A 218,689-nucleotide genomic window follows, 5' to 3' on the forward strand; every position below is an offset into this window, starting at 1 on the left:
CTCATCCCGGTCTCCTTGCGGAGCCTGAATCAGATCGCGACGCTCACATCAATGGGTCCTGACCCTAGTCGCTCCTGGATGACCCTCTCCCTCCCCTCCTTTTTCCAAACGTGCTCTGTCAGTGTGATTGATAAGGGCGGATAGCCGATTATCAGGTCTTGCGCGCTGCCCTGCTGAGCCGACTTCGCTTTGGCCGCTTGCGGAGCGCGCTACGACCAATCTCATAGGCCAAGGGCCAAATGAGGCTGCTCCCTGGCCCAATTTCGTCATACGACGGCGAACCGGACAAGCTCAGTTGATCCCTGATCAACCCCTCTCATCACCGTCACAAAAGTACGGTGCCCGACGCGAACGACTGCGAAGCGCGTTGGCCAAACAGCGGTCTCGCGTTATGCCGTGACATGGCCAGAACGATCGACGAAGCCTTCCGCGTTTTACGTTCCAACCTGCAGATCACCGATCTTCAGGAGAAGACGGTATCGACGCGTCAGACTTCTATTCGTTCGGTGCTCGAAAAAGACTTCGTAGTGCTCGATTCTTTTCTGACCGGTTCCTACCGGCGCAGCACGATGATCTCGCCTCTGAAAGAGGCGGACGTCGATATCTTCGTCGTTCTCGACCCCAAATATTATGCTGCGCAGGGACAGACCGGCCTCCTCAATGCCGTCCGCGCATCGCTGCTCAAGACCTATACGAAAACGCCGAAAATCCGCCCTGATGGCCACGCCGTGACGATCACGTTCACCGACTTCAAGGTGGACGTCGTTCCGGGATTCCACCGCAAGGGCGGCGGATATCTTATCCCGGATACGAGCGGACCGTGCTGGATCTCCACAGACCCCAAACGGCATGTCGAAATCTGGAGCCAGGCCAACAAGGCCCATAATGGCGATCTGGTTCCGCTGCTCAAGATGCTGAAGGGCTGGAATGCGAGCCGGAGCCTGCTCAAATCCTTCCATCTAGAAACCCTCGCCCTCGACATTCTCACCAATGTCACGATCTCGAGCTTTCCGAGCGGTGTCCGGTATTTTTTCGACAAGGCGCGCGCCAAGATCAGAACTAGGCTGGCCGACCCGGCCGGCTACTCCGACGATGTCGCGCAGCACATCAATACGACCGAGCAGATGGAGGCCATCGTCAAGCGCCTCGACTGGGCGCTCGCACGTGCGCAGGAGGCCGAGAAATTTGCCGCTGCCGGCAAAACCGCTGATGCCTTTGCGCGATGGTCGCAGCTTATCCCCAACCACTTTCCGGCCTATGGCTGACGCGATGACCGGCAACGCAATACCGACGCTCCAGAATGAAGAGCCGCAGCTCAAGCTGATGCGTGCTCGGTCGCGTATGTATGCCCTTGCGTCGCGTATCCTCGTCGCCCAGCTGATTCTGACGCTCCTGATCCCAGCGCTTGGGGCGATCCTCGTCCTATTCATTCCGTCCGCGCGCGCGCCGATCGCCGCGCTGGCGTTGCTGATCACTGCCCTTGACGTCCTTGTCCTCGACCGTCGGCAAAAGCTTTTGATCAAGCGCGCTGCGAAAGTCGGCGAAAGCTTCGATTGCGCCGTTCTGGCGCTGCCTTGGGACCGGTTCAACGCCGGCGATCCGCTCGAGATCGAGGACATTCACGCCGCTGCCAGAGCCTATGCGCGTCATAAGGACGACAGCCGGCTACGCGATTGGTACCCGGTTGCAGCTGGACAGGCGCCGCTGCATCTGGCGCGGATTATCTGCCAGCGAACGAACCTGCGATACGACAGTCAGCTCCGCCGCAGCTACGGGACGATCGTCGTCTCAATCGCAAGCGCGATCCTGCTGCTGCTGTTCGTTGGCGGCTTTGTGCAGGATCTGAAACTGAGCGACTGGGTGCTGACCATGGCGCCTGCGAGCCCGATCCTTACTTGGGCCGCGCGTGAATATTATCGCCAGAATGATACGGCGGACTCGCTCGAGGAGCATCTGCGTGCCGCCAAGACGCTGTGGGCGCGGGCGCTCGCGGGCGAGTGTGATGCAGACCATTGCCTCGCGCAGTCACGCGAATTCCAGAATGCGATTTACTACCGCCGCGCGTCGAGCCCGCTGATCGTGCCGCTGCTGTACCGGTTCAAGCGCCTGCAGCTCGAGGACGATATGAACGAGGCGGCCGCGAATTTCCTGGCGGATTTCCAGAACGCGAACGCTGGGACCGGATGACGCGGCGGCCACCGGCAAAGTCGGCCCGAATCGCGAAAGTCGATGCGCTGGCGATCGCGATCGACGCAGCGATCGAGGCCGCCAACCAGCAGGAGCTGGAGGCGCTCGACAAGCGTTGCGCGGCGATGCTCAAGGCTTCGAGCGAGGAAGAAGCCCGGCTCTGGTACTATCGCAGCAATGTGCAAGCCGCACTCCAGGACACCACCGATGCCCAAAGCTGGAAATGGCGGCAGCCGCATCGCGAGCGCCAGATTCTGTATCTCAGGCGTGCAAAGGCGACTGCAGGGTTCGCGGCTGTTGGACCGGAGTGCCGCACCCAGATCCTGACCAATCTGGCGAACACGCTGAACAGCTTGGGTCGTAGCATCGAGGCCCTCCAGCTTTATGATCAGGCGCTCGACCAGATTCCGCGCTTCGCCGTGGCACTCGGAAATCGCGGAATCGCGCGCGCCGAGCTGGCGCGACAACTCTACGATGCAGGAAATGCGATCGTCCTGATGCAGGCGGCGGCAGTGGACATCCAGCGGGCGCTTGCACCGGATGCCTTCTGGGACAACGACTATCCAGGGGCAATCGACTTATATCAGCGCTGGCTGGACTGGCTAACCGCGGTAATCGCGCACAACCGGCCGCGCGCCATCGACGTCGACGGGTTTTCGCTTGGCCGAACCAAGACGGAGAAACGATTTCGCCGTTGGGCGCTCGAAAATCAGTTGTTCCTGTCGCCCCTGAGCGTGCTCGGTCCGCACGCCATCGCTGCAGCAGACCCCTTCGGTTTGCCTCCGCACCGGGGCAGCTTCGACGAACCTCCGCATTTCATCGCATGGTACAATCAGATGAAGCAGGAGTTTGCAGCAGCGCGCCTGATGCTCTTCGAATCGATCGACGGCAACGATCGCCATTTTGCGGACCGGGATCTGCTTCTCGTCGATACGCTCGACTTTCATGCGTTCGGACTCAAGGTCGAGAAGCAACGCATCGCATTTCGCATGGCATATGGCCTGCTGGACAAGATCGCCGGCTTCCTGAATGGCTATTTCAAGCTCGGTGACGACCCCAATCGCCTCAGCTTGCGCACTGTCTGGCCAACCAAGGGTCAGGTCCGCAGGGAGTTCGCCGACCGCCCCAATCTCCCGCTGCGCGGATTATACTGGCTGTCGCTCGACCTCCTTGCCGCCGAACCAGCGGATATCGACGCGATTGCGCCCGATGCCGCAGAGCTCAACCAGCTCCGAAACGCCCTTGAGCATCGCTGCGTCGTGCTACGCGAGGTCGATACCACGCTTCCGACCGGTATCATCGAGACGCGCACGATGCTCGAATTTCGGCAATCGACCTATCGGATGATGTCGCTGGCCCGGGCAGCCCTCTTCTACTTGTCGCTCGCCGTCGGCCGCGAGGAGCAGAAAAGGGACGAAGAGGACACGGATGACAAGATCATCCTATCCCGTTCGCTCGGAACCTATCGCGGGGTCGTCGGCTATGGCGAGTTCGGCTGAGTGATAGTCGGCGGGCTCCGCGTATCGAACGGCGCCTGAGCCATGGGCAAGCGCTTCAAGTCGGGCATCTGCGCCTATTGCGGCGCACCGGGAAGCACCGCCGACCATGTCTTCGCGCGCAGCTTCTTCCCCGAGACGCTGCGCGACGATTTGCCCCAGGTCGCGGCCTGCGCACCGTGCAACAGCGAGAAATCGAAAATCGAGCATTATCTCGCGACGATTCTGCCCTTCGCCGGCAACCATCCCTTGTCGGCGCCGATGCTCGAACAGCAAGTGCCGCGGCGACTGGCCAAGAACAAGAAGCTCCACCGTGAACTTGCCGAGGGTCAGGTCGGTGTGCGTTGGACCGAATCCGAGACCGAGCAAAGCTCATTCGGCATTCCCTATGACCATGACCGGCTGCTCGACTATCTGCGCTATGTCGCCAAGGGCCTCGCCCGGGCGCATTGGGATATCACGGTCCCGCAGCATTATGCGGTGAGCACTGGCCTCGTCACCGCCGGACAGGACGCGATCCTGCGCAACCTCTTCGTCGGTCGCAGCGCCGGCTACGCCCGCGGCAACCTTGGCGACGGCCTGATCCTGTACGAGGGCCAGCAGGCGATCGACGATCCGTCGCTGACGATGTGGCGGTTCCTGCTCTATGGCGGACTGATATTCAGCGACAATGATGCGGTGCTCGACATTCCGCGCGATCTCTGGGCGATCACGGCGAAGAAACCGATGCCCGGCCTACCGCACCGCCGGGCCGCCGACGACCAGTCCTAACCCAGATAGCGGTGCTCCCGGTGCCATTGCAGCGCTTCGGGCGCCGGCGGCGCAAAGCCGCGGCGCGGGGCGGCGATCTCGGTCCCCTGCATCGCGTAATAATGCACGCCATTATCGAAGTCGGCCTTGAGCCGTTCGCTCACCGCGAAAGTCCGGCGCTCGGTGACGGTGACATAGCCGAGGTCGAACAGGCGGTGGATGTCGGTGCGCAGCAACAGGCCATTGGCGAGGTCATGGTCGCCGCCATCGCCATAGCTGCGGATATGCGCGGCATCGAGGATCGGCAGCGTCTTCTCGCCGGAGACCGCGCAGCGCCGGCCATAGCCATCGGTCACCGCGAGCCGGAATGCGCCCTGCCCCAGCCGCTGGCGCATGAGCACCGGCTGGCCGTAGCGCTCGCCCGAGACCGGAAGCGGCGCCGCCGGTGTCGCGGCGAGCCGCTCGCTCACCGCCTCCCACAGCCGCAGGCCTTCCTCGGTGTCGGTGGCATAGCCTTTGCCGACGACGATGTTGCGCGAGAAGCTGTCGGGCACCGGGATCCACGACGCCCGCGGCCAGAAAAATGGTTCGGTCAGGATCCTGCAGCCGATCACCGGATCCTCACGGGGTCGAAGCGGCGCGGACTCGCGGCGCAGCGCAACGATCGTCGCGCGCATCTCGGCGAGCGAGGCATTGCCGTTCTTGGGACCAAAGGCCTCCCAGGCCAGCGACAGCGGCGCCAAGGAGGCATGGCCGAACACCCCGCCGCCAGCGATCGCGGCATCCTTGCCCTTCAATTTGAACAGGAACAGGTCGCCGGGTTGCAGTGCCTTGAATTCGCCCGAGCCTGAGGGTTGCCAGAAATTGACCTCGTCCGGAGCAATGCCGGCAAGGAAGTCGAACCAGGGCTTATGCGTCACGCCGACGAAGATCTTGACCACACAATGATTATGACCGCATGCGGGCGCTTGGCAACCTAGGCAGCCATTCGGGCCATCCGCGACCGAATTTAAAGACCGGCTGCTTCCAGGGTCGGTACAGGCGAGGCGACACGACTGTATAGGGCGCATTGCCACGAAGCCGCGCCGGAAGCACACAGGCGCCTTTCAGGCGTTGAGCGATAAGCTGCCTTTCAACGTCGTTTGGTTTCGTGCTCCTGGGGATCGCGTTGCGCCTGCCTGCCCGACTGCCCGTGGCCGTTAAGTTGGCGCGTTAGAGAGATTGAACACGCAACCATCGTGCGACGACTATCGACCATTCCCTGCGGGTCAGCGTTCGCGGAAAGGCGGACAGTCGGTTTAGCCAATGAGCTGCATGCAAGCACGCAGCCCATTGGCTCGCTCAGGCAGCGGCGGCCTCAAGCTCGGATTGAAGGGTTTCGATAAACCCCTCCATCGTTGTCTCGCGCATATCGACCGCCTTCGCACCGCCACCGGCGACGACGGTAACGTCGGTGATGCCTATCACGCCAAGGACCATGCGGAGATACTGCGTGGCGATATCGCGGTCGCGGATCGGCGAACCTTCGGTGTAGACGCCGCCGCTTGCCATCAACACTGTGGCGATCTTGCCGGTGACGAGGCCCTTGCCGTCGAAGCCGAGCGTCAGCCCCTTGCGCACGATGTTGTCGATCCAGGCCTTGAGCTTGGCAGGCACGTTGTAGTTATAGACCGGGGTCGCGATCACCAGGTGGTCGCAGGCGAGCAGTTCGCCGACGAGTTCGTCAGACAGGCGCAGTTCGGCCTTCATCTCGGGCGAGTGTTGCTCGGGCGGCGTGAAATAGGCCTGGAGCCACGGCGCGTCGATGAACTGGAGGTTGGTTTCCGTCAGGTCGCGCTCGACGACTTCGCCATCCGGGTGTGCCGTCCGCCATTCGGCGACGAAGCGACGTGTCATGTTGCGCGAGATCGAATTATCCCCGCGGGGACTGGTTTCGACAACGAGAAGCTTGGTCATGATTATTCCTTCTTGAGAATCGATCAGCCGAAACGGAAACCGGATATCGGCTTGCCGAGAGCATGGCCGTGGAAGTGAATGACGCCGGTCTCGCCCGACGCCGCGCCTGCCGCGATCATCAGAGGCAGCAGGTGGTCCTCATGGGGCTGAGCCACGCGGGCATGCGGGGCGTCTTCCCAGCGGATCAGAGCTTCGTCGCGCGTCGCGCCATCGATCATGGCGGCGCGCAGCCAGGCGTCGAATGCCTCTGCCTTCTCGTCTACCGCTCCGCCGCCGAAAAAGCCGCGCATGTTGTGGTATGACTGGCCGCTGCCGAGGATCAGCACGCCCTCGTCGCGCAGCGGCTTCAACGCCCGCCCGATCGCAAGGTGGGCGGCCGGATCGAGACCACGCTGCAGTGAAAGCTGCACCAACGGAATGTCGGCTTCGGGCACCATGACCTTGAGTGGCACGAAGATGCCGTGATCCCAGCCCCGCGCATGCTCCGCGCCGTTGGCAATGCCGGCATCCGACAACAGCTCGCGTACCCGTGCCGCAATTGCCGGGGCGCCCGGCGCGGGCCAAGTCAGACGGTAGGTGTGATCGGGAAACCCGCCATAGTCGAATAGGAGCGACGGATGCGCGCCGGTGTTGACGGTCGGCACGTCCTCTTCCCAATGCCCGGATATGGCGAGGATGGCGCGCGGCTGCTCCGTCAGCGTCGCGAGGAATCCGCGCAGATAGGTCTCCAGCTCGCGCCACGTATCGCGCATCGGCCCCGGTTCCAGGAAGAAGCAGGGCCCGCCGCCGTGATTGATGAAGAAGGTGGGTTGCATGAGAGCTATATGCCCACTGGACGATCATCGCAGGAGTGATAAAGATGTGATGATCTTTATCGGCTGGAGTGATGGATGATCGGGAACTTCACGCTGGACCAACTCCGCGTTCTCACGACCATCGCCGAGACAGGCAGCTTCTCCGCCGCAGGGCGCAGGCTCGGACGCGCGCAATCCGCGATAAGCCAGGCTGTTGCGACGCTGGAGGACACGCAGGGGGTGACGTTGTTCGACCGATCGGGCTTCCGGCCCGTTCTGACCGATGTGGGCCGGGTGCTGGTGGCACAAGCGCGCTCGGTCCTTGCGAGCGCCGCCCGGTTCGAAGCCATGGCCTCGAGCACGCGCGAGGGGATCGAGGCCGAGCTGGCAGTCGCGATCGATCCGCTGGTGCCCACCGCTGCCTTCATCGACAGCTTGCATGCGCTGCGCGCCGAGTTCCCATTCCTTCCGGTCAGTTTTTCTACCGAGGGGTTAGGCGGAGCCGAGCGACGGCTACGAAGCGGGGACGCGGCACTGGCGTTCTGTATCCTGTTGCCAAGCGTACCCGATGACACTGCGGCGCTGCCGTTGCTCGGGATCGACCTCGTGCCCGTGGTGTCGCCTGCCCATCCCCTCGCCAAATTGAACCGCCCGGTGACGGCCGGCGACCTGGATGAGCATATCCAGCTCGTCCTCTCCGACCCGGCCGCACCCGATGGCCCTAACTACGGCATCATTGGCACCAGAGCCTGGCGGTTCGTGGACCTCGCACGGCGACTGGATTTCTTGCTCGCGGGTCTGGGATGGTGCCGGATGCCTGAGCATCTCATCGCGCGACATCTGGTCGATGGTCGCCTGGTTGCTTTGACGATTGAAGACGATCCGGCCGCCGCGACCGGACCGCTGATGATCTATGCCGCCCACATGCGGAATCGCGCGCTCGGACGGGCGGGGTCCTGGCTGCTACGCGAGCTACAGGCTCGGCTCGGCTGATCGGGATTGCGGCAAAGCCACAAGGAGCTAGAACCGGAACATCATGCGAACTGAACTCGATCACCTTCCGGCAAACAAGCGGCGCGAACTCGACCGCGTGGTGCAGATCCTCTTCGAGGAATTCGAAGACGCACATGGGAAGCCCGAAGGCGACCGGAAACTTGGACGGATCCATAAGATCATTCTGTACGGATCATATGCCCGCGGCGGCTGGGTCGACGAACCGCACACCGCCAAAGGGTATCAATCGGACTTCGATTTGCTCGTCATCGTCAACCAGAAAGAGCTGACCGACCGCGTCGCCTACTGGGAAAGGGCGGAGGAGCGCCTCAACCGCGAGCGCAGCATCACCCAGAACCTCAAGACGCCCGTCAACTTCATCGTCCACACCCTTCAGGAGGTGAATGATGGCCTCGCGCACGGGCGATCCTTCTTCATCGACGTCGCTCGCGACGGCATTGCCCTCTACCAATCCGAAGACAGCGAGCTCCACCAGCCCAAGCCGAAGACACCACAGCAGGCTTACGACGCGGCGACGGAATATTTCGAGGAATGGTTTTCGCTAGCCGTGAGCGCCCAAAAGGGCTTCCATTTCTACCTATCGCAGAAAGAGCATCGCGACGCCGCCTTCACGCTGCACCAAGCTTGCGAGCGGCTATACCACTGCGTGCTCCTGGTGATGACCTTCTACACGCCGCACGTTCACAACCTCGCTTTTCTCCGGACGCAGGCGGAACGCGAATCCAACCATCTCTTCGAAGCCTGGCCGCGCGACAACGCCCGCGCGAGGGCGCGCTTTGCCAAGCTCAAGGACGCCTATGTGAAGGCGCGCTTCTCGAAGCATTACCGGATCACGGAAGAGGAACTGAACTGGTTGGCCGAGCGCGTCGACGAGCTCGGTCGTCTGGTGCACGAGGATTGCACGGCACGGATTGCCGAGCTGCGCGCGGCGCTCTGACTGGAGTCCCCACGGCGAGAAACCTCGGCTTGAAATGATGCGGCCAATGCGCCGTCCCCCGGTGCGGGAGCGGTCGGTGGTTGCGCACGTGTCGCCTCTTGCCGCCATTGACGCGGTGTCTTGCCGGCGCGCCGGACGAATGTGTTGGTGAAGTGGCTTTGATCCGCGAAGCCGCATTCGAGCGCGATCTCGGCGATGGGCATTGGGGAATGGGAAAGAAGTATCATTGCCCGCAGCACGCGCTGGCCGATGAACCAGCTGTAGGGAGAAATGCCGACGGTGCTGGTGAAGGCCCGAACGAAATAGCTCATCGATAACCGACAGGCACAGGACAGCTCCGAAACCTGCATCGTTTCACCGACGCGCGCCGCCATGATTTTCTTCGCCAGCTGGACCTGCCACGGCGCGAGACAGGGTTGCGGGCGCGCATAGGTCCGGCCAGTCCGTCGCGTGGTTCTGCCCGGCGGTTCCGGCTCGCAGTGCCGGGTCCGCGAAATCTGCGCACCAACGCTCTCGCCCACTGTCACGCGCGCCATGCCGCCATTGCGACCCCCAAGGGACAATGGGCTGGCTACGGACGCGGAATGCGGCCTTACGCCGTTCCCAATAGTCCCCACGGCGCCTGAGTGTGGCACCCAATATGGGCGCCATGTCCGGGCGTGGCGTGAAGACCCTGTTACTCCCTTTCACTCTGACACCTGGCGGCCGCCGAAGGCGGTCGTGCGATGCTATTTTCCTTGAGGGCCGGTCAGGCGAACCGGCTGGGCTCGCGTGGGCGCCGAGTGCCAGCCCCTAATGCATTGAGAGGTTAACGTGACCCCGACCGTTGCGACGCTGCGTCCCTGCCCTCGCCGCAAAGGGCCGTTCTCAGATCCCGCTCGGCACGAGCCAGTTCCTTCTGGACCGTCCGCTTGTGCAGACGAAACTCCCCCGCAATCTGCACCTGCGTCTTTCCGTCACGCCACGCCGCCAGGAAGATGTCGCGGCGCTGGGTCGGCAGTGCTTCCAGCATATCGAACACGCGCGATAATGTTCTCCTCGCGCTGGCCGCGCGCTCGGGGTCGGGCGCATCGTCGGCGAGATCAAGAGCGGCAGCCGCGTCCGCCGGTGTAAACCGCATCTCATGGCGGCGCCGGTTCTTCGCGAGGTTGATGGCCATCCGGTAAAGGTAGGATAGCGGATGCCGTACATCGCCGACAACCGCACCGCGCTCGAGCTTGAGATACGCGTCGTGAAGTGCTTCGGACGCGGCATCCGGGGAGCGGAGCGTACCGGTCAGCCTCGCGAGGAGATGGTCGTAATCCGCCTCCAGGGCTTCCAGCAGGCGTTTGAGGCTCGCATCGTCCTGGCCGGGCGGATCGTGCTCGCTCTCTTTGCCAGTACGTTGGACGGCGCCAGATGAGTCGCCGGCAGCGCCAATTTGCCGGGAGGCACTCGGACGTGCGTTCCGCAGCCCCATCTCAGGCGCGAGCAGCCTCGCGGCTGCCAAGCTCCTCATCTACCGGGCAGCAGCGGCAACTCGAATAGTCGCACAGACGGCACACGCGGTAGGCGTGTTCTTCGTTGCCCAGGAGTGCGCGCAGCATGCGCTCCGAAAGTGACCCAAGCATCGCGACCTCGTCGTCATTGAGCACAGTCAGGGCGCGCGCGAGCGTAGCGTTGCGAGCTTGAAGCACCGCCATGCTCGTCGTTTCGCCGGCCGCCGTCAGGTGAAGCAATCTGGCCCGCCCGTCGCTCTCGTGCCCGCGGCGCTCCACCAGACCCTCGGCGACGAGCCGGTCTACCAGTCGCACTGCGCCGGCGTGTGAGAGGGCGACTCCCGCCGCGAGTTTGCGGATGGACAGGCCAGGTTCGTGGTGAAGGAGCGCCAACGCAGACGATGCGGGGCCCACCTCGGGTGCTTGGGCACTCGCGGAGCGCACGATCTCGTCTGCCAACAACAGTGCCAGCGCCCCGAACACATTCATGTTGCGCATCGACCGCATACTTCCTAATATATGCGTCGAGCATATACTTCAAGGCGAGGATGTGCTGTAACCGTGGCGCGAACTCGCGGGAGAGCCGGGCCAAGGTCGCGCTTCCGGGGTCTAAACGTGAAAACGTCGTGACGCGCGGCAGCGGCGGCCATCTCACCCCCCCTGCTCACCAATTATTCGAGGAACCGTGATGGAGAAGATCGGCTTCGGCGGAGGGTGCCACTGGTGCACCGAGGGTGTTTTCCAGGCTATTCGCGGCGTGCAGCAGGTCGATCAAGGCTTCATCCGCTCGGATGCCCCCTCCGACACCTGGGCCGAGGCGGTCGTGGTTCATTTCGACCCGGAGGCGATCGAACTCGCGACATTGCTGGAGATCCACCTCAGGACCCACTCTGCCACGAAGACCTTTGAGCCAGGCGGGAAATACCGCAGTGCTGTCTACACATTCGAGGACGGCCAGGCGCCCCAACTAAGGGACGTGCTCGCCTCGTTGAGGGGCTCTTTCGAGAAGCCGCTGTCGACGGCGGTCCTGCCGTTCCGTGGGTTCAAACCTTCGGACGCACGATATCAAAACTATTATGCGACCGATCCGGAGAGGCCGTTCTGCAGACGCTACATCGATCCGAAGCTCGACTATATAAGGGCGAACTTCGCCAAGGTTGTGCTCCCGGCCAGAGCCGCCGCTCGCGACGCGCCATCCACGCCATGAATCCCCAACAATAGGGAGCTTCGCTTACTCTGCCAGCGCCGCAATGGACTGGCACTGGCCCCGCCGGTCGGCGACGGCGCACGGACTAGCAACTCCGGCCGATCGATGGGTTCGTCCTGGAGCGCAAAGTGGTTATCGCGATGGTTTCTGGGTCCACCGCGCTGGCCGAAATACGCAATATCGCCCAGTTGGCTGCCGCCTAAAGGTGGAGCTGAACGACGAGCGCAGAGCTCCTGTGCTATGAAAACTATACGCAGAGCACATTGGCCAAATCCGGACCGCACTGCGATAGTCTACGCAATGACTGGCGAAATAAGCGACCTGTCGCTGGCGTAAAATGTCAGGATAAATGAAGTCTCCCCACAGAAGAAACACGGAGCTCACGCCATGCTGATGCAGTCCATCGATGCGATCGAGGCGGAGGTCCTGCCATGCGGCGCCTTAATCTTCACGTCGTTGGAACTGACAGTTATCGCGCTGGCCCGGAGCGAGAAAGGCCGAACTTCCGCGTCCCGAAGCCACCTGGCGCGGGCCCTTTTCAAGATCGACGAGTTTACCACGGGAAAGCAGGCAAACTGGGCGCTGGCTGATGCGCGGCTCGAAGCGCTCCGCGCGTTCGTCAACTCTCTCCATCGGCACGGCCCAGAGGTCCTCCAGCAGACGCAGACCTTGCAGGAGGCTGGCTTCAGCAGCGCGCAAGAAACCTGGCTTCGCTCGGAATGCGCCCGTCCGCTCTCACCTGCAGCGCAAATTTGAAATCCACTCCGTTACCGGAAGACAGCCGCACATGAACATAATCTCCGAGGCTTGCAGGAGGTTGGAAGCCAAGAATGCGCGTCTTTTCCGCGTGCTGCAGCGCGCTTCGATTGCCGTCTCGATTCTCTTTGCAGCGGGCGTGACGGGTCTGGTGAGCCTGCTCTGGCGCGCCATCGTCGGGCAGGTCCACGATCCGCTGATCTCGGCCGTCCTCGTCGGCGCGATAATGCTATCGTTGACCGCGGCCGCAGTCATGCTGCTCACGTTCGAGAGGCGAGCCTGATCCCAGGTGATGGTCGCGCCCGATCGCTGACGGGTCGCAATTCCGTCATCAGAGGTCGAATGCTCGGGCGAAGTCGACATGTTGTTGAGTGGCTGGCGGGCAGTGTGCAAGACAGATCGCTCGCGCTAGGTCGCACAATTTGCGCCGGGATTTGCGTCGCCTGCCGCTGCGATCGGAGGTTTGGCATGACCCATGCTATTTGGCGCTGTGCCACCCGCGCATTTCGACGCTATCTTGCACGGCATGACCACCATCCGCCTGCTGTCCAGCCCAGATGCTGACGCCGCCGTCGCGGGACTGGGCTTCGCGTCCTTTTATGATAGCTTTATCGCCCGATTACAGGGCCTGAACGTAGGGAAAGTGGTGCCTCGCGTCGGTGAGGCGTTCCCGGACTTCTCGCTTCCCGACTCGTCGGGCCGCTACCGTTCGATCAAGCAGCTTCAGGACGCACGGCCGCTTGTCATCAGCTTCAATCGTGGAAGATGGTGTCCGTACTGCGTGTACGAACTGCAATCTTGGGCAGCTGCCGTGCCTGCTCTTGAAGAACTGGGCGGGAAGCTGATCGTCGTGGCGGGGGAGACTGGCGAAGGGGCTGGCACCATACAGGACATAATCGGACCGAACGCGACGGCGCTCTGCGACGTCGACCACGGGGCGGCGTTGGCCTGCGGGCTTGCCTTTCCGATCGGCCAGGAACTGAAGCGCAGGTATCTGGAGATCGGGATCGATCTTGCGGCCATCTACGGAAGCGATGGGGGCTTCCTGCCAATCCCGGCAACATTCGTCGTCGGCGGGGATGGCAACATCCGCTACGCACATGTCGACCCGGACTTCCGAGTACGACCCGAGCCAAAGGACATCGTCGCGTTCATCGCGGCAATGCGCTGAGCCGGCCAGGTTCCGGCGACTTCGTGACGGGCCTGCGATAGTGCAGAACTCTTATTCGCGGCACTTCGGCTCAAGTGGCAGCCGCCGCCCAACTGCGCGCGCGTGACGCACGCACGAAGGCATCTGCGGCGATGCTGCGCTTGCGACCAGCCACCGCCCCCAAGACGACGTCGCGCCGGACCTCGACATCGGCAAACCTGAAGGCACATAGGCGCTCGTCGTCCCGAGGCCGCGGTATGAAGGCGCTGCCGAGCCCCGAGATCACCAGCTGCTTCAGCTGAGCCATGTCGGTGGCGCGGTGCCGGACGACTGGCACGAAGCCGTGCGAGGCCGCGATGCTCTTGAGCCGGGCGCACCCGTTGCCCTCGTGATCGATCCAGGACTCATCGCGCACCGAAAGCAGCGACGGCATCCCCCCTCCCGCGAGCGGATGATCCGCACGTGTGACCATATGATAGCAATGGTCGAACAGCTGCCAGGCGTCCAAGCGATCAGGCGCGTTGTCCGGGAGTTCGACGACCACCAGGTCCAGTGCACCGTTCATTGCGGCTTCGATCAGTTCGTCCGACGACCCGCTAGAAAGCGAAAGCTCGAAGCCCGGGAGACAGTCGGCAAGCTCTGCCAGGATCCGATCGAGCGTGTCGGACTCAATTGCAGCATCTACGCCAAGCGCCAGCGGCGCCACTTCCGCCCTTCCCAGGCCCTTTGCAAGTTGGGTCGCGGCCCGGGCTGCTTCGAATGTGCGCTCGAGATGCGGCAACATCTGTCGTCCGAGATCAGTCAGGTGGGTGCGGCTGCGCTCGCGGCGGAACAGTTCTCCGCCAAACTCATCCTCGAGCTTTTGTATCGCACGGGTCAGCGACGGCTGCGACACGTTGCACTCGTCGGCCGCCCGCGTGAAATTAAGCGTCTGCGCCGTCGCGAGGAAGTATCTGATCTGGTGCATCTCCATGAAGTGATAGTAGCATCCGAACTGGCCGATGGCGACCGCCCAGGCCCCATCAACTCATTATCTCCGGAGCGGAACTCGCGATCGTGGCATCGCGCGGCGGCCGGCAATATCGGCTGACCAGCTCATATGCCTTTGCGGGCCCTTGGACCGTGATGATCACCTCAAAGGCGGTCGGTCCCAGAATGCCGTAGGTCGCATGATAGGTGTCGTCTCCGCAGATGTGAACGTCACTCGCTTCCAAGCCGCTGTCCGTCCGCGAGAAACGCAAGCTGAGGAACTGCTTCCCGATATCAGGTCCGTCTGCGAACTCGACAACGACACAGTCCCCGCTCGAGCGATAGAGATACTGCCGGTAGGAAGAGAATTCACCGCCATCTGCCAGCGTAAGGATGCCGCTCTCTCGATATGCGAGGGCGCCTTCGCCAGCAGGGGAGAAGACCGCGTCACCCTGCAGGTGAGCAACTCCGGGCCGGATATCGCGTCGGAGTATCCATGCTCCGCGGAGATCCTGCAGGATTTGCGCGCCCATCGTCACGAGAGGACGCCATTCACGAAGGCTCAGGGGCGCTTCTGTCCCGGACCGAAGCAAACAGCAGCACCAGCGATGCCGCCAGCAAGACCGCATCCTTCAGCAGAAATTGCCCTGGTACTGCCGAGATAGCTGGAAAGCCGCCGGCCGTCGGCTCTGCCACACCTGGAGTGGTGAAGAGAAAGGTCAACGTGATGAGATAGGTCGCCGCCGACATCAGTGCGCCGAGGGCGGAGAAGATTGGGCGGAATGCACCAAGGATCAGAAATAGGGCGGTCGATAGCTCGACAGTGCCGATGAAATAGCTCTGCCCCTGCGTACCGAACATGCCCAGCCAACTCATCATCGGGCTATGTCCAATGAATGGGGCGATGCCCGCTGCCTCATACGCCGTAAACTTCATCCCGCCGAACCACAAAAACACGATGACCAGCGCCCATCTGAGCAAAGCGAGGTCCTTCCGGTCATGCTCGGCGACGACAAAATCGTAACGGTCGTAAATGCTCATCTGACAGTTCCTAAACAGGCTACGCGTCGCGACGTCGAGAGACCTCTTCGTGCTTCATGTGTGGGGTACTGCCGCAAACTACGGAAAACCCTTCGCCAGCGGAAATGCCGTTGAGGTATTGTTTCGATAGCTGCCGAGCGCACATCGATTGTCGCCTGCGGGCTCTGACTTCGCGACTGACTTGCGTCGCCGCCTATGCGACCCGGCGCGCAGACTCACGCCATAGCCGTCAGGTATTGCCCGAACCCTCGGCATTGATGAGCCGAAACAGTTTTTCCGCGCGACCGATCGCCGTAAATTCTTCTAAGTCATTATAATGCAAAGCTTTATCCGACAGCCATGCCGATCGGGAGGAAGAGGGTATTGCTTGCTGTCTATGCTCCGCGCACATATAGCCGTGGTGATGGATGGACTTCGAGATAGAAATGTCTTCGGGGCGTTCGCACTCATGATCGGCGACGACATTGTTCGCGCCAGTTCATCGCGAGCACCGGAAGCTGGACCCGCCGCCTCGGCGCTGGCGTTGCTCGCGCACAAGCCCGGGCTCTCGATCCGCGTGCTTGCGGTCGGAGTGGGGCTTTCACATGCCGGAACCGTTCGCCTCGTGGACCGGTTGGCGGCCGAGGGATTGATCGAGCGCAGAGAGCATTCGACAGACGGCCGCACGCGATCCCTCTATCTTACGGCAACCGGGAAGGTCGCGAGCGATGCTGTCCTCGCCTCGCGCGATCAAGTGATTGCTGAAGGGCTGTCGATCCTCGATCCCGACGAACAGAAAATCCTGTGCGATATCGCTGAACGCGTTCTGCGCAATCGCCTGGAGAGCCTCGAGCAGTCATACCGCATCTGCCGCCTGTGCTGCTATGAGGGTTGCACGAACTGCCCCATCGATGCCGAATTGCTCGAGCGAGGCGTAGACCGGGAAAAGAGCGACGACGCGTAGGAGAGCGAGCATCCGGGGTTGCAGGATGGGAGGCGCGCGAGGGCGAAGGCTCAATGCTGAGCGAGAAGATACGCCGCGAGAAAGCCGATGACCGTGATCAAGCCGATGAACGGCGGCGCCTTCTCGAAGGCTTCGGGGATCATGGTCTCCGCGAGCATCGCGATCACGGCGCCCGCCGCGAATGAGAGGATGGCCGGCGCCAGAGTTTCTGCAGAGCCAAGAACGAAGTTCCCCGCGCCAGCGGCGATGCAGACCAGCAGCGGAATGCCGATCCACACCGCGTAGATGTAGCGTCGGGACCGGCCCGCGAGCTTCATTCCCGAGGCGCTCGAGAGGCCCTGTGGGACGTTGGCGAGAAAGAAGCCTGCGACGACGGCGAGGCTGATCCTGCCACCGCCGGCGACCGACATCCCGATCACAAGGGCCTCGGGGATCCCGTCGAGGACGCTGCCGAGCGCGATCGCGACTCCGCTGCCATGGTGCTCCTGCTCGTTTGGCTGCTCCACGCATTCACCGCACCGCTTGCGGTGCTTTGCACCACGGCGAGCAAGGTCCCAATTGGAGCCGCTGAAAATCGCGGCGCCGGCGAGCAGGCCGAATATCGCCAACGGTCCCAAGCCCGGCGGGTCTTGCCCGCCGATCAGTTCAGTTCCTACCACGGCGATCAGCACACCGCCCCCGAAACCCATTATCGCCGCAATCATGCGGTGCGTCAGCCGCCCGAAGAATGTGTCCGCTATGATCGCCCCAACCAGAAGTCCGCTGCCCGACACCAGGCCCCAAAGACCAGCGATCATAAACTCAGGCATCATGGCAGTAGCGCGGCCCGTAGCGGGTCGCCGTGCTTGCGACCCTTTTCCGCACGACCCATCGGGGGCATTACCAACCTGCTCATCGGCCAGATCCATCCAGGCGCCACGTCGGGCGCGCGAAGTGACAGCTATACCCCGCAGGATCGCGCGCCAGATATTTCTGGTGCTCCGGCTCCGCCTCCCAAAAGATTTCCTCTGGATTGATCTCCGACAAGACCGGGCCAGGCCAGCGTCCTGACGCCTCGATCTCGGCGATCGTCGCCAGAGCGACCTCTTTCTGCACGTCGCTGGTGTAGAAAATTGCCGACCGATAGCTGGGGCCGACATCGCTGCCTTGCTGCTCGTAAGTCGTGGGGTCGTGGATCTGGAAGAAGAGCTCCAGGAGGGAGCGATAGCTGAGTACGGAAGGATCGAAGGTCACCTCCACCGCTTCCGCATGGCCGTAATGTCTCGCATAGGTCGGATCGGGCATTTCGCCCCCTGTGTACCCGACACGCGTCGACAGGACGCCCCTGGCTCGGCGCAGCAGATCCTCCACGCCCCAGAAGCAGCCGCCTGCGAGAATTGCTCGCTCTGTCGCGGCCGCCTCATCGCCGGCAGGCGATTGGGCAACACTCGGTGCGCCCTCCCCCATGTGCTCCACCGTCAAGCCGGCCTCGCGGCATCCGCAGCCTGACTGATGCCCAGGAGCTCGGTCTGTACGTCCGAGCCCCGGATGAGAGTGAGATCGACGGGGCATCGATCAGCGATCGCGAGGATCCGAGCACGCTGATCATCACTCAGCGGGCCATCGAGGACGATGGTGCGGGTGAAACGGTCCGGTGGCATCATGTCCGGCACCTTCTCGTGCTGCACGGTCGTGCTCGCCCGTTCGAGCGGAAAGCCCTTGCGGTCCGCATATAGACGCATCGTCATCACTGTGCAGGCCGCAAGGCCGGCGGAAACCAGTTCGAAGGGTGAGAACCCGGTTCCGAGGCCGCCGACCGATGCTGGTTCATCGGCAATCAAACTGTGCTCGCCGCTGCGGACATCGAGCTGGAATTTCCCGGCAAGGGTTTCAGTGGCGACGACGCCCTCGGCAATTTCGACCTGCGGAAGATCCGCCGTAAGCGGTGGGAGAAAGCGGCTCGCCCAGGCCGCCACCATAGCCGCGGCATAATTCGCGTCTGCAGCATCGGTGAGAAGGTGATCCGCATTGTCGAGCGAGATGAAGCTCTTCGGATGCCTCGACGCCAGGAAGATGCGCGACGCGTGGTCGATGCCGACCACCTGGTCCAGCGGCGAGTGCATGACCAGCACCGGACGTCGCAGGGAGGCGATGGCCTTCTCGACATCGATCCCCTCAACCGCATCTAAGAACCCGCGGCTGACCAGGAACGGTCTCCCGGCGATCTCCACCGAGGCCTCGCCCTCCCGCGCGATGGCGTCGAGGCCCTCCTGTCCGAAGAAGCGCAGGATGTGCTGAAGGTCGGCCGGAGCGCCGATGGTTGCCACCGCCGCAACGTCGGGTAGTTCGGCTGCGGCCACGATCACAGCCGCTCCGCCCAGGCTGTGACCGACCAGGAGGGAGGGTGGCATGCCCGCCTCGGCCATCGCCTTGGCGGCCGCGCGAAGGTCATCGACGTCCGAAGCGAAGTTCACAGCTTCCCCTGCCCCACCGCCGATCCCGGTCCCGGCAAAATCGAACCTCAACACTCCGATGCCGGCACGCGAGAGCGCACGCGAGATGTAAACGGCGGCGCGACTGTCCTTCCCGCATGTGAAGCAGTGGGCGAAGATCGCCCAGCCCCGCGGCGTTCCTTCGGGCCGTTCGAGGTGACCGGACAGCTGAGATCCAGCCCCACTGATAAACGTGAATGTTTTTTCTGACATATCTATTGATCCTTCAGCACGCGGTTTGACGATCGCTCTCCCGAAGTTTCCGGGCGGAGCTGAGCGCAGCGCACCGCCACCGATAGTCGCCCGGCATACTTTATATGCGTTACGCATATAGACAACCCCCAATGCACATATTATATGCGTCGCGCATACAGTGTGGATCGCTCCGGGGGCCATCGCACGAATGCAGCATCAGTCAGGGCTCATTGGCGACGGTAATGGAACTCAACCAGATCAGCTATTTCATCAGATTGGCCGAGACGCTGAACTTCACAGCGGCTGCTCGTCTGAGCGGTGTATCACAGCCAAGTCTGACCCGTGCGATCCGTCGCCTCGAAGATGAACTCGGCGGGCCACTGATCCATCGCGACGGAAAGAACAGCCGCCTGACCGGTCTTGGCCTGGACGTGGAGGCCGAATTCCGGCGCATGGCGGCCGCGATGAAGAGCGTCCGCGATCACTCCGAAAACTGGGCGATGGGGAGGCACCGCGTGCTCGATGTCGCCATCGCGCCCACCATCGGACCAAAAGGGTTCGCGGCGTTCTTCGAAAGCGCGTTAGCGGAAGTGCCATCCATCGAGATCAGGTTGCACTCGCTCCAGGCGAACGAGGATACATCGGAAGTGCTTTCGGGAAAGTACCACGCGTGCATCCTGCCGCGTGAAACAAGGCAGGAACGCAAGCTGGATGTGCACCCCTTGTTTCGGGAACGCTTCGTGCTCGGCTGTTCGGCTAACCATCCCCTGGCTGCCCGTGAGACCGTGCGCGGGGAAAACCTGCTCGAATTTCCTTTCGTCGATCGCCTGAAATGCGAATTTCGCGATCAGATCTTCGATCACTTCGCGCGACGTGGTGCGCTCATGCAACCCCGCTTCCGGTCGGATCGTGACGACTGGGTGCAGCGGGTGGTCGCCGACGGTCACTCCATATGCATCCTTCCGGAACGCTCGGCCATCGCGCACGGCCTCGTCACCCGGCCGATCGATGGTTTTGTACTGGAGCGCGAGGTCGTCATGGCGACGGTATCCGGGTCGACGGCTCCGGTAGAGATACGGAAGATCGCGCATCTGGCAGCCGGATACGCGTGGAGCTGAACGCAGGCCCAAGAGCTCCCGCGCTATGGAAACTATACGCAGAGCGCATTGGATAATTCCGGACCGCGCTGCGATAATCTGCGCAACCACTGACGAAATAGCGGCACCGGGTCTCGACCTCTTAGATAAGTAAAGGAGACTATCATGAAGTTCGAAAAATCGCAGGAAGCGGTTGATCGCCTTACTGCCGAGCAGCGTCGGATCACCCAGGAATCGGGCACCGAACGGCCCTTCACGGGCGAGTATAACGACAACAAGGAGCCGGGCATCTACGTCGACATCGTATCGGGAGAGCCGCTGTTCGCCTCGACAGACAAGTTCGACTCCGGTTCCGGCTGGCCCAGCTTCACCAAGCCGATCGTTCCGGCAAACGTGAACGAGCTGCGGGATAGCGCGCACGGCATGGTCCGGACCGAGGTCAGGTCGGTGCACGCAGACAGCCATCTCGGCCACGTGTTCCCGGATGGTCCTTCCGACCGCGGCGGTCTGCGCTACTGCATCAACTCAGCATCGCTCCGCTTCATCCCCCGCGATGAAATGGAGTCCGAGGGATACGGCGAATATCTCGATCAGGTAGAGGAGGCTTAACATGCATCAGCGCGCTATTCTCGCAGGCGGATGTTTCTGGGGCATGCAGGATCTGATCCGCAAGCGGCCCGGGATTATCTCAACGCGCGTCGGTTACACCGGCGGCGATGTCCCAAACGCCACCTATCGTAATCACGGCACGCATGCCGAGGGGATCGAGATCGTCTTCGACCCGGCGGTGACGAGCTACCGGAACATCCTGGAATTCTTCTTCCAGATCCACGATCCGACGACGCTGAACCGCCAGGGCAATGATCGTGGGCTCTCGTACCGGTCGGGCATCTATTATGTTGACGAGGAGCAGAAGCGCGTCGCCGAGGATACGATCGCCGATGTCGATGCGTCCGGGCTGTGGGATGGCAAGGTCGTCACCGAGGTCGCGCCGGTTGGTGAGTTTTGGGAGGCCGAGCCGGAACACCAGGATTATCTGGAGAAGCGGCCAGGCGGCTACACATGTCACTTCGCACGACCCGGCTGGGTGCTTCCGAAGCGCCAGAAGGCCGGCGATGTGCAGCCCGCGGCCGAGACTGCTGCGGAATAGGCTACACTGCCGTTCCGCTATGCCGGTCCGGCTTACACGTTCCGATGACCGCGTCGCCCAACGATGCGGTCATCGAACCCTGCCCTGATAAGGTGGGTCATTCCAGTCGACCGCCACAGCTTCAGGATCGCAGAACCATGCCAGACCTCTCGTCCTTCCCAATCACGCAGCGCTGGCCAGCTTCGCATCCTGATCGCCTGCAGCTTTACGCAGCGCCCACGCCGAATGGCGTCAAGGTCTCGATCATGCTGGAGGAGGCCGGCCTGGCGTACGAGCCCCATTACGTCGACATCTCGAACAACGAGTCGAAGGATCCAGCGTTCGTTTCGTTGAACCCGAATGGCCGCATTCCGGCGATCATCGATCCGGCAGGTCCTGGTGGAAAGCCGATCGCCTTATGGGAATCCGGTGCGATCCTCCTCTATCTGGCCGACAAGACGGGCCAGTTCATCTCCACCGAACCCGCCCAGCGTTACGAGACACTGGCGTGGGTGATGTTCCAGATGTCGGCCATCGGGCCGATGTTCGGTCAACTTGGCTTCTTCCTGCGATTTGGCGGCAAGGACTATGAGGACAAGCGGCCGCAGCAGCGCTTTATAGATGAAGCGAAGCGTCTCCTCGGGGTGTTGGATCGCCGGCTGGAAGGGCGCGACTGGATCGTCGACGACTATTCGATCGCGGACATCGCGACGCTCGGCTGGGTGAACGCGCTGGTCGAATTCTACGCTGCCGGCGACGTGCTTGGCCTCAGCACTTATTCGAACGTCCAGGCATGGCTGGGGCGAGGGCTGGCTCGACCGGCCGTGCGGCGTGGCCTGAAGATCCCGGCGAGGCCGGCATGAGCATCATCGCCGCTTATTATTACAAAGAAGGCAAGCGAGTTCGCGAAATCGCGCTCGATGAGCGCGTCGAGCTGAACGAGGATCGCTCGGGCTTCTGCTGGATCGCGCTCAGCGAGCCCACCGAGGACGAACTGAGAGCGATCCAGGCGACGTATAATCTCCACCCTCTGGCGATCGATAACGCGATGCACCCGCTGTGCCCGCCAAAGCTCGAAGTCTATAACGATGAGCTCTACATCGTCGCGCAAACCGCCGAGCTGGTCGGCGACCGGATCGTCTATGGCAAGATGGCGATCTTCACCGGTCACAATCATCTCATCACCGTGCGGCACGGCAACGGGGGAGCGCTGGGCAAGCTTCGCGAGCAACTTGAGGCTTCGCCGACGTTTTTCGCCAAGGGTGTCGACTATGTGCTCCACGCGATCCTGCACCGCGTGGTCGATCAGTATCTCCCGATCTTCGAAATGATCGAGGACGACGTCCTGGAGATGGAGAGAATGTCGCTCGACGACTTCCTCGGGCGGAAGGAGGTCTCCCGCATCTTCGAACTAAGGTCCGAACTCACGCGGTTCCAACGCACGCTCGGGGCTATGGCCGAGCTGGTGCGAAAGCTCGTACGCGGCCACTTTCCCTGCATCAGCGTCGAAATGACACCATTCTTCCACGACGTCGCGGACCATGTTCACCGCGTGCAATCCATGGTCGATGGTCTCCTGCAGGTTCTGTCTACGGTCTTTGAGGCCAGCAGTCTTCTGGAAGCACAAAGGATCGGAGTCGTCACCCGCCAGCTCGCCGCCTGGGCGGCAATATTGGCGGTCCCGACGGCGATCGCTGGAATTTACGGCATGAACTTCAAGCACATGCCGGAACTGGACACGCCATACGGCTACTTCGTCGTGCTCGGGGTGGTGGCGGTGCTCTGCCTCCTCCTGTTCGTGCGCTTCAAGAAGGCCAAGTGGCTATGAAATCAGCACTTCGCGCGCTTGTCCTACCTCCGACGGGCGACGGCGCGCCCGGTGGAGGAGCGTGTCCAATCCAACTCGAGATGAAGGTGCTTCCATGACCTCCCAAGTGACCGACGTTCTAGAAGCAGTCCAATCCTTCATCGCCAAGGGCTACCACCGCGAATACCGCGTCAAGGACGGCAAACTCGTCGATCTCGAATTGGGATCGACCCTCGATCCGTGCGGGATCCAGATCGATGCGGCGCTGCGCCTCGAAAGTGGGGATGGCGAGGACGCCTCCAACATCTACGCGATCACCGATCCAGCGACCGCGCATAAGGGCCTGTTGATCGACGCGTTCGACGTGTTCCACGAAATCTGTCCCCGGGACCTGTCCGAGCGCCTCGTAGCGGATCGGGAAACGGCGCAGGCAGGTGACCAGGATCTGCCGAGCAAGCACGGACTCCGGAAGGTGTACAAGCTTGAGTTCAACCGCGATCCCGAGCGTTACATCTTGCGGGAGGGGTTTCCAGACTTCCCACCCTGCCCTTTCGGCCAATCCTTCAGTATCCTCGGCTTTGATACCGCCGAGCAGGAATATGTCTGGCTTGTCACGAGCATCATCCGCGATTCTCGCCTGATCCGAGTTCCATACCAGGGCGAAGACGTCATCAGCGACGAATAGCGGCATCACAGAACTTTGAAAAACACTGAAACACAACGAGGTGATCATGGACTGGAACAAGAGCCACATCCGAGAGACGATGCTTTCTCTGGAGACCGCAGCGTTGCAGAGCGCTCGCGAAAACTATCTGGACTATGTCTCTACCGCGCGACTTGATCGCAGCGAACCGATCGAAAACGACGAACTGGCGCAGGCCGAGGTCGCGAGTGACTTCGCCGAAGCGCTCGATGACACGCTCCATGACTATGCCGAGAAACTCGAAAAGCTCAGGACGATCGATTTTGGCCCCAAGTCGGCCGTCGCCGAAGGCGCTGTCGTCAAGCTGTCCGGCCGCTACTTCGCGGTCGCGGTGTCGACGAGCAGGTTCACCTGTCAGGGACGTGAGCTGATGGGCATTTCGACGATGGCGCCGATCTTCGAAGCGATCGAAGGTGCCCGCGCCGGCGAGACCGTGCAGTTCAACGGACGGGATCTCGTGGTGGAAGACGTGGAATAGCGCGCACTACCAAGCCGCCGCGCAATGCCCTTTCTGCATGCATACGGTCCCCGCAGCCGCATCGACCTGTCAGATCAAAGGCAAACTCATGACAACACCGTCATTCTTCATCACCCCCGGATATGGGCAGCGCCTGCATGACGCGCTGCATTACTCGCAGGCAATGCGCGTTGGTGACCGCGTGGAGACCTCCGGACAGGGCGGATGGAACGACGATCTCGTCATTCCGGAATCGATCGAGGAAGAGATCGAGCAGGCGTTCAAGAACGTGGAACGGACGCTCGCGACAGCCGGGGCACGTTGGGAGCATGTCGTCCACGTCAACTCCTACCACGTCGGGGGCTTTCCTCCGGTGATCAACGAAACAATGGCTAGGCTGTACCGCCACTATATGCCCAACCGCGCGCCAATCTGGACGCAGTTGGGAATCGAAGCGCTGGGGCTTCCAACGATGCGTATCGAAATCAGGGTAACGGCCATCATCGCCTGACCAGCGCGGTTCGTGCAGTTGGCGTGCCGCGTTACGGTCGAACCCCCTGCGACCGCTTCTGCATACACATCATCGTATCAAGCGATCCGGTGATCATCGGCGTGCTTGGAGAACGGGGGGCAGGCTTGGTTTGGGTCGAGCGGCTTGGGATCCGGGCGATGGCCAAGGCCGCCAGGAGTGTGAGCAACGCCGCTGCGTAAAGGAACAAGCCGCCCGGGCCCAGGATCGTCATCGCTGTTCCCCCGATAAGCGGGCCAGCAGCTGTCCCTATCCCGTTGAGCAGCAGCAGGGCGCGTGCGGTACCGAGCAGCCGGCCGGCCGGAAGATCGTCGTTCGCGACGGCAAGGCACAGCGAATAGATCGGGATGCCGAAGCCGCCGAACAGCGCGCCCGCGGCAAGGAGCACGGCCAGAGGCGCGTCCACCGCCAGCGCTACGCCGATCGCAGCCGCTGCCGACGCCAGTGCCGCACCGGCGATGACGAAACTCCGGGGCACTCGATCCGAAAGCCAGCCGAGCGGCCATTGCAACACCAGCGTTCCGCCAAGCACCGCGGCCATGAAAGCCGATATCCCGCCCACGCCAAGTCCGATCCTCTGGGCGAAGTTCGGACCTAACCCCCAGAAACCGCCGATAGCCAGGCCTGCCAGGAAAGCGCCGGCCGCAGGGAGCGGTGATACGCGTACGAGGTCCCGAAACGCGACCGGCTCCTGGGCCACCTGGGCCGGCGGACGACTGGGCAGCAAGGTGATGGGAACCACCGCCGCCGATATCAACAGCGACACGATGAGGAACAAGGTCACGTCGACGGGCGGCGCGACGTTGAGCAGCGCCTGCCCGATTGCCCATGAGCCCATCGAGACGATACCGAAGATCGACAGGAGCTGGCCTCGCGTGGATGGCAACGCATGGGCGTTGAGCCAGCTCTCCGTAGCGAGGATCATGCCCGCATAGGCGAACCCGGTGATCAGGCGAAGCGGTATCCAGGCAAACGGTTCCACGAACGCCAAATGAAGAAGGGCAGTCATCGAAGCGATAGCCGCAAAGCCGGCGAAGGTTCTGACGTGCCCTACGGAGACGATGATCCGCGGCAACACTAGCGCGCCGATCGTGAAACCCGCGAAATAGAAAGACATCATCGCGCTGATCGCGCCGGTCGAAAAGCCCTCCTGGCCGGCTCTCACGATCAGGAGCGTGCCCAGCAAACCGTTGCCCAGCAGCAGAGCGGCGACACTCAACAGCAGCGCCGCCACCGGCGCGAGAACGAGGCCGCGTCTGCCCGCCGACCTCATGGTATCCATGGCCGCGCTCATTTTCTCGCCTGGCGCGAGGGTTGATATTCTGTCGAGGTGATGAACTGGTCGAATGCTTCGCACCAGATGACGACCGTATCGTAATCGCGAACATCGACACCGGCAGGCACCTCGACGATGAAGCCGTTGAACGCTTTCACGTCGCCCACGCGGACCGATCTGTCTTTGATGAGGAGGAAGGCCTCCTTGGTGTCGACGAAATGTGGTGCAAGGTAGAGCTTGTAGTCCGGTCCGGGGGCGAGGCGCCCGATATGGGCGATACGGTTGCGCGACACCCGGATCTCGCCTTCCCCCCAGTGAAGCAGATCGCTGCCATTGAGATCGCGGGCCAGACGCCCTGCGTAGAGCGACTCGGCTGAAATGGTTCGCAAGGCCGCCGCGTCCGGGGCTCGGGGGGCGGTCAGGATTGGCAGCGTGTAGACGCCGCCCGCAAAACCGATGGCAAGCATCGCGAGATGGGTGGCAATCAGGATGACCCAGCGCCGCATCGGTTACACCAGCTCCAGTCCCTTCACGAGCTGATCGGCGTCGAGATGGAAGTCCGAGAAGACGATCCGGCCGCCAGCGTCCATCACGGAGAACCAGGGCGTTCCCCGGGTGCGGTAGTCCTCCATGAAGGTGGGAAGAGTCGCGCCGGCAGGTGGCTCGTCCTGGCCAAACGCGATAGGAAGCTCATACTTGAGCTGATTCACGCGCAACTTCTCAAAGGTGTTCTCATCCGCCCCTTCGAAGACGGTCTGGATCACCGCGAAGCCAACGCCCCTGAGGCTCAACGCGCTGTGCAGCCTTTGCAGCGTGGGAAAGCCATGCAGATGGCAACCATGGCACCAGTGCTGGAAGGCGAACAGGATCTTCGGGCCCGCGCCGAGGTCCGATAGCTTGAGCGGCGCGATGCTACCTCCATCAGCGCCGATCCATTTCTGCACGCGCAGCTCGGGCGCTTGTTCTCCGGCGACGCTCATCTGATCCTCCAATTCCGACGCTGAAGCCCAATGAATGGTCGCGCATCGCGATGGCGCGCGAACCTCCGGGCTGGTTTTGCGCCCGCATCCCAAATAATTGATCGCTCGGATCGCCACTTTGTCCGAATTACACTCGGAGCTCTAAGGTTTCTCCTGCCGGACTATGAGGGCATGCGCGCAGTATTTCCAATAGCCGCGCGACATAGTTTCCATACCTTACCGCACCCATCCCTCCAGCAACTTTACTTAGCTATTGCTAATACCCTGAGATGTGAGGCGCAATTTGGCTCTGGCCCGTTGAGAAGTCTGACGAGCGACTTGAAACCGCTAATGGATCGGCCGGATTGCGCTTCTGCACTCGCATCTACTCTTGCGCAGCCAGGCTACCGGGGCGACTGTCGCTCCGACGGGCAACACGGGGCGGAACGTAATGGAATCAATCGGGCGCGACTTACGAGAGATGCAACGTGTTCCCCTTTCTGCGACGCATGTCGCGGCGCTGAAGGCAGTTGGCACGATTCACCGCTATCCCGCCGGCACGTTCGTCGCACGTGCCGGGGAGCCCGCCAACCGCTTCGTCTATGTCGAGGAGGGCGAGATCGAGGTCGTGAACCCCTTCACGGACGAGCGCCATATTGCCTCAACCCTCGGGCCAACCCAGTTCATGGCGGAAATTGCGTTCCTTAACGGCGGCAACTGGTCGCTGCCGATGCGAGCGGTCACCGACACCACCGTGATCGAAGTGCCGCGCCCGGACATGTTGCGACTTATGTCCGAAACGCCGGAGATGTCCGACATCGTCATCACCGTGCTCTCGGCGCGGCGACGCCAGCAACTCGACAGACGTTACGGCACGCTCGTTTTGATCGGCGAGGAAGTGGATCGAGGCGTGCGCCGGATCGCGGAGTTCGCGAGCCGCAACCGTCTGCCCTATATGTCATATGCGCTCGGGAGTGCGGAGGCGGCGGCTGTCGCGATGACCTGTTCGACGTCACCGGACAAGCCGGCGGTAGTCTTCGGGCGCGATGTGGTTGTCGCCGACCCGACCCCCGACAAGGTGGCGCGCTTGCTCGGCCTCAATCACGATCTCGTCGACGATGAGGCCTTCGACGTTCTGATTGTAGGCGGCGGGCCTGCAGGAGTGGCAGCAGGCGTCTATGCGGGCGCTGAGGGGCTACGTGCACTGGTGATCGAGGATGTGGCGATCGGAGGTCAGGCGGGCACCTCGAGCCGGATCGAGAACTACATGGGTTTTCCGACTGGGATCTCTGGCGCCGACCTGGTGTGGCGCGGCGAGGTCCAGGCTATGAAATTCGGCACGCGTTTCGCGATGCCGCGGCGGGTAGTGAAACTGGAACGTCTGGAAGACAGCTCGTTCTGTGCGACCTTCGACAACGAACAACGGGTCCGCGGGCGGGCCGTCGTCGTGGCGACCGGTGTCCAATATCGCCGGCTGCCGATCGATCGGCTTGAAGCGTTTGAAGGGGCCGGTGTCTATTACGCGGCTACCGAGAGCGAGGCGCGCTATAGCCGGGACACCGAGACGATCATCATCGGTGGCGGCAACTCCGCCGGTCAGGCAGCGATGTTCCTCAGCCGCTCTGCGAAGCATGTTCGTGTCCTGGTTCGCGGCAGCTCGCTTGCGTCATCGATGTCGAGCTACCTGTCCAGCCGGCTCGTTGCAGACCCAGCGATCACGATCGAATATGGCACGGAAGTCAGCGCCCTCCACGGATCGGACAGGCTCGAGGCGGTCACGATACGCGACGTGCATCACGGCTCGACCCGCACGCTCGATTCCGGCGCGCTCTTCGTCATGGTCGGCGCTGCACCCAACACCGCATGGCTCTCGGGGCTCGTCGCGCTCGACCCCCACGGTTTCGTCCTGACCGGGCAAGAGGTGGACGGAGCCTCGCCTTATGAGACCTCGGAGGTTGGCATCTTCGCGGTGGGCGATGTCCGCGCGGGATCCGTGAAGCGGGTGGCATCCTCGGTGGGCGAAGGCTCGGTCGTGATCTCCAAGGTTTGGGCCCACGTTCGGGTCTAATGCCGACCGCCCGCGGTTCCGGTGACAGATCCTACCTTGCACGCCGCTCAGTCCGGTTCGGGACCACCGGCACCATGCCCAATCAAGGGTCACGACACGAAAGTGAGTTTTGCATACGCTAAGAGCGAACAGAACGTGTCCGTGAACCCGTCGCCCGCCGATATTGTCCGGCAACCCATCAGAACGGTGGGCTGTCGGACACTATGACGCTGACCGGCATACCAGCCTTTGACGGCCAACGGCACGAATCGCCCAAACCCAACCCTTCAGTAGGTCGGCTCACCTTTCCGAAACCAGCATTCTGCCGTGCCAAAACATTCCCGTTTTTCCATGTAGGACGGGTTGATTTGAGAAAACTCAATCGGGAACAGATTTCGAGAAAATAGCTTTCCCGGGGGCATCAAAAGACCGATTCTGCCAGCTTTCTCGCTACACTTTCCTTTACGGGAACGTCGTGTTCACTTTTCCCGACCTTGCCTATTAAGCGCGAACGTCTGTTCAAGACCGACTCCTGCGAGACGGGCGGTTGCGAGCAGGCGATCAAGATTGTGCCCGTTACGGGCGCTGGCGGACAGCCCGGCCATTACGGTGCTCATATAATCTTGGATACACGCGGCTTGATCGGGATAACGGGCGGCAACGAATCGATAAATCGCCTCCTCCGCAGCCGTAATGAAAGCGCCAGCAGCGCCTTTTGCTTCTCGGTCGGCGCAGCGCGCACCCTCGATGACGAGGCAACCCGCCGCGCCGGGATCGGCTGCGTAGCGCCGGACCGCCTCTTCCAGCACCGCCACGAGACATTCCGCGATCGGTCGATCCGCGCTTAGCAGATCGGCCAGCGGGATCGCGCCCTGGGCGGCATAACGATCGAGGACGCGGCTGTAGAGGTCCGCCTTGCTACCAAAGGCGGCATAGAAGCTGGGCGGATTTATACCGATCGCCTGGATGAGGTCAGCGACGCTGACCGCATCGTAGCCGCGGGCGTGAAACAGGCGCTGGGCGGCCGCGACCGCCTCGTCCAAGTCGAACTGGCGCGGTCGGCCACGTGTGCGGCGGCTTTCTGTATGCTCCACTACAAATACCTTGACGCGCGGGGTTGAACCATTTATGTAGCGGATCGTAAATTATTATTCAAGGAAGAGTGCGATGGGTGCGTTCGAGGGAAAATCCGTTCTTGTGCTTGGTGGTAGCCGCGGAATTGGCGCGGCAATCGTTCGGCGCTTTGCAGCGGATGGCGCGACCGTGGTCTTCACCTATTCCGGCTCGCGAGACGCAGCCGAAGCGTTGGCGGCCGAGACGCGCAGCACGGCCGTGGAGACGGACAGCGCGGATCGCGACGCGGTGATCGCCCGCGTGAAGGACAGCGGCGCGCTCGACGTGCTGGTCGTCAATGCCGGCATCGCCGTGTTCGGCGACTCGCTGGAACAGGACCCGGACGCGATTGACCGGCTGTTCCGGATCAATGTTCACGCGCCGTATCATGCGTCGGTCGAGGCGGCGCGACAGATGCCCGAGGGCGGGCGCATCATCGTTATCGGATCGGTGAACGGCGATCGGATGCCCGTTCCCGGCATGGCGGCTTACGCGCTCAGCAAGTCAGCGCTGCAAGGGATGGCACGTGGGCTGGCACGCGACTTCGGGCCTCGCGGGATTACGATCAACGTCGTGCAACCCGGTCCGATCGACACCGACGCCAACCCGGCAGACGGACCGATGAAGGATCTGCTGCACGGTTTCATGGCGATCAAGCGTCACGGCCGGCCGGAGGAAGTCGCGGGCATGGTGGCATGGCTCGCCGGACCGGAGGCAGGGTTCGTCACCGGCGCCATGCACACCATCGACGGAGCGTTCGGTGCCTGATCCGTTGGAGCGTTCAACTATGGCGACCATCGGCATCATTGGTGCGGGGGAGGTCGGCAGCCAGATCGCCCGCGCCGCCATCGCGAACGGCTACCGGGTGGTGATCGCCAACTCGCGCGGACCGGAAACTTTGGCCCGCCTGGTCACCGAACTCGGGCCCGACGCGCGCGCTGCGACCGCTGCCGATGCGGCCGAGGCGGGGGATTTCGTCGTGGTGGCGGTCCCCCTCAAGCTCGCCAACGACATGCCGGTCGAGCAACTGGCGGGCAAGATCGTGCTCGACACCAACAACTACATGCCGTGGCGTGACGGGCGCTACGCCGTGGTAGACGTCGGTGAGAAGACGGAGCACGAGCTACGGCAGGAGCAGCTCCCCACCTCTAAGGTCGCGAAGGCGTTCACGCACATTCAGGCACCGCGGCTGTTCCTGTCGGCGCGGCCATCTGGCACGCCGGGGCGGCACGCGCTGTCGGTATCAAGCGACCACCCCGAGGCGGTGGAGCTGGTCACGCGGCTTTACGATCAGTTCGGCTTCGATACGGCGGACAACAGTCCACTTAGCGAGTCCTGGCGGAGCGGCCCAGGACAGCCCGCATGGCACGCGCACGAACATCAGACGCTCCCCGAGTTGATCGTGAACCTTGCCAAGGCGAGACGGCTCCCGCTGAGGTAGAACGGCCGGCTCTGCCTTTCTCGAAACTCGATCCTTTTCGAGAAAGGCAGACGCGTCACGCGATCGTATCGATCGACCCCTCCTGCCCGAAAGCGGTTGGACCGCTTCTTACCATTGTCGTCGTTCGCTATCCGTTCGCTCCCAGCGTCCGCAAAATTCACTTTCGGGTTGTGACTCCAATCAGACCCAGTTGCGCCGCGAGCGCGGGCCAAATCTGCCGAATGTCCTGATGATACGCGTCGCCTGCACTCGCTTCCTGCAACCGAGGGTCGGCTAGCCATGCATTTTGCTGAGGGCTGAGCAGGTCGGCGATGGGCATGTGATACGGCACCGCCAGATTGATTTGCGTGCGTTGGGCCGGTGTCAGAGGCAGGTGGCGGGCAGCATGCTTGCGCAGGTAGAATTGGGGCTCGCCGTCGAGGTTGAACAGGGCGCCTTCGAGCGGACTGAACCCCTCAGTCCTGGCATAGCTATTCAGCTTGGAGCGCGAGGCCACGCGCGGGTCGAAATCCACCCGAACCACTTCCTCTCCGTCGATCCAGCCCGCCTCGGTCGTCACGATCGCTGGATGCTGGGCGAGGCTCGTCTCGCCCGACCAGAAACATGGTGTGGTGTAGACCGCGCTTTCAGCGAGGCTATTTTCAACGAGCAGATCGCGCCCAAGCAAGCGGAAGTAGCCGGGCAGGTCGCTGCCGAGCCTTTCGAGAACAGCGGTAATCTTCTCGTGCAGTCCGAGCGCGTCATAGCGATCGGCCAGTTTGGGCACGAGCTCGGCTCCGTCGGGCCCGAGGAAGCGCACCACCGGGTTGTTCCACGATGGCTCGCCAAAACGCCGCAGTATCTCGGCGTCCTTGCCTGGATGGTTGTTGAAGATGGCCACCGGGATGAAGTGATCCGCAATCAATTCCACCATCAAGGGATGGGTGAGAACATCCTGCCCAAAGTTTATGCACGTCGAACAGCCCGGCACCTCCTGAAATAACAGGAGAATAGGTTTGCCTTGATCGGACGCGGCTACGAGGCCGCGCTCAAAGTCGCGCAACCACGCGACTTCCCCGAGCTCATGATGCTCGCGAAACGAAACTAGGTTGTCTTGCATATCGGTGACCTAGTGTGGCCAGCATGCGATACAATATGCTGGCGGGGTGAGAAGGGCTTCGCTCAGCGACCGTAACGGTCGTGCTGGTATGCCAACCCCCGGCCGTCGAGGTTGGCAACCCGGATCGCGACCGCTGCGAGTTGACCTTCAGTCAGTTGTGGGAAATTCGGGCTCGCGAAGTGAGTGACCAGGGCCATCTCGCGGTCAAGGAGCAGTTGTGCTTGGGTTTCCCGGCCACCGATCGACCAACATAACTGTTGCCCCTCCCGCTGGACCAGAGTGACGTGAAAAACATGCTGGGCGAACGTGCAGAACAAGAAGCTGCTGCCAAGCGACACCTCGCGAGGCAGACTGGCAATATCCAGCCACTCGATCATCGTTGTCCTCTCCACGGATTTTCGCCTCTCATCGATTAGCTTCGAACGCATGCGCCAGTTCGGAAACGGCAAGCCAACGCTCGCGCTCGCGCTGAGCATCCTGCAGCGCGCGGTGTGCGGGTGGGCGATCGTCAAAGCGTCCAGCCGCGTCCGCAAGGATTTTCCTTATCGCGCGGGGAATCCTCGAAGAGGGCACATGCGGCGCGAGGAGCGCTTCCGCGAGTTCTGACAAACCGAGATCTGTATCGGTCAAACGAACGGCGTGACGCGGCAGCCCTGCCGATCGCAATAGGGCACTGAGCCATTTGCCGTCCCATGAGGGGGCGCTTGCGAAGACCTCATGCCCCTGGAGCGCTGTCACCAGCCTGTTTGCTACGTGTTCGGTCGTGGCGCCGTGTTGCAACAATTCCTCCCGAGAGATGCCATGTATCGCCTGTGCTGTTGGGTCCCAATCCGTCCATTTATCGATCGGTCTGATCAGAAATGCCTCGGCGGCACCGTCCTCGAAGACCCAGGCGACCTCGATAGGATAGCCGTGCCGGCCGAGCGAGGAGGCCTCGAAGTCTATGAAAGCCCGCATCCCCAAGGCTCAAATCCGTGATTGATACGATGCCGACGCGATACAGCGACGCCCCGGCGCCATCATGATATTTCATGCCAAACGCATCGGACCCCGGTGTCGTGCTCTGCGACGCGATCAACGTGCTTGGCGACGGATTCCTTGGTTGCATCGAAGCGTTCGCGGTCGGTGCCCACCAGCCTCAAGGAGAGGCTGTCGCCGTCTGCGGTCAGTACGAGCTCGCCGCCCGGAAGCTGGATTTCGGCCGTCAGCGTGTCATACCGAACCGGATAGGTGTGAACCCACGCCTCAGCGAGCTTCGTCAGGTATCGACTCGATTCGATCGTAGCGATGCGTGCCTCTGCCTCGATCATCTAGAAACTCCTGGTTTTCGTGCTTGGACACATACCTCGCGGTCAGCGCCGACGTTATTTGCTGGTGTTTTACTTCCGCCCCTCAACGATGAATCCGCGGTAGCGGGAACCGGCAAAGCGATGCGCGGCGATCGTCTGGTAGGCGGGGCTATGATACCAATCATGGGCGGCCTGCATCGTCGGAAACCGCAAGATGACGGCCCCCTCGATGTGCGGCCCCTCCAATTGCTCCATAGCGCCATAGGCGGCCAGGAAGGTTACGTCGTGGCCGTCGAACGATGGGCCGACGCCCGCGGAATATGTTGCGAGTTCGTGCGGATCGGTGGTTTCCTCCCGCGTGAAGACGACGAACGCTTCCATGACATGATCTTTCACAAGGTTGGATCCGCAGGCCATCGCCGCCGGCGATGGCCTGATAGTCGTCAGGCTGGCAGCTCAAAGCCGATTTTCTGAAGCGCCTCGACGCAGGCATCCTGATCCTGCTGATAGTTGCCGCCGGAGATGCCGATCCCGCCGATCAACTTGCCGTCCTCCAGGATCGGATAGCCGCCGCCGACAGCAACCATCCTGGGGCGATAGGCCAGCGGCGCCACTTTCGGATCGTTGCTTACATAGTCGTTCCAGACATGGGTCGGGAACCCGAACGAGGCTGAACTCCAGGCCTTGTCGATGGCGACATCGACCGTCAGAAACGGCGCATCGTCGGTGCGCTCGAACGCGCGCAGGTTACCGGTGGCGTCGACGACGGCGACGGCGGCCGGGATGCCGATCGCACGGGCCGCGGCGATCGCCGCGTCGATAAGGGCGACCGCGGTTTCGCGGTTGATCGAGGCGGTGGCAATGGATTTGCTCATGGGGTTTTCCTTCGCCGGGGGCGTGATCGGTCCGGCATACTTGAGGTCGGGGATAGATGTTTGGCGGTGGCAGCCGTCAGAAGCCTTCGAGGACGATCTTGCCCTTGGCCGCCCCACTTTCGATCAGCGCATGCACCGTCTTCAGATTGGCGGCATTGATCGGCGAGAGTCGCTTGGTCAGCGTCGTGCGGATCTTGCCAGCATCGACCAGCACCGCCAGCGCATCGAGGATCTTGCCCTGCTCATCCATGTCGGGCGTGCCGTAGAGCGACCGTGTGAACATCAGCTCGTGGTGGATCGACACCGCCTTTCGCTTGAACAGCATGACGTCGAGTGCCTTGGGATCGTCGATGAACGCGAACCGTCCTTGCGGGGCGATCAGCTCGGCGATGTCGGCGGCATGCTGCTCGGTATGCGTGGTCGAGAACACGAAGGCGGGAGCGCCGATCCCGAGCTCGGCAATCTGTGGCGCGAGCAGCCGGGAATGGTCAAGGACGTGGTGAGCGCCGAGTCCCCTCACCCACTCCTCCGTTTCGGGCCGGGAGGCGGTGGAGATGACGGTGAGATCCGTGCGCTGTCGCGCGATCTGGATGGCGATCGAGCCGACCCCGCCCGCGCCACCGATGATGAGGATCGCCGCCGCCGCACCGGGGACGGGCTTCGTCACGTCCAGGCGATCGAACATCGCTTCCCAGGCCGTCAACGTAGTGAGCGGCAGCGCCGCCGCCTCCGCCCAGTCGAGCGACGCCGGCTTGCGACCGACGATCCGGGCGTCGACGAGATGGAACTCCGCATTCGTGCCGGGCCTTATGAGCGATCCGGCATAGTAGACCTCGTCGCCTTCCACGAACTGCGTCACTTCGGGGCCGACCCCGCGCACGATCCCGGCGGCATCCCACCCGATCACCTTCCACTCGCCATTGGCGGGGGGCGTGCTGCCGCGGACTTTGTAATCCACCGGGTTGACCGAGACGGCCTTCACCTCAACGAGGATATCGAGCCCCGCAGGGACAGGCCGGGGAAGATCGATATCGACCAGCGCGGCATCCTCGGTGATTGGTCCTGGAACCTTGTAACCAACGGCTTTCATCAGCGTCTCCAGCTGCAGCACTCCGAACTCTCGATCGCTCGGATCGAAAATTCTTCCGGCATGCATTCTTTATTCAGAGGTTTCTCGCCCCGGACTATGAAGATACGGGTGCAGTATTTCCAATAGCGACGAAACATAGTTTCCATACCCTTAGTCGCCGTTAGATTCGGGGATCGCACTAACGACGGGGTAGAGCGATGCAGGCAGCAGCCTCCACGGTTGAAGCCGGGCAAAGCCGGCCATCAGCGGGCATCTCGCAAAGCGTTCCGAAGACCCCTTCCCCCTTTGGCCGGCGGTTCCAGCGATTGGCAGTCGGCGTGCGCGCACCTTGCCTCCTTCGACGGGCTGGGATGAGGAAGATGCCCCTGCAGCACTGTTCCCAAGCTATAAAAACTATAGCGACGGGGTATTGGGAAATCAGACAAGCTTGGCGCTATAGTCGACGTGGAGTCATCACGTTTCATGGTGTGCGAGATCATAGCTATTCTGATTGAGCGTGTGGCCTTTTAAGTTCCAGTCGACGATCCGATCGGCAATTGCGCCGGCAAAGATCTCGCACGAGATCCTGAGCTAAAGCCGGTTCCGGTCTGTCGTGCCAAGCAAGGGGATTAGCCATGGTCACAAGAGGATTCACCGGCCGCGGCTCGGGCGGCGACCAGTCCGGTCGCATCCCCCCAGGCCAGCACCTCGTCGAGAATTTCCCGGTCCTCTCGGCCGGACCGACCCCGAACGTGGAAACCGCCGACTGGAAGTTCACGGTCAAGATCGGCCCAAAGCCCGTCAAGGTGTGGAACTGGATCGAGTTCAACGCCCTCCCGAAGACCAAGGTGACCAAGGACATCCACTGCGTCACCTCCTGGTCCAAGCTCGATACCGCCTGGGAGGGGGTACTCATCGAGGACATCCTCGCAGACGCTGGGCTCGACCATCCCACCGATTTCGTCCTTGCGCACAGCTACGATGGGTATTCGACGAACGTGCCGCTCGCGGACCTGCTCTCGGGCAAGGCGATGATCGCCCTCACCTATGCGGGCAAGCCGCTTCCCCGCGACCATGGCGGGCCGGCGCGCCTTCTGGTTCCCCACCTCTACCTCTGGAAGTCGGCCAAGTGGGTGAATGCACTGCAGTTCACAACGCGGGACGAGGCGGGCTTCTGGGAGCTACGCGGCTATCACATCTACGGCGATCCCTGGCGCGAGCAGCGATACACCAATGACTGAGGGCGGCGCACAGCTCGCGTCGTGGCAATCATGCGTGATCGAAGAGATCGTCCAGCAGACGCCTAGCATCAAGAGCTTCTTCCTGCGGTTGAGCAAACCGTTCGCGCACATCGCTGGCCAGCACGTCGATGTTCGGCTGACCGCACCCGATGGCTACAGCGCGATGCGCAGCTACTCGATCGCGTCGTCGGCAGCCTCGTCCCCGATCATCGAACTCGCAATCGAGCGCCTGCCGGATGGCGAGGTCTCGTCGTTCTTTCACGATGTCGCAGCGATCGGCGACGAAATCGAGCTCCGCGGTCCGCTCGGCGGTCATTTCCTGTGGCCCGAACCAGCCGTGGACGCAGTGCTGCTGATCGGCGCCGGCTCCGGCCTCGCGCCGTTGATGGCAATGATCCGACAGCGCCACGCGCTAAAGCCGGCCGTGCCGACAGCGCTGCTCCTGTCCGCACGAACCGCCGAGGACGTCCTCTTTTCGGAAGAGCTTCATCGCACCGAGATCAACGATGCGGCCTTCGTCCTGGCGCTGGCGATCACGCGCGAGGAACCGGTCCGCGCATCGGACTTCGGGCGCCGGATCGACGGCGCGATGGTCCAGGAAATTGTGGCTCGGCTTCACCGAAAGCCGACCCAGGTGTTCGTCTGCGGCTCGAACGGCTTCGTCAACATCGCGACCGAGGGCGCACTGCTGGCCGGCCTGGACGCCTCCATCATCAAGACGGAACGCTACGGTGGCTGACGGAACGAGCCGCCTCGCGTTCCGCCTATCGCGAACGTGCAGCCCGGAAATAGTTTGGAGACCAGCATGAGCCGCTTTGCCGAACCCGTCTTCGTGGCCGCCGGCCTCCGGACCCCCTTCGGCCGCGGTGGCGGAGCGCTGGCCGCCTACGACGCAATCTCCCTGTCCGTGCCCGTGGTGCAGGCGATGGCGGCACTCGCAGAACCTGATCTGCTCCTCTGGGGAACCGTGATCCCGAATTTGGGCTGGAGCAACATCGCCCGGGAAACCTGGCTCGATGCCAAGCTCAATCCGAACGTGCCGGCACTATCTGTCGTCCTGGCATGCTCTACCAGCATGGTGGCGACCTTCGCTGCCGCAGGGATGCTGGGCGGAGGGACCGACCTCACAATGGTCGGCGGGTCCGAAGTCATGAGCCGCCCTTCCGTCGCTCTGACGGCCGATGCCTCAAAGCGGCTTACCGACCTTTTCGCGCAGGATGCCGCGGCCGCGCTTGCCGCTCTCCAGGCCCTTACTCCACGCGACTATGTGCTTCCCACCAAGGGCTGGGCCAACCGGATCACCGGCAGGACCATGGGCGATCATATGGAGGAGACCGCCAAGGCCTGGCGGATCTCGCGCGAGGCGCAGGACGATTGGGCGCTCAAGAGCCACCAGCGGGCAGTCGCTGGCTGGGAAGGCGGCTTTTTCGACGATCTCGTGATTTCACTGCCAGAGCTTGCGCGCGATGCGAACCCGCGTGCCGACACGTCCGCGGAGCGGCTTGCCGCACTCAAGCCGGTATTCGATCGCGACAGTGGGAGGGGCACCCTGACCGCCGGCAACAGCTCACCGATTACCGACGGAGCCGCCGGGTGCTGGGTCGCCACTGAGGCCGGCGTGGCGAGACTGCCGGCAGGCACTCCCTACGCCCGGCTCGTCGACTATGAGGTTTCGGCCGTCGATTACCACACCGAGGGCCTGCTGATGACGCCCTCCTATGGCATTCCGCGCCTGCTCGCCCGCCACCAAATCGGCTTCTCAGACATCGCACTTTGGGAAATCCACGAAGCCTTCGCAGCCCAGGTGCTGGCGAACGTCGCAGCCATCACCGATCGGGAGTGGGTGCGCGAAACAGCCGGTGTCCAGGCCGCCATGGGTGACTTCGATTGGGACCGCGTCAATCCAAACGGAGGCTCGGTGGCTATCGGTCATCCGTTCGGCGCCACGGGCGCGCGCGACCTCAGCCAGGCGGTGAAGGAACTTTGGGCATTGCCGGGCGGATCGCGCGCGATCGTGAGCATCTGTGCCGACGGCGGTCAGGGTACCGTCGCGCTCCTCGAACGCCCCTGATCGGAGATCAGAACATGAAACCTGATATCCTCCTCTACACCATGAACTGGTGTCCATTTTGCCGACGGGCGAAGACGCTCCTCAAGGAAAAAGGAGTGCAATGGAAAGAGCTCGATATCGGGGCGGATCCAGCTCACCGACCAGCCATGATTAAAGCTTCGGGTCGAAACACCGTGCCCCAGATCTTTATCAACGGCACGCATGTCGGTGGCTGTGACGAGCTTCTCGTGCTCGATGCCAAAGGCGGGCTCGACGAACTTCTCGCGCGCACGCCGGCTCCGAACTGATCCTTTCGCCGGGCCAGACAGCCCGCAAACCACGCGCCGTTGGCAAATACGAGAGGATATTCCGTTGGTCTCAGCAGTCTGGAAAGACACCACCCTCGCCACAAGTGACGAGACAATCGTCGTAGAGGGAAACCACTACTTCCCGCCCTCCTCGGTCGACCGGACCCTCCTTGAGGCGACCGCGCACACGTCCGTCTGCCCGATCAAGGGCACAGCGCGATACTTCAATGTCCGCGTGGGCGACGCGGTCAACGCGAACGCCGCCTGGACCTATCCCGATCCAAATCCGGTTGCTGAAGCCATCCGGGATCATATCGCTTTCTGGAAAGGCGTGGTCGTTGCGTAGCGGTCCGGACAGGTGGCGCCGCTGATGGCGGCGGCGCTTCACACTCGCTTCCTCGATCATCTGGCGCGCGAATTCGACGCCCTACGATCGTCGGGGGATGTCCCGGCCGGCGTTGAGTTGAATGGACTGACCGTGGAACGGCCGCACGACCCGGCACACGGCGATCTATCGACCAATGCCGCGATGGTACTCGCAAACCTCGCCGGCACTCATCCGCGCCACATCGCCGAGAAGTTGGCGGAGCGGCTCGCCACCCTGTCGGAAGTTGCCGAAGTACGCGTTGCGGGCCCCGGCTTCATAAATCTCCGTCTCACCGACCAGGCCTGGCGAGATGAACTGGCAATCATCGCGGAGCAGAAAGATCGCTACGGGAGGTCAACAATCGGCGCCGGCAGGACGGTGAACATCGAGTTTGTCTCGGCCAACCCGACAGGCCCCATGCATATGGGACACTGCCGCGGGGCGGTCGTCGGAGATGCGCTTGCCAACCTGCTCGCCTTCACTGGCCACCGCGTCATACGCGAATATTATGTCAACGATGCCGGGGGCCAGGTCGACACTCTAGCTCGCTCTGCACACCACAGATATCGAGAGGCCCTGGGCGAGATACTCGGCGAAATCCCGGAAGGCTTGTACCCAGGTGATTATCTGAAACCTGTCGGTGAGGCGCTGGCTGCCGATTTCGGTGACCGCTACGTCCACGCCGCAGAGTCAGCATGGCTCGCGATCTTTCGTGCGCGAGCCGTCGCTGCGATGATGGAGACGATCCGCGAAGATCTGGCGCTGCTCGGCATATGCCACGACCGCTTCTCATCAGAGGCAAGCCTCGTTGCTGCCGGGAAGCCCGATGCCGCCGAGGCCTGGCTGCGCGAGCGGGGCCTTGTCTACGATGGCATCCTTGAGCCGCCGAAGGGTGAAGGCGCTGAAGACTGGGAGCCGATCGAGCTGCCGCTATTCCGGTCGACGAATTTCGGTGACGACCAGGATCGGCCGATCCGTAAACCGGACGGCAGCTGGACCTATTTCGGTGTCGATCTTGCCTATCACTTCGAGAAAGCACGCGATGCCGACGAGCTGATCGACGTCTGGGGCGCCGACCATGCCGGAACCGTAAAGCGCATCGTCGCCGCCGCCGGCGCTCTAACCGAAGGTCGAAAGCGGTTCGACGTCAAGCTGGTGCAGATCGTTCGGCTGCTGCGCGCTGGTGAGCCGGTCAAGATGTCCAAGCGCGCAGGCACGTTCGTCACGCTAGCCGATGTTGTTCGAGAAGTCGGCAAGGACGTTGTTCGGTTCATGATGCTGACCCGCAAGCCGGAAGCGCACATGGACTTCGACTTCGCGACGGTGGTGGAGGCATCGAAGAGCAATCCGGTCTTCTATGTCCAGTATGCCCATGCGCGCATCTGCTCGCTCGCGAGCCGTGCGGTCGAATTTGGCATTGGGCCAGAAGACGAAGCCGATCTTGCTCTCCTGGACAGTCCGAGCCTCACGCTCGTCAAGCGTGCGGCGGAATTCCCGCGCATCGTCGAGGCCGCTGCGGCAGCGCGCGAGCCGCACCGGATCGCCTTCTTCCTCGAGGGGCTGGCCTCCGAGTTCCACACACACTGGAACTTGGGGAATGACGACCCGCAGCGGCGGTTCCTCTACCCGGAGAACGCGCCGCTTAGCCGAGCTCGATTGTTCCTGGCCGCCGCGATCGGACAGGTCATCCGGAATGGGCTGGGGGTGATGGGGCTTGAACCGAGGCATCACATGGAAAGGGCCTAATCCAGTGCAATCTCTGCCGAGAGGTCGTCGCTGGTGGCTTGAACACGCTGCGCGCCTGCCGAATCAAAATTGGTGGCCATGATGCAGCTTGCCGAGTTTGACGCAGCCTTCCGGCGGCTCCCCGAGGGATATAGCCAGGGTGTGTATGAAGGCCGGCGCTTCGGCTTGACCGTCCGGCGGTCCGAGGACGATCGCCGCAACAGTCTCTTTGCCAGGGACTTGGCCGGGACCGACCTCGTCAGCTTCAACCTGTATCGGCTCTCATCAGGCAAAACATCGCTCAAGCCGTGTGAGATGTCGGCGGAAAAGGTCGTGGCGTTCGTACTGGGCTTTCGATCAGACGGAATGGAAGGACAATTCGCGGCCTGACTCAGCGCGCAAGATGCCTGTCCCACAATCTGCAAATGTCGCTCAAGGGTATCGAAACTATAGTCGCGAGTCATTGGACTTCGCATGGCGATGAACTCATCCTCCAGACTTCGCTGCCTGCGGGGAACTGGCGCTGGCTGTCGTTCAGATCATGATTTGAGAAAGTAGAACCGATGACGAATACCAGTGCTGCCGCCGTTCCGACACCTTCAGATCTCGACGGATGTGCGACGATGACCGTCGCTGACGCCCTGAGAGTCATCCTCGCTGACGCTTATGCGATCTACCTGAAAACGAAGAGCTTCCACTGGCACGTTTCCGGGCCCTACTTCAGGGATTATCATCTGCTCCTCGATGAGCAGGCCGCAGAGATCCTCGCTGTCACCGATGCGATCGCCGAACGCGCCCGAAAGACGGGCAACACGACGATTCGATCGATCGGAGATATCGCCCGCCATCAGACGATCAAGGACAACGATGCGGAGTTCGTCACCCCGCAGGACATGCTGAGCGAACTCCGCGCCGACAATCTCCACCTGGTCGAGTCGCTTCGTAGCGCCAAGGATATCGCAGACGCGGCAAAGGACAATGCAACGTCCGGCCTGATCGATGTCTGGACGGATGAGGCGGAGCGCCGCGCGTGGTTCCTCTTCGAAGTCAGCCGCTAAGTCAGCGCCCAGTCGCGACCGGGGCGTGGGATTGATCCACAGCGGCGGCCCAAGGTCCGTCGTTCGTGAATCAGGCGCATTCCTCGATCTAGCCCGACGCTACATGGACGTGCGCGCGCCGGCCGCGGCGCCGTTGGTCGAGGCCGTCCGTGTAGCCGTGAGATCCTGACAGAAGGAGTAGGATAGTGCGTCTTGCAATGATCGGCCTCGGCCGGATGGGTGCCAATATCGCGCGTCGACTGATGCGCGGGGGCCATGAGATCGTCGCCTTCGACCGCGACCTTGCCGCAGTTGCTATGCTCGCGGGTGAAGGCGCCACCGGCGCGAATTCGCTCGCGGAAGTCGTCGCCAGGCTCACTGCCCCGCGGATCTTCTGGGTGATGCTCCCGGCAGGTGTTCCCACCCAAAGCACTGTCGACGATCTGATGGAATTGTCCGAGCCTGGCGACATCATCATCGACGGGGGCAACAGCTTCTATAAGGACGATATCAAACGCGGTGCCGCGGCAAAGGGGAAGCAGCTCCATTATGTGGATGTCGGCACGTCGGGCGGGGTCTGGGGGCTCGAACGCGGCTATTGCATGATGATCGGCGGCGACAAGGAGACCGTCGACCTCCTGGATCCGATCTTCGATACGCTCGCGCCGGGCTATGGCTCGATCGTCCGCACCGCCGGACGCGACGCGACCGACGATCGCGCCGAACGCGGCTATATCCATGCCGGCCCCACCGGCGCCGGCCATTTCGTCAAGATGGTCCACAACGGCATCGAATACGGCCTGATGCAGGCCTATGCCGAGGGCTTCGACATCCTAAAGAGCAAGTCCTCCGAACGGCTCGCGCCCGAGGAGCGCTTCGACATCAACCTGACCGATGTAGCCGAAGTCTGGCGCCGCGGCAGCGTGATCTCGTCGTGGCTGCTCGACCTGTGCGCAATTGGCCTGGTCGGGGATCCGATGCTCGAGCAGTTCACAGGCAAGGTCTCGGATTCGGGCGAGGGCCAGTGGACGATCGACGCGGCGATGGAGGAGGCAGTCCCGGCATATGTCCTCTCGGCGGCTTTGTTCGCGCGCTATCGCAGCCGCGTCGACCACACCTTCGGAGACAAGCTTCTCTCGGCGATGCGCTTCGGCTTCGGCGGGCATGTCGAGATGCCGCAATGAGCGACGCGCCGTGCGCTGACGCAGAAATGGCGATCGACCGTGCTGAGCTTGCATCTGACTTCAACCGCTGACGATCAAAGGGCAGGTAGACAACCTGCCTGCCGAGATTGCACAGTGGAGATCCCATGCCAGAGCACGTGCCCTCGCAATATTACATCGACGAAAGCGGCAACACGGGCGATCTGAGCGCTGTCAAAATCGAGGCTTATTTCATTGAACAGCGCATGTTCGCTCTGGCCGCCTTTGGCAGCGCGCTTGACGACGACTTCACCGTGCAGTTCGGCGCCCTCAAAGCGACGCACCGTCTCCAGGGGCCGGAGGTAAAGTCGAAACAGGCCTATGAGAGACCGCGGTTCATCCTCGACCTTCTCGACCTGCTGGAAGCACACCACTGCCCGATTTTCATCGAGATCGTGGACAAGCATTATTTCGTGGTCATGAACATCATCGAGCGGATGGTGGTCCCCTACGTCGGAGAGTGCGACACCGGGCGCGGCGCGCTCTGGATGAAGGGCGTCATGGCGGATCATATCGCGCTCTATGCGCCTCCCAGTCTCACGCACGCCTTCGCCGCCTGCTGCCAAAGCAGGGACCATAGCGAGATACTCGATCTCTATAAGCGCATCATCAAATGGGCAGAGGCAGACACAGCTTCGCCGGAGATTGCAGAAGGGATCGTCTGCTTCACGGGGGACAGCCTGAAGGACTTCCGCAAACTGCCAAAGGCCAAAGCGGTCGAGCGCGCGTTGCCGGTTCCTGACGCGAACCCCGCCGGGAAACTCCTTTGGGTCCTCCCCAACATGACCTCGTTCACGCACATCTATGCCCGGATCAACCGGTACGCGCGCAAGCAGGTTTCAGGTGTGACGCTGTTCCATGATGAGCAACTGCAGTTCGGGGACATTCTCCAATACGCCAAGACGCAGACGGAAAGGTTTGCGGAGCTCGACGTGAATCTGCCTATGAAAACAGCCGACTTTGATTTTTCCCAGGCGGCCGAGCTACACTTCCTGCAATCGCACAAATCGATCGGCATTCAGATCGCCGACGTTCTCGCCGGGTTCATCGCGCGATATGTTCAGGAGGCAGTATGGGGCGGCACCACCATGCATGTCGACAAGGTCGCGATCTTCGACCGGCTCGTGGCCAAGGGCGATCGAAGTCGCGGCACAGGCATCAATTTCGTCGCTCCCGATAGTCTGGTCCGCTTCCTCGGCGTCGCGCCGCAACCTAATTATTAGGGCGTCGAGACAACTGGCAAACAGACCGCGCTCGCGAAAGTGACGCGCGGCAGCGCGCCAACCTCGCTATCGCAGGCCCCGGCCCTTAGCCGACGGCTATAACTCATGAGTCGCAAGTCCCATCGACGTTCCAATAGGATACCACACGTCCTGCCACCGAACGCGCGCCAAATCCGTACCGGCAAATGAAGTCTCGTCATTTCCTTTTCTAAGGATCTTGCCGCCGGGCAGATATTTGAGGCCAGTCTGCCCTGGCAGATGTTCATTGAGATTTGCAGGAAGCACCGATCGCAGAGGGTCCACATAAACGGGGTCGTCAGCGACGAGGTAGAAGTCATCAAACAGATGAGAAAAACTCATCATATGCTTGCCAAGCTCTAACGAGTACATCTCGTCATCAACGATGTTTACGCGAACCTCGCCGTTATCATATTCCGCTACCACTCCCTCTAAATGAGAAATACGGCATTTCTCCTCCGGGGGCAGAAAGACAAAGGCGGTGATGAACGATTTTTCGTGGAGCCAATCCACAGCATGGGGAATAAACTCCTCCAGCGTTGGCATTTCGAGGTGTCTGCTGGGGTGAATACCCTGATAAAACCGGATCGCCTCTGCCATCTGGCGGACGAGAAACTGGTAGTCGATATATAGTACGCGATACTTAGCTGGCGCCCTTTGCATCCGCTCTTGGTACATTTCTCGTACCTCACGGACGCAAGCCTCTGCGTTTCGGTTTATCTCGCGACCAGTAAAACGTATAACCCCACATTCTCCAAGTAAGTCGCTGATTTCGCTGTCGTAATCGTGATATTTCGCATATAAATCATGGCGTTGACGGCTGCGAGGGGCGCGTTTCATGGATCACCTGGAGGGTGCGGGCTTGGCGCGGGGAGATCGGGTTGATTTCGACCGCCGTGTGCGTCTGGAGTTCCGTGGCGCGCAGATCAGTTCAGACGGTGGCCTGCTGGTGATGCGCGAGCTTGATGACGTGCTCGGCCTGTCCAATCTGGCGTCGGAGGCGCTGCGAGACAGCCGCACCGGGAAGAACACGCTCCATCGGCTTGACGGATTGTTCCGGCAATCGGTGTTCGGACGACTGGCCGGATACGAGGATGTGAACGATGCCGACCGCTTGGCCCTCGATCCCGTGATGCGTCAGGTCGTTGGCGGCAGGGCCGTCGAGGCGCAAGCTGCTTCGGCATCGCAGATGGGACGGTTCGAGACCGAGACGCTGGCTCTGGCCGCGAACCGGGCGGCGCTGGCCGATCTGAACGGCCAATGGATCGACCGGTTTCATGACCGCAACGGGTTGAAATACATCGTGCTGGACATGGACAGCTCGGTCAGCCCCACCCACGGCGATCAGGAAGGTGCTGCCTGGAACGGGCATTTCGACTGCACCTGCTATCACCCCATCTTCTTGTTCAACCAGTTTGGCATGCTGGAGCGCTGCGCCCTGCGTAACGGCAATGTCCACAGCGCCGATGGCTGGCGGGATGTCCTTGATCCCGTCATTGCCCGATATGCTGGCCGCGACCTTGGTGGACGCTTCTTCCGGGCCGACGCTGCCTACGCGATCCCCGCGATCTATATGCGGCTGGAAGAAGCCAGGTTCTTCTACGCCATCCGTCTGCCCGCCAACGCCGTCTTGCGCGAGAAGATCGCGCATCGGCTGACACGGCCCGTGGGACGGCCTTCGCTGACCAAGGTCAAACGGTTCTTCGAGGACTTCGAGTATCAGGCGGCGTCCTGGGACAAGCCGCGCCGCGTCATCGCCAAGATCGAATGGCATCCGGGCGAGCTGTTCCCCAAAGTCGGCTTCATCGTCACCAACCTGCCGATGGAGCCAGACTGGGTGGTGAGGTTCTACAACCAGCGCGGCACCGCAGAGCAGCACATCAAGGAAGGCAAATATGCCTTTCGCTGGACGCGGCTGTCATGCCGGAAGTTCCGGCACAACGAGGTGCGGCTGCAACTGCACGCGCTGGCCTACAACCTGGCAACCTTCCTGCGCTGCATCGAACTGCCCGAGGCCATGGCGGACTGGTCGTTGACCAGCCTGCAACTCAAGCTGATCAAGATCGGCGCCCGCGTCGTCCGCCACGCCCGCGCCATTACCTTCCAGTTGGCCGAGGTCGCCGTCACCGGCCCGATGGTGCGGGCCGTCCTTGCCGCCATCCGCCGTCTTCGAACGCCTCCGTCATGCGCATGACCACGATCCATGCCCAAGCTGAACGAAAGCGGCAGGACAGGTCCGTCTGCCGCGCGGAAAAGCGGCTCTGCCGGGCCAGAATGCTGCGGGTTCGAGGCTTGATCCACCCGACTTCGGCCGTTTGCGCGACGACAGACACCGCTCGGGGCGAAAAACGCTTGCCCAGCGAGCAAAATCAGGCGATCTTGAAGTCAAGCGGCAGGCCACTTGGGGAATGTCGGGTAACAAGGCCCGGCGTTTCTGCGAAAGGCACCGCATGACCTTTCGTGAAAGATGCGCCCCATGAAGAAGATCCTCCTCCTTGCTGCTACCCACCTCGCCACGCTTGGCGTAGGCTTCGGCCTCGGCGTCTATCTCCTCCCCATCCTCGTCGCCGAGCGCGCGCCCGATGCCACGCAGCTCGCCGCCGCCGCGCAGTCCGCGACCTATTCCGCAACCTTCCGCAAGGATCTGCCCGGGAGCGACTGGCTCCATTGGGGCACGGGCACGATCAGCGTCACCCCGCAGCGGATCGTCCACCAGGGCGAACTCGCGCCGGGCCCGGACTACAAGATCTACCTCGCGCCCAGCTACGTCGAGACCGATGCGGATTTCCGCAAGATCAAGGCGCAGTCGGTGCAGCTGGGCTCGATCAAGAGCTACAACGGCTTCATCACCGAGGTGCCCGCCGGCGTGAACATCGAGGATTACGACACGGTCGTGATCTGGTGCGAGGCCTTCGGCAAGTTCATCACGGCGGGCAAGTACAGGTAAGGCGCGTGCCCGCCTCCGCGGGCACGTCCTCGGCGAGTCTCAGGCCCTTGCGGGCCTGATCGCCTGCGGCTCGCGCGCGTGCGCTCGCGGCCCGTCCGTTGACGGGCCGGGTTGGCGCTGCCCTTGTGCTACTTCACATACTTCTGGAAGCTCTTGCGCAATTTCATCAGCTTGGGCGGGATCACCGCAAGGCAGTAGGGATTGCGCTGGCCTTCGCCGTCCCAGTATTCCTGGTGGTAGTCCTCGGCCGGATACCACTCCGCCGTCTGCTGGCCGCCCGACAGGCCCTCGATCGTTGTCACAGCCGTCTTGCCGTTCTCCGCGTTCCAGCGCGCGATCGCGGCTTCTGCCTCCTTGCCCTGCTCTTCGGAGAGGGGGAAGATCGCGGAGCGATACTGCGTCCCGATATCGTTGCCCTGCCGGTTCAGCTGCGTCGGATCGTGCGTGCCGAGAAACACGTCGTAGATTTCGGGCAAGGTGATGACCGCGGGGTCGAAGGTCACGCGGATTCCTTCCGCATGGCCGGTCGTGCCGGTGCAGACTTCCTTGTAGGTGGGGTTCGCCTTGGTGCCGCCGATATAGCCGCTCTCGACACTCGAGACGCCGACGACGTCGCGGAACACCGCCTCGGTGCACCAGAAGCAGCCGCCGGCAATGATCGCCGTGTTGGTATCGCTCACGATGTTTCTCCGTTGGTTTTCTCCTCAGATAGGCTAGCAAGCGGCCAGTTGCCATGTGTCGGCATCCGATTTCGCACTTCGAGGGAGAGATTTGACAATGAACAGGACGATCCTTGCGCTCGCCGCCGTGAGCGGTCTCGCTCTTGCCGCGCCGCTCGCCGCCCAGCACGCAGGCCACGCCATGAAAGCCGGCGCGGGCGCGGTCGACGAGGCGCACATCAAGGACACCGCGCACTTCATGAAGGAGCACGGCGCGCAGCTTTCGGCGGCGATCAATCACCCGAGCCGCGCCACCGACAAGGCCCGCGACGCTTTCCGCCATCCGGCCGAAACGCTCGCCTTCTTCCATGTCGGCCCCGAGATGAAGGTCGGCGAATATGCAATAACTGAGTAACCGGCTCGGGTCAGATATCGCTGCCTGATCGCATCTTTCTCAAGCTGCTCTCTCGTGGAATGGAACTCGTGGCCATCCAACTCGATAATCAGTCTGGCGTCCTTCAATATAAAATCTACGCGATAGCGACCATGCTTTTCGGGATCGCCAAACCAATGCTCACTCTCGATGCGCGCTGCCAGATCATCGAGTTCCTTTGAAAACTGGCGCTCGATGTATGACTGCCCTCTGTCGTGATACCAACCCGGTGGTGATTCTGGTTGCCCTGGATATCGCATACTACCCTTTGATCCGACAAAAGTGTCGCTTGTTGGCCTGCGCTTATCGCGGACGCTAATGTTCTCATACATGACAGAACGTCCAAATCATCTGGCGAGAACGCTGATCGTCCCCTCGTTCTGTTCCTCAAACCCCGCGACGAGCCTGCCCGTCTATGCCGGTCGAGATAGGAACCGTCAGTCTGGCAGCAGCGCGCACAGCCGCGTCACTGCGGCTATTGCCTCCTCAAATGACGGAACCTCGCTATCGCCCGCGAATGCCATGCCCTCGACGAAGCGCGTATATTCCGGAGGATAGAGCGTGTCGGCATGCAGGGTAGCGAGCATTGCCGCCAGCCGATCGGTGGGTGTCAGCTTCTCGGTTACCTCTCCGCCGCGTCCCGCGTCCGCAACAAGCGTCTCGACGAGCAACGCGGGGAAATCGCTGCTTGCCGAAACCGCGGCTTCCAGTGCGGCAAGATCATGGAGGTGACGCACGACTGCAGGATCGTCCTTCGGCGATGCCCGGTCACGGACCAGCGATCTCCAGCTGAAGGCGCTGAGCTTGTCTGCGGCAGTCTCGACCGGGTCAACGCATGCGATCGCGCCGACTTCCGGATCTGCCCGGCGGAATTGGGCAACGTACGAGAATAGCGGGCGCTCTTGCACAGTGAGACGGGGCGGTTTCGCGGAGAGCTCGGCAAGGATGTGCGGACGCAACGCGTCATGAGCATCCAGGATCGAGGGGTAATCCATCTCGAACTGGAGAAATCCATTTGCATCGCGCGCCACGACATCCGTGACGTTGAAACCGGCGGCTTTCCACGCGTCGGCCAATTTGTCCCGGAAATCGCCGAGCGCCCTGCGCCGCTGCCCGCCGGAGAGCTCCGTAAAGGCGGCGGACAGGTTGAGCTTGAAGTCGATGTCCTCCGAGAACCGCTTGATCAGGCCGTAGCCCTTGAGCAGTGAGGTGCCGCCCGAGAACACCGGCACGATGTCCTCGCCTCCGACAGCGACGAGCACCGCGATCGCCTGGACGACAAACCAGTCCTTTTCGACAAAGGCTTCGTCGACCGCCAACGCACCGGCAACGCGTCCAAGCGTGATCGCGTCAGGCGCGTTCGAGAACGACATAATTGCCGTCGTATCCGATGCGCCGGCGAACCCGATCTTTCACGGCCAGGGTACGACCAGTCGGCACCTGCGTCGAACGGCCGCTGTTATAGGCCTTATCGAAGCTCGACACATCGACCGCCTTGCCGAGCCGCCCAAGCGCTTCGATCGCGAGCCGGCGGATACCGACAAGAGGCGCCGGCTTGCCGTTGAACGGCGACACTTCAGCCTTGGCATAGAGGCCGTAGCCGATCTGTACGAGCTTGCCGGTCCGGGTGAGTTGCTTGAGCGCGCGTCCGACGCCATCGTAACTGCCGAGCTTATCGAAGTCGCTGCGCAGGAATACGTTGCGCTTCGAGCGGCTGATCTTCCGGCTGATCGCCTCTGCGATCGTCCCACTCGACAAGGGCACGCTGCTGGACGCCAGCTTGTAACGGCCCCGTCCCACCCGCGTGATCTTGCGCGCCCTGACAAGATCGCCCAACGCCCGGCCCACCGAGTCATAATTGGCAGGCAGCGTGAGATCCGCACGCGCGATCGTATCGCCGCCCGTGAAGCGCTCCAGAATCTGCTCGGTCAAGCTTGACATCGGTGCTACCAAAATACGTCGTTTCCGACATGGAGATACGCTTCATGCAGATAATTTTCAAGGTGACGTTTGAGCTTGGGGCCAGCCATGCAGCCAGCGGGCGACCGGGAATTCGGAACGGTGCCCATTCCTGCGGGTTTAGGGGCCTCGCACGATCCTGGCCGGCCTGGGTTGCCAGTCGCCCGGACCGACCCAATGCCACCCCGATCCGCTGGGACCGCGGCGGCGCGCCAGCGCTATGACGCAGCGAGAAGAGCCTCTCTGGGAAGGCCGCAAGCCGCACTACACCGATCCACTGCGGGGCCGGCTGCCGGAGCTGGAACGCTGCATGATACGGCATCGCGCTTTGCAGATGATCCTGATCATCTACCATGCCGAAGAACTGAAGCGCGAGGTGCTCGAGATCGTCGCCGCCCAGCGAGACTGGAAGAATGCCGTCAACGACGAGGATCGCCCGGCCGAGGAGGAGGTGCCCGATCGCAAGAAGGTGAAGCGTGCATTCGATGCCCTTGTACGAGACGGCGTGCTGACCCCGGACGAGCGGCGCGAGATGGTCGATTTAATCGGCAGGCGGAACAGCATCGCGCACCATCTCGACCAGGTGACCGCTGACCTCAGCACCGACGCCTGGGTTCGCGACCACCTCGCGTACATGCCGGACCGGCAGGAGCACGACTATGAGGCGCTCGATCGCTTGGAGGCGATGCGCAGGCTTTTAGAGGAGCGCACCATCGCCCAACACTATGTCGGCGTGATGAGCATGCGGGGAATCCTTTTCGAGGCCACAGAGAAGGCACTGCGCGACGACATCAGGCGCCTCGATCGGAGAATTCGCAAGCTCGTCCGCGAGCGGCGGACTGCGATCCAGGCTTTGAACAAGGAGATGTCGATCGAAGCCACCGAGCTTGTCGGCGATTTCCATCCGCGCTGGCCCGAGAACCGCTACCATCGCGGCCGCCTGACACCGCGCGGCGTCGAGATTTGCTACCGGCTATTCGACATGGGCAAATCTGCCATGGCCGTCGCGCACATTATGGAATTGTCGCTTTCCTCTGCCCGCGCCCGCGAACGTCAATGGCGCACGCTGGGTGGTGAGACACGTCCGGTTCCACAGCTGGAAAGCATCCCAAAGGTGCATATCCCGGTTCGATACGAAGATATGCGCTGACGATTCGACGATGGCCGATAGCGGACGAGGATCTCGATCCCGCACGCACAGTTCACGGGGTTCTCTCCGCAGCGATGCGATGACCGCTTGACTCTGTACCGCTTTAACTAGAACATAAAGGGAACGCCTCAACCGCTTCCGAGTCTCATTATGTCATGCGCCAATCGACCGTCCTCGAAGATCTGCGTGCGCGTATCGCGCAGATCGAAGGCGTGGGCGCGCGCCATGAGGCGATCCCGTTCGGCTTAAGCGAGATCGACGATCGATTGCCGGGCGGCGGAATCGCCAACGGCGCGCTTCACGAGATCACCGGCAGCCCCGACCTTGCAGACGAAGCAAGCGCGACCACTTTCCTGGCCGGCATCCTTGCCCGGATCGAAGGCCCTGTCTTCTGGTGCCTGCGCTGGCGCGACCTGTTCGCGCCCGCCCTCCATCTTGCCGGGCTCCATCCCGACCGCGTCATCTATGTCGAGGCGGGCAACGACGCCAATGTGCTGCTCGCGATGGAGGAATGCCTCCGCCATGCGGGCGTTGCCGGCGTGGTCGGCGAGATCACCAAATATTCGACGACCGCCTCGAAGCGCCTGCAGCTTGCGGCGGAAGGCTCGGGCGTGCCGGCCTTTGTTTTTCGCCGCGCCGCAAAGCTCGAGGAAGTGGGCGAAGGCTCCGCCGCCATGACGCGCTGGCGGATCACGGCGTCGCCGAGCGAAGATCTGGGCATTCCCAGTCTCGGACGCGCCCGCTGGCACGTGGCGCTCGAGCGCGTACGCGGCGGCAACCCGCATAGCTGGATTGTGGAGGGGTGCGATGCGACGGGTCGTATCGGTCTTCCTGCCGCACTGGTCGACCGACCGGCTGCGGCGGAAGAGCGCCAAGTCGCCGCCTGACGGCGCGGCGTCTCCCAGCACCATTCCACTGATCACGGCGATACCCGATCATGGGCGGCGCATCGTCGCGTCCGTGGACGGCGCCGCGCGTTCGCTTGGCATTCGGGCAGGCATGACGATCACCAAGGCGCGCTCGTTCGCGCCGGAGTTCGAGGTGGTCGACGCCGATCCCGATGCCGATTTCGAAGGCCTGCGGCGGCTCACGCTCTGGGCCGGGCAGCGTTATTCGCCGGTCGTCGCGCCCGACCCGCCGGACGGAATCTGGCTCGACATCACCGGCTGCGCGCATTTGTTCACCAGCGAGCGGGCGCTGCTCAAGGATCTCCATCGGCGCGTTGCCGCATTCGGGCTCTCCGTCCAGATCGCGGTCGCCGACACCGCGGGCTGTGCGCATGCCGTCGCGCGCCACGTCCCTGCGGGGCGGCCGGTCACGATCGATCCGGGCAAGCATCGCGAGGCGCTGGCACTCCTGCCGATCGCATCGCTGCGCCTCGAGGCCGATGCCGTCGAAGGCTTGCGAAAGCTGGGCTTCGAACGGATCGAGCAGCTGATCGGAACGCCGCGCGGGCCGCTCGCCAAGCGGTTCGGCCGCAATCTGCATCGGCGCCTCGACCAGGCGCTGGGAACGCTGCCCGAGCCGATCGACCCGATCTTTCCCGACGCCCTCCCCCGCGCCCGTCGCCGTTTCGTCGAGCCGCTCGTGACCGCGGAGGCGTTCGGGCAGGTGATCCACGATCTCGTCGCGGACATCGTCGACCAGCTGAACAGGCTCGGCAAAGGTGCGCGAAGGCTCGACTGTTATTTCCACAGGGTCGATGCCCATAACCAGGCCATCCGCGTCGGGACGGCGGCGCCCTCGCGCGATGTCCCGCATCTCGCGAAACTCCTGTGCGCCAAGCTGGAGACCGTCGACCCCGGCCTCGGGATCGAGGCGATGACACTGGTGTCGCCGCTGGTGGAGCCGATGGCGGCTAGGCAGGGCGAAGGCCTCGAAAGCTTGACGCGCCGCGGCCCCGATCTGGCGTCCCTCGTCGATGCGCTAGCCAATCGCTTCGGCCAGAACAGCCTCTATCGCTCTGCCCCGCGCGCAAGCGCGATGCCGGAGCGATCGGTCAGCGCCGCCGCCGCACTGGCAGGCGCCAGCGGCGCGGCCTGGGACGACGATCTTCCCCGCCCCTGTCGCATGCTGACACCGCCCGAGGCGATCGACGTCACGGCCATGCTCCCCGACCATCCTCCCGCGATGTTCGTCTGGCGGCGCCAGCGCTTCCGGGTGACCCGAGCTGACGGACCGGAGCGGCTCCACGGCGAATGGTGGCGCGATGCCGGTCATGAAGCCGAGCGCCCCCACACCGTCCGCGACTATTACCAGGTCGAGACCGTGACGGGGGGGCGCTATTGGCTGTTCCGGCTTGGCGACGGCGAGAACCCCGCGACCGGTCCCATGCGCTGGTTCATCCATGGCGCCTTCGCATGAGCCACGCTGCGCCGGCTTATGTCGAGCTTCAGGTCACGACGCATTTCAGCTTCCTGAGAGGCGCGTCGTCGCCGGAGGAACTATTCGCGGCCGCCGCGCTGCTGGGGCTGCCGGCGCTGGGCGTCGTCGACCGCAATAGCGTCGCGGGGATCGTCCGGGCCTGGGATGCGGAGAAGACAACCGGCGTGCGCGCCATCATCGGGTGCCGTCTCGATCTGACCGATGGCACGGCGCTACTCGTCTATCCGACCGACCGCGCGGCCTATGGCCGGATGTGTCGCTTGCTCAGTGTCGGCAAGGCCCGCGCCGGCAAAGGGGCCTGCCATCTCGATTGGTCGGACATCGAGGAATGGAATGAAGGGCTGATCGCGATGCTGGCGCCCGACCGCGCCGATGCCGTGACGGAGGAAGCGCTCACCCGAACGCGCCGCATCTTCGGCGACCGAGCCTATATGGCCTTGTCGATCCGCCGCCGCCCGCGCGATGCCATCCGTCTGCGCGACCTGTCGGCGCTGGCGGCCGCCGCCCGCGTCCCCACCGTCGCGACAGGCGATGTCCTCTATCATTCGCCCGATCGCCGGTTGCTGCAGGACGTCGTTACCTGCATCCGCGAGAAATGCACGATCGATGAGTTGGGCGCCCGGCGCGAGAGGTTCGCGGACCGACACCTCAAGACTGCTGCGGAGATGGAGCGCCTGTTCAGGCGCTATCTGAAGGACAGTTCGCCCGTCGCGCGCAGCGTGCAATTGGCGTCGCGCTGCACCTTCAGTCTCGAACAACTCAAATACCAATATCCCGATGAGATCCAGGTGCCCGGGCGGACGCCGCAGGAGGAACTCGAGCGCCTCACCTGGGAGAAGGCACCACTTCGTTATCCGGAAGGGATCGACGGGAAGGTCCGGCAGCAACTCGAGCATGAGCTGAAACTCATCGCAGACCTCGACTATGCCCCCTATTTCCTGACCGTGCATTCGATCGTGGCCGAGGCGCGGCGGCGCGAGATCCTCTGCCAGGGCCGCGGTTCGGCCGCCAACAGCGCCGTCTGCTATGTGCTTGGGATCACCTCGATCGACCCGGTCCGATCCGAGCTGCTCTTCGAGCGTTTTGTCTCGGCCGAACGCCGCGAGCCGCCCGATATCGACGTCGATTTCGAGCATGAGCGGCGGGAAGAAGTGATCCAGTGGATCTATGAGACATATGGCCGGACGCGCAGCGCGCTGACCGCCGTCGTGACGCGCTACCGTGCGCGCGGCGCGGTCCGCGAAGTCGGCAAGGCACTGGGACTTTCCGAGGATATTACCGCCGGTCTGTCGTCATCGGTCTGGGGCTGGAGCCGCGAGGGCGTCGAGGAGAAGCACGCCGAGGAACTGAACCTCGATATGGGCGACCGACGCCTCGCGCTCACGCTGGAGCTCGCGCGCCAGCTCATCAACACCCCGCGCCATCTCTCGCAGCATCCTGGCGGGTTCGTGCTGACCCGGGATCGCCTCGACGAACTGGTCCCGATCGAGCCCGCCGCGATGGAGGATCGGCAGGTTATCGAATGGGACAAGGACGATATCGACGCTCTGGGGTTCATGAAGGTCGATGTCCTCGCGCTCGGCATGCTCAGCTGCATGCGCCGAGCGTTCGAATTCATGGCCAATGACAAGGACGTCCATCTCGACCTCGCGACCATCCCCGCCGAGGATCCGGCGACCTATGCGATGATCCGCAAGGCCGACACGCTCGGCGTCTTCCAGATCGAGAGCCGCGCGCAGATGGCGTCGATTCCGCTGATGGCTCCAAGGACCTTCTACGATCTGGTGATCCAGGTCGCGATCGTGCGCCCCGGCCCGATCCAGGGCGACATGGTCCATCCCTATCGGCGCAGGCGCAACGGCGAGGAGGAAGTCACCTACCCTACCCCCAAACTGCGCCGGGTCCTCGAAAAGACATTGGGCGTGCCTTTGTTTCAGGAGCAGGCGATGCGCGTCGCGATCGAATGCGCGGGGTTCACCCCGAGCGAAGCGGATCTTCTCCGCCGGGCCATGGCGACCTTCAAGCTCACCGGCGGCGTCTCGCATTTCCGGGACAAGCTGATCGAAGGGATGGTCGCGCGCGGTTATGACCGCGAGTTTGCGGAGAAGACGTTCAAGCAGATCGAGGGCTTCGGATCCTATGGTTTTCCCGAAAGCCACGCCGCCAGCTTCGCGCTTATCGCCTACGCCTCCTCCTGGGTGAAATGCCATCACCCGGATGCCTTTTGCGCCAGCCTCCTCAATGCCCAGCCCATGGGCTTCTACGCTCCCGCGCAGATCGTGCGGGACGCGCGACAACACGGCGTCGAGGTCCGGCCGATCGACGTCAATCACAGCCGCTGGGACTGCACGCTTGAGCCGGCCAGCGGCCGTTACATGGCCGTCCGCTTGGGGCTCTGCATGGTGCGCGATCTTGCCAACGCCGACGGTGCCGCGATCGTCAGCGCGCGAGGCGATCAGCCCTATTCGTCCGTCGAGGAGATCCAGCGACGCGCCCATGTCGGTCGCGGTGCACTAGATCGTATCGGCGATGCCGATGGGTTCGGGTCCCTCGCCCTTTCCCGCCGCGCAGGCCTTTGGGGCGTCAAAGGTCTCGGAAGCGAAGTTCTGCCACTCTTCGCCGCGGCCGACGAACGCGCGGGCAAGCTGCTCGCCGAGGCGATGGAACCTGAGGTCCTGCTCGCGCCAATGACCGAAGGATCGCAGGTCGTGGAGGACTATCGCGCGTCCGGCCTGAGCTTGCGGGCGCATCCTCTCGCCTTCCTCCGAGACGAGCTCAAGGCGAGGAAAATGATTACCTGCGAGCAGTTGCAGAGCGTCAAGGACGGGCGGTGGATCGAACTCGCCGGGATCGTGCTCGTCCGGCAGAAGCCCGGCTCGGCCAAAGGCGTGATGTTCATCACGCTCGAGGACGAAACCAACGTCGCCAACCTCGTCGTCTGGACCAAGATATTCGAGGCGAACCGGCGCACCGTGCTCGGCTCGTCCATGATGGGCGTTCGCGGCCAGGTGCAACGCGAAGGCGAGGTCATCCATGTGATCGCCCAGCGGCTTGAAGATCTGTCGCCGATGCTCGCAAGCGTGGGCAGCCGCCGCGATGTGTCCGACATCTATCGGGTCAGCAGAGCAGACGTTGCCAAAAGTCCGATATCGCCTGACCCCCGCGACCCGGCGAACAAGACCCTCGGACGCGATGCGCGCACCATCTACATTCCTTTATGCCGAGATCGGCATAACGGAATTTATCCCGAGGAAGGCGCTATGCCGAGCACGTTCCCCAAGTCCCGGGATTTCAAGTAATTCACCCTGCCTGACTCGGCATAGTTACGCGTCTCCTTTGCAAAACAGCAGAGGAGATACCGATGACATCATATACGCTAACGAGCCCCAAACTTTGGAGGCTGCTCGAGGGCTGGCCCTTTCGAGAGCACGTAGACGCATACATCGCGTTGATGCTGGCGCAACACTTCAGCACCCGGCATACATACCACGCCGTCCGGGCCATCGGCGAGTTCGCCCGATGGCTGACCGAAGATCACGGCGATAGTTGTGACATCGATGAGCGGACGGTCAGTTCGTTCCTGGCCTGGCGGCGACAGCAGACCGGCTATCGGCACGGTAGTCCCACGGCATTGGTAAGATTTCTCGGTGTCCTGCGCGCAGTCGGAGCCATCTCGCTGGGGCTGCCGTCGGCGGATCCACGCGACCTGCTCCTATCGGCGTACCAGTCCTTTCTGGAACATGGGCGCGGCTTTATGCCCAAGTCTTCGGCGTCCTATGTCTGGTTCGCGCGGCCGTTCGTGCAGGAGTGCTGGGTAAAGGGAAAAGGGTTGTCCTCGCTCTCGCGTGCAGATGTCATTGCGTATGTCGAGCGCCACGCGCCCAGACGCGGCGCCGCTACCGCGAAAATCATGTGCTGCCGGCTTCGGTCGTTCCTCAGATATCTGAAGGCCGAGGGCATCGCTGACGATGATTTGGCTGCAAGCGTGCCGTCGATCAAGGGATGGACGCTGACGTCCCTTCCGACCTTTCTCACGCCCGAACAACTCGATCGCGTCCTCGCACATTGCGATCGGACCACCGTCGCGGGTCGGCGCGATTATGCAGTGCTGCTCTTGCTTGCTCGTCTCGGATTACGCGCGAACGAGGTTGCGACCCTCAAGCTGGACGACATCGACTGGGCTGCCGGTGTGTTCGAGATTACCGGCAAGGGCGGCCGGCGCGCGACAATGCCGATGCCGCTAGATGTCGGCGCTGCGATCGCCGACTATCTACGACACGCGCGTCCGGTATGTGAACATCGGGAGGTATTCCTGCGCGTTGAGACGCCGTGCGTTCCCTTCGCAAGCTATGCGCCGGTGAGCTTGCTAGCTCGTCGGGCGCTGATCCGAGCGGGTGTCACGGGCATTGCAAAGCGACACGCGCATGTCTTTCGGCACACTTTAGCGACGGATATGGTCAGAGCTGGTGCGACCTTGGCCGAGATCGGCCATGTTCTCCGCCACCAGGTCGATGATGCGACGCGCGTTTACGCCAAGGTCGATCTGCCGCGGTTACGCCTCTTGAGCCAACCCTGGCCGGGAGACGCACAATGAGCGGCCTCGAAGATTCCCTCAGCCGCTATCTGGCGATGCGGCGCGGTTTCGGGTTCAAGCTCACGACCCAGGAGCTTCGACTTCGCACGTTCATTGCGTTCATGGCAGCGCGCGGCGCCGACGTTGTTACCGGCAAGCTCGCAATCGAGTGGGCTGGCGGCGGGTGTGGTCCTGCAACATGGTCATCGCGGCTGTCGACGATCCGGTCGTTCGCCAGGCATCTGGCGAACACCGATCCCAGAACCGAGATTCCGCCGAGCGGCGTATTCCCGCCGCAACGGCGGCCCAAGCCCTACATTTACAGCGAACAAGAGATCGTTGATCTGCTCAGGGCAATGCTCGCGCTGCCGCCCCGCGGCGGACTGAAGCCATGGACCCTCCACTGCTTCTTCGGTCTGCTCGCCGTGGCTGGTCTCCGCTTCAGCGAAGCGACCAATCTGCGCCGGGAGGATGTCGACCTCGATAGCGGCGTGTTGACGATCCGCGACACGAAGTTCGGGAAGACACGGCTCGTTCCAATTGATGTGACGACCATCGCGGTGCTCGAGGCATATGCGCTGCGGCGGGACAGCTGTCCCAAGCGGCGGGCCAGCCCGTATTTCCTCGTCGGGGACCGCGGCGCCCAGCTTCGCCATGACAGTGTCCACAAGGTCTTCGTTGCCTGGACGCGCGAGGTAGGCCTGCGCGGCCCCAAGACGCGCAAAGGGCCGAGAGTCCATGACCTTCGCCACAGCTACGCCGTGCGGACGCTAGTTAGCTGGTATCGCGCCGGTGAGGATGTCGAACGCCTGTTGCCTGTGCTGACCACCTTTCTCGGCCACACCCACACTCGTGATACTTACTGGTATCTGACCGCGAGTCCCGAGCTGATGGGCCACGCTGCCGCCCGGCTCGAAGCGCGGTGGGAGACGGCATCATGACAATAGCCACCGCCCTACCGCCGCTTATCGAGCGCTTCTTCACCCAGAGGCTGATTCAGCAACGCGGTGTCAGCCCGCACACCGTCGCATCCTATCGCGACACGTTTCGGCTTCTTCTGAAGTTCGCGCATGCCCGGCTGCGCAAGCAACCCTCTGACCTGGCTATCACCGACTTTGACGGTCCCTTCATTGTTTCCTTCCTCGATGATCTGGAGAGCAGACGTGGCATAGGCGCGAACACGCGCAACCTCCGATTGACCGCGATCCGCGCCTTTTTCCGCTTCGTGGCATTCGAGGAGCCCGCGCATAGCGGGCAGATTCAGCGAATCCTCGCGATACCGGGGCGACTACGCGCTAAAGTCGAGGTGGCGTTTCTCGATAGGACCGAGATGGAGGCGATCTTGGCGGCACCCAACCGCACCACCTGGATCGGGCGCCGGGACTATACACTGTTGCTCGTGGCGGTTCAGACCGGACTGCGTCTGGCGGAGATAGTAGGACTGGACCGTGACGCTGTGAATCTCGAGGTCGGCGCGCACGTTCGATGTGTGGGCAAGGGTCGCAAGGAGCGGTCGACGCCGCTAACACGGCAAGCCCGCGATGCGTTGCGGCAATGGATGAAGGAGCCGTCTCGAGCCGGGGTCACCTCGCTGTTCCCGAACGTCCATGGTGGTCGCTTGAGCCCTGATGCCGTTCAACTCCTTCTCGCCAAGCACGTCCGCGCAGCTGCCGAACATCGTCCATCGCTGCTGTCGAAGAAGGTTTCGCCACATGTACTGCGCCACAGCGCCGCGATGGAGTTACTGCAGGCGGGAGTCGACCCGACGGTCATATCGCTCTGGCTTGGCCATGAGTCGACGCAGTCGACCAAAGCGTATCTGCATGCGCACATCGCGCTGAAGGAAGCGGCACTTGCCAGGGTGCAGCCGTTGACGACTGGCAAGTCGCAGCGGTTCAGCCCCGATGATCGATTGCTTGCCTTCTTGAACGCGCTTTAACTGCAATCAAACCCCGGCGACGGCGGTCATCATGTGCGTGCGATCGCCGCCGCTGGTGTTCTGAGGAACTCTGATCAGAAGAACGCCGTCACCGCGAAAGAAGCGTAGTGTGTGTCGCCCGTTGCCGGCGCGTTCGGTGCGGTTCTCAAAAACCGGCCCTTTCCGAGCCAAGCGGCATTGATCTCCCCGCGCAACAGCTTCGGTACGAGCCAATAGCGTAACCGCCCTTCCACCTGATGCCCCGCAAAGTTGCCGGACCTACCGGTCACGTCGCGGACGCCTGTCGTCGAAAAGGCGTCCGTGCGATCGGCCAGCCACATCGCGCGATACGCCACAAATCCATCCACCCGCGGCGTCGGCGCAACCTCGAGTCTCACGCCGGGTGTGCTGATGTTCGCTCGCCCGATCTGGGCATAGATGCCCGCCGGCGCGAGATCCGCGCGACGCATCCCGAACAGCGTGTCGAAGCGCCCGAAGCCACGTCCCGAGCCATCGCCGCTGGCATAGTCATATTCCACCGAGAGGCGCGGCTTCAGGGGACCGGCAAAACTGTAGCCGGCGTCGAGGTGCAGGAACCAGGCGGACACGTCGAGTTCCGCCGCTCCCGGCGCTAGCGACGCCCGGATAGAGCCGAACTGGTAGAAGCCTTCAGCTTCGTAATCGAACTTGCCGGCCGCCGCATCGCGAATGATCCGGGCGCCGAGGGTGTGAAGGTCGCGGTTGCGGGTTGGGCGGCCGGGCGCATCGCTCTCCTGAAGGCGGAAATAGCTGATCTCCGCCATCGTCTGGCCGAGCACGCGCGGCTTGGAGAACAAGCCACCCCACAGCCGCAGATCGAAGCTCTCGCGATCGAAATGGCTCTCGTTATCGAGAATGGAGGGATGGTCGTCGGGCAGACGCACCTGCGGCAAGGTGTAGATGAAGGTCGCGGCACTGCCATCGCGCAGGCGTAGATCAGCACGGACGCCGGTATAGCCATTGGTGGTGTTGCGATAATCGTCTGCCGCGACGAGGCGGCGCGAACCGAGGTTGAGGGTGAAGCGGCCGAGCTGGACGCTCGCCTTGCTGCCCTTGCCGAACGGCTCCCTCAGATCCGCGCCAACATAGGCCTGGACCAATTCCAGCGTGTTGACCTCCCCGGTGCCGATCGCACTCCCAGGCTCGCTACCATAGGCGCGGCTGTCGAACAGCTCCGCACCGATCCGAAAGCCATCCCCGCGATACTCCGCGAGCACGGTCGACCGGATGCTGTACAGTTCGTCGCTTGCACCAAAGCCTGCGCGTGACTGCCCATCGAGCGTCTCGTAGCGCGCGCGGATCGATCCGGAGGTCACCAGTTCTTCCGGCGCTCGGAGCGCATCGTGCAGCATCGGCCCGGACTTGACCTCCTGTGCCATGGCTGGCGCAGCAACGCCGAATGAAACGCCTGCAGTGAGTGCATAGCACATGTGTATCTTTATCATGCGACTCGTGATACACATGATGCATGTCCGTTTCAAAGTCCAAGTCCGGCTGGCTTGCGTTGCTGCATCAGATCCCCGCCAAGCCGCCCTATCTGCGCGTGAAGGTCTGGCGCCGTCTCCAGGCGATCGGGGCGGTACCGCTCAAGAACGCGGTGCATGTGCTGCCGCTCGGCGCGGAACGGGAAACCGCGTTTCGCGAATTGCGCGACGAGATCGTCTCAAGCGGTGGCGAAGCGATCCTGATCGAGGCCCGGCTGATGCTCGGCCTGTCGGACAGCGAGCTACGCGGGCTATTCGACGCGGCGCGAGACGCCGATTATGAGGAGCTTGCGCAATCTGCCCGCAATCTGCTCGACACCGGCCCCGTCACCGGAACCGAGATCGAGCGGCTCCAAAAGCGGCTCGCCGAGGTAGAGGCGCTCGATTTCTTCGGCGCGCATGGCCGGCAGGCGGCGGAGGCGGCGCTCCGCGAACTCGACGCCAAGCGATACGCGCATCCCGATGTCAGCCGCTCGGACGCTGCGGACACACCCGATTCGGCGTCGCTCACCAACCGCATCTGGGTCACGCGGCGCGGCGTTCATGTCGATCGCATCGCATGCGCTTGGCTGATCCGCCGCTTCATCGACCCCCAGGCCACCTTCAAGTTCGTCGACGGCAAGAGCTATGCTGCCGAACATCGTGAGCTGCGCTTCGACATGGCCGACGCCGAATTTACCCACGAAGGCGATCGCTGCAGTTTCGAGACGCTGATCCTGCGCGCCGGGCTCGATGAGGACGAGGCGCTCGTAGCGATCGGCGAGATGATCCACGAACTCGATATCGGCGACGGCAAGTTCGCCCGGCCGGAAACGACGGGCCTCGGCGCAATGCTCTCGGGCGTGTGCGCCTCGACCGACGAGGATCTCGAACGCATCGCCAAGGCCAGCGACGCGCTCGAACAGTTTCACGCCTTCTTCAGCAGCCGGAGACCCAAATGACCGACGCGGCGCTTAAGGGCCTCGAGCCCGCCAATCTCATTGCGCAGCCGCGCGATCACGGCATCCCGCTGAGTGAAGCGGTCAAGGTGTGGGCACGGATCGCCGGACTGAGCTTTGGCGGCCCCGCCGGTCAGATCGCGGTGATGCACCGCATCCTCGTCGAGGAGAAGAAGTGGATCGGCGAGGAGCGGTTCCTCCATGCGCTCAACTATTGCATGCTGCTGCCCGGCCCGGAGGCGCAGCAACTCGCCATCTATATTGGCTGGCTGCTGCACAAGACGAAGGGCGGCCTGATCGCGGGCGCGCTGTTCGTGCTTCCCGGCTTCCTCGCGATCCTCGCGCTTTCCTATGTCTATGTGCTGCTCGGCAACGTCTCGCTGGTGGAGGGATTGTTCTTCGGGCTCAAGGCGGCGGTGCTGGCGATCGTGCTGCAGGCGGTCGTGCGCGTGGGGTCGCGCGCTCTCAAGAACAACGTGATGCGCGCCCTCGCGGCCATCGCGTTCATCGCCATCTTCTTCCTCGACGCGCCGTTCCCGCTGATCGTGCTTGGCGCCGCGCTGATCGGCTACTTCGGCGGCCGGGCAGGACTCACTGCCTTCAAGGGTGGCGGCGGCCATGGCAGCGGTGGCGCGATTCCGGTCCATGACCGCGATACCGCCCTCGGCGAAGGCTTGCCCGACCACGCCCGCCCCAACCTCGGCTGGTCGCTGCGCATCTCCGGGGTGCTGCTGTTTCTCTGGCTCGCGCCGGTCGCCGCTTTGCTCGTCCTGTTGGGACCGGATGATGTGTACAGCCGCATCGCCACCTTCTTCAGCCAGATGGCGGTGGTGACCTTCGGTGGCGCCTATGCCGTGCTCGCCTATGTCGCGCAGGAAGCAGTCGATACGTTTGGCTGGCTCAAGCCCGGAGAGATGCTCGACGGGCTCGGCATGGCAGAGACCACGCCCGGACCGCTAATCATGGTCACGCAGTTCGTCGGTTTCCTCGCCGCGTTCCGCGACAGTGGCACGCTTAATCCGCTGGTCGCTGCGACCCTGGGCGCGATCCTTACCACCTGGGTCACGTTCGTGCCCTGCTTCCTGTGGATTTTCGCGGGAGCGCCGTTCGTCGAGCGGCTGCGCGGCAACCGCGCTTTGTCGTCAGCGCTGGCCGCGATCACCGCCGCGGTGGTGGGAGTGATCCTCAACCTGGCGGTCTGGTTCGCCATCCACACATTGTTTGGCGAGGTGCGCATGGTGCCGTTCGCGGGCGGCACGATCGACGTGCCCGTATGGAGCTCGCTCAACCTGGCAGCGGCGCTGCTGGCGCTCGGCGCCGCCGTCGCGGTGTTCCGTTTCAAGGTCGGTGTTCTCCCGGTGCTGGGCGCCTGCTCTGCGCTGGGCGCGGCCTATGTGCTTTTGACCTGAGAGGACGACGCAAATGGAAGACCTGACCCGGCGAACGGTGGTCGCGACCCTAGGATTGGGAGCAGCAGCGATGGCAAGCAGCGATAGTCTGGCGCAAACCCCGGCGGCAGCGCGTCCGCCGGTTCCCGCCTTTGCAGGGCTTCATCAGCCCAAGCCGCTGCGGTTCGATCCTGCCAAGCTCGACGGCCTCTCGGAGCGGCTGATCAAGTCGCACTGGGAGAACAACTATATCGGCTCTGTCAAGACGCTGAATATGATCGAAGGCCGCCTGGCGGCGGCGCTTGCCGACCCCGACCTGCCGCCGGTGGTCTATGGCGGCCTCAAGCGCGAGGAACTGCACCGCACCGGATCAATTATCCTCCACGAGATCTACTTCGAAGGGCTCGGCGGCAACGGCCGGGCCGGCGGTTCGATCAAGCAAGCGCTCGCCACTGCCTTTGGCTCGTTCGAGACCTGGGAAGCAGACTTCCGGCGCACGGGCATGTCGCTCGCGGGCGGGTCGGGCTGGACCGTGTTGACCTACAATCTTCACACCCGCTCGCTCCACAACCAGTGGGCCTGGGATCACATGCATGGCGCGATCGCCGGCGTGCCGCTGCTTGCGCTCGATATGTACGAGCACAGCTTCCACATGGATTATGGCACCGCCGCAGCGAAATATGTCGACGCCTTCTTCCGCAACATCGATTGGGAAGTCGTCGATCGTCGCTACGCTCAGGCTCTGCGCGGAGGGGCGGCCTAGCCGGCCCCATGCCCGTGCCGATGGTGAAGGTCGGGATAGTGCGGATGACTGTGAACCAGGCGCCGATGCTGATGGCCGTGAACATGCGGCTCTCCGGGCGGGTCGCCGGGACCGTGTTCATGCTCGTGGTGCGCGTCGTGGGTATGGGCGTGGCTATGCTCGAGCGGCTCATGGACATGTGCGTGGTCGTGCCGCTCGACAAGATGAAGCCATAGGCCGATGCCCATCAGCACCGCCGCAATAATCAGCCGCGTGGTGAGCGGCTCGCCGAACATCAGAAGCGCCAGCAGGGCGCCGATGAACGGCGCCATCGAGAAATAGGCGCCGGTGCGCGCGGTCCCGAGATGGCGCAGGGCTAACACGAACAGGACGAGGCTGACCCCATATCCGAAGAGGCCGACGACGCCGGCCGACAGCAGCATCCCGCCGTCGGGAATGCGCGCACCCATCACCAGCGCCAGGCTGAGGTTGACGATCCCCGCTACCAGCCCTTTCAGCATCGCGATCTGCATCGGGTCCGAGCCGCTCACCTTGCGGGTCAGATTGTTGTCGATCCCCCAGGCGAGGCACGCGCCCGCGATCGCGAATGCGCCGATGCCGAAGCCGCCTGCCGATCCCTGCCATGACAGGACCAGCGCGCCGGCGAGGATCGCAAGCGCGCCGAGCAACAATCGCCGGTCGACATTCTCTTTGAATACCGCCCAGGCGATCGCCATCGTGGCAAGCCCTTCGAGATTGAGCAGCAAGGCCGCAGAGGAGGCCGGCGTCGAAACCAGCCCGAGCATCAGCAGCACCGGTCCGGCGACGCCGCCCGACAGGACGACGAGCAGCATCCATTTCCAGTCGCCGCGGCCAAGAGGCGCTTCCGTGGACGGTTTGCCCATAAGGCGCCGGCCGATCGTGATTATCGCAAGGCCCAAGCCCGATCCCAGGTAGAGCAGGCCGGCGAGCAGCCACGGATTGACGCCGCCGCCGAGCAGCGCCTTTGCCAGTGGCGTGCTTGCCCCGAATAGGGCGGCCGAGGCCAGAGCAAGCGGGGCGCCGGGCCAGGCGACCCAGCTTCTGAACGACATCGTCAAACTCCTGTAGCCGGGCTTAGCACAGCTGGCGCGTCTCGCCGCCCATGCACGAGCCGATACAACGCGGGCAGGATGAGAAGGGTCAGCAAGGTCGACGAGATGACCCCGCCGATCACGACGGTCGCCAAGGGCCGCTGCACCTCGGCGCCGGCGCCTACGTTGAACGCCATCGGCACGAAGCCGAGGCTCGCGACCAACGCGGTCATCAGCACGGGCCGCAAGCGCGTGAGCGCACCTTCGCGGATCGCGTCGTCCAAGGGCCGGCCATCGGCGATGAGCGTGCGGATGAAGCTTAGCATCACCACGCCGTTCAGCACCGCGACGCCCGACAGCGCGATGAAGCCGATGCCGGCTGAGATGGAAAGTGGCATGCCGCGCAGCAGCAGCGCCGCCACACCGCCAGTGAGCGCAAGCGGCACGCCCGAGAAGACAATGGCGGCGTCCCGGGCAGAGCGGAACAGCCAGTAAAGCAGGCCGAAAATCAGCAACATCGCGGCCGGCACGACGATCTGGAGCCGCTTTGCGGCCGAGATGAGCTGCTCGAACGTCCCGCCGTAGCTGATCCAATATCCCGCCGGCATCTCGACCTCGGTGCCGACCTTCTGCTGGAGTTCCGCGACGAATGATCCGAGATCGCGGCCGCGGACATTGGCGGTCACGACCACGCGCCGTTTGCCGTCTTCGCGGCTGATCTGATTAGGGCCGATCACGACCTCGACCTTGGCGACATCCTGCACCGGGACAAAGCCGCGCGGGCCCTCCCCAGACGCGGCGAGCGGGATGCGCAGCCTCCCGATCTCATCGACCTTTTGACGGATATCCTCGGGCAGGCGCACGACGACCGGGAAACGCCGGTCGCCTTCGAACAGCTGGCCGGCTTCCTTGCCGCCGATCGAGACCGCGACGACATCCTGGATGTCGCCGACATTGAGTCCGAGGCGGGCGAGCGCGGAGCGATTGGGCGTGATCTGAAGGACCGGCAAGCCGGTCACCTGGTCGACCCCGACATCCGCGGCCCCCGGAATCCCGCTCACGACCTTCTCGATCGCCTGCCCGACGCTCAGGAGCTGATCGAGGTCATCGCCGAACACCTTGACCGCCACATCGGCGCGGACGCCCGACAGCAGTTCGTTGAACCGCATCTGGATCGGCTGGGTGAACTCATAGTTGTTGCCCGGGATGGTCTGGGCCGCCGCGTGCATCTGCCGCACCAGCTCGGCTCGCGGTTTCCGGGGATCTGGCCAGTCCTTCCTGTCCTTCAGCATGATAAAGGTATCGGCGACGGAAGGCGGCATCGGATCCGTCGCGACTTCGGCCGTCCCGATCTTGGCGACGATCCGCTCGACCTCGGGAAACTGCTTGAGGCGCGCTTCGAGCGCGCGCTGCATCTGGATCGCCTGGCTGAGGCTGGTGCCGGGAATGCGCAGCGCGTGCATCGCGATGTCGCCTTCGTCTAGGTTAGGGATGAACTCCGAGCCCATCCGCGTCGCGGCAAAGCCCGCCAGCGCGACGATCGCGACGGCGCCGATCACGAAGGCGGTGCGCAGACGCAGTGCCGCAGCAAGCGCCGGCTCATAGGCGCGGCGCGCCCAGCGCATCAACCGGCTCTCCTTTTCCTCGACCCTGCCGGTGACGAACAGCGCGATCGCGGCCGGCACGAAGGTCAGAGAGAGGATCAGCGCAGCGGTCAGCGCCATGACGACGGTGATCGCCATCGGATGGAACATCTTCCCCTCGACGCCGGTCAGCGCGAAGATTGGTACATAGACCAGCGCGATGATCATCACCCCGAACAGCGAGGGACGGATGACCTCGGAGGTGGCCGAGGCCGCGAGCGAGAAACGCTCCTCGCGGTCGAGCAGCCGCCCAAGTCGGTGCTGCGCTTCGCCGAACCGGCGCAGGCAATTCTCGACGATGATGACGGCGCCGTCGATGATCAGTCCGAAGTCCAGCGCGCCCAGGCTCATCAAATTGCCCGATACACCGGCCTGGAGCATGCCGGTGATCGTCGTCAGCATGGTGATCGGAATGACCGCCGCGGTGATGAGGGCTGCCCGGACGTTGCCCAGCAGCATGAAAAGCACGACGATGACCAGCAGCGCGCCTTCGAGCAGGTTCTTCTCAACCGTCCAGATCGTTCGCTCGACAAGCTCGGTGCGATCGTAGATCGCGACTGCGCGCACCCCAGCCGGCAATGCTCTCGCCGCAACTTCGAGCCGCTCGGCCGCCGCACGTGCGACAATCCGGCTGTTCTCCCCGGAGAGCATGAAGACGGTGCCGAGCACCACCTCCTGGCCATTCTCGGTCGCGGCGCCCGTGCGCAGCTCCTCGCCCATGCCGACATCGGCGACGTCGGCGATGCGGATGGGCACGCCGCCGCGGTTGGTGACGATGATCGACTTGAGATCGTCGATCCCGGCCGCTTGGCCGGGTACGCGGACCAGATATTGCTCGCCGTAGCGCTCGACATAGCCGGCGCCGACATTGGCGTTATTGCGGTCGAGCGCGTCGACGACGTCGCCCAGGGTCAGGCCATAGGCCGACAGCCGTTCGGGCAGCGGCGTCACGTGATATTGCCGCTCGAAGCCGCCGATCGAGTTGACCTCGGTCACGCCCGGCGTGTTGCGCAGCTGCGGCCGGATCACCCAGTCCTGCAAGGTTCGCAGGTCCTCGGGCGTGTAGGCGGAACCATCAGGCTTGCGCGCGCCCGGCCTGGCCTCGAGCGTGTACATGAAGATTTCGCCGAGACCGGTGGCGATCGGCCCCATCTCGGGCTGGACGCCGGCCGGCAGTTGCGAGCGCGCCGTTTGCAGCCGTTCATTGACCAGCTGGCGCGCGAAGTAGATGTCGGTGCCATCGGCGAACACCGCGGTCACCTGTGAGAGGCCGTAGCGCGAGACCGAACGGGTATATTGGAGCCCTGGCAGGCCCGCGATGGCCGTCTCGACGGGGAAGGTCACCCGCTGCTCGGCTTCGAGCGGCGAGAAGCCTGCCGCTTCGCTATTGATCTGCACCTGGACGTTGGTGATGTCCGGCGTGGCGTCGATCGGCAGCCGCTGGAAGCTCCACACGCCCAGCGCGCAAAGGAGGGCGACAGCGGCGAGGATCACCCAGCGAAACCGAATGGCGGCGGCGATGATGCGTTCGAGCAGTGCCGGCCGCTCGATTGTCGATGCAGCCTCAGTGGTCATGGCTGGCTCCCGACTTCTCGATATCGGCGCGGATCAGGAAGGCCCCGTCAGTCACATATTCGGTGCCGGGTTCCAGACCGGCCAGGATCTCGGTCCATTCGGGCGTGCGCCGCCCGATGGTCAGCATCCGGACCTCGTAGGTGTTGCCAACCTTGGCGTAAACAACCTCAAAGTCGCGGAAGCGCTGGATCGCCTTGGTGCGCACTGCTAGCGGCACCTGTGCCTCGGCCACAGCGAACGAGCCTTCGACCCCCATTCTCGGGCGGAACTGCCGGGCAGCCGAGGCCGGGAGATGGACGTGCGCCATCAGGGTCTGGCTGGCGAGATCGGCGGTGGGCAGGATCGCCTCGACCGCGCCGGTGAGCCGCGCTTCGCCCGACAGGCTGCGAAGCTGGACCTTCTGGCCCACGCGGATCCGCTCGGCGTCGCGCGGATAGACGAAGAACTCGGCATGGAGCTGGGTCGGATCGGCGATCACGAACAAGGCGCGATCACCGGTCACATCGCCGAGATTGGCGTTCTTCTCCACGATGATGCCGCTGATCGGTGCGGGCACGGCATAGGTCTGCAAGGAATGGCTGGACTCTACCCGCAGCAGCGTCTGCCCCCTGGTGACCGCTTGGCCGAGTTGGCCCCGCATCCACATGATCTGCCCGGGCAGGCGGGCGCGGACGTCGGCCTTGCCCTCCGGGGTGATCTCGACCCGGCCCGCCATGTCGACGAGTTCGGCAACCTGCGCTGGCCCCGCCCGCTCCGACCGGACGCCGCCTGCGCGGGCGGCATCTGCGGCGATGGTGGTGCGTCCCTCATACGAAGCATAGGACCAGCTGTGCGTCCGGCCACCCTCGACCGCGCGCACCTTCACGTCGAACGAATGCGGCTCCTTGACCACGCCGCCGCCGCGCAGGAAGTCGTCCTGCGGCATGAAGGCGAAGCGATCGACCCTGCCGCCCAGGCGCGCAAGCTCGACGCTGAGCTGCACCTGCGCCGGCGCAACCGGCTTGTCGTCGCGATAGGCAAACACGCGGAACTCGGGTTCGACACCATCCTCGAAGATGGTCATCTCGACCGCGAAGTCCCCGTCGCGGAGCATGCGACCGCGATGCGGCCCGCGCTCATAGTCGGCAGCGGCCGGCGCCGCGTGTTCCTCGGTCTGGTTCGCGGTCGGGACTTCGCCACAGGCGGCGAGCAGGCAGCAGGCAAGCAGGATGCTCGCGATCGATTGGCAACGGGACATCAGCGGTCCTCCGCGTTGGCGATAAGGGAAGCGTGGCGACCGGTCAGCCGGTCCAGGCGAACGCCGTCGAGGTGGTAGCGGCGCAGCAGTTCGATGCGCCGCGTGCGGGCATCGATCACGGCCTGCTGGGCTTGGGCGACCTCGAGGAAGGTGAAGGCGGTGCCGCCGCGGTTGAAACCGTCGCGCACGAGCACGACGGCGCGCTCGGCGCTCGGCAGGACCTCGCGATCGATGCGGCCGAGCTCAGTCAGGATGGATGCGCGCTGCGCCACCAGCCGGTCGATCTCGCGCTTGCGCTCGACGCGGACGACGGCGAGTTCGGCTTCGGCGGCAAGCCGCTCTGCTTGCGCGCGTTCGACATTGCCGCGATTGGCTTGTCGGCCGCCCAAGGGAATTGATCCGCCGACGACCAGCGCGACCTCATTGCCTTCGCCGAAATGCCGCACGCCCGCGCGCAATCTGGGATCGGCGACGCTGTTCGCCTCGGCCAGCCTGATGCGTGCATCGGCTGCCTCCCGTTCGGCGGCGAGCAGCTCAAGATCGGCGATCTCCTCAACCACTGGCATTGCGGCCGCGACCTGAAAATACCCGCTGGCATCGAGCCGGTATTCCGGGCCGCTGCCCCAATAGGCTGCGAGGCTCGCGCGGGCGATCCGCGCATTATCGATGGCTTGATCCCGAGCGATCCGGGCTTGCGCGACCGCGGTGCGCGCGCGCTCCGCGGCGAAGAGGGGATCGAGAGCCCGGCCGACCCGGCGTGCAACCTCACGCTCCAGCCGCAGGGCGAGTGCAAAGCGTTCCTCGGCCACCGGGATCGCAGCTTCGGCGGCGAGCGCCTCGACCCAGGCGGCCTGCACCCTTTCCAGAACGTCGAGCATCCGCAGGCGTCCGCGTTGCTGCGCGACGTCCAGTTCGGACCGCGCCGATCCGATGCGGGCCTCGCGCTTGCCGCCGCGCTCCCAGGTCCGCTCGTACCAGGCGGTTGTCTGGGACCGGTCGACGGGGGAATAGGGACCGGTCCCCGCAAAATCCTCGACATCGACGCCGACGACATCGCGGGGCCGGACCTCCGCCTGGCGAATGGAGGCTTCGGCGGCCTGGCGCTGGGCGGCGCTCACGGCGATCGCCGGATCGCCGCTGGCAACCCGCGACAGCGCGTCGGACAGGGTAAGGTCCTGCGCCCGCGCGGAGTGAGAAGCGAACAGCAGGGATAGCGCGCTGCCGACGGCCAACGCGGAGATGAAGCGCGCGCGAACGCGCGCACGGAGAAGATTTGACATGTGGCTGGGTCTCGCGAGCAGGCATGGGTATCCCACGCCCGTCACGGACGCGGATCTAGGCGCTGATCGTCGAAGGTTTTGGAGGGCGTTCGGGTCCCTGGACTTTAAATCCGATCGCGGGGCGATCGGGCACCGCATTCGGTGCGTCGTCAGCCAGTGCGGCTTCCGCCGCGCCCGTGGACGCCAGCACGATCAATCCAGAACCACTATCGCCATGGTGATGATGGCTACCAGGGAGATGGTCGGAGGAATCAGAATCGTCGGGCTCATTATGGTCCACCTCGTGGTGGTCCCCATCGTGATCCAGTTCGAGATCATGTGCGTCGTCGAGCGAGATATCGCTGAAGACGAGATGTTCATGGATCGGCGAAGCACCGGGCGCATGCTGTATCTGATCGATCGAGCGCGAAAGCGATGCACCGGCGAACACCAGCGTCAGCGCAATGCAAAGCACCGCACAGATTTGGCTCGTCGGAATCATCCTCAACAGACGCATCGCGCATGCCTATCCACACGTCCCCACCGTGGCAAGGTCATGGGTCAATTGGTGCCAGAACTATGCCGAGTCAGGCAGGGTGAATTACTTAAAATCCCGGGACTTGGGGAACGTGCTCGGCATAGCGCCTTCCTCGGGATAAGTGCCGGACTTGCGGTTGGGATCTGGCATCATTCCCGGCCAGCCGACCGAAGGCATCAAGATCAAACCCCGGGATTTCCGTTAGGGCTGCTTGAAGTCGCTCGCCGCCCTTCAGTTCAAGAGCGGTCTCTTGCATTGCGGACGTGCGCGGTGGTCGCCACAAGGCCGTATGATCTCCCATCGTTTTCCCCTGTACGCGATTCTGCTGGCGCTCGCCGGCTGCTCAGCGCAGCCCGGCCCGCCCCCACAGATCGCCGCCACCGCCGCGCGGCCCCTCAAGCTCGCCAGCTGGAATTTGGAATTCCTCGCCGAGAAGGAGGGAGCCGGCTGCGAGCCGCGCGCCGCGAATGACTATCTCGCCATGCGGCGGATCGCCGACAGCCTCGATGCCGATGTCATAGCCTTTCAGGAGGCCGAAAACGTGAAGGCGGCCGAACGGGTTTTCGACCCCGCCCGCTACACGGTGGTGATGGAGAAACGGCCGGGCGAAGCCAGCGGCACCTGCGGCGGCCGGCATCCGGACCAGACCTTCATTCGCCAGGCTGTCGGCTTTGCGATCCGGAAAGGCATCACCTTCGATCGCAACCCCGATGTCACCAGCCTGATGCTCGGCAATCCCCAGCTGCGCTCGGGCATCGATATCACGGTGCGCGCACGCGGCCACGATCCGATCCGGCTCCTTGGGATCCATCTGAAGTCGGGCTGTTTCGAAGGCAGCGAGGCCAAGGCTTGCCCTGTCCTCCTCCAGCAAGTCCCGGCAGTCGAGGCCTGGATCGATGCCGCGGCCACTGGGCCCGAGCGCTTCGCGGTACTCGGCGACTGGAACCGGCGCCTGGGCAGCCCCGGCGACAGCTCCTGGAACGACATCGATGACGGCCAGCCCGCCAATGCCGATCTGAGGCTCGCCGATGCCGGCACTCCGCCAAGCTGCGACCCGCGCTACGACGCATTCATCGACCATATCGTCCTCGACAAGCGCGCTGGAGCGGCCATGGCGGGCTTTACCGAGACGCACTATGCCAGTGGTGAAAAGCATTATTCCGACCACTGCCCGATTGCGGTGACTCTTGCGCGCTAGGGACGCGGATCCTGGCGCGCTTCGGCAACAGGTCGGCTGGCAGTCGCGCCTATGCATCGCCTCACGTGAGGGCGAGGCCAAGGCGCCACGACAGATTTGGTTGGCCGGGACATGATTCCAAAGCCCCACGACGCGATCACGCGCGCTGATCTGGAAGCGCTGATCGCCAACCAGATCGCCGAGCGCCGGACTCTCGAATTCAAGCGCGAACTGCCAGGCAGCAGCGACACCGCCCGCAAGGAGTTTCTCGCTGACGTTTCCTCCTTCGCGAATGCACAAGGCGGCGACATCCTGTTCGGGATCGACGCTCCGGGGGGAGTGGCAACTGCGATCCATGGTCTCATGGTCGAGGACCCCGACAAGGAGATGCTCCGCTGGGAGGATATCCTGCTCGCGGGCATCGAGCCGCGACTGCCGGGTCTGCGCCTGCATTGGATTGATATCGGCGATCGCGCCGGCATCCTTCTGATCCGCGTCCCGGCGAGCAGCATCGCGCCGCACCGGGTCATTTTCAAGCAGAGCAATCGCTTCCACGGCCGCAAGTCCAATGGAAAATATGAGATGGATACGCAGGAGCTGCGCGATGCCTTCACTGCGAGCGAGGCTCTACCAGCGCGACTGCGCGCCCTCCATCTCGATGCGGTCGACCAGGCACTGCGTGGCGACTTGCCGGTCGGCCTTGGCGATGATCCCAAGGCAGTTCTGTCACTCATTCCAGTGACCATATTCCGAGAAGCCCGCGACCTAGAGATCACGCCGGAGAACGCGCTCGCTGCCCACAAGCCTTCAGGTCATATGGAGGCCGTTCGCATGATCGAGGGCGTGCTCAACTATAGCGTCCCGAGCGACCCGCAGGCAGGCAGATCCTATGCTATCACCTACCGGCAGGGTCGGATCGACATGGTCTGGACGATCGGTCGAATCGTCAACGAACTACGGAAGCAAGAAACGCCGCTGGTTTGGCCAAAACGATTCGAGGACGGCGTAATCGATGCCGCAAATTCCGGCGCCGCCAAGCTCGCGCCGTTCGGTGTCGAGGGGCCATGGCTGGTCATGGTGACAGTGGCTGGCATCAAGGATTACCGGCTCGTCCTAAACAGCGAATATTGGTCTGATCCCGCATGGCGCGATCAGGCAAGTCTGCCCCCTTTGATGATTGAGCAGATGAATCGCGCGGCGTTGATCCCGCTATTGCGCGCGTTTTGGCTCGCATTTGGTGAAGAGCGGCCGGCCACCCTCCTCCATCGGTAGCCGGTCACCGTGACGGATCACCTACACGGATTGTCCGGTGGATATGAGCTGGGTCAGCTTTGCCAATGTGCCACCCTCGCCGTTGAACAGACGGTTTCGAGTAGCCAAGAACGATGGCCTGCCCCTTGCGAGCCGGCCGCGCTGATCTAGACTGGGCGCCGAATGACCGACTCAGCAACACACACTTCCTCACGCGTAATCCTCGCCCCTCCCCGCGCGATCTTCCGCGCCTTCATGGACCCGGAATCGGTCGCGTCATGGCGCCCGCCCAAGGGCATGACGGGAAAGGTGCTCGCCTTCGACCCGCGCGTTGGTGGTAGTTATCGAATGGCCTTTTACTACCCCGACAGTGAACGCGGTCGCGGCAAGTCCACACCTGAGGCAGACCACTTCGAAGGATGCTTCGTCGAGTTACTACCGGACGAGAAGATCGTCGAGACGGTCGAATTCGAGTCCGATGACCCTGCCTTCGCTGGCGTAATGAAGATAACTACGACGCTTGTGCCGGTCACCGGTGGCACCAAGGTGACGTTCGTAGCCGAAAACGCTCCCGCAGGAATCGGTGCTGCCGAGCACAAGGCTGGCATGGATTCGACCCTGAAGAACCTGGCGAATTTCATTGAATAATGATGGGCCTGCCGTCCATGGTGCCGTTTCACCGTTGCGGCTCGGATCGATCACTTACGGTTAGTCCAGCCCTAGCAGGTGGCAGTCACTTGCCGATTCTGTAAGCCGCCTAGCCACGCTTGCCGGGCGCTCGACCTGCACGGCGCACCTGCTGGGCCCGCCTAAGCACGACCAGCTGTTCCACGATCAGCCTGGGGTCGTATCCATCTTCCAGGTAGGCCTTGACCCCGCTCAGGGCATCGGCTGCGAATGTTTCAGACACAAGTTCGAGGTTCGTCCGCCTCTTCCGCCCGCTCCTGCGAGCGGGCTGGATATCTTCGGTCCCTGCGTAATCTGAGGTCAGTTCGCGCTCAACGTCGGCAACTGCCTCCGACGCTCGCTCCGCCTCCGCAATACGCGAACTCGCATATTTCCAGAGCCGCTCTACGCGAGGGGTCACCCGCTTCACTTCTCCCCGCAGAACTCTGGACACGAATGGCTGATCGGCGCCGATCGCGTTCGCTATGGTCGTCTGCACGGGAAGATGTGTGCTTCGTAACATCTTAGCCAGCTTTTCGAGTGCATCGTCAGGCATCACGTCGTCTCGCATAATTTCCTTGCATATCCGCATATTCACATTAAAGCTATGCGAATTATGCAAGGCGCGACTTTCATTGACATGTTTAGCGGCGCCGGCCTGTTCAGCGCGGGCTTCGTGGATCAGGGCTTCGAGCCCGTCATGGCGATCGATCTCGCGAAGGAGGCGGTCGCCACCTACAATCTCAACCTCAAGCCGGTCGCGATCGCGGGTTCGGTCACCGCGGTCACCAACATCCCCATCGCTGAGGTCCTGATCGCGGGGCCGCCGTGCCAAGGTTTCTCGACTCTCGGCAGACAAGACCCTCTCGACGCTCGGAACGACCTCGCGCTGCAAGTGCCCCGCTGGGCGGCCGCCTCCGGAGCGAGGGTCGTGGTCATCGAGAACGTCCCGCCCTTCCTCGCCTCCGCCCAGTGGCGCACTTTGGCCACCGCCCTTGAGGGCTTGGGATACGAGGTCTTCACCTGGGTTCTGGACGCGGTGGAGCATGGCGCCCCGCAGCTGCGTCGTCGCGCATTCACCATCGCGTCGAAGATCGGTCGCTTTTCGCCGCCAGCTGCGCGTAAGGACGTGTTGACCGCGGGTGACGCCATCGCCCGGCCGATTCCTGAAGGCGACCCGCTCCATTCCTGGCCCATCGCCAGCGGCGTGGCCGCGGAGCGCATCTCGATCATCCCGCCGAAGGGCGACAAGCGGGACGTCATGCGGCAGGCTCCGCATCTCTGCCCCCCATCGTGGGCGCGCGTTGGTTGCCAGGCGACCGACGTGTGGGGGAGGATCGATCCCTCGGCTCCCTCGAACACGGTCCGCTGCACGTTCCAAAACCCCTCCAAGGGACGCTATCTGCATCCCTCGGAGAACCGCACCCTATCGCTGCGAGAAGGCGCGCGCCTCCAGGGCGTACCGGACCACTGGCAGTTCGTCGGCCGTCCCTACCCCGTCGCCCGGCAGATCGGGAACGGCGTGCCCATCCCCCTCGCCACTGCCGTCGCCAAAGTGATCAGCGCTGCCCTGCTAGCCGCCGACGGGAACCGACTCGCCGCCTAGGGAACCGGCCCCGGCATCCTGTTCCTCCGCGTCCTCCTCCACCACGGCCTCGACGTCGTCATCATCGTCGCCGAATTCCTCGATGTCGCGCTCCAGTGCCTTGATCGCCTCGACGTGGACCGTGCGGGCGTGCTTGATCAGCTCGTACAGCCCAATGATCTGAATCTGGTCGCCGGGGCCAGTCTCCACGAACTTGTCGATCAGCATCTTCTCGAACCGCTTTGACGGGTTTGGCTCCGGCATCGTCCCGATAAGGAAGCCGTTGACTCGCACCACGTGAGTCAGATTCGTCCTGCACCACTCCTCGACGTCGGCGACGTAGTTCTCGAGCTGCCGCCAGTGCTCGATCGTCAGAGGAAGAGCCGGACTCTTCAGCTCGACGATCTTCAACGTGTAGGGACCCTCGACCATGGGGTCCGAGAGCAGGAATACCAGGTCAGGCCTGACGTCGGTGTCCGCCTCGCCGTCCTTGATCGTCGCAAATCGATCGACCTTCAGTATCTGGGCGAGCTTCGCGACGGTCGTATTCACATTTTGGTCGCTTGAGATGTAGGTCGAGAACTCTGGCCGGATGAGCCAGGGGTTCTCCTTCAGAAGCTGATGCAGATCCTTCTCGAATTGCTTCTTCTTCCAGTTCTCCTTCCCCCGGTCATACAGGATCTGCAGCTTCTCGATCCCGCCACGGCGAGCGCGATACAGCTTGATCGCATCCCGCTTCTCGATTTCCGAAAGCTGGCGCAGCTGCCCCATGATTTCCGCGATCGTCGCCGGGTCCGTGCCGTGCGACGCTAGGCTGATCAGCACTTCGGTCGCGTTGATCGAGTGCATGATGGTCGGCGCGAGCTCCTCGAACTCGGGCGTCCCGACCTCGAACGTCTGTGCGATTGTCTGTAGCAGCTTCGCGCCAGCCTTCCGCGTCTTCGCCGGTAGCATCTCGAGCGTCGCCGCTATGATCCGCGCCTGGGGATCCTCCAGAATCTTCCGGTCCGCCTCGGCCTTCTTGAAACGAGCATGCGCGGCAACCGCCCGCTTCATTACCGTGACGACCTGCTGCAGCATCGCCCCGACGACCTCGTTGCCCTCCTTAATGCCGTTGCGGGCCGTGTTCACGAAGTCGATCGAGCTGCGGTCAAGGTCGTCGGCCTCGACCACGCAATCCATGTAGTCGACCGAGTGGAAGCTGTGCATTCCGGTTGGGAGGCCGAAGAGCGCCGGACCTGCCGCGAGCCGGTTGTTGCAGTAGATCGTCGCACCGCGGTCGGCACCGGATCCATGAGAGCGCGCCAAGAAGCCGACATAGTAGCTGAACTTCAGCGCGCCTACGCCGGGGACCGGGACCGTCTCGTGCGCTCGCTCCCCAGATTCAATTGCATCGCGCGTCAGGCTCGTCGGGTAGATGAACTCGTAGTCCGGCAGCTTGAACTGGAGTGTCTCGTCGTTCACGATGATCGAGAAGTCTTCCGGCCGGATCGCGTGGAACGACTTGGCAATGACCTTCCGTATCTTGTCCATCGGATCACGCGTCGCGTCCGCCTTCAGCCGGGAGAGATTGATCCGGGTGCCGTGCGCCGATGGATCGAGCCCGTCCTCATATTCGACCGGCACGCGCACGTTGTGGATCGATCCCGCGTGGTTCAGGTCCTCATCGACGAGCGTGATCACGGTGGCTGATGTCTCGCCGGCCCGCTTGGTCCACAGCCGAACGGTCAGCGCGGCTCCGAAGCCTGCGAGTTTGCCGACGCCCTTGCGTCCCATAACGTATCGGCCGCCCGGCGAGGTGAGCTCGGTTTCTTTGCCCTTCGAATTCGACCGACGCTGGCGGTTGAGGGGAAGGAACTTGCGCTGGACCTCCTGCCAGCTCATCCCGTGGCCATCGTCCTCAATGACGACCTCGATCGAGTCGGGCAGCGTCTCGAACAGCGATTCCAGGTTCAGCGCAGGTGCCGGGCTGGTGATGTCCGCAGCTGTGACCCCCACCCCGGCCACGGGAAGCTCCATAGCCACCTGACCCGACTGGACGTCGGCGAGCGCGGCGGCCTCTTCGTCGGCCCGCGCCTTCGCAGCAGCGCGCTCGGCTGCAATCTCGGCTTCGGGGATCGTTACCTTCACGTAGCTCGCGTCGCCATCGTAGGCGTTCGCAATGAACTCGACGAGGACCTTGCCGAGGTTGGTGTAGAGGTTGATCCCAAGGCTCTTGAGGATACCGCTTTGGATCTCCATCGGCATTACCGGCGGTCGCTCCGCGCCGGGATCTTCTGCCACCATCATCTCTGACGACACCGCATTTCCGCCGGTGACGTTTGCCAGTGCATCCAGTTCCTTGACGTCTGGCAGCTCATCCATGCTTTAGCCCCTCATCCGACTCGGATAGCAACTCAGGTCGCGCAAAGCCATCATCGCGTCGAGAGCTGACCAGGCCGATACCGAACGTGCTTGACCCGTGGCGCGGCCTCGGCCGCATGAACAAGAACGCGAACGAGGGCCAGGCATTGCTGGGCCTCGCTCATAACGGGGACATGGTCCAACGCGATACCGTGGCGCCCGAGGAAGCGAACTGCATCAACAAATGCGCTCCATTCTTCTTGCGGCATGACGTTGGTGGGATCCCGGAGCCGGACCAATAGCTACATTCGCGGCGCGTCGGTGACATAGTCTTACGCGGTTACCTGACGCACCATCTACGCGAGGTTGCCGCAATATCGCGTGTCCGCCTCAAGAGCTCCCCGACGGCATTAACGCCGAAGCGGCATTTCAGTGCCGCTTCGGCACTTAAGTGCCCTAGCCGTTGCACAGCATTAAGTTCCCCGCCATCACCACTCCAGATCGAACCGAGAGCTAGACGAGCTACACGTTCTCCAGAACGATGAACCGCTGGACCTTGCGCCACGATCGGATTGCGATGGCCTCTTGGCGCGTCGCAGAACTCGGAGACTGCTGGCCATTGCCTCGAAGCGGTGACAAGCAATCGTCCGCAAGTTCGGCAGGACCGAGTTACGACGTTTAGTAATGCTACGCTGCGTTCCCGAACGTGGCACGATATCGCGTGACTATTTTTCGCGCTTCGAGCGTCGGAAGCTTGAAGAAGTTCGCAATGTGAGCCAGTGCGGGAGCCACTCTTCCAGACACCGCCGACTGCTTGCAGCTTCCGCCTTCTGGCGTGGAAGAGCACTGGCCGCGCAGCGCCGAAGCGGCCCCTGTCGTGTGCGCCCTCGCGGGAGGGCCGCTTCAGCACAATCCACACGCCAGCATTTTCGAAAGAGACGCGCGCCGGCGCGCCTGTTCGGACTCGGACCGATGCGGAAGCCTGTAAGCCCCTCTACCACAACGTCTTTTCGGGCCCGGTCACATACCGTTCAGGAACGGCTAAGCTGCGAAGTTGCACAACTCATCGTACCGGGTCAAAGAACCCAAACGCCCCGACGTTCGTTCTGAGGTTGTGCCGCCCTTCGTCGGCGAAAATATGCGGCAGTGGAGAAACTCGATGCAGTCATCCAGGTTCGATCGCAAGCGTCTCGCCGGTTTCGGCACTGCGATCGTGGGGGCGCTGGTGCTCGCCGCCTGCGCTACCCCAACCCCCTATCGGCCGGCGACCGGCAGCGGCTTTGCCCGGACGGGGTATTCCGACGAGCAGATCGAAGCCAATCGCTTCCAGGTCACCTTCGCCGGCAACACGCTCACGTCGCGTGAGACGGTCGAGCGCTACCTGCTGTTCCGCGCCGCACAGCTGACGATCGAGCGCGGCTTCGACTATTTCGTCCTCGTCGACCGCGACACCGAACGCCGCACGCGCACCTATGCGACGCCCGATCCCTATTGGGGCGGCTATGGCGGCTTCGGCGCGTGGAGCCCCTACTGGCGCTTCCACGGTCCGGCCTATGGCTGGCGCGGCTGGGGACCCTATGGCGACCCGTTCTACAACACCGATATCCGCACGGTCGACAAGTACGAGGCGTCGGCGGAGATCATCGTGGGTCGTGGGCCGAAGCCGACGGACAATGTGCGCGCGTTCGATGCGCGGGCAGTGATCGAGAACCTCGGTCCGCGCGTGCAGATGCCGCAGCCGAACTGATCCTCCTTCCCCTCCAGCAAAAAGGGGTCGTTGCCCATCGGCAGCGACCCCTTTTTTGTGCTTCGGCAACGCCGCGCGGGACGTCCTGGCCGCAGTGGCTGCCAACCCCAGCGGGCCGGCAGCCGCGGCGTCCCCGCCCCCTTACAGCTGGCCGTGGCAGTGCTTGTACTTGAGGCCCGAACCGCACGGGCACGGCGCGTTGCGGCTGACGCGGCCGACCCACTCCGCCGGATCCTCGCCCAGGGCTTCGGCGCTCGGCTGGGGCATCTGCATCGGCGGCATGCGGGTGGTCAGGTAGCCGCTGCCCGCATCCTGGTCCCAGGTGTCGTCGTCGCCGGTCAGCGGGTCGAAGTGGCTGGTCAGGAAGTCCGGCAGCTCGGGAAGCGGCGGCGGCGTGAAGTTGAAGTTGAAGTTTGCGACCGCAAGCGTCCGGGTCACGTCCTCGCGGATGCTGCCCAGCATGCGCTCGAACAGCGCGAACGCCTCCTGCTTATACTCGTTGATCGGCGTCTTCTGCGCATAGGCGCGCAGGTGGATCACCGCGCGCAACGCGTCGAGCATCGCCAGATGCTCCTTCCAGTGGTGGTCCAGGTTCTGGAGCAGGATCGACTTTTCGATCTGCGTCCAGGCGGTCGGCTCCAGTTCGGCTGCCTTCGCCTCGACCACCTGGTCCGCGAGCGTGCGGATACGCTCTTCCAGCGTCTCCGCCTCCAGCCCGTCCTCTTCCGCGATCCACTGCGCGACCGGCGCTTCGACGCCCAGCACCTCGGCCGCACGCTCGGTCAGGCCCGCGACGTCCCACTGCTCCGGATAGGAGTTGGGCGGCACGGCCTCGCCGACGATCGCGTTCACCGTCTCGGCACGCATGTCGGCCACCACGTCGCCGACGGTGTCGGCATCCATGATGTCGGCGCGCTGCTCGTACACGACCTTGCGCTGGTCGTTCATGACGTTGTCGTATTCGACGACCTGCTTGCGGATGTCGTAGTTGCGCGCCTCGACCTTCTTCTGCGCGGTCTCGATCGCCTTCGACAGCCACTTGGAGCCGATCGCCTCGCCATCGGCGATGTTGGAGCGCATCATCTTGGCGAACAGCGTGTCCGGCCCGAAGATGCGCAGCAGGTCGTCGTCCAGGCTCAGGTAGAAGCGCGACAGGCCCGGATCGCCCTGGCGACCCGAACGGCCGCGCAGCTGGTTGTCGATGCGCCGGCTCTCGTGGCGCTCGGTTCCCAGCACGAACAGGCCGCCGGCGGCGAGCACCGCCTGCTTCTCGGCCGTGATCTCCGCGCGGATCTTCTCGGCCGCCGCTTCATACTCCGGCGTGCCCTCCTCCAGTTCCGGATGCTCGTCGAGCATGCGGAACTCCAGGTTGCCGCCCAGCTGAATGTCGGTGCCGCGACCCGCCATGTTGGTGGCGATGGTCACCGCCCCCAGCCGGCCCGCCTGGGCGACGATGTGCGCTTCCATCTCGTGGTAGCGCGCGTTCAGCACCTTGTGGGGCACCTTTTCCTGGGTGAGGAATTCGCTCAGCAGCTCCGACTTCTCAATTGAGACGGTGCCGACCAGCACCGGCTGGCCGCGTTCAGCATGCTCGCGGATCTTGCGCGCGATCGCCAGGAACTTGTCCTGGGTCGTCTTGTAGAACTCGTCCTCCTCGTCGACGCGCTGCACCGGCACGTTGGTGGGGATCGAGACGACGTTCATCTTGTAGATGTCGAAGAACTCGGCCGCCTCGGTCGCCGCGGTGCCGGTCATGCCCGACAGCTTGGGATACATGCGGAAATAGTTCTGGAAGGTGATCGAGGCGAGCGTCTGGTTCTCCGGCTCGATCGTCACGCCTTCCTTGGCCTCGGTCGCCTGGTGCAGGCCGTCCGACCAGCGACGGCCGTCCATCATGCGGCCGGTAAACTCGTCGATGATGACGACCTTGCCGTCCTTCACCAGGTAATCGACGTCGCGACGGAACATCATGTTCGCGCGCAGTGCCTGGTTCAGGTGGTGGACGACCTGGGTGTTCTCGAAGTCGTAGAGGTTCGCCCCCTGGAGCAGCCCGGCGGCCTCGAGCAGCCGCTCGGCCTTTTCGGTGCCGTCTTCCGTCAGGATGACGCTCTTCTGCTTCTCGTCCTTCTCGTAGTCGGCTTCTTCAAGCTGCTTCACGATCGCGTCGACGGACAGGTACAGGTCGGACTTGTCGTCCGTCGGCCCGGAAATGATCAGCGGGGTACGTGCCTCGTCGATCAGGATCGAGTCCACCTCGTCGACGATCGCGAAGGCGAACGGCCGCTGCACCATCGACTCGCGATCATACTTCATGTTGTCGCGGAGGTAGTCGAAGCCGAACTCGTTGTTCGTGCCGTAGGTGATGTCCGCGGCATAGGCCTGGCGGCGCTCGCCATCGGACACGTTGGGGACGATCACGCCCGTGGTGAGCCCCAGGAAGCCGTAGATCCGCCCCATCTGCTCGGCGTCACGCCGCGCAAGGTAATCGTTCACGGTGATGACGTGCACGCCCTCACCCGGCAGCGCGTTGAGATAGGTGGCGAGCGTCGCCACCAGCGTCTTGCCCTCGCCCGTGCGCATCTCGGCGATCTCGCCGCGGTGAAGCACGATGCCGCCGATCATCTGCACGTCGAAGTGGCGCATGCCCAGCACGCGCTTCGATGCCTCGCGAACGGTCGCGAACGCCTCCGGCAGCAGCGAGTCGAGCTTTTCGCCATTGGCGAGGCGCTCGCGGAAGCGCGCCGTCTGCTGCGCGAGCGTCTCGTCGTCCATCGCCTGGATCTCGGCTTCGAAGCCGTTGATCTTGTTGACGATGGAACCCAGCGACTTGACGTAACGATCGTTGGAAGAACCGAAGAGGGACTTGGCAAGGCCGCCGAACATGGCTGTTCCTTCATGATGGGGAGCGGAGCCGCGCCCGGTGCGCGGCATCCCGAGAGGCGCGCCTGTCAGGCGCGGCGAAACTGGGGTGGAGGACGCCCGCACGCGCGGGCGGCACGCTCACTCGAGCGCGCTGTCGACCCTGGAGCGGACATCGACGGGAGGTACGGCATAGGGCGCCGGCACCGGCGAGAGCCGCGCGCCGTCCAATGCGCTGCTGGCGCGAACGACCAGGGGCGCGTGATCGGCAACATCGGTCGCCACTTCCGCCGCGATCCTGCCCGCGACCTGCTCGACCTGCCGCGCCTCTACCGGAGTCGCGCCGACCAGGGCCCCGGTGAGGCCGGTCAGCAGCGCGGAAAGGAACAACAGGAGACGCAAGCGACGATCCATCGGCGAAGAGCTAGCCCGTGCCGCAATGGCGCCGGGCAGCGGTGGAGATAATGGGCGCACGGCGATCCGTCCACCCGAAAGCCGGGCAGACGCGGGCCGGCCGCCGGGCGGCGGGCTCTGAGCACCTTTCCATCACAAAATCACTCGACGGATCGGGCGCACGGACGCATGGACCGGAGCCATGGCTACCACCCGCTCCCCCCTCGCCCCCGCCGCCTTCCCCGTCCTGCCGCCGATCGCGGGCGTGACCCCGCGTGTCGCCCGCGCGCGCTACAAGGCATGGGATCGTTGCGACCTCACCTTTGTCACGCTGGAACCCGGCACCGCCGTCGCCGGGGTGCTGACGCAGAGCCGCTGCCCGTCTCCGGAGGTTGAATGGTGTCGCAAGGCACTGGTGCTGGGCCAGGCACGCGCGCTGGTGGTGAATGCGGGCAACTCCAACGCCTTCACCGGGCATCGCGGCCGTGAGGCCGTGGAAGCGGTGGCGGCGCGGGCAGCCGGGTACCTCGGCTGCCAGCCATCGGACGTGTTCGTCGCCTCCACCGGCGTGATCGGCGTGCCGCTGCCGATCGACAAGGCAGAGGCCGGGCTCGACGCCGCCATCGTGGCCGAACCGTGCAGTTGGGAAGCCGCGGCCGAGACGATCATGACCACCGACACCTTTGCCAAGGCCGCGACCGCCACCGCGATCGTCGGCGGCCGCACGGTGACGCTGGTCGGCATCGTCAAGGGATCGGGCATGATCGCGCCGGACATGGCGACCATGCTGGGCTTCGTCTTCACCGACGCGGCGGTCGATCCTGCCTTCCTCCAGTCGGCGCTTTCGGCGGCCAACACCAAGAGCTTCTCGTGCATCACCGTCGACGGCGACACCTCGACCAGCGACACGGTGCTGGCGTTCGCGACCGGCCAGGCCGGCAACACGCCGCTGGTGGATGCCGACAGCGACGGCGCCGATGCGTTCGCCGCCGCCCTCTTCGACGTCTGCCTGAGCCTCGCCCAGCAGGTCGTGCGCGACGGTGAGGGCGCGTCGAAGTTCATCCAGGTCGATGTGGAGGGCGCCGAGAGCGACCGCAGCGCCCATCGCATCGCGATGAGCATCGCCAACTCGCCGCTGGTGAAGACCGCAATCGCCGGTGAGGACGCCAATTGGGGCCGCGTCGTCATGGCAGTCGGCAAGGCCGGAGAACCGGCCGAGCGCGACAAGCTCTCGATCCGCTTCGGCACCACGCAGGTGGCGCGCGACGGGCTTGCCGTCACCGGCTATGACGAAGCGCCGGTGGCCGAGCATCTGAAAGGCCAGACGGTCGAGATCGGCGTCGACCTGGGCCTCGGCGAGGGCCGGGCGACGGTTTGGACCTGCGATCTCACCCACGGCTATATCTCGATCAACGCCGACTATCGGAGCTGACCCCATGACCGACGCCCGCCACACCGCCGTCTGCACGTTGCTGCGCGAGGTGGCGGCGGCGGTCGTCCTGCCGCGCTTCCGCCACCTCGACGCCGCCGACATCGAGGAAAAGGCAAAGGACGACCTGGTCACCATCGCCGATCGCGAGGCGGAGGTGGAGCTTGCCCGCGGGCTCGCCGGAATTGATCCGGAAGCACGCATCGTGGGCGAAGAGGCGTGCGCGGCAGACCCGACGCTGCTCGACACGGTGGGGAGCGGCCGCGTGTGGCTGATCGACCCCGTCGACGGCACCAACAATTTCGCGGCCGGCAAGACGCCGTTCGGGATGATGATCGCACTCGTGGAAGATGGCGTCCCGCAGGCCGGCTGGCTCTACGATCCGGTGGCGGACCGGATGTGCCACGCCGTTCGCGGCGGCGGGGCCTTCCTCGACGGAGAGCCGGTGACCGCGCGCGCAACGGGTGCGGCCGAGCCGGTCGCGGCGCTCGCGACCTACTTCATGTCGGACGAGGATCGCGCGGCGCTCGCGGAGCGCGTTGCCGGCAAGCTGACGCTGGTCGAGATTCCGCGCTGTGCCGCCGAGCAATATCCGCGATTGGTGCTCGGCGAGAACGACCTGGCCCTGTTCCAGCGCACCCTGCCCTGGGACCATGCCGCGGGCGTCCTCTTCCTGGAGGAAGCCGGCGGGCGCGTCGCGCGCGCAGATGGCTCACCGTACCGCGTCGGCGACAATCGCCGGGGCATGCTCAGCGCCGCTTCGCCGGAGCTATGGGAACAGGCCGCGCCGCTGATATTCGGATAAAAGAAGGGCCGGCGTATGCCGGCCCTTTGCTGCTTAGAGCTCGCCCTGGAGCCAGCCCTTGATCTGGCCCTTGGGCGCGGCACCGACCTTGGTGGCGGTGGGCTGGCCGTTCTTGAACAGGATCATCGTCGGGATGCCGCGCACGCCGTACTTGCCCGGCGCGTCGGGGTTCTCGTCGATGTTGAGCTTGGCGATGGTCACTTCCTCGCCGAGTTCCTCGGAGATTTCCTCCAGCGACGGGCCGATCATCTTGCACGGGCCGCACCATTCCGCCCAGAAGTCCACCAGCACCGGCTTGCCCGCATCGAGGACGTCGGCCTGGAAGCTGCTATCGGTGATCGCCTTGGTCGCCATTGTCGTAATCTCCTTTGTCGCTGCGTTACCTAGGTGCGGGCGGGCGTCGCCTCAACCGTCGAGAGCCAAGCTTTGCTCCCGCGCGGCCAAGCGCGGCTTGTGCTGGTCGAGCAGCTCGTCCGGCAGTTCGAGCAGCCGCGGCACCGCCGTATAGAGCAGCGCCGCCTCGATCCTGCGGCCGGGAAAGATCACCGCCAGCGCCGCCGCATAGGCCGCCATCTGCCGCAGGTGATAGGTCGGCGCCTCGGCCGCCGTCTCCGGCGCACGCCGGCCGGTCTTGAAGTCGACCACCAGCACGCGGTTGTCCTCGATCAGCAGCCGGTCGACCGTGCCCGACACCACCATGCCCCCGATCGTCGCCGCGATCGGCGCCTCGGCAAGCGCGTCCGGTCCGAACAGCGGTGCAAACCGCGGCACTTCCAGGATCGCGAGCGCATCGCGCACGATCCGCCGGCGCTCGGCCGCATCCTCGACCTGCGCCGCGCCCGCCAGCCAGCGGTCGCCGGCAGCGGCGCGCTCGGCAGGCGGCAGGCTCGGCAGCCGCTCGAACATCTGGTGGAGCAGGCGTCCGCGCTGTGCGGCGGCGCGCATCGCCGGGGTCGGTGGTGGATCGGCGACCTCGTCCTCGCCCAGGGACGAAGGCGCCAACGGCCTCGGCGGACGCGCCTCCTCCGGCGCAGGCGCACGCAACCATGCGGGGTCCGGCTCGCCCGCCGCGCCCACCGTCTTCGCGCCACCGCTGCGTTGCGGGATCGGCTTGGCGGGGGTGCGGCCGCGGAACACGCGCGTGCCGTCCTCCTCTGTGCCCACCTCCAGCGCATCGAGCGCGGCGGCAGCGGCGGCATGCCAGCTGAGCGGCGGCGCCACTCCTTGTGCGCGCGTTCCCGGCGCACCCGCGATCACCAGCCGTTCCTCGGCGCGCGTGGCCGCGACGTAGAACAGCCGCCAATGCTCGGCGAGTTCCTTGGCATCCGCCTCGGCCAGTGCCGCGTCGAGGGGACCGTCGCGCTCGCCTGCGCGCGGGCGGAACACCGGAAAGGCCGGGCCGTCATACCCCTCGGGCGTCCACAGCAGCGTCTCGCGCCGGTTCTGGCTCGGATCGATGCAGGCATCCGCCAGGATGACCAGCGGCGCCTGCAATCCCTTGGCGCCATGCGCGGTCATCACCCGCACCGCGCCGCCGCCCTGCGACGGATCGCGCTTGATCTCCACGTCGCCTCGATCGAACCAGTCGAGGAAGCGCTGCAGCGAGGGCGTCGACACCTGCTCGAAGCTGAGCGCGGCGTTCAGCAGTTCCTCGATCGGGTCCCGCGCCTCCTCGCCCAGCCGCAGCACCAGCTTGCGCCGACCCTCCAGCGGGCCGGACAGAAGCTCTTCCAGGAAGCGGTACGGCGTCGCCACATCGGCGCGGCGCAGGATCTGCTGGAGCGGCGCCAGCGCCTCGTCGGGCTGGGTCAGCCGCAGGTGGCGCCACAGGCTCCCGCGCTCGCGCATCGCTGCCGCCATCAGCTGATCCTGGCTCCAGCCGATCAGCGGAGAAACCAGCAGGTTGGCGAGCGACAGGTCGTCGTCCGGCTGGAGCGCGAAGCGGATCGCGGACAGCAGGTCCTGCACGGCGAGCGGCGCGTTCAGCCGCAGCCGGTCGATGCCCGCGACCGGCACCCCTTCCGCATAAAGCCGCGCGACGATCAGCGAGGCGAGCTCGCCGCGGCGCTTGACCAGCACCATGACGTCGCCGGCACCCAGGGTCCGTCCCTTGCTCTCCAGCGGCAGCGCCCCGATCCATTCGCGGATCTGGCGCGCGATCCTGCCCGCGAGGGTGCGGGTGGCATCCGCGATCCACTGTTCCTCGCCCTCTTCCCCCTCGCCCGCTTCCTCGACCGTCGGCGCCCACAGGGTGACGGTGCCAGGCCCGGCCACGCGGCTGGCGTGCTGGAGCCGTTCCTCCATGTCCCCCATGCCGGGCTGCGGAAAGGCGTCGATCGCCGCGTCCACGAACTCCAGTACGGGTGCTGTCGAGCGGAAGCTCTCGGTCAACGAGAGTGTGTCGAGCGGCTGCGCCTCGGTGTCGAACTCCGGCGCGACCGCGGCACGCTGGTCGAACAGCTGGTGTGCCGCCTTGAAATAGACGGGATCGGTGCCCTGGAAGCCGAAGATCGCCTGCTTGTAGTCGCCGACCACGAACAAGGTGCGCAGCCCGGCCACCCGCGCGCCCTCGCCCGCGAAGAACTCGTCCACCAGCGCGCGGACGATCGCCCATTGCTCGGGATTGGTGTCCTGCGCCTCGTCGATCAGGACGTGCTCGGTCGCGAGGTCGAGCTTGAAGCGCACCCACTCGCCGATGCCGGGCTGGGCGAACAGCGCCAGCGTGCGTGCGATCAGGTCGTTGAAGTCGACCGCGCCCGCCCGCCGCTTCGCCTCGGCATAAGCGGCGGCATAGCGGCGCCCGGCCTCCAGCGCTGCGGCGAGCAGGTCGGCATAGGCGGCGCGGCGGCGCATCGCGACCAGCTCGGCACAGCGGCTGCCGATCGCTTCCGCCGCCAGGTCATAGTCGGGCATCGCCGCCAGCACCTTGGCGGACGCCTTCTTCAGCGTGTCCTTCTGGGTGAAGAACTGGCCGTAGAGCGTGTCCAGCGCCTCGGCGCGGGCGGTGGGATCGCCCGCAAGCCAGGTTTCGATCGCAGCCGCGACCTTCAGGCCGGTGGCGGTGCCCCAGGCGCGGTTCGCCTCCATCAGGTCGCGTAGGGCATCGACATCGAACGCGTCGTCGCAGCAGCCGTCGCAGATCGCCGCATCCAGGTCGCCGTGCGGCAGGTCGAACGCGTCGCGCAGAAAGCCGGCGAGATCGGCGGGCAGCGCCGCCATCGCATCCGGCCGGCGCGCGCATTCGGCCAGGAACGCCTCCGCCCGCCCTTCGCCGAGCCGCAGGCTGAGAGCAGCGATCGCATCGCCCAGCGTCACCCGCCCCTGCCGCTGCTCCTCCACCAGCATGGCCGCGAGCGCGTCGCGCGCCATCGCCGACTCCTCGCGTGCTTCCAGCGGGCGAAAGCCGGGAACGAGCCCCGCCTCGACCGGGAAGGCGGAGAGCAGCGTCTGGCAGAAGCTGTGGATCGTCTGGATGCGGATGCCGCCGCCCGGTGCGTCGAGCACCCGCGCGAACAGCGTGCGCGCGCGGGCGATCAAGGCTTCCTCGTTCGGGTCCTCGCCCAGCGCGAACAGGTCCTTCTTCAGGTCCTGCTCCGGCAGCCGCACCCAGCGCGCGAGCCGCGCATTGACGCGCTCGGCCATCTCGGCCGCGCCCGCCTTGGTGAAGGTCAGGCACAGGATTGCCGAAGGCTCGACCCCGCGCAGCAGCAGGCGGAACACGCGCGCCGTCAGCACCTGCGTCTTGCCGGTGCCGGCGGAGGCGGAGAGCCAGACGTGGCGGCTGGGATCGCTGGCGCGCGCCTGGTTACCGCGCAGTTCGGGGAGCAGCCCGGCGCTACTCACGGCCATACCATTCGTCGCGGCGCATCAGCTGGTCATACTCGGCAAAGGGGGCATATTCGGGCTTGAGCTTGGCGGTGAACGGCGCCTCCCCGGTCAGCCAGTTGGCGGCAGCCTCGGTAAAATGATGGAGCGCCAGGGCCACGAAGCGGTCGGTCGGCACGCGGTTATACTTGCCGGCCGGATCGACCGGCGTTGCGACATAGCCGAACGCGTCGCCCTTCTTGGCGAGCGACCAATATTCGAACGCGGTGGCGGCGCCGCCGATGTTCTCGAAGGCGCCACGCTCGGCCATGATGCCGAGCAGCCCCAGCTGGAGGCTGAAGCCGTCGCGCACCGCGCGGGTCGAGGGCGGCTGGCCGGTCTTGTAGTCGACCACCGCGAGGTCGCCGTTCTCCAGCCGGTCGATCCGGTCGAACTTGCCGCGCAACTCGACGCCGGCGAGGTCGATCTTGCCCTCGCCCTCCACGCCCAGGATGCTCCGGCCGCCCGCCAGCTGCGCCGCGACCTGCCCAGCAATCCAGTCGACCGCCTCGCGCAGCCGCGGCACCCACAGCGCGCGCAGCAGCGGGTGGGTGCGCGGATCGGCTGCCAGCGCGTCGACCCGCCCGGCGAGCTTGGCGGGATCGAAGCCATCCTGCCGCGCCCAATCCTCCAGCACGCCGTGCACCGCCGTCCCGCGCCACGCGGCGCTGGGATCGGCATCGACCGGATCGAGCGCCGCCAGTCGCAGCATCCGCCGCGCGTAAAAGGCAAACGGATCGGCCTTCAGCCGGTCCACTTCCGTGACGGAAATCTGCCGCGGACGCAGCGCGACCGGCGGGCACGGCGCCGGGCGCGGCGCCGGGTCATAAGCGCCCGGATCGTCGATCGCATGCGTCCACCGCGCCAGCGCCTGCGCCCGCGTAAGCCCGCCCGACAGCGCCTCCAGCCGCAACCAGAAGCGCGAGGCCACCGTCGGTCCGCTCGCGTCCCGGTGGGCACGGGTCAGCAGCACCTCCTTCGCGCCCAGGCTGTTGGCAAGGTCGTGCGCGGCCAGGCCGATGCGGCGTTCCAGACCCGGAAGCCCGAGCTCCGCCCGAATGCGCGGCGCCAGCCACGGATCGGGCGCGGGAAGCCCCGGCCACACGCCCTCGTTGAGCCCGCCCAGGATGGTGAGATCGGAAGTCTGGAGTTGCGCCTCGAGCAGGCCGTAGATGGCGAGCCGCGGATGGCCGCCGTGCGGCGGGCGCACCGCCACCTCGTCCATCAGCGTGCGGAGCATCGGGCCGATCGACTCCGGCTCCACGATCGCGGGGCCGTGCACCGCCTCTTGCTCCAGCGTGTCGAGCAGTTCGGCAGCAGCCCGGCCCTCGGGACGCGACCAGAGCGCGTCGCCACCCAGCGCCGTCGCCGTCGCCCGCAATGCCCCAAGCAGTTCCGGTAGCGGGCGTGCGCCCCCGGCATAGGCCTCGGCAAGCGGCGCCAGCAGCGGCCGGGTCTTCTCCCACCACGGTGCCGCCGCACGCCGAAGCGCACCCTCGCGCCCTTCCGCATCGGCGAGGAACGCGTCGAGCCCGGCCAGCCCGGGCGCCGGTCGCGGCCCGCGCAATGCGCGGTCGAGCCGCCGCACGCCTTCCAGCCATTCCAGCCGTCCCTCCTCGGCACAAGCGAGCGGATGCTTGAGCAAGGCGAGCAGCGGCAGCGGCGCGAAGTCCTGCGCCGCCACATCGGCGAGCGCGAGCAGCATCGTGCCCGGCGGCAGCACCGACAGGGGCTGGCCGGCGGTGTCGTCGACGGTGATCCCCCATCGCGCGCAATGCGCCGACACGCGGCGCGCCAGCGCACGGTCGGGGGTCACCAGCGCCGCGGTCCTGCCCTCGGTCTCCAACGCCTGGCGCATGGCGATGGCGATCGCCTGCGCTTCCTCGGCCGGGGTCGGCACGTCCAGCGCCTGCACGCCTGCCAGGCTACGGCGTTCGGCCGGCAGGTCGATCCAGTCGTGGGTGCGCTCGGCCGGCGCCAGCGCGCTCTCGATCGTGCGGCTGCGCGCGGGGCGCGCGTCATGCTCGCTGCCGGCCCGCCACGTCTCGAACTCGCGCCGGCCGACGCCCATCCGATCGAGCAGCAGCTTCAGCTGGAATTGCGGGTGCGTCTCGAGCGAACGGCGCCGGCGGCCGGTGACCGGGTCGGGCTCGTGCGGGCCGAGCAGATCCCACTCGGCATCGTCCATGTCGATGGCCAGGCCGGAGAGCACGACGCTTCCCTGCGGCAGTCCGGCGATGGCGCGCAACAGTCGGGCGATCACCGGCGAGGCGCTGGCGATGCCGGCGGCGCACACGAAGCTCGGCGGCGGCGTCGCCCGCCAGCGCGCGATCAGCCGGTCGAGCAGCCGCCTGCGCCGCACCGCCAGGTCGATATGGCCGAGCGCCTCCATCTCCTGCGGCCAACGTACCAGCACCGTCTCGAACATGGCGAGCGAACGCTCCCAATGGGTCTGGAGCGGCTCGTCGAAGCGGATCGTCTTGAGCGCATCGGGCTCGACTTCCTCGACCAGCAGCTGGTCGAGCGTGCGGGCGAGGTCCCCGGCAAGCCGCACCGCTTCGGCCGCATCTACCGGGCGCCCGGCGCGCGCCCGCTCCTCCGCCACCAACCGCGACAGGATCATCCGTCGGGCGAGCGGTGCAACTGCGGGCGGGATCGGATCGAGGTCGTCCGCCGGGTCGGCGAACGGCCCCACGGCCTCGTCGATCTCCGGGTCGCCCACCGCGACCAGTCGCGGCATCAGCAACCCGCCGCCGCTTGCGCGGACGAAGGCGTCGGTGATCGCGCGCTTGGCACGGTTGTTCGGCAGCAGCACGAAGCCGCGGGCCAACGCCATGGGATCGCGCCCGTACTGGCGCAGCAAGCCGTTCGCGAGCGCGTCGGCAAACGCCCGGTGCGGTGGAATGGAAAAAAGCCGAAGCCGCGGGGCCTCAGCCATCGGCGAGCGCCGCCTCGGTCTCCTTGATCGCTCCCGGCGTGCCGACGTCGAACCACAGCCCCTCATGGACCAGGCCCCACAGGCGGCCAGCCTCCAGCGCGCGCTCCCAGAAAAGGTTCGTGGAGAACGGCCCTTCCGGCCAGTCGGCGATCACCCGCGGCGACAGGATCTGCACGCCGGTGAAGACGAACGGCGCAAGCCGCCCCGGCTGGCGGCGGCGGGTGATGCGTCCGGTCGGATCGAGGTGGAAGTCGCCATGGCCGCTGTGGCTTGCCGCACGGGCAAGCGGCACCAGCAGCAGCAGCGCGTCCATCCGCGCATCGTCCCACGCCTCGGCCAACAGCCGGATCGCGTCCACTGGCCCATCGACCCACAGATTGTCGCTGTTCACGCAGACGAACGGCTTGTCGCCGATCAGCTCGCGCGCCTGGACCAGGCCGCCGCCGGTTTCCATCAGCTGGGCACGCTCGTCGGAGACGAGCACCTCCATGTCCTTCACCCGCGCGCGCAGGTGCGCCTCCAGCACGTCGGCCAGATAGTGGACGTTCACCACCGCGCGCTTGACGCCCGCCGCACGAAGCCGGTCGAAGACGTGGTCGATCAACGGCTTGCCCGCGACACTCACCAACGGCTTTGGCCGGGTGGCGGTCAGCGGCCGCATGCGCTTGCCGAGACCCGCGGCCATCACCATCGCGGTTTCCGGCACCGCCACGTCCGGGTTCGGGCGCAGCGACAGCGTCATGGCCTTGCTCATGCGCGCACCTGCATCGGATCGCCCCGCAGTTCGGCGGGGATGTTGGCGTCGAACCAGGCTGCGACCGGTGCCAGCACCGGCTGGGCGAGATCCCGCTCCAGATAGCGCCAGACGCGCGGGCAGAGCGCGGCGTAGCGCGGCTTCCCATCGCGCTGCCACAGCCGCGCAAAGATGCCGACGATCTTGGCGTTCCGCTGGGCGCCCAGCACGTGATAGGCGTCGAGGAAGTCCTCCCCCACACCGGTGGTACGGCGATAGCGGTCGAGCATCGCCTCCTCCAGCGCGGGTGCGACGTCGCGCCGCGCATCCTGGAGCAGCGAGACGAGGTCGTACGCCGGGTGCCCCGCGAGCGCGTCCTGGAAATCGAGCAGCCCCAGCGTCTCCGCCTCGCCCTCGATCAGCATCAGGTTCTCGGCGTGATAGTCGCGCAGCACCGTCACCGCCTCGCCGCCGTCAACGGTGTCGAGCACGGCCTCCCACGCGGCACGATAGCCCGGCGCGTCGACCTCCAGGCCGATCGCGGGACAATACCATTCCGGCAGCAGCATCACTTCGCGCAGATAGACGCTGCGGTCATAGGCCGGCACCGGCGCTGCCGGGTGATCGCGCAGGCGGATCAGCACGTCGACCGCATCGCCGTAGAGCCGGAGCTCGCTTTCGGGCGCGGCGTCCACGGTCTCGCGCAGCCGGGCGTCGCCGAAGTCCTCCAGCAGCACCAGCCCCTCGGCCGCGTCCTCGGCCAGGATCGCCGGCGCGCGAAAGCCGCGCTCCGTCAGCCAGCGGGCAAGCTCCACGAAGGGACGCTGGTCCTCCAGCTTGGGCGGCGAGTCCATCAGCACGGCGCTGCGGCCGGCGTCGAGTGCGCGGAAATAGCGGCGGAAGGAAGCGTCACCGGCGAGCGGGACCACCTCTGCCCCTCCCCATCCTTGTGCTGCGAGAAAGGCGGGCGCCGCGGCGGGCGGGTTCATGTCAGCGGCCATCGTGCTTTCCATGACGGCGGCACCTTCGCTGTCAAGCGGCGGGTGCCATCCGCTTCGGGGGTAAGGGTGAGCCAGAGCGCGTCTTCCCAGGCGCTGTCCGGCAGCCGCTCGGGCCATTCGACCACCAGCAGCGCGTCGAGCCGCGCCTCGTCCAGGCCAAGCTCCTCGGCCTCTTCGGCATGCTCGATGCGATACAGGTCGACGTGGAGCACGGGGAAGCGCGTCTCCGGCGGCTCATAGGGCTGGACGATCGCGAAACTGGGTGACGGCGCTTCCTCCATCAGCCCGAGCGCCGCAAGCAGCCCGCGCGCGATGCTGGTCTTGCCGGCTCCCAACGGGCCAGAAAGCGCAATCGCGTCGCCAGGGTTGGCGACCCGCGCGAGCGCGGCGCCGAACGCATGGGCTTCTTCGGGGCTATGCAGCAGCAGGTCGCTCATCCTCGCGGCACCTCGATCGTGACCAGCGTGCCCGCACCCTGTTCCGACACCAGCGCGATGGTGCCGCCGTGCGCCTCGACAATGCGCCGTGCGAGCGGCAGCCCCAGCCCCAGGGCGCGCTCGCCCCGGCGGAGGGCACCACCCGGCGCGAACCGGTCGAGCGCATGCGCGGCCGTGTTGGCATCCATCCCGGGGCCGTCATCCGACACGATGATGCGGGCCATCTCGGCATCGCCGTCCGCGTGCAGCAGCACCCGTCCCCGATCGCGGGTGCCGGCAATCGCGTGGTCGAGCAGGTGGGCGATCGCCTGGCCGATGCGCCGCGCATCGCCGACGATGCTCCCGACGGACGCGTCCACCTCCACCACCAGTTCGATCCGCTTGGCGGCGGCGGCCGGCAGCATGTCCGCGGCCATCGCCTTGGCAAGCGGGGCGAGGTCGACCTCCGCGCGTTGCAGCGGCGCGCCTTCGCTGGCGGTCAAGTCGAGTACGTCGTCGATCAGTTCGCCGAGCCGGTCGACCGATTCGAGGATCGCGCCGGTATAGCGCGCTCCGTCTTCGCTGAGCGCACCGGCATAGCCGCCGTGCAGCATCTCGGTAAAACCCTTGATCGACGTGAGCGGCGTGCGCAGCTCGTAGCTCATCGCCGCCAGGAACGCGGTCTTGGTGCGGTCCCCCGCCTCCAACGCCTCGTTGCGGTCGCGCAAGGCCTGCTCGATGCGGCGGCTGTCGGAAATGTCGAGCATCGTCAGCAGCGCGTTGCCGTCGGGCAGCGGCACGGCGCCGAACTGATAATGCCGCCCGTCCGCCATCGCGAAATGACCGCTGCGCTGGATGCGCTGGACGGTGGCGAACCGGATCAGCTCGGGGATCAGCACCGCGCGGGACGGGTTCGCCAGCATCGGTGCCGCCTGCTCCGCCAGCACGTCCACGCGCGGATGGTCGTTCAGGAACGCTTCCTCCAGTCCCCACAGCTGGCGGAACTTGCTGTTCCACAGCTGCAGGCGGCCGTCGGCCGAGAAGACGCCGAGCGCCTCGAACAGGTTGTCGAACGTGGCGGTACGCACCCGCAGCAGCGTGTCGCGCGCGCTCGCCAGCTGCACCTGCTCCGTGCGATCCTCGAAGATCAGCAGCAGGCCGCCTTCCGGCATCGGCTGGGCGACGACGCGCAGATAGGTGCCGCCCGGCAGGTGCCAGGGCTCCTCCACCGCCTCCGCCGCGCGGAACCACGCGCGCCGCTCCTGCTTCCAGCCCGGGAAGTCGCGTACTTCCGGCAGGCGCTTCGCCTCACGCATGCGTTCGAGCACGCGGTCGAACTCCGGCCGGTCGGCGAGCCACTCCCCGCGCATCCCGAAGATGCGGCGGAACGGCTGGTTGCAGAACTCCAGCGACCGGTCGGCGGAGAACTGGACGACGCCTGCCGAGAGCCGATCGAGCACCGCACGCTGCGCGAGGCGGAAGCGCTTCATCCCCGCTCGCATCTCCTCGACGTCATGGATGTCGACCGCGAAGCCCGCGATGCCCCCTTCGGGCAGCGGCACGTCGTGGACGCGCAGCATGCGCCGGGCGCCGCCGATGGTTGCCGGCATCACGCTTGCCTGGGGCTGCCCGGTGTCGCGCGCGATCAACGCACTGCCGAGCGGCCCGCCCATGCCGTCTCCGTCCACCAGTTCCGCCTGGCGGGCCAGCACTTCGCGGGCGTCGAACGCGTCCACCGCGCGCACATAGGCGCTGTTGACCATCGCCAGCCGGAGATCGCCATCGCGATACCACATCGGCATCGGCGCCGCCTCGATCAGCCCCGACAGCGCATCAAAGCCGCTGCGATATTCCTCGATCTCGCGCGACAGCGTGCCGATCTCGGTCTGGAACTCGGTTGCGTCGAAGAACCAGACAAGCGCACCCCCATGCGGCTCCAGCGAGGCGGGCGCACGCTCGCCGCTCGCGGTCAGCGTCCGGGCGGCACCGCGCGCGCGGACCTCGATCCGGAACGGCCGGGCGGCGCGCTGCGCACCGCCGATCTCACGCAACAGCGCCTCGGCACTGGTGGGATCGAGCCCCTCGTCCATTCCCGTGAGGTCGGCCAGCGTCTGCGGCATCGCCGACAGCCCCAGCCATTGCGCGAGCTGCGGCGGCATCTCCACGCGACCGTCGGCGCGCACCAGCATCGCCTGCGCGGGCGAGGCCTGCACCAGGGTCGCGTCGATGCCCGCGGCGGCGATTCCCGCACGCGCGCGCCTGCGCAGCCACAGCCCGGCCGCGAGCGCCCAAACCGCCCCCACCAGCACCAACGCCAGGACCGCCCCGGCCAGGATCGCCGAGACGGGGTTCAGAATGATCATCGCCGCGTTCGTCCCCGCGGCCGTGCGAATGCTCTCATCGCCCGCGGTTTAGGCGATCTCACCGCACAGCGCCATGCACGCCGCAGCATCCGCGCGTCGCTTCGTCGCCCGGAAAAGAGAAAGGGCGAGGCGCCTGTCGGCACCCCGCCCTGTTCTTTGCCTCCGCAGTGCGGCAGCGTCGCTTAGTAGCGGTAGTGGTCCGGCTTGAACGGGCCCTCGACCGGCACGCCGATGTAGTCGGCCTGCTTCTGGCTGAGCTTGGACAGCTTCACGCCCAGCTTCTCCAGGTGCAGCGCCGCGACCTTTTCGTCGAGGTGCTTGGGCAGGACGTAGACTTCGTTCTTGTACTTGTCGGCACCGGTCCAAAGCTCGATCTGCGCCAGCACCTGGTTGGTGAAGGACGAGGACATGACGAACGACGGGTGACCGGTCGCGCAGCCCAGGTTCACCAGGCGGCCTTTGGCGAGAACGATGATCTTCTTGCCGTCGGCGAACTCGACCTCGTCGACCTGCGGCTTGATCTCGGTCCACTTCAGGTTGTTGAGGCCCGCGATCTGGATCTCGCTGTCGAAGTGGCCGATGTTGCACACGATCGCCATGTTCTTCATCGCGCGCATGTGGTCGAGCGTGATGACGTCGGCGTTGCCGGTCGCGGTCACGAAGATGTCGGCGCGGGTGGCCGCGTCTTCCATCGTCACGACCTCATAGCCTTCCATCGCCGCCTGCAGCGCGCAGATCGGGTCGACTTCGGTCACCAGCACGCGCGCGCCGCCGTTGCGCAGCGACGCCGCCGAGCCCTTGCCCACGTCGCCGAAGCCGGCGACGCACGCCACCTTGCCGGCGAGCATGACGTCGGTTGCGCGGCGGATCGCGTCGACCAGCGATTCCTTGCAGCCGTAGAGGTTGTCGAACTTCGACTTGGTCACCGAGTCGTTGACGTTGATCGCCGGGAACGGGAGCTTGCCCTGCTTGGCGAGCTCATAGAGGCGGTGGACGCCGGTGGTGGTCTCTTCCGACACGCCCTTGATCGCGGCAACCGTCTTGGTGAGGTAGCCGGGACGCTCCTTGAGGAAGCGATTGAGCGTCGCGACGAAGATCTCTTCCTCTTCGTTGGTCGGCGTGAACAGCGTCTCGCCCGCCTCGACGCGCGCGCCCCACAGCGCGAACATCGTCGCGTCGCCGCCGTCGTCCAGGATCATGTTGCAGGTGGTGTCCTGACCCCAGTCGAAGATGCGGACGACATAGTCCCAATATTCCTCCAGCGTCTCGCCCTTCACGGCGAACACCGGGATGCCCGACGCGGCGATGGCGGCGGCGGCATGATCCTGGGTCGAGAAGATGTTGCACGACGCCCAGCGCAGCTCGGCGCCGAGCTTCGCCAGCGTCTCGATCAGCACTGCCGTCTGGATCGTCATGTGCAGCGAGCCGGTGATGCGCGCGCCCTTCAGCGGCTGCGACGCGCCGAATTCCTCGACCAGCGACATGAGGCCGGGCATCTCGGTCTCGGCGATCTCGATTTCCTTGCGGCCGAAGCCGGCAAGGCTGATGTCCTTGATGACATAATCCTGGGTGTCGAGCACGGTGGCCACGAAGTATCTCCTGTCGAACCGGTGCGCGCCCAACATGGCGCGCGGCATGCCGCGCCAGTAGCCGAGGCCCCGCGCGGGCGCAATCAGCTATATAAAGAGTTCTTTATATGTCGCGCGTCCGAAGCGGTGCCGAACCGGGCGCTCAAGCGGTGCCGGTCGCCGACACCAGCAGGCGCGGATCGATGCCGGCGGCGATGAAGCAACGCTCCCACCGCTCCCCCGCGGGCACGTCGTACAGGAGGTCGGTTTCCGAAGGCGTGTTGAACCAGCCGTGGCGCGACAACTCGCCTTCGAGCTGCCCCGATTCCCAGCCGGCGAAGCCCAGCGCGACCAGGAACCGCTCCGGCCCCGTGCCTTCGGAGATCGCGCGCAGCACGTCGATCGTGCCAGAGAGCGACCACCGCCCCGCCACATCGATCGTGTCCTGCCCGCCCCAATCCTTGCTGTGGAGCACGAAGCCGCGGCGGGGCTCCACGGGGCCGCCGACATGGACCGGCAGGTCCGCCACCAGGTCCGTCCGCAACTCGAACTGGCGCAGCAGATCGTGCAGCCCCAGCCCGTCCACGGTTTCGCCGACGCCAACCCCCATCGCGCCCTTTTCATCATGGGCGCAGATCGCGATCACCGCATGTTCGAACCGCGGGTCGCCGATGCCGGGCATCGCCAACAGGAACTGACCGACCAGAAACGCTGCTTTATCCATGAGTTGGAACATAGCGCCGGGTCCGCCCTTCCGCCACCGCTTGAAAAGCCGCTTCGACGCACCCTAGCTACGCGCGCGCACCCGGCCGGGGGCGCAACAGGGAGAAATTCATGACCATCCAAGTGGGCGACCGCCTGCCCGACGCCACTTTTGCCAAGGTAACGGCCGACGGCCCCGAGCAGGTCGATACCGCCAGCTTCTTCCAGGGCCGTCGCGTCGCCCTGTTCTCGGTGCCGGGCGCCTTCACCCCCACCTGCTCCGCGCGCCACCTGCCGGGCTTCGTCGAAAAGGCCGCCGAGATCCGCGCCAAGGGCATCGACGAGATCGCCTGCACCGCCGTCAACGACGCCTTCGTGATGAAGGCCTGGAGCGACGCCAACGCAGTGGGCGACAAGGTGACGATGCTCGCCGACGGCAACGGCGCCTTCGCCCGCGCGGTCGGGCTGGAACTCGACGGGTCGAAGTTCGGCATGGGCACGCGCGCGCAGCGCTATGCCATGGTGATCAACGACGGCGTGGTCGAGGCGCTCCACGTCGAGCAACCCGGCGAGTTCCGGGTAAGCTCGGCCGAGCATTTGCTGGAGACGCTGTGAGGCCGGCACTGCTTCGCTGACGCGTGGCACGGGAACGGCGGAGCAGCCGTTCCCGCACCTCCCCACCGGAACCGCCGCAAGGGCCACGAGTTGGTTTCTCGTTACGCGACCACATTGACCGATGGGAGGCACCCCGATGAACGCAACCACGTCGACCAACACGAACGGCACCACCGAGGCCGAGAAGACCAGCTTCGCCGACAAGGCGCACGTGCAGCTCGACAAGAGCAAGGAAGCGATCGCCGATGCCGCCGGTCGCAGCAAGGAAGCGATCAGCGGCGCTGCGAAGAGCACCACGGCCGCGGTCAAGAAGAAGCCCGGCACCACCGCTGCGATCGTCGCAGGTGCGGCCGCCGCCATTGCCGGCGCAGCGTTCGGTGCGTCCAAGCTGATCGACAAGAAGAAGACCGGCGCAAAGACCAAGTCGGCGAGCGGCACCGGCAGCAACTCGAGCGGCAAGTCGGCTTCCAGCAAGAGCGGCAGCACCGCCAGCAAGTCCAACAGCAAGTAAGCCCGCGAGCGGCGAAGCCGCGTTTCGCGCGCCGCCGGTGCCTGCGAGGGCACCGGCGGGCTTTGCCTCCGTCCTTGCGCCTGGGCTTGCGCGCTGGCGCCGAACGCTTTAGCGGCAGAGGATGACGCAAGCTTCAGACATCGTCGATCGCCTGGATCGACTCTACAATGCTTCCGTGGATCGGCTGCGGAGCGCCCTCGACACCTATCTTCGCGATCGTACGCCGCCGCCGAGCTCCTCCCGGCTGGACGGCACCTTCGCCTATCCCGAACTCCGGCTGAGCTATCGCGGCGGCGGCGACCTGCCGACGCCGATGCGGTCGTTCGCCCGCCTGAACGTGCCCGGCGAGTACCGCATCACCGTGACCAAGCCGGCGATGTTCTCCGACTATCTCCAGGAACAGCTGTCGCTGATCATGGAGAGCCACGACGTCGAGGTGAGCGTCGCGCAAAGCCGGCAGGAAATCCCCTTCGCCTATGTGCTCGACGCCGGCCACGCGCTGAGCCTCGACCAGGTGACCGCCGCCGAACTCGCGCGGCACTTCCCGGCGACCGAGCTCGCGCATATCGGCGACGAGATCGCCGACGGCCTCTGGATCCACGAGGACGGCAACCGCCCGCTCGCGCTGTTCGATGCGCTGCGCACCGACTTCTCGCTCGCGCGGCTACGCCACTATACCGGCACCCCGCCCGAGCACATCCAGCGCTACGTGCTGTTCACCAACTACCACCGCTATGTCGACGAGTTCGTCCGCTGGGCCTGCTCGCAGCTCGGCGAAGGCAGCCGCTACACCGGGGTGTCCGGCGCCGGCGGGCTGATGATGTCCGCGGGCGACGACGTCGACAAGCTGGTGACCGACAGCGCGTGGCGGCGGCACCAGATGCCGGCCTATCACCTGATGGCGCCGGATCGCAGCGGCATCACTTTGGTCAACATCGGCGTCGGCCCCTCCAACGCAAAGACGATCTGCGATCACCTCGCCGTGATGCGGCCGGAGGCGTGGCTGATGATCGGCCATTGCGGCGGCCTGCGCCCCAGCCAGCGGATCGGCGACTATGTGCTCGCCCACGCCTATCTGCGCGACGACCACATCCTCGACGACGTGCTGCCGCCCGAAATCCCGGTTCCGGCCATCGCCGAAGTACAGCAGGCGCTCGCCCGCGCCGCGGAGACGGTGTCCGGCCAGTCGGGCGACGAACTCAAGCGCCGCCTACGCACCGGCACCATCGTCACCACCGACGACCGCAACTGGGAACTGCAATTCTCCCGCTCCGCGCTGCGCTTCTCGCTCAGCCGCGCAGTCGGCATCGACATGGAATCGGCAACGATCGCGGCGCAGGGCTATCGCTTCCGCGTGCCCTATGGGACGCTGCTCTGCGTCTCCGACAAGCCGCTCCACGGCGAACTCAAGCTGCCCGGCCAGGCCAACCGCTTCTACGAGCGCGCGATCAACGAGCACATGCGGATCGGCATCGAGACGTGTGAGGAACTACGGCGCGAGGGCAACCGCCTCCACAGCCGCAAACTGCGCGCGTTCAACGAACCGCCGTTCCGGTGAGCCGAACCTGGCGGTAGTCAGGGAAGGATCAAGGGGCTTGCACGGTGGGCACCGTGCAAGCCCCTTGTCGTTTACCACCCCTTGGGCTTGCCCTTGTTCTGCTGGTCGAGCCACGTCTTAAGCGGCGCGAAATAGTCGACCATCGCCTTGCCGCTCATCTCGCGGGTGCCGGTGAACGCCTGCAGCGCCTCCGGCCAGGGCTTGGAGGCACCCATCTCCAGCATCTTGTTCAGCCGCGCGCCGACCTCCTTGTTGCCGAAGAAGGAGCAGCGGTGCAGCGGGCCCTTCCAGCCGGCCTGATCGCACGCCGCCTTGTAGAACTGGAACTGGAGGATGCGCGCCAGGAAGTAGCGGGCATACGGGGTGTTGCCCGGGATGTGGTACTTGCCGCCCGGATCGAAGCGGCTTTCGTCGCGCGCCACCGGCGGCACGATGCCCTGGTACTGGAGGCGCAGCGCGTCCCAGCCCTTCTGATACTCGCCGGTCGGGATCTGGCCGGAGAAGACGCCCCAGCGCCACTTGTCCATCAGCAAGCCGAACGGCAGGAACGCGACCTTGTCCATCGCCTGGCGGAGCAGGAGGCCGATGTCCTTCTCGGCGCCCGGCACCTGCGCGCGATCGAGCAGGTTGATGTTCACCAGATAGTCCGGCGTGATCGACAGCGCGACGAAGTCACCGATCGCCTCGTGGAAGCCGTCGTTGGCGCCGTTCATGTAGAGGAACGGCTGCCGGTTGTAGGCGCGCTGGTAGTAGTTGTGCCCAAGCTCATGGTGGATCGTGACGAAGTCGTCCGAGTTCACCTTGGTGCACATCTTGATGCGGATGTCGTCCTTGCTGTCGATGTCCCAGGCGGAGGCGTGGCAGATCACCTCGCGATCCGCCGGCTTCACGATCTGCGAACGCTGCCAGAAGGTCTCTGGCAAGGGCGCGAAGCCGAGCGAGGAGTAGAAGCCCTCGCCCGCCTTCACCATCTTCACCGGGTCGTAGTTCTTCGCCGTCAGCAGGTCGCCGATGTCGTAGCCGAGGTCACCCGTGCCGGCGGGGGCGACCACGTCATAGATGTTGCCCCATTCCTGCGCCCACATGTTGCCGAGCAGGTCGGCACGGATTGGCCCGGTCTTCGCCTGCACGGCGTCGCCATATTTCTCGTTGAGCTTCCAGCGGACATAGGTGTGGAGGGAGAGGTAGAGCGGCTCGACCTCCTTCCACAGCTTGTCGGCCATCTGCGCGAACTGCTCGGGCGGCATGTCATAGCCCGAACGCCACATCGCGCCGACGTCGGAGAAGCCGAGCTCCTTCGCCCCCTCATTGGCGATGCCCACCATCTGGGCATAATCCTTGCGCATCGGTGCGCCGACATTGTCGTGCCAGCTGACCCACATCTCCTTGAGCTCATTGGGGTCGCGGCTGCTGCCCATCGCCGCCTCGATGTCGGATCCGTTGATCGGCTGGCCACCCTTGGTGCCCCGGCCCTTGCCGTAGGAGGATGCCATGCGGGTGCTGATGTCGGACAGCTGCTGGGCCGCACCCGGACGCGTCGGGGCAGGCAGCGTGAGGCCGTTCTTGAGGATGTCGAGCTTGCGGCGGGTGTCGTAGGACAGCCCCTTCACCCCGTCGAACTTCGCCGCCTCCAGCGCATAGCGCACGCCCATCTCGGTGCCGATCGCGCCGGACTTCGCGGCCAGCGCATCGGTGTCGTCGGTGATGTAGGTCGCGTTCACCCAGGCGATGCGCGAGGCGTCGAGCGAATAGTCAGCAGCCTCCTTCTCGGCGCGCGCGACCAGGGCGTCGGCATCGGCGGCAGTCGGCGCGGCGGTGCTGGCCGCCGGCGCGGAGGGTGCGGCTTGCGCGAACGCCGGTGCGGCAGCGGCAAGCGAGAGGGCGACGGCAAGCGTCGAGGCAGCGGTACGGAACATGGAACCCCCGGGTACGGAACGAATGTGCGCAACCTGCGCGCCCGCCCCGCCCGCGGTCAAGCGCCCAGGAAGTCTGCGATCGCCCGGCCCAGCTCCGGCTTGGTCACCGCGCTCATGTGTCCGCCCGGCACCTCGCGCAGCGTGGCGTTCGGCAGCAGATCCGCAAGCGCGGCATGGCTGCCGTTGTCGCTGTCCTCCTCGCCCGCGACCACCAGTGTCGGCTGCCGGATTGCGGCGATTTCCTCGCGAGACGTATCCACGAAGGTGCCGAGGATGCCGAGCAGCGCGATCGGATCGCCCTTGGTGGTCTTCAGGAAGGCTTCGGCCAGCCACTCGGGGGTGCCGCGTTCGTGCTTGCCGAGATTGGTGAGGATGTTGCGGAAGTGGTCGGCCCGGCCGCTGGTGCCGGTCAGCCCCTCCAGCCCCATGCCGGCGACTACCAGCTTGGCTGGCGCCGCACCGCGCGCGACCATCCGTACCGCGGTGCGCCCGCCCAGCGAATAGCCGGCCAGGTCATAGTCGCCGAGGCCCAGGTGCCGGACCAGCGCCTCGCCGTCCTGGGCCAGGGCGTCGGGCGGATAGGCGGCAGGATCGTGCGGCCGGGCGCTCTGCCCATGCGCGCGCAGGTCCGGCATGATGACCCGGTAGCCCTTGGCCGCAATCTTGGCGGCGTGGCCGTAGCGGATCCAGTTGGTGTAGGCGTCGCTGAAATAGCCGTGGATCAGCAGCAGCGGGCGGCCGCTGCCGCCCTCATGCCAGGCGATCTCGGTACCGTCGAAGCTTTGGAAGCGGTGCGTCTCAGTCGGGAAGTCTGCCAACGATTTTCATCCACCTGTCGCGCGTGGCCGGGTTCTCGTCGGCGCGATATTCGGGCAGGCCGCGCGTGTCGAGCCATTGCGCGTGCCAGCTCTCCACCCCGAAGTGGTGGCGCGGCTGGAAGCGGCCCGGCGCATCGAAGCTGCCGACCGTCAGGTCCAGGTTCTCGCTGTCCGGGAACTCGAACGTCAGGGGCGTGCCGCATTCCCGACAGAAGCCGCGGCTGGCGATCGGGGAAGAGGCATAGCGATCGGGCTCCTGCTCCCACACCACCTCCGCCTTGCGGACGTTCTTGAACGCGATCGAGACGCCGCCGGTCGCGCGCTGGCACATGCGGCAGTGGCAGAGATAGGCATCGTCGTCGTGGATGGTGACGCGATAGCGCACCCGCCCGCACTGGCACCCGCCGGAAACCGTCTCGCGCATCGCGCTTCTCCTGCACCCGTTTGCTGCACCACCTCGACATTGTGCGCCGCTTGGGCATCAATGTCGAAGGGGCATCCGTCCCCTGCCATCGTCGCTTCGCCAGGAGTCGTTCCGCCCATGCCCTTCCGTTCCACGCGTTCTTCGCTGCGCCTTCTTGCCCTCGCCGCGCTTGTCGGCACGTCCACTGCAGCGATCGCCGCGCCCGCCAAGAAGCCCAGCTTCGACGTCGCGCGCGTCTCCAACGACATCAAGACGCTGTCGAGCGACGAGTATGAGGGTCGCGGTCCCGCCACCCGCGCCGAGACCAAGACGATCGAGTACATCGCCGCGCAGTTCAAGGCAGCGGGACTGAAGCCGGCCGGCGACAAGGGCAGCTTCTTCCAAGACGTGCCGTTGCTGAAGTCCGATATCGTCGGCACGCCCAGCCTGGCGATGGCGATCGGCGGCACCGCCAAGCCGCTCACCCAGGGCAATGAGATCGCGGTGCGCGCCGCCTCGACCGGCCAGACCTCAGTCCAGCTGAACGCGGCACCGCTGGTGTTCGTAGGCTATGGCGTGAAGGCGCCGGAGCGCAACTGGGACGACTTCAAGGGCGTCGACCTCAAGGGCAAGATCATGGTCGTGCTCGTCAACGACCCCGATTTCGAGGGCGGCGAAGGCGACTTCGGCGGCCGGCTGATGACCTATTACGGCCGCTGGACCTACAAGTATGAGGAAGCGGCGCGCCAGGGTGCGGCCGGCGTGCTGGTGATCCACGAGAGCGAGCCCGCCTCCTACGGCTGGGCGACGGTCAAGAACTCCAACACCAACACCATGTTCGACATCGTCCGCGCGAACCCTGCCGCCGCGCACACGCCGATGGAAGGCTGGATCCAGAAGGATCTCGCCGCCGACTTGTTCAAGGCGTCGGGCACCGACTTCGAGGCCGCGAAGGCCGCGGCGCGCAAGGCGGACTTCCGGCCCATGCCGCTCAAGGCGACGATGACCGCCAGCTACCAGGTGAAGCCGGAGATCATCACCTCCCACAACGTGGCCGGCATCCTGCCCGGCAGCCGCCACCCGGACGAAACCGTGATCTACTCGGCGCACTGGGATCACCTGGGCATCGGCGCCCCGGATGCGAAGGGCGACACCATCTACAACGGCGCGCTCGACAATGCCTCGGGCACCGCGGCGCTGATGGAACTCGCCCGCGCCTATGGCAAGGGACCGAAGCCCGACCGGTCGATCCTGTTCCTGGCGGTGACGGCGGAGGAAAAGGGGCTGCTCGGCTCCGAATATTACGCCGACAACCCGCTCCGGCCGCTCGCGACCACGGTGGGCGCGATCAACATGGATGGGCCGTTCGCGGTCGAGAAGACCACCGACTTCAGCATTTCGGGTGCGGCCAAGCTCGACCTGCTGACCATGCTCACCGAGGAAGCCGCCAAGTTCGGCCGCCACTACACGGCCGAGGCGCGGCCGGAAGCGGGGAGCTTCTACCGCTCCGACCACTTCCCCTTTGCCAAGCGTGGCGTGCCGGCCATCTCCTATGATGCGGGCCAGGAACTGGTGAACGGCGGTGCCGCACGCGGCAAGGAGCTGAGCGACCTCTACACCCGCGACCGGTACCACCAGCCCGCCGACGAATATGACGCCGGCTGGAACACCAGCAGCTGGGAAGGCGACCTGACGCTGCTCTACAATCTGGGCGATCGCCTGGCGAACGGCCGCGTCTGGCCGAACTGGTCCGCCGATAGCGAATTCCGCGCCACCCGTGAGGAGACCGCGTCGCAGCGCAAGTAAGGCCGTGATCGGGAGCGGCTGGGCGCCGCTCCCGCCGGCTCGGTGGCACGTCCCATGGACGCAGCGCCAAGCCGGCGATAGGAGCCCGTCAAAACAAGCGCATCAGGAGAGGCATGTCCTGCCGAGGCCCCCTTTTCGGAGCCCTTGATGACGTCTGCCCGCCGCCCTTCCCCTTCCGACGGCATTCCGCACAGCAGTGCGGAGGATCTCTATGCGATGTTCGTCGGCTGCACGCTTCTGGTGCTGGGGCTGGTGTTCCTGAAAGCGGCGGGACTGGTGACGGGCGGCATCGCCGGCATCGCGCTGCTCGTCTCCTACCTCGTGCCGCTTCCGCCGGGCGTGCTCTTCACGATCATCAACCTGCCCTTCTTCGCCTTTGCCTGGAAGGTGATGGGCGCGCGCTTCACGCTGCGCTCGATCGCGGTGAACGCGGGCATCGCGCTGTTCTCGGCGATCCGTCCCTACGCCTTCGAAGTCGGCACCGTGCACCCGTTGTTCGCGGCGCTGGTCGGCGGAACCGTGATCGGCATGGGGATCCTGTCGCTCGCGCGCCATGACGCCGCCGTGGGCGGGACCGGTGTGCTGACGCTCTGGCTGCAACGCGAACGCGGCTGGAACGCCGGGCGCACCCAGATTGCCCTCGACGTGGTGATCCTCGCGCTGGCGATCCCGGTGGTGTCGGCCCAGCAACTCGGCTGGTCGATCCTCAGCGCCGCGGCAATCAGCGGCATCCTGATCGCCTGGCATCGGCCGGGCCGCTACACCGGCTATTGAGCGACGTGGCCGCCCCGGCGCGGAGCCGGGGCAGCCAGAGTATCAGGCAGCCTTCTTGAGGTGCCGGCGGCCGAGCAGCTCGGCGATCTGCACCGCGTTCAGCGCCGCGCCCTTGCGCAGGTTGTCGCTGACGCACCACAGCACCAGGCCGTTCTCGACGGTCGAGTCCTCACGGACGCGGCTGATGTAGGTCGCGAACTCGCCGACGCACTCGATCGGCGTGATATAGCCGCCGTCCTCGCGCTTATCGACCAGCATGACGCCGGGCGCCTCGCGCAGGATGTTCTGCGCTTCCTCGGCGGAGATCTCGTTCTCGAACTCGATGTTGATGGCCTCGGAATGGCCGACGAACACCGGCACGCGCACGCAGGTGGCGACCACCTTGACCTTGGGGTCCAGGATCTTCTTGGTCTCGACCACCATCTTCCACTCTTCCTTGGTCGAGCCGTCGTCCAGGAAGCTGTCGATGTGCGGGATCACGTTGAACGCGATCTGCTTGGTGAACTTCTTCGCCTCGGCCGGGTCGCCGACGAAGATGTTGCGGCTCTGCTCGAACAGCTCGTCCATGCCCGCCTTGCCGGCGCCCGACACCGACTGGTAGGTCGCGACGACCACGCGCTTGATCTTGGCGGCGTCATGCAGCGGCTTCAACGCCACCACCATCTGCGCGGTCGAGCAGTTCGGGTTCGCGATGATGTTCTTCGCGCGATAGCCGTCGATCGCCTCGGGGTTCACCTCCGGCACGATCAGCGGCACGTCCGGGTCCATGCGATACAGCGACGAATTGTCGATCACCGTGCAGCCGGCGGCGGCGAATTTGGGTGCGTAGACCTTGGTGGCTTCGGAGCCGATCGCGAACAGCGCCATATCCCAGCCGGTGGGATCGAAATGCTCGATGTTCTGGATCTTGTACTGCTTGCCGGTCTCGCCAAAGTCGACCGTGTCGCCGACCGACCGCGACGAGGCGAGCACCGCCAGTTCGTCGATCGGAAACTCACGCTCCGCCAGGATGTTGAGCATCTCCCGCCCGACATTCCCGGTCGCGCCTGCGACCACCACCCGATAGCCCATCACTCACTCCACTCGCATTGTCGCCGCGGCGCTAGACCTTCTCCAGCGCCGCGGCAACCAAGCGTTACTTTGCTGCCGCGTTCTGCGGCTTTGGCGCAACAACATTGCGGTCCAGGAACGAAAGGATTGTCTTCCACAGGTGCTCGCTGACCCCCGGCCCGCCGACCCGATGGGTGTTGCCGGGATAGAACATCATCTCGAACGGCGTCGCCGTCCGCTGCATCTCGGCTGCGAACAGCGTCGAGTTGTCCAGGAACACGTTGTCGTCCGCCATGCCGTGGATCAGCAGCAGCGGATCACGAATCTTCGACGCCTCCGTCACCACACCCGAGGAGGCATAGCTCTGCGGATCGGTGCGCGGATCGCCCAGGTACCGCTCCGTGTAGTGCGTGTCGTAAAGCGCCCAGTCGGTGACCGGCGCGCCCGCGACGGCCGCGGCATAGACCCCCGGCGTCTTCTCCAGCATCTTCAGCGACAGATAGCCGCCATAGGACCAGCCATAGGTGGCGATCTTGGCAGGATCCACGAACGGCAGCGTCTTGAGGTAATTGGCGCCAGCCAGCTGGTCCTCGACCTCGACGGTGCCCATCGCGTGATACAGCTGGTTCTCGAACGCCGTGCCCCGGTTGTACGAGCCGCGATTGTCGATCTGGAAGAAGATCCACCCCTGGTCGACCAGATACTGCGGCAACGCGCCCTGCCAGCCACGCGTCACCTGTTGACCGGTGCCGGGGCCGCCATAGTGCTGGAAGAACACGGGGTATTTCTTGCCGGGCTCCAGCGGCGGGGTGATCATCTCCCAATGCAGCGTCGAGCCGTCGGCCGCCTTGATGGTGCCGAACTGCGTCTGGCGATGGCTGGCGGCGAACGGATAATAGGGGTGGTCCGGCCCAATCGCGTTCTCGTTGATCCACGCGATTCGCTTGCCCGTGACGTCCGCCAGATAAACCTGCGCCGGCTGGCTCGGGCTGGAGCGCGTGATCAGGAAGCGGCTCGCCGCCCCGTCCATGGTGGCGCCGTTCCACCAGCCCTTTTCAGTGAGCCGGGTGACGTTGCCCGGCCGCTTGAGATCGAGCGCATACAGATGCTGCTCGAGCACGTCGTCCTTGTTGCCGGTGAAGAACAGCCGGCCCTTCGCCTCATCGAAGCCGACCAGCGACTGGACGACCCAAGGCCCCTTGGTCAGTTGCGTCCACTTGCCCGCCTTCCAGCGGTAGAGATGGCCGAAACCGTCGCGCTCGGAACGCCAGATGAGGCTGCCGTCTTTCATCACGCGATAGGCGTCGGACAGGTTGATCCAGCTGCGCTCGCCGGCCGTCTCGGTGAACAGCACGGTCGACTTGCCGGTGGCGGGGTCGACCCGCAGCATGTCGAGCCGCTTCTGGTCGCGGGTCTGGCGCTGGACCAGCATCGCCGAGCCGTCCGGAAGCCAGTCGACGCGCGCGAGATAGATGTCGGGATCGCTGCCCAGGTCGACCTTCACCTTGCCTGAGCCGTCTGGCTTCATGACATAGAGGTCGACCAACGCGTTGGGCGTGCCTGCTGCGGGGTAGCGCTGGTCATAGACACTGGTGCCGGTGGCGCCGATCGCGGCGCGGCTGAACACCTTCACCGGCGCCTCGTCGAAGCGCTCGACCGCGATGTAGCGTTCGTCGGGCGACCACCAATAGCCGGTGTTGCGGTGCATTTCCTCCTGCGCCACGAACTCGGCCTCGCCGAAGTGGACGGTGCCCGCGCCTTCGGTCGTCACCGCCTGCGCCGCACCGCCGGCGAGCGGCTGCACGAACAGATTCTGGTCGCGCACGAAGCTGACAAAGCGGCCCTTGGGGCTAACCAGCGGGTTGAGCTCGCCCGCCTGGGTCTCGGTCAGGCGGCGGACCTGGCCGTCAAGGGTTGCCAGGAACAGGTCCCCGTCCAGCGGCACCAGGATCGACTGCCCGTCAGGCGCGAAGTCATAGGCCACGATACCGCGCGAGCCCGCAATGCGCGCACGCTCGCGCTGCATCTTCTCGGCCTCGGACAGTTCGGCGCCCGATCCCACCTTTTTGGAATCGACCAGCATCCGCCATTCGCCGGTGGTCGCATCCATCGCCCACAGGTCGAAGCGCTCCTTTTCGTCCGCACGGTTGCGCAGCACCGTCACATAGCGGCCGTCGGGCGAGATCTGCAGGTTGCGCGGCGCGGTGCCGTTGAGGTCGGGGCTGCCGAACACACGCGCGAGCGTCAGCGTCTGCTGCGCGTCCTGCGCTGCCTGCGTCGCCGCCGCCGGCTGTGGCGATCGGGCCAGATCAGCAGCCATGGCAGCGGTTCCGCTCGTCATCATGGCAACGCCCAACACCCATCTCAACATCCCGTCGCGTCTCCGTGGAACACGCCTGCGGACGCAGGCGCCGGCCGCGTTATCGCGGGGCGGACGCCGCGGGTAAAGCACTGGTTCGCCACCCCGAACCGCCGCGCACGCAAAAGGGGCGCGGAAGGCTGTCGCCCTCCACGCCCCCAAAGCGGACCCGATGGGTGCCGGCCGTTACTCGGCGGCAGCAGCCGTCGGGCGCGGGTCGCGACGCTCGGCGATACGCGCCGACTTGCCGGTGCGGCCACGCAGGTAATAGAGCTTCGCACGACGCACCACGCCGCGGCGAACCACTTCGACCGAGTCGATGTTCGGCGAATACAGCGGGAAGACGCGCTCGACGCCCTCACCAAAGCTGATCTTGCGGACCGTGAACGACGAGCCCATGCCCTTGTTCGAGCGCGCGATGCACACGCCCTCGTAGTTCTGGACGCGGGTGCGCTCGCCTTCGACGACCTTCACGCCGACGCGCAGCGTGTCGCCCGCGCGGAATTCCGGAATCTTCTTCGCCTCGTTGAACTTGGCGATCTGCTCGGCTTCGAGCGTCTGGATGAGGTTCATGTCAGTCTTCCTCGTCATGTCGCCGCGCGCCAGAGGGAGGTCGGACCCGAGCGCCCTCATGGCGCTCCCACAGATCCGGCCTCCGTAGCCGTGTATCGACCTCGGCCCTGTGCTTTCGCCAGGCCGCGATCTTCGCATGATCCCCCGATCGCAGCACTTCGGGGATCGTGCGCCCTTCCCATGTCACTGGTCGGGTATATTGCGGGTATTCGAGCAGCCCCGTTTCGAAGCTCTCGTCATCCCCGCTTGAAGCGGCGCCCATTACTCCTGGAAGCAGCCGAATGCAAGCATCGAGCAGGACCAGCGCGCCCATCTCGCCGCCCGACAGCACATAGTCGCCGATCGACACCAGCTCGATGTCGCGCGCCTCGAACAGGCGCTCGTCATAGCCTTCGAAGCGGCCGCACAGCACGGTGACGCCCGGCCCCTGCGCCAGTTCCCGCACCCGCTGCTGGTCGAGCGGGCGTCCGCGCGGGCTCATCGCGATTACGGGGCGATCGTCGGCGACGCTGTCGAGGGCGGCGGCGAGCACGTCGGCACGCATCACCATCCCCGCCCCTCCGCCTGCCGGCGTGTCGTCGACCGAGCGGTGCTTGTCGGCGGCGAAGTCGCGGATCTGCACCGTCTCCAGCGACCAGCGGCCCTCGCGCAGCGCCCGGCCGGCAAGCGAAGTGCCGAGCGGGCCGGGAAACATTTCCGGGTAAAGCGTTAGGACGGTAGCGGTGAAAGACATGCCCGCCCCATTGACCGATGGAGACAGGATGACAAGTTCCGAGACGCGGCCCGACGACTGCATCATCATCGGCGCCGGCCCCGCCGGCCTCACCGCCGCCATCTATCTGGCACGCTTCCACCTTTCGATCCGGCTTTTCGACTGCGGCTCCAGCCGCGCGGCGATGATCCCCTGCACGCGCAATCACGCCGGCTATCCCGAGGGGATCAAGGGCACCGATCTGCTCCGGCTGATGTACGCACAGGCCAAGCGCTACGGTGCCCACCGGGAGCTTGCGGAGGTCACCGGCCTCTCCCGCGAGGAGGACGGGTTCGCCGTCCGGGTCGGCGATCGGATCGCGCGCGCCCGCACCGTGCTGCTGGCGACCGGCGTGGTGAACCACCGGCCCAAGAGCCTGCCGAATGACGTCCACGACGCCGCGCTCGCCCGCGGACTGCTGCGCTACTGCCCGATCTGCGACGGCTATGAGGTGACCGACAAGCGCGTGGGCGTGATCGGTACCGGCGATCACGGCATGCGCGAGGCGCTGTTCCTGCGCGGCTATACCCGGGACGTGACGCTGATCGCGCCGGAAGCCGAGCATGGACTGGACGACGCCTGCGCGGCGAAGCTCGACGCCGCCGGCATCCAGCGTGTGGATGGGCCCTGCGGCGGCTTCGCGATCGAGGGCGACCAGCTGGCGCTCGACACCGCCGGCGGGCGGATGGCGTTCGACAGCGTCTATCCGGCGCTCGGCTCCCGCATCCGCTCGCACCTGGCGGTGGAGGCAGGCGCGCGGGCAAGCGAGGACGGCTGCCTGGAGGTAGATGACCACCAGCGCACTTCCATTCCCGGCCTGTTCGCCGCGGGGGACGTGGTGAAAGGCCTGGACCAGATCAGCCACGCCATGGGCGAAGCCGGCGTCGCGGCCACCACGATCCGCAACACGCTGAGCGAGCAGTCGCCGCTTTGGCGCTAACCCAGGACTTCCAGCTTCTCCGACACAGGGCTGTGGGCACCGCGCACCGCCCGCTCGACTTCGGCCTCGCTCAGGCCGAAGTCGCCGAGCGCATAGCGGTGGCCCGCCAGCCGGCGGTGCCGCCGCTGGTCCAGGTAGCGTTGCATCCGGCTCCGCACTTCTTCCGTCAGCGGCAGGTCGAGCATGCGATAGACCCGCTGCATCTCCCGCTCCCAATCCTCGCCGATCCCATCGAAGCCGACGTCCACTTGCGGCACGTCCGCCGCCGCGCGCGCGGCCCGCATCCGCCGCTCCCGCAACGCCACCTTGCGCACCCACTCCGCCCCGATCCAGTGGCGGTCGACATGGTCGGATTGCACGCGCATCTGGCTGTGTACCAGCGATGCCGAGGACGCGACCACGGCCGATGCCGGTCGGTCGAGGCAGACGAGCCGCGCGTCCGGGAAGGCCTCCAGCAGCGAGTCCAGATCCTGCGCGAACTGGGGGAGCTTGAGCACCCACGGTCGGTGCTCCCGGTCCTCTCGCCCCTTCCCGAGCCAGGCCACCGTCTGCAACAGTCGCTTGAACTCGGCATAGACAGGTCGGGTGTCCATCGCCTCGCTAGCGGCCGCGAAGCTCGGGATGCGCCACTGCGCCTCGAACGCCGCGCCGAAGATCGACACGTTGTGCAGCCCGATCTCCTCGTCAGCCGCCTCCAGGGCGGTCGGATGGATGATGCGGAACTCGGGGTTCAGCCATTCCGCACAGCGCAGGCCGATCCATGCCCGCACCCGCCGGTCGTCGAGCCAGCGGCGCCGCGCGATCGGCACCGGGTTCCAGCTTTCGAAGAAGCGGGTGTGCGCCAACCGGGGATCGCAGGCGAGCAGCCGCTGCATCCGCGTGCTCCCCGAGCGCATCTGCCCCAGCACGATGATCGGCCGGAGAATAGGTTGTTCGAGGATCTCCGGATGCCGCCGCCAGAGCGCATGGACGCGCGCCCGATCGGCAAGGGCTGCGACCAGCTGGCCATAGGCGATCACAGTCCCGAGCGGCGACAGGGCCGCCTCTTCCCGCAGCGCCTGGGTGAGTCGCTCCAGCCGCTCCTCCCAACCGCTGCCGCTTCCCAACTCCTGGAGGCCGGTTCGCGCGCGCGCGGCGGCGATCAGATGATCCGGCTCCAGAACGGGTCGCGAAAGCCAGCCTCGGCTCCATGCCTTTTCCAGCAGCTCGCTCACGCGGGCGTTCCGGCGGTGCTGCGCGGCAGGGGCGACGAGTTCCAAGCGAGAGATCTCCGGCAGCCAAGGTCGAGGGCCCTCGTTGGCGAGCAGGAACAACCCGCCAGCGAGCCACTAGTGCCACACGCCACTCTGACGGGCTTTGCCGCCCAAGGGTAGCCCGCGCTATCCGCGGCGTTGCGCGTGCTGGGTCCGCAGGTAGAGCGACAGGAGGCCGGAGGGCGACTGCATCCGGCGATAGGCGTTCCGCTCGGCCCAGCCACGAAGCGGGGCGTCCAGCCCGCCGGGCGCCGCGGGGGTCGAGCGCACCTCGCCGCCGGTCACGATCGCCGGTGGCGGCGCGCTGCTCAGCACCCGGTCCAGGCTCTCGCGCGTGACCATGTGCATCCGCTGCTCCTCGGCCGGCGTCGCCAGCCCGCGCATGCGGAACAGGAACGGCCCCATGGCGAAGCGGGGGTCGATGTCGAGCTTGCCGCCCGCAAACCGCTCCGGCGACAGGCTGACCGCCTTGCCCGGCATACCGCTGTCGTCCAGATGCTCGCCCAGCCAGTCGCCGTCCGCCACCGCGAACAGGATCGGCGAGCCGCCCCGCAGCGCCGCGATCGACTCGCTGGTCGTCCGCCAAAGCCCCAGAACCAGGGTTGCAGCCAGCACCAGCCGCAGGCTCCTGCGCGGAGCGATCGGCCCATGGATCGCGCCAAAACGCACGAACAGCGGCGGCAGGATCGGAATGACGTATTGGCGGAAGCTCGGCTGCGGCAGCATTGCGGCGATGCAGCCGGCGATGATCAGCCAGTCGAGTGCCACGCCATGGCGATCCCCGCCGTGGCGGAACCGCCGCCAGAGCACCAGCGCGAGCACCACCAGCGCCGGCCCCTGGACCAGGAACCAGGCGAGCCGGCCGAGCGTCGTCGGGAACTCCAGCATGTGCGCCTGCTCGTTGAGCATCCGCCATTGCTGGGGTGCGATCAGCGAATATTCGAAGACGCCGAACAGGAAGCTCTCCGGCGCGATCGCCAGCAGTGCCAGCGTCGGCACCACGCCGACCGCACCGCCCAGCGCATAGGCCGTGGCGCTGCGGAAGCGGTCGCGGCGCCCCTCGTACAGCATCACCGCGAACAGCACGCCCGCCGGCACGATGTAGCTGATCTTGACCGACACGGCCGCGCCGAAGGCGAGCCCCGCCAGGAAGACGCGCCGGTTCGGGCGGATCCGCAGGTGCGTGTCGACCAGCAGCCAGATGCCCAGCGCCTCGAAGAACACCGGCAGCGCGTCGTTGCGTGCGACGCCGCCGGCAAAGATCATCGCGTCGCACAATGCCAGCATGACCGCGGCGGCGAATGCGCGCCGCGGCGTTCCCCCCGCCGCCTTTGCCGCCAGGTAGACGAACACGATCGCCCCGGCGGCGGCGGCCGCATTGGCGAGCCGCAGCGCAAGAAACAGCCAGCCTTCCTCGACAAAGGCGAACGGCGCGAGAAGAAAGGGCTGCAGCGGCGTCTGCAGGTACATGAAATCGCGGAACGGCAGCCCGTACCGCATCAGCTCCACGGCAGCGACATATTGGCTCTCGTCGCGGTTCAGCGGCAGCACCAGTGCAGCGAGCACGAACAGCGTCAGGGCTGCGAGGAGCAGCAACGGAGCAGGCTTGCGAAACATCGCGGGCGGCCTAGCCAGCGGCCGCAGGGGCGGCAAGCGACGAATTATGACAATCTTGCAACAGCTTGCCCGGTCGTCGCGCGTGTCTCAGACCTCGATGAAGGCCGTCGTGACCACCAGTCGCTCGCCATTCCATTCCGGAACCGCGTCGGCCCGCATCGGAACCATGAAGCGCTTGCCCGTCGGACGCTCGATCTCCAGCACGTCGCCCGCGCCGAAATTCTCGACAGCGACCACGGTGCCGAGCGGTTCGTCCGTATCGGAGACCGCAGCCAGCCCGATCAGGTCCGCGTGATAATATTCGCCTTCCTCCAGCGGAGGCAGGCTGTCGCGCGGCACCCACAGCTGGGTACCGCGCAACGCTTCGGCCGCGTCGCGCGAGGAGACCTCGGCAAAGCGGGCGATGGCGCCATTGTTGCCCGGCCGAAGTGACCGGAGCGTCAGGGCCCCGCCGTTCAGCACGGTGTGCGCGCCCAGGTCTTCGGCGAAGACCTTGAGCCGCACCTCGCCTGCGACGCCGTGCGCGCCGATCGCGACGGCGAGCACCACCCGGCGCTCGCCGTCTGCGTCCGGCTCCGCCTCAGGCGTCGGGAGATCCGTCGCCGCCGCCGGGGGCGTCGTCGGCACCCTCCGCGGGATCGGGCGTCGAGACGCCGGTGTTCGCACCGGTGTCCGGGGACGACGAGTCGTCATGGTCGTTGGCGCCGTGCTGTTCGGGGTCGATGGTCATCGTGCCGCTCCTTCTGCCGGCCCGCCCCTTGCAGGCGGGTTCGGCAGAAGAAACGCACGAATGTCCGTTTGGGCTCAGGCCTCGGCGGTCTCGGCCGGAGCCTCGGCAGCGGCAGCCGCCTCGGCCGCCTTGGCCGCACGCTCTTCAGCGCGCTCGGTGGCCTTTTCGCCCGGCTTGCCCTTGTTCGGGTTGTTGCGCGCGGTGCGCTCCTTGACGCCGGCTGCGTCGAGGAAGCGGAGGACGCGGTCGGTCGGCTGCGCACCAACGCTCAGCCAGTGCTTCGCACGCTCGGTGTCGAGCACGACGCGCTTCTCGTCGTCCTTGGCGAGCAGCGGGTTGTAGGTGCCGACCTTCTCGATGAACTTGCCGTCGCGCGGGCTGCGCGCGTCGGCAACCACGATCCGGTAGTAGGGGCGCTTCTTGGAGCCGCCGCGCGACAGACGCATGCTGATTGCCATGAGATTTCCTTCTTCTTTCTACTCGTGGCCGCGGCAATCGCCGGACCGTTGGTTGCTGATTGCTCCTTTCGGAGCGCTCACTTCTTCTTGATCAGATTCTCGAAGCCGGGGGGCAGCTGCATGCCGCCCTTGCCGCCCCCGGGAAGCCCGGGCAGGCCGCCGCTACCGCCGGCCTTGCTCATCATGTCGCCCAGCTCAGCGCCGCCGAGCGCATTGCCCAGGCCGGCCATGCCGCCGCCCGGACCGCCCTTGCCCAGCATCGCCATCATGCCCTTCAGACCGCCCATCTTCTTGAGCTTCTTCATGGCCGTCGACATTTCCTGATGCATCTTCAGGAGCTTGTTGACGTCCTGCACCGTGGTGCCGGAACCCTTGGCGACGCGGATCTTGCGCTTGGCGTTGAGCAGTTCGGGCTTGGCGCGTTCCTTGGGCGTCATCGACGTGATCATCGCGTCCATGCGCAGCAGGATCTTCTCGTCGACCGCACCGGAGGCCATTGCCGCCTGCGCCTTCTTCATGCCCGGGATCATGCCGGCCAACGCACCCAGCCCGCCCATGCGACGCATCTGCTGGAGCTGCGCACGCAGGTCGTTCATGTCGAACTGGCCCTTGGCCATCCGGTTGGCGATGCGCTCGGCATCCTCCGCCTGGATGCTCTCGGCCGCACGTTCGACCAGCGACACCACGTCGCCCATGCCAAGAATGCGGCCGGCGACGCGCTTCGGGTGGAACGGCTCGATCGCGTCGAGCTTTTCGCCGACGCCCGCAAACTTGATCGGCTTGCCGGTGACCGCGCGCATCGACAGCGCCGCACCACCGCGCGCATCGCCGTCCATGCGGGTCAGCACGACGCCCGTCAGCGGCACCTGTTCGGAGAAGCTGGTCGCGACGTTAACCGCGTCCTGGCCGGTCAGCGAGTCGACCACCAGCAGCGTCTCGTTCGGACAGGCGATGTCGGACACCGCCTTCATCTCGTCCATCAGCGCCTGGTCGACGTGCAGGCGGCCCGCAGTGTCGAGCATCAGCACGTCGAAGCCCTGGAGCTTCGCCGCCTGCAGCGCACGCCGTGCAATGTCGACCGGCTGCTGGCCCGCGACGATCGGCAGCGTCGCCACCTCGACCTGCTGGCCCAGCACCGCCAGCTGCTCCTGCGCGGCCGGACGGTTGACGTCGAGCGACGCCATCAGGACCTTCTTGCGCTCGCGGCCCGACAGAAGCTTTGCGAGCTTGGCCGTCGTGGTGGTCTTGCCCGAGCCCTGGAGACCCACCAGCATCACCACCGCCGGCGGCGTGACCGCGATGTCCAGCTCAGCCGTGTCCGGCCCCAGCATGTCGACCAGCGTGTCATGGACGATCTTGACGACCTGCTGCCCCGGCGTGACCGAGCGCAGCACGTCCTGGCCGATCGCAGCCTCGGTCGCCTTGTCGACGAAGGAGCGCGCGACCGGAAGCGCGACGTCGGCCTCCAGCAGCGCCACGCGCACTTCGCGCATGGCGGTACGCACGTCGGCTTCGGTCAGCGCACCACGGCCCCGCAGGCGATCGAAGACGCCTCCCAGCCGGTCGCTCAAGCTATCGAACACGTACCTGCTCCACTTCCATGTCCTCCGTCCGGCGCCCAAGCAAAACACGCCGGCGGACGAAACCTCGTCGGCCGGCGTCGCCCGTGGGCGTTCGCATGGATGCCGTCCCATTGAGGAACGACGGTGGCCCGATAGCGGATTGCGCCGAACTGGGCAAGTCGTGCGCGGAGCCGGCAGGATTTAACCCGATCTACATACCTGTGGCGGACAAGGAGTCATGCGCTCGCGGCTTCCTCTCGGCACGATCTTCGGCACCGATCGTTCAGGCAGGTTGCGTCCTTCCTCGGACGCGCTGCTGCTGGGGATCGGCATCGCCTCGCTGCTGCTCCTGGTCGGGATCGGCAGCACCCTTCTCGCCAGCACGCTCGGGGTCTGGCTGGGGGGCGGACCGCCGCCGCAGCGGCTGCTCGTCGTGGCGCTGCTGCTCAACCTCGCGCTGATGCTGCTCGGCTGGAATCGCCATCAGGCGCAGCGCGCCGCCGCACAGGCGCAGGAGGCCGCCGAAGAACACGCCCGCGCGCTGGCAGCCCCCGACCCGCTGGCGATCCTGCTCAATCGCAAGGACTTCGCCTCCGAAGGTGCCGCGATGATCGAGCGCGCCGGCCGGGCGCGCGGCGCGGTTGCGCTGCTGCTGGTCGACCTCGATCATTTCAAGGCGATCAACGACATGCACGGCCAGCCGGCGGGTGACGTCGTGCTTCGGCACGCGGCGACCGCGCTGATCGAGACGATGCCGCCCGGCAGCCGCATCGCGCGCATGGGGGGCGACTCCTTTGCCTGCGCGCTGTCGATCGCCCCTGCCCAGCCGGCGCAGGTCCAGCGGCTTGCCGAACGCCTGCTGGCCCGGCTCTCGCAGCCGGTCGACGTGGGGGGCGTGCGCTGCCAGGTCACCGCCTCTGTCGGGGTCGCCTGCTCGGGCGCCGACTGCCCTTCGATCAAGGCGCTGATGCGCGCGGCCGACATCGCGCTCTATACCGCCAAGCGGAACGGCCGCGATCGCTTCGCCTGGTTCGATCGCTCGATGGAGCGCGAGCTGCACAGCCGGAACGACCTGGAAGAGGCGCTGCGGATCGCCATCCCCCAGGGTCAGATCCTCCCCTTCTTCGAACAGCAGATGGACCTCGTGACCGGCGACCTCGACGGGTTCGAGGTATTGCCCCGCTGGCAGCACCCGGCGCGTGGTTTGCTGGAAGGTGAGTCGTTCCTGCCGCTCGCGGAGGATACCGGCCTCGTCGCCGACCTGTCCTTGTCGCTGATGCGCCAGGCGTTCGACGCCGCCCGCGATTGGGACCCGTCGCTCTGCCTCACGGTCAATCTCTCGCGCTGCCAGCTGCGGGACGCCTGGCTCGCGCAGAAGATCCTGAAGCTCCTGACCGAAACCGGCTTCCCGGCCCACCGTCTCCAGGTGGAAATCACCGAGAGCGCGCTGTTCGACAACCTGCCGCTGGCGCAATCGATCATCGGCAGCCTGAAGAACCAGGGCGTGCGGGTCGCGTTGGACGATTTCGGCACCGGCTATTCGAGCCTGGCCCATTTGCGCGCGCTGCCGCTCGACCGGATCAAGATCGACGCCAGCCTCGTCCAGTCCATGGCCGACAGTGCGGACGCCACCGCCATCGTCAACGCGATCGCGCGGCTGGGCGAGAGCCTGAACCTGCCCGTGACTGCGCAGGGCGTGCCGAACGATGCCGTCGAGACGCGCCTGCGCGGGATCGGCTGCGCCAAGGCACAGGGGCTGCGCTACGGGCCGCCGCTTTCCACCGCGGGCGTACGCCGGATGCTCGCCGAGCGTCGCCAGCTCGTCGCACGCCCTGCCCCGGACGCGCCTGTTCAACTCCCGCTCGACGTCACCAACCAGCGCCTGGTTGGCTGAGATAGGCCAGCTCCTCCGGGGTCGAGTCGCGGCCGAGCGCGGCATTGCGCGAGGGAAAGCGACCGAAGCGCTCGATCACCTCCGCATGGGCCTGCGCAAACGCCAGGTTCGTCTCAAGCCCCGCCTCGGAAAAGCAGCGCAGGGCGAAGCGCTGCACGCCGCGATCCTCCGAATGCATCAGCGGCATGTAGAGAAAGGCCCGGCGCGGCGGCTCGAACGTCGGCGCATAGCCCGCTGCGATGCCCGACAGCGCCAGTTCCAGCCCGAGCGGGTCGGCCGCGAACGCCGCTGCCGAGCCGCGGTAGAGATTGCGCGAGAATTGGTCGACCAGCAGGATTGCCGCCAGCAACCGCTCGGGCGTGTCGCGCCATCCTTCGGCGTCCGTCGCGACCGCCGCATACCGCAAGGCGCCGAACCGCTCGCGGATGGCCGCATCCAGCGCCTCATCCTTGGCGAAATGCTGCTCCGGCGAGAGCTCGTCGAACCAGAAGTGCAGCACGGCATCCGCCGCGCGTTGGACTTCGCTTGGGTCCGCCCCTAGATCAGCCGCCATGCCGCCCCCTTCTTCCGTGTTGCCCGAGGTGATTTCCCTCGGCTGCCGGCTCAACATCGCCGAAAGCGAAACGATCCGCACGCTGCTAGGGTGCCGGGATGCGGTGGTTGTCAACAGCTGCGCCGTGACCAACGAGGCCGTCGCCGGCACCCGGCGCGCGATCCGCCGCGCACGCCGCGATCGGCCGGACGCGGAACTGATCGTCACCGGTTGCGCCGCGCAGATCGATCCGCAGGGGTTCGCCGCCATGCCGGAGGTCGATCGCGTGGTCGGCAACGCGGACAAGCTGCTGCCCGAGGCATGGACAGGCAGCGAGCCGGTCCGCGTGTCGGACTGGGACGCCGTCCGGCGGGACACGCCGCACCTCGCCCCCGCCTTTGCCGCCCACGTCCGGGCGTTCGTGGAGGTGCAGAACGGCTGCGACCATCGCTGCACCTTCTGCGCCATCCCCTTCGGCCGGGGCCCTGCCCGCTCTGCGCCGGCCGGTGCGGTGGTGGCGCGAGTCGCCGAGGTCGTCGCCGCCGGCCATCGCGAAGTCGTGCTGACCGGCGTGGATCTCACCAGCTACGGCCACGACCTGCCCGGCCAGCCGAGCCTCGGCCATCTGGTCGAGCGCATCCTGACCCATGTGCCGGCGCTGGAGCGGCTCCGCCTGTCGTCGCTCGACTCGATCGAGATCGACGACCGGCTGATGGCGCTGCTGACGGGGGAACCCCGCGTGCTGCCGCACGTCCATCTCTCGCTCCAGGCGGGCAGCGACCTGATCCTCAAGCGGATGAAGCGCCGCCATCTGCGCGCCGATGCCGTCGCAATGGTCGCGCGGCTGAAGGCTAGGCGGCCGGAGATCGCGATCGGGGCGGATCTGATCGCCGGCTTCCCGACGGAGGATGCGGCGATGTTCGCGGATACGCTGGCGCTGCTCGACGATTGCGACATCGTCCATGCGCATATTTTTCCGTTCTCGCCGCGTGCAGGGACGCCGGCTGCGCGCATGCCGCAGGTGAACCCGGCCGTAGCGCGGGAGCGCGCGGCCACGCTGCGCGCGCGTGCGGCCACGCTGCGCGCGCGTGCGGCCGAGCGCCGTACGGAATGGCTGCGCCGGCACGTCGGCACGCGGCAACGAGTTCTGGTGGAACGACCCGGCGACCGCGGACATGCGGAAGCCTTTGCGGAAGTAGGATTGGATCGAACAATGCAGGCAGGCACCATCGCCGACGTGGCAATCACAGCCGTCGAGCAGGACCGGCTGGTGGGAGTGGCGGCATGAGCGCATCGTGGCACGAACGGCTGCTCGGGGGCTTTCGCAAGACCTCCGACCGGCTGATGGGCAATCTCGCCGGCCTCTCGGCCGCGCGACTGGACGAAGAGACGCTCGACGAGATCGAGGAGGCGCTGATCGCCTCCGACCTGGGGCCGGAGACCGCCGCGCGCGTCCGCGCCCGGCTTGCCGAGGGCCAGTATGAGCGCAACATGGAGGAGCTCGGCATCCGCCTGGTGGTGGCCGAGGAGGTCGAGCGCTCGCTCGCCAAGGTCGCGAAGCCCCTGGAGATCGAGGCGTTTCCGCGCCCGCAAGTCATCCTGGTGATCGGCGTCAACGGATCGGGCAAGACCACGACCATCGCCAAGCTCGCCAAGACTCTGGTCGACCAGGATTACGGCGTGATGCTCGCCGCCGGCGACACCTTCCGCGCCGCCGCGATCGGCCAGCTGCGCACCTGGGCCGAGCGGATCGGCGTGCCGATCGTCTCGGGTGCCGAGGGCGGCGACGCCGCGGGCATCGTCTATGAGGCGGTGAAGCAGGCGACCGCCACCGGCATCGACGTGCTGATTGTCGACACCGCCGGGCGCCTCCAGAACAAGCGCGAGCTGATGGACGAGCTCGCCAAGATCCGCCGCGTGCTCGGCCGCCTCAATCCGGAGGCGCCGCACGATGTGGTGCTCGTCCTCGACGCCACCACCGGCCAGAACGCGCTCAACCAGATCGAGGTGTTCAAGGAGACCGCTGGCGTCACCGGCCTTGTCATGACGAAGCTCGACGGCACGGCGCGGGGCGGCGTGCTGGTCGCGGCGGCCGAGCGCTATGGCCTTCCGATCCACGCGATCGGCGTCGGGGAGACTGCCGACGACCTGCGTGGTTTTGACGCCAATGAAGTGGCCCGCATCATCGCCGGCGTCGACCAGGGGAGGAACCTGCGATGAGCACGACAGCTCCCGCAAAGGAGGCGAGCCCCGGGCTGCGCATGGCCCTCGACTACGGGCCGCTGGCCGTGTTCTTCGCCGCCAACCTGCTTGCCGGCCACCTGCATCTGCCGGACATGGTCGACAGCCTGGCGCGCGTGCTGATTGCGACCGCCGCCTTCATGGTCGCAACCTTCGTCGCGATCCTGGTCTCGCACATCCAGACCGGTCGCATCTCGCCGATGCTGTGGATCTCGGGCGCGCTGGTCCTCGTGTTCGGCGGCCTCACCCTCTATTTCCGCGACGACACCTTCATCAAGGTAAAGCCGACGATCGTCTACGCGATGTTCTCGGCCATCCTGGGCTTCGGTCTCGCCACCGGCCGGCCGCTGCTCCAGTCGCTGCTGGAGGGCGCCTATCCGGGCCTCTCGGCCGAGGGCTGGCGCAAGCTGACGATCAACTGGACCGGCTTCTTCGCCGCCATGGCGGTGCTCAACGAACTGGTCTGGCGCAACACCAGCTGGGACTTCTGGGTCGGATTCAAGCTCTGGGGTGCGGTGCCGCTGACGCTGCTGTTCGCGATCGCCAACGTGCCGATGTTGCTGCGCCATGGCCTGACGACAGAAAAGGAAGCGCCGGTTCCGCCGGAGGGTTGAGGCGCGGCGCTGCCCCCTTCCTCCCGAAACACAAAAGGCGCGCCAGCAATGGCGCGCCTTTTTGGTTCATCCGAGCACTTCGCGAACCGCAGCACGGGCGATCGCCTGCATCTGGCGATCCGCGGCCGACTGTCGGCGGGCCGTTGGGACGGCGGCTTCGGGAATGGGGAAACTGGAGGTGTTCTGCGTGGTAAAAAACTTCACTCGGTATCCTAAAGGACGGGGACCGGCCCGGCACCTTCGCGTTCGGCGCGAAGCTTGTCGACGCGCTCCTGGCGCTCCGCCATCGCCACCCAGGCCGCTTCGGCCCGGAGACAACGGTCGCGCACCATGTCCAGCGTCGCCGCCTCTGCATCGGCATGGGCCTGTGCGGCGTGCTCACGATAGCTTAGCTGTGCCATGGACGGGTCTCCCGTAAAGAGCTCGGCGGCGCCGGATGGCGCCGCCGGGTCGCCGTCCGACTTAGTCGGCCGGCTGAAGGTTCACCGCTGCCATCTTGCCGCGGCGATCCTGCTCCAGCTCGTACGAAACGCGCTGGTTCTGGTTGAGGGTGATCATGCCGGCCCGCTCGACCGCCGTGATGTGGACGAAAGCGTCGTCGCCGCCCGTATCCGGCGCGATGAAGCCATAGCCCTTGTCGGCATTGAAGAACTTGACGGTGCCGAGAATGCTCATGGGGTATTCCTTCTTATCGGCGCGCCCGCGTGTCGGGAGCGCTTGCGCTCAAACACAGGGAAAGAAGGAAAAACGAGCCGCAAAGCACCGAAAACCGTCAATATGCGACTGTAGCTGCACCTATATGGCAGAGCCGGGCAAAATTAACAAGGATGGCCCCCCAGATATTTCCTGAAGCGGTCGGGATTTCCCCGCGTCGCAAAAACATAGGGCGGGAAGTTTCCTTCCCGCCCTATGGTTCATGCCTTGGCCGCTTCGTAGCGCTGGTTTGCCACGTCCCAGTCGACGACATTCCACCAGGCCTTCAGATATCCGGGCCGGGCGTTGCGATAGGTGATGTAATAGGCGTGTTCCCACACGTCGTTGCCCAGGATCGGCGTGCCCCTCACCGGCGCCACGTCCATCAGCGGATTGTCCTGGTTCGGGGTCGAGGTGATGGCGAGCTCGCCGTCCTCGCCCACGATCAGCCAGGCCCAGCCGGAACCGAACTGGTTCGCACCAGCGGTGTTGAACTGCTCCTTGAACGCGTCGACCGAGCCGAACTTGGCGTCGATCGCGTCCTTGAGTGCGCCGGTCGGCTGCGAGCCGCCGCCCTTCATCGTCTTCCAGAAGAAGTCGTGGTTCCAATAGCCGCCGCCGTTGTTGCGCAGCTTGGCCGGCGCGCCCGACATGTTGGCCAGGATCTGCTCGATCGTCTTGCCCTCGAGGCTCGGGTCCTCGCCGATCGCCTCGTTCAGCTTGTCCGTATAGGCCTTGTGATGCTTGTCGTGGTGGAGCGTCATCGTTTCCTTGTCGATGGTCGGCTCCAGCGCGTCATAGGCGTAGGGCAGCGGGGGAAGTTCGAAAGCCATGACGGTTCCTCCTTGATGGATTTTGTGGTGTCGAACGCGGGCGCGACCGGATGGCTCCGGTCGTTACGGTCGCGTTCTAGGTAAGCTGCGGCACGCCGTGCGCAACCTCCGATCGGTGCATCCGCAGCTCATCCGCCGCCCTGCCCCAGCAGATTGTGCCGCCGCAGCGCGTGGCGCAACTGGTCGTAGCTCAGCCCCAGCGCCTCGGCCGTGGTGCGCTGGTTGAAGCGGTTCTCGGCAAGCGCGCGCGACAGCAGCTCGCGTTCGAAGCGGTTGACCCGCGTCTTGAAATCGGCGGGCTCGAAGTCCTGCTCCGCCGGCACGTCCGCCGTCGATGGAGGTCCCGGCTCGGACAGGGCGGGCGCGACCGATGCGGGTGCCTGGCCACGCGGACGATAAGGCGATGCGAAGGGATCGATCTCGATGCCGTCGATCGGTCCGGGCCGCTCCCAGCGATAGACGGCGCGCTCCACCACGTTGCGCAGCTCGCGCACGTTCCCGGGCCAGGGATGGCTGGTGAGCGCGTCGAGCGCGGCGGGGCCGAAACCCGGCCACACCTCGCGCCCGATCTCCGCCGCCATGCGGCGCCCGAAGAACTCGGCGAGCACCGGGATGTCGCCGGCGCGCGCGCGCAGCGGCGGCAGCGTCACCACTTCGAACGACAGCCGGTCGAGCAGGTCGGCACGGAAGGTTCCCGCCGCCACCCGATCGGGCAGATGCTCGTTGGTCGCCGCTACGATGCGGACGTCGACATGAATCGGCCGGGAGGAGCCGATCCGCGTCACCTCGCCATATTCCACGGCGCGCAGCAGCCGGTCCTGCGCCGCCATCGACAGCGTCCCCAGTTCGTCCAGGAACAAGGTACCGCGGTCCGCCTCCTCGAACCGACCCGCCCGCGCCTTGGTGGCGCCGGTGAAGGCGCCCGCCTCGTGCCCGAACAGCTCGGCCTCGATCAGCGTCTCCGGCAGCGCCGCGCAGTTCATCACCACCAGCGGCTGGTCCCAGCGGGGCGACAGGCGGTGCAGGCGCTCGGCCACCAGCTCCTTGCCGGTCCCGCGCTCGCCGATCACCAATACCGGTCGATCCAGCGCCGCCGCGCGGCTGGCCCGTTCCAACGTGTCGAGGAAGGCCGTCGACTGGCCGATGACTTGGGTCGTGCGCTCCATGCCGGAAGCTTGGCGCAGTTTCCCAACTGTTAGCAACGGCTTTGTTGCGGGACGACGACGACACTCCCGAGAACGGCGAATTTCTGCGGTTTCTGAAAACTGGCACGGCTCCTGCAATGCAATGGACAAGCCCAGCAATCGGGCAGCACAACAGGTTCAGGGAGCACTATGATGACGACCTACAACGCTACGAGCCTCAGCCGGACCCTCGCCAGCCTGATCGGCGCTTTGGTCCTCAGCACGGTGACGCTGGCGGCAACGACCAGCACCGGCCCGGCCCCGGCTTTCGCAGCATCCGCCGGCCACGCGATCGCGTGACCGACGGCGGGCCGGGGCGGGATGTTGCCCCCTCGCCCTGGCCCAACCGGAACACACACAGGAGTTTGAATCGATGGGTATCTTTTCCCGCACCCGAGACATCATCGCCGCCAACGTCACCGATCTGCTCGACAAGGCGGAAGATCCCTCCAAGATGATCCGCATGATCATCCTTGAGATGGAGGAGACGCTGGTCGAGGTTCGGGCATCCGCCGCGCGCACCATCGCCGATCAGAAGGAGATGCGTCGCCACATCGCCAAGCTGCAGGGTCTGCAGGAGAGCTGGACCGAGAAGGCCGAGCTCGCCCTGTCGAAGAACCGCGAGGATCTGGCCAAGGCCGCGCTGATCGAGCGCAAGAAGGCCGCCGACATGGTCGAGCAGCTTTCCGGCGAGATCCGCGTGCTCGACGACTCGCTGCGCGGCTCGGAAGAAGACATCGCCAAGCTGCAGAACAAGCTGCGCGAGGCGCGTACCCGCCAGAACGCGATCATGACCCGGCTCGAAAGCGCCAACAACCGCAGCCGCCTGCGCGAGATGTATGCCGGCTCCAAGACCAACGAGGCGTTCAGCCGCTTCGAGGTGCTGGAACGCCGCGCCGATCTGGCCGAGGGTCGCGCCGACGCGCTGGGCATGGGCCAGGTGAAGACGCTGGAGGAAGAGATCGCCGAGCTCCAGTCGGCCGAAAAGATCGACGCCGAGCTCGCCGCACTCAAGGCGCGCATGAACAAGGAGGGCTGAGATGGACGACTTCATCTCCATCGCGGTGCCGATCGTCACGCTGTTCATCGGACTGCCGTGGCTGATCCTGCACTACATCACGCGGTGGAAGCAGGCGCCGACCCTGACCGGCGAGGACGAGAAGCTGCTCGACGAGATGCACTTCACGGCCCGCCGGCTGGAGGAACGCCTCCAGACGATCGAACGCATCGTCGCTGCCGACAACCCGGATTTCCGTCCTTCCGCGCCGGACGCTGCGGACCGTGAAATCGACTTTTCCCGGAGGAACTGAGATGACCGCGCAACGCACCAAATTCTACCTCGACAAGCAGAATGCGAAGTGGTCGGGCGTGTGCTCCGGCATCGCGGATTATACCGGTGTCGAGGCCATGTGGATCCGCATCGGCGCCGTCCTGCTGACGCTGGCCGGCGGCTTCCCCTGGACCCTCATCGCCTATGGGATGATCGCCTGGATGGCGCCCAAGAAGCCGGTCGGCCTCTACGACAGCGAGGAGGATGCGAAGTTCTGGCAGGGCGTGCGCTCCAACCCGAAGCGCTCGACCGCGGAGATCCGCTCCACGTTCCGCGACATCGACCGGCGGCTGGCCGACATCGAGATGTTCTACACCAGCCGCAACACGCGCCTGGCCGACGAGATCGACAGCCTGCGCTGAGCCGATCCCCGGGGGGCAAACAGGGAGGAAGTATCATGAGCTGGAGTGGACCGGGTTTCGTCATCGCCCTGATCGCGATTTCGACCTTCGGATTGGTGCTCAACAACTGGATCCGTGCCCGCCACGGCTATCCGGTGGAGAACGAATGGTCGGGCGTCAGCCGCAAGGAGGACCCCGAAGCCGAGCGCAAGATCGCGCTGCTTTCCAGCGAGAACGAGCGCCTGACCGGCAAGATCGGCCGGCTGGAAGAGCGGATCGCCGTGCTCGAGCGCATCGCCACCGACCCCGCTGCCCGCACGGCGCGCGAAATCGACGCGCTGCGCTGAGCCCGGCGAGAGGAGATCTGAGATGAGCCCGGAAAAATACGCATTGCTCCAAGGCCTCTTCCCCCTGATCGTGACCATCGTCGCGGTTGCGGTCACCGGATGGGTCATCACCACCTGGATGCGGATCAAGCATGGCTATCCGCTCGATGGCGCCTGGGGGCAGGCCGTCTATCCGCAGAAGAGCGACGAGACGATCGAGCGGGTTCGCCTGCTGAGCCAGGAGAACGCCCAGCTCCGTGCCGAACTCGGATCGGTGAAGGACCGCCTCGCCACGGTGGAGCGCATCGTCACCGACAGCGGCGCCCTGCTCTCCCGCGAGATCGACCAGCTGCGCGACCGCGCGAACTGAAGGACCGACCATGAGCCCTATTCTGATCCCGATCCTTGCGCTGATGATCCCGATCGTCGCGATCATCGGCAAGACCTTCGTGAAGCCCTGGCTCGACCACCGCGAGCGGGCCTTGGAGGTCGAAGCCAACAAGCTCGCGGAAAAGGCCGCACAATATGCGGCGCAGACGGAGCGGCTGGAGCAGCGGGTGCGCGTGCTGGAACGCATCGTCACCAACCGCGGCCTGGATCTTTCCGACGAGATCGAGCGGCTGCGCGACCAGCCGCCGCTCAACTGACCACCCACGTCCACGCCCCATCGGAGCAGCGACATGACGGACCCGAACCTCACCCTCGTCCTCGCCACCAGCGGCCTCGCCGCCGTGGCCATGGTCACCGCCGCAATGCTTGCGGGCTGGCGCGGCTGGCTGGCGCTCAAGCGGCAGGAACTCGCCCGGGTCGAAAGCGGCGAAGCGCCCAGCTTCGGCCACGCCGGCACCCGCATCGAACTCGCCGACCTCAAGGAGCGCATCCGCAAGCTGGAAGCGATCGCCGCCGGCGTCGATCTCTGATGCAGCCGCGGCGGCCTTTTGCCGGCCGCCGCCAGCTGCTACCGGGCTGCGCATGCAGTCCCTCGACGACATCCTCGATGAATATGGCTTCCTCGATCCGGACGACCGCTATCGCCTGCTGATCGATCTGGGCCGCGCGCTGGAGCCCATGCCCGATGCGCTGAAGACCGACGCGACGCTGGTGCGAGGCTGCTCGGCTTCGGTGTGGGTCTATCCCACCCGGCGCGAGGACGGAACGCTCCACTTCCTGGCGGACAGCAACGCCGCCATCACCAAGGGGATCATCGCGCTGGTCCTCTCGGCGGTGCAGGACCAGAGCCCAGCCGGGATCCTCGCGACCGACGTTTCCGCGGCCCTCGCCCCCTTCGACCTGTCGAAGCAGCTGAGCTCCAACCGGACCCAGGGCATCCCCAACATGATCGCCCTGATCCGCCACGAGGCCGAACGCTACGCCGCCGGCTGAGGCGGGCGCCTCAGCCGGCTCTCTTTCCCTCCGGCTTCACCGGCAGCGCCGACCACGGCAGCACCGCCCAGTCGGGGCCGTCGCAGGCGCGCATCACGCGGGCAAAGCTCGCGCCAAGCCACAGCCCCTCCGGCGTCAGCCGCCAGGCCGGGAAGTTCCACACGTCCGGATCCGTATAGTCGCATTCCTCCCCATCCGGGTCGACGGGCTGCATCTCCTGTGGATGGTAGCGCTGGAGAAGCTTCACCACCGCGGGGGCAAAGGTCTGCGCGCGATAGCCATACCAGCGGTCGCTATCCTCGGGCGGGGTCGGTGCCGGACCGAACCGCAGCACCGCGTCCAGCTTCAGCTCCCGGCCGGTGTGCGCGTCGAAGCTGTGCCCAGCGGTCCCGAAGTCCGGATGGGCGGCACCCGCGCACGACCAGCTCGTCTGCCAACCATAGCTGACATAGTCGCGTCCCAGCCACGGCTTGCCCTCGACCCCGCCGTCCACCCCCGGTTCGCCGCCGATGTCGGTGCAGCTGAGCCAGCGGCTGACCTCGCGCCATTGGTCTTGCGCAAGGAGCACGTTCATCGCCGCCATCGGTTGCGCGGCATAGCCGCTCTCCAGGCGGAAAAGACGGACGCCGCTCTTCGGCTCGCGGTGCCAGCGGATAGGCTTGCCGTCGACCTGCTCGACGGCCTCGGGCTCCAGCGTCAGCCCGGACAGTTGCAGCCGCTCGTGCAGCGAAAGCTCCGGCGGCAGATCGGCAGGAAGGTCCTTCGCAGTGGTGACGCGCGCGAGCCGAACCGAGAAGCGGCGCTTGGCCGCGGTGGTCAGCGTGCCGACTAGGCCGCCGCCTTCCTCACGCAGTTCCAGGCGATCCTGCGTTGCCCGCGCCTCCAGCGTCAGTGCGTTGCCGCGGCGCTCTCCCTGCAGGGCCAAGTCCAGCCGGCTCGACAGGTAGAAATAGCTGCCCCAGGCGTCCTCCCCCTTGCCGTCCTCCTCCAGGGTGAGAACGACCCTGCTGCGCCCCACCGTCCCCTCGAAACTCCGCGCAGGTTCGCTTTGCGCCGCAGCCGGAGAGACGGCCACGACCAGTGCCGTAAGGGTCAGGAGAATACGCAAGGGCAGATCCGCAAGAGAGGGCACGACCGAGCCGCAGATACTGCCCAGGCGGATTGCACCGTCAAGCGAGCAAGCGGCCGCTAATCGGCGTCGGCGGTATGAGTCTTCTGCTCCGACAGCCCCAGTTCCTGCGCCAGCCCGTCGAGGTCGGCGCCCGGGCTCACCAGCAGCCACTCGCCCGGCCTCGCCCCATCGATCACCGTCACGGCACGCTTGGGACAGACGCCCAAGCAGCGCGTCTCGACGATACCTGCCCGCGCCTTCGGCCCCTTCTTCAGCCCCAGCCGCTTGCGCAGCGCCTTGGTCAGCGGCTGGTCGCCGTCCGGTCCGAAGCCGCCATCGAGCTTGCGCGAGCATTTGCCGCACACCAGCACCGCCCGCGACCAGCGCGCGCGGACCGCGGGCTTCATGCGGGCTTCCACTGCCGCCGTTCCTCGGCGACCCGCAGCACCTCATAGGCCGCCTGGATCGCCTGGAAGCGAACCGCGGCTTCTTTGTCGCCGGGGCGCACGTCGGGGTGGCTGGACTTGGCGAGGCGGCGCCAGGCACTCCGCACGGCCTCGAAGTCGGCATCGACCTCCAGCCCCAGCACTTCTAGCGCGCGCATCTCGTCGCGGGAACGGGTACCGTCCCCGGAGCCACCCCAGGCGTAATGCGAGGCATTGGCATAGCCGTCGGCGGTGCGCTGCTCGCTCGCCTCCCGCCGCTTCGCCTCTTCCTCGTCCAGCCCTTCGAAGTAGTTCCAGTTGCGGTTGTACTCGGCCGCGTGGGTCTCGCAGAAATACCACCGGTCGGGATTGTTGGGAGACTTGGGCGCAGGCCGGTCGCCGGGGGCTTCACAGCCGTGCCGGTCGCAAAGGCGCACGCGCGTAGCCTGGCGCTCGGCTTCGTAACCGCGCCAGCGGGGAAATCCCCAATCGTTGGATCGACTTGAGCGGACCATCGCCTTCCAGATAGCCCCCCTGCCGCGCGGCACAACCCAGCGCCATGGGAAACAAAACGTAATTATTTCCCGCTGCCGCCCCGGCCCGGTCGTGTTTTATATGCTGTGCCGCATGCGTCCCAGACGCTTTTACCCGATCAAGAGAAGGTACCGCGGTGTCCTTGGCCTCTAAATTTGCGACAAGCTGGCGGCAGGACGTGCCGGCCTCGATCGTGGTGGCGCTCGTCGCGCTGCCCCTCTGCCTGGGGGTCGCACTGGCGTCCGGCGCGCCGCTGTTCTCGGGCCTGATCTCGGGCATCGTGGGCGGCATCGTCATCGGCATGTTGAGCAAGTCTCCCCTGTCGGTCAGCGGCCCGGCCGCCGGCCTGACGGTGATCGTGCTCGATGCGATCCAGCGCCTGCCGAGCTATGAGGCGTTCCTGCTGGCCGTGGTGCTGGCAGGCTGTATCCAGCTCGTCTTCTCCGTCTCGCGCGGCGGCATTCTCAGCGAGTTCGTCCCCTCGTCCGTCATCACCGGCATGCTCGCCGCGATCGGCCTGATCCTGATCCTCAAGCAGTTCCCGCACGCGATCGGCTATGACGCCGATCCGGAAGGCAGCTTCTCGTTCTGGCAGGGCGATGGCGAGAACACCTTCTCCGCGATCGGCCGCGTGCTGCGCGAGCAGATCGTGTGGGGCGCGGCGATCATCGCCGCGATCTCGCTGGCGTTCCTGTTCTGGTGGGATCATGCCAAGCCCAAGGAAGGCCCGCTGCGCTTCCTTCCCGGTCCGCTGGTCGTCGTGGTCGGCGCGGTGCTCATCAACGCCCTGTTCGGGATGGTCGCGCCGAACCTTCAGGTCCAGCCGTCGCACCTGGTGAGCGTGCCCGTGGCCGCAGGCCTCGGCGAGTTCATCGGCCTGTTCACGACCCCGGACTTCGGCCAGATCAGCAACGCGGCCGTGTGGAGCACCGCCGTCACGCTCGCGATCGTGGCCAGCCTCGAATCGCTGCTGTCGGTGAAGGCGATCGACGAGATCGACCCCAAGCGCCGCACCACCGACAAGAACCGCGAGCTGTTCGCGCAGGGCAGCGGCAACATCGTCGCCGGCCTGATCGGCGGCCTGCCGGTCACCTCGGTGATCGTCCGCAGCTCGGCCAACGTGGACGCCAACGCTAACAGCCAGCTCTCCACCATCCTGCACGGCTGCTGGCTGCTGCTGAGCGTGCTGCTGATCCCCGCGATCCTCAACCTGATCCCGCTGTCGGCGCTGGCCGCGGTGCTGATCGCCACCGGCTACAAGCTCACCAAGCCGTCGCTGTTCACCAAGCGCTTCAAGCAGGGCTGGACCCAGTTCGTGCCGTTCGTCGTGACGGTCGGCGCGATCCTCTTCACCGATCTGCTGGAAGGCATCGTGATCGGCCTGGTCGTCGGCTTCATCTTCGTGATCGGCCGCAACTTCCGTCCGGCGATCATCTTCGTCCAGGACGGCGACAGCTGCATGATCCGCGCCCGCCGCAACCTCTATTTCATCCACAAGTACGAGCTGCAGAAGGAGCTCGCGAAGGTTCCGGACAACACCCACGTCCTGATCGACCTGTCGGCCACCAGCTACGTCGACATCGACAACATCGACATCATCAACGCGTTCGTCCGCAACGCGCAGTTCCGCAACATCGGCGTGATCGTCCGTGGCGACGTCGGCGAGCAGACGGCGTCCAAGATCCAGGCGCCGCGCAAGGAGGTCGTCTTCGCATGAGAGAGTACAAGCACCTGCTCCTCGCCAACAAGGCATGGGCAGCCGAGCGGCTGGAAGAGCGCCCCGACTATTTCGAGCGCCAGATCGCCGGCCAGCAGCCGGAGTTCCTGTGGATCGGCTGTTCCGACAGCCGGGTCGCGGCCGGACAGCTGACCAACACGCCGCCGGGCGGCATGTTCATCCACCGCAACGTCGCCAATCTGGTGAACGAGGACGACATCAACCTGATGTCCGTGCTCGAATATGCGGTCACCGTGCTCAAGGTCCGGCACATCATCATCTGCGGCCATCACGGCTGCGGCGGCATCAATGCGGCGCTGGAAGGCGGCGCTACCGGCTTCCTCGGCAAGTGGCTGCGCAACGCCGAACAGGTCTATCGGGACCATCAGGACGAAATCGATTCGCTGCCGGAGAGCCAGCGGTCAAACCGCCTTGTGGAGCTCAACGTCCGCGACCAGCTCGTGCGTCTCGCGCGCACCTCCGTCGTTCAGGACGCCTTTGCCGCGGGGCAGACGCTCTACCTCCACGGCTGGGTCTATGACCTGCGCGACGGCCTCATCAAGCCGATGATGGAGATCGATTCGACGACGCCGCTCGGCGAAGTGCCGCGGCCCCAGCCGGTCCTCGTCTGACCCACTTCAACCCCCTCCCGGGTGCAACCCCTCCTGCACCCGGCGCGTCGGTCCGTCCTGCCTATCGTCCCTGGGTATCGTGGCGGACCGGCGCAACCCATCTCGCCCGATCGGGTGCCTTCGCGCACCGTCACGGCAAGGATCCAGCGCTGGGCGGGAACGCGTCAGAGGGTCTGTAAGCCGGGTTCTGTCCACCCGCGCGAGGCGGGATAGGCGACCATTCCTCTAGGACGACGCTTGCGCGCCGCCTCCAGCAACCAACCCGGACGACGGGCCGGAACGAGGCCCATGTGCCGTCCCTATTCGGTCTTGCTCCCGGTGGGGTTTGCCATGCCGTTCCTGTTACCAGGCCCGCGGTGCGCTTTTACCGCACCCTTTCACCGTGACGTGGCCGAAGCCGTCGCCGTTTGCTCTCTGTGGCACTTTCCCTGGGGTCGCCCCCGCCGGGCGTTACCCGGCACCGTCGTTTCCGTGGAGCCCGGACTTTCCTCGCCCCCGTTCTTGCGAACGAGGCCGCGGCCGCCCGACCCTCTGACCCGGCCCGCCTAGCGCAGCTTCGCCGCCGGGGAAAGCCGCTCAGTCGTCGCCCTGCGGCTTGGGCAGCAGGAGCGCCAGCAGCAGCGAGCGGCACTCGCCGTCGATGATCCCGTCCACCATCTCCGGCCGGAAGCGGCGCTGGAAGGCAGTCACCGCCGCGACCGGATCCTCGACGTCGTAGCCGAACCGTTCGAGCGCGAGCAGGAAGCCGGCGTCGCTCCAGTGGGGGTCCATTAGGTTCTGGGTGGGCCGTGGCAGGGCCAGCCGCAGCCGTGCGAGCTTGCCCCACGGAAACAGTTCGCCAGGATCCTGCTTGCGCGCCGGTGCGATGTCCGAGTGGCCGACCACGTTCCCGCGGGTGATGGCGTGGCGCTGCTTGATGTCGGCGACCAGCCGGATCACCGCGTCGATCTGCTCGTCTGGAAACGGGACATAGCCCCATTCATGGCCCGGATTGACGATCTCGATGCCGACGGAGGCGGAATTGATGTCGGTCACCCCCCGCCAGTGCGAGCGGCCGGCGTGCCAGGCCCGCCTTGCCTCGTCCACCATGCGGACGACGGTGCCGTCCTCGGCAACGAGATAGTGGCACGACACCTTCGCCTCTGGATCGGCCAGCCGGGCGATGGCGGAGGCGGCGTCCTGCATGCCGGTATAGTGCAGCACCACCATGGTGACCGGCAGTGAACGATCGTCGAAGTTCGGCGAAGGCCTGTCGATAAACTGCATGCACCCCGTCCCCAAGCTACGCCGAAGCGATGCGTCGCCCGCCGGGCAAAGGCAAGCCGGAGGTCCGGCGGCGCCGCGCGCGGCCGCCGGAGCGTGGCGACCGGGCGATCAGGCGAGCCCGATGATCTGGAACTTGCTCTCCAGGGTCTCGCGGTCGAACGGCTTCATCACATATTCGTCGGCGCCCGCCTCGATCGCGGCGCGGATGTGCGCCATGTCGCCCTCGGTGGTGCAGAACACCACCTTGGGCCGCTGCGGCAGCCCGGCGTCCTTCAAGGCCCGCAGGAAATCCATGCCGCTCATCACCGGCATGTTCCAGTCGAGCAGGATGGCATCCGGAGGCGTTGCGATGCAGCTGGCGAGTGCCTCACGCCCATCGCCCGCTTCGCGAACCTCGAACCGGAGGGCCTCCAGAATGTGGCGTGCGACCTTGCGGATGACCTTCGAATCGTCAACGACCAGACAGCTTTTCATCATTTCCCCCTGAAACCCTGATCGCACGCCCGGCCCGATCTTGCGAGGGCTCACGCAGGCTGAACAATCGCGTCCAGGAGTGCGGCGGGATCGAGCACCAGGATGCGCTCCCCGGCGCGCATGGCCGCCGCCCGCACCACCCCGCGCCAGGCCGCCGGCAGGTCCCCGCCCCCGTCGACCAGTTCGGGCCGGAGCGCGACCGCATCGTGCAAAGCATCGACCAGCAAGGCATAATCATGCCCCTCGACCGTCGCCATCACCGCTTGGTTCGAGGCCATGCTGCTGCGGGCGAGGCCGATCGCACGCGGCGTGTCGATCACCGTCACCACCCAGCTGCGCAGCGCCGCCAGGCCCAGCACCGCGCGGGGAGCCCGCGGGACGGGAGTAATCTCCTTGAGTTCGACGGCATTGCCGGGCCGGTCGGAGGCGATGGCGACCACCTGGTCGGCGATCCGCGCAACCAGGTAGAGCCCCTTCATTGCAGCGCGCCCGCAGTTCGGGTGCAGCTTGCGACCGCCGCGAGCAGCGCGTCCGAATCATAGCGGTAGATGCTGGTGTCGCCGGGTCCTGCCGGATCGGGCAGGTTGCGCAGGCGGATGACCGGGGGTCCGCCCGGGCGCTCGGAAACCAGGGTCGCGCGCGCAGCCGCTTCGGTCATCAGCACGACGGCGGGCGGCTCCCACGATGCGCGACCGAGCGCGACCCGATAGCCGTGTTGTTCCAGCAAAGGCCCGATGAAAGCCGCCAGGGGACCATAGGCCGGTGCCGCGAGCAGGCAGAGCGGCCCGCCGGCCAGCCCGGATGGCGTGGCGGGTTCCAGCTGCGCAAGCAACCAGTCGACGTCGATCAGCTCGATGCGCTGCTTGTCGAGCACCACCGTGCCCGCAATCCGCCCTGCCGTGCCTGCGGCTTCCACCACCTCGGGCAGGTACACGAGATCCGTGGCGTGCCGCGCGGCATAGGCGAGCTCCTGTCGGCCGTTGCTGAGGCGCAGCACGGTCATCTCTGCACCATCGTCGACCGGGGCCACTGCCTCGGCCGCCAGCCACTTTCCGTCCAGCAAGAGCCGCAGGCGCCCGTCCGCGACGTGGACGGCTTCGGATCGGGCCAGCTGGATCCGGTCCACCGCCGCGAGCGGGACCACCCGGCGGGCGCCGTCGAGATCGACGAACACCAGCCCTGGCGGACCACCCCCGTTCGCTGCCGCTTCCTCGGGAGGCTTGTCTTCCAGGCCTTGGCTCGGCGGCGGCGGAAACCGGACGCCGGCTGCGCTGGCGATCCCGGCGCAATCGAGCAACAGCATCGGCTTGCCGCTGTCCGGCAACGTCGTTCCGGCGTAGATGCCCGTGGCCATCACCGGCGGCGACGCCGGCTTCACGACCAGTTCCTGGTGATCGAGCACCGCGTCGACGGCAAGGGCAAAGCAGCCATTCGGCGCGTTGACCACGATCAGCGTCTGCGGCTCCGTACGCGGGGCGGCCAGCTCCAGCAGCGCGGCCAGGTCCACCACCGGCATCCGGCGCGTTCGCACCTCCACCAGCTCGGTCCCGTCCTCCTCCCGGATACGCGCGCGGGGACCAGCAACGATCTCCTCCACGACCTGGCGCGGAAGGGCGAAGCGCTGCTCGCCGACCGCCACCAGGACGGCGGGGATGATCGACAGCATCAACGGCGCCTGAATCTGGATCCGCAGCCCCTCGCCCGGCCGGTTCTCGAGTTCGATCCGGCCGCCGATCTGTTCGACTGCGGACCGTACCACGTCCATGCCGACGCCCCGCCCGGAGATCGGCGTCGCCGCGTCCCGCACCGACAGCCCGGGTTCGAAGATCAATTCGGCACCTGCGGCCGGATCGAGCGCGCGGAGCTCCGCTTCCCGGCGGCTGCCGGAGGCGACGAGCTTTTTTACCAGGCGGTCGACGTCGATCCCGCGTCCGTCGTCGATGACCTCGAGCACGATCTGGTTGCCGGCCTGGCGTGCGGCGATGGTCAACTGCCCCGCCTCGGGCTTGCCGGCGGCCTGCCGCTCTGCTGCGCTTTCAATGCCGTGGTCGATCGCGTTGCGAACCATGTGCACCAGCGGATCGCGCATGACTTCGACCATGTCGCGATCGATCTCGATGTCGCTTCCCTCCAGCTTCAGCGACACCGTCTTGCCGAGCTCTGCCGCGGTATCGCGGACCAGGCGGGGAACCGCTGCGAACAGCGTCTCGATCTTCTGCATGCGGGTGCGCGTCACCGCATCGCGCATCTCGGCGATGGAAAGCGACAGCCGCGCCAGCGCCGCCTCGACGCCAGGATCGACGCTTCCCCGCCGGAGCAGACGTGCCAGTTCGTTGCGGGCGAGCACCATGTCGGACATGCCCGCCATCATCCGGTCGAGCAGGCCCACGCCCAGCCGCACGCTGCGGCCGCCGGTGCGCGGCACGGCCGCAGGAAGCGGCACGACGTCAGGGGCGCCCGGCCCCAGCGCGGCGATCAGCCCCGCTTCGTCGTCTTCCGGCACGGCAGCGCCCCCATCGAGCGCTTCGACGAGCGCCCCGATGCGATCGACCACCGCCAGCACGGCGTTGACCAAGGCGCGATCCGGCGTGCGCGTACCCGCCCGCACGTCCGCCAGCACGTCCTCGGCAGCGTGGCTCAGCCGCAGAAGCCGCGGCAGCCCTAGGAAGCCGCAGCTCCCCTTTACGGTGTGGACGAAGCGGAAAATGGCATCGAGCCGTGCGCGGTCGCCCGGCGAGGCTTCCCAAGCCACGATTTCGCCGGACAACGCCTCCAGCGTCTCGCGCGTCTCTGCGATGAACTCCCGGAGAAGATCGTCCATAAAGTCCCTGTTTCCCCGGATAGGCATGCCTGCCCCCGGGTTAAGAGGGGGTTAGCTCCGCGGGAAGGAGGCGCCGAACAGCAGCACGTCCGCCTCCGGAGGCGAGACCTGGAGCGTGCCGCCGCTCTGCTTCACCAGCGCATGAGCCAGGAACGCCGCCGCCGCGCGCGGCGCCAACAGGTCCCCTTCCCCCGACAGCGCGTCGCGCAGTTCGGGGTCCAGCACGATCCGCGGCCCGTCCGCACGCACGACGATCTCGACGCCACCCGCATTCGTCTCGGCGCCGATGTCGAGCTGGCCGCCGCGGACCAACGCGTCGCCGCCGATCAGCGCCAGGTTCAGCAGCGCCTTGATCGCGGGCTTGGGAAGGGTCGGCTCGGCGACCATCCACCCGAGCTTCACCCGGTGGTTCTCCGAAAACAGCCCCTCGATCGCGGCGCGCGCCTCGCGCGTGTCGACCACGTCGCCGAACCCGCCGGCGGCGCCAAAGGCCAGGCGAAAGAACTTCAGCTTGTTGGCGGAAGCGCGCGCACTTTCTGCCAGCAATTCCAGGCATCGCGCCCGCATCGCCGGGTCCTGCTCGTCGGCCAGCAGCTCCAACCCGTTGTTGAGCGCGCCTACCGGGCTGAGAAGATCGTGGCACAGCCGGGAGCACAAGAGGCTCGCAAAGTCGGTGGCGCTGATCTGCATGGCGGAAATCCGATCGAAATGGGTGTTCGGCGCACCTTCTGACGCTGCCGGACGGTCTCCGCAACCTCAGCCGACAAAGCGTAGCGGGACCGGGACGAACCGTCCGGCGACGGGTCCTTCCGCCACCGCGCGCCAGCAGCCGAGCGTCTCGGCATTGGTGATGATCCACAAGGCGCCGTCGGCGTGCGACGCGGCCGCATCGGCGCTGGAAGGACGCACCGCCCCCCGGGGATGCGAGTGATAGTGGCCCAGCACCGCAGGCCCGCCCCCGCGCGCTGCGCGGTGGGCCGTGAGCAGCGCGGACGGATCGATCTCGAAGGTGGTCGTCGGGTCCGCGGCGACATTGGCGGCGGGCATCAGCGCCGTGACCCGGCCGGGCTCGCCCAGGAGCAGCCCGCACACCTCCCGGTCGGGCGAAACCGCCGCGGCATCGCGGATCGCCTGCGCGATCCCGGTTGCAATCTCCAGCGTCATTCCCATCTAGCTAGAACATGATCCGGGGGGATTCCATCATTGCGGCGCAGGTCGCCGAGGCAGCCGACGGGTGGCGTCTGGACCGTGCACTCGCGCACGCGCTGCCGGACCTGTCGCGCGAGCGGCTGAAGGCGCTGATGACGTCGGGCAAGGTGCTGGCGAGCGACGGTACCGCCGCTTCCGATCCCTCGCGCAAGGCGCGCGCCGGCGACCGGTTCGACATCCACGTCCCTGCGCCCGAACCGGCGGACAATGTGGCCCAGGACATCGCGCTCACCGTCGTGTTCGAGGACGAGCATCTGATCGTGGTCGACAAGCCGGCCGGGCTGGTCGTCCATCCGGCCGCGGGCAATCCGGACGGCACCCTGGTGAATGCGCTGCTCCACCATTGCGCCGGGCAGCTGTCCGGCATCGGCGGCGTCGCCCGGCCCGGCATCGTCCATCGCATCGACAAGGACACCTCGGGGCTGCTCGTCGCGGCCAAGCACGACCAGGCGCACGAGGGGTTGGCACGCCAGTTCAAGGCGCACTCGATCGATCGTCGCTACCAGGCGATCGTGTCCGGGCGCCCGAAGACGGGCAGCGGCACCATCGACGCGCCGCTCGCGCGCTCGTCCACCAATCGCAAGAAGATCGCCATCGTCCAGGGCGGCAAGCGCGCGGTGACGCATTGGTCGCTGGTACGCCCCCTGCGCGAGGCGGCGCTGGTGGAGTGCCGGCTGGAGACGGGGCGGACCCATCAGGTGCGCGTCCACATGGCCTCAATCGGCCACCCCCTGGTAGGCGATCCGGTGTACGGTCGGGCGCGTCCGCAGCACCGCGAAGCCCTGGAAACCCTGGGTTTCCGGCGTCAGGCTCTGCACGCGGCACATCTAGGGTTCATCCACCCTGTACTAAGGCACGCTTTAGCGTTCCATAGCGAAGTTCCGGCAGACATGCAGGAACTGTTGCACCATCTTCACGTATAAGCTGGCGCGCGCTTTTCGAGGAAAGCCTGCGCAAATAAGGGAGAAGCGATCATGGCTAGCGGCAGCAACGTCCCCGCGACGATTCCCGCATTGGGCGGCGAAGCGAGCCTCAACCGCTACCTGTCGGAGATCCGGAAGTTTCCGATCCTGGCGCCCGAGCAGGAATATATGCTTGCCAAGCGGTTCCAGGAGCATGGCGACACCGAGGCTGCGGCGCAGCTGGTGACCAGCCACCTGCGGCTCGTGGCCAAGATCGCGATGGGCTATCGCGGCTATGGCCTGCCCGTGTCCGAGCTCATCTCGGAGGGCAACATCGGCCTGATGCAGGGCGTGAAGAAGTTCGAGCCGGACCGGGGCTTCCGCCTCGCGACCTATGCGATGTGGTGGATTCGCGCCTCGATCCAGGAGTTCATCCTGCGCTCCTGGAGCCTCGTGAAGATGGGCACGACCGCGGCGCAGAAGAAGCTGTTCTTCAACCTGCGGCGCATGAAGTCCAAGCTCGACGCGTTCGAGGACGGCGATCTCAGCCCCGAGCATCTCGCCAAAATCGCGACCGATCTGGGCGTGACGGAGGAAGAGGTCACCTCCATGAACCGCCGCATGGCGATGGGCGGCGACACGTCGCTCAACGTCCCCATGCGCGAGGACGGCGAGAGTCAGTGGCAGGATTGGCTGGCCGATGAGGGCCCGCTGCAGGACGAGCGCGTCGCCGATGCGCAGGAAGCCGATGTCCGCCACGGCATGCTGGTCGAGGCGATGGACGACCTCAACGACCGCGAGAAGCACATCCTGACCGAGCGGCGCCTGACGGACGACCCCAAGACGCTGGAGGAACTCTCCCAGGTCTATGGCGTCAGCCGCGAGCGCGTCCGCCAGATCGAGGTGCGCGCGTTCGAGAAGCTGCAAAAGGCGATGATGCGCCTGGCCGGCGACAAGCGCCTGCTCGCCACCGCCTGAACTTTCGGGACGCGCCATCGGGTGCGTCCCGGCCCGCCCCTAGGGGCGTACGGGCGGTTCCAATCCGTCGCGCTTCGCTCTAGCTGTCGGCCATGGTCGCCGCAGTCCGAACCCGATCGCCCGTCCGCCGCCTGCTGGGCTGGCTCGTCAAGCTCGCGCTGGGCTTCGTCGCCCTCTCCGTGGCCATGACGGTGGTCTACCGCTTCGTGCCCGTTCCCATCACCTGGACGATGCTGGGCGACGTCTTCACGGGCCATGGGGTGACCAAGTCCTGGCGTTCGCTTTCCCGCATCGACCCGGACATGGCGCGCGCGGTCATCGCGGGCGAGGATTCCGGCTTCTGCTCGCACAGCGGCTTCGACTTCGACGCCATCGCCAATGCGGCCAAGCGCAACGCCCGCGGCGGGCGCATCCGCGGCGGATCCACGATCAGCCAGCAGACGGCGAAGAACGTCTTCCTGTGGCAGGGCGGCGGCTATGTCCGCAAAGCGCTGGAGGCGTGGTTCACGCTCTTGATCGAGAACATCTGGGGCAAGCGGCGGATCATGGAGGTGTACCTCAACGTCGCCGAGACCGGCATCGGCACCTATGGTGTCGAGGCGGGTGCGCGCCGCTATTTCAAGCACGGCGCCGACACGCTTTCACCGTCGGAAGCGGCACGCATCGCCGCGGTGCTGCCGTTGCCCAAGAAGCGCGCAGCGATCGCGCCGCACGGCTTTACGCGCCGGCACGGCAACACCATCGCCGCGCGCGTGGGCGTGGTGCGCCGGCAGGAACTGGACGCCTGCCTCCGCTGAGGTCAGGCGTCCGTCGAATTACTTGGTCTCGCCGCTCGCGGCGTCGCTCACCGCGCTGCCGGCCTTGTCGGCCGCATCGCCGACGCTCTTGGCCGCGCCCGCGACCGCTTCGGTCTGGATCGTGTCGTTGTTGCTGGCGCGCAGCAGGAAATAGCCGCCGATCAGGACTGCGATCAGCAGCACGATGGCGAGAAGCGCCGTGCCGCCGCCGCCGCTGCGGCGTTCCACGACCGTGGTGTGCGGTGCAGCGCCCGTGGTGGTGGTGGTCGTCGTATCGATGCGATCGTCGGACATGGCATTCACTCCCTTCCGTTTCGAATGCGGATTAACTCCGCCTTCGAAACGAAAGTTCCCGCGATGCCGCGCGACGACCTGCCCGATCAGAACGGCAGCTTGAAGCCCGGGGGCAGCGGCAGACCGCTGGTGAGCTTGGACATCTCGCCCTGGCTGGCGGCGTCCGCCTTGGCGCGCGCGTCGTTGAGCGCCGCTGCGATCAGGTCTTCCAGCATCTGCTTTTCGCTGGGCTGAAGCAGCGAGTCATCGATGTCGACGCCGAGGATCCGGCCCTTTGCCGAGGCACGGATCTTCACCAGCCCGCCGCCGGACTGACCCTCCACCTCGATCGTGTCGAGGCTGGCCTGCGCCTTTTCGAGTTCGGCCTGCACATTCTGCGCCATGGCCATGATGTCGTTGAGGTCTTTCATCGAGCGATGCTCCCGTCCTTGCGTTTCCAGTGATCGAGTTCGGCGCCCGGAAAGGCTGCCATGGCCGCCACCACCAGGGGCGACGCCAGTATCTCCGCGCGCTCCGCCTCGGCCTGTGCCGCCAGCGTTTCACGCAGCGTCGGGTTCCCCGCCCCCTCCCCGATCAGGATGCTCCAGGTCTGGCCGGTGATCTCCCGAAGCGCCAGGCCCAGGTCGCGCGTGAAGTCGGTCGGCAGCGGCCGCGTGCCCGACATTTCGAGCTCTGGCGGCTCCAGGCGGATCGGGCGGACGTGGTTGCGGACCTGCACCTGCAGGGTGTGGCGGCCGTGCTTTTCCAGCAAGTCCGCGATCGCCTCGACGCTATCGGGCAGCGCGGGCGGCGCCGGCTCCGGCTCCGCGGCGACCGGCGCCAGAGCAGGTGCGGGTGCGGGTGCGCTGGCGCCCTGGGGCACTCCCCCGGCGGGCAGCGCCGGTCCGCGGCCTTCTGCCAGCGCCCGTGCAAGCTCGCCCGGGTCCGGCAGGCTCGACGCATGGATCACGCGCAGCAGCGCCATCTCGCAGGCTTCGATCGGCAGCGCCGCGCGCGCGACCTCGTCATGCCCCTTCAACAGCAACTGCCACAGACGATGCAGCATCGGGAACGACAGCGACTCGGCCCAATGGGCGAGCGCCTCGCGCTCCTCTGCCGATTGCCCGGCGGGCGGCGTCGCCCCGACCTTGGCGAGGGTCACGCCATGCACCGTCTCCAGCAGGGTGCGCAGCACCGCCTGCGGATCGACGCCCAGGTCATATTGGCCGCGCAGCGCCGCGAGCGCCGGCGCCGCCTCGCCTGCCAGCAGCAGCCGGAACAGTTCGCGGATCGCCCCGCGGTCGGACAGGCCCAGCATCGCTCGCACCGCGTCGGCACGCACGCCCTCGCCTTCCATCCCGGCATGAGCGATCGCCTGGTCGAGGATCGAAAGGCCATCGCGGGCCGAGCCTTCCGCCGCACGCGCGATCAGCGCCAGCGCCTCGGGCTCCGCTTCGAAGCCTTCGGCGGCGACCACATGCGCGAAATGCTCAGCGAGCAGCTCGGCGGGGATTCGGCGCAGGTCGAATCGCTGGCAGCGCGACAGCACCGTGACCGGCACCTTGTTCACCTCGGTCGTGGCGAACAGGAACTTCACATGGCCGGGCGGCTCCTCCAGTGTCTTGAGGAGGCCGTTGAAGGCCGCCTTCGACAACATGTGGACTTCGTCGATGATGTAGATCTTGTAACGCGCCGATACCGCCGCGTAGCGCGAGGCCTCGATGATCTCGCGGATGTCGTCGATGCCGGTGTGGCTGGCGGCGTCCATCTCGATCACGTCGATATGGCGCCCCTCTGCGATCGCGCGGCAGGGCTCGCATACCCCACACGGATCGATGGTCGGGCCGCCCTGCCCGTCCGGACCGATGCAGTTGAGCGCCTTGGCGATCAGCCGCGCGGTGGAAGTCTTGCCGACCCCGCGCACCCCGGTGAGCAGGAAGGCATGCGCCAGCCGGTCGCGCTTGATCGCATTCCCCAGCGTGGTGACCATCGCATCCTGGCCAATCAGCTGGGAGAAGGTCTGGGGCCGATACTTGCGTGCCAGCACGCGATAGGCGTCCGCCTTGGCGGTGGGCTGCGGCGTCTCGCCCAGGTCTAGGAAGGAATCGGACATGTCGGCCGATCCTTAGCGGCTCACGCAGCGGCTGTCGAAGCCGCGGGCTGCAAAGAGGCGGCTTGCAACGCCTGCGAGCGATGAGCCAGCGATGGGTTGAGGTGGGAGCCGGAACGACCCGGTACGGAATCGTTGCGGCTGCTTCCTTCCGGACCTGACCGGGTTGGCGACGGCACCGTCCGCCCGACTCCCGCGCGCCATATGGACAAGGGCCGGCCCCGTGGCAAGCCCGGCGTCACTCGGCGGGTAGCGGTGCTCAGACGCCGGGCGGCAGGTCGGTCCCGATCACAGGTGCCGGAGGCTGCGGGAGCGAGACCTCCCGGGCCATCGCGGCGACATCGGCGATGTGGCGCTGCAGGCGCTCCACCATGCGGACAGCCGCGGGATGATATTCGTCCCAGCGCTCGACGGCATCCTCCGCGATCCAGCGCCGCTGGAAAGCGCGAAAGCTCTCCGTCAGTTCGATGCAGTCGATCTTCATCGCCCGGGCGAGCGCAGCGTCCCGGGCATTGCCGCCGGCGATGATCGGATCGAACACCTCGCGGTGGATGAACTGCTGATAGGAGGTCAACAGCCGCCCCATCGCGCTTCGGCGCGTGGCGAGAAAGGCCGCGGAGGGGCGCAGTTGCGGGTCGCGAAGAAGCGGATCGCCTTCTTTGAGCAGCGCCAGCATCCAGCCGTGATGATCCTGCAAGCGTTGCAGCATGCTCGCTCCCCTCGTGCACATTGGCGACGAAGTCCCGCGGAACCCGTGGTTTCTGTCCCGCTCCCGCTCGTTAGCACAAATAGCCGGATCGCGCCCGGGGGGATGCATCCGGCGCGCCCGCTGGATCGATCGCCACTGTGGGGTTGCTCAGACTGGCAAAGCGGGCAAAGGCTCCCCGCCAAAGCAGGGGGACACCATGGCGATTCTTTCCGACCGCTGGATCCGGGAACAGGCGGTCGAGCACCGCATGATCGAGCCGTTCGTCGAGGCGCAGCGGCGCGAGGGCTGCATCAGCTACGGCCTGTCCTCCTATGGCTATGACGCGCGGGTCGCGGACGAGTTCAAGATCTTCACCAACGTCGATTCGGCGACGGTGGACCCCAAGGACTTCGCCGCCAACAGCTTCGTCGACCGGCAGACCGACGTGTGCATCATCCCGCCCAACAGCTTCGCGCTGGCCCGCACGGTCGAATATTTCCGCGTGCCCCGCGACGTGCTGGTGATCTGCCTCGGCAAGTCCACCTATGCGCGCTGCGGCATCATCGTGAACGTGACCCCGCTCGAACCCGAGTGGGAGGGCCATGTCACGCTGGAATTCTCCAACACGACCCCCCTCCCGGCCAAGATCTACGCCAACGAGGGTGCCTGCCAGTTCCTGTTCCTGAAGGGCAACGAACCGTGTGAGACCAGCTACGCCGACCGCGCCGGCAAATATATGGGCCAGCGCGGGGTCACGCTGCCCCGGCTGTAGGGGCGCCTTCCCTCCCGCTTCCCGCTTAGGCCGGTTAGCCGGTCTTGCTCCGAGCACCGGACCGGCCTCGAGCGGAATTCCCGCTCCATGGGCGGCCGACCGGCAGTGAAGCGCAGGACGGCCGAGGCCAGCGAACCCCTGGGGCCCCGTTGGTTGCCCATGCTGTGCCGGGCTGCGGCGTCATGAACGTCACCTCTCTACCCGTCGCCACGGCCGCGTAGCCTGCGGACCGTTGATGATCCGCCGTGAGCCGGTTCGACGCGCACGGCCGACGACTCTGAGCTAGGTCGGGTCAGTCCAGAATCGTGAGAAAACGCTCCGTCGAGAGCGCTCCATCATGTCAGCCCCGCGGTGGCAGCCAAGCCACGCTCCGGACCGTCTGGCGCAGCAGAGGGGCCGTGGCCCGTCCCCAGGAAGACCCGACTTTCCGCAGGGCGCCGCTGCGTCCTTCAGGCACGGTTCCGCACCCCGCGATCAACGCCGCCTCCCTGCCTTACGCGATCGGCTCCGCCTGGCCAGCAGCGCCCCAGACAGCAAAACGCCCGCGCGGGGGTCCGCGCGGGCGCTTTTCGATCGCTTGCTGGTCCGGCGAACCGGATCAGAAGTCGTTGCGGTACTGCTCGTTGCCGACGAACCCAAGCTTGGTCACGTTGGACCGCTTGATGATCGACAAGATGCCGTCGACGACCTCGTAGCGGGCGTTCGCGTCGGGCTGGAAGTGGAGTTCCGGCTCCGGCGACATCGCCGCAGTCTGGTCGAGGTACTGACGCAGCGTCACCTCGTCGACCGTCGCACCGTTCCAGGTGACGACGCCGTCCGCCGTGATCGCGATCTTGTTCTTTTCCGAATCAACCACATCCTGCCTGTTCGGATCCGGCTGAGGCAGATCCACCTTCACCGCATGCGTCTGAATCGGGATGGTGATGATGAACATGATGAGGAGCACGAGCAGGACGTCGATCAACGGCGTCGTGTTCATTTCCATCATCGGCTCGCCGTCATCGCGGCCGCCACTCATTGCCATGTGAGACTACTCCTCGAAAACGCCGGCATCAGAGACGGGGCGTGCCGCCCGGCTCGGGCTCCGAGATGAAGCCGACCTTGGCGAAGCCAGCCGACTGCATCGTGTAGATGGTGCCGCCGATGCAGCGGTACGGGGTGTTCACGTCGCCGCGGATGTGGACCTCGGGAAGCTCGACGCCCGGAGCGTTCGGGCCGCCCTGACGTGCGACCTCGTCCTCGAGCTTCTTGACCGCGCGCTCGCGAAGTTCGCCGCTGCTGACCGGCGTGAGGTTCCAATACACCTCACAGCTGTTGCCGGAGCCGCGTACGGAGAGCGACACGTTTTCAGGCTTGGTCGTCGTCGGCTCGAACTCCACCTTCGGAAGCTGCAGTTCCACCGACTGGACCACCACCGGCACTGCGATCAGGAAGATGATCAGAAGCACCAGCATCACGTCCACGAGCGGCGTGGTATTGATGTCCGAAAGCGGCTTTTCTTCGGAGCCGTCGCCGCCAACACTCATCGCCATAAGGCTATCCTATTCTCGTTTTCGTCACGTCGTCCGCCGGGCCGTGAAGCCCGGCGGCGAGGTAGGTATCCGCTTACGGACGGGTCGGCACGCCACCGGTCTGGCCGGCGGTCGTGGTGCCGGTCACCGGCTTCGCAGCGGTCGCGGCCGGCTTGGCAGCAACGGTCGACTTCGAAGCGAGCGTCGGGCGAACCGCGCCGTTCGAGGCCAGGAAGCCCAGCACGTCGTTCGAGAAGGCCGACAGGTCTTCCGCGATCGACTTGTTGCGGCGCTGCAGCCAGTTGTAGGCGAGCACGGCGGGAACCGCGACGACCAGACCGATGGCGGTCATGATCAGCGCTTCACCGACCGGGCCGGCGACGTCGCCGATGGCGGCCTGGCCAGCGGCACCGATCTTCACCAGCGCGCGGTAGATGCCGACCACGGTACCGAACAGACCGACGAACGGCGAGGTCGCGCCGACGGTCGCGAGGAACGCGAGGCCCGCACCGAGCTTCGAGTTGATCGCGGCTTCCGAACGCGCGAGCGAGCCGTGCAGCCAGTCATGCGCCTCGACCGGATCGGTCAGCTTGGCGTGCTGCTCCTGAGCGGCGAGGCCGTCGTCGACGATCTGGCGATAGGCCGAGTTCTTGTCGAGCTTGGCAGCGCCTTCGCGCAGCGAGTTCGACTGCCAGAAGGTCGCGCGGACGCGCTTCGCCTGGTTGATGATCTTCTGCTGCTCGAACAGCTTGGTGAACAGGATGTAGAACGAGCCGACCGACATGATCACCAGGATGGCGAGCACGGTCCAGGCGATCGCACCGCCCTGCTGCAGAGCTTCCCAGAAGCCGAAGTTCGGAGCGCCGGCGGGAGCCCCGGCAGCAAAGATGTTGGTGAGCATTGTGAGATGTATCCCTTACAGAAGCATGCGCGAATGGTTCTAAGGTGCCCGGCGCACGAGCGCCGGGCCTTGTACGATTATTGGTCTTCGAGCTTCCAGGTCACGCTGAGCGGATAGGTCGAGGCGACCGGATTGCCCGCTGCGTCCTGTGCCGGCGTGAACCGCACGCGGCTCTTGGAGATCCGGCACGTCGTCTGGTCCAGCGCGGAGTTGCCGCTCGAGGACGTGACGACGCAATCGGTCACCCGACCATCGGTGCCCACGGTCAGCTTTGCGCTGACGCGACCTTCGGCGCCCTCGCGAACCGCCGACGGCGGATACGCATCACGGCCGAAGAACTGGCCCGGATTACCCTTCAGACCCGCCTTCTTGCTGATCGCAGGCGGGGCCGGCGGAGCGGGCGGCGCAGGAGGTGCCGGCGGCGCGGCGACCGGAACCGGATTGTACGTCGGCGGCGGCGTCGTCACCGACTGGATCACCACCGGCGGCGGTGTCTGCACGCGCACGATCGGCGGCGGCGTCACCACCGGCGGCGGCGACTGCGGCGGCTGATCCGGCGGCGGCGGCGGCGGCGGCGGAACTTCCTCAGGCGGGGGCGGCGGCTCGACGATGTCGAACGTGTCCAGGTCCTCCACCTGCTTCTTCACGTACTTGTACGCGAGACCAGATATAAATGCGTACCCAATGAGCACGTGCAGCAACGCCACGACGGCGATTGCGACGATGCGCCCAGGACCCGCTTTTTGATCAGCATAGGCCATTCAGCAACAAAACTCCTTAAGCCTCACACCGAGTGGTACGGAGCGCGTTCGCAGCCCGCGACCTTGCATCCGCACCATCGCCGTAGCGCTGCTGGGAACACCGCCGATTCTCTATCGTGGCACTTTCCGCGACGCAAACGCTTTGTCAGACGCAACAAAAGTGCAATCGTCGGTACGAACGCCCGCATCTTGAATCGGCCTAGGTCGATGCTGCAAGATCGCGTAGATGCTGGCAACCATGTTTCGACTTTATCCTGCATCCGCATCGGCGGCACTGCTGCTTTTCGCCCCCCTTTCGCCCGCGGCAACGGCACAGCAAACCGCGCCCGCCGAGCAGCCCGCCGTCGGCTATGCGGAAGTCGCCGATCTGGTGCTTGCGGCGCCGCTGGTCATCGACGCGACGATCACCAGCGCGACCCGCATCAAAGGTGCCGAGGCCGCCGGCGTCGCCGCCAATGCGGCCCGCTTCTATGTCGAGGCAGAGGTCGGCGCGCTGATCCGCGGCTCGGGCGCGATGCCGGCGCGAATCGGCTATCTCGTTGATGTTCCGCTGGATTTCCGAGGACGTGCGCCCAGTCTGAAGAAGACGCGGGTGCTGATCTTCGCCCGCCCGGTCGCCGGCCGGCCCGACCAGGTACAGCTCGTGCAGCTTGATGCGCAGCGGAGCTGGAGCCCGGCGCTCGACGCGCGCGCACGCGGTGTCGTCCGGGAGATCCTGGATCGCAACGCGCCCCCGGCGATCACCGGCATCGGCAACGCCTTCCACGTCGTGGGCACGCTGCCGGGCGAGGGAGAGACGCAGATCTTCCTGAAGACGGAGACCGGCGACCCGGTGTCGCTGCTGGTGCTGCGCCGCCCGAATCAGCCGCCCCGCTGGGCCGTGTCGTTCGGGGACATCGTCAATGAGGGCGCTGGTCCGCCGCAGCGGGACACGCTGGGTTGGTACCGACTCGCCTGCGGGCTCCCGCGCAGCCTGCCCGCCTCCGCCCTGGAGACGCAGGACGAACAGGGCGCGCGAATCGCCGCCGAGGACTATCAGTTCGTGCTGCGCTCGCTCGGCCCCTGCCACGCCGAGTCCGGCGCCGGCGCCTGATCTTGCGCGACGGCGAGGGCCTCAGTCGCCCTCGCCGTCGCGGGCGAGATGGACGAAGTCCCGCTCGAACCGGCGTAGATTGGCGCCTCCGTCCACGAACAGCACCTGCCCGGTCGTCGCCCGCGCACCGGCTAGGAACAGCACCGCATCGGCGATGTCGTCCGGTTCCGGCAAGCGCGCGAGCGGCATGAGGCCGGCGAGTCGCGCCACCTGCTCGGGCGTATAATCCGCGGTCGGCATCGTCAGTCCCGGCGCCACGCCGTTCACGCGGACACCCGGCTTCAGCGCATAGGCAAGCGTGCGGGTGACCTCCGCCAGCGCCTGCTTGGAAATCGTGTAGGCGAGCTGGTCCGCAGGCGGCTGGACGATGCGCTCGTCCAGCATGTTGATGACGCAGGTCCCTTCCGCGGGCGCCTGCGCCGCAACCGCGGCTGCGAGCGCGAACGGTGCCGCGGCGTTCACCGCGAAATGCCGCACCAGCGCATCCATGCCGGGCACCGCTGCGTCCTCGGCCCGGAAGCAGGAGGCGTTGTTGACCAGAAGCGTCACCGGCTGCCCGAAATGCGCCGCCACGCGCGGCACCAGGCCCGCTACCGCCTCCGGATCGGAAAGCTCCGCTGCGAAGCATTGATAGGGCGCGCCCGCAGCCTCGAGGCGGGCAAGAAGATCCGCGTCCGGCTCGCCTTCGCTGCTCGCGTGCAACGCCAGCGCATAGCCCGCCTCCCCAAGCCGGGCCGCGATATGCGCGCCGAGCCGCCGGTAGCTTCCGGTGACCAGTGCCAGCGGGCGGGCAGCGGCAGGCGATGTCACGGGCGGTGACGGACCAGCCGGATCCCGATCGATTCGCCCGCCTCGGCGATGGCGAGCTTCACGATCGATACCTCCACCCGCTGCACGCGCGGATCGGAGATGAACAAGGTGCGTGCGATATGGTCCGCAACCCCTTCGATCAGCGTGAAATGTACGCCCTGCGGCAACGCCTCGCTCGCCGCGTGCTTCAGGTCGAGATAGCTCTTCGACGCCGACAGCGGCGTGTCGGGCGCGAAATGTTCGGGGCAGTCGAGGTCGACCGTCATCGAGATGCGCAGCGGCTGCGGCAGGTGCGTCTCTTCGGAATAGACGCCGGTCAGAACCTGCACTTCGAAGTCGTGTACCTGGAGTTGGAGAAGATCGCGCACCGGTTGCTGTCCCTTATGGTTCGATTCGTCCCCTAGCAGATGAGGAGGCGTCGGGAAGCTGCCCTTCCGGAGAGCACGACCGCCGCCCGCGATTCAGCTTTGCGTCCGCCCGCACGGGGGCTAAACGCGCGCGCCCTCGGCAGTCCCGCCGGGGAGGAGTCGTCTGCTTCCGTGATCCACCTCGTCCCGCTTGCCCAGATCGCCCCGCACCAGGTCGAAGCGTTGCTCGACCGCGCATTCGGGCCGGGTCGCCATGAGCGCACCGCCTATCGCGTGCGTGCCGGGACTCGCGCGATCCCGGAGCTCAGCTTTGCAGCGGTGGCGGAAGACGGCGCGCTACTCGGCACCATCCAGTGCTGGCCGGTTTCGCTCGCCTGCGACGACGGCGAGCGCGTGGCGATGGTGATGGTAGGGCCGGTCGCGGTGGAGCCGGCGGCGCAGCAGGGCGGCATCGGGCGCATGCTGATGCGCCACATGCTCGACGCGGCGGATGCGATGCGCGATCCGCTGCCGCTGATGCTGATCGGCGATCCGGAATATTACGGCCGCTTCTTCGGCTTCGACGCAGCGCACACGAGCCGCTGGCGCCTTCCCGGGCCATTCGAAGCGCGCCGCCTGCTGGCCCGCGGTACAGGAGTTCCGGAGTGCGCGGGCGAGCTTCAGCCACGCCAGGTCGTGCCGGACTGAGGGTTGTGCGGGGTTGCGCCCGCGCGCCCGGGTCGCCATCGAAGGTCGGGTCATGCCCATGCGTCCCCTCCCCGATCTCGCCTCGCTCTCCCTCGCAGAGATTGCCCAGCTGATGGAGGAAGACCGGCTGCCGCCGGTCGAGCGCTGGAATCCGACGCATTGCGGGGACAGCGGTATGACGATCCTGCGCGACGGCCGCTGGCTTCACGAAGGCGCGCCGATCACCCGCGAATCGATGGTGCGGCTTTTCTCCACCATCCTGCGGCGCGAGCCCGACGGCAGCTACGTCTTGGTCACTCCGGTGGAAAAGCTCTCCATCGCGGTGGAGGATGCGCCGTTCGTGGCAAGCGAGCTTCGCGCCGAGGGCGAGGGCACCGAAAGCCGGCTGATCTTCCGCCTGAACACGGGGGACCTGGTGCTGGCCGACGCGGGCCATCCCCTGCGCTTCGAACAGGGCCCGGACGGCGCCCTCCCCTATCTGCAGGTACGCGGCGGCATGGACGCGCGCATGGCGCGGCCGGTCTATTACGAGCTCGTCGAGCGCGCGCTGGCGCGTGAGGGACAGGATCCCGTCCCCGGCGTGTGGAGCGCGGGCAGCTTCTTCCCGCTCGACGCGGCATGACGCTTGCCGAACGGCTGCGTGCCGGCCTCGCGCAGCCGGCGCAGATGCCGCTGCTGACGGGGGATTTCGACGAGGATGAAGTGGCGGCCGTCCGCTGGCGCGAGGCGGCGGTTCTGGTCGCGGTCACCGACCGGGAGGAGCCGGGCATCCTGCTGACCCAGCGGACGGCGACGCTGCGCAACCATGCCGGCCAGATCGCCTTTCCCGGCGGCCGCATCGATCCGGAAGACCCCGACGCCGTCGCCGCCGCGCTGCGCGAGGCCGAGGAAGAAGTGGCGCTGCCGCGCGAGGCCGTCGACGTGGTGGCCAGCCTCGATCGCTATCGCACCGCCACCGGCTTCACCGTCACGCCCGTGGTGGGCGTAGTGGCGCCCGACCTGCCGCTCGCTCCCAACCCGCACGAGGTGGCCGCGGTGTTCGAGGTGCCGCTGGCCTTTCTCCTCGACGCGGCCAACCACGCCAAGGGCCACGCCACCTGGCGCGGCCGGGAACGCCATTATTACGAGATCTGGTTCGAAGGCTGGAGAATATGGGGTGCTACGGCAGCGATGCTGGTGAACTTGTCGCGGAGGCTCGCGTGGACGGCCTGACGCTGCCTGCCGCCGATTGGCAGGACCGGCCCGGGCTCGCCGGCCTCGCGGAGGCGTTGGGCGGCGATCGCGGCGAAGCCCGCTTCGTGGGCGGCGTCGTTCGCGACACGCTGCTCGGCATCGCCGCCGCAGACCTGGACGTCGCCACCGCCCATGATCCCCAGACGGTCCTGGCGCGCCTGAAGGCCGCCGGCATTCGCGCCGTCCCGACGGGGCTTCAGCACGGCACCATCACCGCGGTGCTGGAAAGCGGCCCGGTGGAGGTCACGACCCTTCGCCGCGACGTGGCGACCGACGGACGCCACGCCACCGTCGCCTTCACCGACGACTGGCGCGAGGACGCGGTGCGGCGGGACTTCACCATGAACGCGCTCTATGCGGACATGGTCACCGGCCGGATCACCGACTATTTCGACGGCGTCGCCGATCTGCGCGCGGGTCGCGTGCGCTTCATCGGCGATCCGCTGCGCCGCATCGCCGAGGATCACCTGCGGATCCTGCGCTTCTTCCGCTTCCTCGCGCGCTTCGGCGACACGCCCGATCCGGAGGGTCTCGCCGCCTGTGTCGCGCGCGCCAACGACCTGATGGCGCTGTCCCGGGAACGGGTGGCCGACGAACTGCTCAAGCTGCTGGTGGCGCGCTCGGCCGTGGAGGTCGTCGGATTGATGCAGGCGCAGGGCATCTTCGTGCCCGTCCTGCCGGAGATCGACTCGGCCAGCGTCGCCCGGCTCGCCCGCCTGGCGGCTCGGGAGCAGGCCTGTGGCGTCGCCCCCGACGCGATCCGCCGGCTGGTCGCGCTGATCCCTGCGGAGGCGCTCGAGTCCGTCGGCGCCCGGCTCAAGCTCTCCAACGCGCAGCGCAAGCGGCTGGCGCTGGCGGCAAGTGCCGAGGGCATCAGCTCGCCGCGCGCGCTCGCCTATCGCATCGGAACCGAAGGGGCGATCGACCGCCTGCTGCTGTCGGACGACCCTGAAGCGGCAGGCGCCGTCGCCGACCTCCTCGACTGGGTCCGCCCGCAGTTTCCGCTGACCGGCGGCGCGCTGGTCGCACGCGGCATCGGCAAGGGCCCGGACGTCGCCCGCGCCCTGCGGCGCATCGAGGATCAGTGGATTGCGGAAGGCTTCCCGGACGCCGCGCGCGTCGAGGCGCTAACTGCGGCGGAGCTCGATCAGCGGTTGCGTTCCAGCAGCAGCTGATAGGCACGCTCGGCATCGACCGGGCGGGCATAGAGATAGCCCTGCCCATAGTCGCAGCCGAGCGCGCCCAGCGTCTGCTCCAGCGCCTCGGTCTCGATGCCCTCGGCGGTGGTGCGCATGCCCAGCGTCTGCGCGAGGCTGAGCACCGCGCGTACGATCGCCACCTTGTCCCGGTTCGCGAGCATTCCCGACACGAAGCTGCGGTCGATCTTGAGCAGGTCGATCGGCAGGCTCTGGAGATAGCCCAGGTTGGAATAGCCGGTGCCGAAATCGTCCATGGCGATCGTGGTACCGAGCGCCTTGAGCGCCCGCAGCGTCTCGGCGGTGGGATCCCGGTCACTGACGATCGCGCTTTCGGTCAGCTCGATCGTCAGCCGCCGCGGCGCCAGGTTATGCGCTGCAAGCGTGCGCTCCACCAGCGCGACCACATTGTCCCGCCGCAGCTGGACGGCAGAGAGGTTGACGGCGACCGTAAGCCCGCAGCTCGCCCCGCTCACCCGGTCCCAGCCGGCCAGGGTGCGCATCGCCTCGTCCAGCGCCCAGCGGCCCATGGGCACGATTAGTCCGGCTTCCTCGGCCACGGGAATGAACCGGGCGGGCGGGATGTCTTCCCCCGCCTCCGTCCGCCAGCGCGCCAGTGCCTCGAACGAGACGATCCTGCCGGTCGCAAGGTCGCAGATCGGCTGGTAGTGGAGGTGCAGATTGCCGGAATCGATCGCCCGGCGCAGCTCGGTCTCGATCGAGAATTCGGCACGCATCACGTCCAGCGCCTCGGACCGGTACACCTCCGGAAGACCGGTGCGTTTGGCACGCTTCGCTGCGAACTGCGCGTGGCGGACCATGTCCTCATGATCAGCGGCCAGGCACGCGCCCAGGGCGATCCCGATCGAGCAGCCGATGCGGACCTCGAAATCCGAAAGAGTGAACGGGATCGCCAGGGCGCCACGAATCCGCTCCGCCACCTCGGTGGCGTCATCGCTACGATTGACGCCTGAGAGCAGGATCGCGAACTCGTCCCCACCGGTCCGCGCCAGCACGTCCGGCTGGCGCAACGCCCCTTTCAGGCGGCGGGCGACCGAGATGAGCAGTTCGTCTCCGACGATGCTGCCCAGGCAGGCATTGATGCGGCTGAACCGGTCGAGGTTGAGCGCGAGGACCGCGTATTGTTCGCGCCCGCCCTTCGCCAGCACCTCCTCCAGCCGGTCCTCGAAGCCCGCGCGGTTGGGAAGTCCGGTGAGCGCGTCGATCGCCATCTCGCGCCGCAGGCTGTGCTCCGTCCGCTCCTCGGGGGTGCGGTCGATCAGCGACAGCAGGCAACGACGGGCACGCGCCCCGCTGCGCCGGGTGAGCACTACCCGATAGTAGCGCGCATCAACCGCTTGCCCGAGCGTCCATTCGAACACGTCGCGAAGCGCATCTCCCTCGAGGAACCGGTGGATGCGCGCCCGCATGTCGCTGCAGTCCAGCGCGCCCTTGGGCCCTGCCTCGGCATCGATCTGTCGGAAGCCGCTGTTGATCCGAGAGAGGGTAACCTTGCCGTCACGGAGCGTCGCCACCGCCGCCGGCATCGGCAGGACGTCCAGGAACGGCTCGGTCGCCAGGGATCGGCTCATGTCCTCTCCGGAAGGACCCGGGTTTCCGGCATCCTCGTGTGCGCTAGATCGCCGTTGCGAAAGCAGTACCATCCAGTCCGGATTAGGTCCGGTGCGTTAATGCTGCGTTTCGAACGATCGTCTCAGTCGAAGCGGTTGTCGCGCGGGAAGCCGGTCGGCGGCATGCGCCCCGCAGCACCGCGCGCTGCGCGCCACGGGCTCAGGTCGGCCTCGGTGCGCACCCGGCCGGTCTCGCCACCCATCGTCCAGCTGAGCCCGTCCGCGAAGCGCAGGGTGCGAACGTCGGACAGGCCTCCATCGCGGAAGCGCTGGAGCTGCACGCCCTGCCCGCGCGCGAGTTCGGCCACCTCCGCCAGCGGAAACACCACCAGCTTCCGATTGTCGCCGATCGCCGCGACATAGTCGTCGTCGGGCGCGATCGGTCGGATGACGCGCAAGCGCGCACCCGGGCGCGGCGTCATCACCTGCTTCCCCTTGCGGGTTTCGGCGATCACGTCGGCGATCCGGACGATGAAACCGCGCCCGTCGCTCGCCGCCAGCAGCAAGCGGTCCGACTGCGCCGCCCGCAGGAAGCCCGCGATCTCGGCATCGCCGTCCATGTCCACCATCGCGCGCACCGGCTCGCCGAACCCACGCCCGCCCGGCAGCTTGTCGGCGCCCAGCGTGTAGAAGCGCCCCGCGTCGGTCGCGAGCAGAAGTTTGTCGGTGGTATGGGCGTGGAACGCGAACAGCGGGCCGTCGCCTTCCTTGAACTTCAGCGTCTCGGCCGCCGCCAGGTCGTTGTGTCCCTTGAGCGCACGGATCCAGCCGCGCCGCGACAGCACGACGGTGATCGGCTCGCGCTCGATCATCGCTTCCAGCGGGATTTCGCGTGCGGGCGCGGCCTCTTCCACGCTGGTGCGGCGCTTGCCGAGCGCGGTCTCGGGACCATAGCGATCGCGCAGCTTCGCCATGTCGCGCTTCAGCCGCGTGCGCTGGCGCGCCTCGGAGCCGAGCAGCAGCGTCAGCTCCGCCTTTTCCTTCTCCAGCTCGCCGCGTTCGCGCCGCAGCTCCATCTCCTCGAGCCGGCGCAGCGACCGCAGCCGCATGTTCAGGATCGCCTCGGCCTGGCGGTCGGTGAGCTGGAACTCGGCCATCATCACCGCCTTCGGCTCGTCCTCGGTGCGGATGATCTCGATCACCCGGTCGAGGTTGAGGAAGGCGATGATATAGCCGTCGAGCAGTTCCAGCCGGTCGGCGATCTTGGCCAGGCGATGTTCGGAGCGGCGGCGGAGCACCACGAACTGGTGGTCGACCCAGGCCCGGAGCACCTCGCGCAAACTCATCACCCGCGGCGTGCGCGTCGCGTCGAGCACGTTGAGGTTCAGCGGCACGCGCGTTTCCAGGTCGGTGAGCCGGAACAGCCCGTCCATCAGCGTCGCGGGGTCCACCGTGCGGCTGCGCGGCTCCAGCACAACCCGAATCTCGGCGTCCGATTCGTCGCGAATGTCGCTGAGGATCGGCAGCTTCTTGTCGTTGATGAGCGTCGCGACCTGCTCGATCAGCTTGCCCTTGGCGACGCCGTACGGAATTTCGCTCACGACGATGCGGAAGCCGCCACCCTTCTCGCGCTCCACGTCCCAGCGCGCGCGCACGCGAAAGCCGCCGCGGCCGGTGGCATAGGCCTCGGCGATGGCGGCAGGGGGATCGACGACAATACCGCCGGTCGGAAAATCCGGCCCCTTCACATGACCCAGCACTGCCACGTCGTCCGCCTCCGGCTGGTCGATCAGCATGGCGGCGGCGTCGAACAGCTCGGCGGCATTGTGGGGCGGGATGGACGTCGCCATGCCCACCGCGATGCCGGCGGCGCCATTGGCGAGCAGGTTCGGGAACAGGCCCGGGAACAGCTCGGGCTCCTGCTCCTCGCCATTGTAGGTGGGGCGGAAATCGACCGCGTCCTCGTCCAGGCCCGCCATCAGGTCGATCGCGACCTGGGTCAGCCGCGCCTCGGTGTAGCGATAGGCAGCGGCATTATCGCCGTCGATGTTGCCGAAGTTGCCCTGCCCGTCGACCAGCGGATAGCGGAGCGCGAAGTCCTGCGCGAGCCGGACCATCGCGTCATAGACGGACTGGTCGCCGTGCGGGTGGTACTTACCGATGACGTCGCCGACGACGCGCGCGCACTTCTTGTAGCCCGCCGCCGGATCCAGCCGCAGCAGCCGCATCGCCCAAAGCAGCCGGCGGTGCACCGGCTTCAGCCCGTCGCGAAGATCGGGCAGCGAGCGCGCGGTGATGGTGGAGAGCGCATAGACGAGGTAGCGCTCGGACAGGGCACTGTCGAACGGTGCATCGACGATCGCGTCGAACGGGTCCTTAAAGTCGGTCGCCATCGCCACCGCGGATAGCAGGCGCGCGCCTTGTTCCACAACCGTTCCGTGTACCCGCGCCCGCTTTCGGCAGACCGCGCTCGTCCGCGTCGCGACGCACGCCTGATTGCGACGCCCGGCCCTCTTCGCTATAGGCGCCGCCATCCCGCCCCGGCAGCACGCAAGCGCGCGCGCTTCCGGGGCCGATCGTTTTGGAAGGGTTCCGCACATGGCTCGCCGCCGCCAGATCTACGAGGGCAAGGCCAAGATCCTGTACGAGGGCCCCGAGCCCGGCACGTTGATCCAGTATTTCAAGGACGACGCGACCGCGTTCAATGCCCAGAAGAAGGGCACGATCAACGGCAAGGGCGTGCTCAACAACCGCATCTCCGAGCACATCTTCACGCTGCTCGGCCAGATCGGCGTGCCGACCCACTTCATCCGCCGCCTCAACATGCGCGAGCAGCTGATCCGCCAGGTCGAGATCGTGCCGATCGAGGTCGTGGTGCGCAATGTCGTCGCTGGATCGCTGTCGAAGCGCCTCGGCATCGAGGAAGGGCAGCAGCTGCCCCGCACCATCGTCGAATATTACTACAAGGACGATGCGCTCGGCGACCCGATGGTCACCGACGAGCATATCCTTGCGTTCGGCTGGGCCGCGCAGGACGAGCTGCACGACATGGCCGACATGGCGATTCGCGTGAACGACTTCCTGGCCGGCCTGTTCGCCGGGATCGGCATCCGCCTGGTCGACTTCAAGCTCGAGTTCGGCCGCATTTGGGAAAACGACTTCAGCCGGATCATCCTGGCCGACGAGATCAGCCCCGATGGCTGCCGCCTGTGGGACATGGTCACCAACGAGAAGCTCGACAAGGATCGCTTCCGTCGCGACCTGGGCGGCGAGGTCGAGGCCTATCAGGAGGTCGCACGCCGGCTGGGCCTGCTTCCCGAGGGCGGCGACACCGCCGTGCTCGACATGGAAACCCATCGCAAGAAGCGCGGCCGCTAAGCCCTTTGCGCCCCGGCAGCGCTTGCCTGGCAGGCACGCCGGGGCCATAGGCGCCCGCAACCACACCACTCCAAGCATTGCCCCGAGGTCCCATGAAACTCCGCATCATCGTGACGCTCAAGAACGGGGTGCTCGACCCGCAGGGCAAGGCGATCCAGCACGCGCTGGGCTCGCTCGGCTTTGACGGCGTCGCCGATGCCCGCGTCGGCAAGCTGATCGAGCTGGAGGTCGCCGACGACACCAGCGACGAGGCCGTCGACCAGATGTGCCGCAAGCTGCTCGCCAACACGGTGATCGAGAACTACCGCATCGAGCGCCAGGACGGCGTCGCGTGAAGACCGCAGTCGTCGTCTTCCCCGGCTCGAACTGCGATCGCGACATCGCGGTCGCACTCGAACAGGTGACCGGCCAGGCGCCGGCGATGGTGTGGCACGGCGACACCGATCTGCCGGACGGCATCGGCCTGGTCGCTGTTCCCGGCGGCTTCTCCTATGGCGACTATCTGCGCTCCGGCGCGATCGCCGCGCGATCCCCCGTGATGCGCGCCGTGGTCGAGGCCGCGGGTCGCGGCCTGCCGGTGCTAGGCATCTGCAACGGTTTCCAGATCCTCACCGAAACCGGCCTGCTGCCCGGCGCGCTGATGCGCAACGCCCGGCTGAACTTCGTGTGCCGCGACGCGCCGCTGACCGTCGCCAACGCGACCTCGCGCTTCACCCGCGGCTATAGCGAAGGCGAGACGGTGACGATCCCGGTCGCGCACCACGACGGCAACTATTTCGCCGACGAAGAGACGCTCGACCGCTTGGAGGGCGAGGGCCAGGTCGCGTTCCGCTATGCCGGCGTCGTCAACGGTTCGGCGCGCGATATTGCCGGCGTGCTCAATGCCCAGGGCAACGTGCTCGGCATGATGCCGCACCCCGAGCGCCGCATCGAAGCCGCGCACGGCGGCACCGACGGCCGCCGCCTGTTCGAGGGACTGGTCGAAGCGCTCGCCTGAGCGGGCGCTTCCCCCTCACGCCTTCAGCCGGAACGGCGAGAAGTTCGTTCCCCGGTCGAACACGTCCACGCCCTCGGCCCGCTTGAGCCGGTTAACCACCGCATAGGTGACCGGCGTCAGCACCACTTCCCAGCCGACCTTGAGCGCCCAGTTGGTCGCCATCACCGTCAGAACCTGGCTGGTCGGCCACACGCCCAGGAACGCGGCCGGATAAAAGATCAGGCTGTCCGCCCCCTCCCCCACGATCGTCGAGCCGATGGTGCGCGCCCACAGCATCCGCCCCTCGGTCAGCAGCTTCATCTTCGCCATAACATAGGCGTTGACCAGCTCGCCCACCCAGAACGCCGCGACCGAGGCGAAGACGATCCGCGGCACCTGCCCGAACACCGCCTCATAGGCGCGCTGCCCCTCCCAGCCGGGCGCGGGCGGCAGCGCCACCACCACGGCCGACATCAGCGCCATGAACAGCACCGCGGCAAACCCCGCCCACACGCATCGCCGCGCCCGCGCGAAGCCATAGACCTCGGTCAGCACATCGCCGAGCACATAGGAAATCGGGAAGAACAGGATGCCCGCGCCGAACACGAAGCCGCCGAGCGGCCCCTCCCCGCCAATCGTCGCGACCTTGCCCGCCCCCAGCACGTTCGAGAGCAGCAGGATGGCGACAAAGGCGGCCATCGCGAAGTCGTAGAAGCGGAAACCGGACACGCTGCGCGCGTCCGCGGGTGCCGGCGTCATGCTGCCCCTCTCTCCAGAAACGGGATGGCGCGGTTATGAGGACGGTTCCGCTTCGGCGCAATGCGCGCTAACGGAACGCGTGCGTGCGCCCGTAGCTCAGTTGGATAGAGCACGAGCCTTCTAAGCTTGGGGCCGCTGGTTCGAATCCAGCCGGGCGCACCAACGACTCCCCCTCAGCGCAGCGCGACCGCCTGGCCGGCGAAATCCTCGGCCAGCACCTGCTCGATCGGGCGCGCGATCCCGCGCGTCAGCGCCTGCGGCAGGGTGACGCGAAAGCCGCGCTCCACCAGTCCGTCGATCGCCCAGCGCACGCAATAGTCGGCAGCCACCCCGATCACCACGGCGTCCCCCACACCCCGCGCCCGCAGGTCCCGGAAGAACGCGTCCCGGTCCGCGGACACGCCCTCGCGCATCGGCTCGACGCGAAGACCCGGCTCCTCCCACATGGCGAACACGCCCTTTTCCAGCCGATAGGTCCGGATCGCCGGATCCACCACCTCGGGATCAAGCACATTCTGCCAGCCCGGCGTCTCGCGCACGCAGTGGATCGGGAACTGCTGCGCCTCGGGCAAGCTCGGGTAGGTGTCGGCGAAATGGGTATCGAAGGTGAAGAGCACCGCAGCGATCTCCTCCGGCGCAAGCGAGGCCAGCCACTCGGCCATCGGTGCAGCCAAGGCATCGGCGCCCGCAACGGCCAGGGCGCCGTCCGGGTTCATGAAATCCGCCTGGGTGTCGACCACCACCACGACTTTCTTCACGGCCTTCTCCTCACGTCTGGGTGTCGCGCACGCCGTCGTCCCGCAGCGCCGGCCGGTCAATCCCCGCGCGCCGCGGCTTCGCGGTCGAGCAGCGCGCGTTTGCGGTCCGTGCCCCAGCGATAGCCCGACAGAGCACCGTCGCTGCGAAGCACACGATGGCACGGGATCGCCAGCGCGTGCGCGTTGGCGGCACAGGCACCGGCCACGGCCCGCACCGCCTGGGGTGCGCCGATCCGCTCGGCGATCTCCGCGTAGCTCGCCGTCGCGCCCGCCGGGATCGCGCGCAGTTCCTCCCACACCCGCCGTCGAAAAGCGGTGCCGCGGATGTCGAGCGGCAGGTCGAGCGTGGCGGCAGGGGCCTCCACGAACGCCACCACCTGCGAAACCATCGACGCAAAGTCTTCGCCGCCCGCCTCCAGCCGCGCGTTGGCGAAGCGACGGCGAAGGTCCGTCACCAGCGCATCGGCATCGTCGCCCAGCAGCAGCGCCGCGATTCCCGTGGTGCTCGCGGCGACCAACAGATGGCCGAGACTGGTCGGCGAGACGGCGAAGCGCAGGGTCTCGGCCGCGCCACCCTGGCGATAGGCGCCGGGCTTCATGCCCAGCACCGCCTTCGCCTCGGCATAGAAGCGGCCGCTCGAGCCATAGCCGGCGGCGTGGATCGCCTCGGTCACGGCCGCGCCCGCTTCCAGCGCCGCCCGTACCCGCCCGGCGCGGTGCTCCGCGGCATAGGCGCGGGGCGTGACGCCCGTCACCGCCTTGAACCGGCGCTGAAAGTGGCTCGGGCTCATGCCGGCTTCAGCGGCGAGCGCCTCCAGCGTCGGCATGGTCTCGGCCATCTCGATCCTGCGGCACGCCGCTGCGATCTGATCGAGGCCGGCCATGCGCATGCCGTCCGCATCCGGCCGGCACCGCAGGCAGGCCCGAGCGCCGCTCCGGCGAGCGTCCGCGAGCGTCGCGTGGATCGTCACATTCTCAGGATTGGCGGTGCGCGAGGGGCAGGACGGCCGGCAGTACACGCCCGTCGTCGCCACCGAGTACCAGAACTGCCCGTCCGCGGCCGCATCCCGGGCGACGATACGGGCCCAGCGCGGGTCTTGTGCAACATGCTGCTGTGTCATCGCGACCTCCTGCCCCACGCCTGCCTCAAGCCGCAGCGCGACACACTCCGTTCCTTGCGCTTCAATCCAAGATAGTGGCACCGACCGGGAGCACCATCACGCATCGCCGCGAAAAGGAACATCCACCATGCTGAACGTCGGGCTGATCGGTTTCGGGCTTGCCGGGCGCGCGTTTCATGCGCCGCTGATCGCCGCCACCCCCGCCCTCCGCCTCGCCGCAGTCGTCACGTCGCGCGCGCAGGAAGTGGCAGCGCTGTATCCGGAGGCTCGTGCCGTGGCTTCCGTCGACGCCCTGCTCGCGGACCCTGCGATCGATCTGGTGGTGGTGGCGACGCCCAACGACACCCATGCGCCGCTCGCCCGCGCCGCGCTGGAGGCCGGCAAGCACGTCGTCGTGGACAAGCCCTTTGCCCTCAGCGTCGAGGATGCGCGCGAACTTGCCGCGCTCGCCGTGACGCACGCGCGGATGCTCACCGTCTTCCACAACCGGCGCTGGGACACGGACTTCCGCACGGTCGAGCAGCTGCTGCGCGACGGCACGCTCGGCGAGGTGCAACTCGCAGAACTGCGCTGGGACCGCTTCCGTCCCGCCATCAAGCAGGGCTGGCGCGAGACCCCGCACGCCGGCGCAGGATTGTTGGCCGACCTCGGCCCGCACCTCATCGACCAAGCGATTCGCCTGTTCGGCGTGCCCGAGGCGGTGTCGGCGGACATCGCGATCCAGCGGGAGGCGGCGCAGGTGGACGACTATTTCGAGCTGACGCTCCACTATGGAAGCCGCCGGGTGATCCTGGGCGCCGCCTCTCTGGTCACGGCCCCCCGCCCCCGCTTCGCGCTGCACGGAACGCTCGGCAGCTTCGTGAAACACGGGATCGACCCCCAGGAGCCGGTGCTGCGCGCGGGCGGAACCCCGTCCGATCCGGGCTATGGAGTCGAGCCGGAATCCGCCTGGGGGACGCTTGTCGACGGCGAGGCCGGGGAGCGTCGCCTGCCCAGCGCTGCCGGGACATGGCCCCGCTTCTATGAACAGGCCGCGGCCGCCATCGTCGAGGGCAGCGCTCCGCCCGTCGAGCCGGAGGATGCCATCGCGGGTCTCGAATTGCTCGAACTCGCCCGGCAATCCGCATGCGAAGGACGTCGACTTCGCTTCCCCAGGCGCTGATCCGAATATTTTTATCGCGGCATCCGCAACGTCCCCGATGTCTTGCCACCATTGCAGTTGCTAGCAATCGGGCAAGCAGCAGCCTTACTCCCGAGGCTCATGGTGAATTTATCGGCCATGCACGTCTGCTCGGATGCTTGGCCGCCCTCTATTACCCAATACGGCAACTTACGTTTCGCGGAGAGGATGCGACTCGCCACTGTTAATCACGAATAAATCCTTGCTTTGTATGGCTGTTAAGGCGCTTCGCCGGAGTCGGCACAAACGCGATGCTGATCCGGTACTTTGGCTCCGAAGCCGCAAGGTGTGGCTGGCAACACCCTGGAAAGTTGACGCGCTGCACGGAAAGTCCCAAGTGCGCGCCGATGAACGGAGGAATGAAGATGGCCGAAGACGTTTCCGAATTGAATGCGGTGGAACTCGCGACCGAGCTCACCATCGCCTGGCTCAACAATGCGAACAACCGCGTGTCGGCCGAAGATGTACCGACCTTCCTGCAGACGATGCACGCGACCGTGGTTGGGCTGAGCGGCGGCGCATCTTCGGAACCGGTCGAGACGGCCCCCACGGAAGATTACACGCCCGCCGTCTCGGTGCGGAAGTCGCTCGCGTCGAAGGACCACATCATCTCGATGATCGACGGCAAGCCGTACAAGACCCTGCGCCGCCATCTGGCAGGGCACGGACTGACCCCGGAACAGTATCGCGAGCGCTACAATCTGAAGTCTGACTATCCGATGGTCGCGGAGAATTATTCGCAGAGCCGCCGCGACATGGCCAAGCGCATCGGGCTCGGCCGCAAGCCGCGCACCGGTGGCGACGAGGCGACCGCCGCAGAGGCGCCTGCCGCCCCGAAGCGCCGTGGCCGCAAGCCCAAGGACGCAACCGCGGAATGATCCTTCAGCCCTGGGCGGCCGCGCGCCTGCCCAGGGCCGACAGGCTGCGGAAGGTCACCGACCAGCGCGTGCGCTCCATCGCCGCGATGCCGTGCTCCCACGCGTGCCGCGCTTCGCCGGAAAGATGGTAGATCGATCGCGGCGCAAGCGTACGGCTACGGCGGTCGAAGCCGGTGTCGGTGCGCCGCCGCAGGCGCAGGACGGCCGGCTCACCCAGCGAAATCCCCACGACATGCTCGAACATCGGCCGGTCGCGATGCCAGCCGATCCCCGCCCCCGGATCATAGCGGATGAGCAGCGCCTGCTCGAGCTCGGCCGCCGATATCCCCGCGAACGCCGCCGCGCGCTCCCGCAAAGGCCTCAGGAACGCCGGGATCTCCGCCCCCGGCGCGATCCGCCCCCGATCGAAGTCATAGCTCCAGCCGAACGACGCGGTCAGCCGCTTGCCCGTCCACCCCTGGAAGCGGAACGGCGTCAGCGCGCACGCGTCGATCGCCGCCACGAGCGCCGCTTCCTCAGACGCATCGAGCACCTCTTCGCCATAGGAGAGGCCCGGCAGCAGCGGGGTTCCGAACAGGTCTAGCTGGGCGGCCATCCCGCTCCAGATAGGAAGCCGGCACCTGCCCCGAAAGACGCGCGTGGCGGGGAGACGGGCCGGAAAGCCCGCGTTATAGAAGCCCGCGATGCCCAATCGTGCCTCCGATCCGCTGCTGCTGTTTCGTGCCGGTAACCACCGGCTCGCGCTCCCGGCGCGGGACGTGCGCGAGGTGCTACCGCTGCTTCCGATCGCGCGGCCCCCGACCCTGCCCCGCCCCCTCGCCGGCTTCGTCGACGTCCGGGGCGAGACGCTGCCCGTCCTGGCACCCGCACTTCTGTTCGACGTCGGCACTGCCTTGGGCACCCTGGACCTGTTCTCCCACCTGATCCGGCCGCATGGGCCGGCTGCCACCATGCCGTGCCTGCTCGTTGATCGGGTCGAGGACATGGTCACCCCCGACGCCGACGCCGTCCGTCCGGTGGAGGCCGAGGCGAGCCACAATGGCGCGATCCTGGCCGAGGTGACGCTGCCCGACGGCCCCGCACACCTGCTGTCGCTCGCCCAGCTGCTCAGCGAAGCGGAACGCGAGCGGCTGGCGGCGCTGGCGGCGCAGGCGGAGGCGCGCGGCGCCGACTGGGCGATCGGGTGAGCCTGGCCGCGCAGCGCCACGCGCTGCCGTCTGCGCCGGTCGACGATCCCGCCTTTGCCGCCATCAAGGCGCGGATCGTCGAGCGCACCGGCCACCATTATTACGTCGACAAGGACGACCAGCTGTTCGAGCATGTGGCGCGCCGCATGGCTGCGAACGGCATCGACACGCTGGCGGACTATGCCGCCCGGCTGGCGGACCCGAATGCGGCGGCCGCGGAATGGCGCGCGCTTGAAAGCGCGATCACGATCAACGAGACCTTCTTCTTCCGCTTTGCCGAACAGTTCGACGTGCTGCGCCGCTGCGTCCTGCCGAAGCTGCTGCGGGAGCGGCGGGCGAAGCGCCAGCTGCGCGTCTGGAGCGTCGGCTGCTCGACCGGGGCAGAGGCGCATTCGGTGTCGATCCTGCTGCGCGACCTGCTCGGAGACGCAGTCTCCGACTGGAAGATCGGCATCACCGGCACCGACATCGACGATGCCGCGATCGCCGCGGCGCGCGAGGCGCGCTACACCTCCTGGGCATTGCGCACCCTGGGAGAGGCGGAACGCGAGCGGCTGTTCGATCGCGAAGGCGACCGCTGGCGGCTGAAGGCGCGCTATCGCGGTCTCGCCCGCTTCGAACACGCCAACATGATGGCGCTGCTGGACGACGACGCCCCGCTGCAGTTCAGCGAGTTCGACATCATCCTGTGCCGCAACGTCCTGATCTATTTCCGCAGCGACGTCGCCAAGCAGCTGGTCGGCACGCTGGTGCGCCGGCTCGCGCCGAGCGGGCTGCTGTTCATCGGCCATGCCGAGCCGAACCCGGAGTTCGCGGACGTCGCACGGCCGGTGCTCGTCGACGGTGTCCTTGCGTACGCGCGGCTCGACGGCCCCGCCGAGCTTCCCGCAGCCGCGCCCGCGCCGCCACCGTCGCTCGCATCACTTGCCCCGCCGCCAGCGGCACCGGTCAAGGCCGCGCCGCCTGTCAGTCCCCCGCCGCAGCCTGCCCCGCCGCCGCCTCCAACATCGCCACCGCCCAAGCCCGCCGCAGCCGGAGAAGTGCGCACCGCGCTTTCCCGTGGCGACGCGAGCCAGGCACTCGAACTGGCGGAGCAGGAGGCGCTCGCCACGCCGCGCGACCCGGTCGCTCATTACCTCGCAGCGCTCGGCGCCCTCGCGCTTGGAGATGGGGTTCGTGCAGAGCGGGGATTTCGCAGCGCGCTATATCTCGATAACGGGTTCGCGATGGCGCACTATCTGCTTGGCCGACATCTCCTGGCGCATGGGCGCGATGCCGAGGGCAACCGCGCGCTCCGCAATGCCGCGCGCGCAGCCGCCGGGATGGCGAATGACGTCGAGTTGCCGGAGGGCGACGGCATGACCGCAGGCAGCCTGGTCGCCGCCGTCCGCGCCACCCTCGGGGGTGCCGCATGAGCATGCCGGGAGACCTTCGGGTCGCAGCGCCCTTCCTCGATGCCGAGGCCGTCGCAGCCGTGCTCGCGGAGCGCCAGCGCGCGCTCGCCCCGCCTGAGGCAGCCGACCAGCGCAGCCGCATCCGCGTCCTCACCTGGACCCTGGGCGAGGAAACCTATGCGACCCCGCTCGCGGACCTCTTCGAGGTGGCGGCGATCCCGCGCGTCACCGCGGTTCCGGGCGCGCCTCCCGCCCTGGTGGGGCTGATCGCGTGGCGGGGCGCCGTCCTCAACCTCTTCGATCCGGCCGTGGCGTTGCGCCTGGCCACCCCCGAGGAGCCCGGCCGTGCGATGCTGGTGCTGCGCCATGCGGCGCCGCGCATCGCCCTCCAGGTCTCCGCCATCACCGCCTCCGCCGCCATCGTCGATCCCGGCGCCACGGGCGGTGACACCCTCACGCGCTTCGTCGAAGCGGACGGCGGCCAGCGTCTGGCCGTCGTGAACACTGCGCTGCTGATCCAGCGGCTCCTCGCCCGTCCCCTGCAGGAAGGATAAAGCCTTGTCGGTTTCCACTCGGATCGTTGCCGGGTTCGGCATCATCACGGCCATTCTGGTCGCGCTGGGCCTCTACTCGCTCCAGCAGGTGGGCGTGGTCCGCTCGAACGTCGACCGGATCGTCCAGCGCGACTATGCCGCGATTCTCGATGTCGACTCCATCGCCCGTGCCGAGGCACGGATGCGCGAGGCGCGGCTGATGGCGGTGATGCACGCGATGCGCAGCGGCCGCGGCATTCCGGGTGACATCACCGAATGGCAGTCGCGCGCCAACGAAACGGCAGCCGCGCTCGCGAAGCTGACCGCAACCGCGGAGAAGAACCGCGAAACCGCGGTTAATCAGGGCCGCATCGAGCAATGGCGCCAGCTGTCCGAGGGCGCGCAGGCGGTGCAGGCATCGTTCGATCGCCTGCGCCCCGCGAGCGCACGCCAGCTGGAGATGCTGGAGAACGGCAATATCGAGGGTGCGATCGCGGCGGGCGAAGAGATTGATCGCCACCATGCCGCGCTCGCGCAGAGCCTCGGCCAGGTCCGCACGATCGTCAGCAACACGATCGAGGTCGGGCGGCGCGCGACCCAGGACGTCTATGAAAGCACGCGCACGTCGATCCTGATCGGGCTGCTGATCGCGATCGCGGTCAGCGTCGTGGTCGCCTTCACGATCCGCCGCTCGATCACCGGGCCGCTGAGCGACTTCATGAGCTTCGCCGGCCGCATCGGCGAAGGCGACCTGTCGGGCGAAACACGCATCACCGGCAGCGACGAACTCGGCCAGCTGGGTGCCACCCTCAACACGATGGTGGTGGGCCTGCGCGAGATCGCCCGGCAGAGCCGCGCCGCCACCGAAGACCTGAACGCCGCCGCCACCGAGATCCGCGCTTCCACCCAGGAGCAGGCCGCCTCGGTCGAGGAACAGCTCGCGGCCGTGCAGGAGACCGCGGCCACGGTCGACGAGATCACCCATTCGGGCGCCCAGATCACGCTGCGCGCGCAGGAAGTGATTGCCGCGGCACAGGCGACCGCCCAGACCAGCGACACCGGCCGCACCGCGGTCCACGACACCGCCCGCGCGATGGACGCGATCCGCGAACAGGCGGAGGCGGTCGCCGGCAACATCGTCGCCTTGTCGGAAAAGACGCAGACCATCGGCGACATCATCGCGACCGTGAACGACGTGTCCGAACGCTCCCACCTCCTCGCCCTCAACGCCTCGATCGAGGCGGCGGCGGCCGGCGAGCAGGGCCGCAGCTTCGCGATCGTCGCGTCGGAGATGAAGACGCTGGCCGACCAGGCGAAGTCCGCCACCCGCAACGTTCGCTCGATCCTGGGCGACATTCAGCGCGGCATCAACGCCTCGGTCATGCTGACGGAAGAGGCGGTGAAGCGCGTCGCCTCCGGCAAGGAGCGCACCGACGCCAGCCAGTCGGCGATCAACGAACTGGCGACGCGGGTGCAGGAGAACGTCCACACCTTCCAGCAGATCGTCGCCTCCACCAACCAGCAGCAGATCGGCATCGAGCAGGTGACGATCGCCCTGCAGAACATCCGCCAGGCGAGCCAGCAGACCGCGGCGAGCACCCGCCAGCTCGACCAGGCGGCGGGCGATCTCACCCAGCTGTCGCGGACGCTGGTGGGCCTGACCGAACGCTACCGCGTCTGAGGACGGGCGGGTGGACGAACTCCGCGCAGAACTGCTCGCGGCATTCGCCGCCGAGCTTGCCGAGCACATGGCCGGCATCCGCGAGGCGCTTGCGGATGCCGCCGCCGGTCGCCCGGTCGATCTGCGCGAGTTCAGCCGCCGCACCCACAGCCTGAAGGGGGCGGCGCGTGCGGTCGACCTGCCGGCGACCGAAGCGGCTGCCCATGCGGCCGAGACCATCCTGCTCGCCGCCGAACGCGGGGAACGCGCGCTCGATGCCGCGACGCTCGCCGAGCTGCGCACCCTCGCCGACGCGATCGAGGACGGCGCCCGCAGCGACACCACGCAAGAGGACGCGCCGGAGGCGACCGCCGCGGCATCCCCGACGCAGACGGGCCGCGTGCATGTCGCCGGCCGCCACGTCGAGCGACTCGCCCGTTCGGTCCACGACCTTGCCAACCACATCTCCGAGCAGGATCGCATCGTGGAGATGGTGGAAGTGCTCGGGGCCGAGTTGGCGGACATGCCTGCCACGCAGGACGGGGAGCTTGCCCGCCGCATCGCGCGCCTGGTCGGCAGCACGGAACGGCTGCGCCGCGAAGTCGGCCGCCAGCGCTGGGCACTCGAACGCGCCGCGGCGAACATCGAGCGCGACGCCGAACGCATCCTGCTGCTGCCCGTCGCTACCCTCTTCGAGGGCCATGAGCGCATGGTCCGCGACCTCGCGGCCAGCCAGGGCAAGTTCGCCGAGCTCACCATGGAGCCGATCGAGGCGGAGGCGGATCGCCGCGTCCTCCAGGCGCTGCGCGAGCCGTTGCTCCACCTGCTGCGCAACGCCGTCAGCCATGGGATCGAACCGCCGGCCGTGCGCGCCCGGGCGGGCAAGCCGGAGGGTGGCACGATCAGCGTGCTCCCCACCACCGATCGCGGCCGCCTCAACATCGTCATCCGCGACGACGGCGCCGGGCTCGATCCCAAGGCGATCGAGGCGCGCGCTCGGGAGGCGGGACTGATCGCCGCCGGAGCGCCGACACCCTCCCGACGCGGCCTCTACGCGCTGCTGTTCGAGCAGGGCTTCTCGACCAGCCGGACCGTGGACGAGGTGTCCGGCCGCGGCATCGGCCTTTCCGTCGTGGCGGAGACGGTGCGCCGGCTGCACGGCCGCGTCCGCATCCTGCCCGGCCGGCCGACGGGCACCGAGATCCGCCTGTCGGTGCCGCTCGCCCTCGCCCGCCAGGCGCTGTTGCTGGTGGAGGCCGGCGGCGCGCGGCACGCCCTCCCTGCGGCGAGCGTCGACCGCGTGCTGCGCCTCACCCCCGACGCGTTCGACCGTACCGAGGGCGGTGCGGTGCTGATGCTGGAGGACGAGGCGGTGCCGGTGGCCGAACTGGCCGACCTGCTCGGCCTGCCGCCTTCCGAAGCGCCCGACGGTGCCCGGCCTGCGGTGGTGATCGAGGGCTCGGACCAGCGGCGCGTGCTGCTGGTGGACGCGCTTGATGACGTCCGCTCGCTGGTGGTCGGCGATCCGACGGCGGTTGCCGCCGACGTGCCGTTGATCTGGGGAACGGTGCTGCTGGAGGACGGCATCGCGCTCGTGCTGGAGCCGGAGGCACTGCTCGCCGCCGACGCATCCGGCCCCCGCCGCCGTCCGCGCATCGCGCCTGCGACCCGGCCGGTGCAGCGCACGGTGCTCGTCGTCGACGACTCGATCACCACCCGCACCCTCGAAAAGAGCATCCTGGAGGCGCAGGGCTATCGCGTCCTCATCGCGGTCGACGGCCTCGCCGGGCTGGAGCAGCTGCGCGCCGGGATCGAGCCGATCGACCTGGTGGTGGCAGACGTCGAAATGCCGCGGATGGACGGTTTCGGATTGCTCACGGCAATACGGAACGATCCGGCCCTGCAAGCGCTTCCCGTCGTCATGATGACATCGCGAAACAGCCCGGACGATATCGAGCGTGGACTCCAGCTGGGTGCGAATGCCTATGTGACGAAGCAGGAGTTCGACCAGGGGACGCTGATCTCCGTCGTACAGCAGCTGGTCTGAGCCATGGCAACGCGCCCGATCCGCGTCATGATCGTCGAGGACTCGCTCGTCGTTCGCACGCTGCTCACGCACATCATCGCGGGCGACCCCCGGCTTGAGGTGGTCGCCGCCGTCGCGAGCGCGGAAGAGGCGCTGGCGCAACTGGCGGCGATCCGGCCCGACGTGATCTCGATGGACATTCGCCTCCCCGGCATGGACGGGCTGGAGGCGACGCGCCAGATCATGGCCGATCAGCCGACGCCGATCGTCGTCATCTCCGCGAGCTTCGATCGCACCCAGCTCAATCCCACCATGGATGCGCTGCGTGCCGGCGCGCTTGCCGCCGTGGAAAAGCCGGTCGGCATCGCCGATCCCGAATACCGCACCATCGCCGCCGAGATCCGCACCCAGCTCGTCATCATGAGCCAGGTGGCCGTGGTCCGCCGGCGCATGCGCACGCCGCTTGCCGGCACGCCGACCGCCGGGCGGCCGCGCATTGCGCCGCGGATGCTGTTGTGCGCCGCCTCCACCGGCGGCCCTCAGGCGCTGGCCAAGCTGTTCAACAGCCTTCCCGCCGACCTGTCGCTGCCGGTGCTGCTCGTCCAGCACATGGGCGGCGCCTTCATGGACGGGTTCGCCAGCTGGCTGGACAGCGTCGTGCCGCAGCGGGTCGAACTCGCCCGCGCCGCCGTCCTGCCCCAGCCGGGCACCATCTATGTGGCGCCGGGCGACCGGCACCTGACCCTGATGCCTTCGGGCAAGCTGGGGCTGTCGGAGGCGCCGCCCGTCGGTGGCCAGCGGCCGGCCGCAACCGTGTTGTTCACCAGCGCCGCGGCCGCGCTCGACGGTGCCGCCCTCGCCGTCGTCCTGACCGGCATGGGAGAGGACGGGGCTGCGGGCGTCCGCCAGCTGGTCGACGCCGGAGGTGCCGCGATCGCGGAGCATGAGAGCACGGCGGTCGTGAACGGCATGCCGGCCGCCGCGGTGCGCCAGGGCGCGCTGGCGTTGCCGCTCGATCTGATCGGCCCCCATGTGAAGCGGATCCTGGCGCGCGAGGTCGTCCAGTGAGCGAAGACGCGTCGCCGCACCTGTTGCTGGTCGAGGATTCGGACACCCAGGCGCTGGTCTTCCGGCGGACGCTGGAGGGCTTCGGCTTCACCGTCGACCGGACCCGCACGGCCGAGGACGCACTGGTCAGCCTCAACGAGGCGCTGCCCGACCTGCTGGTGGTCGATTATCGGCTGCCTGGCATGAACGGGGACGAGCTGGTGCGGATCCTGCGCCAGACGGGCCACACCCGCACGCTGCCGATCATCATGCTCACCAGTGACGAGGCGAGCGAGGTGGAGCGCCAGGGGCTCGACAGCGGCGCCAATGCCTATGTGCCCAAGGCGAGCGGCCCGCAGCTTCTGGTCTCGCGCATGCGCTCGCTGTTGCGCCAGCGGCGCTCCGTGCCGGGCAACGGCACGGCGGGCGGCTTCCGCCAGGCGCGGCTGCTGGTCGCGGTGGCGGACCCGATCTATCGAGACTGGCTGCGGGGGCTGCTGACGGGGGACGGCCATGCGGTCAGCATCGCCGGAGACGAGCAGGCGATGCTCTCCGCGGTCGCGCAGGAGGAGTTCGACGGCGTTCTCGTCGGCCCGGCCCCCGAAGGCGAGGACCCGTTCGCCTGGGTCCGTGCGCTGGATCGCCAGCGGCAGGCGGACAGCGCCGGGTTCGAGATCGCGGCGCTGTCCGAGGTCGCCGATCCCGCACAGACGCTTGCCGGCCTCGGTGCCGGTGCCGACGACGTGCTGCCCAGCCGGGACGAGCGCGACATGCTCCTCGTGCGGGTGCGTTCGATCCTCCGTCGCAAGCTCGCCCGTGACGACGAGGCGGCGGGCGCTGCCCGCGAGCGGGAGCGCGAGCTGGCGCTCGCCCATGCGCGCGCCCAGGCGGAGGCGAGCGACGCCCTCGCCGCCGCCAACCGCGAGCTGGAGGCGGCAAACGCGCAGCTGCGCGAGACGCAGGCACAGCTGGTCCAGTCCGCCAAGATGGCGTCGCTGGGCGAGCTCGTCGCCGGCATCGCGCACGAGATCAACAACCCGCTCGCCTTCATCCTCGCCCACCACGCCACCGTGGAGCGGGCGGTTCAGGACGCAACGACCGCCGAGGACGACACCCGCACCAAGCGTCTAGCCAAGGCTGCGGAGCGCCTGGGTTCGATCCGCACCGGGCTGGTGCGCATCCAGGATCTGGTGGTGAAGCTGCGGCGCTTCTCGCGTCTCGATGATGGCGAATGGTCGCTCGTCGACATTCCGGAGGCGATCGATTCGGTGCTGACGCTGCTCCAGCCGAAGATCCCCGCGACCGTCACGATCGAGCGGCGCTATGGCCCCGTCCGCACGCTTGAAAGCTCGCCGGCGCTGGTCAACCAGGTGGTGATGAACATCATCTCGAACGCGGTCGACGCGGTCGATCCCGCCACCGGCCGCATCGTCATTGAGACCTCGACCCGCGACGACCGGTTCTTCATCGCGGTCACCGACAACGGCCCCGGCATCCCGCCGGAGGTACGCGAGCGGGTGTTCGAACCCTTCTTCACCACCAAGGACGTGGGCTCCGGCACGGGCCTGGGCCTGGCGATCGCCTATGGCGTCGTCCGGTCGCATGGTGGCGAGATCACGATCGAATCGGGCGACGAAGGTGGCGCCCGCTTCCTCTTGGCGGTACCCCTGCATCGACAATGACCGATTTCAACGATTCCGAATTGCCCAAGGTTCTGGTCGTCGACGACGAGCAGGAGATCCTCGTCGCGCTGGAGGACCTGCTGGAGGACCGCTACCGGCTGCTCTCCTCCACCTCCCCCGTGGCGGCGCTCGAGATCGTCAAGGCGAACCCGGACCTGGCGGTGATCATCTCCGACCAGCGGATGCCGGAGATGCCGGGCAACGTGTTCCTGGCCCGCGCACGCCCCTTTAGCGACGCCGACGCGATCCTGCTGACCGGCTATGCGGACCTGTCGGCGGTCGTGTCGGCCGTCAACGAAGGTGCCATCAGCGGCTATGCCGCCAAGCCATGGGAGCCGGAGGCGCTGCGGGCGATGGTCGCCGCCGCCGCCGAGCGGCAGAAGCTGCGCGCCGCGCTCCGCTTCGAACAATCCGCCTTCCTGGGCCTGATGCAGGCATCGGCCGACCAGATCTCAGTGCTCGATCGCCACCATCGCCTGATCCGCGGCAACCACGATCGTGTCGAAAACGCGACCGCGGGCGACGTGCGCGACAAGGATGAGGCGGCGCTCGCCAGCGGCAGCTATTCCGAAGAGGATCTGCAGAGCGGGGGCGAGGATGAGGACGAGCGCTGGACCCGCGTCCGCCGGATCCCCTTTGGCGCCAGCGACAGCGACCGCCACCTGCTCAAGATCGAGTCGGACGAGACCGACCGCCGCCTCGCCGCCCGCCGCCTCCACCAGGCCGAAAAGCTCCAGGCGCTCGGGACGCTCGCAGGCGGCATCGCGCATGATTTCAACAATCTGCTCGCCGCCATCCTCGGCAACCTCGAACTCGCCGAGCGCTCGCTGGACAAGCCGGATCGGCTCACCCGCTTCCTCGCCAACGCCCGCTCGGCAGCCGGCCGCGGCTCGGCGATCACCCGACGCCTGCTGAGCTTCAGCCGCCAGCGTGACCTCGCCGCCGAGACCTTCCGCCCGGACGAGGCGATCCGCGATCTGGAGGAACTCGTCGCCCGCACCATGGCGGGTCGCGTCTCCCTGACACTCGACCTCCAGGCGGACGGCGCGATCCACGCCGATCCCGGCCAGTTCGAGCTCGCCATCGTCAACCTGTGCATCAACGCGCGCGATGCCATGGCCAATGGCGGGGAGATCGTCATCTCCAGCGCCCGCGCGCCTGCGCCGCCGGAGCTGGCGCATGCAGGCGACTGCATCCGGATCGCGGTGCGCGACAATGGTGCCGGCATTCCCGAGCACCTGCGCGACCGCGTGTTCGAACCCTTCTTCACCACCAAGCCGCATGGCGAGGGCACGGGCCTCGGCCTGCCAATGGTCCGCGCCATGGCGGAAGCGTCCGGCGGCACGGTGACGATCGACAGCCGCGTCGGCGAGGGCACGACGGTGACCCTGTGGTTCCCCCGCCTGGAGCCGGTGGAGGCTGCCGCAGCGGTTGCCGCTCAGGCGGCAGAGACGCCCTCGCTGCGGGTGCTGGCGGTCGAGGACGACGCCGAAGTCCGCGCCGTGCTCGTCGCGCATCTCACGGGCGCCGGGCACCAGGTGATCGAGGCGGACGGCGCCCAGGCGGCGCTGCACGCGCTCGAGAGCGACACCGCGATCGATCTGCTCGTCACCGACTATGCCATGCCGGACATCTCCGGCCTCGATCTCTACCGGGTGGCGAGCGAGCGGCGACCTGGCCTGCCTGCGATTCTCGTCACGGGATTCGCCGATGTCGAGGACGGCAGCGTTCCGCTCCCGGTCCTTACCAAGCCCTTCACCGGCGACCAGCTGAAGGCGACGATCGCGCGCGTCCTGGCCCCGGCCGACTGAGCGACAAGGCTCCGGAACGCGACGGCCCGGGCAATCCCCGGGGCGGTTGAACTTGCATAAAATGGCACCAAATTAGATACTTGAGAGCGCACGACGGCCCCGACGGGCCGCTGTCCTCACCATCTTCTCTTGGAGGCAGGATGCAGTTTGACGACACCGTTCGCTCGCGCCGCGCAATGCTGGGTTCGATCGCCGCGCTGGGCGCCTTTGCCGTGACGCGCAGCACGCTGGGTGGCACCGATCGCCCCGCGCCCCGCGCGGTGCCGACCCCGGTCCGCCAGCGCATCTTTGCCGAGCCGAAGGCCGCCAGCGTCTCCGCGCCCCGTGGCGTGCAGCCCGAACTGTTCGACCGCGCGATTGCGGCGCTGGACGCGCATGGCGACACCATCCGCCGCCGCGACCGCATCGCGATCGCCGATTTTGATGCGCCGTCCAGCGAGCATCGCTTCCAGTTCATCGATTTGGAGGGGGGGAAGGTCACGCGCCTGCTCGTCTCGCACGGCAGCGGTTCGGACCCCGCGCACTCGGGCAAGCTCCAGCGCTTCTCCAACCAGCCGAATTCGAACGCGACCTGCGAGGGCGCCTTCGTCACCGCCGACTATTATGTCGGCAAGCACGGTCGCTCGCAGCGCGTGATCGGCCTCGATCCGACCAACGACAACGCCCGGGACCGCGCGATCGTGATCCACGGCGCCTGGTACGCCAACCCGGACATGCTCAAGACCCACGGCATGCTCGGCCGCAGCCAGGGCTGCTTCGCGGTGGGCGAGCAGGACCTGCCACAGGTGTTCGCAATGCTGGGCGAAGGCCGGATGATCTACGCCGGCAAGGCGTGATCCGAGGCGAAGCCGCAACGCGCGAAAACGGGTGACGTAGCTTCTCGCCGTCTCGCGCGTTACGCTTCGCATGATGACGCAACACCGCTTCTATTCGATCCACCGGCACGGCCTGATCCGCGTTGGTGCCTGCACCCCGCTCGCCACCGCCGGCGATCCGGCCGCCAATGCCGAGGCGACGATCGCCCTCGCCCGGCAAGGTCATGAGGCCGCCGCCGACCTGCTGGTCTTCCCGGAGCTCAACCTCTCGTCCTACGCGATCGACGACCTGCACCTGCAGGACGCGCTGTGCGAAGCGACAGAAGCGGCACTCGCGCAGGTAGTGGAAGCCAGCACTGACCTGCGCCCGGTGCTGCTGGTCGGCGCGGCGCTGCGCCGCAACGGCCGGCTCTACAATTGCGCCGTCGCCGTTTCTCGCGGCCGCATCCTGGGCGTCGTCCCCAAGAGCTTCCTTCCCAACTACCGCGAATATTACGAAAAGCGCTGGTTCGCCGAGGGCGCGGGCCTCACCGGGCTCGAGATCACCGTCGCCGGCCAGCGCGCGCCGTTCGGCACCGACCTGATCTTCGCGGCCGAGGACCTGCCCGACTTCGTATTCCACGCGGAGATCTGCGAGGATTTCTGGGCGCCCACCCCGCCCTCGACCGCCGGCGCGCTCGCGGGTGCGCTGATCCTGTGCAATCTCTCCGCCTCCAACATCGTCGTCGGCAAGGCGCGCGACCGCGAGATGCTGTGCGCCGCCCAGTCCGCGCGCGCGGTCGGTGCCTATGTCTATTCCGCCGCCGGTCCCGGTGAGAGCACGACCGACCTCTCGTGGGATGGTCAGGGGCTGGTCTATGAACTGGGCGAGCAACTCGCCGCCTCGCACCGCTTCGCCAGTGCGGATGCGACCATCTATGCCGACGTCGATGCCGGCCGCATCCGGCTGGAGCGGATGCGCATGGGCACGTTCAACGACGCCGCCGCCGCCTCCGGCCACCCGGAGACGCGATTCCGCCGCATCGGCTTCGCGCACCAGCCGGACTTCGCCGACGTCGGCCTCAAGCGCCAGGTGCGCCGCTTCCCCTTCGTGCCCAGCAACCCCGTCTCGCTCGACGAGGACTGCTACGAGGCGTTCAACATCCAGGTGGAGGCGCTACGCAAGCGCATCGTCGCGACCGGTGCCAAGCGGCTGGTGATCGGCGTGTCAGGCGGGCTCGATTCCACCCACGCGCTGATCGTCGCGGCAAAGGCGTTCGACCGGCTCGATCGCCCGCGGTCCGACATCCTCGGCTTCACCATGCCGGGCTTCGCCACCAGCGAGGGCACCAAGGCCAATGCCTGGACGCTGATGAACGCGCTCGGCATCACCGGGGACGAGATCGATATCCGCCCGGCCGCGCGCCAGATGCTCGCCGACATGGAGCACCCCTTCGGGCGCGGCGAGCCGGTCTACGACATCGCGTTCGAGAATGTGCAGGCGGGCCTGCGCACCGACTACCTCTTCCGCCTCGCCAATCAGCGTGAGGGCTTCGTGCTCGGCACCGGCGATCTGTCGGAGCTGGCGCTCGGCTGGTGCACCTACGGTGTCGGCGACCAGATGAGCCATTATGCGGTCAACGCCGGCGTGCCCAAGACGCTGATCCAGTATCTCATCCGCTGGGCGATCCAGACCGACCAGTTCGACGCGCCCACCAACGAAGTGCTCGACGCCATCCTCGCAACGGAAATCTCGCCCGAGCTCGTGCCCGCTGGCGACGACGGCCAATTGCAGAGCACCGAAAGCAAGGTCGGCCCCTACGAGCTGCACGACTTCTTCCTGCACCACATCGTCCGGCAGGGGCTGTCCCCTTCCAAGGTCGCGTTCCTCGCCTGGCACGCGTGGAAGGACAGCGAAGGCGGCGCCTGGCCGATCGACTTCCCGCAGGCCAAGCGCAATGCCTATGACCTCGAGACGATCGCCCGCTGGCTCGAATCCTTCCTGTGGCGCTTCTTCCAGACCAGCCAGTTCAAGCGCTCCGCGATCCCCAACGGCCCGAAAGTGTCCGGCGGCGGTGCGCTCAGCCCGCGCGGCGACTGGCGCGCGCCTTCGGACGGTGTCGCGAAACCGTGGGTCGAGGAACTGCGCGCGGCGCTGCCCTGATCCAGCGCTACTCGCCCACAGCAACACCGTACCCCGGCGAAGGCCGGGGCCCAGCTACGGAACGCCCATAAGGTTAGGCGCACCCTCGCCCGTGCCATTCCAACTGGGCCCCGGCCTCCGCCGGGGCACGGGAGATTCCCTCCGGTCAACCCCGCCGCGCCTGCGCCTCCGCATTGCGGCCGTTGAGCGCCCAGCGCAGCATCACCCCCACGCCCCGCGCGCCCGCCCGCACCAGCGGCCCCTCGGCGGGCCGCTCGCGCAGCTGGAGCATCGCGCGCGCCCAGGGCGGCAGCAGGTCGATCGCCGCCCGCATGGTGAGGTCGCCGAACGGCCGCATCGCCAGGTTCGGCGCCGGCTGCGACAGAAGCGCCTGCAGCACCGTGTGCGTGCGCTCGTCGAAGCGCAGCTGCGGCCGTACGTCCATCAGATAGGCATCGATCTCGCGCCGACTGGTCGGCACGTCCGTCGCGCCCAGCCGCCGCGCAACCTCGGCATATTCGGCGAAATACCGGTCCTGCTCGGCGGCCGACAGCGGAGCGCGGTATCGCAGGTATCCGGACAGGAACATCCGCACCTCCGCGACATGGATCCAGGTCAGCAGTTCGGGATCGTTGGCGTCATAGGGCGTGCCGTCCGGCAGCGTGCCGTGCACCCGATCGTGGATCGCGCGCACCCGACCGATCAGCCGCTCCGCCTCGCCGGTCGCGCCATAGGTGGTGCCGGCGATGAACTGCGCCGTCCGCTTCAACCGCCCCAGCATGTCGCGCTGGAAGTTCGAATGATCCCACACGCCGGCCAGCGCCAGCGGGTGGAGCATCTGCAACATCAGCGCAGCGGTTCCCCCGATCATCATCGAGGTGAAGTCGCCGTGCACGCGCCAGCACACGGAAGCAGGCCCGAACAGCCCGTCGTCCCCGGGCGGGCGGCTGAGGTCGATCGCCCCGTCCCCCGCGCCTGTCAGCGCCCGCACCTGCTTCGCGATCGTCTGGCGTACCGTGTCCATGTCTTTCCCAACGCGCCAGCCGGTGCCGCGTGCCCGTCTAGATAGAGTGTCCCCGGCAGTTCCGCAGCCCGGACCGGTTGCGCCGTCCCGCGGTTTCGCTATCCCCGCTCCATCCCCGTTTCAAATCGCGAGAACCCCCATGAAGACACGCGCCGCCGTCGCTTTCGAAGCGAAGAAGCCGCTGGAGATCGTTGAGCTCGATCTCGAAGGCCCCAAGCCCGGTGAGGTGCTGGTCGAGATCATGGCCACCGGCATCTGCCACACCGACGCCTACACCCTCGACGGCTTCGACTCCGAAGGCATCTTCCCGTCCGTGCTCGGCCATGAAGGCGCCGGCATCGTGCGCGAAGTGGGCGCGGGCGTCACCAGCGTGAAGCCGGGCGACCACGTCATCCCGCTCTACACGCCCGAATGCCGCCAGTGTAAGTCGTGCCTGTCGGGCAAGACCAACCTGTGCACCGCGATCCGCGCCACCCAGGGCAAGGGGCTGATGCCGGACGGCACCACGCGCTTCTCCTACAAGGGCCAGCCGATCTTCCACTACATGGGCTGCTCGACCTTCTCGAACTTCACCGTGCTGCCCGAGATCGCGGTGGCGAAGATCCGTGAAGACGCGCCCTTCCAGACCAGCTGCTACATCGGCTGCGGCGTGACGACCGGCGTGGGCGCGGTGGTCAACACCGCCAAGGTGCAGGTCGGCGACAACATCGTCGTCTTCGGCCTCGGCGGCATCGGCCTCAACGTGCTCCAGGGTGCCAAGCTCGCCGGCGCCAACAGGATCATCGGCGTCGACATCAACCCGGACCGCGAGAGCTGGGGCCGCCAGTTCGGCATGACCGACTTCGTCGACGGCCGCGGAAAGAGCCGCGAGGACGTGATCGCCGAGATCCTGGCGCTCACCGACGGCGGCGCGGACTACACCTTCGACTGCACCGGCAACACCGAGGTGATGCGCACCGCGCTGGAGGCGTGCCACCGCGGCTGGGGCACCTCGATCATCATCGGCGTGGCCGAAGCTGGCAAGGAAATCAGCACCCGCCCCTTCCAGCTGGTGACCGGCCGCAACTGGCGCGGCACCGCTTTCGGCGGCGCCAAGGGCCGCACCGACGTGCCGAAGATCGTCGACTGGTACATGGACGGCAAGATCGCGATCGACCCGATGATCACCCACGTGCTGACGCTGGAGGAGATCAACAAGGGCTTCGACCTGATGCACGCCGGCGAGAGCATCCGCAGCGTGGTGGTGTACTGATGTTCAGCCACGTCATGGTCGGCGCCGACGACATCGCGGCGTCCAAGGCGTTCTACGACGCCGCCCTCGGCGCCCTCGGCATCCCGGCCGGCGTGGTCGATGAATGGGGGCGCGTCGTCTATATGCATGGCGGCGGCCGCTTCCTGGTGACGCGGCCGATCAATGGCGAGCCTGCCAGCCCGGCCAACGGCAGCACGATCGGCTTCGCCGCCGCGTCGCCCGAGGCAGCGGACGCCTGGCACGCGGCCGGCCTGGCAAATGGCGGCACCGCGATCGAGAACCCGCCCGGCATCCGCCACGGGACCGCGGGCCGGACTCTCTACCTCGCCTATCTGCGCGACCCGGCCGGCAACAAGCTCTGCGCGTCGCACCGCATCGCGTGATCGAAAGACGCACCGTGGCTCTCGAAACCGTCTCCACCAGCACCTCGCACGGCGGCATCCAGGGCGTGTATCGCCACGCCTCCACCGCGACGGGCACGCCGATGACCTTCTCCGTGTTCGTGCCCGCCCACGACCCTGGCGAGCGGCTGCCGGTGCTCTGGTATCTGTCCGGCCTCACCTGCACCCACGCCAATGTGACGGAAAAGGGCGAGTTCCGCGCTGCCTGCGCCGAGCACCGCGTGATCTTCATCGCGCCGGACACCTCGCCGCGCGGCGAAGGCGTACCGGATGCGGAGGGCTATGACTTCGGCCAGGGCGCAGGCTTCTACCTCGATGCGACGCAGGCGCCCTGGTCGACGCACTTCCACATGCGCACCTACATCGAGGACGAGCTGCCCGCGTTGATCGCGGCCGAGTTCCCGATGGCGGACATGGCGCGCCAGTCGATCACCGGCCATTCGATGGGCGGGCACGGTGCGCTCACCATCGGCTTGCGCAATCCGGACCGCTTCCACAGCGTCTCGGCCTTTGCGCCGATCGCGTCGGCGATGCAGTGCTCGTGGGGCGAAAAGGCGCTGACTGGCTATCTCGGCACCAACCTGGCCGCGTGGCGGGTCCACGATGCCTGCGCGCTCATCGCCGATGGCGCGCGCCTGCCCGAGCTGCTGGTCGACCAGGGCGATGCCGACGGGTTCCTGGACCAGCTCAAGCCGGAGCTGCTGCGCGACGCGTGCGCCGCGGCCGGCATCCCGCTCACCCTGCGCATGCAGCCGGGCTACGATCACAGCTACTATTTCATCTCCACCTTCATGCCCGACCATGTCGCCTGGCACGCGAAGCGCCTGCACGGCTGATCGCCTCTCCCTCCCCCGTGCTCCTGCGCAGGCAGGAGCCCAGGGCCAAGAACGCTACAGACGTGGTTCTGCTTGGCCCTAGGCTCCTGCCTGCGCAGGAGCACCAAGACGCACGGCATCGCGCCAAGCCGCTTTACTCGGCGGCTCCGCACCGCAACAATGGGCGCAGCGCCCCTCGTTCCTCGGGCGCCGCACCCAAGGATCTGCCGATGCGCCTGCGCCCTGCCCTGCTTGCTGCCCCGATGTTGTTCGCCGCCCTCACTGCGCAGGTGGCGCCGCCCGCCCCCAAGGACGTCGACACCCGGGCCGAGGCGAGTACCGGCGACATTCCCGCCAACTTCACCATGCCGAAGACCGCCTACGACTATGATCGTCGCGAGATCATGGTGCCGATGCGCGACGGGACGAAGCTGCACACCGTCATCATCGTGCCAAAGGGCGCGACCAACGCGCCGATCCTCTTGACCCGCACTCCCTACAACGCCTCCGGCCGCGCCTCGCGCACCGACAGCCCCAACATGCTGTCGGCATTGCCGCAGGGTGATGAGGTGTTCGTCAACGACGGCTACATCCGCGTTTTCCAGGACATCCGCGGCAAGTTCGGCTCGGAGGGCGACTATGTCGTCACGCGGCCCGTGATCGGTCCGCTCAACCGCACCAAGGTCGATCACGTCACCGACGCCTACGACACGATCGACTGGCTGGTGAACAAGGCGAACCTGCCCGAATCCAACGGCCGCGTCGGCATGCTCGGCTCCTCCTACGAGGGCTTCACGGTGGTAATGGCGCTGCTCGGGCCGCACCCGGCGCTGAAGGTCGCAGCACCGCAGAGCCCGATGATCGACGGCTGGATGGGCGACGACTGGTTCCACTATGGCGCCTTCCGCCAGGCGAATATCGGCTGGATCGGCTCGCAGAGCGGCTTCAAGGGCGCGGGCAAGCAGCCCCCCTCGACCGGCCTCGACGATTACGAGACCTTCCGCCGCATCGGCTCGGCCGGCGCCTGGGCCAAGCAGTCCGGCTTCGACCAGCTGCCCTTCTGGCGCCGCATGTCGGAGCACCCGGCGTATGACGCGGAGTGGCAGGGCCAGGCGCTCGACAAGATGGTCGCCGCCAACCCCTCCAACGTGCCGACACTCTGGATCCAGGGCCTGTGGGACCAGGAGGACATGTACGGCGCGATCATGAGCTGGGAGGCGCTCAAGGCCGTGGGCAAGGCCGGCAACAACCACCTCGTCATGGGCCCGTGGCGGCACAGCCAAGTCAACTACGACGGCTCCTCGCTCGGCCCGCTCAAGTGGGACGGCGACACCGCGCTCCAGTTCCGCCGCGACGTGCTGCTGCCCTTCTTCAACCGCTATCTGCGCGACAACGCGCCTGCGTACGAAGCGCCGCCGGTGCTGATCTACAACACCGGTGCGAACCACTGGGACCGGCTCGCCACCTGGCCGCTCGCCTGTGAAAAGGACTGCGCACGTCCGCTGACGCCGCTGTACCTCCAGGGCAACTACAGCCTGTCGTTCGGCAAGCCCGCGGGCGGCGCCGACAGCTATGTCTCCGACCCGGCCAAGCCCGTGCCGTACCTCGCACGGCCGGTGTCGTTCGCGGACTCCGCGCGCTGGAAGGAGTGGCTGGTGAGCGACCAGCGCTCGGTCGACGGCCGCCCGGACGTGCTGACCTACCAGACCGAGGTGCTGACCGCGCCGACGCGCGTCTCCGGCGCGCCGATCGCGGACCTGTTCGCCCGCACCACCGGCACCGACGGCGATTTCGTGGTGAAGCTGATCGACGTCTATCCGGACGAGGTCGCCTCCGACCCGAAGATGGGCGGCTATCAGCTGCCGATCGCGCTCGACATCTTCCGCGGCCGCTATCGCGACAGCTTCGAAAAGCCGACGCCGATCCCAGCCAACAAGGTCCAGCGCTACCGCTTCCGCCTGCCGACCGTGAACCACGTGTTCCAGCCGGGCCACCGCATCATGGTGCAGATCCAGTCGACGCTGTTCCCGCTCTACGACCGCAACCCGCAGAAGTATGTGCCCAACATCTTCTTCGCCAAGCCCGCCGACTATCAGAAGGCGACGGTGACGATCGAGCACAACACAGGCGCACCGACCGCCGTGTGGCTGCCGGTGGTCGCTACCGATCAGCCGCAGGTGCAGAGCCCGCGCTGACCGATCGGGGCGGTGCCGCGGTGCCGCCCCGTCCCTTTCTTACGTTTTGTGTCTGCCGGATCGAAGCGCGACTGCAGGCGTTGCGGGAGCAACAGGGATAAGACCAAGGCGCGTCGCCGGCCGGCGCAATGAAAAGGGTGGCATGCGCGCACGGCGGGGCGAGATCTTTTGCGCGACGGCAACAACGCTGCTGATCGCCGGCTGCAACCGCCACCAGTCCGCCCTGGCGCCGTTCGGGGCCGAAGCCGAGCAGGTCCGCCACCTCACGCTGGTGCTGGTGATCGGGGCGGTCGTCATCCTGGTGGCCCTTGCCGGTCTCTGGCTGGCCGCGGTGCGCGCACCCGAAGGGCGCCTCAGCCACAAGGGCGGCATGCGCCTGGTGCTGGTGCTCGGCGCGCTGGTGCCGACACTCGTCCTGTTCGCTCTGCTACTCTACGCCCTGCCGATGATGCGCCCGCGGCCGGTTGCCCCTGCCGACCTCCGCATCACCGTCACGGGGGAGCAATTCTGGTGGCGGGTCGCCTACCAGCCTCCAGGGGCTCCGCCGGTCAACGCCGCCAACGAGGTGCGCATCCCGGTCGGCCGCACCGTGGCCTTTCAGTTGAAGGCGTCCGACGTGATCCACAGCTTCTGGATTCCCGGCCTCGCGGGCAAGATGGACATGATCCCCGGCCGCACCAATGAGCTGGTGGTGCGCGCCGATACTCCCGGCCGCTACCGCGGCGCCTGTACCGAATTCTGCGGCCTGTCCCACGCCCGCATGGCGTTCGACGTCGTCGCGATGGAGCCGGCAGCCTTCGATCGCTGGCTCGCCCTCCAGCGCAGGCCCGCCACCCCTCCTGCGGACACACGCGGCCAGGCGTTGTTCGCCGACAATGGCTGCGCAGGCTGCCACGCCATCCGCGGCACCGGCGCGCTCGGCACGATCGGCCCCGATCTCACCCACTTCGGCAGCCGCCTGCGCGTCGCTGCCGGCACGCTGCCGATGGAGACCGAGGCGATCGCCCGCTTCATCCGCAAGCCCGACGAGGCAAAACCCGGCGCGCGCATGCCCGCCTTTCCCCACCTGCCGCCCGACGACGCCCGGCAGATCGCAAGCTATCTGCAGGGCCTGCAATGACCGCCGACGCACAGAACGATCCCGCTGTCCGCCGCGCCCAGGAGGAACGGCTGCGCGCCGTGTGGGAGCCGCCCAAGGGCTGGTTCTTCCGCTGGACCGACTGCAACAACAACCGCGTCGGCAACTGGTACGTCCTCACCGCCTTCGCCTTCATGCTGTTCGCGGGCGTGCTGGCGCTCATCATGCGCACCCAGCTGGCGGCGCCCGACAACGACCTGGTCTCGGCCTCGACCTTCAACCAGCTGTTCACGCTGCACGGGTCGATGATGATGTTCCTGTTCGCCGTGCCGATGTTCGAGGCGGTGTCGATCATCCTGCTGCCCAGCCTGCTCGGCGCGCGCGACCTGCCGTTCCCCCGGCTTTCGGCGTTCGGCTATTGGAGCTTCCTGATCGGCGGCGTGTTCGTCAGCGGATCGATCTTCTTCAACGCGGCACCCGACGGCGGGTGGTTCATGTATCCGCCGCTCACCACCCGCAAGGACCTGTCCGGCCTCGGCGCGGACATCTGGATGCTGGGTCTCTCGTTCATCGAGGTGTCGTCCGTCGCCGCCGCCGTCGAGCTGATCGTCGGCGTGCTGAAATGCCGCCCGCCCGGCATGCGCCTCAACCTGATGCCGCTCTACGCCTGGTACATCCTGGTCGTGGCGGTGATGATCCTGTTCGCCTTCCCGCCGCTGATCGCGGGCGACGTGCTGTTCGAAATGGAGCGGCTGCTCGACTGGCCGTTCTTCGATGCGGCCCGCGGCGGCGATCCGCTGCTCTGGCAGCACCTGTTCTGGATCTTCGGCCATCCGGAGGTCTACATCATCTTCCTGCCCTCGATCGCGCTGTTCGCGATGCTGGTGCCGACCTTCGCGCGCCGGCATCTCCTGGGCTATCCGTGGATCGTGCTGGCGGCGGTGGGCACCGCGTTCCTGAGCTTCGGCCTGTGGGTGCACCACATGTTCGCGACCGGGCTGCCCAAGATCAGCCTCGCCTTCTTCTCCGCCGCCTCGCAGGCGGTGGTAATCCCAACGGGCGTCCAGATCTTCTGCTTCCTGGCGACGCTGTGGGCCGGCCGCGTCGTGTGGTCGACGCCGCTCCTCTATGCCACCGGCAGCCTCGCCATCTTCGTGATCGGCGGCCTGACGGGCGTCATGGTCGCCGTGGTGCCGTTCGACTGGCAGGCGCACGACACCTATTTCGTCGTCGCGCACCTCCATTATGTGCTGATCGGCGGCACGCTGCTGCCGCTGGTCGCGGGCCTCTACTATTACTGGCCGCTGGTGACGGGAAAGAAGCTGTCGGACCGACTGGGGCGCATCGCCTTCTGGATCATGTTCGTCGGCGCCAACCTCACCTTCTTCCCGATGCACTTCTCCGGCCTGATGGGCATGCCGCGCCGCGTGTTCACCTATCCGGCCGAGCTCGGCATCGGCGGCCTCAACCTCGCCTCCACGGCCGGCGCCTATCTGTTCGCCGCAGGCGTGGCGTTGGTGGTGATCGACCTTGCGCTCTCCCCCACCCGGCCCAAGGCACGGCGCAATCCGTGGGATGCGGGCACACTCGAATGGCTGACGCTGCCTGAAAGCGAGAACTGGGGCGTGCGTTCGATCCCGCTGATCGAAAGCCGCTACCCCATCTGGGACCAGCCAGGCTTCGTGCGGAACGTGGACGAAGGCCGCTACTTCCTGCCCGATGCGGAGGAAGGCCGGCGCGAGACGATCGTCACCACCGTCCTCGACGCGCGCCCGCTCCAGGTCGTCCGCCTCGGCACGCCGAGCGTCAAGCCGATGCTGACCGCCATCGCGCTCGGCGGCGTGTTCATCCTCACGACCTACCATCTCTATTGGCTGGCGCTCCTCTCCGGCCTCGCGACCCTGGCGCTGGTGCTCGCCTGGCTGTGGACTGGCACCGCGGAGATTCCGGAGAAGCCGTGCAAGCCCATCGGCCACGGGCTGGAGCTTCCGCTCTACCTCTCCGGGCCCTCTTCCTCCGGCTGGTGGGCCATGTTCATCACCATGATGGCGGATGCGACCGCCTTCTCCGGGCTGGTGTTCGGCTATTACTTCTACTGGACCGTGCATCCGGAGTTCCCGCCGTCCGGCACCGGCCTCGACGGGCCCGGCATCGCCTGGCCGATGGTGGCGCTGGGGCTGACGCTCGCCAGCTGGGCTGCGACCGTTGCCGCGCGCGAGGTTCATGCCCGCGGCCGGGTCGCGCTCGCCCGGATGTTGCTGGTCGCCGCACCGCTCGCCTCGCTCAGCGGACTGGCCGCGGGGCTCGCCGGTCCTTGGCTTACCGGCCTCGACCCGACGCTCCACGTCTACCCGGCGATCGTCTGGACGCTGGCCATCTGGACCACGGCCCATAACGGCGTCGGCGCGATCATGCAGGTCTACACGCTGGCGCGCAGCCTGGCGGGCAGGATGACGCCCACCCATGATGCGGACCTGCGCAACATCACCGTCTTCCAGCACTTCCTCGCGCTCACCGCGATCGTCACCTATCTGACGATCGCCTGGTTCCCGGAGGTCGCATGAAGCGGGGGTTGCGCGATCGCGTCCGGGCGCTGCGGGTCACGCTATGGACGCTGATCATCCCGCCGACCTTGTGGGCGGCGCACTTCCTCTTCTCCTATCTCTGGGCGGCGGTGCGCTGTGCGAAGCTCGGCAGCTTCGCCGACTCGCCCGCCGCCTTTGCGATCGGCACCGTCCTCGCGCTGGTGCTGATCGCGCTGGCCGGCATCCTCGCCCACATCCAGTCCCGCATCCCCGGAGACCCGCCGCCGCATGAATCGGGGACCGACGTCGATCGCATCCGCTTCCTTGCCAAGGCGACACTGCTGCTGTCGGGCCTGAGCTTTGCCGGCGTGGTGTTCACCGCCATGCCCGTGCTCTTCCTCCAGGATTGCCGGTGAAGCGCGGCAGCCTCCTCGCCGGCGCAGCGCTGCTGGCGCTCGGCTGGCTGGTGTCGGCGCTCGGGCTCGGCATGGTCGGGCACATGGCTGGGCACATGATCGCCGTCGCGATCGCCGCGCCCCTGCTCGCCTGGAGCATGGTCGGCACGCGCTATGATCTCGCCCTTCGCGCGCCGCGGCTGGTCCATCCGCTCGCCATGTCGCTGGTCGAACTGGGCGTCGTCTGGGGCTGGCACCTGCCGGCGATGCGGGCGCTTGCCGACACGCAACTGGCTTGGCTGGCGGTCGAGCAGCTGAGCTTCCTCGCCGCCGGCGTCCTGCTGTGGGCGGCGGTGCTCGGCGCCGGGGACGATCGGCGCGTCGGCGGCATCGGGGCACTCCTGCTCACCTCGATGCACATGACGCTGTTGGGCGCGCTGATCGGCCTGGCGCCCCGCCCGCTTTACCCGATGATGGCGATGCACGGCGGTTTTGCCGGCCTCGGCCCGGTCGAGGACCAGCAGCTCGGCGGCGTCGTGATGCTGGTGATCGGCGGCGCCAGCTACTTGCTGGGCGCGCTGGCGATGCTGGCCGGACTGATCCGGCAGGAGGCACGGGCATGACCCTTCGCATCACCTGGCGCCGTGCAATCGTGGCGCTACTTGGCCTGGCGGCGGCAGGGATGCTCTTCGCCTGGTCCGGCGTGTTCAACGTCGCCGCGTCGAGCGGCCATTGGGCGATCACGGACTGGTTCCTGCACTGGACCATGCGCAATTCGGTGCGCACCCACGCCGCGTTCGCCGGTGAGAAGGCACCACGCGACGACCTGGGGCTCGTCAGCGCGGCGGGCCACTTCAAGAACAGCTGCGCCGTCTGCCACGGCGCGCCCGGTGTGCCGCCGTCGCCGGTGATGCGGGCTGCCACCCCGCATGCGCCCAACCTTTCGATCAACGCGCGCGAATGGGATGACCGCCAGCTGTTCTGGATCGTCCAGCACGGCGTGAAGTTCACGGGCATGCCGGCCTGGGCTGCCAAGGACCGCCCGGACGAGATCCGCCGCATGGTCGCCTTCGTCCGCCGCCTGCCGCGGATGACGCCCGCGCAATACCGGTCGCTGACGGAGGAGGCGCCTGCCGCGCCCCTGGCCGGCGTCTCCGATGCGACGCTTCGCACCTGCACCGGCTGCCACGGGGCAGACGGACGCGGGCGCGGCGCCGACGACGTTCCGGTCCTCGGCGGCCAGCAGCCCGGCTATCTGCTCGCGGCGCTGCGCGGCTATGCGAGCGGAGACCGCCAGAGTGCGGTGATGCGGGAAGTCGCGGTCATGCTTTCCGACGCGGAGATGCAGGCGCTGGCACGCCATTTCGCCGCCATGCCGGGACTGCGTCCCCTATCCGCCGGCGAAGGCACCGCCGCGGCCGCCCGCCTGGTTTCGCGCGGGCTCCCTGAAGAGGAGCTTCCGGCCTGCCGTTCCTGTCACAAGCCAGGAGGACGCGCACCGGTGATCGAAGGCCAGAAGGCGGGCTATATCGCCGACCGCCTGCGCCATTGGCAGGGCGAGGAAGTCGAGGTCGACGCCCGCCAGTCGCAGGCGACGATGCCGGTGATCGCGCGCCGCATCCCCAAGGAGATGATCGAGCCGCTCGCCGCCTATCTCGAGCACGGCGTGGCGCGGCAAACCGACTGACGCCCAGGCCTCCACAGTGCTCCTGCGAAAGCAGGAGCCCAGGGTTCCGCACGCCGACGCTTGTTGTTCTGCTTGGCCCTGGATTCCTGCCTGCGCAGGAATACGGACTCAGAAAAGCAGACGGAGCGGCCCACCGGCCGCGCCGCTTCCGTTTACGCCGCCTCCGCGAGATCCGCGGGGTTCAGGCGGATGAGATAGTCGAACGCCGACAGCGCCGCCTTCGAACCCTCGCCCATCGCGATCACGATCTGCTTGTACGGCACCGTGGTCGCATCTCCGGCCGCAAAGATGCCGGCTTGTGAGGTCTCGCCGCGATGGTCGATCTCGATCTCGCCGCGCGGGGTCAGGCCGACTGCACCCTTCAGCCACTCCGTGTTCGGCACCAGCCCGATCTGCACGAAGATGCCTTCGAGCGCGATCTCATGCGCCGTGCCGTGGTTGCGGTCCTTGTACGTCAGGCCCACGACCTTCTCGCCGTCGCCCTTCACCTCGGTGGTGAGCGCGGAGGTGATGATCTTCACGTTCGGCAGGCTGGCCAGCTTACGCTGCAGCACCGCGTCGGCGCGCAGGTCCGAGTCATATTCGATCAGCGTCACGTGCGCGACGATACCGGCCAAATCGATCGCCGCCTCGACACCCGAGTTGCCGCCGCCGATCACCGCCACGCGCTTGCCCTTGAACAGCGGACCGTCGCAGTGCGGGCAATAGGCCACGCCCTTGTTCTTGTACGCGTCCTCGCCCGGCACGTTCATCTGGCGCCAGCGGGCACCCGTCGACAGGATCACGGTACGCGCCTTCAGCGACGCGCCATTCTCCAGCCGCACCTCGTGGAGGCCACCGGCCTGGGCCGCAGGGATCAGCTTGTCGGCACGCTGCAGGTTCATGACGTCGACGTCATACTCCTTCACATGCTGCTCCAGGTGCGCGGCGAGCTTCGGCCCCTCGGTATGCGGCACCGAGATGAAGTTCTCGATCGCCATGGTGTCGAGCACCTGGCCACCGAAGCGCTCCGCCAGCACGCCGGTGCGGATGCCCTTGCGCGCGGCATAGATGGCCGCCGCCGCACCGGCCGGGCCGCCGCCCACCACCAGCACGTCGAACGCATCCTTGGCCTTGAGTTTCTCGGCCGCACGCGCGGAGGCGCCGCTGTCGATCTTGGCGACGATCTGCTCCAGCTCCATGCGGCCCTGGCCGAACACTTCGCCGTTCAGGTAGACGGTCGGCACCGCCATCACCTTGCGCGCCTCGACCTCTTCCTTGAACAGCGAGCCGTCGATCGAGACGTTGCTGATGCGCGGGTTGAGCACGCTCATCAGATTGAGCGCCTGCACCACGTCCGGGCAGTTCTGGCACGACAGCGAGAAATAGGTCTCGAAGGCGAAGTCACCGTCCAGGTTCTTGATCTGCTCGATCAGGTCCTGCGCCGCCTTCGACGGGTGGCCGCCGACCTGGAGCAGGGCCAGCACCAGCGAGGTGAACTCATGGCCCATCGGGATGCCCGCAAAGCGGACGCCGATGTCGGTGCCGGTGCGGCGGATCTGGAAGCTGGGCTTGCGCGCGTCGTCGCCTTGGACGACCTCGATCTTGTCGGAAAGGGCTGCGATTTCGTTCAGCAGCTCACCCAGCTCGCGCGACTTGGCGTCGGTGCCGAGCGAAGCGACGAGCTCGATCGGCTCGCGAATGTTGACCAGATAGGCCTTGAGCTGCTGCGTCAGATTGGCGTCGAGCATGGGGAAACTCCGGAAACTTGATACAAAACGGCCCGGGGCGAACGGATTCACCCCGGGCCGCCTGGTTACCCAAGGGGGGCTGGGCTGGTTAGATCTTGCCGACCAAGTCGAGCGACGGGGCGAGCGTGGTTTCACCCTCTTCCCACTTCGCCGGGCAGACTTCGCCCGGGTGCGCTGCGACATACTGCGCGGCCTTGATCTTGCGCAGCAGCTCGACGGCGTTGCGGCCGACGCCTTCCGAGGTAATCTCGACGAACTGGATCACACCCTCCGGATCGACCACGAAGGTCGCACGGTCGGCCAAGCCGGCACCGTCGCGCATCACGCCGAAGTTGTTGGTGATCACGCCGGCCGGGTCACCCAGCATGGTGAAGTCGATCTTGCCGATGGCCGGCGACGTGTCGTGCCATGCCTTGTGGCTGAAATGCGTGTCGGTCGAGACGCTGTAGATCTCGACGCCCAGCTTCTGGAACTCGGCATAGTTGTCGGCCAGGTCTTCCAGCTCGGTCGGGCAGACAAAGGTGAAGTCGGCCGGATAGAAGAAGAACACCGCCCACTTGCCCGCTACGTCGCGGTCGCTGACCTCCAGGAACTTGCCCTGCTTGTAGGCCTGCGTCGTGAACGGCTTCAGCGAGCTACCAATGATTCCCATTCCAAAAACTCCATGCTGCGGATGCGAATGAAATAGGGAGGCGTAGCGCGCGAGGGAAGTGATGAAATCCTATCGGGTTGATCGATTTCGTCGATGACGCATGATCGGGCTACAGGGGGTGCTCCCCGCCCCTCACGGTCACTGGTCCGCGTGATCCGCAACGCCCGCACCAGCCAGGCCGTGGCTCTGCCGCGCCTCACGCTGTGCGCGGTGCAGATAGTCCGGCGCAAACAGCGACGCTTCCTGCAGCGCAGCGAAGTTGGGGATGCGCAACACACGGCCCGACAGGCTGATCAGCCCCGACGCACGCAACTGCTGAAGCGTCCGGTTGATGTGGACCGAGGTCAATCCGGTCGCATCGGCGAGATCGGTCTGCGTGAGCGGCAGATCATAGCATTCGCCGTTCGACAGGCCGACGTCGCGCAGCCGCAGCGCCAGCTCGCACAACAGGCTGCCCAGGCGTTCCATGGCATTGCGCTGGCCCAAGTTGGTGGTCCATTCGCGCTGCACCGAAAGATGGACCAGCATCTGCCACCACAGGGCCTTGCCGATGCGGGGATGGTCGCGCGTCAGGCGTTGGATCGCCTCGCCCGGGATCTCCATATAGCGGACGTCGGTCAACGCGCCGATGGAGTGATCCATCCGCCTCAGCACCAGGTTGTTGAGATCGCAGCTGTCGCCCGGAAGCAGGAAGCCCACGATTTGTCGGCGCCCGTCCTCCAGCGTCTTGAACTGGCACGCCCAGCCCGAGACGATCAGGAACACCGCCCGCGGCACCGCCCCCTCGGCGATGATGTCCCGGCGGGCGTGTGCCAGTCGGATCGGCAGCGCGAGCATCTGCTGGAGTGCCGCTTCGTCTTCGGGCGTCAGGCGTGCATAGTTGCCGAGGCGGCGGATCAACATCATTCCACCGCTGTGATGTCCGTCGTGCACCCATGCTCCCCTTGCTACGGGGAAGCGGCTTACCGGCGGTCCGTGAAGCGGTAACTCATCTATGTTATTCGTCTTGGCGGAGTTGCGGAACCGCACGGCTCCCTTGCCGCGCCCGCCGACCTGCCCTCGCCTGCGGGTGCGTCAGCAAGCTCTTGCGGGGCTATCGAGCCCGATCTTCCAGGAGCCAGGCGAAGGCATGGCGGAGGTGCTGGGCACCATGCCCCTCGAACACGGCGCCATGCGCAACGACCACCCGCTCCGGATCGAGGTCGATGAGCCCGCGGATCTTTGTCGCCGCCTCGTCGCCGTTCCAGCGGATCAGCACGCGCAGATAGCGTGCGGTGGTCCCGTCGGTCGCACCCGCTGCCGCCATCGCCGCGCGGGTAAAGGGCGGCAGCTTCTCCGGCTGGAGGTTCTCGATCAGGTCGACCAGCAACAGCGTGCGGCTGGCCTCGTGGAAGAAATAGGCCTCGCGAAAGCCCGCTGCGCCGGGAACGATCCCCTGCTCCAGTTCGGCGGCCCACGGCTCCTCCGCCGCGTCCTGCAGGTCGCAGTCGATGCGCACACCCGAATTGCGCACCTGGCGCCGGTCGCGAAGCCCCGGCACGCCCCAGGTGGTCGCGTCCGGATAGGCTTCCTGCCAGGCTTTGAGGAAAGTCCAGTGCGCGATGTTCGGCGCGACCAGGTGCCGGATCGGCCCGATCGCCTCCAGCGCCTTGGCGAGCGCCGGCGTGTAGCGGATCGGCGAGTGGAGCCAAAGCTCGCCGTTCCCCAGCCGCACCACCGTCATGCGAACCGGCAGGGTGATGCCCATCGGTGCGATCGGCGCGCCATCGACGATCCAGACATCTTCGGCGAGCAGCTTGGGCGTGTCGAGCGGCGGATAGGCGACCTCGCGGTCCCCATGCTCGTGCGCCGAGAGGCGGCGATAGGCGAGCCCGACGGCAGCAGCGCCCAGAGCGATGCCCGCGCCGATCTTCCAGGCGCGTCCGGATCGGCGGGCCGCAGCGGCCCCGCTCGCATCGGCGGCGGCATGGGTAGTGCGTTCAGCGTTCATCTGCCTGTCTCCCGGCTCGTCGCCGGTTCAGCGCGACGGCGCCCGTGAAGTTCCGCCGCCGGCCGCAATGCAGCCGGCGGACGGTTCAGGCGGCGGCCGCCTCTTCCCCGACCCCTTCGATCAGCACCAGCACGTCGTCGATCAGCTTGGCCATGGCGAGCCGCGCCCGGTCCGCATCCCCCGCGACGATCGCCTCATAGACGGCGGCATGGTCCGCGATACTGGCGGAACGGCCCGCGATCCGGTTGGTGAAGCGGATCGACGTCCGCAGCGCCGTCGCCACCACGTCCCGGAACTGGATGTAGAAAGGATTCTCGGAAGCCCGCAGCACCGCCACGTGAAAGGCGATGTCGGCGTCCAGCGTCTCGTCGCGTCCCTGTTCGGCAGCGCGCATCCGGTCGAGCCCCGCGAGAATCGCGGCATGCTGTTCCGGCCCCGCACGCCGGGCCGCAAGCGCCGCCGCTGCCGGCTCGACCGCGACGCGCAGTTCGTTGAAGTGGCGCAGGAGGTTGATCGACAGCTTGCGCTCCAGCAGCCAGCGCAGCACGTCCGTGTCGAACAGGTTCCAGGATTCCTGCGGCAGCACGAACGTGCCCTGCTTCGGGCGTGCGCCCAGCAGCCCCTTGGCCGCCAGCATCTTCACCGCCTCCCGCGTTACCGAGCGGCTGACGCCATGCTCCCTGACGATATCCGCTTCGTTCGGAAACGGCCGGTCGTTGTAGTAGCCGACGACGATCGCCCGCCCCAGCACCTCCTGAAGACCGTAGGTAAGATTACGCCCTAACTCCTGCTGCACGTCGGCACACCCCTCCGGTGTTGCAGGCGTTTTCCGCCTGCTTGCTTGTTGCGTACGCCTGCCCCTCGCACCCTTCAAGCCAATTATCGTACAATTGGCTTGCAGTGCCTCCCTCAGGCGCTACACATGCGGGGATGCCATTCGCAGAAGGTGGCCGCAAGATGAGGAGAGAGCGATGCGCCAAGCGTGGATGTTGCTTGCGGCGGTGGCCGTGGCAGGCTTGACGACCCATACAGCCCAGGCGGGCGAGGCAAAGCGCTCGACCTTCGGCCGGACAAGCGATGGCAAGCCGGTTCCGGCGGTCACCCTCACCAACAGCCACGGCGTCTCGGCGACGGTGATCGCCTGGGGCGCCAGCCTTCAGTCGCTCAAGATGCCCGACCGCGACGGCCGCATCGAGGACGTCACGCTCGGCTATCCGGACATGGCCGGGTATCTCAAGCAACCCGAGTTCTTCGGTGCCACGGTCGGCCGCGTCGCCAACCGCATCGCGCAGGGCCGCTTCACCCTCGATGGAAAGACCTATCAGACGCCGGTCAACGACGGCCCCAATGCACTGCACGGCGGCACGCGCGGGTTCGACAAGGTCGTGTGGGACGTGGTCTCGGTGAAGTCGGGCAGCACGCCTTCGGTCACGCTGCGCTACGTCAGCCGGGACGGCGACCAGGGTTATCCCGGCACCCTCACCGTCGACGCGACCTATTCGCTCGACGAGAACAACGCCCTCACCATCGACTATCGCGCCACCACCGATCGGCCGACCGTCGTGAACCTCTCCAACCACGCCTATTGGAACCTCTCGGGCGAGGGTTCGAGCGCGGGGGCGATGAACCACATCCTGGAAATTCCCGCCCAGCGGTTCACGCCGGTGGACGAGACGCTGATCCCGACCGGCGAGCTGCGTCCGGTCGCAGGCACCGTGTTCGACTTCCGCACGCCGCACCAGATCGGTGAGCGGGTGCGCGACGCCCGCGACATCCAGATGGTCTACGGCCGCGGCTACGACCATAATTGGGTGATCGGGGACCGCGTCACCCAGGACCAGCACCTGATGGCGCGGGTCCACGATCCGCTGTCGGGCCGCGGGTTCGAGCTCTGGTCCAACCAGCCCGGCCTGCAATTCTATTCCGGCAACTTCATCAACGGCACTGTCACCGGCAAGGCGCAGCGCATCTACCGCGGCGGCGACGCGCTCGTGCTGGAGCCGCAGCTGTTTCCGGACACGGTGAACCAGCCCGCCTTCGGGTCTGCGCGGCTCGATCCCGGCCAGACCTATCGCAACACCATGACCTATCGCTTCTCCACGGGGCAGGTCACCCCGCCCCAGCAGCGCTAATCCCAGGAGCCCCGAACATGACTCGTTTCCTGCTGCTCGCCGGCGCCGCCTTTGCCACGATCACGGCTTCGCTTCCGGCCGACGCACGCGACCTCTGGACCCCGACCCAGGCCAAGAGCTGGTACGGCAAGCAGCCGTGGATGGTGGGCGCCAACTACACCAACCGCGGCGCGATCAACCAGTTCGAGATGTGGCAGCCGGAAACCTTCAACCCCCAGCAGATCGATCAGGAACTCGGCTGGGCCCAGGACATGGGCATGAACGTCATGCGCGTCTACCTCCACAACATGCTGTGGGAGAATGACGCGGCGGGCCTCAAGCAGCGGATGGACCAGTTCCTCCAGATCGCCGACAAGCACAAGATCCGCGTCCTGTTCGTGCTGTTCGACAGCTGCTGGGATCCCAACCCGGTGGCAGGGCCGCAGCGCCCGCCGATCCCCGGCGTCCACAACTCCGGCTGGATGCAGGCGCCGGGCGCCGCGCGGCTCGCGGACGCCAGCCAGTACGACAAGCTCGAAGGCTATGTGAAGGACGTCGTCGGCACCTTCGCCAACGACAAGCGCGTGCTCGGCTGGGACGTGTGGAACGAACCCAACAACGAAGGCGGCGGCGGCGGCTCCTACAAGCCTACCCCGAACAAGACCGCGCTGGTCGCGGGGCTGCTGGGCCGCGTGTTCGACTGGGCGCGCAGCGTCGATCCGATCCAGCCGCTCACCAGCGGCGTGTGGATCGGCGAGCATTGGGACAAGGCCGAGACGCTGGACGCTGTCGAGCGCATCCAGCTCAGCCAGTCCGACATCAACAGCTTCCACGATTATAACTGGCCGGAACAGTGGGAAACCCGCGCAAAGCAGGTGTTGAGCTATGGCCGCCCCGTCTTCTGCACCGAATATATGGCGCGCGGGAACGGATCGACGTTCGACGGGTCGCTGCCGCTCGGCAAGAAGTACGACATCGCGATGTTCAACTGGGGCTTTGTCGACGGAAAGACCCAGACCCGCATGCCATGGGACAGCTGGAAGAAGCCCTACACCTATGAGGAGCCGACCGTCTGGTTCCACGAGGTGCTGCGTGCGGACGGCACCCCCTATCGCAAGGCCGAGGTCGACCTGATCAAGCGCCTCACCACCGAAGCGAACGGCACCCGCCGCCGCTGACTCTCGAAGGGCCGGGTCCGCACACGCGGCCCGGCCTTTTCGTTATTCCTCTCGCCCGGCCTCCATTCCTGCACCGCATCGGGACTCCCCGCCTGATCGACCGCAGAACATGGTTTACACCAGCTTCGTCTTGTTTGACCCTCTCGCCAATGTCCGTCGTGTGGGAGAGCCCGATGCGCCGACTGCCGTCCTTCGCCGCTGCCCTTTCGCTGCTCGCGCTCGCAGGCTGTGACCGGACCGATCCAGGCACCGAAAACGTCGCGGCGCTGGATGCCGAGCTGACCGGGGACAATCAGGAGGCCGCCGCACTCGGCAATCGCATCCTCGTGGATCCCAGGCGTCTCGCCGGCACCAACCAAGGAAACGCAAAGGCGGGGGCCGGGCCCCGCCCCGGTACGTCGGCGAACCCCGCCACGGAGCGGTTGCTGGCGGCGCCCCCGGCCAAGCGTGCCGGCGCCTGCCCCGAATGCGACGCCGCGCGCCGCGCCGTCACCCTCGCTGCAGCGTCCCGGCGCGAGGGGACGGCGCCGGTCGAGTGCACGCGCAGCCTCACCTACGCGACCGACTGGGCAAAGCGGCTGCCGCCGGACCTGCCCCTCCACCCGCAGGCGACGCTCACCGAGGCAGCGGGTAGCCAGGTTCCCGGCTGTCAGTTCCGCGTGGTCAGCTTCACCGTCGATGCGCCGCTCGGGCAGCTCGTCGACTGGTACTACACCCGCGCGACCCGCGCCGGCTATGCGAGCGGCCACCAGCTCGACGGCAACGAACATGTGCTCGCCGGCAGTCGCGGGCGCGACGGCGGCGTCTATGTGCTGTTCCTCGCCCCCGACGGCCCTCGCACCAACATCGACATGGTGCTGAACAAGGGCGTTTGAAGCGTTCCCCGCGCCACGCGCCTGTTCAGTCGCGCGCCAATGCGCTAGGCGCAGCCGATCATGGGCAATCTTTTACTCGTCATGCTCGGCGGCGCGGTCGGCGCCGGGCTGCGCCATCTGTTCGGGCGCGCCGCGCTCGTCCTCTTCGGCCCCGGCTGGCCCTGGGGGACGCTCGGCGTCAACCTGCTCGGCGGCTTCGCCATGGGCCTGCTCGTTGCGGTGCTCGCGCGCGGGGCGCTGGGCGGTGAGGCCGGGCGACTTCTGCTCGGCGTTGGCGTGCTCGGCGGCTTCACCACCTTTTCGGCCTTTTCGCTCGATGCGGCGCTGATGATCCAGCGCGGCGAGCTCGTCTCGGCCCTCGCCTATGTCGCCGCTTCGGTCGCCGGCGCGATCCTCGCGCTGTTCGCCGGCCTCTCCCTCGGAAGGATCGCCGCATGAGCGACACGCCCAACGCCGTTCGCCAGTTCACCGTCGGCGCCGACGACGATGGCGTCCGCCTCGATCGCTGGTTCAAGCGGCACCTGCCGGACGTGAGCTTCAACACCGTGTCGCGCTGGGCGCGCACCGGCCAGCTGCGTGTCGACGGCGCCCGCGCGACGCCCGGCGACCGCGTGACCGAGGGCCAGCAGATCCGCGTCCCCCCGCCCGAGCCGGAAAAGGCCCCGCGCCCGAAGGCACAGCGCCCGCCGCTCGCACCCGAGCAGGTGGAACTCGCCCAGTCGATGGTCATCCACCGCGACGCGCAGGCGATCGTGCTCAACAAGCCGCCGGGTCTCGCAACGCAGGGCGGCACCAAGACGCACGACCATGTCGACGGCTTGCTCGACGCGCTTCAGTTCGACGCGGAAGGCCGGCCCAAGCTCGTCCACCGGCTCGACAAGGACACGTCGGGCGCGCTGCTGCTCGCCCGCACGTCGCGTGCCGCCGCCTTCTTCTCGAAGCATTTCTCCGGCCGCTCGGCGCGCAAGACCTATTGGGCGCTGGTCATCGGCGTGCCCGACATCGACGACGGCATGATCGACCTGCCGCTCGCCAAGCAGCCCGGCAGCGGTGGCGAGAAGATGCACGTGGACGAGGAAGCGGGCCAGCCCTCTCGCTCGCGCTACCGCGTGATCGAGCGCGTGGGCAACCGCGCCGCCTGGGTGGAGCTTCAGCCCTATACGGGTCGCACCCACCAGCTGCGCGTGCACATGGCCGCGATCGGCCATCCGATCGTCGGCGACGGCAAGTACGGTGGCGCCGCGGCGTTCCTGACCGGGGGCGTCAGCCGCAAGATGCACCTCCACGCCCGCCGCATCCGCATCGATCATCCCGATGGCGGCAAGATCGACGTGACGGCGGAGCTGCCGCAGCACTTTGCCGAGAGCATCGAGCTGCTGGGCTTCGACATGGCACTCGGCAATGCGCTGGCGGAGGACACGCCCCCGCCCCCCAGCCGCGCCGTGGAAAAGGCCAAGGCCAAGGCGCATGCCAAGACCGTCCGCAAGGAGCGCCGCGGCGAACGGCGCAGCCGGGGACGCGGATGACCCGACTCGCGGTATTCGACTGCGACGGCACGCTGGTCGACAGCCAGGCGAACATCTGCCGCGCGATGGAGCTGGCCTTCGGTTCCGCGCAGCTGCCGCTGCCGGATCGCGCCGCGATCCGCCGCATCGTCGGTCTGAGCCTGGTCGAAGCCGTCGCCCGACTCGCCCCAGACGTGGAGCCGGCGCTGCACGCGTCCGTCGCGGAGGACTATAAGCGCCACTTCCGCGCGATGCGGACCGGCGGCGGCCTCGCCGACGAGCCGCTGTTCAACGGCGTCACCGAGGCGATCGAACGGCTCCTCGCAGACGGCTGGCTGCTGGGCGTCGCCACCGGAAAGTCCGATCGCGGGCTCGCACTGATCCTCGAGCATCATGGCCTTTCCGACCATTTCGTCACCCTCCAGACGGCCGACCGCCACCCGTCTAAGCCACATCCTTCCATGCTGGAGCGGGCGATGGCGGAGGCGGGTGCCGATCCGGAGAACACCGTGATGATCGGCGACACCAGCTTCGACATCGCCATGGCCGCCGCCGCCGGGGTGCACCCCATCGGCGTCGCCTGGGGCTATCACACCGTCGCCGAGCTCACCGCCGCCGGCGCGCGCCACGTCCTCGACCATGCCTCGGCACTTCCGGCGCTGGCCGAGACGCTGTGCCCCCTGCCCGTCGCGGTGCGCGCATGAGCGCCGATCCCGCCCGCAATCGCTGGCTGGTGCTGGTGCTGGTCCGCATCGTCGCCTCGGCCGGCGCGGTCCTGGGGCTCATGCTGCTGACGCGCGCGACCGAATGGCCGCCCAAGCTGCTGGGTGTCGCGATCGTGCTGTGCGCGCTGTACGTGATGGCGGTGGTGCCCCGCGCCCTGGCACACCGCTGGAGGACTCCGCCCAAGCCATGAAGCGCTTCTGGAAAGCCGTCACGATCGAGCCCATCGACGCCGGCCTCGGCATTGCCCTCGATGGGCGCCCCGTCCGCACTCCCGGTCGCGTGCCGCTGGCGCTCCCCACCCCCGCGCTGGCGCAGGCGGTGGCGGACGAATGGAGCGCAGTCGAGGACCGGCTCGATCCGCGCGCCATGCCGCTCACCGGCCTCGCCAACGCCGCGATCGACCGGGTCGCCCCCGATCCTGCCGCCTTCGCAGCCGGCCTGGCGGCCTATGGCGAGAGCGACCTGCTCTGCTACCGCGCCGAGGATCCGGAGCCGCTGGTCGCGCGCCAGCAAGCCGCGTGGGACCCCGTGCTCGCCTGGGCCCGCCAGCGCTACGACGTGACCTTCGCGATCACCGCCGGCGTGATGCACGTCGTCCAGCCCCCCGCCACCGTCGCGCGACTCGCCGAGGCTACGGCCGCTCGCGACGCCTTCGCGCTCGCCGGCCTCTCGCCGATCGTCACCATCACCGGCTCGCTGGTGCTGGCACTTGCGCTTGCCGAACGCGCCTTCGATGCCGAGACGGTGTGGAACGCCGCCCATGTCGACGAGGACTGGCAGGTCGAACGCTGGGGCGAGGACCCGCTCGCGACCGAAGCGCGCCTGATCCGCCGCCGGGACTATGACGCCGCCGTCCAGTTCCTGGACGCGCTTCGGTAGGACGATCGCCCCCTACGTATTCCCGCGCAGGCGGGGATCCACGGCCAAGCAGAGCAACGAGCACTTGCGCGGGAGCACCGTCGCCAGCCCCAAGGCGACGCCCCTCAATCCTCCTGGATCAGGCTCCGGTGGCGCGTGTCCCGCATGCGCAGGTACACGATCAGCGACACGCCGATCATCGCCGTCACATACCAGTAGAAGCCGCGCTCCCACCCGGCGTCCTTGAAGCTCAGCGCCACATATTCCGCCGTCCCGCCGAACAGCGTGTTGGCGAGCGCATAAGGCAGCGCCACGCCCAGCGCGCGGATGTGCGAGGGGAACAGCTCCGCCTTCACCACCGCGTTGATCGAGGTATAGCCGGTGACGATGATCAGCGCCGCCATCACCAGGAGGCCGGCGGTGAACACGTCCTTGGTCTGCTCCAGCGCGCTAAAGATCGGATAGGTGAACAAGACGCCCGCGACGCCGAAGGCGACCATCAGCGGCTTGCGCCCGATCCGGTCCGAAAGCCCGCCGGCGATCGGCTGTAGGCACATGAACACGAACAGGGTGACGCCGTTGATCTGGCTCGCCGCCTCCTTGGAGAAGCCGGACGTGTTCACCAGGAACTTCTGCATGTAGATGGAATAGGCATAGAAGGCGAGCGTACCGCCGGCCGTCAGCAGCATCACCAGCGCCGTCTCACGCGGATGATGGCGCACCAGCTGGAGGAAGCCGGACTTGGGTGCTCCCGTCGCCTTGGCGTTCTTATAGCTCTCCGTCTCGGCAAGACCACGGCGCAGGCGAAACACCACCAGCGCCAGCATCGCCCCGATCACGAACGGGATGCGCCAGCCCCACTGCTCCAGGTCGCGCGTATCCATCACCGCCTGGAGGACCAGCAGCACCAGGATCGCGAGCAGCTGGCCCGAGATCAGCGTGACATATTGGAAGCTGGAGAAGAACCCGCGCCGGTCCTGCCCTGCCATTTCCGAGAGATAGGTGGCGCTCGCGCCATATTCGCCGCCCACCGACAGGCCCTGCATCAGCCGGGCCAGCACCAGCAGCGCCGGCGCCGCGATGCCGATCGTCTCATATCCAGGCGTGCAGGCGATGATCAGCGAGCCCAGACACATCAGCGTGACCGACAGCGTCAGCCCCGCCTTGCGGCCCTGCCGGTCGGCATAGATGCCCATCACCCAGGCGCCGATCGGCCGCATCACGAAACCGACCGCGAACACCGCCGCCGCGCTCAGCAGCTGCGCCGTCTGGTCCTCGCTCGGAAAGAAGTGCGGCGCGAAATAAAGGGTGAAGGCCGAATAGACGTACCAGTCGAACCACTCGACCATGTTGCCGGTCGATCCGCCGATGATCGACTTGAGGCGCGATCCGACACCGGAGCCGGCGGCGGCCGGCGCAGGCGAGCTTGCGGAGGACATAGGCGGTGGCTTCCGTGGTCTGATGGCAGGCATCGTCCGCGAGGACGGCACCAGAACGCCGGCGCCGAAGCGGACGTTCCGCTCAGGCCATCAGCTTGCGGATGAACCCGATGACGCCGGTCTGGCGCGAGCGCTTCAGGCGCTCGGCCGCAAGGATCGTCTGCACCTTGCGGAAGCAGGCCTCGACGTCGTCGTTGACCAGGACATAGTCATAGCCGTCCCAGTGGCTCACCTCGGCTGCCGCGCGCGCCATGCGGGCGTCGATGATCTCGAGCGCGTCGGTGTTGCGGTTGAGCAGCCGCTGGCGCAGCTCCGCCATCGACGGCGGCAGGATGAACACGCGCACCACGTCGCCGCCGGCGATCTGGAACAGCTGCTGCGCGCCCTGCCAGTCGATGTCGAACAGCACGTCCTTGCCGGCCGCCAGCATCGCCTCGACCGGTGCCCGCGGCGTGCCATAGCGCTGGCCGAACACATGCGCCCATTCCAGGAACTCATGCTCGGTCGCCATCCGCCGGAATTCTTCCAGGTCGACGAAGTGATAGTCCTTGCCCTCGACCTCGCCCGGCCGCGGCGCGCGGGTCGTGGCCGACACCGACATCGACAATCCCGGCTCGTCGGCGAGCAGCTTGCGCGCGATGGTGGACTTTCCCGCGCCGGAGGGCGAGGAGAGGACAAACAACACGCCACGGCGCTTGAAGCCGTGCGGATCGGACTCTGGCGGCAGTTCCATGCGCGCTAGTGGCGCGAGGAGGAGCGATACGTCAAGGCATGGCGACCACCTTCCCTACCCGTACTCCGTCCCATTCTGCCCGCTGGTGGTGGGCGACGCTGGCCATCGTCGCGCTCGCAGCGCTGGTGCTGCTGGCGATGGGCCGCACCCCTATCTGCACCTGCGGCACGGTGAAGCTCTGGCACGGTACCGTCCAATCGGCGGAAAACAGCCAGCACCTCGCCGACTGGTACAGCCTCAGCCACGTCGTGCACGGGCTGATCTTCTATGGTCTCGGCTGGCTGGTCCTGCGCCGCAAGCCATGGCAGCTGCGCCTGGCGTTCGCGACCCTTGTCGAGGCGGCGTGGGAGATATTGGAGAACTCGCCGATCATCATCGATCGCTATCGCGCGGTCACGATCGCGCTCGGCTATGAAGGCGACAGCGTCGTCAATTCGGTCGCCGACATCGGCTGGATGGTGGTGGGATTCGCCGTTGCGCGTCGGTTGCCGCCCTGGGCCACCATTGCTCTGGGGATCGCGCTGGAGCTCGTCGCCCTCGCCGCGATCCGCGACAACCTGACGCTCAACGTCTGGATGCTGCTCGCGCCCAACGACGCGGTTCGCAGCTGGCAGGCGGGGGCCTGAACCCCCGCCCCGGCCTTTAGTAGCCTCGACGCGCCTTGCGCCGGTCATACGCCTTCTTCGCGGCATAGCCACCGCCGAGCACCAGGCCGAGCGGCCCCATGCGCCGTAGCGCGCCGCCAACCATATAGCCGAACGCCGCACCCTTCACGCCGCCGCTGCCGTCCCGCCGGTCGAGTTCGCGGCCCACCAGCGCCCCTACGATACGGCCGATCATGCCGTCTTCTCCCGCTGGAACAACTGTTCGCGCAGCTGCTCGGCGCCGCGCAGCACCGCCCAGCCCACCGCATAGGTGACCACCACCGGCACCACCAGCTTCAGCACATTCGCCGTCACCGCACCGATGATCGCGCCGTCCGCGGCGCCATCGTCACCGCTCATGCTGTCGATCGCGCCGCCGATCAGCGCGCCTACCGTCGTCGTACCCATGCAAACCTCGCTTTCGTGTCGAGAGGTAAGCGCGGGAACGGCGCGAGGGTTCCAGAGGGGGTTTACTGCTCGGGATCACCCCCCTTCCCGTTCGGCTCGAGTAGGGATCGAGCTTGTCGAGAGCCCGTATCGAGAGAGCCGCGCGCGCTGCCCTCTCGATATGCCGTCTCGACAAGCTCGACGGCTACTCGAGGCAAACGGGGTTGAGGAAATGCAGGTCCTGCCCGGCCCTTACCGCCCGACCATCGTCTCCGGCTTCACATACTGGTCGAACGTCGCCTCATCGACCAACCCCAGCGCCAGCCCGCTTTCCTTCAGCGTCAGCCCCTTCTCGTGCGCGTTCTTGGCGATCTTGGCCGCGTCGTCGTACCCGATCACCGGTGCCAGCGCGGTCACCAGCATCAGAGAGCGGCCGACCAGATCGGCGATCTGCTGCTCGTTCGCCACCGTCCCGTCGACGCAGCGCTCGGCGAAGCTCGTCATGCCGGTGGCGAGCAGGTGGATCGAACGCAGCACGTTCGCGCCGATCAGCGGCATGAACACGTTCAGCTCGAAATGCCCCTGCATGCCGCCGACGGTCACCGCCTGGTGATTGCCGATCACCTGCGCCGCCACCATCGTCAGCGACTCGGCCTGGGTCGGGTTCACCTTGCCCGGCATGATCGAACTGCCCGGCTCGTTGGCCGGCAGCGACAGCTCGCCCAGCCCCGAACGCGGGCCAGAGCCCAGGAAGCGGATGTCGTTGGCGATCTTGTTGAGCGCCACTGCCAGCGTGTTGAGCGCGCCCGAGAAGAACACCAGCCCGTCCTTGGCCGCCAGCTGCTCGAACTTGTTGGGCGCGCTTTCGAACTGCGTGCCGGCGATGTCGCTGATCGCCGCCGTCATGTCCTCGGCCCAGCCCTCGGGCGCATTGAGCCCGGTGCCGACCGCCGTGCCGCCGATCGCGAGCTTGCGGATGTTGCCGTTGAGTGCACCCTCGATCCGCGCCTTGCAACTCACCAGCTGCGCCGCATAGCCCGAAAACTCCTGCCCCAGCGTCAACGGCGTCGCGTCCTGGGTGTGGGTGCGACCGATCTTGACGATATGATCCCACGCCTCGGCCTTGGCAGCGAGCGAGGCGGTCAGCCGGTCGAGCGCCGGCAGCAGCGCGTCGCGCGTGGCGATCGCGGTGGCGACGTGCAGCGCGGTCGGGAAGCTGTCGTTCGAAGACTGGCTCATGTTGACATGATCGTTCGGGTGGACCGGCGACTTGCCGCCGCGAGCGCCGCTCAGCACCTCATTGGCGCGGCCGGCGATCACCTCGTTGACGTTCATGTTGGTCTGGGTGCCGCTGCCGGTCTGCCAGATCACCAGCGGGAACTGGTCGTCGAGCTTGCCGGCGACGATCTCCTGCGCTGCCGCCTCGATCGCGTCGACCACCTTGGCGTCCAGGCCGTGCTTGCGGTTCACCCGCGCCGCCGCCTGCTTCACGATCGCCTGGGCATGGACGATGCCGATCGGCATGCGCTCGGTCGATCCGAACGGGAAGTTCTCGATCGATCGCTGGGTCTGGGCGCCCCAATAGGCGGTTGCGGGGACCTCGATCGCGCCGATCGAGTCGGTTTCGGTGCGCGTGCTGTCGGTGCTCATGGTCCGACAACGCCGGGAGCGGCCGGCTTGTTGCACCGGCCGCGCACCGACGGCTTACTTCTTGCGCTTGAAGTCCACGGCGACGACGTTCGACCCGTCCTCGACCGGCTTCGCCTGCGGGCCGTCGTTCTCGGCCGGATCATGCGGTTCGGGTCCGCCGTCGGGGCCCTCGGCCGCCTGGAAGCGCAGCTCGAAATTGACCGCCGGGTCGTGGAAACCGGTGATCGCGGAGAACGGAATGATCAGCGTCGACGGGATCTGGTTGAAGCTCAGCCCCACCGAGAAGCGCGACGCATCCACCGTCAGGTCCCAGAAGCGGTGCTGGATGACGATCGTCATCTCGTCCGGGAAGCGCTCGACCAGCCGCTTGGGGATGTCGACCCCGGCTGCCTGCGTCTTGAAGGTGATGTAGAAATGATGGTCGCCCGGCAGGCCGCCATTGGAGGCGACTTGCCCCAGCACGCGGCCGACGACGGCGCGCAGGGCATCCTGCACGATCTCGTCATAGGGGATCAGGCTGTCGGGCACTTGAGCGTTCATGCGCCTTGGGTAGCGGGGTTTCGGGTGCGGTCAAGATTCGTTGCGTTGCTTGCGCGACGGGCGGCGCTATGGGGACGATCATGCGCACTGGCACCATCACCCGCTCGACCAGCGAAACCTCGATCGAGGTGACCGTCAACCTGGACGGCACCGGCGTCTATGACGTGCAGACCGGGGTCGGCTTCTTCGATCACATGCTCGAGCAGCTCTCGCGGCATTCGCTGATCGACCTGACCGTCCGCACGAGGGGCGACCTGCACATCGATGCGCACCACACCGTCGAGGACACCGGCATCGCCATCGGCCAGGCGTTCGCCCAGGCACTCGGCGACAAGCGCGGCATCCGCCGCTACGGCGAGGCGCTGTCGCCAATGGACGAGACGCTGACCCGAGTCGCGCTCGACATCTCCGGCCGCCCCTGGCTGGTCTGGAAGTCGCGCTTCACCCAGGCGCAGCTCGGCACCATGGATACCGAGATGTTCGAGCATTTCTGTCACAGCTTCGCACAGGCGGCGGGCATCACGCTCCACGTCGAGACGCTCTACGGCACCAACAACCACCACATCGCCGAGAGCATCTTCAAGGGGCTGGCACGCGCGCTTCGCACCGCGACCGAGATCGACCCGCGCAAGGCCGATGCCGTGCCGTCGACCAAGGGTGTCCTGTGACCCCCGCCCGCCCCAACCAGCCGCTGGTCCTCGCGCTGCTCACCTATGTGAAGCCGATCGAGGAGATCGACGCGCTGCGCCCGCGCCACCTGGAGTGGATCAGCGCGCGCATCGACGCGGGCGAGGTGCTGCTCGCCGGCCGCCGTGCCTCGGCGACGGGCGGCGTGATGCTGTACCGCGGTGAGGCCGAGGCCGTGGAGGCGATCGCCCGCACCGATCCGTACCTCATCGAGGGCGCGGCCACGCTCGAACTCGTCGGCTTCACCGCCGCCATCGCCAGCGCCGAGGTCGGCGCTCTGCTCGCATGACCCTCGCGCTGATCGATTATGGCGCGGGTAACCTCCACTCGGTCGCCAACGCGCTCAAAGCCGCCGGCGTCGCCGACATGGCGATCACCGCCGATGCGGAGGTGGTGCGCCGCGCCGACCGCATCGTCCTGCCCGGCGTCGGCGCCTTTCGCGCCTGCATCGACGGGCTCGCCGCCGTGCCCGGCATGATTGAGGCAATGGAGGAGCGCGCGCTGCACGGCGGTGTGCCGTTCCTGGGCGTGTGCGTCGGCATGCAGCTGATGGCGACCGAGGGCGAGGAGTTCGGCACCCACGCCGGCCTCGGCTGGCTGCCCGGGACCGTGCGCAAGCTGGAGGCAAGCCGGCAAGCGCGCGTGCCGCACATGGGCTGGAACGACGTGGTCCCCTTGGGCGACCACCCGATCGTCCAGCCGGGCGAGGCCTATTTCCTGCACAGCTATGCCTTTGAAGGCGACGGCGTCGTCGCCACCACCACCCACGGGCAGCCGGTGACCGCGGCGATCGGCCGCGACAATCTGCTCGGCGTCCAGTTCCACCCCGAAAAGAGCCAGCGCTACGGCATCGCGCTGCTGGAGAGATTCCTCGCATGGCAACCGTGACCGACCGGCTGATCGTCTTCCCCGCGATCGATCTCAAGCGCGGCCAGGTCGTCCGGCTGGCCGAAGGCGACATGGACCGCGCCACCATCTACGGCGACGATCCCGCCGCCCAGGCCCGCGCCTTTGCCGAGGCCGGCGCCGACCATCTCCATGTCGTCGACCTCGACGGCGCCTTTGCCGGGGACTCGGTCAACGGCGAGGCGGTCGCGAGCGCGGTCCGCGCCTTCCCCGGCCGCGTGCAGCTGGGCGGCGGCATCCGCACCCGCGCCGCGATCGATAGTTGGCTCGAACTCGGCGTCGCCCGCGTGGTGATCGGCACGGCCGCGCTCGAGAACCCGGATCTGGTCCGCGACGCCGCCCGCGCGCTGCCCGGCCGCATTGTCGTGGCAGTGGATGCGCGGGACGGACTCGTCGCGACCCGCGGCTGGGCCGACGTGTCCACCGTCACCGTCGCCGACCTCGCCCGCCGGTTCGAGGATGCAGGCGTCGCCGCCCTGCTCTTTACCGATGTCGGCCGCGACGGCCTGCTCAAGGGCTGCAACGTCGCCGCCACCGCCGCGCTCGCGGCCGAGGCCGGCATCCCGGTGATCGCCAGCGGCGGCGTCGCGGGCATCGACGACATTCACCAGCTGCGCGGCAAGCCCGGCATCGAGGGCGTGATCACCGGCCGCGCGCTCTACGACGGCCGCCTCGACCTCGCCGAGGCGCTGCGGGTCGCCGCATGACCGTCCGCGTCCGTATCATCCCCTGCCTGGACGTCCACGCCGGGCGCGTGGTCAAGGGCGTCAACTTCGTCGACCTGCGCGACGCCGGCGACCCGGTCGAGCAGGCACGCGCCTATGACCTCGCCGGCGCCGACGAGCTGTGCTTCCTCGACATCGGGGCGAGCCACGAGGGCCGCGACACCATCGTCGACGTGGTCCGCCGCACCGCCGAGGTCTGCTTCATGCCGCTCACGGTCGGCGGCGGCGTCCGCTCCGCCGGCGACGCCCGCGCGCTGTTGCTGGCGGGCGCGGACAAGGTCGCGGTCAATTCCGCCGCCGTCGCCCGGCCGGAAGTGGTGGCCGAGATCGCCGATCGCTTCGGCAGCCAATGCGTCACCGCCTCGATCGACGCGCGTCAGGTCGAGCCCGGCCGCTGGGAAGTCTTCACCCACGGCGGCCGCCGCGCGACCGGCATCGACGCGCTGGAGCATGCCGCCCGCCTGGCCGGCTTCGGCGCGGGCGAGCTGCTCGTGACCTCGATGGACCGCGACGGCACCCGCGACGGCTACGACCTCGCCCTCACCCGCGCGATCGCGGACGCGAGCGACGTGCCGGTGGTGGCGTCCGGCGGCGTCGGCAAGCTGGACGACCTGGTGGCCGGCGTGGTCGAGGGTCACGCCAGCGCCGTGCTCGCCGCCTCGATCTTCCACTTCGGCGAAGCCAGCATCGCCGACGCGCGCGCCGCGCTTGCCGCTGCCGGCGTTGCCGTGCGCGGGACGCACTAGTCCCGCTTCGAGCGCGCATACCCCGATGCGGCCGCCCGCGAGTCCCGCAACGTGCCCCACTTCCGTATCCCCGCGCAGGCGGGGATCCAGGGTCCAGCAGAGCAACGGCTGTCAGCGCGCGGTACCCTGGGCTCCTGCCTGCGCAGGAGCACGGCAGATGTGCCGCGAACGGTACATCGCACCCCAGCGAAGGCCGGGATACGGGAAGGAGGCCGGAAGCACTTCAGCTCCGCCCTGCTCTACTTTACACAACGCCCATGCGCTTCGCCCCGCTCCTCCTCCTCATGCCCCTGCCCGCCCTTGCCGCCCACACGGGCGTCGCAGCAGAGCGCACCGGCTTCGCCCCCTCCGACGTGGCGCTGTTCCTCGTCGCCGCCGCCGGCCTCTGGATCGCGCGCCGCGCCCTGCGCGCGCGTCGCAGGCCGCCGCGGGATTGACTTGGGCGCGGCGCACGGGAAAGCGGGCGCGATGGCAGACACCGACCCGCTCGACCAGCTCCAGGCCGTGATCCGCACCCGTCTGGGCGGCGATCCTGCGACCTCCTATGTCGCCAAGCTCCACAGCCGCGGCCGCGCCAAGATCGCCCAGAAGGTCGGCGAGGAAGCGGTGGAGACCGTGATCGCCGCGATTGCCGATGATCGCCAAGGGCTGGTGTCCGAGTCCGCCGATCTCCTCTTCCACCTGCTGGTGCTGCTCGCCGACGCCGGCCTGTCGCTCGACGACGTGCGCGCCGAACTCCACCGGCGCGAGGGCTTGTCGGGCATTGCCGAAAAGGCCGCCCGCCCCCGCTGACGCGCAAAGGACCTTCCATGCCGATGGACGCCACGCTTCCCTACGACGACAGCAACATCTTCGCGCGGATCCTGCGCGGCGAGATCCCGGCCAAGCGGGTCTATGAGGACGATTTCGCCCTCGCCTTTCGAGACATATCCCCGCAGGCGCCGACCCATGTGCTGGTGATCCCCAAGGGCGCCTATGTCTCGTGGGACGATTTCAGCGCCCGTGCGCCCGATGCCGAGATCGCCGGCTTCGTCCGCGCGGTCGGCCATGTCGCGCGCGAGCATGGGCTGGTGGCGCCGGGCTACCGCCTGCTCGCCAATGTCGGCGGTGATGCGGGGCAAGAAGTGCCGCACCTGCACGTCCATCTGTTCGGCGGCCAGCCGCTCGGGCCGATGCTGGCGCGCTGAGCGAGGCACCGCGCCGCCGCAGGGATTCGCTTTGCGCGCGCTTGATTTAGCTTTACGCTCCACACTTTCGCGGCTGCGAAACGAACCGGTTCAGGGGAAAACCGCATGATCTTCGGGCGCGTCAAACCACTCGACGCCATTCTAGCGACTGCCGAGAAAAAGTCGCTCCATCGCTCGCTCGGCGCGCTGCAGCTCACGCTGCTCGGCGTCGGCGCCATCATCGGCACGGGTATCTTCGTGCTCACCGCAGAGGCCGCGCAAAAGGCCGGCCCGGGCATGATGATCTCCTTCGTCATCGCAGGCGCCGTCTGTGCCGTTGCCGCACTCTGCTATTCCGAGCTCGCCTCGATGGTGCCGGTCTCCGGCTCCGCCTACACCTACACCTATGCGGTGATGGGCGAATTGCTCGCCTGGATGGTCGGCTGGGCGCTGATCCTCGAATATGCGGTGGCGGCTTCGGCCGTGTCGGTCGGCTGGTCCGGCTATTTCGTCGGCCAGCTGGGGGGCTGGTTCGGCATCACCCTGCCGCAAGAGATCATCGCCGGCCCCTATGCCGGCGGCATCATCAACCTGCCCGCGGTCGTGATCGCGCTGCTGATCACCGCCCTCTTGGTCGTCGGCACCAGCGAAAGCGCCAAGGTCAATGCGGTGCTGGTCGCGATCAAGGTGACGGCGCTCACCGCCTTCATCATCCTCTCGCTTCCTGTCATGCAGATGGAGAACTTCGAGCCGTTCATGCCGCAGGGCTGGGGCGATGGCTCGGGCGCAGGCGTGATCGGCGCCGCCGCCTCGATCTTCTTCGCCTATGTGGGCTTCGACGCGGTTTCCACCGCGGCCGAGGAGACCAAGAACCCGCAGCGCAACGTGCCGATCGGCCTGATCGGAAGCCTGGCCATCTGCACCGTCTTCTACATGCTGGTGGCCGCCGGCGCGATCGGCTCGCCGATCGGTTCGCAGCCCGTGACCGCCGCCGACGGCAGCTGGCTGGCGCCCGGCTCGACCGAGCTCGCCGCCCGCTGCGCCGCGATCAGCGCCGCCGCGGCCGAGCCGCTGTCCTGCTCCAAGGAAGCCCTCGCCCACGTCCTGCGCCAGATCGGCTACCTCAACGTCGGCAACCTGATCGGTCTCGCCGCCTTCCTGGCGCTGCCGTCGGTGATCCTGGTCATGATCTATGGCCAGACGCGCATGTTCTTCGTGATGGCGCGCGACGGCCTCCTTCCGGAGAAGCTGTCGACCATCCACCCGAAGTGGAAGACGCCGCACGTCATCACCATCATCACCGGCCTGGGCGTCACCTTTGCGGCGGCGTTCCTGCCGGTCGGCAAGCTCGCCGACATCGCCAATGCCGGCACGCTGTTCGCCTTCTTCATGGTGGCGATCGCGGTGATGCGCCTGCGCAAGACCGAGCCGACCCGCCGCCGCCCGTTCCGGGCTCCGCTGCTCTTCGTGGTGGCGCCGCTCACCATGATCGGCTGCGTGGTGCTCTACTGGTTCCTGCCGCCGGACGCGAAGCTGGTGCTGCCGGGCTGGGGTGCGATCGGCCTGGTGCTCTACTTCGCCTATGGCTTCCGCAAGAGCCACCTGGGCCGCGGGCTCGTCGATGTGCCCGAGCACACCGCCTATGAGGAGGTCGATCCTCCCGTCCCCGGCACCCGCTGAGGCCAGAAACAAGAAGGGCCGGAGGATCGCTCCTCCGGCCCTTTTCGTTTGTCCGGCATCCCTCATTCTGACAAACTCGGGGCCAAGTTTCGCTCCCCAACTCCGCAACCGACGCAATCGTTGCGCCGGCGCTGCGCCTAGAGATTGTTGATGCAGCGAGTGTCGCGGACTACGAACTAGGCCTCGCCGCGTATGGATTGCCGGCTAACATATTTGAGAGACCGGCTCGGTGAGCAGTTTACGTAAATGAGGTTTCACAAGATGCTTCGAGGTGTGTCGCCTTCGGCCTTCGTGATCATCGCCCTACTAACAGCTGCATCGATCAGCATATTGATGCAGTATCTCTGCCCTGAGGCGATACCGATTTTCTTTATTGCAGCTGTATGTTTTGCGCACGTGCTTCGTGTTGACTTACGGCAAGGGCTTCCAGAGTTTCTATCAAGCAGTGCTTACAAAGATCTGGCACTATTCAGCTTGTTCACATTCGCATCCCTACACATTCATACGGCCGAGGTACTGTGGGGACTGAGCAAGGCCGCTGCCTTTTCCGCCCACTCGGCGGGTTACAAACTGGGCCATGCTATACACGGTTTGGCCTGACTCAGTTGAAACCGGACCGGACTCGATGATGCGAGCCGGGCGCGGGAAGCCTGAGAAGGGAATGGATGAGGTAGGTAGGGCCCGCAGGAGTGCACCTGCGGGCTACAGCAGTGTACCGTAGTACGCCTTGACTGCCATGTTAGGCGTGAGCCCCACCCCTCAGCCGAGCTTGTCGGCGATCAGCTTCTTGAGGTCGACGTTCGGGCGCGCACCGTAATGGGAGATGATCTCCGCCGCGCAGATCGCGCCCATGCGGAGCGAGTCCGTGACGCTGCGGCCCTGTGCCTGGCCATGGAGGAAGCCCGCGGCGAACAGGTCGCCCGCACCGGTCGTGTCGACCACCGCCGCAACCGGCTCGGCCGGCACCGCGACCCGCTCGCCGTCCACGATCGCGATCGCGCCGCGCTCGCTGCGCGTCACCACCAGCGTCGGCACCTGCGGCGCGACCTTGGCGACGGCATTCTCGAAGTCGTCGCCCTGCGCAAGCGCCAGCAGTTCGTTCTCGTTCGCGAACAGGATGTCGATCATGCCCTCGGCCAGCAGCGTGCGGAAATCGTCGCCGTGGCGCGAGATGCAGAACACGTCCGACAGGGTGAAGGCGACCTTGCGGCCGGCCCCACGCGCAACCTCGATCGCCGCGCGCATCGCCTGGCGCGGCTCCTCCGGATCCCAAAGATAGCCCTCCAGGTACAGAATCGCCGCATCCGCGATCATCTGCCGGTCGAGCGCCGCCTCGGGCAGGAACTGCGAGGCGCCCAGGAAGGTGTTCATCGTGCGCTGGCCGTCCGGCGTCACGAAGATCAGGCAGCGCGCCGTGGTCGGATCGCCCGCCCGCGCCGCGGTGTCGAAGCGGATGCCGACCGCCTGCACGTCATGCGCGAACACCTTGCCGAGCTGGTCGTCGGCGACCTGGCCGATGAAGCCGCACTTGCCGCCCAGCGCCGCGATCCCCGCGACGGTGTTCGCCGCCGACCCGCCCGAAACCTCGCGGCCCGGCCCCATCTTGGCATAGAGCGCGTCGGCCTCGGCCGGCGAGAACACCAGCTGCATCGAGCCTTTGTTCATGCCTTCTGCTTCCAGGAACGAATCTTCGGCCTGGGCGAGAATGTCGACGATCGCGTTGCCGATCGCGACAACGTCGTAGGTGGGTTCGGTCAAGTGAGTCTCCAATGCGGGATCCGCAAACGCCCTCGCGGTAAAGAGCTGCGTGCGTGCGTGCAACCGCGTTGACGCCGGCGCACGCGCCCCCCATTCCCCCGCCATGATCCGCGCCCTCCTCCTCTCCGTCGCCCAGCTCGGCGACCGGCGCATCCTGGCGGTGCTGGCGAAATCGCTCGCGGTGACGCTGCTGCTGTTCCTGGTCGTGGCGGCG

Annotated in this window: 229 protein-coding genes, 1 tRNA gene and 2 other RNA genes (1 of these 232 cut by a window edge); 127 read left to right on the forward strand and 105 right to left on the reverse strand. The window is 66.5% G+C overall.

Annotated elements, in window-relative coordinates; translation table 11 throughout:
• The first annotated feature begins 401 nt into the window (after window positions 1-401).
• The 4 genes from ABDZ92_RS04405 to ABDZ92_RS04420 are packed head-to-tail and all read left to right on the forward strand — an operon-like array spanning window position 402 to window position 4,454.
• Entirely contained in the window at window positions 402-1,265 is an 864-nt protein-coding gene (locus ABDZ92_RS04405; protein WP_343761747.1) for a CBASS oligonucleotide cyclase, read from the forward strand.
• Entirely contained in the window at window positions 1,258-2,187 is a 930-nt protein-coding gene (locus ABDZ92_RS04410; RefSeq protein WP_343761748.1) for an S-4TM family putative pore-forming effector, read from the forward strand. Before ABDZ92_RS04405 ends, ABDZ92_RS04410 begins: the two co-directional genes overlap by 8 nt.
• Window positions 2,184-3,686, forward strand: coding sequence for an LA2681 family HEPN domain-containing protein (locus ABDZ92_RS04415; protein ID WP_343761750.1), 1,503 nt, complete (start codon window positions 2,184-2,186; stop codon window positions 3,684-3,686). Before ABDZ92_RS04410 ends, ABDZ92_RS04415 begins: the two co-directional genes overlap by 4 nt.
• A 42-nt stretch (window positions 3,687-3,728) precedes the next feature.
• The gene (locus ABDZ92_RS04420) at window positions 3,729-4,454 is read left to right on the forward strand and encodes an HNH endonuclease (RefSeq protein ID WP_343761752.1); all 726 of its coding nucleotides are present in this window, start codon (window positions 3,729-3,731) and stop codon (window positions 4,452-4,454) included.
• Here the strand turns inward: ABDZ92_RS04420 and ABDZ92_RS04425 are convergent.
• The 3 genes from ABDZ92_RS04425 to ABDZ92_RS04435 form a co-directional block, all read right to left on the reverse strand.
• A complete protein-coding gene (locus ABDZ92_RS04425) occupies window positions 4,451-5,374 on the reverse strand; it encodes an HNH endonuclease (protein WP_343761754.1) in 924 nt (307 codons plus the stop codon). The genes ABDZ92_RS04420 and ABDZ92_RS04425 overlap by 4 nt on opposite strands.
• Window positions 5,375-5,774: 400 nt before the next feature.
• A complete protein-coding gene (locus ABDZ92_RS04430; protein ID WP_343761756.1) occupies window positions 5,775-6,389 on the reverse strand; it encodes an FMN-dependent NADH-azoreductase in 615 nt (204 codons plus the stop codon).
• 23 nt (window positions 6,390-6,412) lie between these two features.
• Window positions 6,413-7,204: a DODA-type extradiol aromatic ring-opening family dioxygenase gene (locus ABDZ92_RS04435; protein WP_168847371.1), complete on the reverse strand. Its 792-nt coding sequence runs from the start codon at window positions 7,202-7,204 to the stop codon at window positions 6,413-6,415.
• A gap of 75 nt (window positions 7,205-7,279) precedes the next feature.
• Here ABDZ92_RS04435 and ABDZ92_RS04440 point away from each other — a divergent pair, with 75 nt between their 5' ends.
• Together ABDZ92_RS04440 and ABDZ92_RS04445 are read left to right on the forward strand one after the other, a co-directional pair.
• Complete coding sequence (locus ABDZ92_RS04440) at window positions 7,280-8,176, forward strand: LysR family transcriptional regulator (RefSeq protein WP_343761761.1); 897 nt, start codon at window positions 7,280-7,282, stop codon at window positions 8,174-8,176.
• A gap of 43 nt (window positions 8,177-8,219) precedes the next feature.
• A complete protein-coding gene (locus ABDZ92_RS04445) occupies window positions 8,220-9,134 on the forward strand; it encodes a nucleotidyltransferase (protein ID WP_343761763.1) in 915 nt (304 codons plus the stop codon).
• Here ABDZ92_RS04445 and ABDZ92_RS04450 read toward each other — a convergent pair.
• From ABDZ92_RS04450 to ABDZ92_RS04460, 3 genes are all read right to left on the reverse strand, one after another.
• Window positions 9,020-9,670, reverse strand: a complete 651-nt coding sequence (locus tag ABDZ92_RS04450) for a helix-turn-helix domain-containing protein (protein WP_343761764.1) — start codon at window positions 9,668-9,670, stop codon at window positions 9,020-9,022. The genes ABDZ92_RS04445 and ABDZ92_RS04450 overlap by 115 nt on opposite strands.
• A 272-nt stretch (window positions 9,671-9,942) precedes the next feature.
• Complete coding sequence (locus ABDZ92_RS04455; RefSeq protein ID WP_343761766.1) at window positions 9,943-10,623, reverse strand: RNA polymerase sigma factor; 681 nt, start codon at window positions 10,621-10,623, stop codon at window positions 9,943-9,945.
• Complete coding sequence (locus ABDZ92_RS04460) at window positions 10,595-11,110, reverse strand: MarR family winged helix-turn-helix transcriptional regulator (RefSeq protein WP_343761768.1); 516 nt, start codon at window positions 11,108-11,110, stop codon at window positions 10,595-10,597. The genes ABDZ92_RS04455 and ABDZ92_RS04460 overlap by 29 nt, the downstream gene beginning before the upstream one ends.
• Before the next feature lie 190 nt (window positions 11,111-11,300).
• Here ABDZ92_RS04460 and ABDZ92_RS04465 point away from each other — a divergent pair, with 190 nt between their 5' ends.
• The 4 genes from ABDZ92_RS04465 to ABDZ92_RS04480 all read left to right on the forward strand — a co-directional run bounded on the left by ABDZ92_RS04465 (window position 11,301) and on the right by ABDZ92_RS04480 (window position 13,746).
• A complete protein-coding gene (locus ABDZ92_RS04465; protein WP_168847366.1) occupies window positions 11,301-11,819 on the forward strand; it encodes a peptide-methionine (S)-S-oxide reductase in 519 nt (172 codons plus the stop codon).
• A 387-nt stretch (window positions 11,820-12,206) separates the two neighbouring features.
• Window positions 12,207-12,575 carry a hypothetical protein gene (locus ABDZ92_RS04470; protein ID WP_343761772.1) on the forward strand — a complete coding sequence of 123 codons (369 nt, stop codon included), beginning with the start codon at window positions 12,207-12,209 and terminating at the stop codon, window positions 12,573-12,575.
• A gap of 31 nt (window positions 12,576-12,606) precedes the next feature.
• Window positions 12,607-12,858 carry a hypothetical protein gene (locus ABDZ92_RS04475; RefSeq protein ID WP_343761774.1) on the forward strand — a complete coding sequence of 84 codons (252 nt, stop codon included), beginning with the start codon at window positions 12,607-12,609 and terminating at the stop codon, window positions 12,856-12,858.
• A 243-nt stretch (window positions 12,859-13,101) separates the two neighbouring features.
• Window positions 13,102-13,746 carry a peroxiredoxin-like family protein gene (locus ABDZ92_RS04480; RefSeq protein WP_343761776.1) on the forward strand — a complete coding sequence of 215 codons (645 nt, stop codon included), beginning with the start codon at window positions 13,102-13,104 and terminating at the stop codon, window positions 13,744-13,746.
• A gap of 70 nt (window positions 13,747-13,816) precedes the next feature.
• Here the strand turns inward: ABDZ92_RS04480 and ABDZ92_RS04485 are convergent, their stop codons facing one another.
• The 3 genes from ABDZ92_RS04485 to ABDZ92_RS04495 are packed head-to-tail and all read right to left on the reverse strand — an operon-like array spanning window position 13,817 to window position 15,735.
• A complete protein-coding gene (locus ABDZ92_RS04485) occupies window positions 13,817-14,698 on the reverse strand; it encodes a LysR family transcriptional regulator (RefSeq protein WP_343761778.1) in 882 nt (293 codons plus the stop codon).
• 49 nt (window positions 14,699-14,747) lie between these two features.
• Window positions 14,748-15,227, reverse strand: coding sequence for a DUF6314 family protein (locus tag ABDZ92_RS04490; protein ID WP_343762098.1), 480 nt, complete (start codon window positions 15,225-15,227; stop codon window positions 14,748-14,750).
• 19 nt (window positions 15,228-15,246) lie between these two features.
• Window positions 15,247-15,735 carry a YkgB family protein gene (locus ABDZ92_RS04495; protein WP_168847361.1) on the reverse strand — a complete coding sequence of 163 codons (489 nt, stop codon included), beginning with the start codon at window positions 15,733-15,735 and terminating at the stop codon, window positions 15,247-15,249.
• 448 nt (window positions 15,736-16,183) lie between these two features.
• Here ABDZ92_RS04495 and ABDZ92_RS04500 point away from each other — a divergent pair, with 448 nt between their 5' ends.
• A complete protein-coding gene (locus ABDZ92_RS04500; RefSeq protein WP_247650907.1) occupies window positions 16,184-16,678 on the forward strand; it encodes a MarR family winged helix-turn-helix transcriptional regulator in 495 nt (164 codons plus the stop codon).
• Window positions 16,679-16,728: 50 nt separating this feature from the next.
• Here ABDZ92_RS04500 and ABDZ92_RS04505 read toward each other — a convergent pair whose 3' ends face one another.
• The 3 genes from ABDZ92_RS04505 to ABDZ92_RS04515 all read right to left on the reverse strand — a co-directional run bounded on the left by ABDZ92_RS04505 (window position 16,729) and on the right by ABDZ92_RS04515 (window position 19,362).
• A complete protein-coding gene (locus ABDZ92_RS04505; RefSeq protein ID WP_343761782.1) occupies window positions 16,729-17,490 on the reverse strand; it encodes a ZIP family metal transporter in 762 nt (253 codons plus the stop codon).
• A gap of 79 nt (window positions 17,491-17,569) precedes the next feature.
• On the reverse strand, window positions 17,570-18,229 hold the full coding sequence (gene msrA / locus ABDZ92_RS04510; RefSeq protein ID WP_425542277.1) for a peptide-methionine (S)-S-oxide reductase MsrA: 660 nt from the start codon (window positions 18,227-18,229) through the stop codon (window positions 17,570-17,572).
• A complete protein-coding gene (locus tag ABDZ92_RS04515; protein WP_425542278.1) occupies window positions 18,136-19,362 on the reverse strand; it encodes a bifunctional alpha/beta hydrolase/OsmC family protein in 1,227 nt (408 codons plus the stop codon). The genes msrA (ABDZ92_RS04510) and ABDZ92_RS04515 overlap by 94 nt, the downstream gene beginning before the upstream one ends.
• A 224-nt stretch (window positions 19,363-19,586) precedes the next feature.
• Here ABDZ92_RS04515 and ABDZ92_RS04520 point away from each other — a divergent pair, with 224 nt between their 5' ends.
• The 8 genes from ABDZ92_RS04520 (at window position 19,587) to ABDZ92_RS04555 (ending at window position 25,048) form a co-directional block, all read left to right on the forward strand.
• Complete coding sequence (locus ABDZ92_RS04520) at window positions 19,587-20,462, forward strand: LysR family transcriptional regulator (RefSeq protein WP_168847359.1); 876 nt, start codon at window positions 19,587-19,589, stop codon at window positions 20,460-20,462.
• Window positions 20,463-20,606: 144 nt separating this feature from the next.
• Entirely contained in the window at window positions 20,607-21,050 is a 444-nt protein-coding gene (gene msrB, locus ABDZ92_RS04525; protein WP_168847358.1) for a peptide-methionine (R)-S-oxide reductase MsrB, read from the forward strand.
• Window position 21,051: 1 nt separating this feature from the next.
• The gene (gene msrA, locus ABDZ92_RS04530; RefSeq protein WP_343761788.1) at window positions 21,052-21,591 is read left to right on the forward strand and encodes a peptide-methionine (S)-S-oxide reductase MsrA; all 540 of its coding nucleotides are present in this window, start codon (window positions 21,052-21,054) and stop codon (window positions 21,589-21,591) included.
• Between the two features lie 137 nt (window positions 21,592-21,728).
• Window positions 21,729-22,433, forward strand: a complete 705-nt coding sequence (locus ABDZ92_RS04535) for a glutathione S-transferase N-terminal domain-containing protein (protein WP_343762104.1) — start codon at window positions 21,729-21,731, stop codon at window positions 22,431-22,433.
• Window positions 22,430-23,398 (forward strand): magnesium and cobalt transport protein CorA, encoded by a 969-nt coding sequence (locus ABDZ92_RS04540; protein ID WP_168847356.1) that lies wholly within the window; start codon window positions 22,430-22,432, stop codon window positions 23,396-23,398. Before ABDZ92_RS04535 ends, ABDZ92_RS04540 begins: the two co-directional genes overlap by 4 nt.
• 94 nt (window positions 23,399-23,492) lie before the next feature.
• Complete coding sequence (locus ABDZ92_RS04545) at window positions 23,493-24,062, forward strand: hypothetical protein (protein ID WP_343761790.1); 570 nt, start codon at window positions 23,493-23,495, stop codon at window positions 24,060-24,062.
• Between the two features lie 46 nt (window positions 24,063-24,108).
• The gene (locus ABDZ92_RS04550) at window positions 24,109-24,558 is read left to right on the forward strand and encodes a hypothetical protein (RefSeq protein ID WP_168847354.1); all 450 of its coding nucleotides are present in this window, start codon (window positions 24,109-24,111) and stop codon (window positions 24,556-24,558) included.
• Between the two features lie 88 nt (window positions 24,559-24,646).
• The gene (locus ABDZ92_RS04555) at window positions 24,647-25,048 is read left to right on the forward strand and encodes a RidA family protein (protein WP_168847400.1); all 402 of its coding nucleotides are present in this window, start codon (window positions 24,647-24,649) and stop codon (window positions 25,046-25,048) included.
• Window positions 25,049-25,079: 31 nt separating this feature from the next.
• Here the strand turns inward: ABDZ92_RS04555 and ABDZ92_RS04560 are convergent, their stop codons facing one another.
• The 3 genes from ABDZ92_RS04560 to ABDZ92_RS04570 are packed head-to-tail and all read right to left on the reverse strand — an operon-like array spanning window position 25,080 to window position 27,322.
• Window positions 25,080-26,360, reverse strand: a complete 1,281-nt coding sequence (locus ABDZ92_RS04560; RefSeq protein ID WP_343761795.1) for an MFS transporter — start codon at window positions 26,358-26,360, stop codon at window positions 25,080-25,082.
• Entirely contained in the window at window positions 26,357-26,848 is a 492-nt protein-coding gene (locus ABDZ92_RS04565) for a DM13 domain-containing protein (RefSeq protein WP_343761797.1), read from the reverse strand. The genes ABDZ92_RS04560 and ABDZ92_RS04565 overlap by 4 nt, the downstream gene beginning before the upstream one ends.
• Window positions 26,849-26,851: 3 nt before the next feature.
• Entirely contained in the window at window positions 26,852-27,322 is a 471-nt protein-coding gene (locus ABDZ92_RS04570; RefSeq protein WP_168847352.1) for a TlpA family protein disulfide reductase, read from the reverse strand.
• 430 nt (window positions 27,323-27,752) lie between these two features.
• Between ABDZ92_RS04570 and ABDZ92_RS04575 the strand changes: the two genes are divergently transcribed.
• Window positions 27,753-29,369: an FAD-dependent oxidoreductase gene (locus ABDZ92_RS04575; RefSeq protein WP_343761800.1), complete on the forward strand. Its 1,617-nt coding sequence runs from the start codon at window positions 27,753-27,755 to the stop codon at window positions 29,367-29,369.
• 458 nt (window positions 29,370-29,827) lie between these two features.
• Here the strand turns inward: ABDZ92_RS04575 and ABDZ92_RS04580 are convergent, their stop codons facing one another.
• Window positions 29,828-30,391 (reverse strand): TetR/AcrR family transcriptional regulator, encoded by a 564-nt coding sequence (locus ABDZ92_RS04580; RefSeq protein ID WP_343761802.1) that lies wholly within the window; start codon window positions 30,389-30,391, stop codon window positions 29,828-29,830.
• A gap of 124 nt (window positions 30,392-30,515) precedes the next feature.
• On the opposite strand from ABDZ92_RS04580, the gene bdcA reads away from it, so the two are divergent.
• The gene (gene bdcA, locus ABDZ92_RS04585; RefSeq protein WP_168847349.1) at window positions 30,516-31,229 is read left to right on the forward strand and encodes an SDR family oxidoreductase; all 714 of its coding nucleotides are present in this window, start codon (window positions 30,516-30,518) and stop codon (window positions 31,227-31,229) included.
• A 19-nt stretch (window positions 31,230-31,248) separates the two neighbouring features.
• Window positions 31,249-31,902: an NADPH-dependent F420 reductase gene (locus tag ABDZ92_RS04590; protein ID WP_343761805.1), complete on the forward strand. Its 654-nt coding sequence runs from the start codon at window positions 31,249-31,251 to the stop codon at window positions 31,900-31,902.
• 157 nt (window positions 31,903-32,059) lie between these two features.
• Here the strand turns inward: ABDZ92_RS04590 and ABDZ92_RS04595 are convergent, their stop codons facing one another.
• The 7 genes from ABDZ92_RS04595 to ABDZ92_RS04625 form a co-directional block, all read right to left on the reverse strand.
• Window positions 32,060-33,001 (reverse strand): VPGUxxT family thioredoxin-like (seleno)protein, type 2, encoded by a 942-nt coding sequence (locus tag ABDZ92_RS04595; protein ID WP_343761807.1) that lies wholly within the window; start codon window positions 32,999-33,001, stop codon window positions 32,060-32,062.
• A gap of 62 nt (window positions 33,002-33,063) precedes the next feature.
• Window positions 33,064-33,378 carry a hypothetical protein gene (locus tag ABDZ92_RS04600; RefSeq protein ID WP_168847346.1) on the reverse strand — a complete coding sequence of 105 codons (315 nt, stop codon included), beginning with the start codon at window positions 33,376-33,378 and terminating at the stop codon, window positions 33,064-33,066.
• Between the two features lie 28 nt (window positions 33,379-33,406).
• Window positions 33,407-33,958 carry a 3'-5' exonuclease gene (locus ABDZ92_RS04605; protein WP_168847398.1) on the reverse strand — a complete coding sequence of 184 codons (552 nt, stop codon included), beginning with the start codon at window positions 33,956-33,958 and terminating at the stop codon, window positions 33,407-33,409.
• A gap of 62 nt (window positions 33,959-34,020) precedes the next feature.
• Window positions 34,021-34,311, reverse strand: coding sequence for a DUF2218 domain-containing protein (locus ABDZ92_RS04610; protein ID WP_161731355.1), 291 nt, complete (start codon window positions 34,309-34,311; stop codon window positions 34,021-34,023).
• Between the two features lie 69 nt (window positions 34,312-34,380).
• The gene (locus ABDZ92_RS04615; protein WP_343761811.1) at window positions 34,381-34,671 is read right to left on the reverse strand and encodes a DUF1330 domain-containing protein; all 291 of its coding nucleotides are present in this window, start codon (window positions 34,669-34,671) and stop codon (window positions 34,381-34,383) included.
• Between the two features lie 62 nt (window positions 34,672-34,733).
• The gene (locus ABDZ92_RS04620; protein ID WP_168847345.1) at window positions 34,734-35,165 is read right to left on the reverse strand and encodes a GlcG/HbpS family heme-binding protein; all 432 of its coding nucleotides are present in this window, start codon (window positions 35,163-35,165) and stop codon (window positions 34,734-34,736) included.
• Between the two features lie 76 nt (window positions 35,166-35,241).
• Window positions 35,242-36,255: a zinc-binding alcohol dehydrogenase family protein gene (locus tag ABDZ92_RS04625; RefSeq protein WP_343761814.1), complete on the reverse strand. Its 1,014-nt coding sequence runs from the start codon at window positions 36,253-36,255 to the stop codon at window positions 35,242-35,244.
• Window positions 36,256-36,869: 614 nt separating this feature from the next.
• On the opposite strand from ABDZ92_RS04625, the gene ABDZ92_RS04630 reads away from it, so the two are divergent.
• From ABDZ92_RS04630 to ABDZ92_RS04675, 10 genes are all read left to right on the forward strand, one after another.
• Window positions 36,870-37,475 (forward strand): sulfite oxidase-like oxidoreductase, encoded by a 606-nt coding sequence (locus tag ABDZ92_RS04630; protein WP_168847189.1) that lies wholly within the window; start codon window positions 36,870-36,872, stop codon window positions 37,473-37,475.
• 34 nt (window positions 37,476-37,509) lie between these two features.
• On the forward strand, window positions 37,510-38,214 hold the full coding sequence (locus ABDZ92_RS04635; RefSeq protein ID WP_425542279.1) for a ferredoxin reductase: 705 nt from the start codon (window positions 37,510-37,512) through the stop codon (window positions 38,212-38,214).
• Between the two features lie 66 nt (window positions 38,215-38,280).
• Window positions 38,281-39,546: a thiolase family protein gene (locus ABDZ92_RS04640; RefSeq protein WP_343761819.1), complete on the forward strand. Its 1,266-nt coding sequence runs from the start codon at window positions 38,281-38,283 to the stop codon at window positions 39,544-39,546.
• Between the two features lie 14 nt (window positions 39,547-39,560).
• Window positions 39,561-39,833 (forward strand): glutaredoxin 3, encoded by a 273-nt coding sequence (gene grxC / locus ABDZ92_RS04645; protein WP_343761821.1) that lies wholly within the window; start codon window positions 39,561-39,563, stop codon window positions 39,831-39,833.
• 64 nt (window positions 39,834-39,897) lie between these two features.
• Entirely contained in the window at window positions 39,898-40,179 is a 282-nt protein-coding gene (locus ABDZ92_RS04650) for a DUF427 domain-containing protein (protein ID WP_168847185.1), read from the forward strand.
• 24 nt (window positions 40,180-40,203) lie between these two features.
• On the forward strand, window positions 40,204-41,946 hold the full coding sequence (argS, locus tag ABDZ92_RS04655) for an arginine--tRNA ligase (RefSeq protein WP_343762107.1): 1,743 nt from the start codon (window positions 40,204-40,206) through the stop codon (window positions 41,944-41,946).
• 78 nt (window positions 41,947-42,024) lie between these two features.
• Entirely contained in the window at window positions 42,025-42,315 is a 291-nt protein-coding gene (locus ABDZ92_RS04660; RefSeq protein WP_343762109.1) for a hypothetical protein, read from the forward strand.
• Between the two features lie 173 nt (window positions 42,316-42,488).
• Entirely contained in the window at window positions 42,489-42,983 is a 495-nt protein-coding gene (locus ABDZ92_RS04665) for a Dps family protein (RefSeq protein WP_343761824.1), read from the forward strand.
• A 185-nt stretch (window positions 42,984-43,168) separates the two neighbouring features.
• Window positions 43,169-44,146 (forward strand): phosphogluconate dehydrogenase (NAD(+)-dependent, decarboxylating), encoded by a 978-nt coding sequence (gnd, locus tag ABDZ92_RS04670; RefSeq protein WP_343761826.1) that lies wholly within the window; start codon window positions 43,169-43,171, stop codon window positions 44,144-44,146.
• Window positions 44,147-44,271: 125 nt separating this feature from the next.
• On the forward strand, window positions 44,272-45,387 hold the full coding sequence (locus tag ABDZ92_RS04675; RefSeq protein ID WP_343761829.1) for a DUF3800 domain-containing protein: 1,116 nt from the start codon (window positions 44,272-44,274) through the stop codon (window positions 45,385-45,387).
• 96 nt (window positions 45,388-45,483) lie between these two features.
• On the opposite strand, the gene ABDZ92_RS04680 is transcribed toward ABDZ92_RS04675, so the two are convergent.
• Window positions 45,484-46,245, reverse strand: a complete 762-nt coding sequence (locus ABDZ92_RS04680; protein ID WP_343761831.1) for a hypothetical protein — start codon at window positions 46,243-46,245, stop codon at window positions 45,484-45,486.
• Here ABDZ92_RS04680 and ABDZ92_RS04685 point away from each other — a divergent pair.
• Both ABDZ92_RS04685 and ABDZ92_RS04690 read left to right on the forward strand, forming a co-directional pair.
• Window positions 46,244-47,599: an IS1380-like element ISPme1 family transposase gene (locus tag ABDZ92_RS04685; protein WP_012112698.1), complete on the forward strand. Its 1,356-nt coding sequence runs from the start codon at window positions 46,244-46,246 to the stop codon at window positions 47,597-47,599. The genes ABDZ92_RS04680 and ABDZ92_RS04685 overlap by 2 nt on opposite strands.
• A 282-nt stretch (window positions 47,600-47,881) precedes the next feature.
• Window positions 47,882-48,352, forward strand: coding sequence for a DM13 domain-containing protein (locus ABDZ92_RS04690; protein ID WP_343761834.1), 471 nt, complete (start codon window positions 47,882-47,884; stop codon window positions 48,350-48,352).
• 128 nt (window positions 48,353-48,480) lie between these two features.
• On the opposite strand, the gene msrA (ABDZ92_RS04695) is transcribed toward ABDZ92_RS04690, so the two are convergent.
• Window positions 48,481-49,032 carry a peptide-methionine (S)-S-oxide reductase MsrA gene (gene msrA / locus ABDZ92_RS04695; protein WP_267620620.1) on the reverse strand — a complete coding sequence of 184 codons (552 nt, stop codon included), beginning with the start codon at window positions 49,030-49,032 and terminating at the stop codon, window positions 48,481-48,483.
• A gap of 97 nt (window positions 49,033-49,129) precedes the next feature.
• Between msrA (ABDZ92_RS04695) and ABDZ92_RS04700 the strand changes: the two genes are divergently transcribed.
• Both ABDZ92_RS04700 and ABDZ92_RS04705 read left to right on the forward strand, forming a co-directional pair.
• On the forward strand, window positions 49,130-49,426 hold the full coding sequence (locus ABDZ92_RS04700; protein ID WP_343761837.1) for a hypothetical protein: 297 nt from the start codon (window positions 49,130-49,132) through the stop codon (window positions 49,424-49,426).
• A 68-nt stretch (window positions 49,427-49,494) separates the two neighbouring features.
• Window positions 49,495-49,626 carry a hypothetical protein gene (locus ABDZ92_RS04705; RefSeq protein ID WP_343761839.1) on the forward strand — a complete coding sequence of 44 codons (132 nt, stop codon included), beginning with the start codon at window positions 49,495-49,497 and terminating at the stop codon, window positions 49,624-49,626.
• A gap of 255 nt (window positions 49,627-49,881) precedes the next feature.
• Here the strand turns inward: ABDZ92_RS04705 and ABDZ92_RS04710 are convergent, their stop codons facing one another.
• Both ABDZ92_RS04710 and ABDZ92_RS04715 read right to left on the reverse strand, forming a co-directional pair.
• Window positions 49,882-50,817: a nucleotidyl transferase AbiEii/AbiGii toxin family protein gene (locus tag ABDZ92_RS04710; RefSeq protein WP_343761841.1), complete on the reverse strand. Its 936-nt coding sequence runs from the start codon at window positions 50,815-50,817 to the stop codon at window positions 49,882-49,884.
• Window positions 50,795-51,397: a hypothetical protein gene (locus tag ABDZ92_RS04715; RefSeq protein WP_343761843.1), complete on the reverse strand. Its 603-nt coding sequence runs from the start codon at window positions 51,395-51,397 to the stop codon at window positions 50,795-50,797. Before ABDZ92_RS04715 ends, ABDZ92_RS04710 begins: the two co-directional genes overlap by 23 nt.
• Window positions 51,398-51,737: 340 nt before the next feature.
• Here ABDZ92_RS04715 and ABDZ92_RS04720 point away from each other — a divergent pair, with 340 nt between their 5' ends.
• The 7 genes from ABDZ92_RS04720 to ABDZ92_RS04750 all read left to right on the forward strand — a co-directional run bounded on the left by ABDZ92_RS04720 (window position 51,738) and on the right by ABDZ92_RS04750 (window position 61,450).
• The gene (locus tag ABDZ92_RS04720; protein ID WP_343761845.1) at window positions 51,738-52,553 is read left to right on the forward strand and encodes a hypothetical protein; all 816 of its coding nucleotides are present in this window, start codon (window positions 51,738-51,740) and stop codon (window positions 52,551-52,553) included.
• Between the two features lie 155 nt (window positions 52,554-52,708).
• A complete protein-coding gene (locus ABDZ92_RS04725) occupies window positions 52,709-53,440 on the forward strand; it encodes an ImuA family protein (protein ID WP_343761847.1) in 732 nt (243 codons plus the stop codon).
• Window positions 53,361-54,917 carry a DUF6504 family protein gene (locus ABDZ92_RS04730; protein WP_343761849.1) on the forward strand — a complete coding sequence of 519 codons (1,557 nt, stop codon included), beginning with the start codon at window positions 53,361-53,363 and terminating at the stop codon, window positions 54,915-54,917. The genes ABDZ92_RS04725 and ABDZ92_RS04730 overlap by 80 nt, the downstream gene beginning before the upstream one ends.
• On the forward strand, window positions 54,914-58,237 hold the full coding sequence (locus tag ABDZ92_RS04735) for an error-prone DNA polymerase (protein WP_343761851.1): 3,324 nt from the start codon (window positions 54,914-54,916) through the stop codon (window positions 58,235-58,237). Before ABDZ92_RS04730 ends, ABDZ92_RS04735 begins: the two co-directional genes overlap by 4 nt.
• Window positions 58,238-58,389: 152 nt before the next feature.
• Complete coding sequence (locus tag ABDZ92_RS04740) at window positions 58,390-59,532, forward strand: tyrosine-type recombinase/integrase (RefSeq protein ID WP_343761853.1); 1,143 nt, start codon at window positions 58,390-58,392, stop codon at window positions 59,530-59,532.
• Window positions 59,529-60,452 (forward strand): tyrosine-type recombinase/integrase, encoded by a 924-nt coding sequence (locus ABDZ92_RS04745; protein ID WP_343761855.1) that lies wholly within the window; start codon window positions 59,529-59,531, stop codon window positions 60,450-60,452. The genes ABDZ92_RS04740 and ABDZ92_RS04745 overlap by 4 nt, the downstream gene beginning before the upstream one ends.
• Complete coding sequence (locus ABDZ92_RS04750; RefSeq protein WP_343761857.1) at window positions 60,449-61,450, forward strand: tyrosine-type recombinase/integrase; 1,002 nt, start codon at window positions 60,449-60,451, stop codon at window positions 61,448-61,450. Before ABDZ92_RS04745 ends, ABDZ92_RS04750 begins: the two co-directional genes overlap by 4 nt.
• Window positions 61,451-61,524: 74 nt before the next feature.
• Here the strand turns inward: ABDZ92_RS04750 and ABDZ92_RS04755 are convergent, their stop codons facing one another.
• Complete coding sequence (locus ABDZ92_RS04755; RefSeq protein ID WP_343761859.1) at window positions 61,525-62,847, reverse strand: alginate export family protein; 1,323 nt, start codon at window positions 62,845-62,847, stop codon at window positions 61,525-61,527.
• An 89-nt stretch (window positions 62,848-62,936) separates the two neighbouring features.
• Between ABDZ92_RS04755 and ABDZ92_RS04760 the strand changes: the two genes are divergently transcribed.
• Genes ABDZ92_RS04760 through ABDZ92_RS04770 form a run of 3 tightly spaced genes read left to right on the forward strand, consistent with a single transcriptional unit; the run spans window position 62,937 to window position 66,041 of the window.
• Entirely contained in the window at window positions 62,937-63,893 is a 957-nt protein-coding gene (locus ABDZ92_RS04760; protein ID WP_343761861.1) for a chromate resistance protein ChrB domain-containing protein, read from the forward strand.
• Window positions 63,890-65,299, forward strand: coding sequence for a chromate efflux transporter (chrA, locus tag ABDZ92_RS04765; RefSeq protein ID WP_343761863.1), 1,410 nt, complete (start codon window positions 63,890-63,892; stop codon window positions 65,297-65,299). Before ABDZ92_RS04760 ends, chrA begins: the two co-directional genes overlap by 4 nt.
• Before the next feature lie 13 nt (window positions 65,300-65,312).
• The gene (locus tag ABDZ92_RS04770) at window positions 65,313-66,041 is read left to right on the forward strand and encodes a superoxide dismutase (protein WP_425542280.1); all 729 of its coding nucleotides are present in this window, start codon (window positions 65,313-65,315) and stop codon (window positions 66,039-66,041) included.
• On the opposite strand, the gene ABDZ92_RS04775 is transcribed toward ABDZ92_RS04770, so the two are convergent.
• From ABDZ92_RS04775 to ABDZ92_RS04795, 5 genes are read right to left on the reverse strand one after another with little or no spacing between them, the layout of a single operon-like run.
• A complete protein-coding gene (locus tag ABDZ92_RS04775) occupies window positions 66,038-67,114 on the reverse strand; it encodes an EamA family transporter (RefSeq protein WP_343761865.1) in 1,077 nt (358 codons plus the stop codon). The genes ABDZ92_RS04770 and ABDZ92_RS04775 overlap by 4 nt on opposite strands.
• Before the next feature lie 2 nt (window positions 67,115-67,116).
• Window positions 67,117-70,311 carry an efflux RND transporter permease subunit gene (locus ABDZ92_RS04780; RefSeq protein ID WP_425542281.1) on the reverse strand — a complete coding sequence of 1,065 codons (3,195 nt, stop codon included), beginning with the start codon at window positions 70,309-70,311 and terminating at the stop codon, window positions 67,117-67,119.
• Window positions 70,301-71,548: an efflux RND transporter periplasmic adaptor subunit gene (locus ABDZ92_RS04785; protein ID WP_343761867.1), complete on the reverse strand. Its 1,248-nt coding sequence runs from the start codon at window positions 71,546-71,548 to the stop codon at window positions 70,301-70,303. The genes ABDZ92_RS04780 and ABDZ92_RS04785 overlap by 11 nt, the downstream gene beginning before the upstream one ends.
• The gene (locus ABDZ92_RS04790; protein WP_343761869.1) at window positions 71,548-72,828 is read right to left on the reverse strand and encodes a TolC family protein; all 1,281 of its coding nucleotides are present in this window, start codon (window positions 72,826-72,828) and stop codon (window positions 71,548-71,550) included. Before ABDZ92_RS04790 ends, ABDZ92_RS04785 begins: the two co-directional genes overlap by 1 nt.
• A gap of 55 nt (window positions 72,829-72,883) precedes the next feature.
• On the reverse strand, window positions 72,884-73,324 hold the full coding sequence (locus ABDZ92_RS04795) for a hypothetical protein (RefSeq protein ID WP_343761871.1): 441 nt from the start codon (window positions 73,322-73,324) through the stop codon (window positions 72,884-72,886).
• Window positions 73,325-73,634: 310 nt separating this feature from the next.
• Here ABDZ92_RS04795 and ABDZ92_RS04800 point away from each other — a divergent pair, with 310 nt between their 5' ends.
• The 3 genes from ABDZ92_RS04800 (at window position 73,635) to ABDZ92_RS04810 (ending at window position 76,421) form a co-directional block, all read left to right on the forward strand.
• On the forward strand, window positions 73,635-74,543 hold the full coding sequence (locus ABDZ92_RS04800; protein ID WP_343761873.1) for an endonuclease: 909 nt from the start codon (window positions 73,635-73,637) through the stop codon (window positions 74,541-74,543).
• A 111-nt stretch (window positions 74,544-74,654) separates the two neighbouring features.
• The gene (locus tag ABDZ92_RS04805) at window positions 74,655-75,794 is read left to right on the forward strand and encodes an AlbA family DNA-binding domain-containing protein (protein ID WP_343761875.1); all 1,140 of its coding nucleotides are present in this window, start codon (window positions 74,655-74,657) and stop codon (window positions 75,792-75,794) included.
• A 162-nt stretch (window positions 75,795-75,956) separates the two neighbouring features.
• Window positions 75,957-76,421: an SRPBCC domain-containing protein gene (locus ABDZ92_RS04810; protein ID WP_343761877.1), complete on the forward strand. Its 465-nt coding sequence runs from the start codon at window positions 75,957-75,959 to the stop codon at window positions 76,419-76,421.
• Between the two features lie 109 nt (window positions 76,422-76,530).
• On the opposite strand, the gene ABDZ92_RS04815 is transcribed toward ABDZ92_RS04810, so the two are convergent.
• Window positions 76,531-77,010, reverse strand: coding sequence for a hypothetical protein (locus ABDZ92_RS04815; RefSeq protein ID WP_343761879.1), 480 nt, complete (start codon window positions 77,008-77,010; stop codon window positions 76,531-76,533).
• Between the two features lie 69 nt (window positions 77,011-77,079).
• Here ABDZ92_RS04815 and ABDZ92_RS04820 point away from each other — a divergent pair, with 69 nt between their 5' ends.
• A complete protein-coding gene (locus tag ABDZ92_RS04820; protein WP_343761881.1) occupies window positions 77,080-78,045 on the forward strand; it encodes a DNA cytosine methyltransferase in 966 nt (321 codons plus the stop codon).
• On the opposite strand, the gene ABDZ92_RS04825 is transcribed toward ABDZ92_RS04820, so the two are convergent.
• A complete protein-coding gene (locus ABDZ92_RS04825; protein WP_343761883.1) occupies window positions 78,013-80,388 on the reverse strand; it encodes an ATP-binding protein in 2,376 nt (791 codons plus the stop codon). The genes ABDZ92_RS04820 and ABDZ92_RS04825 overlap by 33 nt on opposite strands.
• Before the next feature lie 1,138 nt (window positions 80,389-81,526).
• Between ABDZ92_RS04825 and ABDZ92_RS04830 the strand changes: the two genes are divergently transcribed.
• Entirely contained in the window at window positions 81,527-82,114 is a 588-nt protein-coding gene (locus tag ABDZ92_RS04830; RefSeq protein WP_241212062.1) for a CC0125/CC1285 family lipoprotein, read from the forward strand.
• 141 nt (window positions 82,115-82,255) lie between these two features.
• On the opposite strand, the gene secA is transcribed toward ABDZ92_RS04830, so the two are convergent.
• Together secA and ABDZ92_RS04840 are read right to left on the reverse strand one after the other, a co-directional pair.
• Entirely contained in the window at window positions 82,256-84,997 is a 2,742-nt protein-coding gene (gene secA, locus ABDZ92_RS04835) for a preprotein translocase subunit SecA (RefSeq protein WP_125962456.1), read from the reverse strand.
• A gap of 117 nt (window positions 84,998-85,114) precedes the next feature.
• Complete coding sequence (locus ABDZ92_RS04840) at window positions 85,115-85,375, reverse strand: hypothetical protein (RefSeq protein ID WP_125962457.1); 261 nt, start codon at window positions 85,373-85,375, stop codon at window positions 85,115-85,117.
• A gap of 193 nt (window positions 85,376-85,568) precedes the next feature.
• Here ABDZ92_RS04840 and argJ point away from each other — a divergent pair, with 193 nt between their 5' ends.
• Both argJ and ABDZ92_RS04850 read left to right on the forward strand, forming a co-directional pair.
• Window positions 85,569-86,798, forward strand: coding sequence for a bifunctional glutamate N-acetyltransferase/amino-acid acetyltransferase ArgJ (argJ, locus tag ABDZ92_RS04845; protein WP_272695089.1), 1,230 nt, complete (start codon window positions 85,569-85,571; stop codon window positions 86,796-86,798).
• A 4-nt stretch (window positions 86,799-86,802) separates the two neighbouring features.
• Window positions 86,803-87,600 carry an inositol monophosphatase family protein gene (locus ABDZ92_RS04850; RefSeq protein ID WP_125959738.1) on the forward strand — a complete coding sequence of 266 codons (798 nt, stop codon included), beginning with the start codon at window positions 86,803-86,805 and terminating at the stop codon, window positions 87,598-87,600.
• Between the two features lie 33 nt (window positions 87,601-87,633).
• Here ABDZ92_RS04850 and trxA read toward each other — a convergent pair whose 3' ends face one another.
• The 9 genes from trxA to ABDZ92_RS04895 all read right to left on the reverse strand — a co-directional run bounded on the left by trxA (window position 87,634) and on the right by ABDZ92_RS04895 (window position 101,207).
• Window positions 87,634-87,954 (reverse strand): thioredoxin TrxA, encoded by a 321-nt coding sequence (trxA, locus tag ABDZ92_RS04855; RefSeq protein WP_125959739.1) that lies wholly within the window; start codon window positions 87,952-87,954, stop codon window positions 87,634-87,636.
• Between the two features lie 51 nt (window positions 87,955-88,005).
• Complete coding sequence (gene addA / locus ABDZ92_RS04860; RefSeq protein ID WP_125959740.1) at window positions 88,006-91,449, reverse strand: double-strand break repair helicase AddA; 3,444 nt, start codon at window positions 91,447-91,449, stop codon at window positions 88,006-88,008.
• Window positions 91,436-94,402, reverse strand: a complete 2,967-nt coding sequence (addB, locus tag ABDZ92_RS04865; RefSeq protein ID WP_125959741.1) for a double-strand break repair protein AddB — start codon at window positions 94,400-94,402, stop codon at window positions 91,436-91,438. The genes addA and addB overlap by 14 nt, the downstream gene beginning before the upstream one ends.
• The gene (locus ABDZ92_RS04870; protein ID WP_125959742.1) at window positions 94,395-95,156 is read right to left on the reverse strand and encodes a nucleotidyltransferase family protein; all 762 of its coding nucleotides are present in this window, start codon (window positions 95,154-95,156) and stop codon (window positions 94,395-94,397) included. The genes addB and ABDZ92_RS04870 overlap by 8 nt, the downstream gene beginning before the upstream one ends.
• On the reverse strand, window positions 95,153-96,136 hold the full coding sequence (locus tag ABDZ92_RS04875) for an aminoglycoside phosphotransferase family protein (RefSeq protein WP_125959743.1): 984 nt from the start codon (window positions 96,134-96,136) through the stop codon (window positions 95,153-95,155). The genes ABDZ92_RS04870 and ABDZ92_RS04875 overlap by 4 nt, the downstream gene beginning before the upstream one ends.
• Entirely contained in the window at window positions 96,121-96,573 is a 453-nt protein-coding gene (gene tsaE, locus ABDZ92_RS04880) for a tRNA (adenosine(37)-N6)-threonylcarbamoyltransferase complex ATPase subunit type 1 TsaE (RefSeq protein WP_125959744.1), read from the reverse strand. Before tsaE ends, ABDZ92_RS04875 begins: the two co-directional genes overlap by 16 nt.
• Window positions 96,570-98,915 (reverse strand): sensor histidine kinase, encoded by a 2,346-nt coding sequence (locus ABDZ92_RS04885; protein ID WP_272695091.1) that lies wholly within the window; start codon window positions 98,913-98,915, stop codon window positions 96,570-96,572. Before ABDZ92_RS04885 ends, tsaE begins: the two co-directional genes overlap by 4 nt.
• A gap of 182 nt (window positions 98,916-99,097) precedes the next feature.
• On the reverse strand, window positions 99,098-100,540 hold the full coding sequence (gene ahcY, locus ABDZ92_RS04890) for an adenosylhomocysteinase (protein ID WP_125959931.1): 1,443 nt from the start codon (window positions 100,538-100,540) through the stop codon (window positions 99,098-99,100).
• A gap of 106 nt (window positions 100,541-100,646) precedes the next feature.
• Window positions 100,647-101,207 (reverse strand): YqgE/AlgH family protein, encoded by a 561-nt coding sequence (locus tag ABDZ92_RS04895; protein WP_125959746.1) that lies wholly within the window; start codon window positions 101,205-101,207, stop codon window positions 100,647-100,649.
• Between the two features lie 110 nt (window positions 101,208-101,317).
• Between ABDZ92_RS04895 and ABDZ92_RS04900 the strand changes: the two genes are divergently transcribed.
• From ABDZ92_RS04900 to ABDZ92_RS04910, 3 genes are all read left to right on the forward strand, one after another.
• Entirely contained in the window at window positions 101,318-101,800 is a 483-nt protein-coding gene (locus ABDZ92_RS04900; RefSeq protein WP_125959747.1) for a peroxiredoxin, read from the forward strand.
• Between the two features lie 136 nt (window positions 101,801-101,936).
• On the forward strand, window positions 101,937-102,311 hold the full coding sequence (locus ABDZ92_RS04905; RefSeq protein WP_125959748.1) for a hypothetical protein: 375 nt from the start codon (window positions 101,937-101,939) through the stop codon (window positions 102,309-102,311).
• Window positions 102,312-102,432: 121 nt separating this feature from the next.
• The gene (locus ABDZ92_RS04910; protein ID WP_125959749.1) at window positions 102,433-103,869 is read left to right on the forward strand and encodes an AMP nucleosidase; all 1,437 of its coding nucleotides are present in this window, start codon (window positions 102,433-102,435) and stop codon (window positions 103,867-103,869) included.
• Between the two features lie 71 nt (window positions 103,870-103,940).
• On the opposite strand, the gene ABDZ92_RS04915 is transcribed toward ABDZ92_RS04910, so the two are convergent.
• Genes ABDZ92_RS04915 through ABDZ92_RS04925 form a run of 3 tightly spaced genes read right to left on the reverse strand, consistent with a single transcriptional unit; the run spans window position 103,941 to window position 107,027 of the window.
• Entirely contained in the window at window positions 103,941-105,785 is a 1,845-nt protein-coding gene (locus ABDZ92_RS04915) for a M2 family metallopeptidase (RefSeq protein ID WP_272695092.1), read from the reverse strand.
• Between the two features lie 56 nt (window positions 105,786-105,841).
• Window positions 105,842-106,603 carry an alpha/beta fold hydrolase gene (locus ABDZ92_RS04920; protein WP_125959751.1) on the reverse strand — a complete coding sequence of 254 codons (762 nt, stop codon included), beginning with the start codon at window positions 106,601-106,603 and terminating at the stop codon, window positions 105,842-105,844.
• Complete coding sequence (locus ABDZ92_RS04925; protein WP_125959752.1) at window positions 106,584-107,027, reverse strand: GFA family protein; 444 nt, start codon at window positions 107,025-107,027, stop codon at window positions 106,584-106,586. The genes ABDZ92_RS04920 and ABDZ92_RS04925 overlap by 20 nt, the downstream gene beginning before the upstream one ends.
• A gap of 117 nt (window positions 107,028-107,144) precedes the next feature.
• On the opposite strand from ABDZ92_RS04925, the gene ABDZ92_RS04930 reads away from it, so the two are divergent.
• Window positions 107,145-108,812, forward strand: a complete 1,668-nt coding sequence (locus ABDZ92_RS04930; protein WP_164521195.1) for a M28 family metallopeptidase — start codon at window positions 107,145-107,147, stop codon at window positions 108,810-108,812.
• Between the two features lie 147 nt (window positions 108,813-108,959).
• The gene (locus ABDZ92_RS04935; RefSeq protein WP_125959754.1) at window positions 108,960-109,586 is read left to right on the forward strand and encodes a YitT family protein; all 627 of its coding nucleotides are present in this window, start codon (window positions 108,960-108,962) and stop codon (window positions 109,584-109,586) included.
• 42 nt (window positions 109,587-109,628) lie between these two features.
• On the opposite strand, the gene ABDZ92_RS04940 is transcribed toward ABDZ92_RS04935, so the two are convergent.
• From ABDZ92_RS04940 to trmD, 4 genes are all read right to left on the reverse strand, one after another.
• The gene (locus tag ABDZ92_RS04940; RefSeq protein ID WP_125959755.1) at window positions 109,629-110,657 is read right to left on the reverse strand and encodes an aspartate-semialdehyde dehydrogenase; all 1,029 of its coding nucleotides are present in this window, start codon (window positions 110,655-110,657) and stop codon (window positions 109,629-109,631) included.
• 64 nt (window positions 110,658-110,721) lie between these two features.
• A complete protein-coding gene (locus ABDZ92_RS04945; protein ID WP_241211763.1) occupies window positions 110,722-112,956 on the reverse strand; it encodes a S9 family peptidase in 2,235 nt (744 codons plus the stop codon).
• Between the two features lie 225 nt (window positions 112,957-113,181).
• Window positions 113,182-113,568, reverse strand: coding sequence for a 50S ribosomal protein L19 (rplS, locus tag ABDZ92_RS04950; protein WP_125959757.1), 387 nt, complete (start codon window positions 113,566-113,568; stop codon window positions 113,182-113,184).
• A gap of 1 nt (window position 113,569) precedes the next feature.
• Window positions 113,570-114,301, reverse strand: coding sequence for a tRNA (guanosine(37)-N1)-methyltransferase TrmD (gene trmD / locus ABDZ92_RS04955; RefSeq protein ID WP_125959758.1), 732 nt, complete (start codon window positions 114,299-114,301; stop codon window positions 113,570-113,572).
• A 28-nt stretch (window positions 114,302-114,329) separates the two neighbouring features.
• On the opposite strand from trmD, the gene ABDZ92_RS04960 reads away from it, so the two are divergent.
• Window positions 114,330-115,259: an NAD(P)/FAD-dependent oxidoreductase gene (locus tag ABDZ92_RS04960; protein WP_125959759.1), complete on the forward strand. Its 930-nt coding sequence runs from the start codon at window positions 114,330-114,332 to the stop codon at window positions 115,257-115,259.
• On the opposite strand, the gene ABDZ92_RS04965 is transcribed toward ABDZ92_RS04960, so the two are convergent.
• The 6 genes from ABDZ92_RS04965 to ffh form a co-directional block, all read right to left on the reverse strand.
• The gene (locus ABDZ92_RS04965; RefSeq protein WP_125959760.1) at window positions 115,256-116,473 is read right to left on the reverse strand and encodes a sulfotransferase; all 1,218 of its coding nucleotides are present in this window, start codon (window positions 116,471-116,473) and stop codon (window positions 115,256-115,258) included. The two genes, ABDZ92_RS04960 and ABDZ92_RS04965, sit on opposite strands and share 4 nt — an antisense overlap.
• A 165-nt stretch (window positions 116,474-116,638) precedes the next feature.
• Complete coding sequence (locus ABDZ92_RS04970) at window positions 116,639-118,129, reverse strand: phospholipid carrier-dependent glycosyltransferase (RefSeq protein ID WP_125959761.1); 1,491 nt, start codon at window positions 118,127-118,129, stop codon at window positions 116,639-116,641.
• Between the two features lie 87 nt (window positions 118,130-118,216).
• On the reverse strand, window positions 118,217-118,678 hold the full coding sequence (gene rimM, locus ABDZ92_RS04975) for a ribosome maturation factor RimM (protein WP_241211776.1): 462 nt from the start codon (window positions 118,676-118,678) through the stop codon (window positions 118,217-118,219).
• Window positions 118,679-118,709: 31 nt separating this feature from the next.
• A complete protein-coding gene (locus ABDZ92_RS04980; RefSeq protein WP_165889952.1) occupies window positions 118,710-118,859 on the reverse strand; it encodes a hypothetical protein in 150 nt (49 codons plus the stop codon).
• Between the two features lie 74 nt (window positions 118,860-118,933).
• Window positions 118,934-119,317 carry a 30S ribosomal protein S16 gene (rpsP, locus tag ABDZ92_RS04985; RefSeq protein ID WP_206432149.1) on the reverse strand — a complete coding sequence of 128 codons (384 nt, stop codon included), beginning with the start codon at window positions 119,315-119,317 and terminating at the stop codon, window positions 118,934-118,936.
• Window positions 119,318-119,394: 77 nt separating this feature from the next.
• Window positions 119,395-120,900 carry a signal recognition particle protein gene (ffh, locus tag ABDZ92_RS04990; protein ID WP_125959763.1) on the reverse strand — a complete coding sequence of 502 codons (1,506 nt, stop codon included), beginning with the start codon at window positions 120,898-120,900 and terminating at the stop codon, window positions 119,395-119,397.
• Between the two features lie 217 nt (window positions 120,901-121,117).
• On the opposite strand from ffh, the gene ABDZ92_RS04995 reads away from it, so the two are divergent.
• Complete coding sequence (locus ABDZ92_RS04995; RefSeq protein ID WP_125959764.1) at window positions 121,118-122,773, forward strand: putative bifunctional diguanylate cyclase/phosphodiesterase; 1,656 nt, start codon at window positions 121,118-121,120, stop codon at window positions 122,771-122,773.
• On the opposite strand, the gene ABDZ92_RS05000 is transcribed toward ABDZ92_RS04995, so the two are convergent.
• Complete coding sequence (locus tag ABDZ92_RS05000; RefSeq protein WP_125959765.1) at window positions 122,748-123,326, reverse strand: DUF924 family protein; 579 nt, start codon at window positions 123,324-123,326, stop codon at window positions 122,748-122,750. The two genes, ABDZ92_RS04995 and ABDZ92_RS05000, sit on opposite strands and share 26 nt — an antisense overlap.
• On the opposite strand from ABDZ92_RS05000, the gene mtaB reads away from it, so the two are divergent.
• Genes mtaB through ABDZ92_RS05015 form a run of 3 tightly spaced genes read left to right on the forward strand, consistent with a single transcriptional unit; the run spans window position 123,325 to window position 126,160 of the window.
• Window positions 123,325-124,593, forward strand: a complete 1,269-nt coding sequence (gene mtaB, locus ABDZ92_RS05005) for a tRNA (N(6)-L-threonylcarbamoyladenosine(37)-C(2))-methylthiotransferase MtaB (RefSeq protein ID WP_125959766.1) — start codon at window positions 123,325-123,327, stop codon at window positions 124,591-124,593. The two genes, ABDZ92_RS05000 and mtaB, sit on opposite strands and share 2 nt — an antisense overlap.
• Complete coding sequence (gene ftsY, locus ABDZ92_RS05010) at window positions 124,590-125,525, forward strand: signal recognition particle-docking protein FtsY (protein WP_125959767.1); 936 nt, start codon at window positions 124,590-124,592, stop codon at window positions 125,523-125,525. The genes mtaB and ftsY overlap by 4 nt, the downstream gene beginning before the upstream one ends.
• Complete coding sequence (locus tag ABDZ92_RS05015; protein ID WP_125959768.1) at window positions 125,522-126,160, forward strand: septation protein A; 639 nt, start codon at window positions 125,522-125,524, stop codon at window positions 126,158-126,160. Before ftsY ends, ABDZ92_RS05015 begins: the two co-directional genes overlap by 4 nt.
• 66 nt (window positions 126,161-126,226) lie before the next feature.
• On the opposite strand, the gene ABDZ92_RS05020 is transcribed toward ABDZ92_RS05015, so the two are convergent.
• The 5 genes from ABDZ92_RS05020 to pspF form a co-directional block, all read right to left on the reverse strand.
• Window positions 126,227-126,364: a hypothetical protein gene (locus ABDZ92_RS05020; RefSeq protein ID WP_164521197.1), complete on the reverse strand. Its 138-nt coding sequence runs from the start codon at window positions 126,362-126,364 to the stop codon at window positions 126,227-126,229.
• An 8-nt stretch (window positions 126,365-126,372) separates the two neighbouring features.
• Window positions 126,373-126,561 carry a hypothetical protein gene (locus ABDZ92_RS05025; protein WP_125959769.1) on the reverse strand — a complete coding sequence of 63 codons (189 nt, stop codon included), beginning with the start codon at window positions 126,559-126,561 and terminating at the stop codon, window positions 126,373-126,375.
• Between the two features lie 61 nt (window positions 126,562-126,622).
• Window positions 126,623-126,835 (reverse strand): cold-shock protein, encoded by a 213-nt coding sequence (locus ABDZ92_RS05030; protein WP_125959770.1) that lies wholly within the window; start codon window positions 126,833-126,835, stop codon window positions 126,623-126,625.
• Between the two features lie 239 nt (window positions 126,836-127,074).
• On the reverse strand, window positions 127,075-127,686 hold the full coding sequence (locus tag ABDZ92_RS05035) for a superoxide dismutase (protein WP_343761910.1): 612 nt from the start codon (window positions 127,684-127,686) through the stop codon (window positions 127,075-127,077).
• Window positions 127,687-127,814: 128 nt separating this feature from the next.
• A complete protein-coding gene (gene pspF, locus ABDZ92_RS05040) occupies window positions 127,815-128,852 on the reverse strand; it encodes a phage shock protein operon transcriptional activator (protein WP_125959772.1) in 1,038 nt (345 codons plus the stop codon).
• Window positions 128,853-129,023: 171 nt separating this feature from the next.
• Between pspF and ABDZ92_RS05045 the strand changes: the two genes are divergently transcribed.
• The 9 genes from ABDZ92_RS05045 to ABDZ92_RS05085 all read left to right on the forward strand — a co-directional run bounded on the left by ABDZ92_RS05045 (window position 129,024) and on the right by ABDZ92_RS05085 (window position 132,250).
• A complete protein-coding gene (locus ABDZ92_RS05045) occupies window positions 129,024-129,170 on the forward strand; it encodes a hypothetical protein (RefSeq protein WP_164521198.1) in 147 nt (48 codons plus the stop codon).
• Between the two features lie 73 nt (window positions 129,171-129,243).
• Window positions 129,244-129,909, forward strand: coding sequence for a phage shock protein PspA (gene pspA, locus ABDZ92_RS05050; protein WP_125959773.1), 666 nt, complete (start codon window positions 129,244-129,246; stop codon window positions 129,907-129,909).
• A gap of 1 nt (window position 129,910) precedes the next feature.
• Window positions 129,911-130,180 (forward strand): envelope stress response membrane protein PspB, encoded by a 270-nt coding sequence (pspB, locus tag ABDZ92_RS05055; protein ID WP_125959774.1) that lies wholly within the window; start codon window positions 129,911-129,913, stop codon window positions 130,178-130,180.
• Window position 130,181: 1 nt separating this feature from the next.
• The gene (pspC, locus tag ABDZ92_RS05060; protein ID WP_125959775.1) at window positions 130,182-130,562 is read left to right on the forward strand and encodes an envelope stress response membrane protein PspC; all 381 of its coding nucleotides are present in this window, start codon (window positions 130,182-130,184) and stop codon (window positions 130,560-130,562) included.
• Window positions 130,563-130,597: 35 nt separating this feature from the next.
• A complete protein-coding gene (locus ABDZ92_RS05065) occupies window positions 130,598-130,888 on the forward strand; it encodes a hypothetical protein (protein ID WP_125959776.1) in 291 nt (96 codons plus the stop codon).
• 22 nt (window positions 130,889-130,910) lie between these two features.
• Window positions 130,911-131,237 (forward strand): hypothetical protein, encoded by a 327-nt coding sequence (locus ABDZ92_RS05070; RefSeq protein WP_125959777.1) that lies wholly within the window; start codon window positions 130,911-130,913, stop codon window positions 131,235-131,237.
• Between the two features lie 10 nt (window positions 131,238-131,247).
• Window positions 131,248-131,514, forward strand: coding sequence for a hypothetical protein (locus tag ABDZ92_RS05075; RefSeq protein ID WP_125959778.1), 267 nt, complete (start codon window positions 131,248-131,250; stop codon window positions 131,512-131,514).
• A gap of 33 nt (window positions 131,515-131,547) precedes the next feature.
• Window positions 131,548-131,787, forward strand: coding sequence for a hypothetical protein (locus ABDZ92_RS05080; protein WP_125959779.1), 240 nt, complete (start codon window positions 131,548-131,550; stop codon window positions 131,785-131,787).
• Between the two features lie 52 nt (window positions 131,788-131,839).
• Window positions 131,840-132,250, forward strand: a complete 411-nt coding sequence (locus ABDZ92_RS05085) for a SufE family protein (protein WP_125959780.1) — start codon at window positions 131,840-131,842, stop codon at window positions 132,248-132,250.
• Window positions 132,251-132,260: 10 nt separating this feature from the next.
• On the opposite strand, the gene ABDZ92_RS05090 is transcribed toward ABDZ92_RS05085, so the two are convergent.
• From ABDZ92_RS05090 to ABDZ92_RS05100, 3 genes are all read right to left on the reverse strand, one after another.
• Entirely contained in the window at window positions 132,261-133,358 is a 1,098-nt protein-coding gene (locus ABDZ92_RS05090; protein ID WP_125959781.1) for a hypothetical protein, read from the reverse strand.
• Between the two features lie 80 nt (window positions 133,359-133,438).
• Window positions 133,439-133,768, reverse strand: coding sequence for a (2Fe-2S) ferredoxin domain-containing protein (locus tag ABDZ92_RS05095; RefSeq protein WP_125959782.1), 330 nt, complete (start codon window positions 133,766-133,768; stop codon window positions 133,439-133,441).
• Window positions 133,765-134,301, reverse strand: a complete 537-nt coding sequence (locus ABDZ92_RS05100) for a J domain-containing protein (RefSeq protein ID WP_125959783.1) — start codon at window positions 134,299-134,301, stop codon at window positions 133,765-133,767. The genes ABDZ92_RS05095 and ABDZ92_RS05100 overlap by 4 nt, the downstream gene beginning before the upstream one ends.
• 197 nt (window positions 134,302-134,498) lie before the next feature.
• On the opposite strand from ABDZ92_RS05100, the gene ABDZ92_RS05105 reads away from it, so the two are divergent.
• Both ABDZ92_RS05105 and ABDZ92_RS05110 read left to right on the forward strand, forming a co-directional pair.
• Entirely contained in the window at window positions 134,499-136,037 is a 1,539-nt protein-coding gene (locus tag ABDZ92_RS05105) for a SulP family inorganic anion transporter (RefSeq protein WP_241211764.1), read from the forward strand.
• Window positions 136,034-136,669, forward strand: a complete 636-nt coding sequence (locus tag ABDZ92_RS05110; protein WP_125959785.1) for a carbonic anhydrase — start codon at window positions 136,034-136,036, stop codon at window positions 136,667-136,669. Before ABDZ92_RS05105 ends, ABDZ92_RS05110 begins: the two co-directional genes overlap by 4 nt.
• Window positions 136,670-136,829: 160 nt before the next feature.
• Here ABDZ92_RS05110 and rnpB read toward each other — a convergent pair.
• The 7 genes from rnpB to ABDZ92_RS05145 form a co-directional block, all read right to left on the reverse strand.
• Window positions 136,830-137,204, reverse strand: an RNA gene (gene rnpB, locus ABDZ92_RS05115) — RNase P RNA component class A.
• Between the two features lie 41 nt (window positions 137,205-137,245).
• A complete protein-coding gene (locus tag ABDZ92_RS05120; protein WP_125959786.1) occupies window positions 137,246-137,935 on the reverse strand; it encodes an N-acetylmuramoyl-L-alanine amidase in 690 nt (229 codons plus the stop codon).
• A 108-nt stretch (window positions 137,936-138,043) separates the two neighbouring features.
• On the reverse strand, window positions 138,044-138,409 hold the full coding sequence (locus tag ABDZ92_RS05125; RefSeq protein ID WP_125959933.1) for a response regulator: 366 nt from the start codon (window positions 138,407-138,409) through the stop codon (window positions 138,044-138,046).
• A gap of 50 nt (window positions 138,410-138,459) precedes the next feature.
• A complete protein-coding gene (locus ABDZ92_RS05130) occupies window positions 138,460-138,888 on the reverse strand; it encodes a chemotaxis protein CheW (protein ID WP_125959787.1) in 429 nt (142 codons plus the stop codon).
• Window positions 138,885-141,230, reverse strand: a complete 2,346-nt coding sequence (locus ABDZ92_RS05135) for a chemotaxis protein CheA (RefSeq protein ID WP_125959788.1) — start codon at window positions 141,228-141,230, stop codon at window positions 138,885-138,887. Before ABDZ92_RS05135 ends, ABDZ92_RS05130 begins: the two co-directional genes overlap by 4 nt.
• 51 nt (window positions 141,231-141,281) lie before the next feature.
• The gene (locus ABDZ92_RS05140) at window positions 141,282-141,920 is read right to left on the reverse strand and encodes a histidine phosphotransferase family protein (protein ID WP_125959789.1); all 639 of its coding nucleotides are present in this window, start codon (window positions 141,918-141,920) and stop codon (window positions 141,282-141,284) included.
• A 66-nt stretch (window positions 141,921-141,986) separates the two neighbouring features.
• Window positions 141,987-142,394 (reverse strand): M67 family metallopeptidase, encoded by a 408-nt coding sequence (locus ABDZ92_RS05145; protein WP_125959790.1) that lies wholly within the window; start codon window positions 142,392-142,394, stop codon window positions 141,987-141,989.
• A gap of 17 nt (window positions 142,395-142,411) precedes the next feature.
• Here ABDZ92_RS05145 and ABDZ92_RS05150 point away from each other — a divergent pair, with 17 nt between their 5' ends.
• The 3 genes from ABDZ92_RS05150 (at window position 142,412) to mtgA (ending at window position 145,116) form a co-directional block, all read left to right on the forward strand.
• The gene (locus ABDZ92_RS05150) at window positions 142,412-143,362 is read left to right on the forward strand and encodes an RluA family pseudouridine synthase (protein WP_125959791.1); all 951 of its coding nucleotides are present in this window, start codon (window positions 142,412-142,414) and stop codon (window positions 143,360-143,362) included.
• A gap of 51 nt (window positions 143,363-143,413) precedes the next feature.
• Window positions 143,414-144,319 carry an RNA polymerase sigma factor RpoH gene (rpoH, locus tag ABDZ92_RS05155; RefSeq protein WP_125959792.1) on the forward strand — a complete coding sequence of 302 codons (906 nt, stop codon included), beginning with the start codon at window positions 143,414-143,416 and terminating at the stop codon, window positions 144,317-144,319.
• Between the two features lie 92 nt (window positions 144,320-144,411).
• Complete coding sequence (gene mtgA / locus ABDZ92_RS05160) at window positions 144,412-145,116, forward strand: monofunctional biosynthetic peptidoglycan transglycosylase (RefSeq protein WP_125959793.1); 705 nt, start codon at window positions 144,412-144,414, stop codon at window positions 145,114-145,116.
• 18 nt (window positions 145,117-145,134) lie between these two features.
• On the opposite strand, the gene ABDZ92_RS05165 is transcribed toward mtgA, so the two are convergent.
• The 5 genes from ABDZ92_RS05165 to ABDZ92_RS05185 all read right to left on the reverse strand — a co-directional run bounded on the left by ABDZ92_RS05165 (window position 145,135) and on the right by ABDZ92_RS05185 (window position 148,208).
• A complete protein-coding gene (locus tag ABDZ92_RS05165; protein ID WP_125959794.1) occupies window positions 145,135-145,410 on the reverse strand; it encodes a hypothetical protein in 276 nt (91 codons plus the stop codon).
• 86 nt (window positions 145,411-145,496) lie between these two features.
• A complete protein-coding gene (locus ABDZ92_RS05170) occupies window positions 145,497-145,820 on the reverse strand; it encodes a YbaB/EbfC family nucleoid-associated protein (protein ID WP_125959795.1) in 324 nt (107 codons plus the stop codon).
• On the reverse strand, window positions 145,817-147,502 hold the full coding sequence (locus ABDZ92_RS05175) for a DNA polymerase III subunit gamma/tau (RefSeq protein ID WP_125959796.1): 1,686 nt from the start codon (window positions 147,500-147,502) through the stop codon (window positions 145,817-145,819). Before ABDZ92_RS05175 ends, ABDZ92_RS05170 begins: the two co-directional genes overlap by 4 nt.
• Window positions 147,503-147,599: 97 nt before the next feature.
• An RNA gene (gene ffs / locus ABDZ92_RS05180) (signal recognition particle sRNA small type) lies at window positions 147,600-147,697 on the reverse strand.
• 61 nt (window positions 147,698-147,758) lie between these two features.
• Window positions 147,759-148,208, reverse strand: a complete 450-nt coding sequence (locus tag ABDZ92_RS05185) for a hypothetical protein (RefSeq protein ID WP_125959797.1) — start codon at window positions 148,206-148,208, stop codon at window positions 147,759-147,761.
• A 196-nt stretch (window positions 148,209-148,404) separates the two neighbouring features.
• Here ABDZ92_RS05185 and dcd point away from each other — a divergent pair, with 196 nt between their 5' ends.
• Window positions 148,405-148,959 (forward strand): dCTP deaminase, encoded by a 555-nt coding sequence (gene dcd / locus ABDZ92_RS05190; RefSeq protein WP_125959798.1) that lies wholly within the window; start codon window positions 148,405-148,407, stop codon window positions 148,957-148,959.
• A gap of 598 nt (window positions 148,960-149,557) precedes the next feature.
• Here dcd and ABDZ92_RS05195 read toward each other — a convergent pair.
• The 4 genes from ABDZ92_RS05195 to ABDZ92_RS05210 form a co-directional block, all read right to left on the reverse strand.
• Entirely contained in the window at window positions 149,558-149,983 is a 426-nt protein-coding gene (locus ABDZ92_RS05195) for an ExbD/TolR family protein (protein ID WP_125959799.1), read from the reverse strand.
• A 28-nt stretch (window positions 149,984-150,011) separates the two neighbouring features.
• The gene (locus tag ABDZ92_RS05200; RefSeq protein ID WP_125959800.1) at window positions 150,012-150,491 is read right to left on the reverse strand and encodes an ExbD/TolR family protein; all 480 of its coding nucleotides are present in this window, start codon (window positions 150,489-150,491) and stop codon (window positions 150,012-150,014) included.
• Window positions 150,492-150,564: 73 nt separating this feature from the next.
• Window positions 150,565-151,371, reverse strand: a complete 807-nt coding sequence (locus tag ABDZ92_RS05205; RefSeq protein WP_125959801.1) for a MotA/TolQ/ExbB proton channel family protein — start codon at window positions 151,369-151,371, stop codon at window positions 150,565-150,567.
• A 77-nt stretch (window positions 151,372-151,448) separates the two neighbouring features.
• Complete coding sequence (locus ABDZ92_RS05210) at window positions 151,449-152,132, reverse strand: energy transducer TonB (protein WP_125959802.1); 684 nt, start codon at window positions 152,130-152,132, stop codon at window positions 151,449-151,451.
• 226 nt (window positions 152,133-152,358) lie between these two features.
• On the opposite strand from ABDZ92_RS05210, the gene ABDZ92_RS05215 reads away from it, so the two are divergent.
• On the forward strand, window positions 152,359-153,225 hold the full coding sequence (locus ABDZ92_RS05215; protein ID WP_272695097.1) for a hypothetical protein: 867 nt from the start codon (window positions 152,359-152,361) through the stop codon (window positions 153,223-153,225).
• A 21-nt stretch (window positions 153,226-153,246) separates the two neighbouring features.
• On the opposite strand, the gene ABDZ92_RS05220 is transcribed toward ABDZ92_RS05215, so the two are convergent.
• Together ABDZ92_RS05220 and ABDZ92_RS05225 are read right to left on the reverse strand one after the other, a co-directional pair.
• Window positions 153,247-154,035, reverse strand: a complete 789-nt coding sequence (locus ABDZ92_RS05220) for an SDR family oxidoreductase (protein ID WP_241211766.1) — start codon at window positions 154,033-154,035, stop codon at window positions 153,247-153,249.
• Window positions 154,032-154,403: a dihydroneopterin aldolase gene (locus ABDZ92_RS05225; protein WP_125959804.1), complete on the reverse strand. Its 372-nt coding sequence runs from the start codon at window positions 154,401-154,403 to the stop codon at window positions 154,032-154,034. The genes ABDZ92_RS05220 and ABDZ92_RS05225 overlap by 4 nt, the downstream gene beginning before the upstream one ends.
• 171 nt (window positions 154,404-154,574) lie before the next feature.
• On the opposite strand from ABDZ92_RS05225, the gene ABDZ92_RS05230 reads away from it, so the two are divergent.
• From ABDZ92_RS05230 to ABDZ92_RS05245, 4 genes are read left to right on the forward strand one after another with little or no spacing between them, the layout of a single operon-like run.
• Window positions 154,575-155,090 carry a GNAT family N-acetyltransferase gene (locus ABDZ92_RS05230; RefSeq protein ID WP_125959805.1) on the forward strand — a complete coding sequence of 172 codons (516 nt, stop codon included), beginning with the start codon at window positions 154,575-154,577 and terminating at the stop codon, window positions 155,088-155,090.
• A 52-nt stretch (window positions 155,091-155,142) separates the two neighbouring features.
• Window positions 155,143-155,712, forward strand: coding sequence for a DUF1285 domain-containing protein (locus tag ABDZ92_RS05235; protein ID WP_125959806.1), 570 nt, complete (start codon window positions 155,143-155,145; stop codon window positions 155,710-155,712).
• On the forward strand, window positions 155,709-156,302 hold the full coding sequence (locus ABDZ92_RS05240; RefSeq protein WP_125959807.1) for a CoA pyrophosphatase: 594 nt from the start codon (window positions 155,709-155,711) through the stop codon (window positions 156,300-156,302). The genes ABDZ92_RS05235 and ABDZ92_RS05240 overlap by 4 nt, the downstream gene beginning before the upstream one ends.
• Window positions 156,290-157,498 (forward strand): CCA tRNA nucleotidyltransferase, encoded by a 1,209-nt coding sequence (locus tag ABDZ92_RS05245; RefSeq protein ID WP_206432150.1) that lies wholly within the window; start codon window positions 156,290-156,292, stop codon window positions 157,496-157,498. The genes ABDZ92_RS05240 and ABDZ92_RS05245 overlap by 13 nt, the downstream gene beginning before the upstream one ends.
• On the opposite strand, the gene ABDZ92_RS05250 is transcribed toward ABDZ92_RS05245, so the two are convergent.
• Window positions 157,471-159,111, reverse strand: a complete 1,641-nt coding sequence (locus ABDZ92_RS05250; RefSeq protein WP_241211767.1) for a putative bifunctional diguanylate cyclase/phosphodiesterase — start codon at window positions 159,109-159,111, stop codon at window positions 157,471-157,473. The two genes, ABDZ92_RS05245 and ABDZ92_RS05250, sit on opposite strands and share 28 nt — an antisense overlap.
• Before the next feature lie 122 nt (window positions 159,112-159,233).
• Entirely contained in the window at window positions 159,234-161,483 is a 2,250-nt protein-coding gene (parC, locus tag ABDZ92_RS05255) for a DNA topoisomerase IV subunit A (protein ID WP_125959936.1), read from the reverse strand.
• Window positions 161,484-161,688: 205 nt separating this feature from the next.
• On the opposite strand from parC, the gene purC reads away from it, so the two are divergent.
• The 3 genes from purC to purQ all read left to right on the forward strand — a co-directional run bounded on the left by purC (window position 161,689) and on the right by purQ (window position 163,465).
• Window positions 161,689-162,468 (forward strand): phosphoribosylaminoimidazolesuccinocarboxamide synthase, encoded by a 780-nt coding sequence (gene purC / locus ABDZ92_RS05260; RefSeq protein WP_125959809.1) that lies wholly within the window; start codon window positions 161,689-161,691, stop codon window positions 162,466-162,468.
• Between the two features lie 92 nt (window positions 162,469-162,560).
• Window positions 162,561-162,803, forward strand: a complete 243-nt coding sequence (gene purS, locus ABDZ92_RS05265; RefSeq protein WP_125959810.1) for a phosphoribosylformylglycinamidine synthase subunit PurS — start codon at window positions 162,561-162,563, stop codon at window positions 162,801-162,803.
• Window positions 162,800-163,465 carry a phosphoribosylformylglycinamidine synthase subunit PurQ gene (gene purQ, locus ABDZ92_RS05270; RefSeq protein ID WP_125959811.1) on the forward strand — a complete coding sequence of 222 codons (666 nt, stop codon included), beginning with the start codon at window positions 162,800-162,802 and terminating at the stop codon, window positions 163,463-163,465. Before purS ends, purQ begins: the two co-directional genes overlap by 4 nt.
• A 15-nt stretch (window positions 163,466-163,480) precedes the next feature.
• Here purQ and ABDZ92_RS05275 read toward each other — a convergent pair whose 3' ends face one another.
• Window positions 163,481-164,203: a queuosine precursor transporter gene (locus ABDZ92_RS05275; RefSeq protein ID WP_125959812.1), complete on the reverse strand. Its 723-nt coding sequence runs from the start codon at window positions 164,201-164,203 to the stop codon at window positions 163,481-163,483.
• 85 nt (window positions 164,204-164,288) lie between these two features.
• Here ABDZ92_RS05275 and ABDZ92_RS05280 point away from each other — a divergent pair.
• Window positions 164,289-164,365 (forward strand) — tRNA-Arg (locus ABDZ92_RS05280).
• Between the two features lie 11 nt (window positions 164,366-164,376).
• On the opposite strand, the gene ABDZ92_RS05285 is transcribed toward ABDZ92_RS05280, so the two are convergent.
• Both ABDZ92_RS05285 and ada read right to left on the reverse strand, forming a co-directional pair.
• The gene (locus tag ABDZ92_RS05285; RefSeq protein ID WP_125959813.1) at window positions 164,377-164,961 is read right to left on the reverse strand and encodes a cysteine hydrolase family protein; all 585 of its coding nucleotides are present in this window, start codon (window positions 164,959-164,961) and stop codon (window positions 164,377-164,379) included.
• Between the two features lie 56 nt (window positions 164,962-165,017).
• A complete protein-coding gene (gene ada, locus ABDZ92_RS05290; RefSeq protein ID WP_125959814.1) occupies window positions 165,018-166,082 on the reverse strand; it encodes a bifunctional DNA-binding transcriptional regulator/O6-methylguanine-DNA methyltransferase Ada in 1,065 nt (354 codons plus the stop codon).
• Between the two features lie 127 nt (window positions 166,083-166,209).
• Between ada and ABDZ92_RS05295 the strand changes: the two genes are divergently transcribed.
• On the forward strand, window positions 166,210-167,244 hold the full coding sequence (locus tag ABDZ92_RS05295; protein WP_125959815.1) for an oxidoreductase: 1,035 nt from the start codon (window positions 166,210-166,212) through the stop codon (window positions 167,242-167,244).
• Window positions 167,245-167,627: 383 nt separating this feature from the next.
• Complete coding sequence (locus ABDZ92_RS05300; RefSeq protein WP_125959816.1) at window positions 167,628-168,140, forward strand: Ros/MucR family transcriptional regulator; 513 nt, start codon at window positions 167,628-167,630, stop codon at window positions 168,138-168,140.
• A gap of 4 nt (window positions 168,141-168,144) precedes the next feature.
• On the opposite strand, the gene ABDZ92_RS05305 is transcribed toward ABDZ92_RS05300, so the two are convergent.
• Window positions 168,145-168,735: an alpha-ketoglutarate-dependent dioxygenase AlkB gene (locus ABDZ92_RS05305; protein ID WP_125959817.1), complete on the reverse strand. Its 591-nt coding sequence runs from the start codon at window positions 168,733-168,735 to the stop codon at window positions 168,145-168,147.
• 88 nt (window positions 168,736-168,823) lie between these two features.
• Here ABDZ92_RS05305 and ABDZ92_RS05310 point away from each other — a divergent pair, with 88 nt between their 5' ends.
• From ABDZ92_RS05310 to ABDZ92_RS05355, 10 genes are all read left to right on the forward strand, one after another.
• Window positions 168,824-169,327, forward strand: a complete 504-nt coding sequence (locus ABDZ92_RS05310) for a chemotaxis protein CheW (RefSeq protein ID WP_125959818.1) — start codon at window positions 168,824-168,826, stop codon at window positions 169,325-169,327.
• Entirely contained in the window at window positions 169,324-170,742 is a 1,419-nt protein-coding gene (locus ABDZ92_RS05315) for a CheR family methyltransferase (RefSeq protein WP_206432151.1), read from the forward strand. Before ABDZ92_RS05310 ends, ABDZ92_RS05315 begins: the two co-directional genes overlap by 4 nt.
• Window positions 170,739-171,275, forward strand: coding sequence for a chemotaxis protein CheW (locus ABDZ92_RS05320; protein ID WP_125959819.1), 537 nt, complete (start codon window positions 170,739-170,741; stop codon window positions 171,273-171,275). The genes ABDZ92_RS05315 and ABDZ92_RS05320 overlap by 4 nt, the downstream gene beginning before the upstream one ends.
• Window positions 171,276-171,279: 4 nt before the next feature.
• Window positions 171,280-172,935, forward strand: coding sequence for a methyl-accepting chemotaxis protein (locus tag ABDZ92_RS05325; protein WP_125959820.1), 1,656 nt, complete (start codon window positions 171,280-171,282; stop codon window positions 172,933-172,935).
• A gap of 10 nt (window positions 172,936-172,945) precedes the next feature.
• Window positions 172,946-174,961 carry a hybrid sensor histidine kinase/response regulator gene (locus tag ABDZ92_RS05330; protein ID WP_125959821.1) on the forward strand — a complete coding sequence of 672 codons (2,016 nt, stop codon included), beginning with the start codon at window positions 172,946-172,948 and terminating at the stop codon, window positions 174,959-174,961.
• 3 nt (window positions 174,962-174,964) lie between these two features.
• The gene (locus tag ABDZ92_RS05335) at window positions 174,965-176,008 is read left to right on the forward strand and encodes a chemotaxis protein CheB (RefSeq protein WP_206432152.1); all 1,044 of its coding nucleotides are present in this window, start codon (window positions 174,965-174,967) and stop codon (window positions 176,006-176,008) included.
• Window positions 176,005-177,669 carry an ATP-binding protein gene (locus ABDZ92_RS05340; RefSeq protein WP_125959822.1) on the forward strand — a complete coding sequence of 555 codons (1,665 nt, stop codon included), beginning with the start codon at window positions 176,005-176,007 and terminating at the stop codon, window positions 177,667-177,669. Before ABDZ92_RS05335 ends, ABDZ92_RS05340 begins: the two co-directional genes overlap by 4 nt.
• Window positions 177,666-179,480, forward strand: coding sequence for a response regulator (locus ABDZ92_RS05345; protein ID WP_125959823.1), 1,815 nt, complete (start codon window positions 177,666-177,668; stop codon window positions 179,478-179,480). The genes ABDZ92_RS05340 and ABDZ92_RS05345 overlap by 4 nt, the downstream gene beginning before the upstream one ends.
• A gap of 140 nt (window positions 179,481-179,620) precedes the next feature.
• Window positions 179,621-180,316, forward strand: a complete 696-nt coding sequence (locus ABDZ92_RS05350) for a murein L,D-transpeptidase catalytic domain family protein (protein WP_125959824.1) — start codon at window positions 179,621-179,623, stop codon at window positions 180,314-180,316.
• Between the two features lie 70 nt (window positions 180,317-180,386).
• Window positions 180,387-182,438, forward strand: a complete 2,052-nt coding sequence (locus ABDZ92_RS05355) for an NAD(+) synthase (protein ID WP_125959825.1) — start codon at window positions 180,387-180,389, stop codon at window positions 182,436-182,438.
• 145 nt (window positions 182,439-182,583) lie between these two features.
• Here ABDZ92_RS05355 and ABDZ92_RS05360 read toward each other — a convergent pair whose 3' ends face one another.
• Window positions 182,584-183,441 (reverse strand): oxygenase MpaB family protein, encoded by an 858-nt coding sequence (locus ABDZ92_RS05360; protein ID WP_125959826.1) that lies wholly within the window; start codon window positions 183,439-183,441, stop codon window positions 182,584-182,586.
• A gap of 139 nt (window positions 183,442-183,580) precedes the next feature.
• On the opposite strand from ABDZ92_RS05360, the gene ABDZ92_RS05365 reads away from it, so the two are divergent.
• From ABDZ92_RS05365 to ABDZ92_RS05405, 9 genes are all read left to right on the forward strand, one after another.
• On the forward strand, window positions 183,581-184,693 hold the full coding sequence (locus ABDZ92_RS05365; protein WP_125959827.1) for an S-(hydroxymethyl)glutathione dehydrogenase/class III alcohol dehydrogenase: 1,113 nt from the start codon (window positions 183,581-183,583) through the stop codon (window positions 184,691-184,693).
• Entirely contained in the window at window positions 184,693-185,076 is a 384-nt protein-coding gene (locus tag ABDZ92_RS05370; RefSeq protein WP_125959828.1) for a VOC family protein, read from the forward strand. Before ABDZ92_RS05365 ends, ABDZ92_RS05370 begins: the two co-directional genes overlap by 1 nt.
• Window positions 185,077-185,090: 14 nt before the next feature.
• A complete protein-coding gene (fghA, locus tag ABDZ92_RS05375; protein ID WP_125959829.1) occupies window positions 185,091-185,930 on the forward strand; it encodes an S-formylglutathione hydrolase in 840 nt (279 codons plus the stop codon).
• 209 nt (window positions 185,931-186,139) lie between these two features.
• Entirely contained in the window at window positions 186,140-188,104 is a 1,965-nt protein-coding gene (locus ABDZ92_RS05380; RefSeq protein WP_125959830.1) for a CocE/NonD family hydrolase, read from the forward strand.
• A 142-nt stretch (window positions 188,105-188,246) separates the two neighbouring features.
• A complete protein-coding gene (coxB, locus tag ABDZ92_RS05385; protein ID WP_125959831.1) occupies window positions 188,247-189,224 on the forward strand; it encodes a cytochrome c oxidase subunit II in 978 nt (325 codons plus the stop codon).
• Window positions 189,221-191,746, forward strand: a complete 2,526-nt coding sequence (gene ctaD / locus ABDZ92_RS05390) for a cytochrome c oxidase subunit I (RefSeq protein ID WP_125959832.1) — start codon at window positions 189,221-189,223, stop codon at window positions 191,744-191,746. Before coxB ends, ctaD begins: the two co-directional genes overlap by 4 nt.
• A complete protein-coding gene (locus ABDZ92_RS05395; RefSeq protein WP_125959833.1) occupies window positions 191,743-192,123 on the forward strand; it encodes a hypothetical protein in 381 nt (126 codons plus the stop codon). The genes ctaD and ABDZ92_RS05395 overlap by 4 nt, the downstream gene beginning before the upstream one ends.
• The gene (locus ABDZ92_RS05400; protein ID WP_125959834.1) at window positions 192,120-192,725 is read left to right on the forward strand and encodes a cytochrome c oxidase assembly protein; all 606 of its coding nucleotides are present in this window, start codon (window positions 192,120-192,122) and stop codon (window positions 192,723-192,725) included. Before ABDZ92_RS05395 ends, ABDZ92_RS05400 begins: the two co-directional genes overlap by 4 nt.
• Window positions 192,722-193,789 (forward strand): c-type cytochrome, encoded by a 1,068-nt coding sequence (locus tag ABDZ92_RS05405; protein WP_125959835.1) that lies wholly within the window; start codon window positions 192,722-192,724, stop codon window positions 193,787-193,789. Before ABDZ92_RS05400 ends, ABDZ92_RS05405 begins: the two co-directional genes overlap by 4 nt.
• Window positions 193,790-193,941: 152 nt before the next feature.
• Here the strand turns inward: ABDZ92_RS05405 and ahpF are convergent, their stop codons facing one another.
• The 5 genes from ahpF to ABDZ92_RS05430 form a co-directional block, all read right to left on the reverse strand.
• Window positions 193,942-195,519, reverse strand: coding sequence for an alkyl hydroperoxide reductase subunit F (gene ahpF, locus ABDZ92_RS05410; protein ID WP_125959836.1), 1,578 nt, complete (start codon window positions 195,517-195,519; stop codon window positions 193,942-193,944).
• An 88-nt stretch (window positions 195,520-195,607) separates the two neighbouring features.
• The gene (gene ahpC / locus ABDZ92_RS05415) at window positions 195,608-196,171 is read right to left on the reverse strand and encodes an alkyl hydroperoxide reductase subunit C (protein ID WP_125959837.1); all 564 of its coding nucleotides are present in this window, start codon (window positions 196,169-196,171) and stop codon (window positions 195,608-195,610) included.
• 138 nt (window positions 196,172-196,309) lie between these two features.
• A complete protein-coding gene (locus ABDZ92_RS05420; protein ID WP_272695100.1) occupies window positions 196,310-197,104 on the reverse strand; it encodes a Crp/Fnr family transcriptional regulator in 795 nt (264 codons plus the stop codon).
• A gap of 160 nt (window positions 197,105-197,264) precedes the next feature.
• Window positions 197,265-198,161, reverse strand: coding sequence for a DUF4336 domain-containing protein (locus tag ABDZ92_RS05425; RefSeq protein WP_272695101.1), 897 nt, complete (start codon window positions 198,159-198,161; stop codon window positions 197,265-197,267).
• Between the two features lie 85 nt (window positions 198,162-198,246).
• Window positions 198,247-198,957 (reverse strand): FadR/GntR family transcriptional regulator, encoded by a 711-nt coding sequence (locus ABDZ92_RS05430; protein ID WP_239434546.1) that lies wholly within the window; start codon window positions 198,955-198,957, stop codon window positions 198,247-198,249.
• 175 nt (window positions 198,958-199,132) lie between these two features.
• On the opposite strand from ABDZ92_RS05430, the gene ABDZ92_RS05435 reads away from it, so the two are divergent.
• From ABDZ92_RS05435 to ABDZ92_RS05470, 8 genes are all read left to right on the forward strand, one after another.
• Window positions 199,133-200,293, forward strand: a complete 1,161-nt coding sequence (locus ABDZ92_RS05435; RefSeq protein ID WP_125959840.1) for an aldose epimerase family protein — start codon at window positions 199,133-199,135, stop codon at window positions 200,291-200,293.
• Window positions 200,294-200,310: 17 nt separating this feature from the next.
• Window positions 200,311-201,450 (forward strand): cellulase family glycosylhydrolase, encoded by a 1,140-nt coding sequence (locus ABDZ92_RS05440; RefSeq protein WP_125959841.1) that lies wholly within the window; start codon window positions 200,311-200,313, stop codon window positions 201,448-201,450.
• Window positions 201,451-201,599: 149 nt separating this feature from the next.
• On the forward strand, window positions 201,600-202,325 hold the full coding sequence (locus ABDZ92_RS05445) for a hypothetical protein (protein WP_272695103.1): 726 nt from the start codon (window positions 201,600-201,602) through the stop codon (window positions 202,323-202,325).
• Between the two features lie 60 nt (window positions 202,326-202,385).
• Window positions 202,386-202,763, forward strand: a complete 378-nt coding sequence (gene crcB, locus ABDZ92_RS05450; protein WP_125959843.1) for a fluoride efflux transporter CrcB — start codon at window positions 202,386-202,388, stop codon at window positions 202,761-202,763.
• Window positions 202,760-203,851: an RluA family pseudouridine synthase gene (locus ABDZ92_RS05455; RefSeq protein WP_125959844.1), complete on the forward strand. Its 1,092-nt coding sequence runs from the start codon at window positions 202,760-202,762 to the stop codon at window positions 203,849-203,851. The genes crcB and ABDZ92_RS05455 overlap by 4 nt, the downstream gene beginning before the upstream one ends.
• Window positions 203,848-204,534: an HAD-IA family hydrolase gene (locus ABDZ92_RS05460; protein ID WP_125959845.1), complete on the forward strand. Its 687-nt coding sequence runs from the start codon at window positions 203,848-203,850 to the stop codon at window positions 204,532-204,534. Before ABDZ92_RS05455 ends, ABDZ92_RS05460 begins: the two co-directional genes overlap by 4 nt.
• Complete coding sequence (locus ABDZ92_RS05465) at window positions 204,531-204,746, forward strand: hypothetical protein (RefSeq protein ID WP_125959846.1); 216 nt, start codon at window positions 204,531-204,533, stop codon at window positions 204,744-204,746. Before ABDZ92_RS05460 ends, ABDZ92_RS05465 begins: the two co-directional genes overlap by 4 nt.
• Window positions 204,743-205,435, forward strand: coding sequence for an ATP12 family chaperone protein (locus tag ABDZ92_RS05470; protein WP_125959847.1), 693 nt, complete (start codon window positions 204,743-204,745; stop codon window positions 205,433-205,435). The genes ABDZ92_RS05465 and ABDZ92_RS05470 overlap by 4 nt, the downstream gene beginning before the upstream one ends.
• A gap of 104 nt (window positions 205,436-205,539) precedes the next feature.
• Here ABDZ92_RS05470 and ABDZ92_RS05475 read toward each other — a convergent pair whose 3' ends face one another.
• Both ABDZ92_RS05475 and gmk read right to left on the reverse strand, forming a co-directional pair.
• Window positions 205,540-206,853 (reverse strand): MFS transporter, encoded by a 1,314-nt coding sequence (locus ABDZ92_RS05475; protein ID WP_125959848.1) that lies wholly within the window; start codon window positions 206,851-206,853, stop codon window positions 205,540-205,542.
• 82 nt (window positions 206,854-206,935) lie between these two features.
• Window positions 206,936-207,586 (reverse strand): guanylate kinase, encoded by a 651-nt coding sequence (gene gmk / locus ABDZ92_RS05480; RefSeq protein ID WP_125959849.1) that lies wholly within the window; start codon window positions 207,584-207,586, stop codon window positions 206,936-206,938.
• A gap of 38 nt (window positions 207,587-207,624) precedes the next feature.
• Here gmk and ABDZ92_RS05485 point away from each other — a divergent pair, with 38 nt between their 5' ends.
• Entirely contained in the window at window positions 207,625-208,212 is a 588-nt protein-coding gene (locus tag ABDZ92_RS05485; RefSeq protein ID WP_125959850.1) for a DUF2585 domain-containing protein, read from the forward strand.
• 16 nt (window positions 208,213-208,228) lie between these two features.
• Here ABDZ92_RS05485 and ABDZ92_RS05490 read toward each other — a convergent pair whose 3' ends face one another.
• From ABDZ92_RS05490 to ABDZ92_RS05505, 4 genes are all read right to left on the reverse strand, one after another.
• Complete coding sequence (locus tag ABDZ92_RS05490) at window positions 208,229-208,426, reverse strand: hypothetical protein (protein WP_125959851.1); 198 nt, start codon at window positions 208,424-208,426, stop codon at window positions 208,229-208,231.
• The gene (locus ABDZ92_RS05495) at window positions 208,423-208,638 is read right to left on the reverse strand and encodes a hypothetical protein (RefSeq protein WP_125959852.1); all 216 of its coding nucleotides are present in this window, start codon (window positions 208,636-208,638) and stop codon (window positions 208,423-208,425) included. The genes ABDZ92_RS05490 and ABDZ92_RS05495 overlap by 4 nt, the downstream gene beginning before the upstream one ends.
• Window positions 208,639-208,869: 231 nt before the next feature.
• Window positions 208,870-210,267, reverse strand: a complete 1,398-nt coding sequence (gene fumC, locus ABDZ92_RS05500) for a class II fumarate hydratase (protein ID WP_125959853.1) — start codon at window positions 210,265-210,267, stop codon at window positions 208,870-208,872.
• A gap of 54 nt (window positions 210,268-210,321) precedes the next feature.
• Window positions 210,322-210,807, reverse strand: coding sequence for an SspB family protein (locus tag ABDZ92_RS05505; RefSeq protein WP_125959854.1), 486 nt, complete (start codon window positions 210,805-210,807; stop codon window positions 210,322-210,324).
• Window positions 210,808-210,887: 80 nt separating this feature from the next.
• Here ABDZ92_RS05505 and hisB point away from each other — a divergent pair, with 80 nt between their 5' ends.
• The 9 genes from hisB (at window position 210,888) to ABDZ92_RS05550 (ending at window position 216,717) form a co-directional block, all read left to right on the forward strand.
• On the forward strand, window positions 210,888-211,475 hold the full coding sequence (hisB, locus tag ABDZ92_RS05510) for an imidazoleglycerol-phosphate dehydratase HisB (RefSeq protein ID WP_125959855.1): 588 nt from the start codon (window positions 210,888-210,890) through the stop codon (window positions 211,473-211,475).
• On the forward strand, window positions 211,472-211,783 hold the full coding sequence (locus ABDZ92_RS05515) for a YciI family protein (RefSeq protein ID WP_206432154.1): 312 nt from the start codon (window positions 211,472-211,474) through the stop codon (window positions 211,781-211,783). Before hisB ends, ABDZ92_RS05515 begins: the two co-directional genes overlap by 4 nt.
• On the forward strand, window positions 211,780-212,382 hold the full coding sequence (gene hisH / locus ABDZ92_RS05520; RefSeq protein ID WP_125959856.1) for an imidazole glycerol phosphate synthase subunit HisH: 603 nt from the start codon (window positions 211,780-211,782) through the stop codon (window positions 212,380-212,382). The genes ABDZ92_RS05515 and hisH overlap by 4 nt, the downstream gene beginning before the upstream one ends.
• Window positions 212,370-213,107: a 1-(5-phosphoribosyl)-5-[(5-phosphoribosylamino)methylideneamino]imidazole-4-carboxamide isomerase gene (gene hisA, locus ABDZ92_RS05525; protein ID WP_125959857.1), complete on the forward strand. Its 738-nt coding sequence runs from the start codon at window positions 212,370-212,372 to the stop codon at window positions 213,105-213,107. Before hisH ends, hisA begins: the two co-directional genes overlap by 13 nt.
• Window positions 213,104-213,871, forward strand: coding sequence for an imidazole glycerol phosphate synthase subunit HisF (gene hisF / locus ABDZ92_RS05530; protein WP_125959858.1), 768 nt, complete (start codon window positions 213,104-213,106; stop codon window positions 213,869-213,871). Before hisA ends, hisF begins: the two co-directional genes overlap by 4 nt.
• Before the next feature lie 257 nt (window positions 213,872-214,128).
• Window positions 214,129-214,308 (forward strand): hypothetical protein, encoded by a 180-nt coding sequence (locus ABDZ92_RS05535; RefSeq protein ID WP_125959859.1) that lies wholly within the window; start codon window positions 214,129-214,131, stop codon window positions 214,306-214,308.
• Window positions 214,309-214,339: 31 nt separating this feature from the next.
• Window positions 214,340-214,663, forward strand: a complete 324-nt coding sequence (locus ABDZ92_RS05540) for a phosphoribosyl-ATP diphosphatase (protein WP_125959860.1) — start codon at window positions 214,340-214,342, stop codon at window positions 214,661-214,663.
• Between the two features lie 17 nt (window positions 214,664-214,680).
• Complete coding sequence (locus ABDZ92_RS05545; protein WP_125959861.1) at window positions 214,681-215,058, forward strand: histidine triad nucleotide-binding protein; 378 nt, start codon at window positions 214,681-214,683, stop codon at window positions 215,056-215,058.
• Window positions 215,059-215,163: 105 nt separating this feature from the next.
• Window positions 215,164-216,717 carry an amino acid permease gene (locus tag ABDZ92_RS05550; RefSeq protein WP_125959862.1) on the forward strand — a complete coding sequence of 518 codons (1,554 nt, stop codon included), beginning with the start codon at window positions 215,164-215,166 and terminating at the stop codon, window positions 216,715-216,717.
• A 759-nt stretch (window positions 216,718-217,476) separates the two neighbouring features.
• Here ABDZ92_RS05550 and ABDZ92_RS05555 read toward each other — a convergent pair.
• The gene (locus ABDZ92_RS05555) at window positions 217,477-218,475 is read right to left on the reverse strand and encodes an adenosine kinase (protein ID WP_125959863.1); all 999 of its coding nucleotides are present in this window, start codon (window positions 218,473-218,475) and stop codon (window positions 217,477-217,479) included.
• A 103-nt stretch (window positions 218,476-218,578) separates the two neighbouring features.
• On the opposite strand from ABDZ92_RS05555, the gene ABDZ92_RS05560 reads away from it, so the two are divergent.
• On the forward strand, window positions 218,579-218,689 hold the beginning of the coding sequence (locus tag ABDZ92_RS05560) for an EI24 domain-containing protein (protein ID WP_125959941.1). Its footprint extends 573 nt past the window's final position; 111 of the gene's 684 nt are visible here — the first part of the coding sequence; its start codon is at window positions 218,579-218,581; its stop codon lies beyond the right edge, outside the window.

Origin of the sequence: Sphingomonas molluscorum (assembly GCF_039522995.1) — a bacterium.
Lineage (GTDB): Bacteria > Pseudomonadota > Alphaproteobacteria > Sphingomonadales > Sphingomonadaceae > Sphingomonas > Sphingomonas molluscorum.

Bases quoted from the DNA above. Each gene is read 5' to 3' on its own strand.
- ABDZ92_RS05435 (WP_125959840.1), top strand. From the start codon at position 199,133: ATGCGCCAAGCGTGGATGTTGCTTGCGGCGGTGGCCGTGGCAGGCTTG.
- ABDZ92_RS04850 (WP_125959738.1), top strand. From the start codon at position 86,803: ATGACCGACGCCCGCCACACCGCCGTCTGCACGTTGCTGCGCGAGGTG.
- mtaB (WP_125959766.1), top strand. From the start codon at position 123,325: ATGCCGCCCCCTTCTTCCGTGTTGCCCGAGGTGATTTCCCTCGGCTGC.
- ABDZ92_RS05395 (WP_125959833.1), top strand. From the start codon at position 191,743: ATGAAGCGGGGGTTGCGCGATCGCGTCCGGGCGCTGCGGGTCACGCTA.
- ahcY (WP_125959931.1), bottom strand. From the start codon at position 100,540: ATGTTGGGCGCGCACCGGTTCGACAGGAGATACTTCGTGGCCACCGTG.
- ABDZ92_RS05080 (WP_125959779.1), top strand. From the start codon at position 131,548: ATGACGGACCCGAACCTCACCCTCGTCCTCGCCACCAGCGGCCTCGCC.
- ABDZ92_RS05015 (WP_125959768.1), top strand. From the start codon at position 125,522: ATGAGCACGACAGCTCCCGCAAAGGAGGCGAGCCCCGGGCTGCGCATG.
- ABDZ92_RS04610 (WP_161731355.1), bottom strand. From the start codon at position 34,311: ATGATCGAGGCAGAGGCACGCATCGCTACGATCGAATCGAGTCGATAC.
- ftsY (WP_125959767.1), top strand. From the start codon at position 124,590: ATGAGCGCATCGTGGCACGAACGGCTGCTCGGGGGCTTTCGCAAGACC.
- ABDZ92_RS04910 (WP_125959749.1), top strand. From the start codon at position 102,433: ATGACGCAAGCTTCAGACATCGTCGATCGCCTGGATCGACTCTACAAT.
- pspF (WP_125959772.1), bottom strand. From the start codon at position 128,852: ATGGAGCGCACGACCCAAGTCATCGGCCAGTCGACGGCCTTCCTCGAC.
- ABDZ92_RS04800 (WP_343761873.1), top strand. From the start codon at position 73,635: ATGATCTCCCATCGTTTTCCCCTGTACGCGATTCTGCTGGCGCTCGCC.
- msrA (WP_343761788.1), top strand. From the start codon at position 21,052: ATGCATCAGCGCGCTATTCTCGCAGGCGGATGTTTCTGGGGCATGCAG.
- ABDZ92_RS04745 (WP_343761855.1), top strand. From the start codon at position 59,529: ATGAGCGGCCTCGAAGATTCCCTCAGCCGCTATCTGGCGATGCGGCGC.
- ABDZ92_RS04435 (WP_168847371.1), bottom strand. From the start codon at position 7,204: ATGCAACCCACCTTCTTCATCAATCACGGCGGCGGGCCCTGCTTCTTC.
- ABDZ92_RS05360 (WP_125959826.1), bottom strand. From the start codon at position 183,441: ATGGACACGGTACGCCAGACGATCGCGAAGCAGGTGCGGGCGCTGACA.
- msrB (WP_168847358.1), top strand. From the start codon at position 20,607: ATGAAGTTCGAAAAATCGCAGGAAGCGGTTGATCGCCTTACTGCCGAG.
- ABDZ92_RS05490 (WP_125959851.1), bottom strand. From the start codon at position 208,426: ATGATCGGCCGTATCGTAGGGGCGCTGGTGGGCCGCGAACTCGACCGG.
- ABDZ92_RS04915 (WP_272695092.1), bottom strand. From the start codon at position 105,785: ATGTTCCGTACCGCTGCCTCGACGCTTGCCGTCGCCCTCTCGCTTGCC.
- ABDZ92_RS05150 (WP_125959791.1), top strand. From the start codon at position 142,412: ATGATCCGGGGGGATTCCATCATTGCGGCGCAGGTCGCCGAGGCAGCC.
- ahpC (WP_125959837.1), bottom strand. From the start codon at position 196,171: ATGGGAATCATTGGTAGCTCGCTGAAGCCGTTCACGACGCAGGCCTAC.
- ABDZ92_RS04790 (WP_343761869.1), bottom strand. From the start codon at position 72,828: ATGTCAAATCTTCTCCGTGCGCGCGTTCGCGCGCGCTTCATCTCCGCG.
- coxB (WP_125959831.1), top strand. From the start codon at position 188,247: ATGCGCGCACGGCGGGGCGAGATCTTTTGCGCGACGGCAACAACGCTG.
- ABDZ92_RS05215 (WP_272695097.1), top strand. From the start codon at position 152,359: ATGCTGGCAACCATGTTTCGACTTTATCCTGCATCCGCATCGGCGGCA.
- ABDZ92_RS05185 (WP_125959797.1), bottom strand. From the start codon at position 148,208: ATGCTGCAACGCTTGCAGGATCATCACGGCTGGATGCTGGCGCTGCTC.
- hisF (WP_125959858.1), top strand. From the start codon at position 213,104: ATGACCGTCCGCGTCCGTATCATCCCCTGCCTGGACGTCCACGCCGGG.
- ABDZ92_RS05405 (WP_125959835.1), top strand. From the start codon at position 192,722: ATGACCCTTCGCATCACCTGGCGCCGTGCAATCGTGGCGCTACTTGGC.
- ABDZ92_RS04690 (WP_343761834.1), top strand. From the start codon at position 47,882: ATGAAGAAGATCCTCCTCCTTGCTGCTACCCACCTCGCCACGCTTGGC.
- ABDZ92_RS04555 (WP_168847400.1), top strand. From the start codon at position 24,647: ATGACAACACCGTCATTCTTCATCACCCCCGGATATGGGCAGCGCCTG.
- ABDZ92_RS04410 (WP_343761748.1), top strand. From the start codon at position 1,258: ATGGCTGACGCGATGACCGGCAACGCAATACCGACGCTCCAGAATGAA.
- grxC (WP_343761821.1), top strand. From the start codon at position 39,561: ATGAAACCTGATATCCTCCTCTACACCATGAACTGGTGTCCATTTTGC.
- ABDZ92_RS05455 (WP_125959844.1), top strand. From the start codon at position 202,760: ATGAGCGACACGCCCAACGCCGTTCGCCAGTTCACCGTCGGCGCCGAC.
- ABDZ92_RS04605 (WP_168847398.1), bottom strand. From the start codon at position 33,958: ATGCGGGCTTTCATAGACTTCGAGGCCTCCTCGCTCGGCCGGCACGGC.
- ABDZ92_RS05125 (WP_125959933.1), bottom strand. From the start codon at position 138,409: ATGAAAAGCTGTCTGGTCGTTGACGATTCGAAGGTCATCCGCAAGGTC.
- ABDZ92_RS04805 (WP_343761875.1), top strand. From the start codon at position 74,655: ATGATTCCAAAGCCCCACGACGCGATCACGCGCGCTGATCTGGAAGCG.
- addB (WP_125959741.1), bottom strand. From the start codon at position 94,402: ATGGCTGAGGCCCCGCGGCTTCGGCTTTTTTCCATTCCACCGCACCGG.
- ABDZ92_RS05075 (WP_125959778.1), top strand. From the start codon at position 131,248: ATGAGCCCTATTCTGATCCCGATCCTTGCGCTGATGATCCCGATCGTC.
- ABDZ92_RS04550 (WP_168847354.1), top strand. From the start codon at position 24,109: ATGGACTGGAACAAGAGCCACATCCGAGAGACGATGCTTTCTCTGGAG.
- ABDZ92_RS04470 (WP_343761772.1), top strand. From the start codon at position 12,207: ATGCTGATGCAGTCCATCGATGCGATCGAGGCGGAGGTCCTGCCATGC.
- ABDZ92_RS05425 (WP_272695101.1), bottom strand. From the start codon at position 198,161: ATGAACGCTGAACGCACTACCCATGCCGCCGCCGATGCGAGCGGGGCC.
- ABDZ92_RS05345 (WP_125959823.1), top strand. From the start codon at position 177,666: ATGACCGATTTCAACGATTCCGAATTGCCCAAGGTTCTGGTCGTCGAC.
- ABDZ92_RS05165 (WP_125959794.1), bottom strand. From the start codon at position 145,410: ATGTCCGACGATCGCATCGATACGACGACCACCACCACCACGGGCGCT.
- ABDZ92_RS04735 (WP_343761851.1), top strand. From the start codon at position 54,914: ATGAGCCACGCTGCGCCGGCTTATGTCGAGCTTCAGGTCACGACGCAT.
- ABDZ92_RS04595 (WP_343761807.1), bottom strand. From the start codon at position 33,001: ATGCAAGACAACCTAGTTTCGTTTCGCGAGCATCATGAGCTCGGGGAA.
- ABDZ92_RS04875 (WP_125959743.1), bottom strand. From the start codon at position 96,136: ATGGCCGCTGACATGAACCCGCCCGCCGCGGCGCCCGCCTTTCTCGCA.
- ABDZ92_RS05240 (WP_125959807.1), top strand. From the start codon at position 155,709: ATGACGCTTGCCGAACGGCTGCGTGCCGGCCTCGCGCAGCCGGCGCAG.
- hisB (WP_125959855.1), top strand. From the start codon at position 210,888: ATGCGCACTGGCACCATCACCCGCTCGACCAGCGAAACCTCGATCGAG.
- ABDZ92_RS04675 (WP_343761829.1), top strand. From the start codon at position 44,272: ATGCCAGAGCACGTGCCCTCGCAATATTACATCGACGAAAGCGGCAAC.
- argJ (WP_272695089.1), top strand. From the start codon at position 85,569: ATGGCTACCACCCGCTCCCCCCTCGCCCCCGCCGCCTTCCCCGTCCTG.
- ABDZ92_RS04565 (WP_343761797.1), bottom strand. From the start codon at position 26,848: ATGCGGCGCTGGGTCATCCTGATTGCCACCCATCTCGCGATGCTTGCC.
- argS (WP_343762107.1), top strand. From the start codon at position 40,204: ATGGCGGCGGCGCTTCACACTCGCTTCCTCGATCATCTGGCGCGCGAA.
- ABDZ92_RS05210 (WP_125959802.1), bottom strand. From the start codon at position 152,132: ATGGCCTATGCTGATCAAAAAGCGGGTCCTGGGCGCATCGTCGCAATC.
- ABDZ92_RS04895 (WP_125959746.1), bottom strand. From the start codon at position 101,207: ATGGATAAAGCAGCGTTTCTGGTCGGTCAGTTCCTGTTGGCGATGCCC.
- ABDZ92_RS04925 (WP_125959752.1), bottom strand. From the start codon at position 107,027: ATGCGCGAGACGGTTTCCGGCGGGTGCCAGTGCGGGCGGGTGCGCTAT.
- ABDZ92_RS04445 (WP_343761763.1), top strand. From the start codon at position 8,220: ATGCGAACTGAACTCGATCACCTTCCGGCAAACAAGCGGCGCGAACTC.
- ABDZ92_RS04945 (WP_241211763.1), bottom strand. From the start codon at position 112,956: ATGGCTGCTGATCTGGCCCGATCGCCACAGCCGGCGGCGGCGACGCAG.
- ABDZ92_RS04780 (WP_425542281.1), bottom strand. From the start codon at position 70,311: ATGACCACTGAGGCTGCATCGACAATCGAGCGGCCGGCACTGCTCGAA.
- ABDZ92_RS04600 (WP_168847346.1), bottom strand. From the start codon at position 33,378: ATGATCGAGTGGCTGGATATTGCCAGTCTGCCTCGCGAGGTGTCGCTT.
- ABDZ92_RS05035 (WP_343761910.1), bottom strand. From the start codon at position 127,686: ATGGCTTTCGAACTTCCCCCGCTGCCCTACGCCTATGACGCGCTGGAG.
- ABDZ92_RS05110 (WP_125959785.1), top strand. From the start codon at position 136,034: ATGAGAGAGTACAAGCACCTGCTCCTCGCCAACAAGGCATGGGCAGCC.
- ABDZ92_RS04900 (WP_125959747.1), top strand. From the start codon at position 101,318: ATGACCATCCAAGTGGGCGACCGCCTGCCCGACGCCACTTTTGCCAAG.
- ABDZ92_RS05300 (WP_125959816.1), top strand. From the start codon at position 167,628: ATGGCCGAAGACGTTTCCGAATTGAATGCGGTGGAACTCGCGACCGAG.
- ABDZ92_RS05175 (WP_125959796.1), bottom strand. From the start codon at position 147,502: ATGTCCGATTCCTTCCTAGACCTGGGCGAGACGCCGCAGCCCACCGCC.
- ABDZ92_RS05030 (WP_125959770.1), bottom strand. From the start codon at position 126,835: ATGAGCATTCTCGGCACCGTCAAGTTCTTCAATGCCGACAAGGGCTAT.
- secA (WP_125962456.1), bottom strand. From the start codon at position 84,997: ATGTTCGGCGGCCTTGCCAAGTCCCTCTTCGGTTCTTCCAACGATCGT.
- ABDZ92_RS05535 (WP_125959859.1), top strand. From the start codon at position 214,129: ATGCGCTTCGCCCCGCTCCTCCTCCTCATGCCCCTGCCCGCCCTTGCC.
- ABDZ92_RS04450 (WP_343761764.1), bottom strand. From the start codon at position 9,670: ATGGCGCGCGTGACAGTGGGCGAGAGCGTTGGTGCGCAGATTTCGCGG.
- ABDZ92_RS04760 (WP_343761861.1), top strand. From the start codon at position 62,937: ATGTCCGTTTCAAAGTCCAAGTCCGGCTGGCTTGCGTTGCTGCATCAG.
- ABDZ92_RS04465 (WP_168847366.1), top strand. From the start codon at position 11,301: ATGGAGAAGATCGGCTTCGGCGGAGGGTGCCACTGGTGCACCGAGGGT.
- ABDZ92_RS05250 (WP_241211767.1), bottom strand. From the start codon at position 159,111: ATGAGCCGATCCCTGGCGACCGAGCCGTTCCTGGACGTCCTGCCGATG.
- ABDZ92_RS05545 (WP_125959861.1), top strand. From the start codon at position 214,681: ATGCCGATGGACGCCACGCTTCCCTACGACGACAGCAACATCTTCGCG.
- ABDZ92_RS04730 (WP_343761849.1), top strand. From the start codon at position 53,361: ATGCGACGGGTCGTATCGGTCTTCCTGCCGCACTGGTCGACCGACCGG.
- ABDZ92_RS05135 (WP_125959788.1), bottom strand. From the start codon at position 141,230: ATGGACGATCTTCTCCGGGAGTTCATCGCAGAGACGCGCGAGACGCTG.
- ABDZ92_RS04725 (WP_343761847.1), top strand. From the start codon at position 52,709: ATGCGCCAATCGACCGTCCTCGAAGATCTGCGTGCGCGTATCGCGCAG.
- ABDZ92_RS05120 (WP_125959786.1), bottom strand. From the start codon at position 137,935: ATGCAGTTTATCGACAGGCCTTCGCCGAACTTCGACGATCGTTCACTG.
- rpoH (WP_125959792.1), top strand. From the start codon at position 143,414: ATGGCTAGCGGCAGCAACGTCCCCGCGACGATTCCCGCATTGGGCGGC.
- ABDZ92_RS04620 (WP_168847345.1), bottom strand. From the start codon at position 35,165: ATGAGCAAATCCATTGCCACCGCCTCGATCAACCGCGAAACCGCGGTC.
- hisH (WP_125959856.1), top strand. From the start codon at position 211,780: ATGACCCTCGCGCTGATCGATTATGGCGCGGGTAACCTCCACTCGGTC.
- ABDZ92_RS04995 (WP_125959764.1), top strand. From the start codon at position 121,118: ATGCGCTCGCGGCTTCCTCTCGGCACGATCTTCGGCACCGATCGTTCA.
- ABDZ92_RS04575 (WP_343761800.1), top strand. From the start codon at position 27,753: ATGGAATCAATCGGGCGCGACTTACGAGAGATGCAACGTGTTCCCCTT.
- ABDZ92_RS04785 (WP_343761867.1), bottom strand. From the start codon at position 71,548: ATGTCCCGTTGCCAATCGATCGCGAGCATCCTGCTTGCCTGCTGCCTG.
- rplS (WP_125959757.1), bottom strand. From the start codon at position 113,568: ATGAACCTCATCCAGACGCTCGAAGCCGAGCAGATCGCCAAGTTCAAC.
- ABDZ92_RS05370 (WP_125959828.1), top strand. From the start codon at position 184,693: ATGTTCAGCCACGTCATGGTCGGCGCCGACGACATCGCGGCGTCCAAG.
- ABDZ92_RS05100 (WP_125959783.1), bottom strand. From the start codon at position 134,301: ATGGTCCGCTCAAGTCGATCCAACGATTGGGGATTTCCCCGCTGGCGC.
- rpsP (WP_206432149.1), bottom strand. From the start codon at position 119,317: ATGGCAATCAGCATGCGTCTGTCGCGCGGCGGCTCCAAGAAGCGCCCC.
- ABDZ92_RS05485 (WP_125959850.1), top strand. From the start codon at position 207,625: ATGGCGACCACCTTCCCTACCCGTACTCCGTCCCATTCTGCCCGCTGG.
- trmD (WP_125959758.1), bottom strand. From the start codon at position 114,301: ATGTCTTTCACCGCTACCGTCCTAACGCTTTACCCGGAAATGTTTCCC.
- ABDZ92_RS04795 (WP_343761871.1), bottom strand. From the start codon at position 73,324: ATGCGTCTGTTGAGGATGATTCCGACGAGCCAAATCTGTGCGGTGCTT.
- addA (WP_125959740.1), bottom strand. From the start codon at position 91,449: ATGGCCGTGAGTAGCGCCGGGCTGCTCCCCGAACTGCGCGGTAACCAG.
- mtgA (WP_125959793.1), top strand. From the start codon at position 144,412: ATGGTCGCCGCAGTCCGAACCCGATCGCCCGTCCGCCGCCTGCTGGGC.
- ABDZ92_RS05200 (WP_125959800.1), bottom strand. From the start codon at position 150,491: ATGGCGATGAGTGTTGGCGGCGACGGCTCCGAAGAAAAGCCGCTTTCG.
- ABDZ92_RS05335 (WP_206432152.1), top strand. From the start codon at position 174,965: ATGGCAACGCGCCCGATCCGCGTCATGATCGTCGAGGACTCGCTCGTC.
- tsaE (WP_125959744.1), bottom strand. From the start codon at position 96,573: ATGAGCGACCTGCTGCTGCATAGCCCCGAAGAAGCCCATGCGTTCGGC.
- dcd (WP_125959798.1), top strand. From the start codon at position 148,405: ATGGCGATTCTTTCCGACCGCTGGATCCGGGAACAGGCGGTCGAGCAC.
- ABDZ92_RS05445 (WP_272695103.1), top strand. From the start codon at position 201,600: ATGTCCGTCGTGTGGGAGAGCCCGATGCGCCGACTGCCGTCCTTCGCC.
- ABDZ92_RS04440 (WP_343761761.1), top strand. From the start codon at position 7,280: ATGATCGGGAACTTCACGCTGGACCAACTCCGCGTTCTCACGACCATC.
- ABDZ92_RS05140 (WP_125959789.1), bottom strand. From the start codon at position 141,920: ATGCAGATCAGCGCCACCGACTTTGCGAGCCTCTTGTGCTCCCGGCTG.
- ABDZ92_RS05065 (WP_125959776.1), top strand. From the start codon at position 130,598: ATGAGCTGGAGTGGACCGGGTTTCGTCATCGCCCTGATCGCGATTTCG.
- ABDZ92_RS04505 (WP_343761782.1), bottom strand. From the start codon at position 17,490: ATGATGCCTGAGTTTATGATCGCTGGTCTTTGGGGCCTGGTGTCGGGC.
- ABDZ92_RS05205 (WP_125959801.1), bottom strand. From the start codon at position 151,371: ATGCTCACCAACATCTTTGCTGCCGGGGCTCCCGCCGGCGCTCCGAAC.
- ABDZ92_RS04570 (WP_168847352.1), bottom strand. From the start codon at position 27,322: ATGAGCGTCGCCGGAGAACAAGCGCCCGAGCTGCGCGTGCAGAAATGG.
- ABDZ92_RS04825 (WP_343761883.1), bottom strand. From the start codon at position 80,388: ATGGATGAGCTGCCAGACGTCAAGGAACTGGATGCACTGGCAAACGTC.
- ABDZ92_RS04720 (WP_343761845.1), top strand. From the start codon at position 51,738: ATGATCCTGATCATCTACCATGCCGAAGAACTGAAGCGCGAGGTGCTC.
- ABDZ92_RS04405 (WP_343761747.1), top strand. From the start codon at position 402: ATGGCCAGAACGATCGACGAAGCCTTCCGCGTTTTACGTTCCAACCTG.
- ABDZ92_RS04775 (WP_343761865.1), bottom strand. From the start codon at position 67,114: ATGTCGTTCAGAAGCTGGGTCGCCTGGCCCGGCGCCCCGCTTGCTCTG.
- ABDZ92_RS04980 (WP_165889952.1), bottom strand. From the start codon at position 118,859: ATGACCATCGACCCCGAACAGCACGGCGCCAACGACCATGACGACTCG.
- ABDZ92_RS04940 (WP_125959755.1), bottom strand. From the start codon at position 110,657: ATGGGCTATCGGGTGGTGGTCGCAGGCGCGACCGGGAATGTCGGGCGG.
- fumC (WP_125959853.1), bottom strand. From the start codon at position 210,267: ATGAGCACCGACAGCACGCGCACCGAAACCGACTCGATCGGCGCGATC.
- ABDZ92_RS04970 (WP_125959761.1), bottom strand. From the start codon at position 118,129: ATGTTTCGCAAGCCTGCTCCGTTGCTGCTCCTCGCAGCCCTGACGCTG.
- ABDZ92_RS04640 (WP_343761819.1), top strand. From the start codon at position 38,281: ATGAGCCGCTTTGCCGAACCCGTCTTCGTGGCCGCCGGCCTCCGGACC.
- purC (WP_125959809.1), top strand. From the start codon at position 161,689: ATGGCTCGCCGCCGCCAGATCTACGAGGGCAAGGCCAAGATCCTGTAC.
- ABDZ92_RS05460 (WP_125959845.1), top strand. From the start codon at position 203,848: ATGACCCGACTCGCGGTATTCGACTGCGACGGCACGCTGGTCGACAGC.
- ABDZ92_RS04755 (WP_343761859.1), bottom strand. From the start codon at position 62,847: ATGGCACAGGAGGTCAAGTCCGGGCCGATGCTGCACGATGCGCTCCGA.
- ABDZ92_RS04475 (WP_343761774.1), top strand. From the start codon at position 12,607: ATGAACATAATCTCCGAGGCTTGCAGGAGGTTGGAAGCCAAGAATGCG.
- ada (WP_125959814.1), bottom strand. From the start codon at position 166,082: ATGACACAGCAGCATGTTGCACAAGACCCGCGCTGGGCCCGTATCGTC.
- ABDZ92_RS04830 (WP_241212062.1), top strand. From the start codon at position 81,527: ATGCAGTCATCCAGGTTCGATCGCAAGCGTCTCGCCGGTTTCGGCACT.
- ABDZ92_RS05085 (WP_125959780.1), top strand. From the start codon at position 131,840: ATGCAGTCCCTCGACGACATCCTCGATGAATATGGCTTCCTCGATCCG.
- ABDZ92_RS04700 (WP_343761837.1), top strand. From the start codon at position 49,130: ATGAACAGGACGATCCTTGCGCTCGCCGCCGTGAGCGGTCTCGCTCTT.
- ABDZ92_RS04420 (WP_343761752.1), top strand. From the start codon at position 3,729: ATGGGCAAGCGCTTCAAGTCGGGCATCTGCGCCTATTGCGGCGCACCG.
- ABDZ92_RS05470 (WP_125959847.1), top strand. From the start codon at position 204,743: ATGAAGCGCTTCTGGAAAGCCGTCACGATCGAGCCCATCGACGCCGGC.
- ABDZ92_RS04460 (WP_343761768.1), bottom strand. From the start codon at position 11,110: ATGCGCAACATGAATGTGTTCGGGGCGCTGGCACTGTTGTTGGCAGAC.
- ABDZ92_RS05310 (WP_125959818.1), top strand. From the start codon at position 168,824: ATGCCCAATCGTGCCTCCGATCCGCTGCTGCTGTTTCGTGCCGGTAAC.
- pspC (WP_125959775.1), top strand. From the start codon at position 130,182: ATGACCGCGCAACGCACCAAATTCTACCTCGACAAGCAGAATGCGAAG.
- ABDZ92_RS05350 (WP_125959824.1), top strand. From the start codon at position 179,621: ATGCAGTTTGACGACACCGTTCGCTCGCGCCGCGCAATGCTGGGTTCG.
- parC (WP_125959936.1), bottom strand. From the start codon at position 161,483: ATGGCGACCGACTTTAAGGACCCGTTCGACGCGATCGTCGATGCACCG.
- ABDZ92_RS04590 (WP_343761805.1), top strand. From the start codon at position 31,249: ATGGCGACCATCGGCATCATTGGTGCGGGGGAGGTCGGCAGCCAGATC.
- ABDZ92_RS04490 (WP_343762098.1), bottom strand. From the start codon at position 15,227: ATGGGCGCGCAAATCCTGCAGGATCTCCGCGGAGCATGGATACTCCGA.
- ABDZ92_RS05170 (WP_125959795.1), bottom strand. From the start codon at position 145,820: ATGAAAGACCTCAACGACATCATGGCCATGGCGCAGAATGTGCAGGCC.
- ABDZ92_RS04485 (WP_343761778.1), bottom strand. From the start codon at position 14,698: ATGGAGATGCACCAGATCAGATACTTCCTCGCGACGGCGCAGACGCTT.
- ahpF (WP_125959836.1), bottom strand. From the start codon at position 195,519: ATGCTCGACGCCAATCTGACGCAGCAGCTCAAGGCCTATCTGGTCAAC.
- ABDZ92_RS04560 (WP_343761795.1), bottom strand. From the start codon at position 26,360: ATGAGCGCGGCCATGGATACCATGAGGTCGGCGGGCAGACGCGGCCTC.
- ABDZ92_RS04660 (WP_343762109.1), top strand. From the start codon at position 42,025: ATGATGCAGCTTGCCGAGTTTGACGCAGCCTTCCGGCGGCTCCCCGAG.
- ABDZ92_RS04415 (WP_343761750.1), top strand. From the start codon at position 2,184: ATGACGCGGCGGCCACCGGCAAAGTCGGCCCGAATCGCGAAAGTCGAT.
- ABDZ92_RS05235 (WP_125959806.1), top strand. From the start codon at position 155,143: ATGCCCATGCGTCCCCTCCCCGATCTCGCCTCGCTCTCCCTCGCAGAG.
- gmk (WP_125959849.1), bottom strand. From the start codon at position 207,586: ATGGAACTGCCGCCAGAGTCCGATCCGCACGGCTTCAAGCGCCGTGGC.
- hisA (WP_125959857.1), top strand. From the start codon at position 212,370: ATGGCAACCGTGACCGACCGGCTGATCGTCTTCCCCGCGATCGATCTC.
- ABDZ92_RS04430 (WP_343761756.1), bottom strand. From the start codon at position 6,389: ATGACCAAGCTTCTCGTTGTCGAAACCAGTCCCCGCGGGGATAATTCG.
- ABDZ92_RS04935 (WP_125959754.1), top strand. From the start codon at position 108,960: ATGACGTCTGCCCGCCGCCCTTCCCCTTCCGACGGCATTCCGCACAGC.
- ABDZ92_RS05295 (WP_125959815.1), top strand. From the start codon at position 166,210: ATGCTGAACGTCGGGCTGATCGGTTTCGGGCTTGCCGGGCGCGCGTTT.
- ABDZ92_RS05495 (WP_125959852.1), bottom strand. From the start codon at position 208,638: ATGGGTACGACGACGGTAGGCGCGCTGATCGGCGGCGCGATCGACAGC.
- ABDZ92_RS04535 (WP_343762104.1), top strand. From the start codon at position 21,729: ATGCCAGACCTCTCGTCCTTCCCAATCACGCAGCGCTGGCCAGCTTCG.
- ABDZ92_RS05380 (WP_125959830.1), top strand. From the start codon at position 186,140: ATGCGCCTGCGCCCTGCCCTGCTTGCTGCCCCGATGTTGTTCGCCGCC.
- ABDZ92_RS05465 (WP_125959846.1), top strand. From the start codon at position 204,531: ATGAGCGCCGATCCCGCCCGCAATCGCTGGCTGGTGCTGGTGCTGGTC.
- chrA (WP_343761863.1), top strand. From the start codon at position 63,890: ATGACCGACGCGGCGCTTAAGGGCCTCGAGCCCGCCAATCTCATTGCG.
- pspA (WP_125959773.1), top strand. From the start codon at position 129,244: ATGGGTATCTTTTCCCGCACCCGAGACATCATCGCCGCCAACGTCACC.
- ABDZ92_RS05475 (WP_125959848.1), bottom strand. From the start codon at position 206,853: ATGTCCTCCGCAAGCTCGCCTGCGCCGGCCGCCGCCGGCTCCGGTGTC.
- bdcA (WP_168847349.1), top strand. From the start codon at position 30,516: ATGGGTGCGTTCGAGGGAAAATCCGTTCTTGTGCTTGGTGGTAGCCGC.
- ABDZ92_RS04870 (WP_125959742.1), bottom strand. From the start codon at position 95,156: ATGAGCAAGGCCATGACGCTGTCGCTGCGCCCGAACCCGGACGTGGCG.
- ABDZ92_RS04540 (WP_168847356.1), top strand. From the start codon at position 22,430: ATGAGCATCATCGCCGCTTATTATTACAAAGAAGGCAAGCGAGTTCGC.
- ABDZ92_RS05550 (WP_125959862.1), top strand. From the start codon at position 215,164: ATGATCTTCGGGCGCGTCAAACCACTCGACGCCATTCTAGCGACTGCC.
- ABDZ92_RS05275 (WP_125959812.1), bottom strand. From the start codon at position 164,203: ATGACGCCGGCACCCGCGGACGCGCGCAGCGTGTCCGGTTTCCGCTTC.
- ABDZ92_RS04500 (WP_247650907.1), top strand. From the start codon at position 16,184: ATGATCGGCGACGACATTGTTCGCGCCAGTTCATCGCGAGCACCGGAA.
- ABDZ92_RS05505 (WP_125959854.1), bottom strand. From the start codon at position 210,807: ATGAACGCTCAAGTGCCCGACAGCCTGATCCCCTATGACGAGATCGTG.
- ABDZ92_RS05540 (WP_125959860.1), top strand. From the start codon at position 214,340: ATGGCAGACACCGACCCGCTCGACCAGCTCCAGGCCGTGATCCGCACC.
- ABDZ92_RS04710 (WP_343761841.1), bottom strand. From the start codon at position 50,817: ATGTCGTTCTCGAACGCGCCTGACGCGATCACGCTTGGACGCGTTGCC.
- msrA (WP_425542277.1), bottom strand. From the start codon at position 18,229: ATGCCCCGTCGATCTCACTCTCATCCGGGGCTCGGACGTACAGACCGA.
- ABDZ92_RS04680 (WP_343761831.1), bottom strand. From the start codon at position 46,245: ATGAAACGCGCCCCTCGCAGCCGTCAACGCCATGATTTATATGCGAAA.
- ABDZ92_RS05095 (WP_125959782.1), bottom strand. From the start codon at position 133,768: ATGAAGCCCGCGGTCCGCGCGCGCTGGTCGCGGGCGGTGCTGGTGTGC.
- ABDZ92_RS04520 (WP_168847359.1), top strand. From the start codon at position 19,587: ATGGAACTCAACCAGATCAGCTATTTCATCAGATTGGCCGAGACGCTG.
- ABDZ92_RS04615 (WP_343761811.1), bottom strand. From the start codon at position 34,671: ATGGAAGCGTTCGTCGTCTTCACGCGGGAGGAAACCACCGATCCGCAC.
- ABDZ92_RS04770 (WP_425542280.1), top strand. From the start codon at position 65,313: ATGGAAGACCTGACCCGGCGAACGGTGGTCGCGACCCTAGGATTGGGA.
- purS (WP_125959810.1), top strand. From the start codon at position 162,561: ATGAAACTCCGCATCATCGTGACGCTCAAGAACGGGGTGCTCGACCCG.
- ABDZ92_RS04545 (WP_343761790.1), top strand. From the start codon at position 23,493: ATGACCTCCCAAGTGACCGACGTTCTAGAAGCAGTCCAATCCTTCATC.
- ABDZ92_RS05305 (WP_125959817.1), bottom strand. From the start codon at position 168,735: ATGGCCGCCCAGCTAGACCTGTTCGGAACCCCGCTGCTGCCGGGCCTC.
- ABDZ92_RS04750 (WP_343761857.1), top strand. From the start codon at position 60,449: ATGACAATAGCCACCGCCCTACCGCCGCTTATCGAGCGCTTCTTCACC.
- ABDZ92_RS05070 (WP_125959777.1), top strand. From the start codon at position 130,911: ATGAGCCCGGAAAAATACGCATTGCTCCAAGGCCTCTTCCCCCTGATC.
- ABDZ92_RS04820 (WP_343761881.1), top strand. From the start codon at position 77,080: ATGTTTAGCGGCGCCGGCCTGTTCAGCGCGGGCTTCGTGGATCAGGGC.
- ABDZ92_RS05130 (WP_125959787.1), bottom strand. From the start codon at position 138,888: ATGAAGGGGCTCTACCTGGTTGCGCGGATCGCCGACCAGGTGGTCGCC.
- ABDZ92_RS04685 (WP_012112698.1), top strand. From the start codon at position 46,244: ATGGATCACCTGGAGGGTGCGGGCTTGGCGCGGGGAGATCGGGTTGAT.
- ABDZ92_RS04905 (WP_125959748.1), top strand. From the start codon at position 101,937: ATGAACGCAACCACGTCGACCAACACGAACGGCACCACCGAGGCCGAG.
- ABDZ92_RS04815 (WP_343761879.1), bottom strand. From the start codon at position 77,010: ATGCGAGACGACGTGATGCCTGACGATGCACTCGAAAAGCTGGCTAAG.
- ABDZ92_RS04480 (WP_343761776.1), top strand. From the start codon at position 13,102: ATGACCACCATCCGCCTGCTGTCCAGCCCAGATGCTGACGCCGCCGTC.
- ABDZ92_RS04665 (WP_343761824.1), top strand. From the start codon at position 42,489: ATGACGAATACCAGTGCTGCCGCCGTTCCGACACCTTCAGATCTCGAC.
- ABDZ92_RS04885 (WP_272695091.1), bottom strand. From the start codon at position 98,915: ATGATCATTCTGAACCCCGTCTCGGCGATCCTGGCCGGGGCGGTCCTG.
- ABDZ92_RS04810 (WP_343761877.1), top strand. From the start codon at position 75,957: ATGACCGACTCAGCAACACACACTTCCTCACGCGTAATCCTCGCCCCT.
- crcB (WP_125959843.1), top strand. From the start codon at position 202,386: ATGGGCAATCTTTTACTCGTCATGCTCGGCGGCGCGGTCGGCGCCGGG.
- ABDZ92_RS05355 (WP_125959825.1), top strand. From the start codon at position 180,387: ATGATGACGCAACACCGCTTCTATTCGATCCACCGGCACGGCCTGATC.
- ABDZ92_RS04495 (WP_168847361.1), bottom strand. From the start codon at position 15,735: ATGAGCATTTACGACCGTTACGATTTTGTCGTCGCCGAGCATGACCGG.
- ABDZ92_RS04960 (WP_125959759.1), top strand. From the start codon at position 114,330: ATGACAAGTTCCGAGACGCGGCCCGACGACTGCATCATCATCGGCGCC.
- ABDZ92_RS04630 (WP_168847189.1), top strand. From the start codon at position 36,870: ATGGTCACAAGAGGATTCACCGGCCGCGGCTCGGGCGGCGACCAGTCC.
- ABDZ92_RS05320 (WP_125959819.1), top strand. From the start codon at position 170,739: ATGAGCATGCCGGGAGACCTTCGGGTCGCAGCGCCCTTCCTCGATGCC.
- ABDZ92_RS05000 (WP_125959765.1), bottom strand. From the start codon at position 123,326: ATGGCGGCTGATCTAGGGGCGGACCCAAGCGAAGTCCAACGCGCGGCG.
- ABDZ92_RS05045 (WP_164521198.1), top strand. From the start codon at position 129,024: ATGACGACCTACAACGCTACGAGCCTCAGCCGGACCCTCGCCAGCCTG.
- pspB (WP_125959774.1), top strand. From the start codon at position 129,911: ATGGACGACTTCATCTCCATCGCGGTGCCGATCGTCACGCTGTTCATC.
- ABDZ92_RS04930 (WP_164521195.1), top strand. From the start codon at position 107,145: ATGCCCTTCCGTTCCACGCGTTCTTCGCTGCGCCTTCTTGCCCTCGCC.
- ABDZ92_RS05440 (WP_125959841.1), top strand. From the start codon at position 200,311: ATGACTCGTTTCCTGCTGCTCGCCGGCGCCGCCTTTGCCACGATCACG.
- ctaD (WP_125959832.1), top strand. From the start codon at position 189,221: ATGACCGCCGACGCACAGAACGATCCCGCTGTCCGCCGCGCCCAGGAG.
- ABDZ92_RS04625 (WP_343761814.1), bottom strand. From the start codon at position 36,255: ATGAAAGCCGTTGGTTACAAGGTTCCAGGACCAATCACCGAGGATGCC.
- ABDZ92_RS04740 (WP_343761853.1), top strand. From the start codon at position 58,390: ATGCTGGCGCAACACTTCAGCACCCGGCATACATACCACGCCGTCCGG.
- ABDZ92_RS05195 (WP_125959799.1), bottom strand. From the start codon at position 149,983: ATGGCAATGAGTGGCGGCCGCGATGACGGCGAGCCGATGATGGAAATG.
- ABDZ92_RS05365 (WP_125959827.1), top strand. From the start codon at position 183,581: ATGAAGACACGCGCCGCCGTCGCTTTCGAAGCGAAGAAGCCGCTGGAG.
- ABDZ92_RS05145 (WP_125959790.1), bottom strand. From the start codon at position 142,394: ATGACGCTGGAGATTGCAACCGGGATCGCGCAGGCGATCCGCGATGCC.
- trxA (WP_125959739.1), bottom strand. From the start codon at position 87,954: ATGGCGACCAAGGCGATCACCGATAGCAGCTTCCAGGCCGACGTCCTC.
- ABDZ92_RS04515 (WP_425542278.1), bottom strand. From the start codon at position 19,362: ATGTCAGAAAAAACATTCACGTTTATCAGTGGGGCTGGATCTCAGCTG.
- ABDZ92_RS05025 (WP_125959769.1), bottom strand. From the start codon at position 126,561: ATGGCACAGCTAAGCTATCGTGAGCACGCCGCACAGGCCCATGCCGAT.